Source organism: Sphingomonas arenae (assembly GCF_016924655.1).
GTDB classification, from domain to species: domain Bacteria; phylum Pseudomonadota; class Alphaproteobacteria; order Sphingomonadales; family Sphingomonadaceae; genus Sphingomicrobium; species Sphingomicrobium arenae.
In genome coordinates, this window is record NZ_JAFFJU010000004.1 from 1 (window position 1) to 199791 (window position 199791).

Below are 199791 nucleotides of genomic sequence, written 5' to 3' on the forward strand. Positions count from 1 at the left end.
CCTTGAACACTTCCTCCGCGCTGCCGAGGATGGTGGCGCCGGCCTTCTGGTAGGCGCTGTCCGGACAGTCGATGCCGCTGCCGGCTTTCGTCTCCACGAACAGCTCATGACCCGCGGCGATGAGTTCCTTGACGGAAGCCGGGGTCAGTCCGACACGGTACTCGTGGTTCTTGATTTCCTTGGGCACACCAATGCGCATGGTTCGTTCACTCTCTTCGTGAAGGGATTCGCGCGGGCCTATAAACGCAGGGGTCAGGGACGCGCCAGCCAATTGCGGGAGCGAAACGCTCCTGCTAGGGCGCCGCGCCAATCATGAACGTCAGCGCAACCGGAGTGGCGGAGGACGCCAACCAAAGCCATGGCGGCCATGCACCGCAGGGGTCGTTGGCGAAGCTGGCGGTCGGCGCCGTCGGCATTGTGTTCGGCGATATCGGAACGTCCCCGATCTACGCCTTTCGCGAAACCTTTGCGGGCCATCACCAGCTCGCCCCGGACGCCATGCACATCTACGGTGTCCTCAGCCTGATCTTCTGGTCGATGATGATCATCGTGACGCTGAAATATGTCATGATCATCATGCGTGCCGACAACAAGGGGGAGGGCGGCAGCCTCGCGCTGCTCGCGCTGATCAACCGCTCGACCAGCGACAAGCGGCGGTGGACCGCCGGGATCGTCATGCTCGGCGTGTTCGCCACCGCCCTGTTCTACGGCGATTCCATGATCACGCCCGCGGTTTCGGTGCTGTCCGCCGTGGAGGGTCTGACCACCGTCAACCCGGCGTTCGAACCGTTCGTCCTTCCCCTCGCAGTCGGGATCCTGGTTGGACTGTTCGCGATCCAGTCGCGCGGGACCGCGAAGGTCGGAACGCTCTTCGGCCCGATCATGCTGGTCTACTTCCTCACTTTGGCGAGCCTCGGACTATTCCACATCTTCAAGCATCCGGCGGTGCTGTGGCACATGCTCAATCCGGGCAACGCGCTTGCCTTCTATATCGCCGAACCACTGCCTGCCTTCATCGCCATGGGCTCCGTCGTCCTCGCCGTGACCGGAGCCGAAGCCCTCTATGCGGACATGGGCCACTTCGGCCGCCGCCCGATCCGCGTGTCGTGGCTCTATTTCGTCCTCCCCGCGCTGCTCCTGAACTACCTCGGCCAGGGCGCCATGCTGCTCAGCCAGTCGCCGGCCGAAGCGCTGGAAACGGTGAAGAACCCCTTCTTCTACCTCGCCGACGAAAACTTCCGCCTGCCGCTCGTCCTGCTCGCCACCTGTGCCACCATCATCGCGAGCCAGGCCGTGATCTCCGGCGCCTTCTCGGTCACGCAGCAGGCGATCCAGCTCGGCTTCATCCCGCGCCTGCGTATTCGCCACACCAGCGAGGAGGCGGCCGGCCAGATCTACATCCCGGTGATCAACTGGGCGCTGATGGTGATGGTCATCCTGCTGGTGGTCACCTTCCAGAGCTCGTCCAACCTTGCCGCGGCGTATGGCATCGCGGTCACCGGCGCGATGTTCATCGACACGCTGCTGCTTTCGGTCGTGTTCTTTGCGCTTTGGAGGTGGCCGCGCTGGAAGGCCATTCCGCTGCTTGCCCTCTTCCTTTTCGTGGACGTGCTCTACTTCAGCGCCAACCTCATGAAGGTGCCGGCCGGGGGCTGGTTCCCGCTACTCGTCGGCGCAGTCGCCTTCACGCTGCTCACCACCTGGGCCAAGGGCCGCAAGCTGATGCTTGATCGCATGGCGGAGGCCAGCCTCCCCATGGAGGTGTTCATCAAGTCCGCCGCGACCAGCGCGGCTCGCGTGCCGGGTACCGCCGTCTTCATGACCAGCTCGGCCAAGGGCGTGCCCCACGCGCTGCTGCACAACCTCAAGCACAACAAGGTGCTGCACGAGCGGGTCATGCTCCTGACCGTGCGGATCGAGGACGTGCCCTACGTCGCGGGCGAGGGCCGGATCCATACCGAGGACTACGGCGCAGGCTTCTTCCGCGTCGTTATTCGCTACGGCTTCATGGAGGAAGTCGACGTCCCCGCGGAGCTCGAGAAGCTCCAGGGCTGCGGCCAGAGCTGCAAGATGATGGACACCAGCTTCTTCCTCGCGCGCCAGACCCTGCTCCCGTCATCCCGCCCTGGCATGGCGATTTGGCGCGAGCGGCTGTTCGCCTGGATGCTGCGCAATGCGGAAAGCGCCATGGAGTTCTTCAAGCTGCCGACGAACCGCGTCGTGGAATTGGGCAGCCAGGTCGAAATCTGAGCGGCAACCCTGCGGGTCTTCTCGCACGGGAAACTAGTTTCCCCGGCAGCGGTTGCGCCAATCATGGAACAGATCTCCTCCTGGCTGGCCCCGGTCGCCACCACCATCGCCGCGCTGATGACCGCCTCGAACCTCGGCAGCCGCATGACCGGTTACGGCTTCATCGTCTTCACGGTCGGCTCCATCAGCTGGACCATTCTCGGCGTCGCGACAGATCAGACGAACCTCATCTGGCAGAACATCATCCTTACCGCGCTCAACCTGTTCGGCGTCTGGCGCTGGCTGGGACGGCAGGCGAAGGTGGAGGACGGCGCCGCCAAGGCCGCGGAGGAGAGCGTCGCCCTGCCATCGGAGACCCTGTTCCCCGCGTCCAGCCTGGCCAGCGCCCGCGTGCTTGCCTGTGACGGAACGCCGCTCGGCACCACTGTGGACGCCATGATCGGCTGCGGCAGCGGCCGCCTCAATTACCTGGTGGTCGCCAAGGGCGGAGTCGCGGGGGTAGGGGAGACCTTCCGCAGGCTCGACTGGAGGAACGCTCGCCTGGACGACGGATCGGTCAAGAGCAGCCTCGACGAGCCGGCCTTCACGCGCCTTCCGGAGCTCGAGAAGGACAACTGGCCGGGCCGATGAGCGCCCTGATCATCACCGCGGAGCTCGGGCCGCAGGACTTCGCCTGGCTCGACACGCAACGAAGGGCCTATTTCCCACCAGAGCGCAACCAGCTCTCCGCCCACCTGACGATGTTCCATGCGCTTCCGCCCACTTCGGAAGCCGAGGTCCGGCGGGAGCTCGGCCGGCTGGCTGCAAACCCTGCGCCCCGGGCGCTGGTGGCCGGGCTCATGAACCTCGGCAGGGGCGTCGCCTACCGGATCGCCTCCGACGACCTCACCCGCATTCGCAACGAGCTTGCGGAGTGCTTCCGCGGTCTCCTCACCGCCCAGGATGCGCAGGGCTGGCGTCCGCATGTCACCATCATGAACAAGGCCGAACCCGCCGCCGCCAAGGCTCTGCTACGGAAGCTGGAAAGCACCTTCGCCCCCCGGCCACTCGCCGTCAGGGGCCTGGGTCTTCATCGCTACCTCGGCGGCCCGTGGGAGCCGCTCGGTAGCTGGTCGTTCCGTGGCCGTTAGCTGAGGTCGCCGACCCCTTCGCAGGTCAGCTCGAAGGCGGCCATACCGGCCTCCAGGACCGAGGCGAGCATCGGCATGTCCATCAACTCGTCGATCGCGCCGCCCGCCCGGACCTCGTCCATGGCCTCGCTCGTGGCCTCGTCCCAGTCGGCGGCATCGTAGGTTCCCTGTCCGACCCAGCAGAAGGCGAGCACTTCGGCCAGCTGGTCCTCGCCCAGATCCTCGAAGGCTCCGGTCAGCTCTTCCTCGACTCCGCTGTTGATGTCGTCCTCGAGGACGGAAAGAGTGCCTTCGTCCTCATCATCAACGTTGTCCGCCGCTTCCGACTCGTCATACTCCCCGGGGGTCTGCGCTTCATATTCCCGCGCCCGCAGGATGATGCGGCAGAGCGTGTCGAGGGGTGTCAGCGGATCCATTCTTTCCTCTCCTGATGTGCTCGCCAAACGAGGAGTCAGCGAGCCGGTTCCGCGCGTTGACCACCGGCACGTCCCCGCTTATATGCCCGCCCGCGCCGTCTTGCGGCAGCCTTTTCTCTCTCGCTGTCGGCCCCGCGGCCGCGGCCTTTGGTGAGGCGGAGTAGCTCAGCTGGTTAGAGCAGCGGAATCATAATCCGCGTGTCGGGGGTTCAAGTCCCTCCTCCGCTACCAATCTTTCGTGAGCCAGACTTTCTGCCCGGTCGGTCAGTCGATCGGACGCTTTGGCTCACCGCGTGGGACCGGCTCCGCCACGGACGTTCATCGCGCCACGCCCAGGATCCAGTCGTCCAGAGCCGCGCAACTGGCGGGATTGAGCCCTCTTCCTCTCGCTGCCTCAAGCCGCACGGCAATAACCTCCTGCTGCAGCAGCGGCTCGTAAAACCGCACTCCGCATTCGCCGTCCTTTCGCCAACGGACGCTGGCAAAGGTCTTCACTCGGCCGACGCGCAGGTTCAACTCGTCATCGACCTCCGGCAGCGTGTCGGCACGCAACCGCGCACCTGTGGCGGACATATCCACCAGGGTGGCTTCGTACGTCTTCGACAAGGTGCTGAGAATCGCAATGAGCGGTGCCGCTTCGCGCTTCCCAGCACGTCGTCCGCCGCCCGACGATCTTCCAAACGCAACCATCACAGGGCCCTACACAACAGGCCCCCCCCGCACCGGCTGTTAAGAGCGGATGTGTTGCCTGATTCTTGCGGAGCTCGGTTAATCGGATCGGATCGGATCGGGTCAGGCGAGGGCAGGCGAGATGCTTGCTCGTTGCGGCTTTCTTCTCGCCCATGTCGAACCAAAGGTAGCGCACGCCTCGTGCTGATCATGGACTTCTGCCGACACCAGGTCGACGTTAAGGAACAAGGACTCGGCGGCTAGCCGGCGGCATCGCCTGCAGCATCTGCCGTGCAAAGTCGCTCATGACCTGAAATGCGCGTTCGCGGTTGGTGGAAACCATGGAGATGCGCAGCAAAACCGCGTCGGGGATCTTGCCCTTCAGGTTGTCGGTCGCGACCGCCATGCGCTGCTGCGCCCAGCTGACGGGAAGATGGGTGCCGATCCGGGTCCAGTAAAGGATCTGCTCGTTCCGGGTATCTGCCGTGGCGGTCAAAGTGTTTGCGACCAGCGAGCCATGGCCGAGCGGCACCGTCATCGGCACCACGGCGGACAGTTTGTATCCGCCTGCGGGATAGCAGACCTCCGGACGATGGACCTGGAGCACGCCCGTCTGGCCGGCGCTCTGCGCGATCAGCAGCATGATCGAATCATCCCCGCTCGAATACACGCGGGTCAGCATCTGGCTGTAGAGCAGGCTCGAAAGCTGATCCTCAGGAGGGATGACGAGACCGCTGTTGCTTGCAAATTCCCAGGCGCCGAATCGCTTGGGAACAATGTCTTCGAGCTTCCGCTTGCCTAGGAAATCGATCCGCTCCGACGGCTGGCGCCACGCAGCCACGGCCGCGACCGCGGCGAAGCTGCCGCCAAGGAGGAACTTGCGGCGGTCGAGCGTCGCCCGCTGCGGTAGGGTAACTTCGGTGCTCATGCAGCAGCCTCGAGCGGAACAGGCCGATGGCGCCGGGCCGCGATACGGCCGTACAAGCTATCCAGCGCGAAGATCGTGACCAGCGCGACCGAGAACATCAGGAGCCCCGCAAAATCGTGCAGGAAGCCCTGCGCGGCCGCTTCACCCAGGTAATAGGTAATCAGGATCAGCACGATCACCCGGACGAAGTTCGAGAAGATGGCGACCGGGATCACCGCCAGCGAGACCAGCAGAAAGGCCACGAAGTTGTTGCGATGCCGCAGGTAGACGTAGAACAGACAGATCGCGCCGAGGCTGATGATGGAATTCAAGCCTGCACAGGCCGCCGCGACCAGCAGCTCGAACTGCGCGATATAGATGTTCACGCCGGAACTGGCGATCGGATAGCCAAGTCCATGGAGGAGCGCGACGGCCCACTCGGAAATCGCGATCTTGATCGGCTGCGTTACGGCGGCGACGACCGTGTCGGGCGGGGGCAGCACCAGCGCTAGGTAGACAAGGGGGAACCAGATTGCCCGCATGAAGGCGCCGCCGACCAGCAGGTAGATGCCGAGGAGGAGCGCCCCGTACATCGCCATCGCCTCGATCTCGAGGATCCCGGTGATCCGCGCGATCAGGAACACCGAGAGGAAAAACGCGATCCCGATCGCAGGGAGCCAGGGGCTCGGCATCGCGCGCTCCACCTTGGCGTCCTTGATCTCACGCAGCAGGAGCCAGATGCCGGTCGCCAGCACGATCGGCCCGTGACCGCCCTGTTCGGTGGTCCAGCTGAAGCGCGCCACGCCGATCAGCGTCGGAACGATCAGAATTGCGCAGCCGAGCAGGAAGACGATGTCCGCCGTTGATAAACGGGGGAGTATCTTTCGTGGAGGATCTTTGACTAGAAGCAATGGAGGATCTCGACTGCCTCTCGAGATAGAAGGAGTTGCAGGCTAGTAGCTCCCAGCGGTTCTGGCAATGGTTTAACCGGCTGTTCAGCCAAGGGAAGTGTCCGAAAAGGTGACGTTCTTCATCGCTGCCATTCTGCTGTTTCCGGGGTTCGTGACCCTGTTCTTTGTCGTCGAGGTTCTCGCAGGGCTGCGACGCGGCGGCGGGGCCAGCAGCGGGGGTTCGGTTGGGGAGCGTGCGACGGTGGTTGTTCCCGCACATGACGAAGCAACTGTGCTCGGCAAGACGCTGGATGCGCTGTTGAAAGCTCTGCCGGAGAACGCCGACATCCTGGTCATCGCGGACAATTGCGCGGACGACACGGCGCAGGTCGCGCGGGTTCACGGCGTGCGCGTGGCAGAACGCCATGATCTTGAACGGCGGGGCAAAGGCTTCGCTCTCGATCATGCACGATCCGTTCTCGCAAAGGATCCGCCCGGGGTCATCGTCGTGGTCGATGCGGATTGCACCATCGAACCGGCGGACCTGCGGCATCTCGTGGAGGCCGCAGCCAGGACGGGCAGGCCAAGCCAGGCCATCAATCTTCTTCGGCCGGCTCCGTCAGGTCCTCCGATGGTGCAGATCTCGACCTTTGCTTTCATGCTGAAGAACGTGATCAGACAGCGCGGGCTGCAGCGGCTGGCCGGGCGGGTTCATCTGACCGGCACGGGGATGGCGCTCCCGTGGCCTCACTACGCGAGTGCCGACCTCGCGACCTCCAGCATCGTGGAGGACATTCGTCTCGGCTTCGAGCTCGCGGAGAGAGGCGCCGCGCCGCGGCTTGTCGAAGACGCAGTCATCTGGAGCAATCCCAGCACGGAAGGCGGAACCCTGGTGCAGCGAAAGCGGTGGGAAGGTGGGTTCATCGAGATGGCACGTCGCACGGCTCCCCGCGCCCTCGCTGCGGCTCTTCGGCGAGGGGATGCGCGTGGGTTCGCAGCGGCTCTGGACCTGTGCGTGCCGCCTCTTGCGCTTCTTGGCCTGATCAACGTGGCCCTTCTGTTGGCAACGACGGTCCTGACCGCGCTGGCCGGCAGTTCGTGGTGGCCGATTATTGTCTTCGCGGTACTTCTGGGAGCGATGGGGGCCGTGGTTCTCGTGGCGTGGGCGCGAGAGGGCAGAGCGTTTCTCCCGGCGCGCGTGCTTCTGCGGCTGCCGATCTATCTCTTATGGAAACTGCCGCTCTATCTCGGGCTCGGCAGGCGCGGCACGCCGGCGGAATGGCTACGAACCGGACGGTGAATCCTGAGCGCGTCGCTGCACTCGGCGCTTAATGCGACGCGCCTGGCCCGCTGCTTCCCGTAGAAGCGGAACACGATCGAAGAAGCGCAGTGGCGCGATGTCGGACCGCGACGGACGCTGAACGGCGATCGGCGGCACGGCGAAGGTTGTCGGAACGTCCGGAAAGGACCGGCGGAACCAGACATAGGCGCCGTCGATCGGCGGAGGCGATGAATGGTCCAGCAATGCCGTCAGATAGGGCACCAGCGCCTTCGCAACGTCGGCGGAGAAGCCCATGCAGTGCGCGCCGATGATATCGCTGCCGAGGAGATCGCCGGGGGTTGCGGCCTCGTGACCGCCATAGAAGATGCCACCGACGCTCTCCGGATCCCCCGTCGGGAGCGCAGCCGTGAAGTCGGCGTCATCCTCCAGGATAAGCACGCTTGCACCCTTGCTTGCGGCTTCGCGCAGGACTGCCAGGTGGCTGAGGAACACGCCTTTTTCACCGCGGCGTCGGAACGGTTCCGGACTGTCGGGTGCTACCGCCGCGTGAAAAGAAACCCGGGGATCCCGGGCAAGTCCGATCCGCCGCAGTTCGCGTTCCATCTGCTGTCGACGATCCGTGCGCTGCGGAAGGTTGATGATGCGGATGAACTCGAAGGCCGAAAGAGCGGGCTTCATCGCGGCTCGCCCAGGTTCGTGCGCCGCTGAAAGATCTGCTCAAGTTGGACGGCCGACGCCCGAATATCGAATTCCTCGATGACGTCCTTCTTGCCCTGCTCGGCGAAGCGGGCCCGCAAGGAGGAATCGTCCGAAACCCGCTCTAGGCGATGGAGCAACTCGTCCCAATGCGAAGGAGTGAATAGCAAACCATTCACATCATCGTGAACGAGCTCTGGAATGCCTGCGACCCGGCTGGCCACCACGGGAACGCCCATCGCCATGGCTTCCATCAGGACCACGGGCAGCCCTTCCATGAAGCTGGGCAAGATCAGCACATCGGCGTTCGCGACCTCTTGCAGCGTGGCGTGTTCGGGAAGTCGGCCAAGGAAGGTGACTGCTTCCTCAAGCCCAAGAGCAGCCACTTGCCGTTCGAGTTCTGCCCGATCGGGTCCATCACCCACCAGATCGAGGCGTACGTTCGGCTGTGCCTGCCTCAGCTTGGCAAAAGCCTGGATCAGGCCGGTGTGGCCTTTTTCCGGAGACAAGCGACCGACGCAAATGAAGCGACGCCCATCGGCGGGCGCAATTGAGCGAGCCGGAAGGCGGTCCAGCTCGAGACCGCAACGCACGACCGTCAGCTTCTCCCATTCGCGCGGCGGGATCATGCGCATCGCCTGCGAACGTCCGAACCACGACACGCAAGCCACGAAGCTTGCGGCCTCGATCTTCTCCGGGAGCATCAGACCGGCTGGATAATCCAGCTCGGAGATGCCGTGCATGGTGAAGCTCCAGTTAATGCGGAGGTGACTTGAAGCGAGCAAGCCAACCGTGGCGGCAGAGTTGGCGAAGTGATTGTGAAGGTGAGTGATGCCATCAGCCCGCAAGCGACGCGCAAGGAGGATGCTCTCCCCGAAGTGAGCGATGGCCAGCAGCATCGGCCGCAACCCGGGAGGACGATGGCGCAGGGCTCGGACGAACGTTCGAAAATAGCGCATGGGTTGCGTCACGAGCGTGTCGAAGTGCGCCGCCGCGAACTCGCCAAGGCCCCGGTTCAACACCGTGAAGGTGCTGTCATGCTCCTGTCGGTCCTCCTCGGCGACGAGTTCATCTGCGCCAGGCGCTCGGATGCTGTAGGTCCGGATGTCGACGCCTTGGTCCCGGAGCGCGGCAACCTCCCTCCGGATGAAGGTGTGGGAGGTCGCCGGATACTGGCTGGTCAGGTAGCCGATCCTCATCGCGCAGCCTTGTATTCCAGCGCTCCGCTGCGCTCCCGCTGCAGGATGAAGCGAATGGCACCGATCAATTCGGGCACCTTGGCGATCATCAGCAGGGCCGCGGATTGCCACGACCAGGCAGAAGAGGGGCCACGCCGCACCGCGATCCGGGCGATCTGCAGAGCCCACAGCAACACCGGAGCGAGCAGCAGGAGCGATTGGCTCGTGAGCAGGGCGAGGAGCACGCTAGCCAGCGGTATGCCCGCAACCCACAGGGCCGCGCTTTGCAGCTGCCGGCGATACAGCGGGGTTCCGGCCACGGTGGTGACCTGGTGAACCTGAGCATAGCCGAAGCCGCCGCGCAGGGCCCGCCGCCACCATTGGCCGAACCGGTGGATGGCGGCATCGTGCTCGGTCATGGGCGCATCGAGGCGCCAGACCTTCCAACCGGCACGGCGTAGTCGGCTGCAAAGCTCCGGCTCTTCGCCCGCACGCAGGTCGGCCCGAAAGCCGCCGACCTCCTGGAGTGCGCGAACACGCATCATGGCGTCACCCCCGCACGCTTCCGCTTCGCCCACAGGCGTGTTCCATTCATCGTCACAAAGATGATTATAGGCGGAAGCTAGGGGTGACTGTTCCCGGCGCCGGCCGCACACCGCCGCGACACTAGGGTTGGAGTCGAGGAATGCCAGTGCGGCACCGATCCACTGTGGATCGACAATGCAATCTCCATCCACAAACTGGACGAACTCGCATTCGGGGTGTCGCTCGAGAAGAACGGACACTCCCTCCCGCCGCCCACGTGCGGCGGTGTGGGCCGCGCTGTCATCAAGCTCGATGACGAAGACGCCAAGCGTCCGGGCCACGTCCGGGCTTCCGTCACTCGAACCGGAATCGGCGTAAACCACCTTGTTGGTGTGGGGAAGGATCGCCCGAAGGGCACGCTCCAGCCGAGTGCCCTCGTTCCGGCCGATGACCACGACCCCTAATGTCCCGTTTCGGGCGTTTGTCGACATCGCCATTTCAGCGCGCGCCTAGCAGGCACTCGTCGAGCGGCCAAATCGTGCTAACGCGGCCGCGGAAGGGAAAAGCATATACATGTCCTGGATGGCGATACTTGGACGGATGAAGTGAAGATATTGTTTGCGCTGCCCGGCCTTCATCGCGTTGATCGAGGAGCGGAAATCTCCTTCATCGCCATTGCCTCGGAACTCGCGCGCTTGGGTGAGGAAGTCACGCTCATGGGTTCGGGCGAGCCGCGCGCGGGGCAGCCCTACCAATTTGTTCATGTCGGCGCGATGGAGCGTGAGCGCTTCGAGCGCTACCCCAAGCTGCCCCTGCTGCGCGGCGAAACGGCGTGGGAAGAGCTCACGTTCCTGCCGGGCCTGCTTAAGGCCTACCGTCCGGCGGACTATGACGTCACCCTGACCTGCAGCTATCCTTTCACCAATTGGGCGCTGCGCCGGGTCGGGAAGGGTGGCGCTCGCCCTCCGCACGTCTTCGTCACTCAGAACGGGGACTGGCCGGCCTACGATCAGCGCGCCGAATTCCGCTTCTTCGGCTGCGACGGACTGGTCTGCATCAACCCCAATTACGAAGCCCGTAACCGGGAACGCTACCGCTGTGCACTGATCCCCAACGGCGTGGATCGCGACCGCTTCACGCCCGGGCGGCCGGAGCGCGAGCGCTTCGGTCTTGATCCCGCGAGGCCCGTGGTCCTGATGGTCAGCGCGATGATCGCGAGCAAGAACGTGGACCGGGGTATTGAAGCGGTCAGCCGGGTTCCCGACGCGCAGCTTGTCGTGGCGGGGGACGGCCCGCTTCGTGGAGCGCTGGAGGCGCAGGCGAGCCGCATGCTGCCCGGTCGCTTTCACCAGTTGCGTGTGGCACCTGAGGACATGCCTGCCCTTTATCGTTCGGCGGACGCGTTTCTGCACCTGTCTCGCGACGAGAGCTTCGGCAATGTCTACGTCGAGGCCCTTGCCTGTGGCACGCCGGTCGTCGCCTATGACCTACCGCGCACGCGCTGGATCGTCGGAGACGAAGCGTTCCTCTGCGATGGGGAGGATCCGGACCAGCTTGGCTGCACGATCACCGAAGCGCTGCGATGCGGCGACGAGCGAAGGCAGGCCCTTGTGCGGCGATCGGAGGCGTTTGCCTGGCCCGTAATCGGAAGGGCTTACCGCGACTTTCTCGAACAGGTCGTTTCCGCAAAGCGCAACGCGACGGTTGACGCCCGTCCGGCAATCTGACGATGCTCCCCTTGGCAAGTCGCGGAAGGTAGCCCGTCCTTGAAGTGGATCTTCATCTTATTCCTGCTTGGCTTCACGCCAGCGCTGGCGGCTTATCTGCGCGGCCAGCCCCGGTACTTGCCTCACGCCTGCTTCGCCATGGCCGGCATGCTCTTCTTCCTCGACCCGTATCTCTACGTTGCGCCCGTGTCCTGGCCGGCATGGCCTGGACCCGTCAAAGGCGTAGAGGTTTCCCTGATCGATGGTGTGGCGATCGCCATCATCGCGGCGACGCAGGGACGCGCCCGGACTCCGCTACTGCTGAAGATCGGCATCGCGATCTTCGGAACGGCGCTCGTGGTCTCCATATTCGCCGGCCAGCAGAAGTGGCCCAGCTTCTTCTACGCGTGGCAGGTGCTGCGCGCAGTCCTCGTATATGTGGCTGTTTCGCGCGCGGCCGCCGCGGATGAGCGCGTCCCGATCGCCATCCTGTCCGGCCTCGCGGTCGGGGTGTTCATCAATTGCCTGACCGCCGTTCAGCAGTTCCTCGGAGGTGACATCCAGGCGGGCGGTCGGATGGGTCACCAGAACCTGCTCGGGATGATGACGCACTTCGCTGTCATGCCGGCCTTCGCACTTCTGCTGGGCGGGCGTCGCACGCTGCTTGCTGCCGCCATCGTCGCTGCAGGGGCGGTTATCGCAATTGTCGGCGGGTCACGTGCGACCATCGGCCTGTTCGGCCTAGGACTCGTGGTCACGACCTTGCTGTCGATGCGCAACCACATGACGGGTCGCAAAGGCGTCTTTGCTGGCGTCGCGGTTGCCACACTCGTCCTGGCAGCGCCGGTGATGATGTGGGCGGTCGATCGGCGTTCCGAGGCGTCCAAGGCATCCAGCAACCAGGAGCGTCAGGCCTTCATCAACGCCGCCAAGATGATGATCGCCGACCATCCGTTGGGCGTTGGAGGCAACCAATATGTTCTGGTCGCAAACATCGGCGGCTATTCAGGGCGCGCGGGGGTGGCCTGGAACGCAGGCAATCGAGCAGCGCCCGTTCACAATCTTTATTATCTCACCACGGCCGAGCTGGGCTACCTTGGCCTTGCCGGGCTGCTCACCATCATCGTCGCATTGGTCCAGTACGGTCTCGCGTCCCTCCGACGCGTGTCGGGCGAGCGGGCGGATTTCGCGGTAGGAGCCACGGCTGTCATGATCGTGGTCGCCGCGCACTCCTACTATGAGTACATCACGGTCACCTTCTACGTTCAGTATCTGCTCGGCATGATGGCCGGGATCCTGGTCGGGGTGACCTCTGCGGTAACCGGACGGAAAGCCACTCCGGTCCATGCACCATTAGTTCCGCCGGCAAGCAGGGACGTCACAGCGCCGCCGCCTGTCCCGGTGAACAGTCCGCTATACTAAGGGAAAGATCAGTATGCCGCGCTTGTACGACAGCCGGAAACGCGTGCTTGTCACGGGCGGGGCAGGGTTCCTCGGATCCCACCTGTGCGAACGGCTGATCGCCGCCGGGCACGACGTGCTGTGTGTCGACAATCTCTTCACCGGCAGCCGACGCAACATCGCCCACCTCCTGCAGGAGCCGGGGTTCGAGTTCATGCGCCACGACGTCACCTTCCCGCTGTTCGTGGAAGTGGACGAAATCTACAATCTCGCGTGCCCCGCCTCGCCGGTGCACTACCAGCACGATCCGGTGGCGACGACGAAGACGAGCGTGCACGGCGCGATCAACATGCTGGGCCTCGCCAAGCGCCTCAAGGCGAGGATCCTGCAGGCCTCGACCAGCGAAGTGTACGGCGATCCATCAGTCCATCCTCAGCCCGAGGACTACTGGGGGCACGTGAACCCCATTGGCATCCGGTCCTGTTATGACGAAGGCAAGCGCTGCGCCGAGACCCTGTTCTTCGACTATCACCGCCAGCACAATCTCAAGATCAAGGTTGCGCGCATCTTCAATACCTATGGCCCGCGGATGCATCCCGCAGACGGCCGCGTCGTGTCCAACTTCATCGTTCAGGCCCTCCGGGGGGAGGATATCACCCTCTACGGGGACGGGCAGCAGACCCGCAGCTTCTGCTATGTGGACGACCTGATCGAAGGGTTGATCCGACTGATGGACAGTGAGGATGGCGTGACGGGCCCGATCAACATCGGCAACCCGGCCGAATTCTCCATGCGGGAGCTTGCCGATCTCGTGCTCAGGCACACCGGGAGCAGTTCCACCATCCGCCATGAACCCTTGCCGGCGGATGACCCCCGGCAGCGTCAGCCGGATATCCGACAGGCGCGCGAAATCCTTGGATGGCAGCCGCGGGTGCAGCTCGAGGAGGGGCTGGGCAGGACCATCGCCTACTTTCGGACGCTGCCATGACGTCGGCCAAATCCGCCCAGTCGGCCAGCGGCCGGCAGCGGATACCAGTGCTCGATGGCTGGCGGGCAGTCAGCATCCTCCTGGTGCTGGGTGCCCACCTCCTACCGCTCGGGCCCAAGGCGATGGAACTCAACTTCGCCGCGGGCGCCATGGGAATGGCGCTGTTCTTCACCCTGTCCGGGTTCCTGATCGTCAGCTTCCTTTCGGATGGCGCTCCGCTTGGTGCGTTCATGGCGAAACGTCTCGCCAGGATCGTGCCTCTGTGCTGGCTGGCCATCGCCGTGCTCGCGACCTGGCGAGTGTATGACGCTGACACTCTTGCGCGCAACCTGCTGTTCGTAGCCAACCTTCCGCCGGCGGACCTGCTTCACGGCGGAGAGCATCTCTGGTCGCTGGGCGTCGAGATGCAATTCTACGTGCTGGCCGCCGCCCTTTGCCTTGTCCTCGGACGCAAAGGCCTGCTTGTGATACCGTTGCTGGCGCTGGCGGTCACAACGGCGCGGATTGCCGCGGGCGAAACCATCAGCATCGTCACCTGGCATAGAGTGGATGAGATCCTGGCTGGAGGAACCCTCGCGCTGATCGTGAGCGGCCGTTTAGGGGAGGGGGCGAGGGAATGGTTGATGAAGGTGCCGTTCTGGCCGGCGGTCTTATTCCTGCTGGTCGCCAGCCACCCGGCCTTTGGACCTCTGCAATATCTGAGGCCCTACGCAGCGGCGCTTCTGGTCGGCTCATCGCTAAGGGATGCACCCGTCTGGATCGAAGATTTCCTCACCTCCAGGCCGATGGCCTACATCGCTGAGGTCTCCTACGCGCTCTACGTCATCCACGGGGTGCTATCCGCGACCTGGCTCGGCGAGGGGAATCGCACGGAGAAGTATCTGAAGCGCCCGCTTCTCTTCGCGGCCACGTTCGCCCTGGCGCACCTGTCCACCTTCTACTTTGAGAAGCCGATCAATGGAGCGGTGCGGCGGACTAGGGGCGAGGGGATACCGCGAATCAAGAGTACCGGAGGATCATGACGTCCTTCCGGATCACGATCTCGTCCAGCCGATCGAGGAAGGGCTGACCCAGCAGGGAGACGGATGCGCCCTGAACCACTGCGGCTTTGATGTCGGCCGGGGCAAAGCCCTGCAGGGCGACAGAGTCTGGGGTTACGAAGGTTCCCAGAACCATCCCGGATGGACCTTCCCCGATCGAGCGGAACTGCGTGGAATCAACCGTGATTCCGGCCTCGCGTGCATCCTCTTCGGTCAGGGCGACGGCCCCGGCGCCGGTGTCAATGAGGAAGCGGATGGTGTGCCCGTTGACCGCGACATCCGCATAGAAGTGTCCGTCGGAAGAGCGCTCCAGAATGATTTCTTTGGTCGGAGCGGACGGACGAGCAGCGCCCCCTGACCAGACGAAGGCACCCACGGCGAGAAGAACAACGGCAAGGCCGGCGAGAAGCTTCTGCATAGTCCTGGTGCTAAGCCAGACAAGGTTACCAAGCGCTCAACCAGCACAAACAAAAAGCGGCCCGGCACCCGAAGGGCCGGACCGCCTTTGATCAGTGCGCCAAGCGCGCTGAAGTCAGAAGACTTAAGCGGCCTGCATCAGGTGAACCTGACGGCGGCGGCGCATCGAGAAACCGATGGCGCCAAATCCGAGCAGCATCATTGCCCAGGTGCCCGGCTCCGGAACTGCCGAGACGACACCGAGGTTGTCGACCTCGAGTGAGTTCTGTCCCGACAGAAGGCGCAGGCCCGTGATGAACACGCCGTCGCTGGTCGTGAACGTCAGGCGACCATTGGTGCGCGGCTCCGTCTGGTTACCGTCGGCCGTCCCGATGTTGATCAGGTCACTGCCCGTGTAATTGGCCGTGGTCCCGTCCGACAGGAAGAGAACAAAGGTGTTGTAGGCGTCGGCAGAACCATAATCGAGGCCGAGGGAGGAGAGGCCGCCTTCAAAGGTGAAGTTGGCGTTTCCGCCGCCCAGCACGCTCAGGTACGGATCGCCCTGTCCACCGACCGCCGGGTCAGCGCCGCTGCTGTTGGAGCCCGACTGGATGATGTAGCCGCTGCCCGTCACACCGCCGGTGCTGCCCGGGTCGAACGTTGCGTAGCTGACTTCGCCGGCCGACAGGCCGCCGTTGCCATCGTCAAAGGTGACATTAATTGCAGCGTTTGCCGCCGATCCGACCGTCAGCGCCGCGGCCGCGGCCATGGCGTAGCAGAACTTCTTCATGGAACTTAGCTCCCCGAAATGGCTGCCGGCCGCACCAATACCTTGGGCAACCCAGCAAGGTACTTAACCTTCTGGTAACCATTTCAGTTCCGAGCACAGGAGCGAAAAGGATGCTCCGCTCGTCGCCTATTACGTTCGCCCTGTCGGTAATGTCATTAATTGTGTGCCAAATTGGGGCGCTTGTGCCTCTAGAAGGGGCGTGACCCAACAATATTTCCGGCGCTGGAGTAACGGCAGACAAGAACTTCTTCGCTCTCGCCAGCAGCAAGCGCACAGCCCACCTTGCCCGAAGTTCGCCACGCCAGCTGCGTGTAGTGGCTGACATCTGCCACCTGACCGGTACGGCTGTTGTTCGGGAACACTCCGGGCTGGAAATGCTGCTTCTCCGCGATCCACAAGCCGACCATGTCCTCGGGCAAATAGTATCCCGGAGTGCCACCCCAGAGGTTCTCGCCCTGGATCGGAGCACCCGGTTCGTCCGGCGAATGCTCGAACCTTCCGCTTTCTGCGAGACGCGTCGCCCAGCGTCGAGCATCGATTGCGAGATCCGTGTCCCAGCTGAGCGGCTCTACCCCAATCGCGTCTCGCTCTCGGTTATGGGCGGCGAGGATCCGGTCATCGAAGCTGGTCCGGGGACCGATGCTGCCAAGCAGAAACGGCGCCGCAAGGCACAACGCGATGACGCCAAGTGGCCGGAAAGTTGAGGGTCGATCCATCGAAGCTTCTCCGCTTCGACGGCTTGTGACGGCGCCGGGTAAGAAATTGGTTTACGTGAGCCTCAGCTGCGAGGAGCCGTCGTCCGGACGATGGTCACGACATCTCCAACCTTGGCTTGAGCGAACAGGTGGGCGGCGAAGCTCTTTGGAACGCCGACACAGCCGTGAGTTGCCGCACCCCAGCGCACATCGCTGCCGTGAATGGCCACTCCGTCGCCGGTCAGCCGCAACGTGTAAGGCATCGGCGCATCGTAAAGGCTGGACCGGTGATCCTTCCCTTTCCAGAGAATGGGGAAGCTCCCGAGCGGCGTTTCCTTTTCGTCGGCGCCATAGAGGACCACCGCCGTTCCGATCTCATGGCCGCCGCGAAAGACGGAGAGAATCTGGGTTCGAAGGTCCACCCGGACCTCGATCGGCCCCTTGGGAACACCTCCATCATTCCACAGGTAATCGCCGTACTGCATGCGAGCCGGAACCTTCAGCAGGGATTTCAGACCGACCGGGAATCCCTGCAGGGGTGTGGCTTCGCGTTGCTGCTCCTGCGTCAGGAACAGGCGGCTCGGATCGCTCGTCATTGCCGGCGGCGCCCCCTTCGCTCCGGCGGTCGAGGGATGAAGCTGCGTCTGGGGGGATTGCTCGACCGCAAACCACGCCATGACTGCAAGCAGGATAACGACGATACTGCCTGCTATCGGCAGGACAAAGCGCGTCACGCGCTGGGAAGGGGCGCCTTGAATCCGCGCCGCCGGCTACGACGGAGCATGAGGCCCATCGAACCGAAGCCGACCAGCATCATGGCCCATGTTCCGGGCTCGGGAACTGCCGGGGGTGGTGGAGGGGGAGGCGGAGGAGGGGGAGGAGGCTCTTCGCCGCCGCCACCACCGCCGCCACCACCGCCGCCGCCGCCACCGCCTCCGGGAACGTTGCCGCCCGGAACGCTGCCAGGCGCATTAGGGGGTGGAGCGAGTGCCGCAAGAACGGGCTCGGATGCCGCAACCGCGACCGGAGGAACGACGGTTTCAGGCGCCGGCGGGCTCAGGGCGTCGACGAATTCCTTAGGAGGTTCCGGCTGATGGATCTTCCCGAGCGCACGTTGCCGCGGCGCTTCCGCTAGCTTTTTGTGCTTGGTCTTGGTTAGCTCGCCAGCCGTGCGCTCACCGGGTGAACGACCCTCCATCATGGAGAGCAGGCTCTGAACGGACGAGACGCCCGGCACATCGATGCCGTTCGTCTCCAGTGTGGCGACCGTGGCGGGAACTCCAACCATCAAGGCCAGCGCGGCGGGAATCAGGAGACGAGGGCTCTTGCGCGCGGCGAGGCTTGCACCCCGCCTTCTCCGTCTGGACATCGAACGCCTGCTCATCATGGCCCGAACGGTTAACCGAGAATTAAGTTTCGGTCGAGTCGCCGACCCTTTGGTGTTTCAGTTTGGTACAAAGATGGTGCGCCGCCGCATCACTCCCGAAGTCGACGTTCCGCTTGCTCCAGAAAGCATGACCGCGCATGTCGCGAAGGGTATGTCCGAGGAGGAGGTCTGGTGAGTTCAGCGGTTCAGGGACGGGGAAAACCGATCATCCCGGTCATCCTGTGCGGAGGGTCTGGCACGCGCCTGTGGCCACTTTCCCGCAGTCTGTATCCCAAGCAGCTGGTCTCGCTACAGGAAGAACAGACCCTGTTGCAGTCGACCGTTCGCCGCGTCGCGGGACAGGGATATGCCAAGCCCCTCATCGTCGCCAACGAGGAGCACCGCTTCCTGATCGTCGATCAGCTGGAAGGCTTGGGCGCAGGGCCCGAGGCCGTGATCCTGGAGCCGCAGGGCCGCAACACGGCGCCGGCCATCGCACTGGCGGCGCAGGTGGCTGCGGCAGACGACCCGGATGCGCTGCTGCTGGTCATGCCTTCCGATCACCTCGTTGGTGACGGCGCAGCCTTCCACCGCGCGATCGATACCGGCCGAGCGGCTGCGGAGGCGGGTGCGCTGGTGACCTTCGGCGCGGCGGCTCGATCGCCGGAGACGGGCTACGGCTACATCGAGGCCAGCTCGGACGGCGTCTCCGACGAGGGTGCACGGCCAGTGGCCCGCTTTGTCGAAAAGCCGGACCTCGCCACGGCTGCCGCTTACGTCGCAAGCGGCCACCATTACTGGAATTGCGGAATCTTCCTCTTCACTGCCAGCGCATACCTCGACGAGCTACGCCGCCTCGTGCCGGATGTGGCGCGCTCGACAGCGACGGCGATAGAGCAGGCGGCAGCTGACGGCCTCTTCCTCCGCCCGGAGGCGCAGGCCTTCGCCCGCTCCCCGTCCATCTCGATCGATTATGCGGTCATGGAGAAGACGGACCGCGCGCGGGTCGTCCCGGTCGACATGGGCTGGTCCGATGTCGGATCCTGGAATTCCCTATGGGAGATTTCACCCAAGGACTCGAAGGGGAATGCCCTGGCGGGTGACGTCCTCCCCATCGACACTCGCGACAGCCTGATCCGCAGCGACGGCAGCCTGACCGTGGCGACGGTTGGCGTGAAGGATCTGGTCGTCGTTGCAACCCGAGACGCGGTTCTCATCCTACCCAGGGACCGCGCCCAGGATACGCGTCTGGTCGTGGACGCCTTGAAGGAGCAGGGTCGCGATTCCGTCATGCAGCACACCCAGGTGCACCGCCCATGGGGCACGTACGAGACGATGGACCGGGGCGATCGCTTCCAGACCAAGCGGATCGTCGTCAAGCCTGGCGCGAAGCTGTCCCTCCAGAAGCACCACCACCGCTCCGAACATTGGGTGGTCGTGAGTGGAACCGCCGAAGTCACGGTCGGGGAGAAAACGTTCCTGCTGCAGGAGAACCAGTCGACCTACATCCCGGCCGGCGAGGTCCATCGACTGGCTAACCCCGGCCGGGTGCCGCTCCACCTCATTGAGGTGCAGTGTGGCCCGTACCTTGGCGAGGACGATATCGTCCGCATCGAAGACACTTACGGCCGGAACTAGCGCCGGCGTGGCGGATGGGGTGGGATTCGAACCCACGGTGAGCTTGCACCCACGGCGGTTTTCAAGACCGCTGCCTTAAACCACTCGGCCACCCATCCACGGTTCAGGATTTGCCGCCTATCGCCGAACGGACGGTTTGTGCAAGGCGGGTGAACGGCCGCGCGACTCTTTCGTTGTACGGCCATGGATGGGGAGGGGTTCAGGATCGTGGTACGTCGCTCGTTGATCGGCTTTGCCTGTCTGGGCGCACTGGCGCTCACCCCGGCGAGCGCGCAGCGCGATCCGCTTGCCCCAATGGACGACAGCCAGCCCGTTCCGCCCACGGCAACTCAAAGCCCACGGCAGCCCCGCCTTGTTCCCGTCGTCCAGCCTTCTCCCGCTGCCGTGCAGCCGTCGCCCGTCACCGGCTTTGAGGCTTACAAGGCGAGGCTGGCGGCCCTGGCACGGGCAAGTGGCGTGCGGGAGGCGACCATCCAGGCCGTGCTGCCGAGCCTGACGATCAACGCCCGCGTTGTGCAGCTCGACCGGTCACAGCCTGGCGGCATTCCCGATCCGCGCCGGATCAACGAGCCTCCGCCACCCTTCGCACCCTACCGGCGGCAGCATGTCACGGCCGATCTTATCCAGCGCGGCGCTGCGCGCTTCTCGGCCTTGTGGCCCCATCTTTACCGGATCGAGCAGCGCTACGGCGTCGAGCCGCAGGTGCTGATGGCCATCTACGGGCATGAGACGAGCTACGGTCGGATCACGGGCAACTTCGACCTGATCCAGGCTCTTGCGACCCTGGCGTATGAAGGGCGCCGGCGTTCGTTCTTCGAGGAAGAGTTCGTCGCCGCTCTGCGGCTGCTGGATGTGGGCTACCCGCGCTGGCGCCTGCGCGGCAGCTGGGCAGGCGCGACCGGCTATCCTCAGTTCATGCCGAGCAATGTCCTTCGGCTGAGGGCGGACGGAGACGGCGACAATTACGCGGACCTCTGGTCCAACGAAGCCGATGCACTGGCGTCCATCGCCAATTACCTGCGCGATGCGGGTTGGAAGCCGAATGTGCACTGGGGTATCCCGGTCCAGGTTCCTGCCTCCCTCAACCGTCAGGCAATCGCCGGCGCGCTGAACGCGCCACGCTGCCCCCAGGTGTTCCGGCGGCACAGTCGCTGGCTGACGGTGCGGGAGTGGCGCGCGCTCGGCGTGGTTACGATCGGGCGGTCCCTGCCAGACACCGAGCTCGCGAGCCTGCTCGAGCCGGACGGCCCCAACGCCACAGCCTATCTTCTCACAACCAACTACCGCGCGATCCTCGACTACAATTGCTCCAACTTCTACGCTCTGTCGGTAGGCCTGCTCGCCGACGGCATTGCCCGGCGATAGTGGCACTCGCGCCACTCCCAAGCGCGGGTGCTCGGCGCTAGGAACAGGCATCCTCGCTCAGGAGCCGATCTGACGTCATGATTCTCCGCCGTTGCCTGCTCGCCGCCACTGCCGCTGCCGTCGCCTCGTCGGCCTTTGCCGCGCCTCCGCCGTTCGAGACGCCGGCACGGGTCGCCTTTCTGTTCGACCTTTCTTCCGGGGCGGAACTACTCAACAAGGATGCCGACGTGCCGATGCCGCCGGCCTCGATGGCGAAGATGATGACCACGGAAGTTGCGTTCGAGCTGATCGACCAGGGCAAGCTGCCGCTCAGCAAGATGTGCACGGTCCGGCCGGAAACGTGGAAGCAATGGCATTCGGCCGGTTCCACCATGTTCCTCAGCCCGAACGAGCAGGTCAGCGTCGAGAACCTGCTCCACGGCATCGTTACCCTGTCAGGGAATGACGCGTCTGTCGTTCTTGCCGAATGCATCGCGGGCACGGAGCCTGCGTTCGTCCAGCAAATGAACGCGCTGGCGCAGCGCCTCGGCATGAAGCGCAGCCGCTTCGGCAATTCGACCGGTTGGCCGGACGAAGGGGCGACCGTGGTCACCGCCCGCGATCTTGGAATGCTCGCCAAGGCGACGATCGAGAACCATCCCAAGCTGTACAAGCAGTTCTACGGACAGCCGAGCTTCACCTGGGGCAAGACGCTCGGGTCGGGCCAGGAGATCACCCAGGGCAATCGCAACCCGATCCTCGGCAAGGTCCCGGGCGCCGACGGCCTGAAGACCGGCCACACGGAAGAGGCCGGCTTCGGCTTCACTGGATCGGCCGAACAGAACGGCCGCCGGCTCGTCATGGTGGTTGCCGGGCTCGGCAGCTTCAACCAGCGGATCGAAGAGTCGGTCAAGCTGATGAACTGGGGCTTCAACGCGTGGACGTCCAAGCCGCTGTTCACCGCGGGTGCCCGGGTCGGGGCTGCCCAGGTGCAGCTCGGGTCCGAGGAGGAGGTCGGGCTGATCGCTCCGCGCGCGATCGCCGTGACCTATCCCGCGGGTGCGATCGGTGGCGAGCCCCGGATGAAGATCGCCTACAACGGCCCCCTCAAGGCTCCGATCGCCAAGGGGCAGAAGGTGGCTGAGCTGGTTGTGACTACGCCCGACGGGACCGTGCAGCGCATGCCTCTGGTAGCGGCCGAGGCGGTCGAGGAGGCCGGCTTCTTCGGGCGGATGTGGCTTGGCCTGAAGCAACTGATCGGCCTGGCCTAGCCGCGTTCGGCTCAAGCGCCTACGGACACGGCATGCGGGGGAGGTTCATCAGCCTGGAGGGCGGCGAGGGCGTCGGCAAATCGACGCAGTTGCGCGCCCTGGCCGATGCCCTCCGCTCCCGCGGCTTGGAAGTGGTCGAAACGCGCGAGCCGGGCGGAAGCCCGGGAGCCGAGGCAATTCGCTCCTTGCTGCTTGGTGGCGCCGAGGATCGTTGGGGGCCCCGGGCCGAGGCTCTGCTGTTCGCGGCGGCGCGGGCCGATCATGTCGACAAGACCATCCGCCCCGCCGTTGAACGCGGCGCCTGGGTGCTCTGCGACCGTTTCCTCGACAGCAGCCTCGCCTACCAAGGTGGAGCAGGCGGTCTCGGAATCGCTGCCGTGCTTGAGATCAACCGGTTCGGCATCGCGGATTATCTCCCGGACCGCACCCTGCTGCTGCTCCATCCGCAGGGCAGCGAGCGCGCCCGGAAACGCGATGCTGGGGAGAGCGACCGGATTGGAAGCAGGCCCGCGGCTTACCATCAGGCTGTTGACGCCGCGTTCCGCAGCATCGCGGCAGATGAAGCGGGGCGAGTTCGCCCGATCGATGCGTCCGGCACCCCGGAAGCGGTTACCGAACGACTGATGGCCGCGATCGAGGATCTGCTTTGAGAATCTTCGGCCAGGACCGCGCCGTACAGGCGTTCACCACGGCCCGGGCAAGCGGCGCTTTGCACCATGCCTGGCTGCTTGCCGGACCGAGGGGTGTCGGGAAAGCACTGTTCGCCGACATGGCTTCTCTCCGGCTGCTCGCAGAAGCCGCAGGTCCCCCGGTCGAGGCGCCCGGGATCGAGACACCGGACGATCATCCGATCGCTCGCCTTATTGCCGCGGGAAGCCATCCCGACTTCCGCCGACTGGAGCGCGAGACCAACGACAAGGGTGACCTGAAGCGCAGCATTGCGATCAGGCAAGTGCGTGAGCTTGGAGGCCTGTTCTCCGTCGCGCCATCCATGTCGCCCTGGCGTGCCGTGGTGATCGACAGCATCGACGATCTCGAGGGGCCGGCTGCCAACGCCTTGCTGAAGATGCTGGAGGAGCCGCCGGCGAACTGCATTTTTTTCCTAGTGAGCCATGCGCCGGGACGACTGCTCCCGACGATCCGCTCCCGGTGCCGCAGGCTGGACCTGGGTCCGCTGGACGATGCCGCCATGACGTCAGCTCTGCAGGAGGCGCTGCCGGACGCGACCGAGTCCGACCGGATCCGGCTCGCCTCGCTCGCGGGTGGTTCCGTCGGCAAGGCGCTTGCCTATGCCGAGCTGGACCTGGCTCCGCTCGAGAACGAAGCGATGGCGATCATGCGTTCGGGTGATCGTGACAATGGGCGTCGGTCAAAGCTGGCTTCGTCGCTTTCGCTGAAGACAGCCGGACCCCGCTACGCCGCGTTCCTCGAACTCGTACCCGCGCTGATTGCACGGGAGGCGCGGCGACTGGATGGTGCAGCACGACATCGGGCGCTGGACGCCTACGGTCGCGCCCGAGAGGCTGCGGCTATTGCCCCACGGCTTTCTCTCGATCCGACGGCCACGGCCTTTCAGATCGGGTCGATCCTCGCGTCCGTTGCCGGAGAGGAACAGGGCGGGTAGGGGCGGGCGATATGTCGCAGCCCTTCTACATCACGACCGCCATTAGCTATCCCAACGGCCGTCCTCATATCGGCCATGCTTACGAAGCGATTGCCGCCGACGTGATCGCCCGGTTCCAGCGTTCGCAGGGTCGCGACGTGAGGCTGGTGACCGGCACGGACGAGCATGGGCTCAAGATGGTTCAGACTGCCCGTGCGCAAGGCCGCGACACGCTCGAGTTCGCCGATGAAATGTCGAGCTATTTCAGGGAGATGTGTGCAGTCCTGAACATCAGTTATGATGCTTTCGTCAGGACCACGGAGCCGCGGCATGAGGCCGCGAGCGTCGCCCTCTGGAAAGCGATGGAAGAGCAGGGTGACCTGTATCTCGATCGCTACGAGGGCTGGTACTCGGTCCGGGACGAGGCCTTTTACGACGAAAGCGAACTCACCACTGACGAGAACGGACAGAAACTCTCGCCCCAAGGTACTCCCGTGGAATGGACGACGGAGGAGACGTGGTTCTTTCGCCTGTCGCGTTATGCCGTGCCGCTGCTGCGCCTCTATTCCGAACAGCCCGACTTCATCCGTCCGGAGAGCCGCCGCAACGAGGTGGTCCGCTTCGTGGAGGGCGGGCTCAAGGATCTCAGCGTGTCGCGAACGAGCTTCGACTGGGGCGTGCGAGTGCCGGGCTCCCCCGATCACGTAATGTATGTCTGGGTGGATGCCCTGACCACCTACATGACGGGAGTCGGCTTCCCCGACCGAGAAGGGGATTTCGCACGCTACTGGCCGGCCGACATCCACCTCATCGGAAAAGACATCGTGCGCTTTCACGCGGTCTACTGGCCGGCTTTCCTGATGAGCGCCGGCCTGCCGTTGCCAAAGCAGGTGTTCGGCCATGGCTTCCTGCTCGCGCGCGGGGAGAAGATGTCCAAGTCCGTCGGCAACGTCGTCGACCCGATGCAATTGGCGGAAAAGTTCGGGGTGGACGCGCTGCGCTACTTCCTGATGCGGGAGATCAGCTTCGGACAGGACGGAAGCTATTCCGACGAGGCGATCGTGACGCGCGCGAACGCCGAACTTGCGAACAGCTTCGGCAACCTGGCCCAGCGAACCTTTTCCATGATCTTCAAGAACCTGGACGGCGTTGTTCCTCCCGCAGGTCAAGAATCCGCCGACCAGGAACTTCTCGCCCAGGTGGATCGCGGAAACCACGCCCTGACCGTTGAATTCGACGCGTTGAACTTCTCCGCAGGCCTCGAAGCGTGGATGAACGCGGTCTTTGCATGCAACGCCTATGTTGACACACAAGCTCCCTGGGCCCTCCGCAAAACCAACCCCCACCGCATGTCCGAGGTACTCGGGACGCTGGCGATCGCCGTCGAGCGTCTGGCGCGGGCGGTGGCGCCCGTGGTTCCCGCGGCGTCTGAGAAGCTACTGTCCTACATCGAGGAGGGGAGAGGGGTAGGTCGGATCACCCAGCCTCAACCGATCTTCCCCCGGCTCGAGCTCGAAGCGGCCGAGTCATGCTGATCGATAGTCACTGCCATCTGAACTATCCCGGTCTCGTCGAGGATGAGACGGGAGTGCTGGACCGCGCACGTGCCCGCGGAGTGGGCGGGTTCCTCAACATCTCGACGCGGAAATCCGAGTGGAGCCAGGTGGTCAGAGCGGCCGAGCGCCACCGGGATGTCTGGGCTGCCATCGGCGTGCACCCGCATGAGGCCGATGCGCACCCCGACCTCGGCGCCGCAGCCCTGGTCGAAGCCGCCGCTCACCCCAGGGTCGTTGCGATCGGCGAGTGCGGCCTCGATTACTACTACGACAAATCGGACCGCGCGGCTCAACGTGATCGCTTCCGAGCCCACCTCATCGCCGCGCGGGAGACTGGGTTGCCGGTCGTCATCCACACGCGAGATGCCGAAGAAGATACGATCGCGATCATGACCGAGGCGGTCGAGCAAGGCGGGATCAGCGGCGTGCTGCATTGCTTCACCGGGACCGCCTGGCTGGCGGAGAAGGGGCTGGAGCTTGGCTTCCTGATCTCCCTCTCGGGAATCGTGACATTCAAGAATGCCAAGGACCTTCAGGAGATCGCGAAGACCATCCCTTCGGATCGACTGCTGGTCGAGACGGATGCGCCGTTCCTGGCCCCCGTGCCCAACCGTGGGAAGACGTGCGAGCCGGCGTTCGTGGCCGACACGGCTGCCTTCGTTGCCGAGCTTCGGGGTGAAACTGTGCAAGAGCTCGCCGATCGGACCACGGCGAACTTTCGGCGACTGTTTCCCAAGGCGTTTGCATGAAGTTTCGGATCCTCGGATCTGGCACTTCGTCGGGCGTCCCGCGGATCGGAAATGACTGGGGCAGCGTTGATCCAGCCGAGCCGAAGAACCGCCGGACCCGCTCGGCGGCACTGGCATGGCTGGGCGGCCAGGCGATCCTGATCGATGCCGGTCCTGATATGCGGGCGCAGCTGCTCGACGCAAACGTCGGCACTGTCGATCGGGTCATCATCACGCATGATCATGCCGACCATTGCCACGGTCTCGACGACCTCCGACAAGTGGCTCACAATCGAGGAGACCAGGTACCCGTGCACGGCCGCGGCGATTTGCTCGACCGACTCCAACATCGGTTCACCTATCTATTCAGCGGCAACGCGCTCTATCCTGCGGTCCTCACCAGTCACCCCATCGAGGAGGATTGGATGCTCGAGGGAGCCACGATCCGGTTTGTGGATCAGCCTCACGGCCGCATCACGTCCCTGGGGATGCGGATGGAGGAGGGTGACAGGTCGCTCGGCTATGGGATCGACTTCGTGGAACTCACTCAGCGGATGGCAGCGCTGTACACTGGGGTCGATGTCTGGGTTGCGGATTGCCTCCGCCGACGCCCGCACCCCACCCATGCTCATCTGGATGCGGTGCTCGGGTGGGCCAGAGATCTTCGGGTCGGCCAATTGCTGCTGACGCACCTCGACAACAGCATGGACCACGCCCAGCTAAGGCAGGAACTGCCCGATTGGGCAGCACCCGCGTTCGACGGGCAGGAGATTGAGCTGACGTGAATCCGGACCTGGCTCCCAATGCGCTTTACCTCCTGCTGGTGATCATGCTTGTCGCAAGCTCGCTGGTCGGCATGCGGTTGTCGGCTGGCAAGGCTGCCAAGATGCTCCTGGCGTGGGTCGCCATATTTGGCGTGGGCTTCGCGCTCTTTGCGTTCCGTGGCGAGTTCGGGGCGCTCGGTGCTCGGCTGAAAAGTGAGGTGTCGGGGCCAACGGTCACGATGTCGGGCGGAGAAATCCGGGTCCCGATGAGAGAAGACGGCCATTTCTGGGTCGAAGCTCAGATCAACGGCCAGGATGTTCGATTCCTGGTCGACAGCGGCGCCACGACGACCACGATCTCGCGATCTGTAGCGGACGCAGCCGGGATCCAGACCGGTATGCGCGCCGATATCGTGTCCACGGCAAATGGCACCATTGCCATGCCGCGCGGTCGAGCGTCCGTGGTCGAGCTCGGTCCAATCAGGCGGATGGACATCGCCGTGAACGTCCATCCGTCGGAAGACTTGAATGTCCTCGGCATGAACTTCCTTTCCTCGCTCCGCTCTTGGGGCGTTCAGGGCAACACGCTCGTTTTGCGCGCATGACCAACGACCTGCAGCTCGGCAGCCTGTACATCCTCATGGCCGTGATGCTCGTGGCTGGAACGCTGATCAGTCGCCGGGGCAGGTTCGCGACGACGCTCACGGTCGCAGTCGCCTGGCTGGCGATCTTCGGCGCCGGCTTCGTTGTCTTCACCTTCAGAGATGACCTGAGCTACGTCGCCCAACGGCTTAAGGCGGAGGCGACCGGTGCACCGGTGGAGCAGGCCGGCGCGATAAGAGTGCCGATGGCGATCGACGGCCACTTCTGGGTTGAGGGCCGCATCAACGGCGTACCCGTGAACTTCCTTGTCGATAGCGGAGCAACGATGACGACAATCGGGCGCGACACAGCGCAAATCGTTGGGCTGAATGTTGGCGAGCAGCGCAATCAGCTTGTCCGGACCGGGAATGGCGTCATTCGTGTCGCGATGGGACGTGCCAGCACGCTGAGCGTGGGATCCGTCGAACGTCGCAATGTGCTGATGCACGTCGCAGATCACGAGGACCTGAACGTCCTTGGCATGAACTTCCTGTCGTCGCTGGATCGATGGGGAGTTGAAGGCCGCTGGCTCATTCTCGAACCTTGAGCCTGCGTACTACCTTGAACGGACTTTACATAATGCATATTATCATACTTGCGGGTTAATCGTTGTGAACCCGCTCGAGAGCTCTCCATTACCGTTGCACGACCCAACGTCCGATGCGGCGATTGCGCTCGAGCGGCTTGCTGGAATCATGGCATTGCTTCGAGATCCTGAGCGTGGCTGCGAATGGGATCGGGAGCAGACATTCGCGACCATCGCTCCTTACACCATCGAAGAAGCATACGAGGTCGCGGATGCCATCCAACGCTTCGACATGGCCGACTTACGAGACGAGCTTGGCGACCTGGCACTACAGGTCGTCTTCCATTCTCAGATAGCATCCGAACTAGGTCACTTCACCCTGGCGGAGGTTCTCCAGGCGGTCGGCGACAAGCTCGAGCGGCGGCATCCGCACATCTTTGGTGACGCGGAACAGAGTCCTGGCTGGGAGACGTTGAAGGAGGCCGAACGCGCCGGAAAGACAAGTGACACCAGTGCCTTGGCTGGAGTGGCCCTGGCCCTGCCCGCCCTTGAACGAGCTGCCAAACTCCAGAAGCGCGCAGCTCGGATCGGCTTCGACTGGCCGGACCCAAGTGGCGCAAGGGCGAAGATCCTCGAGGAGCTCGACGAGGTCGACGGGGCAGCGACAGGCGAAGAGCGCGAAGAGGAGATTGGAGACCTTCTGTTCGCGGCCGTGAACTTCGCACGACTTCTCAAGATCGATCCCGAAGAGGCTCTCCGCAAGGCGAATGCGAAGTTCGAACGCCGCTTCCGCGCGATCGAGACTGCTGAGAACTTCAGCTCCATAAGCCTTGATGAAAAGGAGCAGCTCTGGACCGCCGCCAAGTCGCGTTAGAGGCCCTGAAAGCGGGTCCAGTTCTCAGGACTGAGCCGAACCTCGAGGTCGATGCTCTCTCCCTCCATTCGGCTGTGCAAGACCTCGCCCTTGCTGTGGAGCCATGCCAGGCGGCTACCGTCGGTCGCCGGCACACGGACGTGGTGCACGAGCGAACCGCCGCTCAGTTTTCGCGAAATCTCATCACTCAGTAACTCAAGGCCAGTCCCGTCCACCGCGGAAATGGTGATGACGTCGTCACGTCTTGCCGCTTCGTTAAGCATCGCGTCGCGGTCATTTGCTTCCAGCAGGTCGATCTTGTTCCACACTTCCAGGCGAGGCGGCGAGCCCTCTTCCTCCAGTCCGAGGCTGGCAAGAACGCCTTCCACGTCGGCCTTCTGCGCGTCCGTGTCCGGGTGGGCGATGTCGCGGATTTGAAGGATCAGGTCCGCGGACGAGACCTCTTCCAAAGTCGCGCGGAAGGCAGCCACCAACTGTGTCGGAAGGTTAGAGACGAACCCGACGGTGTCGGAGAGAATGGCCTTGTCGAAGCCTGGGATCCGAACCTCACGCATCGTTGGATCAAGCGTTGCGAAGAGCAGATCTTCTGCGAAGACCTCGGCGCGCGTCATTCGGTTGAAGAGCGTCGACTTGCCCGCGTTGGTGTAACCGACGAGCGCGATCACTGGCCAGGGCGCCCGCTGACGGCGGTCGCGATGCAGCCCGCGCGTGCGGCGCACCTGCTCCAGTTCCTTCCGGATCCTTGCCATGCGATCCCGGATCAGCCGGCGGTCCGCCTCGATCTGCGTTTCGCCGGGCCCGCCGAGAAAGCCGAAACCACCGCGCTGCCGCTCGAGGTGAGTCCAGCTCCGCACCAGTCGCCCGGCCTGATAATCGAGGTGGGCAAGCTCGACCTGTAGTCGACCCTCGGCGGTGGCGGCCCGTTCACCGAAGATCTCCAGGATAAGGCCTGTGCGATCGATCACCTTGGCCTTGGCCTGCTCCTCAAGGCCTTTCTGCTGAACCGGGCTCAAGGCGGCATCGACGATCAACAGACCAGCATCATGCTGTTCGGCAAGCGATCCGATCTCCTCGACTTGTCCCTTCCCGAACAGCGTTGCGGGGCGGGGCTGCCGTATCCTGAACGCGCGCCTGCCGACCACGTTGATTCCGATCGCCGCAGCGAGGCCCGCCGCCTCGTCCAGTCTCGCGTCGGTCGACCGAGCATTGCTCTCGCCAGAACGATCGGGAAGCACGAGGAGCGCGCGCTCGCCCCGCGCAATTCCATCCTGGGACGCACGGTTGAAGGTGCTCATTTCGAACCGCCCTCCTCATCCGTCGCATCGCCCAGTGCAAGCGGGCGACCCGGTTGAATGGTCGATACAGCGTGCTTGTAGACGAGCTGCATCTGCCCGCGGCGACCCAGCAGCATGGAGAAGCGGTTGAACGCCAGAACCTCGCCCTGGAGCATGACGCCGTTGACGAGAAACACCGTCATGGCCTCCTGCTGCCGGGTTGCAGCGGCGAGGAATTGATCCTGGAGGGTTGCCCTCCCCTCCCCGACGCGATCGCCGGTGAAGCTCGACAGGTCGAGGTCGACTGGAGTTTCCGCCGGCATGATCGTGGACATGGCGTGCTTGTAGATTAGCTGGCTGACGCCCTCGCGGCGCAGCAGGAGCGAAAAGGCATCGAACCAGGTGATGATGCCTTGCAGCTTCACGCCCTTCACGAGGAAGATAGTCACCGGAGTCTTGGAACGTCGCAGGCTGTTCAGGAAATGATCCTGCAGGCTCAATGGTTTGTCGGGCACTTGTTCACGCCTCTTCTTGTTCTTGTTGCGGCTGCTGCCGCTTACTCTTCCTGACCGGGCTGTCCCTTGTCTCCCAGGCCGAGCGCCTTCAGTTTACGGTGGAGTGCCGAACGCTCCATGCCGATGAAGGATGCGGTACGCGAGATGTTGCCGCTGAACCGCCGGATCTGCACCCGGAGATACTCGCGCTCGAAGCTCTCCCGGGCCTCCCGAAGCGGCGAACCCATGATCGACAGGGTTGCGGGGTTCAATCCGGAGCTTCCGCCCTGGTCGAGCACCTCGGGAGGGAGCAGGTCGACATCAATGCGGCCAAGACGATCCGACGGTGCAAGGATCACTGTTCGCTCGATGATATTGCGCAGCTGACGAACGTTGCCGGGCCATTCGTGCGCTTGCAGTGCCGCCAGTGCCTCTTCCGACAAAGGCGGAGCCGGCATCCGCCGTTCGGCCGCGAAACGGGCAAGGAAATGATTGGCAAGTTCGGGAATGTCCTCCCGTCGCTCACGCAGAGCAGGGATGCGAACCGGCACGACGTTCAGACGATAGTAGAGGTCTTCACGAAAGCGTCCGTTGGCGATCTCTTCCTGCAGGTTGCGCGAGGTTGCCGAGAGCACGCGCACGTCCACCTTGACGGGACGCTGACCTCCAATGCGAGTGAAGCTCTGATCGGTGAGGACGCGCAGGATCTTACCCTGCGTCGTCAAGGGCATGTCCGCGATCTCATCGAGGAACAGGGTGCCCCCGTGGGCCTGCTCGAGGAGGCCCGGGCGCGCAACGCCGTCGACTTCGCTCCCGAACAGCTCCTCTTCGACCCGCTCCGGCTCCATCATCGCGGACGAGACCACGATGAACGGCGCGGCTGCGCGGGTGCTCCAGCTGTGAATGGTACGGGCAGCGATCTCCTTGCCCACTCCGGCGGGGCCGGTGATGAGGACGCGGCTGCCAGTCGGGGCGACGCGCTTCAGCGTCGCTCGGACATTGTTGATGGGGACGGAGTTCCCGTTCAGCTGCTCGTCGTGCCCTGCCCTTTCCCGCAGCGTCGCATTCTCTCGCCGCAGGCGATCCGTTTCAGTGGCACGTCCGACCAGATGGAGGAGACGCCCGGCCTCGAAGGGCTTCTCGATGAAGTCAATGGCGCCTTCCCGGATCGCCGCAACGGCCGTGTCCAGGTTGCCGTGTCCCGAGATCATCAGGACGGGCAATGTTGGATCGCGACGCTTCACCTGTTCGAGCAGCTGCAGCCCGTCGAGACGAGACCCCTGCAGCCAGACATCCAGCAGCACCAGGCTGGGCCGCCGCTCCTCGATGGCGTCCAGCGCTTCCGTGCTGTTCGACGCGCAGCGGACGGCATAGCCCTCGTCTTCGAGCACCCCGGCCACCAACTCACGGATATCGGCCTCATCGTCGACTACCAGAACTTCCAACGCCATCTCAGGCCGACTCCTCATTGTCGGTGTTCAAGTCATCGGCGCGCCGCTGCGGTCCACGTTCTTCCGCAGCCAACGTGCCAGTTTCGTCTTCAGTGCTTGCATCGGCAAGGACTGCCAAGCGGTTGATGTCGAACGCAATTCGCACGTGCGTTCCTCCCCCGGAGCGGTCCAGGAAAGCAATCTCCCCACCATGCTCTTCGACGATCTTCTTGACGATCGCGAGGCCAAGGCCGGTGCCGCGCACGCGGGTCGTCATGTAAGGTTCGGTCAGGCGCTCCCGTTCCTCAGGGAGGCCCACCCCCGTATCGGTCACGTCGATGACCAACTGGTGCTCGCACCGGCGGATCGCCAACGCGACGCGGTCGCCTTCCAGATTGTGATCGCCGCGGGTGCGACGAGCCTCGATCGCCTCTACCGCGTTCTTGACCACGTTGGTGAGGGCCTGGGAGAGTTGCCGTCGGTCGCACACCATCCGGATGTCACCGGCGGGCGGATCGAGGCTGAAGTGGATCCCGGGATGGGCAACTTCGTGGAGGAATAGCGACGTGCGGGCAATGTCGTGCACGTTCTCCTCACGGAAGATCGGCTTGGGCATTCGCGCGAAGTTGGAGAATTCGTCCACCATCCGCCTCAGATCACCGACCTGCCGGACGATTGTCTCCGTGAGGCGCTGGAAGGTGTCGGGATCACTCGCGATCTCTTTCCCGTATCGCCGCTGGAGCCTCTCGGCCGCGAGTTGGATCGGTGTCAGCGGGTTCTTGATCTCGTGGGCGATGCGTCGGGCGATGTCCGACCAGGCGGCTCGGCGCTGGTCGGCGAGCTGGTCGGTTATGTCATCGAAAGTCAGGACGATGCCGTCCGAGTAGCGCACCCGCTTCACCGCGAGCGTCCGCTGGCCATGCTCGGACCGAACCATGACATCGGCCTCGCGGGACTCGTTCGCGAGGAATTCGTCCAGCTCGGGCGAGACCTCCGGGAGTGAACGCCTTTCTACCGCCTGCTCACCATGCTGGAGCAGGGTCTCGGCCGACCGATTGATCAACAGGATCTGCCCCTGGTTGTCGAGTGCGATCACCCCCGCCGTGACGCTGCCCAGCACCGCCTCGATGAACGCCCGGCGGGTATCAAGCTGCGTATTCGCCGACCGGAGAGCTCCAGTCTGCTCCTCCAGGCGCCCGGTCATTCGATTGAACGCGTCAGCCAGGACGCCGATCTCGTCATCCGACCGCTCGATCGGCACGCGAGCCGTGAAGTCGCCCTCCTCGACCCGGCCCGCAGCGTTCACCAGATGACCGACCGGCCGCACCAGCCGGTCGGCGATCTGCAGCGCGAAGAAGATCGCCAGCCCAACAATCACGAGCGCTCCCACCAAGAGCGCCGCGTTGAACCGCAGCTGGTTGATGCGGGATCGCTCCAGCAGCGCCCGGTAATCCGTCATGATATTGTCGGCACCGCGAATCTGGGCGCCGATCTCCGGATCGACCCAGCGGGCCGTGTACAGGTACGTCTGTTGCCCCAGTGGGAGCGGCGTCAGGATCGAGACCCGCCCCGGTGTGCGCGCATCGACAAACTTGACGCCGCCCGCCAGAGCCTTGACCGCAGCTGCGATGCGCTTGGCATCGATCATCCCGTCGTAGCCGTTCACAACCGCTTCCGTCCGGATCACGCCATCGGGTCCAATCGTGATCACCGCGGCCTCGTTCAGGCTGCGGCGGTACACCTGGTAGGCGACACCTTGGGAAATCTGCTCGGGAGGAAGGTCGCGCAGGTAGCCGGCCACGTCGTTCGACATGGCAAAACCCTCTTCTCCGACACGTGACAGTTCATACTGGTAGACGTTGCGCGCGACCTGGACAGCGCTCTCGAACATCCCTCGGGCCTTGCCCGAGAACCAGAACTCCAACCCGCTCTGCAGCAGCAGAGACGCGAAGATGGCCACAAGGACCGTCGGAACAGCCGCGATGACGGAGAACAGGGCAACAAGTCTCGTATGCAGCCGCCCGGTGCCCAGTCCCCCTCTCTCGGCCCGGCGCATCGCGACCCGGCGGCTTAGCAAGACCATCAGGCCGATCGCCGGGATGAGGTTGGCGACCAGCAGGAGCGCAATCAGCAGTGGTGCAAGCGTATTGCCTGGGTCCCCCCGCGCAAGAATGGAGTAGCTCGTCCCGAGCATGACCAGCAGGATGCCGGCTGCGACTAACTCCAGAACCCGGTAGAATCGGCCGTTCGCCCGCTCTGCCGCGAGCCAGCGGCGCAGGCTCGGAGGCTTGTCGTTCAGGTCGGAAGAAGCCGCGCGTGCGTCCATCGGCGCGGGACGTAGCACGCCCGCGTTGCATAAAGAACACAGTAGTTGCGAGCTCAGTTAACTTTTTTCAGGCGGCCGCCGCGCTCAGCCATGGCGCATAGAAATCGCGCAGCATAGCGGTGACCACCCGGGGATCGTCCTGCGTGTTCACCTTGTTCCGGAACTCGGCCGAGCCGGGCAGACCCTTCGTGTACCACCCGATATGCTTGCGCGCGAGATTCACGCCTGTCTGCGTGCCATAGAGTGACTGCATGGCGTCATATTGCTCGAGGATGATGGCGAGTTGCTCGTCCATGCTCGGCTCCGGGCGCGCTCCTCCCGCGAGATCCGCCATGATCTGCCCCAGCAACCACGGGCGGCCATAGGCTCCGCGACCGATCATGAGACCGTCGGCGGCGGACTGGCGAAGGGCTTCGCGCGCATCCTCCAACGAGCAGATGTCCCCATTGACGATCACCGGCAGGCTGACCGCCTCCTTGACTCGCCGTACGAAGCTCCAGTCGGCCGAGCCCTTGTACATCTGGTTGCGCGTGCGACCGTGAACAGTGATCATCTTCGCCCCGAGATCCTCCGCAAGCCGTGCGAGCTCCGGCGCGTTCAGACTGTCATGGCACCAGCCCATCCGCATCTTCACGGTGACCGGGATCTTTACCGCCTTCACCGTGGCCTCGATGATCGAAGCAGCAAGCGGCAGGTCCCGCATCAGGGCGGAGCCCGCGTCCCCGTTCACCACCTTCTTGACGGGGCAACCCATGTTGATGTCGATGATGGCAGCGCCGCGCTGCTCGTTAAGCCTGGCCGCCTCGGCCATCTCCACGGGCGAGCAGCCGGCTAACTGGAGGCTCACGGGCTCTTCCGCAGGGTCCCACAAGGCCTTCTGCAGGCTCTGGCGTGTTTCGCGGATCGCCGCCTGGCTCGCGATCATCTCGCTGACGGTCAGCCCCGCGCCGTAGCGCTTCACGACCTTGCGGAACGGCAGATCTGTGACGCCCGTCATCGGCGCCAAGATGACAGGCGCGTCGATACGGACCGGGCCGACGGTGATGGGCTTGTATGAGGTCATGAGAGGGTCGCGCCTTTACAGGAAGCGGCAACTGCGGGCAAGGCGCGGACCTGATGGCAATCACCGCACTCATCGTCGCCGCCGGAAAGGGAGAGCGCCTGGGCGGAGGTCTGCCCAAGCAGTATCGCCTGCTTGCGGGCAAACCGGCGCTGCGACATGCCGTGGAGGCCTTTACGGAGCACCCCAAGATTGACTCCGTTCGGGTCGTGATCGGATCTGGCCAGGAGCAAATGGCGCTCGACGCCCTGAAGGGTCTCGACGTTGGGGAACTCATCATCGGAGGTGCGGAGCGCACCGACAGTGTCCGCGCGGGCCTACAGGCGATCAGCGAGGGAGTGGTGCTGGTGCACGACGCGGCACGACCCTTTTGTCCGCCGGACGTCGTTGACCGATTGCTGGATGCCTTGGGAGAGGCGGATGGTGCGGTTCCGGTGCTGCCCGTTGCCGACACTCTCGCCAAAGGCGACAACGAATTGCGTGGAACGGTCAGCCGAGCGCAGATGCTCCGGGTCCAGACGCCCCAGGCATTCCATGCCGAAGACCTGCTCTTCGCGTTCGAGGAAGCCGGAGGCGCCGGCGCAACCGACGAGTCCACCGTCATGTTCAACGCAGGGCTGAGAGTCGCAACGGTGGCCGGAGATCAGATGCTCGATAAGCTTACCACTGCAAGCGATTGGGAACGTGCGGAAAACATGCTCGCTGCACGAATGACTTCCCGCACTGGAATGGGCTTCGACGTGCATGCTTTCGAAGGCTCTGGCCCCTTGATCATGGGTGGTATCGAGATCGATCACGACCGCGGTTTGGCTGGCCACAGCGACGCCGATGTGGTGCTACACGCGATTACCGACGCTCTGCTTGGAGCAGCAGCCCTGGGGGACATCGGCCAGCATTTCCCGCCATCGGACCCGCGTTGGAGAGGCGCGTCGTCGGACCTCTTCCTCTCCCATGCCGCGACACTCATCCGCGGGCGTGGCGGCCTGATTGACCACGTCGATTGCACCGTCATCTGCGAGGCGCCCAAGATCGGCCCTCACCGTACGGCTATGCAACGGCGGATTGCAGACATTCTCGGGGTTCCGCACGGAGCAGTCAGTATCAAGGCAACCACTACCGAACGGCTGGGTTTTACCGGCCGAGGGGAAGGAATCGCAGCGCAAGCGGTTGCCACTATCCGATTGGAAGCACGTTGATGGACTCTCTCCTCCCCCCGGAGCTCGTCGAGAAGGCCCGCGAGGTGATCGAGAAGAACCGCGCCGCGGGTCGCAGGATCGCGGTCGCGGAGAGTTGTACGGGCGGTCTGGTCAGTGCTGCCCTGACCGAGGTGGCAGGATCTTCCGAAGTTTTCGAGGCCGGCTACGTGACCTATTCCAACCAGGCCAAGCGCTCCGCGCTGCGGGTAAATGAGGATGTCTTCGACACCTTCGGAGCCGTCAGCGTTGCGACCGCATGGGCGATGGCGAAGGGCGCCCTGGAGGCTTCCGGCGCAGACGTCGCGGTGGCGATCACCGGCATCGCCGGACCGGAAGGCGGCTCACCCGCCAAGCCGGTCGGCACAGTCGTGTTCGCTCGCGCGGAACGGGATGGCGATCCCGACAACGTGGTGGCCGACAGCAAGTTGTTCGACGCTTCTGGCGGACGGGCCGGCGTGCGGCTTCAGGCGGCGGTCTGCGCGCTGGAGTTGCTCACTCCATAAAGGGCTGCCGCCCGCGTCTCGAACGCTCCCGTCATCTTGCGCAACGCGCGATCGAACATCGCTCCTGCCAGAGTCTCGAAGATCCGCGATTTGAAGGCAAAGTCGACCGAAAAGTGAATATCGGTTCCGCCACCGTCTGTGGGTTCGAAGAGCCACTCGTTCTTGAGGTACTTTAGCGGCCCTTCAACATACTCGACCAGGATGCGCCGGGGACGTTCTTTGTAAACCCGGCTGGTGAACCGCTCCTTGAAGGCATTGAACCCGACGATCAGGTCCGCGACCATCTCGGTTTCCGATGACGAGCGAACACGCACTGCCGTCACCCAGGGCAGAAACTCATCATAGCGCTTCACGTCCGCGACCAGCTCGAACAGCTGTTCGGGCGAATACGGCAGATGCTTGGTCTCACTGTGCCGGGGCATCGGCGCCCTAACGCCCTGCCCTCGCCAGCTGCTCCGACCGAGCGGCTTGCATCTTCTTGAAATCGTCCCCGGCGTGGTAGCTCGAACGCGTCAGCGGAGAGGCGGCGACCAGCAGAAAGCCCTTGGCGCGAGCAATGGCGGCATAGGCCTTGAACGCGTCAGGAGTGACGAACTCCTCCACCTTCGCATGCTTGGGCGTGGGCTGGAGATACTGGCCCATCGTCAGGAAATCGATACCGGCGGAGCGCATGTCGTCCATGACTTGATGGACCTCGAGCCGCTGCTCGCCGAGTCCAACCATCACGCCGGATTTGGTGAAAATGTGCGGCGCGTCGCGCTTCACCTTCTCCAGCAGGCGCAGCGAAGCATAGTATCGGGCGCCCGGTCGGATGGTCGGGTAAAGCCGCGGGACCGTCTCGAGATTGTGATTGTAGACGTCCGGACCGGCCTCGATGATGGCCTCCACGGCCGCTTCCGACTTGTTGCGGAAGTCCGGTGTCAGGATTTCGATCGTGGTCGACGGCGTGAGGCGGCGGAGGGCCTGGATAACCTTCACGAACTGCATGGCTCCACCGTCCGGAAGATCGTCCCGGTCCACGGACGTCACTACGATATGCTCCAGTCCTAGCTCGGCGGCCGCAGTTGCGACATGCTCCGGCTCTAGGGGATCGACGGCGCGCGGCATGCCGGTCTTGACGTTGCAGAAGGCGCACGCCCGGGTGCACGTATCGCCCAGGATCATCACCGTGGCGTGCTTCTTGGTCCAGCATTCGCCGATGTTCGGGCACGCGGCTTCCTCGCACACCGTGGCGAGGTTCAGGGACCGCATGAGGCGCCGAGTTTCGGCATAGCCGTGGCTGGTCGGCGCCTTGACCCGGATCCAGTCGGGCTTGCGCTGCTTGGGAAGGGTGGCCGGGGGCGTGAGCATGGCGGCCAGATAGACGTCCCAACGTAGTGCGGCAAGGTGAGGAGCAGGACTCCGCCGCCCCTCACCTCGTCGCTTCAGTCCGCTTTAGCAGCGGGCGTTGTAGTCGTAGACGGGACGTCCGTCGCGATCGACATAGTAACAGTAGCCCCGGGTATCGCGATAGTATTGCCGGCCGTTGATCACTGCGCCGAGCACCGCGCCAGCGATGCCGCCTGCGATCGCGCCTTCTACAGGGGACACGCCACCGACAACTGCGCCGACGCCCGCACCGACCGCAGCGCCGATCGCACCGCCAGTGGCCGCCCTCGTCGCCGTGCTGTTGCCGCCGCTGTAATAGGGATCGCCATACCGGTTCGTCGCGCAGCCGCTTACGGTCAGGCCCGCCATCAGCGCGGCGGCAAGTGCAACATTCTTCATGACGTCAGCTCCTCTCGAATCCTCCTGTCGTTCCGCTACAGTGTCCGAACCCCGGTAGATGTTCCCTGCGAAGCGAACAGCGAGACATTGCCAAGCGAAGCATGCCGCCGTAGCCGGCGGGCGGGAACAAGGGGGGACTTGGCTTGATCATCGAGACACTGACCTCGCCAGTCATCCTGTTCTTCGCGCTGGGAATGCTGGCCGGCTTTGCCCGTTCGGACCTCGCCATTCCCGAGGCATTCGCAAAAGCCATGGCGATCTACCTGATGGCCGCAATCGGGCTGAAGGGAGGCGTGTCCGTGGCAGAGACGGGCATAACCGTCGCTCTCGCCCTCGCCGCGGCAACGGGAGTGGTCCTGTCCTTCCTGATCCCGCTTCCGGCCTTTGGGCTGCTCCGTTCCGTTGGTCGGCTCGACCGAACCACAGCGGCGGCGGTCGCGGCGCACTATGGATCGGTGAGCCTGGTCACCTTCATCACCGCGAACGAAATGCTCAAGGGCATTGGCTTGGCCGTGCCGGGCTACATGGCAGCGGTGCTAGCGCTAATGGAAACGCCTGCCATCATCACGGGGCTATGGCTCGCCCGAAGCAGAGTCGAGGCGCCTGTTCTCGGCGAGGCAGCACGGAGCAGCTTGCTCCATGAGGTGCTCCTCAACGCCTCAGTGGTGTTGCTCGTAGGGGCCTTCGTGATTGGACTAGTCGCTGGCAAGGACGGCTTCGCCCCGATCGCGCCAGTGTTCGAGGGCGGCTATCGCGGAGTGCTTTGCCTGTTTCTGCTCGACATGGGCCTGCTCGCAGCACGCCGGCTCAGCCAGACAAAAGCGCTCAATCGTCGTCTCGTTGCTCTGGCGGTGCTGCTGCCGGTGATGAACGGTGTCGTCGCTGTGCTTCTCGCAAACGCGATCGGGCTTGAACCGCCCGTCGCAGCGACCCTCGGCATCCTCGCGGCGAGTGCATCTTACATCGCGGTCCCGGCCGCCATGCGTCTAGCCCTCCCGGAAGCGGATCCGGGCATCTACCTCTCCATGTCGCTTGGCATCACCTTTCCCTTCAACATCGTGGTAGGCATTCCGCTGTTGGCAAGCCTCGCCGGACTGGTAGGCTGATCCCGTGCAGACCGTCATTCGCAAGCGCATTGAGATCCTCGGGGACGCCGCACTCGTGCCCAGGATCGTGGCCGCCCTGAAGGACGCTGGGGTGCATGGCCATACGGTCCTCCCCGTGCTTTCTGGAAGTGGTAGCACCGGCGATTGGAGCGAAGACCGGCTGACCGGGTCGGAGAAGCGGTGGATCGTGGCCATTGCATCCGAAGCGCATGCTCGCGGGTTTGTGGAGACACTTGCCCCAATGCTCGACAGTCACCGGCTGCTGCTCACGATCGGAGACGTCGAGGTCGTCCGAGGAGATCGTTTCTAGTGCCCGAGTTCCGAGCCCTTCTGAAAGGCTACCATCGCTTCCGCCATGACCGCTATGAAGCCGAGCGCCGTCGCTGGGCGACGCTTGCCACCGGCCAGGCCCCCCCGGTGATGATCATCGCCTGCTGCGACAGCCGGGTGGACCCTGCGACAATCTTCGATACGGAGCCGGGCCAGGCGTTCATCCTTCGCAATGTCGCCAATCTGGTGCCCCCCTATGAACAGGGCGGCGGGCTCCACGGAGTATCCGCCGCGCTGGAATTCGGGGTGACCAAGCTGGAGGTGCGCCACATCGTGGTCATGGGTCACGGCGCCTGTGGCGGCATATCGGCGGCTCTTGGCGGGCACGGGGACCCGGACCGCACCTTCATCGACAAGTGGATCGGCCTCCTCGACCCAGCGGTCGCTAGGGTGCGAAACATGGAGACGGATGATCCGCAGCGCGCCCTTGAGCTGGAGGGCGTCAAGACCAGCCTGGCCAATCTCCGCTCCTTCCCCTTCGTTGCGGAGCGGGAGCAGGCGGGCGAGTTGAAGCTGCACGGCTGTCACTTCGCGATCGCCGAGGGGCGGCTGTGGGAGCTGGACGAGGCGACCGGGCAATTTCATGAAATTGCCGAGGAAACGGTCACAGCATGAACGAAGAGCCGAACATCGCGCTGCTGATCGACGGAGACAACGCCTCACCCGATCACCTCGATGAAGTGCTGCTGGTGCTGGGGGAGCTTGGCACGATCAATGTGCGTCGCGCCTACGGGAACTGGCAGAAGCCCTCGCTCAAGGGTTGGGGCCTGCACAGCACCCGTCACTCGATCATTCCGGTCCAGCAGTTCGACGTCGTCAAGGGCAAGTCCGCTACCGACATGCGGATGGTCATAGACGCCATGGACCTTCTCTACCGCGGTCATGTGGACGGGTTCGGGATCATGTCGAGCGACAGCGACTTCCTGCCCCTTGCGCAGCGGATTCGTGAGGACGGGCTTCCCGTTTACGGCTTCGGCACTGCCAAGACGCCCATCAGCTTTCAGAACAGCTGCACCCGATTCTTCGACGTGGCGGCACTTGCGGAGTCCGGCAACGACGACTCCGCGCGGGTGCAAGATGCGGAGCGCCGGCCGATCGATACGGAACTGGTGGAAGTTCTTGGCTCGGCATGGAAAGCCAGCAAGCGCGACGATGATGGCTACGCCTCGCTCGCCGAGGTCGGCCAGCGCGCGAAGGCGGTCTCCAGCTTCTCGGTACGCAATTACGGCTTCTCGCGACTGACGGACCTCGTCCGATCCATGCCGCAGTTCGACGTCAAGGCTGGCGAAGGCGGCGCACTGCTGGTTCGTCGCTTGCGATAGGGAACCCTCCCCGGGCTCTCCCGTTCGGTTGCGAAACCCACTCGAGGAGAGCGTGTGATGGCTGACGAAAATCGCGAGCAGGAGCTGAAGGAGTTGTTCTGGAAGGAGCTCGCGGCTTCACCGTTTGTGATGATCGGCTTGCAGGGCGTGGAAGATAGCCGGACGCGCCCCTGGACCGCGCAGATCGACTATGCGGATGGCGCAGACAAGACGGACGGCGGAACGGTTTACTTCTTCGGCGCCAAGTCGGAGGCGATCGTGAAAGGCCTGAGCGAGACACCCCGCGCCGTGGCCACCTATGTCTCCAAGGGCCATGACCTGTTCGCTCACATCCACGGCACGCTGACCTTGGTCAACGATCCGGCACTCGTCGATAAGTTGTGGAACCCGTTCGTTGCGAGCTGGTACAAGGAGGGCAAGTCCGATCCCGAGCTCCAACTCCTGCGGTTCGATACGGAACGGGCCGAAATCTGGAAGTCGGAAGCAGGAGCAACTCTCGTGGCGGCGGCGTTGCGGCTCGTCGGGCGGGACCCCGGGAAAGATCACCAGCGCGAGAACCAGGCCGAGGTCGCCCTTTAGACCTGTTGCGCTAGGGCCACGCCACTGCAGAACGTGCACGTTTTAGCGGCAATGTCGGGAACACGACGGAACGTTCTCGCATTGTCGCCGCACAGGTTCCGGGTGATTGAAAGTTGACCAGAGAATCCACCGACGCAAGCGCGCGATCCTCCACGGGCGATGACGGGGAGGATGCTGACGCTGCGGAACTCGCCCTCAAGGCGGAGCGGTGTCGCCGCCTTGCCGCAGGCATTTCCGACCAGCGGGCCGCGGATGTCCTCCGCACCATGGCCGCCAACTACGAGCAGAGTGCTGCCCGGTTGAGCGATCGAGACCAGTTTGCCTGATTCTTGAGGGGCGGCTAGGTCCCCGCCATGGCCCGCCGTTCTTCTCCTGCCGTGCCCCGTTACCGTCGCTCGGCAGCAAAGCGGCCCTTGCCGCGACGGATCATCCTGTTTGTCCTGAAGGCGCTGCTCGCCTTTGTGATCGTTTCGATCCTGTGGGTTCTCGCCTATCGGTTCGTGAACCCGCCCGTGACCGCCACGATGCTCGGCGACGTATTGGCGGGACGCGGTGCGGAACGCGACTGGATGAGCATCGAGGACATCGACCGCGACATGGTGCGAGCCGCCATCGCCGCGGAGGACAGCAAGTTCTGCGCCCACGATGGCTTCGACATCGAAGCGATTGAGGATGCGATGAAGCGTAACGCGTCCGGCGGTCGGATCCGCGGGGGCTCGACGATCAGCCAGCAGACCGCAAAGAACGCCTTTCTGTGGCAGGGAGGCGGTTACTTCCGAAAAGGGCTCGAGGCCTGGTTCACGCTGTTGATCGAGCAGCTCTGGGGCAAGCGCCGGATCATGGAAGTATATCTGAATGTCGCGGAGACCGGCATCGGCACCTATGGCGTGAATGCCGGTGCCCAGCGCTACTATGGCCACGATGCGAGCGCGATGACCCGGCAGGAAGCTGCACGGATCGCGGCGGTTCTCCCGCTTCCCAAGAAGCGCGGTGCAGTCGCGCCGAAAGGCTTCACGCGGCGCTATGGCAACAGCATCACGGCGCGCATCGGAGTGGTCGCTCGCGATGGCCTCGACGCATGCGTCTATCAGGGCGCAACGGCACCCCGCGACAAGGCCCCTCCGCCGAGCCGCTCTCCTCGCGACCTGCCCGGCGAGGAATATGAGAGCGCAAGGCCCCTTCCGCCGCTGGATGACGTGATCAAGAACCTGCCGGCCGCAAGCGACGCTCCGCTCGTCGAGGAGCCCGCGCCGGAGCAGACGCCTGCGGAGCCGCTGTCGAACGATTTGGGCGCTGCGCCCATCGGAGACGAACCCTCCGGAACCGAGCCTCCCGTCAACACCTTCTGATCCCAGCTGCGAAGCTCTCGCAACAGGAACGTCCACGCCTGCCTGGAGGTTAAGGCGCGAAACTTCCTGCAAGGAGAAAGTCCATGGCTTCGCGTACCGAAACCCGTGATCGCAAGAGTGACAGCAGCAACCGGCGCAAGGCTTCCAGTGAGCGCAGCGCGTTCAGTTTCGGCGGCTCAGGCGCTCAGACCGGTCCACTTCTCGGAGCTCTCGCAGCCGGTGCGGCGCTTGGCATTGGCGCCAATTGGGCCCGCAAGTTCCTGATGCAGCAGTCCGCTTCCATCGCGGCTGGCAACGAGTGGGACGAGATCCTCAAACTGGAGCACAAGGCGACCCTGGCCACCTTCGACCTGCTGCTTGCAACCGACGATAGCGAGACCGGCAAGCGTGCAACTCTCGTGAAGAAGCTGGCGTATGCCCTTGAAAAGCATGCGCACCAGGAAGAAAACGTGGTTTACCCGGCACTCCGTCAGGCGAACGAGACAGTGGACGCCGACCATCTTGAGCACGAGCATGGATACGTGAAGACGTTCCTTTACGAGCTCGACAACATGCCCAAGGACTCTCCGGCGTTCCTGGGCCGGGTGCGCGAGTTCCGCGACCTGATCGCCGAGCACGCGAAGATGGAAGAGGAGCAGGTCTTCCCTCGCTTCAAGGAGAGTCTTTCCGAGGAGCAGGACCAGAAGATCACCGCGCTGATGAACAAGGAAGGCATGAAGATGCTCTAAGCGCTGAAGCGCAAGAGCACCCCGGCGGAAGCCCGGGTTTAGAAGCGGGGCGGCGAGAGTCGCCCCGTCTTCGTATCAGCCGACCAATGCGAGCTTCGGAGGCTCCTGAACGCCGAGGCTCACCCTCCCCTCTCCCGTGTGCCGCTCCAGCCGGGCAACCAGTTCTGCATCAAGCGCGAAGTCGCGACCAAGGAGGAGGACGGCTTCACGGCCATCCACAAGAACCGTCGCAAGCCGCACAAGGCCGCTACCACCCTTCGCTCGCTCCAGTTCAGTGGCGATCCCGGCAACGCAGCGGACGTCCTCGCATCGAATGAGCAGTTCCAGCCGACTGCGTTTGGCGAGCTCGTCCAGCGCCTGGAAGCGCTTGACCGTCACGCGCGGCTGCTCTTCGCCCGGACGCCGATCGAGCTCCACCGTCAGCAGCCCGCACTGACTTGCCTTTGCTGCGGCTTCGACGTCGGCGCTGGCTTCATCGTCGAACACCGTGGCATCAAACTGCCCGGCAGCGTCGCTCAGCCGCGCCATGAGGAATCGCCGCCCCTTCTGCGAGGTCCGCCAACGTGCCTCTTCCACCAGCCCCGCCATGGTGACCGTCGTCCGCCCGCCATCCGCTGGCATCGGCACGGAGCCCAGCTCGCCCGAGGTCCGCACCCGATGAGCCGCCAGCAGATGCTTGTGGTGGTCGACCGGATGGGCCGAGAAGTAGAAACCGAATGCCTCCCGCTCCTGTGCCATGCGTTCAGCGAGCGTCCAGCGCGCGTCCCGCGGCAGGCGGATTGGCGGGATCCCGTCATCCGCTCCGCCGAACAGTCCGCCCTGCCCGCTCGTCCGCTGCTCCGCGGCGCTGGCGGCGTGCGCCAGGATGATCTCCGCCCCTGCATGCACCGCCGGCCGGTCGGGGTTGAGGCCGTCGAACGCGCCGGCCGCGGCGAGACTCTCCAGCTGGCGCCGGTTGAGCAGCCGCGGGTCGATCCGTTCGGCAAAATCGTCGAGGCTCTTGAACGGACCCGTCCGCTCCCGCTCCGCGACCAAGCTCGCCATCGCGCCTTCGCCGACGCCCTTCAGGGCGCCGAGCGCATAACGGACCTTGTTGTCCTCGACGCTGAAGTCCGCCCGGCTGCGGTTGACCTCCGGGGGAAGCAACTCCAGCCCCGACCGCCGCAGATCCTCCGCGAACAGGCAGAGCTTGTCTGTCTGGTGGATGTCGTAGCTCATCGACGCCGCAAAGAACTCGGCCGGATGATGCGCCTTCAGCCATGCCGTATGGTAGGCCACCAGAGCGTAGGCCGCCGCGTGACTCTTGTTGAAGCCGTAGCCGGCGAACTTGTCGATCAAGTCGAACAGTTCGTTCGCCCTGGCTTCCGAAATGGAGTGGGCGGAGCAGCCCTGCACGAATCGGGCACGCTGGGCGTCCATCTCCGCCTGGATCTTCTTGCCCATCGCGCGGCGGAGAAGGTCGGCTTCACCCAGGCTGTAGCCGGCCAGCACCTGTGCCGCCTGCATGACCTGCTCCTGGTAGACGAAGATGCCGTAGGTTTCCTTCAACACCTCTTCGAGCAGCGGATGCGGATACTCGATCGGCGCCCGCCCATTCTTGCGGTCGCCGAACAGGGGGATGTTGTCCATCGGCCCCGGCCGATAAAGCGACACCAGCGCGATGATGTCCCCGAAACTGGTCGGCCGCACCGCCGCAAGCGTCCGCCGCATCCCCTCGGATTCCAACTGGAAGACGCCAACCGTATCGCCGCGCTGGAGCAGCTCGTAGACAGCCGGATCGTCCCAGGTCAGGGCGGCATAGTCCACCTCGACCCCGCGCTGCCGCAGCAGGCGCTGCCCTTCCTTGAGTACCGACAGGGTCTTGAGGCCCAGGAAGTCGAACTTGACCAGCCCCGCCGCCTCGACATGCTTCATGTCGAATTGCGTGACCGGCATGTCCGAGCGCGGGTCCCGATGGAGCGGCACCAGCTCCTGCAGCGGCCGATCCCCGATCACCACGCCAGCCGCGTGAGTCGACGCGTGGCGCGGCAAGCCCTCAAGCTTCATCGCCAGGTCGAACAGCCGCTTGACCTGCGGCTCGTGCCGATACTCGGCGGCGAGTTCGCTCACGCCATTCAGCGACCGTTCCAGCGTCCACGGATCGGTCGGATGGTTCGGCACCAGCTTGGCCAGGCGGTCGACATGGCCGTAGCTCATCTGCAGCACGCGCCCAGTGTCCTTGAGCACCGCGCGCGCCTTCAGTCGTCCGAAGGTGATGATCTGCGCCACCCGGTCGCGGCCGTACTTCTGCTGGACGTAGCTGATGACCTTGTCACGATGCGTTTCGCAGAAGTCGATGTCGAAGTCGGGCATCGACACGCGCTCGGGGTTCAGGAAGCGCTCGAACAGCAGGTTCAGCTCGATCGGGTCGAGGTCGGTGATCGTCAGTGCCCAGGCTACGGCGGAGCCCGCACCCGAACCGCGGCCCGGCCCCACCGGGATGTCGTTCGCCTTGGCCCACTTGATGAAGTCGGCAACGATCAGGAAGTAGCCGGAGAAGCCCATGCGCGCGATGACGTCCAACTCGAAGTCGAGCCGATCCCGGTAGCGCGCCTTGTCCTCGTCCGACCGGCCCTCCAGCCGCCAGTTCAACCCGGCATGGGCGTCCCGCCGAAGCTGCTCATCCTCGTCGTCGCTGAGCCGCGGCAGGATCGGCTTGCGCTTCGGTGCCGCGACCGCACAGCGTTGGGCGATAACGGCGGTGTTGGCCAGCGCTTCGGGTAGGTCGGCGAACAGCCGCTCCATCTTGGCCGCCGGTTTGAGCCAGGCATGCTCGCTCGACGAAACCCGGTCGCCGCTCTCGATGTACGCGGAACTGGCGATGCACAGCAGCGCGTCGTGCGCCGCGTGAAAGCTCTCGTCCACATAGGCTGCCGGGTTGGTCGCGACCAATGGCAGGTCCAGCGCATAGGCAAGATCGATCAAGGCGCCTTCCGCAGTCTCCTCGATCGCGTCCTCGCGGCGAGAAAGCTCGACGTAGAGGCACTCCGGGAAGATGGCGGCAAGTCGCTGGAGATACTCGCGAGCTGCCTGCGCCTGCCCATCGGCCAGCAGCCGAGCCGGCGCCCCCTCGCCGCCGCCGGTCAGGGCGATCAGCCCAACGGCATGCTGCTCCAGCAGGGTGTACGTGACGTGCGGAACATCGGAGTCCGGCCGCTCCATGTGCGCGGCGGAGACCAGACGGCAGAGGTTCGCGTAGCCTTCCTCATCCTTTGCGAGCAGCGGCAGCCAGTCGATGCCGCTCCCCGGCAAGTCTGCGGGCCGGGCGATGCCCAGCGTGGCGCCGATGATCGGTTGCACCCCTTCACCGCCGCAATACTCGCTGAAGCTCATAGCGGCGTAGAGGCCGTTGCGGTCCGTCAGTCCGACCGCGGGGAAGCCCAGCGCTTTCGCAGCCTTGGCGATGTCCTTCGGCTCCATGGCCCCTTCGAGCATGGTGAAGCTGGAGAACACACGCAGCGGCACGAACGTCATGCGTCGACTATAAGCGCCCGGCGCCTGAGGGGAAGCTGAAGCACCGGACTTATCCCCAGCTTAGCGAGGCCTCCACCTGTCGTTGATGATGTCGCGGATCTCCCGGATACGGTCGTTGTACGCCCCAGCGATGCAGTTGTCGCTGGTGCAGCGATCCCGGTACGCAAGGAACGTGCCGCGGGTCCGTTGCAGAAGCGCGCGCTGCTCTGGCGAGGCCTGACGCACGGCCCCGAAGAACTCCGCAGACATGCGTCGATCCAGCGCTGCCAGGCGGTCGCTGCGGCAGACCGCTACCTCGCCCCGCGTGCGCGCGTCGGCGCAGTTGAAGCTGGGCCTCGCGGAGACCGTGGGTGCCGGCGCAGGCTCTGGCTGGCGTGGCGCAGGTGCCGCTTGCTCCGGCAGGTCGGCCGAAGGAGCCGGGGCGGGTCGAGGCGCAGCCGGAGCACCCTCGACGTTCGGCGCGACGGCAGGCTCAGCGGTCGCCGGATTTTGGGCTGGGAGCCCAGGCTGGCCACCCACCCGCGCCAGCGTTGCGAGCGGGACCACGATGCTGTCGGCGCCGCTGAGTGTCACGACATCGCCGCTGCGGTCCGCCGTGGGCTGAAGGGCATAATCGGCCTGAGCGCTTAGGGTTCGGCGGCCACCGACTACGCTCACGCCGGGGGGAAGGTCGAGTGCGATATTACCTGAGCAGACAAGGGTGCCAAGCTCCTCATCCTGCTGCTTCACGACTGGCGAGGTCACCCGGACAACCGCATAGGCGGAGAGCTGATCGAATGCACCTGCGTCGCTGCCTCGAACCTGAGCGGCGCGGCGGAAGAGCTCCCGCTTCACCAGGTCATACGTCTGCTGGCTTCCGCAGCGTTGGTCGGCTGTGGCGGTGGTTTCCTGCGCCGCGCCAGCCTGGGTGTCCTCAAGGCGGTCTTCGCCGGGACCGGAACGGGTCATGCGATAGGCGAGCCAACCCACGAGTAACAAGGCGGCAAGGGTCCCAAGGACCACGATCAGCCGCAACCTCGAGCGCTTAGGCTCGGAGGCTACACTCCGCGGCGGTACATCCCGCGAACGACTGTCGAAATCCCGCCTCGGATCATGACGCGGATCGTCGCGGTAATCGTAGCGAGGATCGGGACCGGCCCTGTCGAAAGCTGCGTCTTCGTCCCGTTGATGGTACCATGGGTCGGGATCGCTTCGGCCGAGGCGCTCATCCGGCTCGCCGCGGTCGTAGCGCGGATCTAGACCACGAGGGGTCCGGGGACGTTGAAAACGCGGGTCGAACGGGTCGGAGGGACGATCTGGCATGCAGGGCGGAACGCGCTGCTCCGCAATCGGTGCCCCTACTCGAGATGACCTTCGTGGAGCCGGACAACCCGGTCCATCTTGCGGGCGAGGCGCTCGTTGTGCGTCGCGACAAGCGCAGCACTTCCTTCCCCCCTGACGAGCCCGAGGAACTCCGCCAGCACCACGTCCGCTGTAGCCTCGTCCAAATTTCCTGTCGGCTCATCCGCCAAGACCAGCGGGGGACGATTTGCGAGCGCGCGAGCAACCGCCACCCGCTGCTGTTCGCCCCCGGACAATTTGGCCGGCCGATGATCCAGCCGCGCGCCAAGGCCGAGCGTAGTGAGCAACTGCTCAGCCCGGGACCGCGCCGTCTCCGGCGCGGCATCGCGGATGAGCTGCGGCAGCATGACGTTTTCAACCGCGTTGAAGTCCGCGAGCAGGTGATGGAACTGGTAGACGAAGCCGAGCGCATCGCGCCGCAGTTCCGTCCGCGCATCATTGTCCAGCGTGCTCGCCTCCCGGCCACCGATCCGGATCGAGCCCGAGAAGCCACCTTCCAGAAGCCCGACCGCTTGGAGCAGTGTCGACTTGCCCGAACCTGACGGCCCGAGCAGCGCCACGATCTCTCCTGGCTGCACGGCGAGGTTGATGCCGCGCAAGACGTGAATGGTGACGTCACCCTGGGTGAAGCTCCGCCGCAGGTCACGGGTCTCCAGAACCGGTTCACTCATAGCGCAACACCTGCACGGGGTCCGTGCTCGCGGCCTTCCACGCAGGGTAAAGCGTGGACAGGAAGGACAGCAGCAGCGCCAGGAGGACGATGGCCGTGACCTCGACCGGGTCGGTCTTGCTCGGCAACTCGGACAGGAAGCGCACCGACGGGTCCCAGAGGTTCTGCCCGGTGACCAGCTGGATGAAGTTCACCACATTCTGCCGGAAGAACAGGAAAACCGCGCCAAGGATTGCGCCCAGGATGATCCCCAACGAACCAATGGTGACGCCGACAGTCACGAAGATCTTCATCATCCCCCGCCTGCTCGCCCCCATGGTGCGCAGGATGGCGATGTCCCGGGTCTTGGCCCGCACCAGCATGATGAGAGACGAGAGGATGTTGAACACCGCCACAAGGATAATCAGGGACAGGACGACGAACATCGCCACGCGTTCGACTTCGAGGGCCTCGAACAGGGCGGAGTTCATGGACCGCCAATCAACAACCACACCCTTGCCACGGACGATAGGCTCGAGAGCGGAGAGCTGGGCCTGGATCTTGTCCGGCTCCGCAACCTCCACCTCCACCATGCCGACATCGTCTCCCAGCATCAGGAGGTTCTGGGCGTCCTCGATCGGCATCACCACGAATGCGTTGTCGTAATCGTAAACCCCGACTTCGAAGGTCGCTGCCACGGTGTAGCTCACGATCCGAGGCACGGTGCCGATCGGAGTTGACCGGCCTTCGGGGCTGATCAGGCTGATCTCCCCACCCGGGTAGGTCCCGAGCGCTTCCGCCAGACGGGAGCCGATCGCCACGCGGTTGCTCCCTGGCGTAAGGCTGCCGATGTCACCCGACTTCACGTTGTTCGCGATCGCGGGGTTGTTGCGGATGTCCTGAACCCGCATGCCGCGCACCAGTACGCCTTCGACACGACCGTTGGCACTGGCCATCAGGGGCTGCTCCACCAGCGGTGTCGCCGACGTGACGCCCGGAACTTGCCGCGCCCGCTCAGCGACCTCCTGCCACCCGGCGAGCCGTCCGTCATAGCCCTGCACGATCGCATGGCCGTTCAGGCCGACGATCTTGTCGAACAGCTCCGCCCGGAAGCCGTTCATCACACTCATGACAATGATCAGCGCTGCGACGCCGAGTGCGACCGCACCAAGGCTGATCGCCGCCACAAGGAAGATGAAACCCTCGCCCTTGCCGGGCAGCAGGTATCGCTTGGCGATCGTCCGTTCGTAGCGGTTGAGGATCACGCGGTGAGCCTCGCCATGACGCTCTCGAGGCTCAGCTGCTCACGCACTCCGGTTCGTCGACTCTTGAGTTCAACCACGCCTGTGGCGAGACCGCGCGGGCCGATGATCACCTGCCAGGGCAATCCCATCAGATCCATGCCGGCGAGCTTGGCCCCGCCCCGCTCATCGCGATCGTCGTACAGCGTCTCCACTCCTGCAGCGTTCAGCTGCGCGTAAAGACCCTCTGCCGCCTGAATGCTCGCTTGATCATCGCCCCGCATGGTGACGATCCCGACCTTCCATGGCGCGACCGCTTCCGGCCAGATGATCCCAGCCTCGTCATGGCTCGCTTCGATGATCGCGCCGACCAGCCGCGACACGCCAACGCCATAGCTGCCCATGTGCGGAGTGATCATGTCGCCCCCGCGGCCGGAGACACGCAGCCCCATGGCGTCGCTGTACTTGGTCCCGAAGTAGAAGATGTGCCCCACTTCGATCCCGCGGCCCTGACGCCGGCGGTCGGCGCTGACTTCGGCCCAGCGTGCCTCGTCATGCGTCTCGTCGGTCGCGGCATAGGTGCCGCTGACCTCGTCGAACAAGGCCTGGAGCCCCGTGGCGTCACCGTAGGCCAGCCCCTCGCGTTCCCAGTCCATATCCTCGAAGTGGCTGTCGTAGAAGACTTCGCTTTCCCCGGTGGGCGCGAGCACGATGAACTCATGGCTGAGGTCGCCACCGATCGGACCCGACGCTGCCTTCATCGGCACCGCCTTGATGCCCATCCGCTTGAACGTGCGCAAATAGGCAAGCAGCTGCGTGTAATAGCTGTGCCGCGCGCCGGCTTCGTCGAGATCGAAGCTGTAGGCATCCTTCATCAGGAACTCGCGCCCGCGCATCACCCCGAAGCGAGGCCGAACCTCGTCCCGGAACTTCCACTGAATGTGGTAGAGCGTCCTGGGCAGGTCGCGGTAACTCTTGACGTCATCGCGGAAGAGAGCGGTCAGCATCTCCTCGTTGGTCGGGCCGTAGAGCATCTCACGGTCGTGTCGGTCGCGGATGCGCAGCATCTCCGGGCCGTAAGCGTCGTATCGCCCGCTCTCCCGCCACAGCTCGGCGGGCTGGATCGTAGGCATAAGCATCTCGATGGAGCCGGCGCGATCCTGTTCCTCACGAACGATCTGCTCGATCTTGCGAAGGACACGCCAGCCAAGCGGCAGCCAGGCGTAGATGCCGGCCGCCATCTGACGGATCAGGCCGGCGCGGAGCATCAGCTTGTGGCTGACGATCTGGGCGTCCGAGGGACTCTCCTTGAGAACCGGGAGAAAGGCTTGAGAGAGGCGCATGGGGCAAGCGCTCTAGTCAGAGGGCGCTCCGCTGGCAATGCAGCAGCCCTGTGTCGGGAACAACACAGCCGATGCGCTTTTGCTGCTCGCTTGGGCTTTCCCGCGTGACAAACAGGTGAGTTGAAGCCTAGCACTTGGGTTCCAAGCGAATTCAGGGCTTTGGCCCGGGGTTCGGGAGGCTGTGGGTGCCGGCGCTTTGCGCTGCACTCAGGCAACACTCCATAGGGGGCTGACGAGCAATCGTCACGCGGGCGCCCGGATCGGAAACGGTCCGGGCGTTTGCTTTTCGGGTTGCGCTTGCCCGCGCCAATCTCTAGTGGGTCGTTCCACTGTATTAACACGTTGGAACGACCGATGGCGACCGCCGCCACAATCCTGCAGCCCACCCGTGACGAGCAACAGCTCTGCGAAGACCTGTGTCGCGCCCTCCTCACACCGGAAAGCCCGGAGGAGATGCGTCGCCTGCTCGTGGACCTCTGCACCCCCGCCGAGATCCGCACGCTTGCCGAGCGCTGGCACGTTGCCCGCCTGCTCGACGGCACTGATCTCTCTTACCGTGACATCCACGACAGTACGGGGGTCAGCACCACCACCATCGTCCGCATCGCCCGCTTCCTCCGCCAGGAGCCGCACCAAGGCTACCGCCGGGCCATCGACACGCTGGAGGGCGACAATGCTGGTTGACGCCGACCGCCTGCACATCGCCATCCAGAAGTCAGGCCGCCTGTCCGACGCTAGCCGCGGCCTGCTGAAGGACGCAGGTCTTCGCATCCAGGGCGGCCGGAATGAACTCACGGCCCGGGTGGAGAACTTCCCCGCCGACCTGATGATGGTCCGCGATGACGACATCCCCACCTTCGTCGGCGACGGCGTTTGCGAGTTCGGGATCGTCGGCGGCAACGTGCTGGAGGAGTTCGTCCTCGGCCGCCCCGACGCTGGGCTGGAGGTGGTTGCCCCGCTGGGCTTCGGCCGCTGCTCGTTGAAACTCGCCGCGCCGCTCGATGCAGTCTACGATGGTCCACTATCGCTTGCCGGCACGCGCGTCGCCACTTCCTATCCTCGCATCGTCCAGCGCTTCCTCGACGACCACGGAGTAACTGCCACCATTGTTGAGATGAACGGTGCGGTGGAGCTCGCACCCCGTCTCAGGATCGCCGGCTACATCTGTGATCTGGTGAGCACCGGCGCGACACTGGAGGCCAACGGCCTGCGCCCGGTCGCCGACGTTTTCGACAGCGAAGCCGTGCTCATCCGCACGAGGCAGAACATCGGCGAGGCTCGCGACGAGCTCGCCACCCGCCTCCTCAACCGCATCAGCGGCGTGCTCGCGACCAAGGAGTCGAAGTACATCATGCTGAATGCGCCGGCGGATGCGCTGCGGGAGATCACTGCGATCCTGCCGGGTGCCGAAGCCCCGACGGTCCTACCCCTGCATGGTCGCCCGGGCCACTTTGCCGTCCATGCCGTCTGCCAGGAGTCGGTCTTCTGGGAGACGCTCCAGAAGCTGAAGAGTGCCGGCGCCTCCGCCATCCTGGTGCTCCCCATCGAGAAGATGATGCTGTGAAGACCCTCCGCTGGTCCGCCCTTTCCCTTGAAGAGCGCCGCGCCGCGCTCGCCCGCCCCGAGCAGCGCCGTTCGCGGGAGCTTCAGGCATCGGTACGTGCGATTGTCGATGACGTGCGCGCCGACAGTTGGGACGCCCTCTGCGATATCGCCGAGCGCCTCGATGGCGAAGCTCCGCGCCTCGTTAAGGTCGCGCCGGTCGCCGCCAAAGCCCGCCGCAACTTCGCTCCCGACGTTGTTGCGGCCATGGAGCTCGCCGCCGCCAACATACGCGCCTTTCACGCGGCGAGCTTGCCACGCGAGACGGCTGTTGAAACCATGCCTGGCCTTACCGTCCGCAAGGTCTGGCGTCCCATCGACCGTGTTGGCCTTTACGTCCCTGGTGGCAAGACCCCTCTTTTCTCCACCCTGCTGATGCTGGCGATCCCTGCCCGGGCGGCTGGCGTTGAAGAGGTGGTCGTCGTCACCCCGCCCCGTCCGCAAGGCGGCCTCGACATAGCTATCGGTCTCGCCGCCGAGCTTTGCGGCATCGATGCGATCTGGACCATCGGCGGCGCACAAGCCATCGCCGCCCTGGCGTTCGGATCTGGCGACATCCCCGCGGTTGCGAAGATTTGCGGACCCGGCAACGCCTGGGTGGCCGAAGCCAAGACTTACGTCTCCTCCCTTCCTGGCGGCCCGGCCATCGACATGCCCGCGGGCCCGAGCGAACTGATGGTCGTCGCCGATGACAGCGCCGATCCGGCGACCGTCGCCGCGGACCTGCTGAGCCAGGCCGAGCACGACTCGGCCGCCCAGGTCCTGCTCGCCACCCCCAGCGAGCGCCTCGCCAGCGCCGTCCAGGCGGAGCTCACTGCTCAACTTGCCACCCTGCCCCGCCGCGACTTCGCCCAGGCCGCGCTTGACGGCGGCACCATCCTGCTTGCTGGCGACCTCACCGAAGCCGCTGACATCGCCAACCTCTACGCCCCCGAGCACCTCTGCCTCGCCGTGGAGGACCCGCAAACCCTCCTCCCGCTCATCCGCAACGCCGGCGCGGTCTTCGCCGGTCACGCGGCGGCCGAGTCCTTCGGCGACTATCTTGCCGGCTCCAGCCATGTCCTTCCGACCGACGGCGCCGCGCGGGCCTGGAGCGGCGTCTCCGTGCACACCTTCCTGAGAGCAATGAGCGTCCAGACCGTCACGAGCCAGGCTGGCCGGGCCCTGGCCGCTCCCGCAGCAGCCCTGGCCCGCCTCGAGGGCCTGGAGGCCCACGCCCGCGCCGCCGACATTCGTGCCGTGAGCGTGCCCGCATGAGCCTCGCCCAGCGCCTCGCCCGCCCCGAGCTGCTCGATTTACCGCCCTTCGACCTTGGCGAGCGGCACGGCGGCTATGGCGCGGATACGATCAAGCTCGACGCGAACGAGAATCCCTATCCGCCGCTATCCGGCGGTGACCTCGCCGCCGGCCTCAACCGCTATCCGGAGCCGCAACCCGCCGCGCTGCGTGCCGCCATGGCGTCGCTCTACGGCGTGGCTCCCGAGCAGCTGCTGCTCACCCGCGGCGGCGATGATGCGATCGATCTCCTCTGCCGCACCTTCCTCCGCGGCCGCGAGGATGCGGTCGCGGTGTGCCTGCCGACTTTCTCCGCCTACGCCCATTTCGCCCGGCTGCAGGGCGCCCGCGTGATCGAGGCGCGGCTCGACGACAGGTTCGACTTCACCGCGGACCTGCTGCTCGCGGCCGTGGCCGGCGAACCCGCGCTCAAGCTCGCCTTCATCTGCTCGCCGAACAACCCAACGGGCAACGAGGTCGACCCAACCGAAATCCTCAAGGCCGCCGACGCGATGCCCGACACGATCCTGCTGGTCGACGAGGCTTATCTCGAATTCTCGGCCACCCCGAGCCTGGTCGACGAGGCAGTCCGCCGCCCCAATCTCCTGGTCCTCAAGACCCTGTCAAAGGCGTTCGGCCTCGCCGGTGCCCGTGTCGGCGGACTGGTCGGCCCAGCGGAGACCCTCGACGTGATCTCCCGCGCTTTGCCGCCCTACCCACTGCCGACCCTCTCCATCGAGGCGGCGCTCCAGGCTCTTCAGCCATCCCGGCGCGCGGTTCATCAGAGACGGATCGACCGTATTCTTGCCGAGCGCGCGCGCCTGGCGCCGCTGCTCCAGCAATCGCCATTGGTGAACCGGATCCACGTCGGCGGCGGGAACTTCCTCTTTCTTGAGGTAGAGTCTCCGGAAGTGCTCGCCAAGCGCCTGGTAGAGCTCGGGATCAAAGTTCGGTTCCGGTCCAATGCGGCACCTGGTGGCGTCCGCCTCACCATCGGCACGCCCGAGGAGAATGACGCAGCCCTTGACGCCTTCGAGGTAGGCCAGCAGAGCCGCCCCGCGCGCCGCGCCGAACTGGCCCGCGACACGCGCGAGACCCGCATCGCCGTAGCCGTGGACCTCGACCGTGCCGAGCCACGCCGCATCGCCACGGGCGTGCCCTATTACGACCACATGCTCGACCAGCTCGCGGCTCACGGCAACTTCAGCCTGGTCCTCAGCTGCGACGGCGACACGGAGATCGACGCTCACCACACGGTGGAGGACTGCACGATTGCCCTTGGCCAGGCGCTGAAATCCGCCCTCGCTGACAAGCGCGGGATCGGGCGCTTCGGCTTCGCCCTACCGATGGACGAGACGCAGGCCCAAGTGCTGATCGACCTGTCCGGCCGTCCGTACAGCCGGTTCGAGGGCGCGTTCGCCGCCAGCCACATCGGCGATTACCCGACCGAGATGACGCCCCATGTCTTCCGCAGCTTCGCCGACAGCCTCGGCGCTGCGATCCACGTCAAGGTCGATGGCGAGAACGACCATCACAAGGTCGAGGCCTGCTTCAAGGCGTTCGGCCGAGCTCTGCGCCAGGCGGTCGCCAGGGAGGGGAGCCCCGACGCTCTCCCCAGTACCAAGGGGCTCCTGTGACGCTGGCGGTCGTCGACCTCGGCTACGGCAACCTCGGGTCGATCGCCATCGCGTTCGAGCGCTTCGGCCTGCAGCCCCTGGTCACGGCCGATCCCGAGCGGATTGCCGGGGCAGACAAGGTCCTGCTTCCGGGCGTCGGCGCGGCCGGCTTCGCGATGGAGCGGATCGCCACCCTCGGCCTCGCTCCCGTGCTGCGCGCGCTCACCCAGCCGGCGCTCGGCATCTGCCTCGGCATGCAGCTCCTATTCGAACGCAGCGAGGAAGAGGACACCCCTTGCCTCGGCCTCATCCCCGGTCAGGTCCGCCGCCTCGGACCCGCGCCCGAGCGCCCGGTCCCGCACATGGGCTGGAGCGCGCTTGAGGTGGAAGATGAAAGCATCGGCCTAAACTCTTGCGACTATGTCTATTTCGCTCACAGCTACGCCTGCGACGATGGACCCGCCACCGTCGCCCGCGCCACCTACGGCCGAACCATTCCTGCTGTCGTCCGCCACGCGAACTGGACCGGTGCGCAATTCCATCCGGAACGCTCCGGCAAGGCTGGCGCCGCGTTCCTGAAAGCATGGCTCGACGCATGATTCTGCTCCCCGCCATGGACCTGATGGGCGGCAAGGTCGTGCGCCTTCGCCAGGGCCGCTTCGAGGACGCGACGGTCTACCCCGCCGACCCGGTCGAAGCCCTGCGCCGCTTCGCAGAGGCTGGAGCCGAGTGGGCGCATGTCGTCGACCTGGATGGCGCCCGCGCCGGTGAGCCGGTCCAGCACGACTTGCTGCGCACCCTGGCAGCGGGTTCGTCGCTCAAGCTACAGGTCGCGGGCGGCATCCGCACTGCCGATCACGTCGCGGTACTCCTCGACAGCGGCGTCAATCGGGTGGTGGTTGGCTCGCTGTGCGTGAAGCAGCCCGATCTCGTCCGCTCCTTTCTCGACCGCTTCGGACCCAGTCGTATTACGCTCTCGCTCGACGTGCGCGTGATTGACGGCACCCCGATGGTCGCCACCCACGGCTGGCAGCAGGACAGCGGACGATCCTTGTGGGACGTGGCTGCCGACTTCCCCGCTGCGAGCCACCTGCTGCTCACCGACATCGGCCGCGACGGCATGCTGGAGGGCCCGAACTTCGCCCTGCTCGAACAAGCGTCCGAGCGCCTCCCGCACCTCGCCATCCAGGCTTCCGGCGGCGTTAGTGCGCTGGACGACCTCCGCCGCTTGCGCACGCCCGCCGCCATCGTTGGCCGTGCCCTGTGGGAAGGCCGCATCGATCTCGCGGAGGCCGTTAGTGCCTGCGCGTAGAATCATCCCCTGCCTCGACGTCAAGGATGGGCGGGTGGTAAAGGGCGTCCAGTTCCGTGCCCACCGGGACGTCGGCGACATCGTTGAACACGCCCTGCGCTACTCGGAGGAGGGCGCCGACGAGCTCGTCTTCTACGACATCGGGGCCAGCGCCGAGGGCCGCTGCCTCGACACCGACTGGATCCGCCGGATCGCCCGGGTCATCGACATTCCCTTCGCCGTGGCCGGGGGCCTTCGCACCCGTGACCAAGCCGCTGCCTGCCTCGACGCGGGCGCCGACAAAGTCTCGATCAATTCACCCGCGCTCGAACGGCCCGCCCTTATCGACGAGCTCGCCCGCGACTTCGGCAGCCAATGCGTGGTGCTCGGAGTCGACAGCTTCGAGGCCGGCGGTATCTACTGGGTCAAGCAATATACCGGCTCGCCCGACGCCACCCGTGACACGGGCCGCCAGACCCTTGACTGGGTGCGCGAGGTGACGGGACGCGGCGCCGGCGAGATCGTCCTCAACTGCATGCGCCGCGACGGCGTCCGCACCGGCTACGATCTCCCCCATACGCGCGCGGTGGTGGACGCGGTCACCGTACCGGTTATCGCCAGCGGCGGCGCGGGCGCTCCGGAGCACTTCCGCGATGCCTTCATGATGGGGGGCGCAAGCGGCGCGCTCGCCGCCACCGTCTTCCACGATCGCCTGATCCCCATCCCCGCCCTCAAGGAGTTCCTCGCGACATGCGGGATCGAAGTGCGCCGCTGAGCCTCTCGGACGTGGAGACGCTCGCCTGGGACAAGATGGGCGGGCTCATCCCCGCCGTTGTCCAGGACCGCGGCACGTCCACCGTGTTGATGCTTGGCTACATGGACCGTGCAGCGCTATCGGCCACGCTGGAGAGCGGTCTTGCCACTTTCTTCAGCCGATCGAGACAGCGCCTGTGGCAGAAGGGAGAGACCAGCGGCAATGTGCTGCGCGTCGCTACCATTCACGCCGATTGCGATAGCGACGCCCTGCTGGTGTTGGCGGATTCGGAGGGACCTACGTGCCACCTCGGAACGCCAAGTTGCTTCGACGCCGCGCCGGGCGGCCCCGCCTGGCTTGGCGAACTCGCGCGGATCGTCTCTGACCGCGCCAACGCCACTCCGGACGAGAGTTATACCGCCCGTCTCCTTGCCCACGGTCTCCCCCGCATCGCCCAGAAGGTCGGCGAGGAAGGCGTGGAGGTCGCCCTTGCAGCTGTCACCCGCGACGCCGCGGGAACCGCTGAGGAGATCGCCGACCTCCTTTACCACCTTACCGTGCTGATGGAGGCCCGTGCGACCGGCTGGGAGCAGGTCGTCGCAGTCCTGAAGTTCCGCCATCAGGACCTCCGTAACATCGCTGACACTTGATCGGCGCGCGCCCCGTCCGCACTTGCCCCCGCTCCCAACTTGCCGGAATTCCATGTCGCCCGATCTTGCCATCCTCTACGAGCACCCGCTTTGGTTCGAGCCGCTCTTCACCGCCCTCGACCGGCGCGGCATCAACTACGTCAAGATTCCCCTGGCCGACCACGCCTTCGATCCCGTGGTCGCGGAGCCTCCCGCCCCGGTCATCTTCAGCCGCGTGGCGATGTCGGGATTTCTGCGCGAACCCGAGCACCCGATCTTCTACGCGCAAGCCTTGCTGGATCACTGGTGCCGAGCGGGGGTACGCATCCTGAACGGGCCGGAGGTGCTCGCTATCGACTCCTCCAAGGCGCGGCAGCTGTCTCTCATCGCGTCGCTGGGGCATGCGGTTCCGGCCACGCGGGTAGTGCATCGCGCCCAGGACCTGACGACTGCTGCCGAGGGCATGTCCTACCCGCTGCTTGCGAAAGCGAACATCGGCGGCTCCGGCGCAGGCATCGTCCGCTACGATAGTCGCGAGGAGCTGGAGCGTTCGATTGCTGAGGGAACCGTGCCAGAGTCCATCGATAAGGTTTTGTTGCTGCAGGACTATGTGCCAGCACGCGGCGACACCATCCTGCGCATCGAGACGCTGGCCGGAAACTTCCTCTATGCACTGGAGGTGTCCACCGGCGACACCTTCGACCTATGCCCTGCCGACGCCTGCCAGGTGCAGCCAGGCCGCGCAGCCGTCACGATGAAAGCGGTGCAGCCCTCGGCCGACGTGGTCAGCGCCGCTGAAGGCATCGCCCGAGCGGTCGGACTGGACGTCGGCGGTGTCGAGGTCGTCATCGATGATCGTGACGGCCGCCCGCGCTTCTATGACATCAACGCGCTGTCGAATTTCGTCGCCAAGCCATTGGAGGTGCTGGGCTGGGATCCGCACGAGCGGCTTGTCGACATGCTCCAGTCCATCATCGCCGAGGTGAAGTCATGAGGTTTGGTTACTGGATGCCGGTGTTTGGCGGCTGGTTGCGCAACATCCCGGACGAAAAGATGGAGGCGAGCTGGGACTACGTCCGGCGGCTGACCCAGCGCAGCGAGGAGACCGGCTGGGACCTCAGCCTGATCGCGGAATTGAACCTCAACGACATCAAGGGCGTCGAGGAGCCGGCGCTGGATGCCTGGTCGACAGCGGCCGCGCTGGCGGCGGTGACGTCGAGCATCGAGCTGATGGTCGCGGTTCGGCCAAACTTCCACCAGCCCGCGCTGTTCGCCAAGCAGGCGGCCAACATCGACAACATCTCCGGCGGTCGCCTGGCGCTGAACGTGGTGTCGTCCTGGTGGGCGCAGGAGGCGCAGTCCTATGGGTTGCAGTTCGACCAGCATGACGATCGCTACGGCCGCACGTCGGAGTGGCTGAAGGTCATCGACGGGCTGTGGCGCGAGAAGAGGTTCAGCTTCGAGGGCGAGCGCTACCGCCTGGATGGGGCGATCTGCGAACCCAAGCCCGTGCGCAAGCCGAGGCCGACCATCTACGCCGGAGGCGAGAGCGAAGCGGCGAAAACGATGATCGCCACGCAATGCGACGCCTACGTGATGCACGGCGACCCGGTGGATGCGATCCGGCCCAAGGTCGCGAACATGGCGCAGCGGCGGGAGCGTGCGGCCGGCCCTCCGATGCAGTTCGGAATGGCGGCATTCGCGATCGTGCGCGACAGCGAGGCCGAGGCCAAACGTGAGCTCGAACGCATCACCCAGCTTCCGCCGAAGCCGCCGGCGGGGTTCGACAATTTCGACCAGTGGCTGTCCGGCACGAAGCTGGAGCGCGAACTGAAGTTGCAGGAATATAGCGTCTCCAACCGAGGTCTGCGTCCCAACCTGGTCGGCACTCCTGAGCAGCTCCGGGAGCGCATCGAGGAATATGAGGAAGCCGGGCTCGACCTGCTGCTGTTGCAGATGAGCCCCCAGGCCGAGGAGATGGACCGCTTCGCCGAGCAGGTGATCGCGCCAATGCGCCGCGCGGCCTAGTCGCCCTCACCTTCGGACCGGCGGTGAGCGGCGCAGCCTAGCGTCGCGTGGCATCCCATCGGGAGATCGGGCGTGGAAGGACGGTCCGGCTGCCCATGGTGAGTTCCATGTGTCCGGGCGGGCTCATGGTGCATGGGGCCGAGGCAGCAGACGGTCATGACCATCTGCAGGCACGCCGCGAGTCCAAGCAGCGGAGCGGTCACGAGGGATCGCCTGCGGGAGGCGGCAAGGGCTGATCGTCGTCGATCAGAATGCGCATCCCGGCGCCGTCCATGTCCTCGAACTGGCCGCGCTTCATGGCCCAGAAAAAGGCGGCCAGGCCGGACAGGCCCAGAAACAGAGCCAAGGGGATGAGGAGGGCCAGACCGCTCATCGGGCCGCATTCCTCAGGCGAAGGGCGTTTGCGACCACGATGATCGACGAGCCCGACATGGCGAGTGCCGCAACCAGGGGCGTCACCTTGCCAGCGAGTGCCAGGGGAACGGCGATCGCGTTATAGCCGATCGCGATCACGAAGTTCTGCCGGACGACCCGAAGGGTGCGGCGGGCCGCGACGACGGCCTTCGGGATGGCCATCAAGGCGTCGCCGAGGAACACCGCGTCGGCGGCATTCTGCCCAACGTCACTGGCGGAGGCTGGAGCCATGGACACGTGCCCTGCGGCTAGGGCCGGCCCGTCATTGAGGCCGTCTCCGACCATGAGCACCTTGTGGCCCGAGCCCTGGAGGCGCGCGATGGCGTGCAGCTTGTCCTGCGGGCTCATGCTGGTCTGGGCCGTGAGCCCGAGGCCCTGGATAGCCCGGGCGACCGAAGCCGCATTGTCGCCGCTGGCAGCGGAGGAATCGATCCCGAGGCTGCGCAGGCGAGCTAGCGCCTCCGCAGCGTCCGGGCGCAGCCGGTCTTCGAAGGTCAGGCGTACGGGGGCAGCGGCGTTGATGATGAGAGTGGTGGACAAAGAGCCGTCCGCGTCCCCACGGCCCAGGCGAGCCTCCATCCCGCCATAGAGGGCGCTGACGCCCCGCCCCGGCTCCTCATGCAGGTCGGTGAGGTCTGCGGCACGCACCTGCTCGGCTTCCAAGGCGCGGCGAAGGGCGGCGGACAAGGGGTGGCGGCTGGAGCGTGCCAGCGCCAGTGCGACCTGCTTCTGCTCCGGCGTCATGACGGAGGCGTTGACCAACTCGGGCCGGCCGAGAGTCAGGGTGCCGGTCTTGTCGAACAGGGCGCGGTCCGCCTCGGCAAGGCGCTCCAGCGCCGAGCCGTCCTTCACGAGTACGCCAGCGCGCATCAGTGAGCCCGCGGCGACGATCTGGGCTGCCGGAACCGCCAGCCCCAGGGCACATGGACAGGTAATGATCAGCACGGCAGCCGCGATCAGCAGTGACTGGTGCCATCCCGCCCCCATGGCCAGCCATAGGAGAAAGGAACTGGCGGCCAGCGTGTGGACAGCGGGCGCATAGATCCGGGCAGCACGGTCGGCGATGCGGACGTAGCGCGAACGCCCCTGCCCCGCCTCCTCCATCAGCCGCGCGATCTCCGCAACGCTCGTGTCCTGCCCCGCCGCGGTGACCCGAACGGTCAAAGGCGAGTCGAGGTTGAGGACACCGGCGTGCACCTCGCCCCCCTGCCGGATAGGCTGCGGGCGGGTTTCCCCGGTGAGCAGCGAGGCGTCGAGGCTGCTCTTGCCCTCCTCGACGATCCCGTCCGCAGCGAGCCGCTCGCCCGCCGCCACGAGGATGCGCATTCCGGGCTGGAGGGCTTCGGTCCGCAGCCACTCGCTTCGGCCGTCATCATGGATGACCAGCGCTCCCGCAGCGGTCTGCTGCTGGAGGGCGGTGGCGCCATCCCGCGCGCGGTCGCGCATAACGCTGTCCAGCACCCTCCCGACCAGGAGGAAGAACAGCAGCATGACGGCGCCGTCGAAATAGGCGTGCGGGCCGCTGGTCAGCGCTTCGTAGAGGCTGAGCAAGGTGACCAGCAGGACGCCGATCGAGATCGGAACATCCATGTTCGTGCGGCCGCGTCGGAGCGCGGTCCATGCCGAACGGAAGAACGGCTGGCCCGAGTAGGCGATGGTGGGGATGGCGATCAGCGCGGACAGGAGGTGGAACAGGTCGCGCGTGGCGCCGGTGGCACCGGACCAGACCGACACCGATAGCAGCATCACGTTCATGGACGCGAAGCCCGCAACGGCCGTAGCGCGGATCAGCCTCTTGCTCTCCCCGTCGGGCCGGGCGGTTGCGGCCTGTGTGAGCGGCTGCGCCTCGAAGCCGAGGCTGCGCATGGCTTCGACGAGGGCCGGCACCTGGAGCGAAGGGAGGTGAGCGACGCTCAACTGCTTGGTCGAGACATTGACCCGCGCGGAAACCAGCCCGGGCAAGCTGCCCAGCCCGCCCTCGACCTTCAAGATGCAGCCGGCGCAGCGTACCCCGGGAACAGCCAGGATCGTGCGCTCGACCGGCTCTCCAACGTCGATGCGGCTCTGCGCGGTCACGAGAGGGTCTCGATGAGACGCGCCTCGTCCAAGCCCTTGCGAGCGAGCAGGTGGACGGACCAGCGGCCCTGCGGAAGAGCCTGGTTCGAGCGCAGGTGCCCGTCGGCCGCCCGGGTGAAGGTCAGGGCAAGGTCCGGGGCACGTCCGAGCGGATGACGGGCAAACCCGGTCAACTCCGCATCCTTGACGGAGATGGCGACCTCGACCCGGCGATGCGCATCCAGCGAGGAGTGGATCGACCATCCCAGTGCGTCCTGCTTGCGCGCGGCGGCGAGCCAGCGATTGTACTGCTGGCTGGCGACGTAGCTGTTCTCGACGACCACGCCGCCAAAGGTCCGGGTCGCGAGCGTCGCCATGACCATGTTGACCGTGATCACCACCCCGAAGAAGGCAACCAGGATGGCCGTCATGTGGCGTCCGTTGAATGGCTTCCGGGCGATCATCGTGCGGGTCTCTCGAAACTGGCTTCGGCCTGGTCCACCTCCCGCGTGTCGCCGGACAGGGCCACGGCGGTGAAGAGGAAGGTGTCGTTCTCTTCTCCCTCACCCGGGGCGGCCACGAAAATAGGGAGTTTTGCGAGGGTGTCGGCGGGAACAACCGTCCGGACGGTGGTGCCGGCGGCCGATCGCTCCTGCCCTGAGGTCCACATGGTGCCGCCGGGCAGTCCTTCGAGCCGGACCTCGAACGTGCGTGGACGCAGCTCCATGTTGCGCAGCTTCACCGTGAAGTTGTTCCGCACGTGTCCGTCCGAGAGCTGGACGTAGGCAGGGTTGCGCTGGTGCTGGGCGCTGATGCTCATCCGGGTGCGCTCGCCCAGCGCGAACAGCATGGCGAGGCCGATCCCGCTCCAGAGCGAAAAATAGATCAGGGTCCGGGGGCGCAGGACGGTCTTCCAGACCGGTTTTGGCCGGGCGCCGGCGGCCTCCGCCTTGCAGTCGTCCAGGGTGGCGTAGTCGATCAGCCCGCGAGGCTTGCCGACCTTCGCCATGACGCTGTCGCAGGCATCGATGCATAGCGCGCAGGTGATGCAGCCGATCTGCGGACCGTTGCGGATGTCGATGCCGGTCGGACAGACGGCGACGCACTGGTTGCAGTCGATGCAGTCACCGAGCTTCTCGGGCGTGCCGATGTCGGAGAGTTCCGCGGTGCGGCGGCCGCGCGCCCGCGGCTCCCCGCGCCAGTCCTTGTAGGTGACGATGAGCGTCTTCTCGTCCATCATCGCGGTCTGGATGCGCGGCCAGGGGCACATGTAGATGCAGACCTGCTCCCGCATGAAGCCGCCGAAGACGAAGGTGGTCGCGGTCAGCAGCCCTACGGTGGCGTATGCTACGTAGGCCGCATCGCCGGCGAGGAAGTCCCGGGTCAAGGTGGGCGCATCGGCGAAGTAGAAGATCCAGGCTCCGCCGGTCAGCAGCGATACCAGCAGGAAGATGCCGTACTTGAGGGCGCGGCGCGCGATCTTGCCGAGTGTCCAGGGCGCCTTTGCCAGCCGGGCCTGCGCGTTGCGATCACCGTCGATGAACCGCTCGATATGCTGGAACAGGTCGGTCCAGACGGTCTGCGGGCAGGCATAGCCGCACCACGCGCGGCCGACCGCCGAGGTGACGAGGAACAGCCCGATGCCGGCCATGATCAGCAGCCCGGCCACGTAGTAGAATTCGTGCGGCCAGATCTCGAGCGGGCCGAAGTAGAAGCGCCGGTTGGCAAGATCGACCAGCACGGCCTGGTCCGGGTTGTTCGCGCCCCGGTCCCAGCGCAGCCATGGCGTCACATAGTAGATGGTGAGAGTGACGGCCATCACCAGCCACTTGAAGCGGCGGAAGGGCCCGTCGATCGCCTTGGGAAAGACGGGCTGCCGCCTGGCGTACAAGCTTTTCTTCTTGCCGGTACCGACGAGATCCGACGGGCTGACCATGTTTCCTCACCAATCCCCAGACGACGGGCACAAGCAGCCCGCGGCGGGGCTGCTACTTCGCTGCAGCCCCCGTCATGGCCGTCTGCACCGGTTTCGCCTCGCCGCCACCTAGGGAGTGTACGTAGGCGGTCAGCATCTTGACGGTGACCGGGTCGAGCTTCTCGCCCCAGCGCGGCATGACGCCATTGCGGCTGCCGTAAATCGTCTCGGTGAGCGACTCCTCGTCGCCGCCGTAGAGCCAGATGGCGTCCGTCAGGTTGGGCGCACCGACGGCCCGGTTGCCCTTGGCGTCATTGCCGTGACAGGCGGCGCAGTTGGTCGCGAACAGCGCCTTGCCGCGCAGGGCCGCCGCACTTGCGGGCTGCTGGCGGCTGACGGTGCGGACGAAGGCGACGACGTCGGCAATCTGGTCCGGGGGCAGCAGCCCGTCGCGGCCGAACGCCGGCATCTGCGACATGCGCGTGTCCTCATGCCCCGGCTGGCGAATGCCCTTTTCGATGCTGGTGTGGATCGCCTCGATGTCACCGCCCCAGAGCCAGTCGTCGTCGTTGAGGTTGGGATAACCCTTGCTGCCGGTCGCGCCCGAGCCGTGGCACTGGACGCAGTTCACGCGGAAGGCGGCGCGCCCGCCCTCGACCGCGGCCTGGAAGAGCTGCGGGTTCCCTTGCAGTTCGGAGACCGGGGTGGCGGCAATCGCCGACAGGATCGGCGCCCGCTTCGCCTCCTCGGCGGCGAGCTCCTGTTCCAGCTGGCCCCGGCTGGACCAGTCCCACACGCCTGCCGTGGCGCGGCTGACCAGCGGCCAGGCGGGATACACGATCGTGTAGGCCAGGCCCCAGACGATCGTGGCGTAGAAGGTCCACAGCCACCAGCGCGGCATCGGCGTGTCGAGTTCCTCGATGCCGTCCCACTCGTGACCGACGGTTTCAGTGTTGGTGGCCTCGTCGAGGCGCTTCTTTTCAGCCATGGTCCTGGTCCTTGAAGATCATCGTCGCGGCATCGCGGTTGCGGCCCCGGTTGCGGGGCAGGAAGGCCCAGCCCACCAGCACCAGGTAGGTGATGGCCATGAACAGCAGCCCCCAGCTGTCCGCGAAGTGACGGAAGGTGTCGTAGCTCACCGCACCTGCTCCTGGGCGGCGGCCTTCTTCGTATCCACAAGCGTGCCGAGCATCTGGAGATAGGCGACCAGCGCGTCCATTTCGGTGACCTTCTTCGGGTCGCCGTCGAAATCGCGGGCCTGCGCCTTGGGATAGCGCTTCAGGAGGTCGGCGCTGTCGGCATCGGGATCGGCCTGGGCGAGCAGGTCGGCATTGGCCTGCTTGATGTCGGTGTCCGTGTACGGAACCCCGGTCAGCGAAAGCGCGCGCAGGTCGGCGCCCATGTCCCCTGCCGACAGCTCACGCTCGGCGAGGAACGAGTAGCCCGGCATGATCGACTCCGGCACCACCGCCCGCGGATCCTTGAGGTGCGCGACATGCCACTCGTCGGAGTAGCGCCCGCCCACGCGCGCCAGGTCGGGACCCGTGCGCTTGGATCCCCACTGAAACGGGTGGTCGTACATGCTCTCCGCGGCGAGGCTGTAGTGGCCATAGCGCTCCGCCTCGTCGCGGAAGGGGCGGATCATCTGGCTGTGACAGCTGTAGCAGCCCTCGCGGACGTAGATGTTCCGGCCCGCGAGTTCGAGCGGGGTGTAGGGCCGGACGCCCTCCACCTTCTCGATGGTGGAGTCGATCCAGAAGAGCGGCGCGATCTCCACGATGCCGCCGATGGTGACCACGATGAGCGAGAGCACGCCCAGCAGGGTGACGTTTCGCTCAATGGTGGCGTGGCTGAACACTTTGCTTGCCATGTGTCGGTCCTACTCGGCGGGAACCAGGGTGCCCGTGGGCGCCAGGGCTGGCTTGATTGGCTTGGACGCGGGCGCCGGAAGCGGCCGGTCGCTCATTGGGTTGTGGGGAGTCTCGGTCATCGGCTTCTCGACCCGCACCCGGCCCTTCAGGGTCAGGGCGACGTTCCAGATCATGATCAGGAAGCCGGCGAGATAGAGGAGCCCACCGAAGGCGCGGATCACGTAGAGCGGGATCATCGCCTGGACGACTTCCGCGAAGGAGTAGACGAGGTAGCCGTCCGCCCCATACTCCCGCCACATGAGGCCCTGCATGATGCCGGCCACCCACATGGCAGCGGCGTAGAAGACGATCCCCAGCGTCGCGAGCCAGAAGTGCCAGTTGATCATGCGCAGCGAGTAGAGCCGCTCACGCTGCCACAGGCGCGGCACGAGATAGTAGACGCAAGCGAAGGTGATCATGCCGTTCCAGCCGAGCGCTCCGGCATGGACGTGGCCGATGGTCCAGTCGGTGTAGTGCGACAGGCTGTTGACTGCCTTGATCGACAGCATCGGGCCTTCGAAGGTTGCCATGCCGTAGAAGGCCAGCGCCATGACCATCATGCGGATGATCGGGTCGGTGCGGACCTTGTCCCATGCCCCGTTCAGGGTCATCAGGCCGTTGATCATGCCGCCCCAGCTGGGCATCCACAGCATGACCGAGAACACCATGCCCAGCGTCTGCGCCCAGTCGGGCAGCGCCGTGTAGTGGAGGTGGTGCGGACCCGCCCAGATGTAGAGGAAGATCAGCGACCAGAAGTGGATGATCGACAGCCGGTAGCTGTAGACAGGACGCTCGGCCTGCTTGGGCACGAAGTAGTACATCATCGCGAGGAAGCCGGCCGTCAGGAAGAAGCCGACCGCGTTGTGGCCGTACCACCATTGCGTCAGCGCATCCTGGACACCGGCGAAGAGCGAGTAGCTCTTGGAGCCGACGAAGCTGACCGGAATGGCCAGGTTGTTGACCACGTGCAGCATCGCGATGGTCACGATGAAGCTGAGGTAGAACCAGTTGGCGACGTAGATGTGCGGCTCGCGCCGCTTCACCAGCGTGCCGACGAACACCGCCAGGTAGGCCACCCACACCACCGTCAGCCACAGGTCGACGTACCATTCCGGCTCGGCATATTCCTTGGATTCCGTGATGCCGAGCAGGTAGCCGGTCGCCGCCAGGACGATGAACAGCTGGTATCCCCAGAAGACGAAACGGGCGAGGCTCGGGAAGGCCAGGCGCGCCCGGCAGGTGCGTTGCACGACGTAGAAGCTGGTCGCGATCAGCGCGTTGCCGCCGAACGCGAAGATGACGGCGGACGTATGCAGCGGCCGCAGGCGCCCGAAGCTGGTATATTCGAGGCCGAGGTTGAGCGCGGGAAACGCCAGCTGAAGCGCGATGTAGAGGCCGGCCGCAAAGCCGGCCACGCCCCAGAACAGGGTGGCGAGCACACCCCAGCGGACCGGGTCGTCGTCGTAGCGGGTCTCGTCCGGCTGACGGGAGAAAGGCAGTCCCGCGAGCTGGGCGTCATCGGCCTTGCGCAGGGTGACCACCACGACGGCAAGCGCCGCCGCCGCGACGATCCCCATGTGGACCGAGAAGCCGAAGTCGGCCGACGCTGCGATCATCACCAGGGCAGCCAGCGCCACGAGCAGCCAGCCCCCGCTCCTCATCAATACTTTTTCCATGCGTTCCCAGCCCGCTTGTTTGCAGGAGCGAACTAGCGCCGATGAACGACCGCCTTCCTTACGGAAATCTACCTATGTGAGTAGAAGCTGCGGCCGATGGATCGTGCCAGCCGGCAGTCACCACACGGGCGTCCGAGCGCACGATTTCAACGCGCTGAGGACCCAACGCTTCGTCGAGCGTCTCCCCTACTTCGATCGCGTGAGCTGTGTCAGGAACTCGCAGGTTTGCTTGACCTCGGCATGCAGTCGCACCTGCTCTTCCCGGCTGAGGACAACGGCGCGTTCCCTCCACGCGGTGACGATCTGATCCCGCAGTGCGCGAAGATTGCTCAGGATCGCGTCCGCTTCCGACTGGGCATCGAAGTCCGTGTAACTGAATGGATCTGGTTTGGTGGAGGACATGGGGATGCTCTCGTCTGCAAGCGGGAGCTTTCCACTATCTCTCGGTCAGCACCTGCTTGGACGGGATGTGCTGATTGCTCTCTCTTACCATTTCTCGATCAGACACGCGAATCCTGCGGACCCTTGCCGCTTTGGTCATGACCGTTCTTTGCTTTACCGACCGGGGCTCGTCGTTTCGAGTTTGACATGATGCGCGCCGCTCTTGCCCGATCTCGCTGCGGACCAGCCCCTTGCCGCGATGGACTAGCCGCTCCTTGATGCCGAAGAGCCTGCCGACCTGCTGAACGGTCAGGAGCGGGTGTGCCCGCGCCCACCAGAGTCCAGGGGTCCCTCAGGCCTTCGGCCAGGAGCTGAAGGGCTTGAGAAAATAGAAGATGAACGCGAGCGTTCCTGCGATCAGCAACACCGCCAGGACGTGCTGATCCTCGTTTCCGAAGTAATTGGCGACCGCGCAGCCAACTCCGGCAGCGAGGTAGAGCCAGAGGGAATCCCCTTCCCGGTCGACCTCATCGGACATCGAGCGCTGCATGAACAACACGATGATGCCCGCGAAGATCGCGACAGTGACCCAGTCGTAGACGGTTTCCATGTTTCCTCGCGTGGACCGGCATTGGCATGCCCCTGAAGCGAATGCTATGTCCTGTTTGTTGAAAAATCTCAAATGGGGGTCGCGTGCGTAATCGTTTAATCCTGACCTTGTCGCTGGCTCTCATTGCTTCCGGTTGCGATCGCAAGGCTGAAGGGCAAACCGTTGCCGTCGTGAACGGCGAAGAGATCACCGCGAATGAGCTGAATGCTGAGCTTGCAAACGCCAATCTGCCGCCGGACGCCGACAAGAAGCTGGTGACTGCCCGGGTCCTTCAGACCATGATCGACCGCCGCCTTCTTGCCCAGCAGGCGAAGGAAGAGAACCTCGACAAGTCCCCCGAATTTTTGACACGCCAGCGGCGCCTCACCGAGGACCTGCTCATCGGCATGCTGGCGCAGCGGCAGATGAATACGGCGCAGCTTCCGTCCGCCACGGAAATCAACCAGTTCCAGGCGTCGCGCCCGCAGATGTTCGCGCAGCGGGAACTTTGGAACCTGGAGCAGCTGCAGTATGCGACGCCAGCCGACGCGCGGGTGCAGCAGCGGATCGCCGGCACCAAAACCTTGGACGAGCTTGCGACTGTGCTGAGCCAGGCCGGAGTGAACTTCCAGCGTGGTCGCAACCGGATCGACACGGCGGTGATCCCGTCCGACATGTACCGCCGAATTCGGGCGCTTCCTGAAGGCGAGCCGTTTATCGTTCCCGCCGGCGGGCGGAGCATCGCCAGCGTGGTCGTGGGCAAGGAGCCTGCGCCGCTGGCCGGTGCCGAAGCGCGGCCGATCGCGGTGGCTGCGATGCGTCGGGAGAATGGCGCCAAGTTCATGGAGGACCGCGTCAAGTCACTCCGGCAGGCCGCGAAGATCGAGTACAAGGAAGGTTACGGCCCAGCGCCGCAAGCTCAGCCAGCCAAGTAAGCTTCGAGAGTGGAGTGGAGAGGAGCAGGCTGCCCCTCTCCACCTCCGGCCTTACTTGTCCCCGCCGTCGCGGGTCACGCCGTAACCGGCGGAATAATAATCATCGACGCCATAGCCTTCGCTAAGCAGGCCGCCGCGGTACTTGTTCATGATCACCCCCGCCAGGCGGTTCTCGCCCAGCAAGGCGATCGCATCGCGCACTTCCCGGGTCTTCGTACGCCCTTCTTCCGCGACCACCACATAGGCATCCAGCCGGGCAACGGTGGTCGACGCATCGTCGTTGGCGAAGACCGGTGGCATGTCGAGAATGAAGAAGTTGCGCTCGTCCGAGGCCCGCATTTCCCGGAACAGCGTCTGCGCCCGAACGCCGGCGAGCAGCTCGGCCGAATGGACCAGCCCTGGCACGGTCGGCATGACCACCAATGATTCGCCCTCCAGCCCGAAGGCGGCAGGACGATCTGCCCCTGGCGCCCCTTCGAGATAGTCGCGAAGACTGTTCGCGGGATTGAGCCCGAACGAGTCGGTCAGCGACCCGCGCCGAAGGTCCAGGTCCACCGCATAGGTTTGCAGGCGCGGATCGCGGCTCAGGGAAGCAGCGACGTTCGCCGAGATGAACGACTTGCCGACATTGGGAGTGGCCGAAACGACGCCGATCATCCGCCACTGCCGGTCGCGCCGGTAGTCAAGCAGTTTCGCCCGGATCAGGTTGAAGCTGCGTGATCGAGAGTCGATGCTGTCGAAGCCATAGATGCCGCGCTGCTTGGCCAACGCGGGGCTCCACGGGACCACGGACGCCTCTGAGGGCGTCGGCAGGACCGACGATCCGGCACCTCGAACAGTGTCTCCGGTCACGCCGGCGAGCCCTCGAATGGGCGACTGATGGTTATGCAAAGCGCTTCCTTCGCCTGAACAGGAAGTCGAAGCGGCGCTTCTGCCCCCTCACTTGGTCTTGAATGGTCGGGACCACCCCGAGGACGGGATATCCCATATTCTCGATCTGCGCCGGGCTGCGCAAAGGCCGGGCGAGCAACTCAAGGCCCAGCGCGAGCACGAAGCCAATGCCAAGACCAACGATTGCGCCAGCCGCGATCAGGAGCGGCCGGTTGGGCGACTCCGGAGTATCGGGCAGGCTCGGCGGCTCCACCAGCGAGAGGCGTTCGGACCGCTGTTCCGAAGCCAGGCGAGCGCTGTTCTGCGCGCGAAGGAGATTGTTGGCGACCTGTGCATATTGCGACCGCAGGGTTGAGGCGCGATTCTCCATCTGCATCGCTTCCTCCATGATGACCGGAGCGCGTGACTGGTTGGCGGCCTGAGCCTGCAGTCGCGCCAAAGCCTCGCTCCGCGACCGGGTCAGGGACGCGATCGCCGCATTGTTGGCGTTGATCTGCTCCTGGATCATCGCATTCTCGCTCGACGAGCCACCAGCCTGCGCCAGGCTGCGAACCGTTGCGAGGCGCTCGCGCGCGGCAATGACGTCAGGATGGCTGTCGCTGTAACGGGCCTGCGCCGCTGCGAGCGCTGCCTCCGCCTCTACGAGCATGGGGTTGGCGGAGGCTGGGCGGCGCGCCTGCGCCATCAGCTGCCGGTTCTGCGCTTCAAGCGCGGTGATCTGCGACGTGTAGGACCCGGTGTCCATCATCATCGGCATGCCGCCCCCGGTCAGCGTCGCACCGTTCGCGGCCTTGAGCGCAGTGATCTGGTTCTCGATCTGCGTGATCTCGGCCTGGAGCTTGCCAGCCTGGTCCTGCAGGAACCGAACCGTCAACGATGCCTGGTCTTCGATGTCCGCGGTATCCATCTGCAGGAAGCGCGTGACGAAGCTCTGCAGCACGGCCTGGGCCTTGCCCGGATCGGGATAGTCAAAGGCCATGTTGAAGGCGATGGTGTTGCTGCCCTTGTCGCCGCCCTCGTTCTTCGCGCCTTCCAGGGCACCGACGGTGGTCGCCTCCCGCATCTTGTCGACGATCACCGACATTGGCTGCGACCGACGCTCCTCCGAGTACAGGTCATATTGCTCGATGAGGCCGATCAAGTCGCCCCGGCTCAGCACCCGCTCGCGGATGCGGGCAATCCGGCGATCGATGATCTCCGTCGCCGGCGCGTCCACGATGTCGCTAGGCAGTTCCTGCGACTGAACCAGGAGGGTTGCCTTGGAACGGTAGATCGTTGGCAGCGAGTAAGCGGCGATCACCGCAACTAGGCTCAACGCGAGGAAGCTCAGGATGATGATCAGCTTGCGTTGCCACAGGATGGTAGGGAGGTGGTTCAGGAACCACCCCATCCCCCCGCCTTCGCCTTGTGGCCGGATTTGAGTTTCAATCACCGCAGGTCACCGAACCTATATCGAAGGAAAACCGAAGCTGACACGTCCGTGTCGGGGTCCGGCCCGGACTGGGTCAGCCTTCGGGCGCTGCCGTTGACACCGCCCGTCAGCCGATCGTTGATCCGCCGGTTGTAAGCGGCAGACGTCACGAAATAGTTGCTGGTGACGGAGCGATCGAGAACACGCCGGCCGCCGTAGCGGATCGCGCTTGCCGAAAGCTGGAAAGACGAATTTTCGTCGATGGTCTGCGAGTAGTCGATCCCGGCCGAGGTGGTGGTCAGCAGGTCGGCTGCGATCGTGTTCTGGCTATAGCGCGCCACCCGGCCGCAGAAGCGACTCCGCTCGAGCGAACGGCAGACCGACGCATCCAGCGCGAGCCCGAAGCTGTCGTCAGAGTCGCCGTCGACATCGCGGTTGCGGTAGGTGACTCCGACCGCCGCGTCGGCCGACCAGCTCTCGGCGAGCAGCGCTGAGATGGTCACCTGCGGGCTGATGGAGGTCGTGCTGTCGTTGCCGAGATAGTCCGCACGGACAACGCTCGTCCGCAGCCCCAGGCTGAGTCGCTCGCTCAGCTGACGGCTGTACCCGCCGCTTAGAGCGTACGTCGTGTAGTCGCGATCGCTGTTCGGATAGAACAACCGGTGGGCGCCGGCCGACAAGGTCCAGGTGTCCCGCTCGTTCGGACGGATCGAAACTCCTGCATTGCCGGACAACCGGTACTGGCGCCCCGACAGCGCCAGCAAATCCGGGTCCACGACCGTGGTCGGCGGCGGAAGCACCGGCTCGGGCGCCGTGGTGGGCGGAGGGGCACTCGGATCAACCGGAGTCGCGGGCGGCGGAATGACCGGATCTCCGATGAACCGCGTTCCCAGCTGTCCGCCGAAATCACCACTGAAACTCACGCCCCCGAAGACGCTGACGGTCTCGCTCGCCTGGTACGAACTCGAAGCATTCAGATCGAACAGCTGCTTGTTGCCGTATCGATTTGGATAGTAACTGTTTTCCAGATAAGCGGACAGGCTGGTCGAGCTCCGCTCCGTGCGCCACGAGTGCACGCCATTGACGGACAGCCGCCCGAAGACGCTCGCCGAGTCATCGCTCAGCGACAACCCCGGATTGGTGGAATAACCGATGCTTCCGGTCAGGTCGACGTACGTGCGCTGCGCCGACTGGGCGACAGCCGGCGTCGCGCCAACCAGGACGCCGCCACACAACAGAACCGCGCGAATGAAGAAACGATGTGTCATCACGGTACCACCAATGTGTCGCCGCTCTCGATCGGCGGAAGCTCCGCCGCCGAAAGCCGGCTTGTTTCTCCACGCAGCGTATCGTTTAGCCGGACCCGGATCGTGACGACCTGCTGTCCTGACTTGCGAAGGATGCGCACGTTGCCGAGCTGGGCGAACTCCGTCGGACCCCCCGCAATCGCGAGTGCTTCGAGCGTGTTCACGTAACGGCCCGGCGTGTACGTGCCCGGCGCCCGCACCTTACCGACCACCGAGAACTGGAACCCGGCGGGTGACTTCACCGAAACCGTGACCTGCGGCACCGGCCCTCGATACTGCGGCTGCAGCCCAGTCGAAATAACCCGCTCCAGTTCCGCAGGGAGCCTCCCGGCAGCGACCACCTGCCCGACCAGCGGGAAGGCAAATGTTCCATCCGGAAGCACCCGAACGCTGCGCTGCAGCCGCTCGTCCCCCCAGACAAGGATGTCGAGTTCATCCCCAGGGTTGATCCGGTAGGCTGGTCCGGGGACCGCCTGGCTCGCCTGCTGGGCGATGGACGCCGCAGGAACCGCAACGGCCATGGAGAAGCAGGCCGCCACGGCGAGTAAACGTAAAGTCACTCAAAATCCCTTTCCCGCTCTTGCGAGGCTGTTGTGTCTCAAAACGAGCCTCGTGAGAAGCACCATGGTCAGCTACCGATATAGCCCCTAGGGTAACTGCTCAATGAATCTTCGAACGCAAATGCGCAAAGCTTGTTTCGTTTCGCTACTATCACTCACCTTGTTTTTGTCCGCGTGCAGCTCGCGGGAGGACAAGGCGCAGGCGGCGTTCGACAACTATCAGGCGGCTCTCGCTACCGGGAGCCTGCCCTACATCCGTACCACGCTGCTCCAGCTGGTGGCGGTTGACGATGACAATCCGCAATATTGGGCGGAGCTCGGGCGGGTGCAGCTTCAGCTCGGCGCTCTTCCCGACGCTTATTATGCTTTCACGCGTGCATACGAGCTGGAGCGCAGCAATGCTGACGTGCTTCGGGTGCTGACGCAGCTTGCACTGCGCGGCGGTGACCTGGCCATGGCGGACGAGCATGCCGAGCAGTTGAGCCTGCTGGCGCCCGATGATCCTTCGGTAAAGATCACCAAGGCCTATGTGGCTCTTCGGCGATCCAACTTCGAGGAAGCGGAACGGATCGCCGATGAATTGCTGCAGGCGTCGCCATTCGAGCCCGGCCCCAAGATTCTCAAGGCTCGCGTCCTGCTGCGGACTGACCGCGGCGATGCGGCGATCCGCATGCTGGAGGAACAGGTCCGCCAGCAACCGACCGACCTCGATAGCCTGCGGGCTCTGGTCGGCATCTTGGACCGACGTGACGAGTGGCCCAAGGTGGCGAGCTACGGCAGCCGTTACGTGCAGGAGCAGCCTGGCGATACGGAAATTGCCCTGCTGACCATCACGGCGGCGCTTCGCTCGGGCCAAGCGAACACCGCGCGGCGCGTTTCGTTGCAGACTTTGAAGCCCGAGGCGAACCCCGCGCTTATTCGCCGGGTGCTGGATCGCTGGGTGCGCTACGGTCCTCCCCGGGGGTTCGTCGGTGATGCAGCAGCGCTCGGGCAATCTGCGCCCAATGCCTTGAAGCCGCTGTACGGCTCCTATCTCGATCGCGCGGGTGCGCCGGACCTGGCTGCAAGGGTTGTTGCTGCCCAAGCGACGCTGCCGGTCAACGCCGACAACGCGGACGCGAATGCCGTTCTCGCAACCTCCCTTGCGCGGCAAGGCCGAACCCCGGAGGCACTGAGGCGCTTCGGCCAGGTATTGAGCCTGGATCCGAACCACGCCGAAGCCTTGGAAGGACGGGCACGCCTGCTGCTCCAGCTCGGCCGGCTGCGCCAGGCTCGACTGGACGCACAGCGCCTGGTGACCGTCGCGCCGGGGGAATCGGGTGGGCACATCCTCTTGTCGGAAGTCTACATGGCGCTTGGCGACCGCCAGCAGGCCGGACGTACACTTTGGAACGCTTTCCACCAGATTTCAGCAGATCGAAACATTTACGAGGCATTGAGAGTCTTTGTGTCTCGCTCGGAGGGAGCAGACGCAGCACAACGTATTGATGAGGAGTTCGGTGATCAGCGCGATGCCGAGCTGACCCGGGAGTTTATCTAGGATGAGGGCGCGTGAAGAGGTTCTGGCGGAGAAGCCGCCCGCGGCCACTCCTCCGCCAGAGGAGCGAGGAAAGGCTCGCACCCCCGTGCGCTTCACGTCCAACATCGTGGGCCCGATCCTCTTTGTCCGGGACCTGTTCTGCTTCGCGATCAGCATTCCGATGGCAGCTGCGGCCTACGACCTGCTGTTCGATGCGCTGCTGGTGCCGTCCGTGCACCTGTTCGCCGTCACCACAATGGCCGCATGCTACATCCTCATCCGGTCTTCCAAGCATGCGTACCGCCGCTCGCTGGTGAACTTCCTCGACGATGACGGAGATTCGCTCTTCGATGCCGTGATCAGCAGCCTGGTCGCGTCCGCTCTGGTGTTCCAGTTCGGCATGGTCGATACCTATTCGCGGGGAGCCAGTGTCCTCTACCTGCTGGCTCTCGTCCTGAGCCTCTCGCTGACACGGCCGCTGCTGCGGCTGCTGCTCGCCCGGCTCGCGCGTAAGGGGCTGATCGGGCAGCGCATCGCCTTCTACGGAAGCGATCCCGCCTCGCTCGACAGCACGCTGCGACTGCTCAATTCCCTGCAGCTGCCGCATCTCCGGCTGGTTGGCGTCGCCGATGACCGCCCCGGTCCCGACATGTCCACGGACCTTCCCTTCCTGGGCGGCTTCGACGAGCTCTCCACCATGGCTCGGCGGGGCGAGATCGACCAGGTGCTGATCAGCGTCCCGCACCTGCCGGTTCAGCGCATCCATGATATCGTGGAGCAGCTCAGCGCCGTTTCGGTCGATGTCTCGGTTATTCCCCGTCAGGCGATCGAGCTTGCGCCGGACTATCGCGTCAACCTCCTCGGCATGGTGCCCGTTCTGACGCTCTGGCAGCGTCCGTTCAGGGACATGAATCAGATCGTCAAGCGGAGCGAGGATCTGATTCTCGGTGGCCTGGCGCTCCTCCTCGTCCTCCCTGTTCTCGCGATCGTCGCCTTGCTGGTGCGGCTGACCAGCGCTGGCCCCGTCCTGTTCGTGCAGCCTCGCGTGGGCTTCAACAACGAGGTCATCCACGTCCTCAAGTTCCGCACCATGTACGCCGACCGGACGGATCTGCATGCGGAGCAGACGACGACCAAGAACGACCCCCGCATCACGCCAGTCGGGCGGGTGCTGCGCAAGCTCAGCATCGACGAACTGCCGCAGTTGCTGAACGTGGTGCGTGGCGACATGTCGCTCGTCGGGCCGCGACCTCATGCGACGCACATGAAGGTGGGTGATCGTTTCTACCAGGATGCGGTGCGCGGCTATGCAGCCCGGCACCGGGTCAAGCCGGGCATCACGGGCTTGGCGCAGGTGAAGGGCCTTCGCGGGGAAATCCGCACCGTGGAGCGCGCCAAGCGGCGGGTGGAGCTGGACAAGGAGTATATCGACCGCTGGTCCATCTGGCTCGACCTGTGGATCCTGCTCGCCACCGTTCGCGCTGTGTTCTTCGATTCCGATGCCTACTGATCGCGTCGACTTCATCGATGTCGCCTATGATCCGCTGACCTTCGACCAGGTTGTCGAGCGGCTGGGTCGGGTCACGCGGGACACGCCGTACGGCTATTTGGTGACTCCGAATGTCGACCATGTGGTGCGGCTGGAGAAAAGCTCCGGCAGCCTGCCGCAGCTTCGCGACATCTATGCTGAGGCCGACCTGTGCGTCTGCGACAGTCGTGTGCTCAGTCGCCTCGCGCGACTGCACGGGATCGATCTGCCGGTGGTGCCCGGAAGCGACCTGACCCACCATCTCCTCGATCATGTCGTAGAGGCGGGAGATCGGATCGCCATCGTCGGCGGGGATGCTGACCTGCTCGAAGGTCTGCGGACCCGCTACCCGGCCGTCGAGTTCGTCCAGCATCTGCCTCCCATGGGGCTCGTCCGGAATCCCGCGGCCCGGCAGCAGGCCGCCGCCTTCATCGCCCGCCAGCGTCCGCGGTTCACTTTCATCGCGGTCGGATCACCCCAGCAGGAGCTGATCGCTGCCGAGACCCGCCTGGAACCCGGCGCCACCGGCATGGCCCTGTGTATCGGAGCGGCGCTCGAATTCGTGACCGGGCACCAGGTCCGCGCCCCTCGTGTGGTTCAGGAACTTGGGCTGGAGTGGGCGCATCGGCTGGTCAGCGCGCCGGGCCGGATGTGGCGACGCTACCTGGTCGAAGGTCCTCGCATCTTTGTCCTCGCGGCACGATGGCGGCGCCAGGCTGCGCGATGAACGTCCATTCCAGTCACCGCCCGGTGCGCCACCTCTCCGTGGGGCCACGCAGAAGCCGGCTGTTTCTGGTCGGGTCCGTGCTGACTCTGGCGGCCATTGCCGGCCTGATCGCAGTTCTGTTCTGGCCTGCGTCCGAGCGCTTGGAGGATCGGGCGACGAAGGCGGAGGTCTCGGTCCACTCCGCTGAGCCGGCGCTCAAAATCGACCTGCCGCCTCCCGATCTGCTTCGCCCGTTGTCGCCGGAAGAGGCCAAGCTGGAGAACGAGAAACGGCCGTTCACGTCCGGACCGGTCGCCCCGGCTCGCCCGTTCAAGCTCAGCGCAGATGCGATCAGCCGCCTCCGTGCCGTCGATTGCCTCACCCAGGCCATCTACTACGAGGCTGCCTCCGAGGGCGTCGAAGGAGGTCGGGCCGTCGCGCAGGTGGTCCTGAACCGCGTCCGGCACCCGGCCTACCCGAACACGGTCTGTGGTGTGGTCTACCAGGGCTCCACCCGCTCCACAGGATGCCAGTTCACCTTCACCTGCGACGGCTCCCTGCTGCGTCCGCCGTCCGCATATTTGTGGGCGCGTTCTCACGCACTCGCAGTCGAGGCCCTGGCGGGGCGAGTCTATGCGCCGGTTGGCTATGCCACCCACTATCACGCTGATTACGTCGTCCCCTACTGGGCGGACTCCCTCGAGAAGATGACGCAGATCGGACGTCACATCTTCTACCGGCTGCGCGGCTCGCTCGGATCGGCACGAGCATACAACCAGCGGCATCCCGGGGTGGAGCCGCCCCCTGTCTCGGCGGGAACTTCGGCCGCAGTTCTCGAAGAGGCTCTCAAGGTCACGGAAGACACGGACCAACCGCTTGCACCGGTGGCCGAAGATACATCCGCAAAGCCGATCGTCGATGACCAGCCAATCCCCTCCCTTCAGCCCGAGGCATCCCTTGCGGTGGACAGCGCCCGCGGAACGCTGATCCTGGACGGTGACGCCCCGCCCGCACCGCCCGCGCAGCCCAAGGCCCGCTCCACGAAGGCCGAACAGGATAGCTGCAAGTCCTCGCGCCCCGGGACGTCGGTGGAGGCCGTCCGCGCCAACGAACTCCGGGTGGGACGTCCTTCAAGCTGCTGATTCGCTTTAGGCGGCAGAGGTCTGGGTGTCTGCACCGGGTGGGGACATCGTGCGCAGAAAAGTTCGGCGTCAATCCCGCGGTTAACAAAGGGGCGAAATCGCGGTTACCCTGCAGTTAACGTTGCAAAACAATGGGCTAGTCCTCAGCAGGCCCGTTAACAGCCTCAGCCAGGTGAGCCCGCTAAGTATCGGAAGCGGAAGGGGAATTTACGACTTCTTAGGAAGCCGCCGCCAAATCTCGCCTCAAGCCTAATCGGCGGGGGAAAGAGAACAATGTCTGAGGCAATGATCGGCTACAAGGGCCTGGCGACCGGCCTTCTCGCGCTGATGATCGGTGCGTCCTTCATCCCGACGGACGACGCCCGCTTCGACCGGCTTCGCATCATCAAGAAGCCGCGGACGACCACGCCAACTACCGAGCCGGCTCCCACGCCGACGCCCACCCCCACACCCACCACCACGAACGCGCTCTATACCGAGCTGACGATGATCCCGTCGAACTTCACGGTCTCTTCCGAGGTCACAACCGGGCCCCTCGCCTCCTCTGGCGCACCTGACGTCGTGGGCGCCTTCCGTTTCATCTGTCTTCCGGGTCAGCTGAAGTCTGACGATCCCATCGTCTACCCCGGACAGCCGGGCCGGTCGCACCTGCATCAGTTCTTCGGGAACACCGCTGCCGATGCGAACTCCACCTACAGCTCGCTTCGGACGACCGGGCAGAGCACCTGCATGTCGCCCGTGAACCGGTCCGCTTACTGGATGCCGGCCATGCTGAACGGGCGTGGATCGGTGGTCCGGCCCGACTATGTGACCATCTACTACAAGCGTCGGCCGGCGACCGACCCTGAGTGCCAGCGCATGGCCAAGGCATGCATTCCGCTGCCGAATGGCCTTCGCTACGTGTTCGGGTTCAACATGCTCAATCCGGCGACCGCGCCGACGGGTGCCTTCCACTATCGCTGCGACGGGTCCGGAGCGGGATCGGGTCATTACCGCGACATCGTGGAAGCCGCGCAGAACTGCCCAGCGGGCGCTCGCCTCGGCGCGGTCATCGATGCTCCTCCATGCTGGGACGGCAAGAACCTCGACAGCCCGGATCATCGCAGCCACATGGCTTATACGAGCTATGGCTGGTGGGGATATCCAAAATGCCCGTCCACCCATCCGTACGTCGTCCCGCGTTTCACCATGGGCGCCTGGTACATGACTGACGATACGCTTGATCGCACTGGAACCTGGGAACCCGGCAAGACCGTGACCTGGCACCTTTCAAGCGACGTGATGCCGGGGACCTTGCCCAGCCGGCCGGGGTCCACCTTCCACGCCGACTGGTTTGGCGCGTGGGATCCGACCGTTCAGGCGACCTGGACCGAAAACTGCATCGACAAGCTGCTCAACTGCAGTGCTGGCGATCTCGGCAACGGAACGCGGATACGCCAGAGCTGGCCATTCAGCTGGAATGCCAACCCGCGCCTCGTGCCGATCCCCAGCTGAGGTCGGCAACGATGAACTCAATTCGAAGGGCCCTGCTCGTCTGCTCGGCTGCGCTGGCTCTCGTCGCTTGCGGTAGCCGCCAGCAGAACCTCGAGCCCTCCACCAGTCAGGCGGAAACGGAAGCTCTGGTCGCGGCGATGGAGAACCAGCCGCAGATTGCCGCCGGCGAGCTTCGCAAGGGGCCGGATACAGCGTTGCTTCCGGCTCCGACCGGGCCGGCGCCAGCGGCCCAGTCCGGTCACGGCGGTGATGCTCATCACCAGCATCGCTAGGCACGCGGGCCCTCGATGAAAGCCCTGCTGCGCAACGAGGACGGCAACACTCTAGCGGTCCTTGCCCTCGCTTTCCCTCTGCTGATCGGATCGGCTGGAGTAGCGGTGGACGTGTTTCAGTGGACCACGGCTCGTAACACCTTGCAGAAAGTGGCAGACCAGGCCGCCATTGCAGGAGTGAGCGCGATCGTTCAGGGCTCCAGCCCCGAGGTTGCGGTTTCCGAGCTGATTGCCCGGACACGGGAACTCGACGACGCCACGGCCACACAGGTCGAAACGGCCCCCGACAGCCGCCCGAAAGACCCCTTCGCAGTTGCCGTTCGGCTCAACGCACCCGCACGCATGACCTTCAGCGGACTTTTCCTGAAAAGCGCCTTCAACATTTCGGTCGAAGCGACGGCGAGCGTGGTGGAAAACGGCGAGTATTGCCTCCTCGCGCTTGGGCGTGGCGACACCGGCATCGCGATCCAGCCGGGCGGTCGGCTCGAGGCCGAATGCGGCCTCGCCAGCAACTCCTCGTCTCCCGCCGCGATCCAGGTGACCTCGGGTGGCAAGCTGGATGCCCCGCGGGTCGTGGCTTTTGGCGGCATCACGGGTTGGCAGAACCCCGGGTCGTCGGTCGCGCGAAGTTTCGGCCTTCGTCAGAAGGACCCGTACGAAGACAGCGCTCCGCCGCCTGTGCCAAAGACCGGCTGTCCCAACGTTACCGCCAACCCGAGCAATAATGGCGGCGGCACGCTGAAGTTGAAGCCAGGCTGCTACGGCAACCTCGTGCTCAACGGCACGGTTGCCCTGCAACCGGGCGAGTACATTCTCAATCGGGGCAACTTCATCGTTGGGCCCATGGGGAACGTCAGCTGCAAGGGCTGCACGTTCATCCTTACCAGCCGTGACGCCGGTTCCGACCCTGGTTCCGTCGGCAAAGTTCAGATCGACCCCAAGGCGAATGTGAAGCTACGGGCTCCGGCGGATGGGCCAGACCCCGGTCTGCTGTTCTACCAGGACCCGCGTGCCGGCCGCGAGATGCCCGGCGAGGAAAGCCGCATTGGTGGCGATGGCTTCTCAACGCTCGAGGGCATCATCTACATGCCCTCACAAGCCATCCGAATCGACGGCCGCGGCGGCGCCAACCTGAGCTGCTCCCGCCTACTGGGCCGCGCGCTCATCGTCGAAGGTCGGGTGGTGATCGGCAAGGACTGCCTTGGCGTCGATCAGATGCAGATCGCCGGAACGGAGATCCGGCTGGTCAGCTGACCTCCGTGCCAGTCTCCGCTCGGGGCGAGCGCCGAAGCCGGCGCCAGAAGAACTGCACCTCCTCCATCACGGGATGCTTGATCCGGACGAGCAGCGCAGCCCAGCATAGAACCCCGACCACGACCGACGCCGCCACCAGGGTCAGCGGCGTTCTGGGATCGAACCGGCTCCACAGCATGAGGCCGAGGCTCGGCAGCACCGCAATGGCGGCCAGCGTCAGGCACTCCCCATAGACGCGGTCCAGGCGCCCGCGCGGGATGCCGATCAATCGATCCATGTGTGGTCGGTAGAGGAGATAGGCGACGATGGCCTCCCCGATCCGCGCTGCTGCGGCCGCGGGGAGACTGATGAGGCAGCCGACGCAGAACATCGCCAGCCCGGCGGCCGCCCGGATGCCCTCCAGCTTGGTCTGGAGGCCCGTCTCCTTGCGGAGGATGAAGACCTGCCACTGCATGCCGATGCCAAGAACCGTGAAGTAGGCGAGCATCAGGAAGCTCAGCGGAAGCGCCGCGCCAAGCCACTTCTCGCCATAGAGCAACTGGATGAAGGGATAGGACAGCACGGCCATGCCGAGCATCATCGGCCAGACCACGGCTAGCAGGATGCGCAGCGCGCGGAGATAGGTGGCGTCGAACCGTCCGGTCTCACGAAAGTCCATCGACATGCGCACGAAGATCACGCCCGTGGCAACGCCGTAGACATTCTGCTGCAACTGGTTTGCGAGATTGGATGCGCGTGAATACAGGCCGAGCGCGCTCAGTCCGAGCCAGGACCCCAAGGTCATCTCGCTGATCCGGCTGTTCAGCTGTCCGAAGCCGTTGATCGAGACCATCTGGAGGCCGAACGTCAGGATTGACCGGTAACCCTCCAGCCTCGGCCGATAAACGGTCTCTTGCCAATACAGCAGATTGTAGATCGCGACCGATGCAATGGTCGCGACAAGCCCCGCATAAGCGAAGCTCATGTGCTTGAAGCCGAGCTTTGCGAGCACGATCGTCGCCGCCGCCGTTACGATGGTCTTCATGACGGAGATCGCGGAAATCGTCTTGAACCGCATGTGCCGCCGGCAGAGCGCCTCGGGGATCAGCTCGAACATCTGGATCGCGGGCACCAGGGCATAGACCATCAGGAAGTCGCCCACGTCCGGTGAGTCGAACACATGCTTGGCCAGCAATCCGCTGATCACGAGCAGGATGCACAGGAACGATGTGTAGCTGCTGCTGACCGCCAGAATGGAGCGCAGCCGGTCTTTGGGCATCTCCTCGTCGCGTACGATGAGATTGGACAGACCGAACCCGAACACCAGTGCAAGAAAGGCACTGATCGAGGCAGCCATCGCGAAGATGCCGAACTCGCGCGGGGTGACCAGGCGCGCGATGATCACGGACGAACCGAACGCGACAATGAAGTTCAGCGCCTGCGCACTGTAAGACCAGGCAAGGGATTTACGGACGGACATGGGGTTCGATCAGGCTTTCAGGTTCAGGCCGAGCATAAGGTCAAGCTGTTTGCGGATTCTTGCATCGTCCGGCAGTTTTCGGACGAAATGCGGCTTCTCTGCCGCGATTTGCGGGAGGTGCTCGGGTCCGATCTCGATGGGGTGGGCCCCTCCTCCTTCCCAGAACGCCAACCGAAACGTCCTCGGTGTCCACGTCAGCGTCGGATCGTTGCAGATCACCGATTGGAAATAGCACTCGTCCGGCACCACCCGCGCCCGGAGGTATCGCTGCAGGCTCCGGGCTCGTGCATCCGGGGCAAGCAGTTTCGCCGCGACCGAGCGCCGGGCGGTGAACCACTGACTGCCGACATGGCATCGGAAGGATGGTCCAAACGGCAACCGGGGAGAGCCGAAGGGCAGCGCAAGCGTCTTCCGGCCCAATCTCGGGTAACGCTCCTGCGTGCTGGAGAAGGCAGGTGGGCGCAAGCGGATGACCGGCACCTTCAGCAGGGCCTTAAGATACCGTGTCTCGGCCAATTGGACGTTCCCCGCAGCGCGATGATGCGCAAGATGTGGGTCGCCCGGACCTACTCGCCCCGCCAGTGCCTCGTGGAGATCGAAGGCATCGATCCAGGCATCGGCATCTTGCTCGCGAAGGTCGCTCATCACCTTCTCCGGGCGGGCGCCCGGGTAATCGGCGGCGCTGATCAGGAAGAAGGCGTCAGGGTCGGCTGCCTGGTACAGGCGGTCCAGCGCCCGCAGCGAAGCCTCCACCAGCGACCACTTGCCCCAGCCAGTTCGAACCGAGGGTCGGACGAAAAGCACGTTCGACGAAAACTGGCTGGCATCGAGATCTGACTGGGAAAAGTCATGATGGCAGGCAATCGGCGGGTCACCGTAAAGGTCGGACAGCGCGCGAACTAGCTGAGCCAGCTGGGCTGGTGATCGATGCGACAGCATGACAAACCCGACGTTCATTGACTCCACCTAAGGTCTGGGTTTCCGCTGCGCGCCGTTGGCGTTCGCGGAATAGAGGGTGGAGATGGTGAAGTCACCTGCGGTTTCCGTCGCCTTGGCAACCTTCAACGGCGCCCGGCACATTGCGGAGCAACTGGAATCTATTCGCACCCAGACTCTGCAGCCTTCCGAGCTGGTGGTGTGCGATGATGGGAGCACGGACGAAACACTCCAGAATGTCCGCTCGTTCGGAGAGCGGGTTCCCTTTCCGGTCCATGTACATCGCCAGTCGGAACAACTCGGTTACCGTCGCAACTTCCGATCGGCCGCCGCGCTGTGCTCGGGCGAGCTGATCGCCTTTTGTGACCAGGACGACGTCTGGCACGCGAACAAGCTTCAACGGCTTGCCAGCGCCTTCCACGATCCTACCGTGTTGCTGGCCTACCATGATGCCAACGTTGTCGACGCATCAGGCACCTTCCTGCACCGCAAGCTGGACGGTCGGGCGGAAAAGGCCGAACTCTCTGCAGGCTTCCTTGGGTGGAAGTCTTCCTACGGACTGCTTCAGATGTTCCGCGCCACTCTTCGGCGCTTCGATCCGCTTTGGGACCTCAGCATCGACCACAACGATCGCAGCGAAATCCTCGCTCACGATCAATGGTATTTCTTCCTCGCGGGGGTGCTCGGCCGAATTGAATTCATCGACGAACCTCTGGTCGAATATCGTCAGCACGGGTCGAACCTCTATGGCGCGCCGAAGTCGCGCGGCCTGCTGAGCCGCCTCCACCACCGTTTCGTCCATTTCGGCGGACCCGACGCGGAACTGGCGCTCGCGGCCCGGGCGAGAGCCCGCATCTGCGGGGAGATCGCGAGGCGGGAACCCGGACAGCGAGCATCGCTTGCCCGCCACGAGGCGGCCTACCTCCGGTTGGCGGAACGGCTGCAACGACGTCACAACACCTACGCCTCTCCGAGCCTCCGGGGCCGACTTGCAAGTCTTGCCCGGGGCATCTTGAACGGGGACTACCAGGGCAAACCTAGAGGCTTTGAGCCTGCCTCCGTGGTGAGGGACGCCTGGAGCGGCGTTTTCCGGCACCAGATCCACGATCCCGGAGTGCGTCTCCCGCCCGTCAGAACTCCTCCGGCATGACCTGAACGACGTGGGACGGAGCGCAGCGAATCGCGGCAAGAAAGCACCTGTTTTCGCACGCAAGGCGCACTTGATCGCGACCCTTTCCGGCTAAACTCCTGATCGCCACTGAGGCCACACCGATGATGGTTAACGGTACCTCAACGTTACTGATACAAAGAAGCAACGGTTCCCGCCGCAATGCGCTGAAGCGTTGATCTGAAGCGATCAGTAAACTTGGCGAGTAGGAGCGCCGGGTGCACGCACTCCCCCATCAATCCATTCAAAGACCCGGGGGGGTTTTCATTGTTGTTTTCCAAGAAGCTTGGTTCTGTTTGCGTGTTGCTTGCCGTTCTTGGGGGCTGTCGGACTGAGTCCGAGCCCACCACGGCAACTGTCGTCAAAATTCCTTCCTCGTCCTCCACGATGATGACCACGGCCACGACCTCGTCGACCGGCCTGGTGGTCAGCCCGTCCCCGACGCCAACCGGGACTACCACGACGTCACCGACTTTGGCCGGAATGACTGCGATCAGCAGCAATTTCGACATCAACCGGGAACTCGTAACCGTGGGATCGATCCCGCGGTCCGCTTCACCGGACGTTGTCGGGGCCTTCCGTTTCCTGTGCATGCCGGGGCAGATCAGCTACGATGACCCGATCATCTATCCGGGCAAGCCGGGCGCCGCGCACCTTCATCAGTTCTTCGGCAATACGAAGGCCAACGCCTACTCGACCTACAGCTCCCTGAGGGGCGCTGGGGACTCGACCTGCATGTCGCCGCTCAATCGCTCGGCTTACTGGATGCCGGCGATGCTCGACGGCAAAGGGAAGGTGGTGCGCCCGGACTACGTATCGATCTACTACAAGCGACGCCCAAAGAGCAGCCCGAAGTGCCAGGGTCTCGGCGGAACGGCCCAGGGGCTCGGCATCTGCGTCGACACGCCCAACGGCATCAAGTTCGTTTTCGGGTTCGACCCGACCAACCCGCAAGCTGCTCCAACCGGCGCGGCTTACTTCACCTGCTCCGGCACCGGCGCGGTGGCAGGCAAGTGGAAGACGATCACGGAGGCCGTGGGCAAGTGCCCGGTGGGGGCTCGTCTCGGTGCGGTCATCAATGCTCCCAAGTGCTGGGACGGCAAGAACCTCGACACGCCCAACCACCGCAGCCACATGGCCTACGTCTCCTATGGCAGCTGGGGCTACGAACGCTGTCCGACCACTCACCCCTACGTGGTCCCGACGTTCACCATGGGAGCGTGGTTTACCGTGGATGCCAATCTGAAGACCTGGTACCTGTCTTCGGACCACATGCTGCCGGGTGCGCTCCCGGGACAGACGTTCCACGCGGACTTCTTCATGGCGTGGGATCCTACCGTGAAGAAGATCTGGCACGAGAACTGCATCGACAAGCTGCTCAATTGCTCGGACGGTGAACTCGGCAACGGCAAGGCGATCCACCAGACCTGGCCCAAGAGCTTCAACGCGAGCCCACGACTGGTCGCTGTTCCTCCGCACGCATGATCGGGTCGGCCCGCTCCACTCTGGAAAGGTGAAGCGGGCCGCTCGTCGGGCCTAATTGGCGTCTCGTCCAACCATTCGTCGGTCTGTCGAACAGTTGGTCCATAAGTGACGCCACATATGTAGCGCTCCTCGCAAAGGGGAGTTTGCATGCGTTACTGGGTCTTGGGAAGTTCGGCTGCCGTGCTTGCGGCGCTCCCCGCGGCGGCTTCGACCGCCCAGATTCCTCCCGGCGACAATGCTCCTCATGTCTCGCCGACGCATGCCCGGACCCAAATCTACCCGGCCGACTTCTTCGCGCCCTTTGCCCCCACGACCGCGCTCGACATCGTCCGGCAGGTGCCCGGTTTCGTACTCGACCTCGGAAACACCGATATCCGTGGCTTTGCGGGCGCCGCGGGGAACGTCGTCATCAACGGCGCCCGGCCCAGTTCCAAGTCCGACTCCATCGAAACTCAGCTGAGCCGGATTCCGGCAGGCCGCGTGGTGCGGGTGGAGGTGGCGTCCGGTGACCTCTACGGCACCGACTATGCCGGTAAGGCGCAGGTGGCGAACGTGATCCTCTCGGCCGATGCTGGGATGGACGGGAACGTCACGGGCAAGATCCGCCGGCTCTATACTGGCCGGATCGTCCCTGATCTTAGCGCCTCCGCCATGATCAAGCGCGGCAACTCCAGCTTCAACCTGTCCGCCGGAACCGGTCGAACGGATTACATCGAGGAAGGCACTGACACGGCGGTCTTCCTTCCGTCAGGCGACTTCAAGGAATTCCGCCGCAAGGTCAACGACATCCGGCCTCACGATCCCTACGTATCCGTAAACTGGGCCCTCGAACCTGCCGCCAATGAATCCGTGCGCCTGAACGCCCGCTTCGCTCCCAGCAAGTTCGACCTCATCCAGTCCAACCACGTGACCACGTTCGAAGGCGAGGAACGAGATGACCGGCTCACCCAGGACTATGACACGCGCGTGATCGAGTTCGGCGGGGATGTCACCCGTCCCCTCGCCGGCGGAGCGCTCAAGTTCGTCGGGCTTCTCAACCGCCGCAAGCGCGACGCGATCGAGACCTACTTCTTCCGCAGCGATGGCGGCGAAGACCTGCTGGGCGGCTTCCGTCAGTCGGACTTCAGCAAACGCGGCGAAACCATCGGACGCCTTAGCTGGTCTCGCCCCAAGGTTCTCGGCTTCAGCTTCGAAGCTGGCGGAGAGCTTGCCTACAACACCCTCGACAGCGATGTACGCCTGTTCGAATTCGACGAAGACGGATCGGAGGTCCGTATCGACCTCCCCATCGACCAGGCGACGGTGAAGGAGCTTCGGGGCGAGCTGTTCGTCAACGCCGGTCGTCAGATCAGCAAGACGTTCCGGGTCGATCTCGGTCTCAACTATGAAGTTTCTCGCCTGAAGGTGCGCGGCGACGCGACCGCGGATCGCTCTCTCCGTTTCTTGAAGCCCAGCCTGACCCTGGACTGGAAGCCCAGCGGTGGGTGGCACGGCCAGGTCTCCATCCGCCGCACGGTCGCGCAGCTGGACTTCTACGACTTCATCAGCCTGGCCGAGCTTTCGTCGGACCGGGTCAACGGCGGCAATGCCAACCTCCAGCCACAGCGTGCATGGGAAGTCCGCGGCGTCGTCGAGCATCCCCTCCTAGGCGACGGCCAGGTTCGCCTGGAAGGTGGCTTCGACCGCATCAGCCTCCTTCAGGATCGCATCCTCACCGAAGACGGGTTCGACGCCCCCGGAAACATCGGCACCGGCAAACGTCGCTTTGTGAGCTTCACCGCGGATGCGCCACTAAGTCGATTTGGGATCAAGGGCGGCAGACTGAAGTTCAATGGCACCTTGCAGCGCACCCGGGTTGAAGACCCGATTACCGGTCGACCGCGCAAGTTCAGCGGCTTCTTTCCCAATTATGACTGGGAAGTGGAGTACCGGCAGGACATCGGCAAATTCGCCTACGGCCTAGAGGTCGGTCGTGAAGGCCGCATCACCTTCTTCCGCACGGACGAACTGGACAGCAACTTCAACAACAAGGTGTTTGGGACGGCCTTCGTCGAATATCGACCGGACGCCCGAACTACCGTCACCTTCGACATCGACAATCTGTTCTCGAGCCATGGTCAGCGGGAGCGCATCTTCTACACCCCCAACCGAACCACTCCCGACCCTGACGAGCGGGAGTTCCGCGACCGCAACTACCATCGCGTCTTCGGCCTGACGGTTAGGCGCTCCTTTGGCGGCGCGAATGGCGGCGGGGGTGGCGCAAAGAGCTGACCGGCGCTAAATGGCCGGCATGCTGAAGACGCCGGATCACGCCAAGGGCCATGAGCCTTCCCTTCTGCCGTTCGATTGGCAGGACCCGTTTGGATTGGACGAGCAGCTCACCGACGATGAGCGCATGGTCCGTGACACGGCCGAGGGCTATGCGCAGGAAAGCCTGCAGCCCCGGGTCACCGAAGCCTATCTTCAGGAAAGCTTCGACCGCGAAATCCTGCGGGAGATGGGCCAGCTCGGCCTGCTCGGGGCCACCATCCCGAACGAATATGGCGGCGCGGGGCTCGGCTATGTCAGCTACGGCCTGATCGCCCGCGCGGTCGAGCGGGTGGACAGTGGCTACCGCTCCGCCATGTCGGTGCAGAGCTCGCTCGTGATGCATCCGATCTTTGCCTACGGCTCGGAAGAACAGCGCCGCAAGTATCTGCCGGGCCTCGCGAAAGGTGACCTGGTCGGCTGCTTCGGCCTGACGGAGCCCGACGCTGGCTCCGACCCGGGCGGCATGCGGACGCGGGCCGACAGGATCGACGGCGGCTACCGCCTGTCCGGCGCGAAGATGTGGATCACCAACTCGCCGATCGCGGACGTGTTCGTGGTCTGGGCGAAGTCGGAAGCGCACGGCGGCAAGATTCGCGGCTTCATCCTGGAAAAGGGCATGCCGGGCCTCACCGCTCCCGCCATCAAGCAGAAGCTCTCCTTGCGCGCCTCCATCACCGGCGAAATCGTGATGGACGGGGTAGAGGTCGGTGAGGACGCCCTCCTCCCCAATGTCGAAGGGCTAAAGGGCCCATTCGGCTGCCTCAACCGCGCGCGCTACGGCATCGGCTGGGGCGCCATGGGCGCGGCCGAGGCCTGCTACGCTGCCGCCCGCCAGTACACGCTGGAGCGCAAGCAGTTCGACCGTCCGCTCGCCGCGACCCAGTTGGTGCAGCTCAAGCTCGCCAACATGATCACGGAGATCACGCTGGGCCTGCAGGCCGCCCTGCGCGTCGGCCGTCGCCTCGAAGCGGGGGAGCTGATCCCGGAGACGATCAGCCTGATCAAGCGCAACAACGTCGGCAAGGCACTGGAGATCGCCCGCGTCGCCCGTGACATGCACGGAGGCAATGGCATCAGCGCCGAATATCAGGTCATCCGGCACGCGCTGAACCTCGAGACGGTGAACACCTACGAGGGCACCCACGACGTCCACGCCCTGATCCTGGGCCGGGCGATCACGGGCATCAGCGCCTTCTAAGACGTCGAAACAAGGCGGTAGCGCGCTTTCTTCGCCTCCCCTATGCTCCTCTTCGGGGTAGCATAAGGGGGAAGTGCCATGGGGCTTGCGGGTTGGATCATCCTGGGCGTCGTCGCCTTGGTGCTGCTCTACATTGTCGGCATCTACAATCGGCTGGTCAGGCTCCGGGCGCTGGTGAAGGAGGGCTTCAGCGGGATCACGGTCCAGCTGCGTCGCCGCGCCGACCTCATCCCCAACCTGGTCGAGACGGTTCAGGGCTACGCCACCCACGAACGCGACACGCTGGAGGCGGTCATCGCCCATCGCACGGACCCGGTGAAGGCCGGCTCGGTCCAGGCGACCGCGCAGGCAGACGCGGCTTTCAGCGGGATGCTCGGGCGACTCATGGCCGTTGCCGAGGCCTATCCCGACCTCAAGGCCAATACCAATTTCCTCGACTTGCAGGACGAGCTGTCCAGCATCGAGGGCGAGCTTCAGGGCGCCCGGCGCTACTACAACGCCACGGTGCGCGACCTGAACACCAGTATCCAGACCTTCCCCAATGTTTTCGTCGCCCGGCCGCTCGGGTTCGCCGAGGAGCCCTTTTACCAGGACGAGGATCCCGCCATCCAGTCCGCACCCAAGGTCAGCTTCGGCAAATCCGCGGCTTGAAGCCGATGCGCCGCCTGATCGCGCTCGCCGTGTTGCTGCTGGCGCTCTGGCCGGCCGCAGCCAGCGCGGACGAACGCATCCTCCGCTTCTCCAGCGATGTCGCCATCCAGCCCGACGCCTCCCTCCTGGTCACGGAAACCATCGAAATCCGGGCCGAGCACAACCAGATCAACCGCGGCATCTTCCGCGACTTCCCGACCCGCTACCGCGACCGGACGGGACGGCAGGTTCGCGTCGGCTTCGAACTGCTCGGCACGGAACGCAACGGCCTCTCGGAGCCTTCGCGTGTCGAGCGCGTCGGCAACGGCGTCCGCATCCGGATCGGGGATGCCGACACGCTGATCCCCGTGGGCGAGCACCGCTACGTCATCCGCTACCGAACCGACCGCCAGATCGGGCGCTTCGACAAATACGATGAGCTCTACTGGAACGCGACCGGCAACGGCTGGGCCTTCCCGATCGACCTCGCCGAGGCAACCATCCGCGTCCCCAGCCAGGTCCGCTTCGGCCAGCGGGCCGCCTACACCGGGCTTCAAGGCTCAACCGATCGTTTCGCCCGGGTCGTCGACGAAAAGCCTGGCCTTATCCACTTCCAGACCACAGCGCCGCTCGCCCCATACGAGGGCCTCACCGTTGCCGCGGCCTTCCCGAAGGGCGTGGTCGCAGAGCCCTCCCAAGGCGAGAAGCTGCGCGACTGGTTCGCCGACACCGGCGCACCGCTTGTTGGTCTGCTGAGCCTGCTCGGCGTCCTCGGCTACTACTACGTGGCTTGGAAACGGGCTGGCCGTGGACCCCTCGCCGGGACGGTGGTCCCCCTCTTCTCTCCGCCCGACGACCTCAGCCCCGCCGCCGTACGCTACGTCACTCGCATGGGCAGCGACAACCGGACCGTCGCCTCTGCCCTGGTCGACCTCGGCGTACGCGGCAAGCTCCGCATGGAGGAGGTGGACGGCGGCTGGTTCGGCAGCGACAAGACGCGCCTCCGCCGCGAGGCGGGAGCGACTTTTACAGACCTCCCCGCCCCAGAAGCTGCGCTCGCCGCCGAACTGTTCGAGGACGGCGACGAAATCCTGATGAGCCAGAAGGAGTACAAGACCTTCCAGGCGGCCTCCTCCGCCCTGCAGGCGCGCCTCAAGAAAGCTTATGAAGACCGCCTGTTCGTCCGCAACTGGCGCTGGTCGCTCGGCGGTCTCGCCGCTTTCCTGACGGCGATCGGCGTCACGGCCGGCGTGGTCGCGTGGAGCGACGGCGACCGCCGCGGCGAGCTGATGCTGGTGGTCGGGGTCGGCGCCTTCATCGTCGCCTGGCTGCTCTACAAGGCCCACCTCATGAGCGAAGGCGGGAGCCGCTGGGGACTCGCACTTCTGGCCGGCGTGTCAGCAATCGCCGGCATCGCATGCACTGCCATCCTCATCCCGCTGGCGCTTGCCACCGGCAACATCGTGCCACTGGCCCTCCCCTTCATCGCGCTGCCGGTGGTGATCTCCGCCTTCTGGTGGATGGCCGCGCCCACGGTCGAGGGGCGCAAGGTCATGGACCGGATTGCCGGCTTCAAGCAGTATCTCTCCATTGCTGAGCGGGAGCGGTTGGAGCGCATGCATCCGCCGCAGGACACGCCCGAACTGTTCGAGCGCTATCTGCCTTATGCGGTGGCCCTCGGCGTCGAAAATCGCTGGGCCAAGCGCTTCCAGGGCGTGCTCGCTGCCGCCGCCGCAACTCCCGGACAACAGCACGGCTTCACCTGGTACTCCGGCAGCCGCAGCCCATGGAACGACGCGAGCGGCTTCTCCCGCAGCATCGGCGCGGCGCTCACCAGCACGATCAGTTCAAGTTCTACATCCCCCGGCTCCAAGAGCGGGTCCGGCGGCGGCGGCTTCTCGGGCGGCGGTGGTGGCGGGGGAGGCGGCGGAGGCTGGTAATCAGCCCCAGGCCGGCCGACGAAGGACGATCGTCGGCTCGTCCTTGTAGCGGGTTTCAGAATGGCGTTCGAACCCAAGCCGCTCCGCCAGCTTCAGCGAAGGATCGTTTTCCGGCGCGATGATTGCCCAGATCGGCGTCGGCGCAAGATGCGCTTCGGCCCAGTCGAGCACGACCCGGCACGCTTCCGACGCAAAGCCCTGCCCATGCGCCTCTGTCGCGAAGATCCAACCCATCTCGGGCTGCTCACCGAACTCCGGCTCCAGGTCGCGCCAGGCGGTGAAGATTCCGGCGTTGCCAATCAGCTTGCCGTCACTGCGGCGCTCCACGGCCCACGTGCCGAAGCCGTTCCAGACCCATCCACCGACGGCGGCGGTCAGGCGGCGGAACACGTCTTCCGCGCTCATGGGCGTGCCGCCGAAATGGCGAGTGACCTCTGGCTCCGCGCAGATGGCGAGCCATGGGCGGAAGTCCTCCTTCCGCCATTCGCGAAGCACGAGCCGCTCGGACTCCAGTCGTGGAGCCGAGCGGATGCTCACTTACTTCTTGCCGAGAGTCAGGCCGCCGAAGCGCTTGTTGAAGCGCGCCACCTGGCCACCCGTGTCGAGCATGCGGTTGTTGCCGCCGGTCCAGGCCGGGTGCACCGACGGATCGATGTCCAGCTGCAGCGTGTCGCCTTCCTTGCCGTAGGTCGACCGCGTCTGGAACGTCGTGCCGTCCGTCAGCTGGACGGTGATGAAGTGATAGTCCGGGTGGGTCCCGCTCTTCATGGTGCAATTCCTCGGATCTGGCTGGTTCCGACCAGCCTCATGGATGTCGCGCGCCCCTAGCGAAGGAGGATTGACTTGACAAGCTTTGACCCCCGGCGCGACAGGGCGGCCAGGGCTGAGGTCAAGGAAGCCGGTGGGACGCCGGCGCTGTGCCCGCAACTGTATGCCGCCCTCTTGGGCGGACAAGTCAGATACTTGCCTCAACCTGTCGTCCGTCTTTTCGCCCGGGGTCAGCCGGAAGGACGTGGAATGGCCGGGCATCTGCGCGGACAGATCCTCCGAGACGACGTTTCGTCCGGAGGTAAGCGTCACCATGCCCGATCTGCCCATTGTACAAGCCGAAACTGCCATCGTCGTCACCGCCTCGCGCGCCGAGCAGGAGCAATCGCGCACTCCGGCCAGCGTGACCCTCATGGGCGAAGAACCGGCCACGCGGCTCGGCGAACCGCTTCTCGTCAACCTGCTTCGCCTGACGCCGTCCGCCTCCATCGCCAGCACCGGCCCGGCGGGTTCGCAAAGCCAGATTCGCCTGCGCGGTGCCGAGGCCAACCACACCCTGCTTTTCATCGACGGAATCCGCGCCAACGATCCCGCGGCGGGGAACGAGCCGCGCTTCGAGCTTCTCAATGCCGACATGGCGTCCCGGGTCGAGGTCATCCGCGGCCCGCAGTCGGCCCTGTGGGGCTCGGAGGCGATCGGCGGCGTGGTCGCCGTCGGCGGCCAACCCGATGAGGGCTTCCGCGCGCTCGGCGAGGCAGGATCGTTCGGCTTCGGCCGGATCGGAGGCAGCGCCTCGACCCGCAGTGACACGGTCGACCTTGCGCTGGCGGGTGGATACCAGGCCGCGGAGGGCATCAACGCCTTCGATGGCGGGCCCGGTGACCGCGACGGCTACCGCAATGCCGCCCTTCGCGGCCGGGTCGCGTGGCGCCCTGCAGCAGGGCTGGAGTTCGGCGCGTCGGCGTTCGGCATCCGTGGACGCTCGGAGTTCGACGGCTTCGATCCCGTGACCTTTCTGCGCGCCGACACCCTGGACGAAACACGCAATCGGCTCGCCGCGGGCAGGGTCTCGTCCCGTTACGAGGGCAGCGGATGGACCATTACTGCCGGCGGCTCGCATCTTCGCTCGTCCAACCGTAACCTGCTCGACAGCGCGCCGGTCAACCGCACGCGCGCAACGCGGACTTCTGGGCAGTTCCAGCTGGAGCGCCAGCTTGAGACAGGCCGCGTCCGGCACACGCTGATCGCAGCGATCGATGCCGACCGCGAGACCTTCCGGGCGCGCGACGTTGCCTATGGAGGCTTCACGGACCAGGACCGCGACCGGGCACACCAGGCGTTCACGGCCGAGTGGCGCGCCGAAACGGGTCCCCTGGTCGCCGACCTCGCCATCCGCCGGGACGTGTTCAACCGCTTCCAGGACACCACAACCCTCCGCGCTTCCGCGCTTGCCGAGATCGGGAGCGGCTTCTCGCTTGCGGCGTCCTATGGCGAAGGCATCGCCCAGCCGACCTTCTTCGATCTTTATGGCTTCTTTCCCGGTTCTTTCGTGGGAAATCCGTCGCTTGCGCCGGAACGTTCCCGCGGTGTCGAAGCCAGTCTCCGCCTTCGGCGCTCTGGCCTTGCTGTCGCCGCCACCGTTTACCGCCAGCGGCTCAAGGACGAGATCATCGACGTGTTCGATCCGGTCACCTTCCTCAGCACCACGGCCAATGCGGACGGCCGGAGCAAGCGCTCGGGCCTTGAACTGGAAGCCGGCTACACGGTCTCTCCCGCCCTTCGCCTGTCCGCCCAGTACGCTTACCTCGACGCGGAGGAGCGGACGGATCCGCTCGGCCGTGCCGTGAAGGAAGTCCGACGGCCGAAACACAGCGGGGCAATCGCTCTCGACGGAACGCGCGGACGCCTCACTTACGGAGCATCGCTGGCCTACACCGGAACGCGCACCGACCGGGACTTCGACCAATTCCCGGCTGCGGTCGTGCGCCTCGACCCTTATTGGCTCGCCGGAGCCCGCGTGGCGTGGCGGGTGACCAAGGCCTTCGAGCTGTTCGGCCGCGTCGCCAACGCCTTCGATGCCGATTATCAGGACGTGGTCGGGTACCGAACTGAGGGGAGAAGCGCCTATGCCGGCCTCCGGCTTGGCCTTGGCGGCTAGCGCGACCCTTCGCGCCGCCTCACTCAACCTGTGCACGGACGAGTATCTTCTCCTGCTCGCCCGTCCGCAGGAAATCGTCAGCGTCAGCCACCTCAGCCGCGATCCGCTCGAATCCACCCTCTGGCGACAAGCGCGCCGTCATCCTGCGAACAGCGGCAGTCTGGAAGGTGTCGTTGCCCACCGGCCGACGCTCGTGCTCACCATGGGCGGTGCCGGTCGAGCGTCCGGGCTGATCGCGCAGCGGCTCGGAATTCGTGTTCTGGACCTGCCCTACCCCGCCACCCTCGCCGACGTCGAACGGCAGACGCTCCAGGTCGCAGCGGCGCTGGGCGACCCACGTCGAGCCCTGACGTTTCGGCGCGCCCTTGCGGAGCTCCGTTCCACCCGGCCGACGCTACTCCGGGATGCAGCCTTCCTGAGCGCCGGGGGGCTCAGCTTCTCGCCCGACTCCCTGGGTGCCCGATGGATGACCCTGGCCGGAGCTCGGCAGAGGGCGTTGCCACGCGCTCGTCTGAGCCTCGAGGAACTGGCCACCCGGCCCCCGTCGCTGCTGATCCGAAGCACCTATCGCGCCGGTCAGATGAGCCGCGGGCAGGCCTGGATGACGCACCCTGCCGTCCGGCGCCTCGGCCCACGCACGATCAGCACCGACGGACGCCCCTGGACCTGCGCCGGGCTGCCGATGATCGCGGAAGTGCGGCGGCTGCGGGAGCGGATGCGATGATCCGGTGGACATTGCTCCTCGGGGCCCTCGTGCTTCTGGCAGTCACGGCCCTGCTACTCCCGTTCGGAGCGCTGGACGATCTTCTCCATACCGACCCTCACCTCGCCAGGATGGTGCTCATTGAACTCCGCCTCCCCCGCGTCCTGCTGGCGGTAGGATACGGCGCCACGCTTGGGCTGACCGGAGCGGCCCTGCAGGCCCTGTTTGCCAATCCACTCGCCTCCCCGGACCTCACGGGCGGGAGCAGCGGAGCCGCGCTGGGCGCCGTCGCCGGAGGCTACTGGCTCGGGCTGAGCCACCCGCTCGCCCTCGCCGCCGCCGGAGCCGGCGGAGCGCTGCTTGCCCTCGCCCTCCTGCTCGCACTGGCCGGCCGGCGCTCCGACACGGCCGCCCTGCTGCTCGCCGGCCTGGCCATCAGCCTCGCCGCGGGTGCCGCCACCAGCCTGCTCCTTGCCCTCGCTCCCTCCCCCTTCGCCTTTTACGACAGCTTTACCTGGCTGATGGGCAGCCTCGTCGACCGCAGCGTGCCCCAGGCCGCCGCCGCCCTCATTCCGGCAACAATCGCAGGCGCCCTGCTGCTCCGTCATGTCCGAAGCCTCGACCTGCTAGCACTCGGAGAGGACGTCGCCGCGGCCGCCGGCTACCGCCCGTCCGCCATGCGCCTGAAGATCGTGTCCTTGAGTGCCGTGGCCGTGGGTGCGTGCGTCGCGGTTTGCGGAGCCGTCGGCTTCATCGGCCTCATCGCCCCGGTCATCGCACGACGCTTCACCGGCGGACACCCGGGCCGCGCGCTGCTCCCGGCCGCCCTGCTCGGCGCCCTCCTGATGACGGGAGCGGACCTGCTCACGCGGCTTGCTCCTCCGGGACGCGACATCCCACTAGGTGTGATCACCGCCATCGCCGGAACGCCGCTCTTCCTCTGGGTGGTGACTCGGATGCGCTGGAGGCTGACGCCATGACGCCGCTTCTCCGCGCTGCGGGCGTCGGCATGGACGGGCGGCTGGAACCGTCCGATCTCGACGCCCGAGCGGGAACCCTGACCGCGATTATCGGCCCGAATGGCGGCGGAAAGACCAGCCTGTTGCGCGCCATCGCCCGGATCGATCATCCGCTCGGCAAAGTCTGGATCGACGGAACGGACCTCGACCGAGCCACGATCCCGCACCGCCGCACCTTGTTCTCTTTCCTGCCCGCCGCTCGCGATGTCCCCTGGCCCATCGCGGCGCGCGACGTGATCGCCCTCGGCCTGACGAGGGCCGAGCCCGATCGCGTCGAGGCTCTGCTCGATCTGTTGGAACTTGGGAGTCTCGCGGGTCGACCCATCGATCGCCTTTCGACCGGGGAGCGCGCCCGGGTGCTCCTCGCGCGCGCACTGGCGCCCCGCCCTAAGGTCCTCCTGCTGGACGAGCCGCTCTCGAACCTGGATCCCTATTGGACCCTGCGAATCCTCGAGATCCTCACGCAGATCGCGCACGACGGCTCGGCCGTGCTGGTCTCGCTCCATGACCTGAACCTGCTCGACCGCTTCGACAGGGCGATCGTGATTGCGGACGGGAGGATCGTCGCGGACGGCACGCCGGAGCAGCTGCAATCCGGCGACCGGCTTTCGGCGGTGTTCGGGGTGGAGAAGACGTCCGCCGGCTGGCGGATTGCTGGACCTTAGGCCGCTGGCGAATCCGCGATCATCGCCGTGAAATTCGCTTCCGCTGCGACCTTGCCATCGACCACGGCCCGGCCCGCGAACTTGCACACGCTGCTGCGTTTCTGGACGAACTCGACCTCGAGCTTCAGCAGGCAGCCCGGCTCCACCGGCTGGCGGAACTTCGCATTTTCGATGGCCATAAAATAAACGAGCTTGCCCGAGTTCGCGAGCCCGAGGCTCTCGACCGCAAGAACGCCAGCGGCCTGCGCCAGCGCTTCGACGATCAGCACGCCCGGCATGATCGGGCGCCCCGGAAAGTGCCCGTTGAAGAAGTCTTCGTTGATGCTCACCGCCTTGATGGCGGTGATCCGCACGTCAGGCTCGATGCTCTCGACCCGGTCGACCAGCAGCATCGGATAACGGTGCGGCAGCGCCGCCATGACCCGACGGATGTCCAGCGGACCCACGGATCGGCTCTCGGCGGCGCTGCTGTCCGTCATTAGCGGCCCTGCGGAGCCTGCTGCTGCTGCTGCTGCTGCGGCAGCGGAGCCACCGTGATGCTCGGCAGCGAGGTGTTCAGCGCCGCGATGACGTCGTTGGTCACGTCGAGCGCCGGAGCGCTGGCGAGGCGCGCGTCGGTGTCGAGCACCAGGTTTGCACCGCGCGCCGTCATCACCTGGTTCACCGCGGGGGCGAGCCGGGCGTTGATCTGCTGGACGATGTTCGCCTGGATGGACTGCAGGTTCTGCTGACCGCGACCAATCTCCTGCGCGGCCTGCTGCCGGCGCTGCTCGAATGCCGTCACCCGCTGCTGCAGGGCAGCGTCCGGCTGCTTGTTGCCGAGCGCACGAACGGCTGCCTCGAGCGACTGCGCTTCGGGGCGAAGTTGGGTGTCGAGCGTCTGCTGCCGGGTCTGCAGCGCCTGCGCCTGCGACTGGAGGTTGCTCCACGCCGTACGGCACGCGTTGCACTCGCGCGCGGCGCGGTTGCTGTCGACCACCGCGATCACGGCGGCGGGCACGCGCTGGGCCTGGGCGAGACCCGGAAGCACGACGGTGGTGGCCGCAACGGCGGCAAGAAGAAGTGTCTTGGTCATCAGAATGCAGTTCCTACGTTGAAGGAGAACAGCTTGGTGTCGTCACCGTCCTGCTTGAGGATGGCGCGAGCAAGGTCGATCCGGAGCGGACCGAAGGGCGACGTCCAGTTCACGCCGATGCCGACGGACAAGCGCGGGCGTGGCGAGTTGCCGACGAAGAACTCCTTGATGCCCGAGCCCGCGTTGTACGTGAAGCCGGCAGAACAGGCCTCACCCGGCTCGAGCACTTCGGTTTCCGCCGGCGTCGTCGGCGTTCCTGCCCGCGTACAGGTTCCGGGCACATCCAGCAGGTTGGGCTGCTTCAGGCCCCAGACCGAACCCACGTCCACGAACGCCGACGGACGCAGGCCGAGGTTGCGGGCGCCTGCACCCAGCGGGATCTCCAACTCGATCCGCCCCATGTAATAAGCGCGACCGCCCAAGGAGTCCGACTGGAGCTCACCGCGCTCCTCGTCCAGCTCGGTCGGGTTGAGGTAAGCGCGGCGGACGACCCGTGGGCCGATGCCGCGGATGTCGAAGCCCCGCAGCTGCGCACCGAAGAAACGGTCGGAGATGCGGATCGCATCGCGGCCTGGACCCTTGGACGCCTGCAGCGGGTGGATGTAGCCACCCTCAGCATGGGCCGACAGGATGAATCCGCGTCCAACACCCCAGTATTTGGTCGCGTCGACACGGTTGCGCAGGTAGCGCACATCCCCGCCAAGACCCGCGAAATCCTGGCTGAAGATGACGCGCTGGCCACGGGTTGCGCGAATGCCGTTGGTGTCGTCGTAAATGGCCGAGAAACCGATCGACGATGTAATCCGGCGGCCGATCTCATCGCAGAGATACTGGCCGGCGAGGCGCGGGTCGCACTCTGCTTCCTGCGGACCGGTCGGACCATCGGGGTCCGTGTAGAACGTCCCCTTGTCGAGCGTGATCTTGTCGAGGTTCAGCGAGTAGCGGGTTCCGAAGTTCACGAACTCGTTGATCGGAAAGCCCAGCCGCAACCCGCCACCCGTGGTCACCTGGCTGTAGGTCGTGTTCCGCTCGCGGTTCACATAGTTGAAGCTGTTGTAGTCGCGGCGGTAGATCTCGCCGCCAAGCAGGATCGAACGATCGAACAGGTACGGCTCGGTGAAGCCGAGCTGGATCGACTTGGAATACCGCGAATAGTTGATCCCGGCATTGAGCTCCTGGCCCATGCCGCGGAAGTTCCGCTGTGCGACCGAGAGGGCGACAATGAACTTCTCCAGGCTCGAATAGCCTGCTGACAGCTGGAGTTCGCCCGTGGACTTCTCCTCCACGTCGACGCCAAGCACCACGCGATCCGGAGCGGACCCCTGGGTCTGCTTGATCTCCAGCTTCTCCTGGAAGTAGCCGAGGCTCTGGATACGATCCTGGCTGCGCTTGACCTTGATGGCGTTGAAGGCGTCGCCCTCGTTCACCCGGAACTCGCGCCGGATGACCTTGTCCCGGGTCACCGTATTGCCCTGGATGTCGATGCGCTCGACATAGACGCGCGGCGTTTCGCCCACGCGGATCGTGATCCCCATGGTCTTCGCTTCGGCGTCGCGCTCGTAGGCGGGGTTGATGTCCGCGAACGCATAGCCGAGCTGACCCGCGGCCTCGTTCAGCCGGGTCACCGCATCTTCGACAGCCTTGGCGTTGAACCACTCGCCCTGCTTAAGGCCCGCGAGCCGGGTCACGACCTCGGGCTTGAGGTCCCTGAGCTCGCTCTCGGCCGCGATCTCACCGAACCGGTAGCGCGGTCCTTCCTCGACCACGTAGGTGATCACGAAGTCGCGCCGGTCGGGGGTCAGTTCCGCAAGGGCCGAGACGACCCGGAAATCGGCATAGCCCTGCGTCAGGTAGAAGGCGCGCAGCTTCTGCTGGTCCGCCGCCAGCCGGTCGGGATCGTAGGTGTCGTTCGACTTGAGGAAGCCGAGCACGCCGCCCGCCTCACGGGTGAACATCTCCTTGCGGAGGCGATCGTCGCCGAACTGCTCGTTGCCGATGATGTTGATCGCCCGAACCCGCGACTTGTCGCCTTCGGTGATCTCGAACACCAGGTCGACGCGGTTCTGGTCGAGCTGCACGATCTTCGGCTCGACCCGCGCCGCGAACCGGCCCTGCCGCTTGTAGAGCTCGATGATCCTGTCGACGTCGGCACGCGCCTTGGACCGGGTGAAGATCTGCCGCGGCGCAAGCCGGATCTCGGGAACGATCTTGTCGTCCTTGATCCGCTTGTTGCCCTCCAGCACGATCCGGTTGATCACCGGGTTCTCGCGGATCTGGATGACCAGGTTACCGGTTTCCGCGCCGGTGATCTGCACGTCCGCGAACAGCTCCGTCGCGTACAGGTCCTTCAGCGCCTGGTCGAGCGTTTCGGCCGTGTAGGCCTCGCCTGGCCGCAGATTGGCGTAGGCGATCACCGTTTCCGCTTCCAGGCGCTCGGCGCCTCGGACGGCCAGCGAACGGATCGTCCCTCCGGTCACCGCCGGCGCGACCGGTGCGGGTGCCGGAGCCGGAGCGGCAGGAGCAGGCGCCAGCGCGTCCTGGGCAAGCGCCGGAGACGCCCATCCGCTCAGGATGGTGCCCACCAGGAAAGTCGCAGCAAGTCGCTTGTTGTTGGTCATCTGCTTCGCAATCACGCGCGTTCCCGCCCTGAAATTGATTATGGCCGTCCCCCACGGCCCGGATGAAGTGGCGCCCTGCCCCAGACAGCCCCTCCAATCAAGCGCCCTAGCCGATCAATCGGCTCAAGCGTTCCCACAAACCGAACGAACCGAGGTCGTTCACCGTGGTGAACACAATGAGTGTCAGCAGCGCCGCAAAGCCGCCGCGGAACATCCATTCCTGCGCCCGCTCCCCCAATGGCCGGCGGCGCACCGCTTCGACCGTGTAGAGGACCAGGTGCCCACCATCGAGCATGGGGACTGGCAGCAGGTTGATGAACCCCAGATTGATGGAGAACAGCGCCACGATCTGGATGAACTGCTCGATCCCGAGCGTCGCCTGCTGGCCGGCGATCTGGGCCATCTTCAGGGGACCGCCAATTTCCTCAACGGGCCGACGCCCCGTGACGATCTGCCAGAGGCCCGTCATGGTCGAGCGGGTGATCTCGATCGTGAGCCTGGTCGCCTCCGGGATGAGCTGGAGCGGCGGCACCGGCTGAAAGTGCCGGCCGGGCAGCGGCATGATCCCGAGTTGCCCCACCCGGTACACCTGCCCGAAGCGGTCCTTGTCGACGCGCTCGGTCAGGGTGACGTCGATCCGCCGGGTCGCACCACGCCGCTCGACCTCCATCGGCACCGTCTCGTTCGGCCTTAGCGAGGTGATCCGCTGCAGGTCCGTGAACGTCTCGACCTCGCGTCCGGCCAGCGAAAGGATGCGGTCGCCGGGACGAAGCCCGCCGCGATCTGCGGCTGTCCCTTCGATCACCTTGCCCACGACCGGCGGAGTGCTCGGCGCGCCGTACGCCATGAGGAAACCGGCGAAGATGGCAATGGCCAGCAGGAAGTTGGCCATCGGTCCGGCGAGCACGATCAGGAACCGCTGCCAGACGGGCTTGGCGTGAAAAGCGCGCGCCCGGAGCGCTGGGTCGAGCTGGTCCAGGTTGCGCCCCATGCTCGCCGGATCCATGTCGCCCGTGAAGCGCACATACCCACCGAGCGGGAGCCAGCCGACCTTCCAGCGCGTGCCGCGCTTGTCGGTCCAGCCCGCCACTTCGCGGCCAAAACCGATGGAAAAGGTCTCCGCCCCGACGCCGCACCAGCGCCCCACCAGATAATGGCCAAGCTCGTGAAAGAAGACGAGCGGTCCGAGCGCCGCCAGGAAGGCGATCAGGATGAGCCAGACGGGCGGCTGCTCGAGCATCAGGCGCGCTCCAGGATCGCCTGTTGCGCCACGTCGCGCGCTCTGGCGTCGAGCTGGAGGACGTCCTCGATGGTCATGGGGGCAGGTTCGGCCATGTCGTCGAGCGCACGGCCTACCAGCGCGGCGATGTCCGGGAAGTGAATGCGGCCCTTGAGGAAGGCGGCCACCGCGACCTCGTTGGCGGCGTTGAGGACGACCGGCGCGGCCCCGCCCTCCTCCAGGGCGCGACGCGCAAGCCGAAGCGCCGGGAACCGCTGCTCGTCCGGCGCCTCGAACGTCAGCGTGGCGACCTGCAGCAGGTCCAGGCGCTCGACGTTCGTCGACATCCGCTCGGGCCATGCCAAAGTATGCGCGATCGGCACGCGCATGTCCGATGGACCCAGCTGCGCCAGCACGGACCCGTCCTCATATTCCACCAGCGAATGGACGACGGATTGCGGATGCACCATGATGTCGATCCGCTCGGATGGCAGGCCGAACAGGTGATGGGCCTCGATCAGCTCCAGCCCCTTGTTCATCATGGTCGCACTGTCGACGGAGATTTTCGCGCCCATCGACCAGTTCGGATGAGCGACGGCCTGCTCGGGACTCACTTGCGCCATCTCCGCGGTGGAGAAGCTGCGGAACGGCCCCCCACTCGCGGTCAGGACCAGTCTTGCGACTTGCTGGCAATCCTGACCCGCAAGACACTGGAAGATCGCGTTATGTTCGGAGTCCACCGGAAGCAGCGTCGCTCCTGACCGACGGGACGCCTGGATCATCAGGTCCCCCGCGGTCACCAGCGCTTCCTTGTTCGCCAGCGCAACGGTCTTGCCTGCCTGAACCGCGGCCATCACCGGTTCCAGTCCCGCGCAGCCCACGATCGCGGCCATGACGAGGTCAGCGTCGCCTGCCGCCGCTTCAGCAAGGCCCTCGGATCCCGCTGCGCCTCGGACGTCACTCCCCGCCAGCGCGGCGGTCAGTTCAGGCAAAAGGCTCTCATCCGCGATCACGGCCAGGTCTGCCCCAAACCGCCTCGCGTCCGCTGCAAGCTGCTCGACGTTGCTCGCGGCTGTCAGTGCGGTGATCTGGAAGCGGTCCGGCGCCGCGGCGATAAGGTCCAGCGTCGACCGTCCCACCGAGCCCGTCGCACCCAAAATGGCGACCTTCTTCACCGCAGCCCCGCCATCACCGCAGCGCCGGTCAGCACCGCGACGGGCACGAGGCCGTCCAGACGGTCGAGCACTCCCCCGTGCCCCGGGATCAGCACGCCCGCGTCCTTCACTCCGGCCTGACGCTTCATCCAGCTTTCGAACAGGTCTCCCGCCGCAGCGGTCAGGGCGAACAGCGGCGCCAGCAGCAGCCAGTACCAGTGAAGCTCGCGATAGGTCGCCCACATCCCCGACAGCAGGGTCGCGGCGATGACGCCACCGATCAGGCCGGAGATAGTCTTGTTGGGGCTGATCCGCGGCGCCAGCTTCGGTCCTCCGAAGGCACGCCCGACGAAGAAGGCGCCGATGTCCGCCGCCCAGGTCACAATGAACGCCCACAAAACAAGGCTGAACCCATCGTCATAGCCGCCGGGCATGTTCGCCCGCTCACGGACCCACAGCAGTGCAAGCGCAGGGAGCAGCGCATAGAAGAACCCTGCCACGTGCCAGCCGAGGCCCCAGCCTCGCACCAGCTTGGACCATTCATAATACATCACGGTCGCGATTGCCGCCACGAAGACGGCAAACACCGTGCCCCCGAACCATTCCGCGGTGAGCGCCACCAGGATCATGATGACCCCGGCGACGGTCCGCAGTCCCACTTCGCTCATCGCCCGCCGAACCTCCGCTGCCGCCGGGCATATTCGGAAAGGGCCGCGTTGAACGCCTGCTCGTCGAAGTCGGGCCAGAGCACGTCGGTGAACACCAGCTCGGCATAGGCCGCCTGCCACAGCAGAAAGTTGGACAGCCGGACCTCGCCCGACGTGCGGATCAGCAGGTCGAGGGGCGGCAGGCCGTGCGTCTGCAGCAGGCCCTCGATCGCCTTCTCGTCGATCTGCTCCGGCGCGATCTCCCCCGCCACGGCGCGCCGGGCAAGCTCCCGCGCCGCCGCCGCGATCTCGCCCTGAGAACCATAGTTCAGCGCCACGACCAGCGTCAGCCGGCTGTTCGCCTGGGTCTGCTCGACCGAATGGACCAGCCGGTCGTAGAGGTCGTTGCCGAATGCCCCCGGTTCCCCAATCAGCTGCAGGCGCACGCCTTCCTTCTGCAGCGTGTCGAGTTCCCGCTCGACATAATAGCGCATCAATCCCTTGAGATCGGAGACTTCCTCCTCCGACCGCCGCCAGTTCTCCGAGGAGAAGGCGTAGACGGTCAGCACCTCGACGCCGGCATCGGCGGCGGCCTGCATCGCGCGCCGCACGGCCTCCGCGCCCGCCCGGTGGCCGGCGACGCGGGGCAGGTGGCGGCGCTGCGCCCAGCGCCCGTTGCCATCCATGATGATGGCGACGTGGCGCGGGACGGCCGCTGCCAACGGCTCGACCACGTCCGTGGTGAGCGGGGCAACCGCGCGCGGCTTCACTTGCCGAGGATTTCCTTCTCCTTGGCCGCAGCCGCCGCATCGATCTCCTTGATCGTGTCGTCCGTCAGCTTCTGGACCTCGGTGTCGAGCCGTTTGTGCTCGTCCTCCGAGATCTCCTTTTTCTTCTCGTCGGTCTTGAGCGCGTCCATGCCGTCGCGGCGCACGTTGCGGACCGCGATCCGCGCCTTCTCCGCATATTGGCTGGCGAGCTTGGCCAGTTCCTTGCGCCGCTCCTCCGTTAGGTCCGGAATCGGCAAGCGGATGTTCTGCCCGTCGGAGATCGGGTTGATGCCGAGGCCCGCATTGCGGATCGCCTTCTCAACCGCGTTCATGTTGGACCGGTCCCACACCTGGACGCTCAGCAGGCGCGGCTCCGGGGCGGAGATGGTCGCCACCTGGTTCAGCGGCATGTTGGCGCCATAGACCTCCACCTGGATGGGATCGAGCAGCGCAGTCGACGCGCGACCGGTGCGGAGACCGGCCAGGTCATGCTTTAGGGCCTCGACGGCGCCATGCATGCGGCGCTGGATATCGGCCTTGTTATAGGCGGGCATCAGTTCACTCCCTCGTTCTGAACGATCGTCGCCGTGCCCTCACCCGCCAGCACCTGGGCAAGGTTGCCGGGCTGGCGGATGTTGAAGACGACGATCGGGATGTTGTTGTCGCGGCACAGCGCGACCGCGGCCGCGTCCATGACCTTGAGGTTATCGGCCAGCACCCGCGAATAGCTCAGGCTCTCGTAGCGCTTGGCGTTTGCAACCACCTTGGGGTCGGCATCGTAGACACCATCCACGCTCGTGCCCTTGAGCAGCGCATCGCAGCCCATCTCGGCCGCGCGCAGGGCCGCTGCCGTGTCCGTCGTGAAGTAGGGGTTACCCGTTCCCGCGGCGAAGATGACGATCCGTCCCTTCTCCATGTGCCGGAGGGCGCGGCGGCGAATATAGGGCTCGCTGACCGAAGCCATGGGAATGGCCGACTGCACCCGCGTGTCGATGCCCGCCTTCTCCAGCGCATTCTGCACCGCCAGCGCGTTCATCACGGTCGCGAGCATCCCCATATAGTCGCCCGTCGCCCGGTCGAAGCCACGTGCTGCGGCCGCCATGCCGCGGAAGATATTGCCGCCGCCGATGACGAGGCAGAGCTCGTGGCCTTGCGCCTTGGCCGCCGCGATCTCCGACGCCAGGCCGGCCACGGTCTCCGGGTCGATGCCGAACTGCCCCGGACCCATCAACGCCTCGCCCGACAGTTTCAGGAGGATGCGGTTGTAGCGAGGGCGGGTCATGGCTCTCCGATAAGGCAGATGAACAAAGGGGCGAGCGCGCTTCTATGGCGCACCCGCCCCGTTGCCAACTGCGGAGTTGGTGCAGGACAGCGCTCGTCCTGAGCGGAGGCTCCCTGGAGCCGCAGGCGAAGGGCGTTGATGCGGGTTAACGCCCCTCGACTTCGCTCCGCTACGCTCAGGACGAGCGAATTGAGCGCGGCAGGATCAGGCGACCGGCTCGGCCTTGTTCTGGCCGGCAGCCGCCGCGACCTCGGCCGCAAAGTCGCTCTGCTGCTTCTCGATGCCCTCGCCCAGCTGGAATCGGACGAATGCCTTGAGCGTGATCGGCGAACCGGCGTCCTTGCCGGCGGAAGCCACGACCTCGGCGACCGGGGTCTTGTTGTCCATCACGAACAGCTGGCTGACGAGCGCGTTTTCCTTGCGGAACTTGGCGATCGAGCCTTCCACCATCTTCTCGACGATGTTGGCCGGCTTGCCGCTCTCGTTCGCCTTCTCCTGGGCGATGCCGCGCTCGCGCTCGATCAGCGCCGGATCGAGATCCTCGGCGTTGAGCGCCAGCGGATTGGCAGCTGCGATGTGCATGGCGATCTGCTTGCCCAGAGCCTGCAGCGTTTCCGCAGGAGCCGCGCTCTCCAGCGCGACCAGCACGCCGATCTTGCCGAGGCCGGTCGCCGCCGCATTGTGGACGTAGGACACGACCGCGCCCTGCGAAACCTCAAGCACCGCAGCCCGGCGCAGCGACTGGTTCTCACCGATGGTCGCAATGTTGTTGGTCAGCTTCTCGGCGACCGTGCCGCCGCCCGGATAGGCCGCGTCGTTCAGCGCCTCGATATCGCTTCCGGTCTCCAGCACGATCTGCGCGACGTTGCGGACGAACTCCTGGAAGGTCTCGTTCTTGGCGACGAAGTCGGTTTCCGAGTTCACCTCGACAACGGCACCCTTGGTGCCCTGGACGGCGACGCCGACCAGGCCCTCGGCTGCCTGACGGCCGGCCTTCTTGGCGGCGGCGGCGAGGCCCTTGGCGCGCAGCCAGTCAATCGATGCTTCCATGTCGCCGTTGTTCTCGGCGAGCGCCTTCTTGCAGTCCATCATGCCGGCGCCCGTGCGCTCGCGCAGTTCCTTGACGGCAGCGGCCGTGATCTCAGCCATGTTCGTGCTCCTCTTGATCTTTGAGCGCTCGTCCCGAGCGGAAGACCCGGACGTGGTCCGGGGCTGAAGTCGAGGGGCGTGCCACAGCTACGGCGCCCCTCGATTGCGCTCGGGACGAGCGAAATACGTATTTGTCTAAGCGACAGCCGCTTCCATCGGCGGCTCGGCCATGGAGCCGATGTCCTCGCCGCGGGCCGAAGCACCGCCCGACCGGCCGGCGGTGGCCGCACCGGCAACCGCTTCGCAGTAGAGGCGGATCGCACGGCTGGCGTCATCGTTGCCCGGAACCGGGAAGGCGATGCCGTTCGGGTTCGAGTTGGAATCGAGGATCGCAACGACCGGAATACCCAGCACGTTGGCTTCCTTGATCGCCAGCTCTTCCTTGTTGGTGTCGACGACGAACATCACGTCCGGCAGGCCGCCCATGTCGCGAATGCCGCCGAGGCTCTTCTCCAGCTTGTCGCGCTCGCGGGTCAGCTGCAGGACTTCCTTCTTGGTCAGGCCGGCGGTGTCACCCGACAGCTGCTCCTCGAGGCTCTTCAGCCGCTTGATCGAGTTCGAGATCGTCTTCCAGTTGGTGAGCATGCCGCCCAGCCAGCGGTGGTTGACGAAATGCTGGCCCGAAGCCTGCGCTGCCTCGGCGACCGCGTCCTGCGCCTGGCGCTTGGTGCCGACGAACAGCACCTTGCCGCCGCGGGCGACGCTCTGCTGAACGAAGTCCAGAGCGCGAGCGAACAGCGGAACGCTCTGCGACAGGTCGATGATGTGGACGCCGTTCCGCTCGCCGAAGATGTACGGCTTCATGCGCGGGTTCCAACGGTGGGTCTGGTGGCCGAAGTGGGCACCGGCCTCAAGCAATTGCTGCAGCGTGACGACAGTTGCCGCCATAGGGATAACTCCTTCCGGTTAGTCCTCTGGGAAGCGGGAACATCGTGGGGCCAAGGCTCCCCGATGCACCGGGCTATGTTGCTTCCCATGCGGGTTGAGGCGGCGCCCCTAGCGGAGGTTGCCAACGGGCGCAACCATCAAAGCGGCTTGACAGGAGGGAACAGAACGGGAACATTGGCGGAGAAGCACGGTTTCTCGCTCCGAAATGGAACCCAAGCGAATCGGACCGTGTTGAAGAACAAAAGAGGATGCCGACGATGCTGACCGCTCTTGTGACCCTGCCCTTCCTCCTCGCCCTGGCACTGTCCGCAGGCGTGCTCGCCCAGCTGCTTAGGGAGGATGGCGACAAGATGCTGGCCGCGCTCAAGGGCGAATCGCTGATGGCCAGGCCGGTGCTGACAACCCGCCCGGTGACCGTCCGGCTGAGCCCCCGCCCGCAGCGGGTTGCGGTCAGGCCGTCTGCGCCGCAGTGGCGCGCCGCCGCTTGACCCGCGCGTAGGAGGCAAGGCCCAGCGGGATCGTCGCCAGGTACATGGCGCTGATCGCCAGCAGGGTGAGCCACGGCTCCACGACCAGGGCCGCGCCCAGCAGGGCGACGAACGCCAGGGCGAAAATCCGGGCTGCGGGACGGATGCGGATGCTCCCCCAGGTGTAGGTCGGAATGGACGAAATCATCAGCAACGCGATGAACAGGGTCCAGGGCATGACCACGGTCCAGTTGCGGAACAGGTCTGCCCCGCTCACCAGCCACAGGTAGATGGGAACGAACGCCAGCCCTGCGCCTGCGGGAGCCGGCACTCCCGTGTTGAAGCCCGCCGACTTGTGCGGCTGCTCGGCCGCATCGATCCGCGCGTTGAACCGCGCCAGCCGCAACGCGCAGCAGACCGCCAGTGCCAGCGCGGCGATCCAGCCGAACCGGGGGGCGCTGCTCAGCGACCAGAGGAACAGCACCAGAGCCGGCGCCGTGCCGAACGCAATATTGTCCGCCAGGCTGTCCAGCTCCGCTCCGAATTTGCTCTGCGCCCGCAACAGGCGCGCGATTCGGCCGTCCATGCCGTCGAGCACCCCGGCCAGCACGATCGCGCCGAGCGCCTTGTCCCACTCGCCCCCGATCGCGAAGCGCACTCCGGTCAGCCCGAAGCAGAGCACCAGCGCCGTGACCGCATTCGGCACCATGGCGCGGAACGGAATGCCGCGCCGCGCCACGTCGCCGCTGGTCATTGGGCTGTCCCGGTCAGCGTCTTGTCCGCCCCGATCTCCGCCAGGATCGTCTCGCCCGCGATGGTCCGCTGGCCGAGCAATACAAGCGAACTCGTGCCGGCCGGCAGGAACACGTCCACCCGGCTGCCGAACCGGATGAGGCCGATCCGCTCGCCGGCGGCCACCTGGTCGCCTTCCTTCACGAACGCGAGGATGCGCCGCGCCACCAGGCCCGCGATCTGGGTAAAGCCGATCTTCAGCCCGTCCGGCCCCTCGACCAGCATGTACTGACGCTCATTGTCCTCGCTGGCCTTGTCGAGGTCCGCGTTTACGAACTTGCCCGGCACATAGGCGACGCGCTTGACCCGCCCAGCGATCGGCGAGCGGTTGATGTGCACGTCGAACACACTCATGAAGATGGACACGCGCGTGAACTCGCCCTCACCCAGCTCCTGCCGCAGCTGCGGCGGCGCCGGCACCCGCGTGATCATCGTGACGAGGCCGTCCGCCGGGGCCACGACCAGCTTGGGATCGACCGGCGTGGTCCGCACCGGATCGCGGAAGAAGGCGGCGACCCAAACCGTCAGGCCGATCAGCAGCCATCCCAGGAACGGGCTGATGCCCCAATAAACCAGCAGCGCCACCGCCGCCGCGATCACCACATATTTGCGCCCCTCCGGGTGAACCGAAGGAAATCGCCACTTCACCGCAGTCAGCTGACTGTCGGGCTTTTCGATCTGAGCCATGCGGCTCCCCTACCCTCCACAGTCTGAGCCAGCAACTGCCCCCGTCCACCGGCGTTGCCATCCCGAGCCTCCCGCCGTAAGGCGCCGCCCGAAATCCAGCACATCGGAAGAGGCAATGGCCAAGATCAAGGTGAAGACCCCGGTCGTCGAGCTCGACGGCGACGAGATGACCCGCATCATCTGGCAGTGGATCCGCGAACGGCTGATCCAGCCCTACCTCGACATCGACCTCAAATATTACGACCTGTCGATCGAGAACCGCGATGCGACCGAGGACAAGGTCACGGTCGAAGCCGCCAACGCGATTAAGCAATATGGCGTGGGCGTGAAGTGCGCCACCATCACCCCGGATGAGGCCCGCGTCGAGGAATTCGGCCTCAAGAAGATGTGGAAGTCGCCCAACGGCACCATCCGCAACATCCTGGGCGGCGTCGTCTTCCGCGAGCCGATCGTCATCGCCAACGTCCCGCGCATCATCCCAGGCTGGACCGACCCCATCGTGGTCGGCCGCCACGCCTTCGGTGACCAGTACAAGGCGACCGACTTCCGCGTGCCGGGCCCGGGCAAGCTGACCATCAAGTTCACGGGCGACGACGGTGAGGTCATCGAGCACGAGGTGTTCGAGTTCGAGAGCGCCGGCGTCGCCATGGGCATGTACAACGTGGACGAAAGCATCCGCGACTTTGCCCGGGCGTGCCTCAACTACGGCCTGCAGCGCCGCTGGCCGGTCTACCTGTCGACCAAGAACACGATCCTCAAGGCCTATGACGGCCGCTTCAAGGACATCTTCGAGGAGATCTACCAGGCCGAGTTCAAGGCCGACTTCGACAAGGCCGGCATCGAATACCAGCACCGCCTGATCGACGACATGGTAGCCTCCGCGCTCAAGTGGTCGGGCAAGTTCGTCTGGGCCTGCAAGAACTATGACGGCGACGTCCAGTCGGACCAGGTCGCGCAGGGCTTCGGCTCGCTTGGCCTCATGACGTCCGTGCTGATGACGCCCGACGGGAAGACCATCGAGGCGGAAGCGGCGCACGGCACGGTTACTCGCCACTACCGCATGCACCAGCAGGGCAAGGCGACCTCGACCAACCCGATCGCGTCGATCTTCGCCTGGACCGGCGGCCTCAAGTTCCGCGGCCGCATGGACGAGACGCCCGACGTGGTCCGTTTCGCCGAGACCCTGGAGCGCGTCTGCGTCGAGACGGTCGAAGCGGGTCAGATGACCAAGGACCTCGCCATTCTCGTCGGCCCGGACCAGCCCTGGATGACGACGGAGCAGTTCTTCGAAGCCATTCGGGCCAACCTCGAAAAGGCGATGGCCGAAGAGAGCGTCGCCGCCTGACCTGCTACGCCGCGAGCGGGGACGTCACCTGCTCGCGGCGAATGCCCATCGCGATTGCCCGCCCCGGGACGCGTCGAAGCGCGGGGAACCGCTGCAGCAACAGCAACGGCAGCGGCACTCCCTGATAAGCCCCGCGCCGCTGCAGCACCGGCGCGAGCACGCGATCCTGTGCGATCTTCTGGACCGCCTGGATCAGCTGCGTCGAACGCTGCCGCCGGCGCTGCACCTTGCCGAGCAGATGGTCAACCGAACGGCCGCGCGCCAGCGGCTCTGCCAGCACATTGGCGGCCGCGACTGCGTCTTGGATCGCCAGGTTGATCCCGATCCCGCCCATCGGCGACATGGCATGGGCCGCATCGCCGATTGCCAGCAGCCCCGGCCGGTGCCAGCGGGTCAACCGGTCCAGCGAGACTTCCAGCAAGTGGAGGTCGTCGAGCGAGCGCAGGTCGCCCGCAATAGTCCCCAGCCGCGGCTCCGTCTGCTCGATGGCCGCAACCATCGCCGGCAGCCCCGCCCTCTTCAGCGCCGCCGCCTGTCCTTTCGGAAAAACGAAGGCGCACTGCCAGTATTCGCCCCGATCCACCCGCACGAGGATGCGCCCCGCCTCCACGGCGATCCTCAGCGTCCCTTCCTCCTGCGTGCGCTTCGGCAGCTCGAACCAGAAGACGTCGATCGGCGAGCCCAAGTCCTTGACCGGCAGCAGCTCGTCGACCCGCACGATGCTGCGCCGTCCGTCTGCTGCCAGCACCAACCGGGTGCGAATCCGCTCGCCACTGTCCAGCCGCGCGCCGGCGATCCGCTCGCCCGCCTCTTCCAGGCTCCGCACGGACGAGCCCATGGTCAGCCGAAAGCCCGGATAACGGCTCGCCTCCTCTCGCAGGAAATCGAGAAAATCCCACTGCGGCATCATCGCGATGAACGGCGTGGCGCTCCGCACATGGCTCAGGTCCCCGACGGACATCTCGCGCCCGCCGATCCGCAGCTCCGCCCGGCTCAGCCGCTGGTGCGGCCGTTCCAGGAAGCGCTCCCGCAGCCCGAGCTCGCCCAGCACGTCCATGGTCGATGGGTGCACCGTGTCACCGCGGAAGTCGTGGAGGAAGTCGCCATGCTTCTCGACTACCCGCACGCTGCACCCGGCACGCGCGAACAGCAGGCCCGCCATCAGGCCCGCGGGTCCCGCGCCCACGATCAGCAGGTCGACCTCAGTTGCGATCAGATCTTCTCCAGCGCGTCCGGCTTGTGCGCCGCCTGCTTGCCCTCGTCCGTTTCCACCAGATACTCTGGATTGTCCTTGGACGCGGCCACGTGATGGCCCTTGATCTCGCATGCGCTGGTCAGCTTCTTGACCACCTTGCCGTGCGACGTCCCGCCCGAGCTGTGCCACTTCACGCGGTCGCCGGCCTTGAAGCTTTTCTCCGCCACTTCTGCTCTCCTGCCACGATGAAAGCCAAACGCCGCTTCTGCTCGCTTGGCTCCGGCCCTTCCGCCTGCTTAATGAGTTCATGGCGGCAGAACTGGGCGGACCTGGACTTCACGACGCGCTGGTGATCCTCGGCGCCGCCGGCGTCGTGATCCCGGCCTTCTCCCGCCTGCGCATCTCACCGGTGATCGGGTTCATCCTGGTGGGGGCGGCCATCGGCCCCGCCGGCCTCGGCTCGCTCACGCCAGCCTACCCCTGGCTCGACACGGTCACGATCGCCGACCGGGAGCGGATCGAGCCGTTCGCGCAGTTCGGCATCCTGCTCCTGCTGTTCGCCATCGGGCTGGAGCTGAGCTTCCGAAGGCTGATCGCTATGCGACGGACCGTCTTCGGCCTGGGTGGAGCGCAGATGCTGGCGACCGCGCTGCTGGTCGGCGGCGCCCTGCTCCTGCTGGGACGCTCGCCACCGAGCGCCGCTGCGCTGGGGCTCGCTCTCGCCATGTCCTCCACGGCGCTGGTGATGCCGATCACCGGGACCACCAGCCCGGTCGGCCGCGCCGCGGTCGCCATGCTCCTGTTCCAGGACCTCATGCTGGTCCCGATCCTCTTCGTGCTCGACGCCAAGGGCGCATCGGGCGAACTGGCGACCGTCGCGCTTGGCGGCGTCCTCGTCGTCGCCGCGCTGCTCTTGCTCGGCCGCCTCATCCTACCGCCGCTGTTCGCGCAGGCCGCCCGGACCAAGAGCCCCGAACTGTTCCTGGCCGTCAGCCTGCTGACGGTCATGCTGGCCAGCCTTGCCACCGGCGCGGTCGGTCTCGGCGCCGTCATGGGCGCGCTCATCGCCGGTCTGCTCATCGCCGAGACCGACTACCACGCCGAGGTCGAAGTCATGACGGCACCGCTCCGTGGCCTGGCGCTCGGCATATTCCTGATCACCATCGGCATGCGGCTCGATCTCGCGACCTTCGCCTCTCAGTGGGGCTCGATCCTGCTCGCCACCGCTGCGGTGCTCTCCATCAAGAGCGTCATCGTCATGGCTCTCCTGCACCTGCGCGGCGCCGGCCGAGCCACCGCGGTGGAGACCGGCTTCCTCATGGCCAGCCCATCCGAGTTGACGCTGATCGTCCTCGGCTCCGCCGCCGCCGCCGCCGTGATCAGCCCCGAACAGGCGAACTTCTGGACGGTGGTGACGGCCCTCGGCCTGACGCTGACGCCCCTGCTCGCCTTCGTCGGCCGCAAGCTGTCACGGCGGATCGATCCCGAGGCGCTGGCCAGCACCGCAGGCGACACGCAAGGGCTGACCCTGATCCTCGGCTTCGGCCGGGTCGGTCGCCTGGTCGCCGACATGCTCGAGACTCACGGTCGCCCCTACCTCGGAGTGGAGGGGGACGTGGACAGCGTCACGCATGCCCGGCGAGACGGCTACAAGGTCGTGTTCGGTGACGTCAGCCGGGGTGATGCCGTGGAGCGTTTCGGGCTGACCAAAGCCGCAGCGGTCGTGCTCACCATGAACGATCCGGTCCTCACGATCCGCCTCACCCGCCAGATCCGCAAGGCCTGTCCACAGCTCACCATCGTAGCGCGCGCCCGCGACAACGCCCACGCCGCCCAGCTCTACAAGGCCGGCGCGACCGATGCTGTGCCGGAGACCCTCGAAGGCTCGCTGCAGATGTCGGAAGCCGTGCTGGTCGACATCGGCGTGGCCATGGGCCCAGTCATCGCCTCCATCCACGAGAAGCGCTCGGAACTGCGCGCCGCGATCCGCGAAGAAGGCGACCTGGAGCACGAGCCCGCCCTCGGCCGCCGCCGGGCGCGCGATCGTCTCGCTTAGGCGGTGACCTTCGCCAGAGTGTCCCTGACCGCCGCCAGGGCCTCCCCGGCCTTCTCGCCGTCCGGCCCGCCGCCCTGCGCCATGTCCGGACGCCCGCCGCCGCCCTGACCCCCAAGCGCCGCAACCGCCGCCTTGACCAGGTCCACCGCGCTCAACTGGTCAGTGAGGTCGGCGGTCACTCCAACGGCAACGCTGGCCCGGCCCTCGTTGACCGCGATCAGCGCTCCCACGCCGCTGCCGAGCCGCTGCTTCAGCGCGTCCACTTCCCCGCGCAGCGACTTGGGGTCGAGCCCTTCGACCACCTGCCCCAGGAAGTTCACGCCCGCGACGACTTCCGGCCCCGCGACTTGGGCCTGCGCGCCGCCGCCCATCGCCAGCGCCTTGCGGGCCTCTGCCAGCTCGCGCTCCAGTCGGCGCGCATTCTCCACCAGCGCAGCGACGCGGGCCGGCGCCTCGTCCGGGGCAGCCTTGAGGCTGGCCGCAATCTCGCGCAGCCGCTGGTCCCGCGCGAGCAGCCATTGCCGCGCTCCCTCACCCGTCAGCGCCTCGATCCGCCGCACCCCGGAACTGACGGCGCTTTCCGACACGATCTTGAACAGCGCGATGTCGCCCAGCGCGCTGACATGCGTGCCGCCGCACAGCTCCACCGAATAATCGCGCTCGCCCGCCAATCCCATGGAGAGCACGCGCACTTCGTCGCCATACTTCTCGCCGAACAGCGCCATGGCGCCCTGGCCGATCGCCTCGTCGGGGGTCATCAGGCGGGTGGTGACCGGCTGGTTGTGCCGGATGTGCCAGTTCACCTCCGCCTCGATCGCCGCAATGTCGTCGGCACTGATCGCGGACGGGTGCGAAAAGTCGAACCGCAGTCGGTCGGGCGCCACCAGACTGCCCTTCTGCGTGACGTGCCCGCCCAGCCGGTGGCGCAGCGCGGCATGCAGCAGGTGCGTCGCCGAATGGTTCGCCCGCGTCGCCCTCCGCCGCTCCTCGTCCACGCTCTGGTGCAGGGTCTCGCCGACGCTGACCTCGCCCCTGGCAACCCGCGTGTGCAATACGTGCAGCCGGCCAAGCGGCTTCGACGTGTCCGCAACCTCGCCTTCGAAGCCCTTGAGACTGGTCAGTTTTCCCGCGTCGCCAACCTGTCCGCCGCTCTCCGCGTAGAAGGGCGTCTGGTTGAGCAGCAGCTGCACCGTCTCGCCCTGACGCGCGCTCTCCACCCGCTGACCATCACGCACGATGGCCAGCACCACGCCCTCGCCTTCATGCCCCGAATAGCCGGTGAACTCGGTCGATCCGAACTCCTCCGCCAGGTCGAACCACAGCTCGTCCGACGCTTTTTCGCCCGACCCCTTCCAGGCCGCCCGCGCCTTGGCCTTCTGCTCGGCCATCGCCTTGTCGAAGCCGTCCCGGTCCACCGCCAGCCCCTGCGCCCGCAGCGCATCCTCGGTGAGGTCGTAGGGAAAACCGTAGGTGTCGTAGAGCTTGAAGGCCGTCTCGCCCGGCAGCGTCCCGCCCTCGGGCAAGGACGCCGTCGCTTCGTCCAGCAGCTTGAGCCCGTTCGACAGAGTCTGCCGGAAGCGCGTTTCCTCCTGCTGGAGCGTCGCCTCGATCAGCGGCTGCGCCCGGACCAGCTCGGGGTAGGCCGCCCCCATCTCCGCCACCAACGCCGGCACCAGCCGATGCATCAACGGCTCGCTCGCGCCCAGCAGGTGCGCGTGGCGCATCGCCCTGCGCATGATCCGGCGCAGCACGTAGCCCCGACCCTCGTTCGCCGGCAGCACCCCGTCGGCGACCAGGAAGCCCGAGGTGCGCAGGTGATCGGCAATCACCCGGTGGGACGCCGTCTTGTCGCCCTCGGCCCTAGTCTTGCTGAACTCTTCGGACGCATGGATCAGCGCCTTGAACGTGTCCGTGTCGTAATTGTCGTGCACGCCCTGCAGCACCGCCGCGATGCGCTCCAGTCCCATGCCGGTGTCGATGCTCTTGCTCGGCAGCTCGGATACGATCTCCCCGCCCGCCTGCTCATATTGCATGAAGACGAGGTTCCAGATCTCGACAAAGCGGTCGCCGTCCTCGTCCGGGCTGCCTGGAGGGCCGCCGGGGATGTGGTCGCCGTGATCGAAGAAGATCTCCGAGCAGGGCCCGCACGGGCCATCATCGCCCATGGCCCAGAAATTGTCCTTGGTCGGGATACGGATGATCCGGCTGTCCGGCAGCCCCGCGATCCGCTTCCACAGGTCGAAGGCCTCGTCATCGGTGTGATAGACCGTGACCGTCAGCCGGTCCGCGGCAAGCCCCCACTCCTTCGTGACCAGGTTCCACGCCAGTTCGATCGCGCGATCCTTGAAGTAGTCGCCAAACGAGAAATTCCCGAGCATCTCGAAGAAGGTATGGTGCCGCGCCGTGTAGCCGACATTGTCGAGGTCGTTGTGCTTTCCGCCCGCCCGCACGCACTTCTGGCTGCTGGTCGCGGTCGAATAGGGCCGCGTCTCGAGGCCGGTGAACACGTTCTTGAACGGCACCATGCCCGCGTTCACGAACATCAGCGTGGGATCGTTCTGCGGCACCAGCGGCGCGGACGGCTGGCGCGAATGGCCGTTGCGCTCGAAATAGTCGAGAAAGGAGCGGCGGATATCGTTGGTCGAGGTCATGGCCCGCCTCTATCATGCCGATGCTGCGCTGCGAAAGGCGGCAAGTGTGGGCCTGCCATCCCGTTCATGGTAAAAGGACCGAGTCTCTGATCCCTGCACCAAAGGAGGAGGCGACGATGCAGAATCCTCTATTCGAACCGGGCGGCTGGGCCGACCGCCATTCTAGCCGGATGCTCAGCGTCCTGCGGATCGTGACAGCACTCCTGTTCCTCTCCCATGGCATGTCGAAAATCCTCGGCATCCCCATGAGTTCGGCAAGTTTTCCGCAGCCATGGACCCTGCTGTGGATCGCCGGCATGCTGGAGCTGATCGGCGGCGCTTTGCTGCTAATCGGCCTGCTCAGCCGGCCCGTCGCCTTCCTGCTCGCGGGCGAGATGGCGGTCGCTTACTGGATGGTCCACGCGCCGGACGGTTTCTGGCCCGTCCTCAACGGGGGCGAGGCGGCCATCCTGTTCTGCTTCATCTTCCTCTACGTCTTCTTCCGCGGACCGGGCCCGTGGAGCGTGGATTGCTGGCTCCAGCAGAGGCAGGCCGCCGAGGGGCCGGACAGCTACTACGAGGGCACCCGGCACAGTCACGCGGGAGGACGGGAACCCGCGGAGTAGGGGTTACAGACGCTTGCCGTAGATGACCTTGCCCTCACCAGGTCGGTAGAAGTCATCGATCGCGGCAAGCCTCTGATATCGTAGCCGCTCATAGAATCGTCGCGTTCCGTCGAACGCAGGATCGGCTGAGGTTTCCACCAACAGCAGGTGACCCCCAAGGTCTTGCGCTACCCGCCTCTCCACCGCGGTCAGAAGTTGAGCGCCGACGCCCTGGCCCTGGCGGTCGGGGTGAACCGCAACGAGCAACTGGTTCCAGGTCCCCGCTGTCATCCGCTCAGGCTCGACGAACACCACACCGATGGCGTCCCCGTCCTCGAAGGTTAACCAGAAGCTCTGGTCCGAACCGTCGAGGTATGGCCGCATCATGCCGGCGAGCATCTCGCCCGGGAACAGCCCGGTTGCGTCGACCACACGGCTCAGCGCCGGAAGGTCATCCTCCCTGGCTGCCCGTACGCCCACTACCGCGCCAGCTTCTTGTAGCTCGTCCGGTGCGGGCGGTCCGCTTCAGGTCCGAGCCGCCGCCGCTTGTCCTCCTCATAGGCCTCGAAGTTCCCTTCGAACCATTCGACGTGGCTGTCGCCCTCGAACGCCAGGATGTGCGTCGCCAGCCGGTCGAGGAAGAAGCGGTCGTGGCTGATGACCACGGCACAGCCCGCGAAATTCTCGATCGCCTCTTCCAGCGCGCCGAGCGTCTCGACGTCGAGATCGTTGGTCGGCTCGTCCAGCAGCAGCACGTTGCCGCCCGCCTTCAGCATCTTGGCCATGTGCACGCGGTTGCGTTCACCGCCCGACAGCTTGCCGACATTCTTCTGCTGGTCAGGACCCTTGAAGTTAAACGCGCCGACATAGGCGCGGGTCGAGGCGTCCTGCCCATTGACCTTCATGTAATCGAGGCCGTCCGAGATCTCCTCCCAGACGTTCTTCTTGGGATCGAGATGATCCCGGCTCTGGTCGACATAGCCCAGGCGCACGGTCTCGCCGATCTCGATGGTGCCGCTGTCCGGCTGTTCCTTGCCCGTGAGCAGCCGGAACAGCGTGGACTTGCCCGCTCCGTTCGGACCGATCACCCCGACGATGCCGCCCGGCGGCAGCGTGAAGCTCAAATCCTCGAACAGCAGCTTGTCGCCATAGGCCTTGGAGATGCCATTCACCTCGATGACCTTGCCGCCGAGGCGCTCGGGCACCTGGATCACGATCTGCGCCTTACCGATGCGCCGGTCGTCCTGTGCGTCCTGCAGCTGCTCGAACTTGCGGATACGCGCCTTGGACTTGCTCTGGCGAGCGGCCGGAGTCTGCCGGATCCACTCCAGCTCGCGCTGCAGCGCCTTCTGCTTGCCGCTCTCCTCGCGCGATTCCTGCTCCAGGCGTTTCGCCTTCTTTTCCAGATAAGTGGAGTAGTTTCCTTCGTAAGGATAGTAGCTTCCGCGATCGAGCTCGAGGATCCATTCCACCACATTGTCGAGGAAGTAGCGGTCGTGGGTGATCATCAGCACCGCGCCCACATATTCCTTGAGGTGGTTCTCCAGCCACTGCACGCTCTCGGCATCCAGGTGGTTGGTCGGCTCGTCCAGCAGCAGGATGCTTGGCTTTTGGATCAGCAGCCGGGTCAGCGCGACGCGCCGCTTCTCGCCGCCCGACAGGTCCTTGACGCTCCAGTCGCTCGGCGGGCAGCGCAGCGCCTCCATCGCGATCTCGAGCTGGTTGTCGAGCGTCCAGCCGTCGACCGCGTCGATCTTCTCCTGAAGCTCGCCCATTTCCGCCATCAGCGCGTCGAAGTCGGTGTCGTCCTTAGGGTCGCCCATCTCCGCGCTGATCGCGTTGAACCGGTCGACCATGTCGGCCACTCCGCGCGCGCCGTCCTTGACGTTCTCCAGCACCGTCTTGGTGGGGTCCAGCTCCGGCTCCTGCGGCAGATAGCCTACCGTGATGTTCTCGCCCGGCCAGGCCTCTCCCGTGAACTCCGTGTCGAGCCCTGCCATGATCTTGATCAGCGTCGACTTGCCGGCACCGTTCGGCCCGACGATGCCGATCTTCGCACCCTGGTAGAATTGCAGGCTGATGTTGTTGAGCGTCGGCTTGGGAGCGCCGGGAAAGGTCTTCGTGAGGTTCTTCATCACGAAGGCATATTGAGCGGCCATGGGGTCGCAGGTCCTTGTCTGTACGAGTTACGGGGATTGCGCGCGGACTTAGGGGATGGCGCGGCAGATTTCCAGCCGCACCGCCTGAACGGTTCCCGCTCCGGAGCTCAGTCGCGCCCGACCATCTCGTGAGCGCCCGCGAAGCGATAATGCTTGAACTGATCCCGCAGGGTCTTCTTGCTGAGCTTGCCGGTCGCCGTGTGCGGCAGTTCGTCCACGAACTCGATGGCGTCGGGCTGCCACCATTTGGCGATGTGCTCGGACAGGTGGGCGCGGATCGCCGCTTCATCTACCTCGCTGCCTTGGGCGCGCACGACCAGCAGCAGCGGCCGCTCGTCCCATTTCGGATGTGGGATCCCGATGGCCGCCGCCTCCGCCACGCCGGGACAGCCGACCGCGCAATTTTCAAGGTCGATCGAGCTGATCCACTCCCCGCCGGACTTGATGACGTCCTTCGCCCGGTCGGTGATCTGCATCGTGCCGTCGGGATGCAGGACCGCGACGTCCCCTGTGTCGAACCAGTTGTCCACGTCTGCGGCGTCCCGCTCCTCCTTGAAGTAGCGCTTCACCACCCACGGCCCGCGGATCTGAAGCCGGCCGCTCTGCTTGCCGTCGCGCGGAAGTTCATGGCCCTCGTCGTCGACGATCCGCAGGTCGACCCCGAACGGAACCCGTCCTTGCCGTGCCACAAACTCCATCTGTTCGGCATCGGTCATGCTGTCCCAGTTCGCCGGCGGAGCGCCAAGCGTCCCGATGGGCGAAGTCTCCGTCATGCCCCAGGCGTGGCCGACGTTGACCCCGCGGTCCCGGAACCACTTGATCATGGCGCGCGGCGCCGCGGATCCTCCGATGGTGACGCTCCGCAGGCTTGCGAGGGACTCGCCCGTCTTCTCAATATGTTCGATCATGCCGAGCCAGACCGTGGGAACGCCCGCGCTATGGGTGACACCCTCGGTCCGGAACAGGTCGCACATCTGCGCCGGTCTATAGTCCGCCGACAGCACGAGCTTGCACCCGACCATCGGCGCCGCCCACGGAACGCCCCAGGCATTGGCGTGGAACATCGGCACGATCGGCAGCACGACTGAGCGTGCGGAAAGATCGAAGACGTCCGGCGCCACCTCGGCCATCGCGTGCAGCATGGTCGAGCGATGCTCGTAGAGGACTCCCTTGGGATGACCGGTGGTCCCCGACGTGTAGCAGAGCCCGCACGGGTCCCGCTCATCCCCGTCGATCCAGGCGTAATCGTCATCCTCGGCGCTCAGCCACTGGCTCCAGTCATCGCCGTCGAAACAGATGTAATGCTCAATGGTTTTCCACTGGTCTTTCAGCGCGTTCACCAGTGGAGTGAAGGCCTTATCGTAGAACAGCACCCGGTCTTCCGCGTGATTCGCGATGTAGGAAAGCTGGTCCGGGAAGAGCCGCGGGTTGATGGTGTGGAGGACTCCGCCCATGCCGCACACGCCGTACCAGGCGGTCAGGTGGCGGTCGTGGTTCATCGCCAGCGTGGCGACACGGTCGCCCTTGCGAATCCCCAGGCGCTCCAGCCCCTTGGCCATCCGCCGCGCCGCGCCTGCCACCTCGGCCCAGTTTGTCCGGGTGATGCTCCCGTCCGCCCAGTTCGACACGATCTCGCGCCCGCCATGCTCGCGCTCGGCATGGTCCACCAGCCGCATGACCCGAAGCGGCCAATCCTGCATCGCGCCCAGCTTCATCCCCACCTCCACCCGTGTAAGTTCGAAGGTGACTCGTTCAGCTCACATGCGCAAGGCTGGCCGTGAAGCCGTACGGCTCGCTTAGAAGGGCATCTGGAACCCGGGCGGCATCGGCAGGGCGGCACTCATCTTCTGCATCTCGGCGTTCGCAGCCTGGTCCGCCTTGGCGCGAGCGTCGTTCAATGCCGCCGCGATGAGGTCCTCCAGCATCGTCTTCTCCGACGGCTGCAGCAGGCTCTCGTCCAGGTCGACGTTGATGATGCGACCCTTGGCACTGGCCCGGATCTTCACCAGGCCGCCACCCGACTGCCCCTCGACCTCGATCTTCTCGAGGCTTTCCTGCGCCTTCTGCAGTTCGGCCTGCGCATTCTGCGCCATCTGCATGATCTCATCAAAGCTGGGCATGGTTCGCACCTTTCGTGGAAACGGATTCGAGCGTTGCGCCCGGGAAAGCGGAAAGCACGGCAGCCACGTTCGGGTCCGCCAGCACGGCGGCGCGTGCCCGCTCCTCGGCCATCTGCTCCTGCTGCAGCAGCGAGGGCTCGGCCTCGCCATCGCTCAGCGTGACCTTCCAGCCGCGGCCGGTGACCTGTTTCAGCACGTCGCCAAGTTCACGCGGGAAGTTGGTGCCCAGCGGCCGCAGTGGCTTGAGCTCCAGCTCTCCGCTCGCAAACCGCACCAGGCCCACCTGATCGTGCAGCTGCTGGGACAGGAGGGCCTTGCCTTTCGCCTCCAGCAGCTTGACGAGGTCCGCGAAGCTCTCTGGACCCTCAGCGTGCGCGGGTGACGCGGCACTCGCCGGCGCGGACCTTGCCGGAGCACCCGCCACGGCCACAGCGCCCTCACCGCCCTGCAACCGGGCGATTAGCGCCGCCGGGTCCGGCAGCTCGGCTGCATGCACCACCCGCAGCAGCGCCATGGCGGCCGCCTCCTGCGGATCGGGCGCGACCTGGACGTCCGTCAGTCCCTTCAGCAGCAGCTGCCACAAGCGGTGCAGAGTCGCCCAGCCGAGCTTGCCTGCCAGGTCCGCCGCCGCCTCGCGCTCCTCGGCCGAAGCCAGCACGTCGCCGCCCGCTCCCGCCTTCGCGCGAGTGACCGCATGCACGCTCTCCATCAGCCCACGCAGCAGCGCCGACGGATCGATCCCCAGCGCATGAGCCGAATCCAGCTGCTCCAGCACCGCCGCCGCATCGCCACTCAGCAAAGTCACAAGCAGCTGGCGCGTGCGTCCGCGATCCGCCAGTCCGAGCATCGCCCGGACCTGCTCCGCCGTCACCTTGCCCTGCCCGTGCGCGATCGCCTGGTCGAGGATCGAGAGCCCATCGCGAGCCGAGCCTTCCGCCGCCCGCGCGACGACCGCCAGCGCCTCCGGCTCGACTTCGATTCCCTCCGCCTGCGCCACCCGCGCGAAATGCTCGGCAAGCTTCTCCGCCGGGATCCGCCGCAGGTCGAAGCGCTGGCACCGCGACAGGACGGTCACCGGGACCTTGTTCACCTCGGTGGTGGCGAACAGGAACTTCACATGCTCAGGCGGTTCCTCAAGTGTCTTCAGCAACGCATTGAATGCGCTCTTCGACAGCATGTGGACTTCGTCAATGATATAGATCTTGAAGCGCGCCGAAACCGCCGAATAGCGCACCGCCTCGATGATCTCGCGGACGTCGTCCACGCCCGTGTGGCTGGCCGCGTCCATCTCGATCACGTCGATATGGCGCCCTTCCGCGATCGCCCGGCACGGCTCGCACACCCCGCACGGATCGATGGTTGGCCCACCTTTCCCATCCGGACCGATGCAATTGAGCGCCTTCGCCACCAGCCGCGCGGTGGAAGTCTTCCCCACGCCGCGCACCCCCGTCATCAGGAACGCATGCGCGATCCGGTTCTGGGCGATGGCATTTCCCAGCGTCTGCACCATCGCATCCTGCCCGATCAGTTCGGCAAAGCTCTGCGGCCGGTACTTGCGCGCCAGCACCCGATAGGGCGACGCAGCCGCACTCTTCTCCAGCGGCTGCGCGGGCAGGTCCAGGCCGAGGCCGGGTTCTTCCTGAAGCGATTCGTCGTCGGTCATCGGGTCCGGTTGTAGGCGGGTTTCCTCCCGCCCGTCATCACTTGCCTGATGGACAGCCCTTCGCCATATGCGCCGCGGGAGTCGGGCGGACGAGGCTGTCGCCAACCTGGTCAGGTCCGGAAGGAAGCAGCCACAACGATTTCGTCTCGGGTCGTTCCGGCTCCCACCCACAAGCTGCCGAGTGCAGCGCAGCAGCACGAAGAGCCAGCGAGTGTCGGCCGGCCTGCGGCAAAGCCGAAAGGACCGACGTCACGGGATTCACTCCCGTGACGGCCCTTCCACTAGCAAGCCGCTCCCCCCTTGCGCCCACGCTGAGCCTGTCGAAGCGTTGAACGACCGAAGAGCACCTTTCGACAATAACCCTTCGACAAGCTCAGGGTGAGCGCAACCGAGCCTCAACCCCAATCCACCACAGCCCCCGGCATCCGCACCGTCAGCTCCTCCAGCTCCTCCGACAGCACGATCTGGCACGCCAACCGGCTCGTCCGTGTCACGTGCGCCGCCAGGTCAAGCAGGTCGTCCTCCTCCTCGGATGCCGGCGGCAGGCTGGCGAAATCCTCCGCGGCCACGATGACGTGACAGGTCGAGCAGCTCATCTGCCCCTCGCACGTCCCCTCGAGCGGCTGGCCGGCGGCCTGCGCGACGTGCAGCAGCACCGACCCTGGAGCCGCCTCCACCTCCCGGTCAAGCGCCCCATCGGCCTTGAGGAACCGCACCAGCGTCATGCCGCAAGTCCTTGCTGCGCCTCGGCCGCCGCGTTGATCCGCCGGCACGCGGCCACCAGCTCCTCCTCCGACGTATAGCGCCCGAACCCCAGCCGCACGGACGCGCGCGCCTGGCCGTCACTCAAGCCCAGCGCCCGAAGCACATGGCTCGGTCGCCCCGAGCCGCTCGCGCAGGCGCTCCCCAGGCTGAACGCAATATCCCGCAGATCCGAGATCAGCCGCGCGGCGTCCAGTCCCTCGCGGCGGATGTTGAGATTGCCCCGGTACCGCGCCTCGGTGCTGCCGTTGACGCTCCACGCCGGCCCGAGCGCCTCCCGCGCCGCGGTCCACAGCCGCTCCACGTGCGCCGCATCCTCTGTCCGTCGCTCCAGCGCCAGCTTTGCCGCCGTCCCGAAACCCGCCACCAGCATCGGCGACAGGGTTCCCGACCGCAGCCCCTGCTCCTGGCCACCGCCATGGATCAGCGGCTCGAGCCGAATCCCGTCCCGAATCCACAAGGCCCCGATCATCTTCGGCCCATGGATCTTGTGCGCGCACGCCGTTACCAGGTCGGGCCCGTCCGGAACGTCCATCCGCCCGAAGCCCTGCACCGCGTCGCACAGCATCAGCGCTCCGGCCGCATGGGCGATGGCGGCAACCTCGGCGACGGGCTGGATCACGCCGATCTCGTTGTTGACCAGCATGACCGCGACCACCAGCGTCCGCTCGTCCACCGCCGCACGGACCGCGTCCAGGTCCACGATTCCGTCTGCGCGCACCGGCAGCCGGACCACCTCCAGCCCTCGCCCCTCCAGCCATTCGCAGCTATCGAGCACCGCTGCATGCTCCGTCGCGACCGTGACGATCCGCCGCCGCTCGCCCGTCGCCTGCTCGGCCAGGCCCTTGAGCGCCCAGTTGATCGCCTCCGTTGCCCCCGACGTGAACAGCACCTGCCCACCCGCCGGCATGGCCATCGCCACCAGATCCCGAGCCACGGCGATCGCCGCCGCCGCTTCCCGCCCCCAGCGATTGGGGCTGTGCGGATTGGCGAACTTGTCGAGCCACGGCTCCATCGCGGGGCGAACCTCCGGCGCCAGCGGCGTCGTCGCTTGGTAATCGAGGTAGATCATGCTGCCCGCGCCGCTGCCCGGTCCGCGATCCGGCGGAACTCGGCGGCGAACGCCCGGACCTCCTCCGCCGCCGTCTGCGGCCCGAAGCTGATCCGGATGGTCGACGCGGCCACTTCCTGCGGGACCCCCATGGCCGCGAGCACATGGCTCGGCTTCATGCTCCCGCTGGAACAGGCGCTCCCCGCCGACACCGCGAACCCTGCCAGGTCCAGCTGCACCAGCAGGCTCGCGCTCGTGAGCCCGGGCACCGCATAGGCGCCGATTGCCGGACTCCGCTCCGCCCCGGCAGCAACGGCCGACAGCCCAAGCTCACTTTCGAGTTGCCCCCGCAGATCGGCCAGACGTGGCATGGCGGCCCGGAACGCCCCCGCCTTCAAGGCCGCGGCGAACCCGGCCGCCGCCGGCAAATTCTGGGTGCCCCGGCGATAGCCCCGCTCCTGCCCGCCCTCGGCTTTGAGGCTGCCGAGACTCTTCACCAGCAGCGCCCCAATCCCCGGTGGCCCACCCAGCTTGTGCGCCGACACGGCGATGAAGTCCGCTTCGGGAAGGTCCAGCTTGCCCGCCGACTGCGATGCATCGACCAGCAGCAGCGACCCAGCCGCCCGGACCTGTTCGCCAAGAGCCGCGACCGGCTGAACGACCCCCGTTTCGTTGTTCACATGCTGGATCGCGACCAGCGCTGGCCCGTCTGCGAGCGCCGCATTGAGCGCGCCCGCATCGATCATCCCGTCACCACCGACCGGCAGCACGCGAGCTCCCTCGCCCATGGCGGCAAACACCGCGTCATGCTCGGTCGCCCCCAAGAGCCGTCCAGGCACGCCCGTCCGCCCGGCGATCGCCAGCGCCTCGCTCGCGCCCGAAGTGAGGATGACGTCATGCCGCCACCCGAGCGCCTCCGCGATTGACGACCTCGCCTCCTCCAGCGCCGCGCGCGCCGCGCGTCCCTCGGCATGCGGGGACGACGGGTTCGCCCACCGGTCCATCGCTTCGGCGACGGCAGCGCGCGCTTCCGGCAGCATCGGCGTGGTCGCCGCATGATCGAGATAAATGCGCTTCTTCAACGATCGCCTACGCGCCGATTGCCTGTTTTCCGCTGCGGCCTATATAGGCGCGCAACACCGCCGCACAGTGTCCACAGCGTTGAGAGCCTCATGCCCGAAGTGATTTTCCCCGGTCCCGAAGGCCGTCTCGAAGGCCGTTTCCACCCGGGACTGCGGCCGCGGGCACCTGTCGCGCTGATCCTGCACAGCCATCCGCAGGCCGGCGGCACGATGAACAACAAGATCGTGCAGCTGCTCTACCAGACCTTCGTGAAGCGCGGTTTCGCCACCCTGCGGTTCAACTTCCGCGGCGTGGGCAAGAGCCAGGGCGTGTTCGACAACGGCATCGGCGAACTGTCCGACGCTGCCAGCGCGCTGGACTGGGTGCAGCAGATCCACCCCGAAGCGGAGCAGACCTGGGTCGCCGGTGTTAGCTTCGGCGCCTGGATCGGCATGCAGCTGCTGATGCGCCGGCCGGAGATCAAGGGCTTCATCTCCATCGCGCCGCCCGCCAACATGTACGACTTCAGCTTCCTCGCCCCTTGCCCGTCCTCGGGTATCATCATCCAGGGCGAAGCGGACGAGGTGGTGACCCCGCCCGCCGTCCAGAAGCTCGTCGACAAGCTTCGGACCCAGAAGCACATCACCATCCACCACGACACGATACCGGGCGCGAATCACTTCTTCGCAAACGAGCTCGACCTCCTGATGAAGAGCGTCGACGGTTACCTCGACATGCGCCTGTCGCAGCCGGTGCCGCCCCCGACCATCGCCGGCAAGCGCTAGCCGGCCAGGCTGCCGGGTCCGGGCACGGCCCAGATCAGCACGTTGACCAGGATCACGAACCCGGCGGCGATCATCAGAACGCCCTGCTTCCGGTGCTCCCGGCCCCAGGCGAACCGGGCCCCGGCGATCATCAGCACCAGCGCCGAGATGGTCGCGATGGACAGTGTCGCTGCCGCCAATCCGCTCATCCGATTTCTCCCGCCCGCATATACCGCCCCTTAACCACCATCCGGCAATAACCGGCCGATGATCGGAGAGGACCAGCAGCGCAAGCTCGAAGAAGCATTCGAACGCATCGAGGAAACGATCCTGCCCTGCATCGCCATGATGCTCGAGACCCTGCTGGACGCATCCGCCAATCTCGCCAGCGTCGATCCCAAGGCCCTCGCCGCCGAACTACAGACCCTCGCCGCCGAGCTCGAGGAGCTGACCCGCACCGTGGAACGCTCCTCCCCAGTGCAGCTCGGGCCGGGCGCCTACCGAACGGGCACGATCTAGACTCCAGGCGCTCACCTTTGAGCCTGGCGATCGAAGCCTGCCGACTTAACTGCGCTCACCCTGAGCCTGTCGATCGAAGCCTTCCGACTTAACTGCGCTCACCCTGAGCCTGTCGATCGAAGCCTTCCGACTTAACTGCGCTCACCCTGAGCCTGTCGAAGGGTGTTCCCCCCCGAGCGCGCTTCGACAAGCTCCCTTCCACCAAGCTCAGGACATACAGCCCCAGCGCCAGCGAGGGCACGACGGCCTACGCCACCAGCTCCGCATGCAGAGCCGGGTCGATGTTGCCCCCTGACAGCACGGCGACCGTTCCCGGCAACGCCTCGACTCGCCCGCTGAGCAGCGCCGCCAGCGCCACCGCTCCGCCCGGCTCCACCACCAGCTGAAGCTCGCGCCACGCGAACCGCACCGCCTCACGCGTCTCCGCTTCGCTGACCGTCACCGCCGCCGCCTCCCGCGCCGAGAGCACGCCGAAGGTGATGGGCGACACCCGCGGGGTCTGGAGGGCATCGCACAGGGTCGGCGGTGCGTTCGGCTCCACGGGCACGATCTGTCCCCCCGCCAGCGACCGGGCCATGTCGTCCCAACCCACCGGCTCCACGCAGACGATCGCCGCCTCCGCACAGGCCAGCGCGATGCCCGATGCCAACCCGCCACCCCCGGTCGGCACCAGGATTTGGCTCGGCGAGCCCGGCATCTGCTCAAGGATCTCCAGCCCGACCGTTCCCTGCCCCGCGACGATATCCGGATCGTCGAAGCTCGGCACTAGGGTGGCTCCCCGGGTCTTCGCGATCTCGGTGGCGATCGCCACCCGATCCTCGGTCTCCCGGTCGTAGAAGACGATCTCCGCCCCTTCCGCCCGAGTCCCCTCCACCTTCAGCGCCGGCGCGTCCGACGGCATGACGATGCACGCCGGAATGCCGAGTCGCCGGGCCGCGATCGCGACGCCCTGCGCGTGGTTACCGGAAGAAAACGCCACCACTCCCCGTGCCCGCTGTTCCTCATCGAGCTGCAGCAGCCGGTTGCTCGCCCCCCGCAGCTTGAACGCGCCGCCGGTCTGAAGATTCTCGCATTTCAGCCAGACTCGCGCCCGGCGGATTTCCGCCTCTCGCAGCGGGGTCTCGATCACCTGCCCCACAATCCGCTCGGCAGCGGCGAGAACGTCGTCCCGGATCGGCAGTAAAGTCATGGCTTTTCCTCTTGATTCCAGGAGCTTGGCTGCGCTGTGCCCGATCTGCGCCGAACCGTTCCGAGCCGGTCAAAACCGGACCGGAAAAAATGTTGCGTTAAGGGGACCCCGTCCATATATCGCGCCTCCGCTGCCCCATGGGACTTCCAACCGCAAGGCAGCTTCGTCGAAACTACCCAGTTGGAGGTCCCTTGAGTTGCATCAGCATCATCGCGCGCTGGGGCTAGCTGCGTCCCCGTTCGGCACCGCCGTTTCCGGTGCTGCCGAGATTGCGAAGCTCAAGCCGGTGCAGCCGGTCACGCTTCTCCGTCCGCATGCCGCCCGCCGGGCTGCCCGCTTCTTCGTGGAGAAGTTTCCGGGCCGGTCGCTCTATGCCGTGAAGGCGAATCCCTCGCCCGACCTGCTGCGCGTCCTGTGGGACGGCGGCGTCACGCATTACGACGTAGCGTCCATCGGCGAAGTGCGCCTGGTCAACGAAACCCTGCCGCACGCGACTCTCTGCTTCATGCACCCGGTGAAGGCCGAGGAGGCGATCGCCGAGGCGTATTTCGAGCATGGCGTGCGCACCTTCAGCCTCGATACGCTCGACGAGCTGGAGAAGATCGTCGAGGCCACCGCCACCGACGGCGTCGCCGCGACCGACCTCAACCTGCTTGTTCGCCTGCGCGTCAGCTCCGAGCACTCGAAGCTCAGCCTCGCGTCCAAGTTCGGCGTTTCGCCTGACGAGCTGAAGCCGCTGCTGCTCGCCGCCCGCCAGGCCGCGGACGCGCTCGGCATCTGCTTCCATGTCGGCAGCCAGGCGATGACCCCGGCCGCCTATGCCGAAGCCATGGCCCGCGTCCGCGACGCCATCGTCGAAGCTGCGGTCACTGTGGACATCGTCGATGTTGGCGGCGGCTTTCCCTCCTCCTACCCGGGGATGGAGCCGCCGGAGCTCGAGACCTACTTCGCGGTCATCCACGAATCGTTCGAGAAGCTGCCGATCAGCTACTCGGCCGAGCTGTGGTGCGAGCCGGGCCGGGCCCTGTGCGCCGAATATGCCTCGGTCCTCGTCCGGGTCGAGCGCCGTCGCGGCGAGGAGCTGTACATCAACGACGGCGCCTATGGTGCGCTGTTCGACGCGGCCCACATCGCCTGGCGCTACCCAGTCGCCCTGGTCCGCGAGCCGGAGAGCAACGTCCGCCCGATGGGCTTCAGCTTCTATGGCCCGACCTGCGACGACCTCGACCACATGGTCGGCCCGTTCGAACTGCCAGCCGACGTTCAGGCGGGCGACTATATCGAGATCGGGATGCTCGGCGCCTACGGCTGTGCCATGCGGACGGGCTTCAACGGCTTCGGCACCGAAGCCCGCGTGATCGTGGAGGACGAGCCGATGGCCAGCCTCTACGGCGCCGTGGCCGAGCGCCGCTCGAATGTCGTGAAGCTGTAAACAAGGTTCGCTTTCGCTTATGGCGGAAGCTGCGAGGGTGAGGCTGTCCCCTCCCATTTGAACGACATGCCAGTTGCTGCCCCCTTCCGGTTCCCCCGGGAGGGGTCGCATTGGAGTATGACATGAACACCGAGACGAAGATCAACGACACCCGCAAGGCGGAGCTGCTCTCGACCACGGTCGAGCACATCGACATCACCAAGTTCGATGCGCGCCCGATCGTCGAGGCGATGGGCAAGATGAGCTTCACGAGCCGCGACCTCGCCCGGGCGACCGACATCTACAACCAGATGCTGTCGGATCCCGATTGCTCGGTCATCCTGGTGATCGCCGGCTCCACCTCGGCCGGCGGCTGCATGGACCTCTATGCCGAGCTCGTCCGCTCCAACATGGTGGATGCGATCGTCGCCACGGGCGCCACCATCGTCGACATGGATTTCTTCGAAGCTCTTGGCCACAAGCACTACCAAGCGCTTGAAATCCCTGACGATGATACGCTGCGTTCGCTCTACATCGATCGCATCTACGACACCTACATCGACGAAGAGCAGCTGCAGGACACGGACTTCACGATCGGCAAGATCGCCGACAGCCTGGAGCCGCGCCCCTACAGCAGCCGCGAGTTCATCAAGGAGATGGGCAAGTGGCTGCTCGAGAACGGCAAGAAGGACAACAGCCTCGTCAAGCTCGCCTACGAGCATGACGTGCCGATCTTCTGCCCGGCGTTCACCGACAGCTCGGCCGGCTTCGGCCTCGTCAAGCACCAGGTCGATGCCATGAAGGCTGGCCGGCGGTACATGACGATGGACTCGATCGCCGACTTCCGTGAGCTGACCGACATCAAGATCAAGGCCGGCACCACCGGTCTCCTGATGATCGGCGGCGGCGTTCCGAAGAACTTCACGCAGGACACCGTCGTCTGCGCGGAGATCCTCGGCCACGAGGACGTCGAGGTGCACAAGTACGCCGTGCAGATCACGGTGGCCGACGTGCGCGACGGCGCCTGCTCCTCCTCCACGCTCCAGGAAGCGGCGAGCTGGGGCAAGGTGTCCACCGCGCTCGAGCAGATGGTCTTCGCCGAGGCGACCTCGGTCCTGCCGCTGCTGGCCTCCGACGCCTACCACCGGGGCCACTGGCGCAATCGCGCCAAGCGGGCCTTCGCGAAGCTGTTCGACTAAGGCATTCCCGTCATTCCCGCGCAGGCGGGAATCCATCTCCCAACCTTCGGGCGAGTTCGCTGGTCCGGGAGATGAACCCCGGCCTTCGCGGGGGTGACGGTTGCAAGTTCAGCTGAACTATCCCACCCTCCCCTGAGGCAAACCTCGGGGGAGGGTTTTTCATGTCCGCGCATCCGCTCGCCACGCCGATGGCCGTCCTGCTCGCCTGGACGATGGTCATGTTCTTCTGGATGTACGCGACCCGCATCCCTGCGATGCTGCGCTCCGACATCGACCTCAAGACCTTGCGGGGTACCACCGGGCGCTCATTGGACGACGCCCTGCCCCCGCAGGTGCAGTGGAAGGCCCACAACTACAACCACCTCCTGGAACAGCCGACGCTCTTCTATGGCGTCACTCTGCTACTCATCCTGCTCGGTCACGAGAGCCGCTGGGCGCTCATCCTCGCCTGGACCTATGTCGCCCTTCGAATCGTGCACAGCCTCGTCCAGGCCACCGTCAACATCGTTCGCGTCCGCTTCGCCATCTTCTTCATCGGCAGCCTGGCCCTGCTCGGCCTCATCATCCTCGCGCTTCGCGCCACCTTCTAGAAGGACATGCTCATGCCCCCCAGCCCGCTTCTCGGCCCCGTCGTCGCGCTCGTCGCCTGGTCGCTCGTCATGATGGTCTGGATGGCCCTCACCCGTCTTCCGGCGATGAAGAAGGCCGGCATCGGCCTCAACCGCCGTGGCGGCAGGGGAGCGAACCTCGAGGGCGTAATCCCGGACGAGGTCAACTGGAAGGCTCACAACTACCAGCATCTGATGGAGCAGCCGACGATCTTCTACGCGATCGTCCTTTCGCTCATCCTGATGGGCTTCGACCATCCCATCAACGTCTGGCTGGCGTGGGCCTATGTGGCTCTCCGGGTGGCACACAGCCTCGTGCAGGCAACGATCAACGTCGTAGCCGTGCGCTTTACCCTGTTCGCGCTGTCGAGCCTCTGCCTGGTTAGCCTGACGGTCCACGCCGGCCTGCGGCTCTGGCACTAGCGGAGGAAGGCGGCCGCCAGTTCGATGTGGGTGGACCAGCGGAACTGGCCCACGGGCCGCACCCACTCCAACCGGTAGCCGCCATCCACCAGCGTCCGAGCGTCCCGTGCGAAAGTGGCGGGATTGCAGCTCACGTAAGCGATCCGCGGCACCGCCGACGTGGCCAGTTGCGCGACCTGCTCCGCCGCTCCGGCGCGTGGCGGGTCGAGCACCGCCGCTTCGAAGCCCGTCAGGTCCGACACCGACAGCGGCCGACGATAGAGATCTCGGTGCTGCACCTCCAGCAGCCGCCCTGCCTTCCGTCCTGCTCCCGACAGCGCCAGCACCGCATCCCGCCCTGCTTCCGCCGCCAGCACCGCTCCGGGTAGCGCCAGGGCAAAGGTGCCCAGCCCCGCGAACAGATCCGCGGTGCGGCTCGCGCCGGCCACGACCTCCAAGACCGCGCCGACCAGTGCGGCCTCGCCATCCACCGTCGCCTGCAGGAACGCGCCTGGGGGAAGCGCGACCGGAACGCCGGACAGGGTGACGGTCGCGGGCACCGGCTCGAACCGGGCCTCCAGCCCAAAGCCTTCGTCCAGGCTTAACCGCGCAAGCCGATGCCGCTCGGCAAAGTCAGTCAGCGCCTCCGCAGCCTGCAACCCCTCCGCGCGAACGCCGCTCAGAGCTACGTCGACGCCCTGATCGCACAGGGTCAGGCGAACCTCCGCAACGCCGCGCGGGAGCAAGGTGGGGAGCAGCGCACGCAGCGGCGCCACGAGCGCGAACAGCTCGGGTCTGAGCACATGGCATTCGCGCATGTCGACTACCTGATTGGAGCGCTCGGCATTGAACCCCAGCGCGATACCCTTGCCAACCCGCAGCGCCCGCAGCGACGCGCGGCGTCGGCTGTTCGGTGGAGACAGGTGCGGCTCGCGGACCTCCGTCTCCAGCCCGTGCTGAGCCAGCGCGCCCGTCACCCGCTCACTGAGGTAGATCCGGTAAGCCTCGTCATCGACATGCTGCAGCTGGCACCCGCCGCACTCGGGAAAGTGGCGGCATGGCGGCACCTGGTGGTGCGGCCCGGGCTGAACCGTTCCGTCCTCCGCCAGCAGGTCACCGGGCGCAGCCAGCGCCGCGTGCCGCCCGCTTGCGGTCACGCCGTCGCCGCGCGCCGCGATCCGGACGATCGGCTCGCTCACAGTGCGTCGACGAGGTCGTCGGCGATCATCCCTGGACCGGCCCGCTCGGCCGCCCGCCCGTGCAGCCACACTGCGCCGCAGGCCGCTTCGAACGCCGGCATCCCGCGCGCGCGCAGGGCCGCGATCATGCCGGCCAGTACGTCGCCCGTTCCCGCACTCGCCAGCCACGCCGGCGCAGGCGGCGCCAAGCCGAGCCGCCCGTCCGGTGCCGCCACGAGCGTATCCGGTCCCTTGTAGACCACCACCGCGCCCGATTGACGCGCCGCCTCCAGCGCTTGCTCGGCCTTGCTCCCGGGCAGAGTTCCGAACAGCTTCACGAACTCCCCGGCATGCGGCGTGATGATCGCATCCTGACCCTTCAGCCGCTCGGGCTCGCCCAGCTGACCCAGCGCATCCGCATCCAGCACCTTCGGCGCGTAGGAGGTCAAGGCCAGCGTCAGCACCTGCGGGATGTCGCCCATGCCGGGCCCGACCAGCAGGCAGCCGATCCTCGGATCGTTGATGACCGCCGTGTCGGTCTGCACCACCGCCGCGGGCAATCCGTCGATCGCCCGCGACGTGCTCACCCGGACATAGCCGGCTCCGGCCCGCGCCGCCGCCTTCGCCGCCAAGGCGATGGCACCCGGCATCTTCCCCGCGAGGGCATGCACCAGGCCACGGCTGTACTTGTGACCGGCCGGGTCTAGCGGCGGTAATTCCGGCTCGCCGATCTCGTGCCAGGCGTTGACGACCCCGACGCCGATGTCCGCCAGCACCACTCGTCCCATGTACGCCATCGCCGGCATCAGCCGGTGCGCCGGCTTAAGGGCGCCGAACGTGACAGTCAGGTCCGCCTGTGGGACTGGAGACAGGCAGGCGCCACTGTCCGCCTCCACCCCGCTCGGCAAGTCGCAGGCAACGGTCAGCTCCGCCGCCCCCGTCAGCTCAAGAAACCTCGCCAGGACAGCCTCTTCCAGTCCCCGCTTCAGACCTGTTCCGAACAGGCAATCCAGCACCATCGGCGCAGGCTTGGCGTGGCTCCACTCCTCCACCGGCCCGTCCCACTGCCCCCGCGCCCACCGGGCCGCATCGGTCGCAGGCTCGGCCAGCGCCGCGACCCGGACCGGCACGCCAAGCCGCGCGAGGTGCCGGGCGGCGACATAGCCGTCTCCGCCATTGTTGCCCGGACCGCAGAGCACCAGCGTCTCGACGGGACCGGCAAACCGGAACGCCGCTTCCGCCAGGCTCGCTCCCGCCCGCTCCATCAGCGTCTCGACTGTGGTCCCGCGGGCTATCGCCTGCTCCTCGGCAGTGCGCATCTGCGCCGCGGTGATAATGGGTCGGGTCACGCGTCGCCCTCTAGCGCAGGGTCGTGGCGAGGTGCCACCACCCATCCGGGCAGCCCGCGGCCGCCGAGTCCCGGCTCGCCTCGTCCGCGAACAGCGCGAAGCAGGTGGCTCCCGACCCCGACATCCGCACGAACTCCACTCCCGGCTGCTCACCCAGCCAGTCGATCACGTCCCCGATCGCCGGCACGATCCCCCGCGCCGCCGGCTCGAGGTCGTTCCGCCCGCTCTGCCAGTCCGTCAGCTCGCCCCGGTCTACCCCGTCCCAGGCCGCGAAGACTTGCCCCGTGGACAGCGGCACGTTCGGGTTGACCAGCAGCACTGGCGTGCCCGGGATCCGGGGATCGCTCACCAGCTCCAACCGGTCCCCGACACCTTCCCCCCGGCAGGTCATGCTCAGCAGGCAGGCCGGCACATCCGCCCCGAGCTTCGGCGCGATCGCCGACGCATGGCTCGGATCGATCGACCACATCGATGTCAGCAACCGCAGCGTCGCCGCCGCGTCGGCCGAGCCGCCGCCGATGCCCGACGCGACCGGCAGTCGCTTGTCGAGCGTCAGAGTCGCACCCGACTGCACGCCCGATGCATCTTTCAGCCCATTCGCGGCCCTGAGCACGAGATTCTCGTCGTTCCCGGGCAGATTCGCAGCGAAAATACCGGTGTTTTTGGCACTCAACGTGTCACTCGGCTCCCCCTCCAGCCGGTCCCCGTCCACGCAGAATGCGAACACCGTCTCCAGCGCATGACGCCCGTCGGGCAGCCGCCCCCGGACATGCAGCGCAAGGTTCAGCTTGGCCGGCGCAACCTCCCGCCAGCGCCTTCCCTCCACCGCCATCAAGGCGCCGCGTTGGCCGGGGTAAGCCCTGCCTCGAGCTTGCTCTCGATGCGTTCCTTCACCTCGTCCTCGGCCGTGATCAGCGCCGCATTCCACGCATGCCGCGCCTCGAACTTGCGGCCCACGGTGTAGAGCGCATCGCCGAGATGCTCCTGGATTTCCGCCTGGCTCGGATCCTTCGCTGCCGCCTGCTGCAGGGTCGCGATCGCCTGCTCCACCCGCCCGCGCTTGAACTGCGCCCAGCCCAAGGAATCGGTGATCGAAGCATTGTCCGGCGCCAGCGCGCTGGCCTTTGCGATCAGCTGTTCCGCCCGGTCGAGGTTCTCGCCGCGCTCCAGTTTGGCATAGCCCAGATAGTTGAGAACAAGGGGATTTTCAGGAGCTTGCGCCAGCGCAGCCTCGAGCGCGACCTTGGCTTCCGCCCACCGCTCCGCCTGCTCGAGCTCGCCGCCACGAAGCAGGTTCAGGACCCACCTCTCCGGTCCCGGTCCGCCTGCCTCCACCATCGCCAGCGCCCGTCCCAGCGCATCGGCAGCATCCACGTGACGACCCATCTCGGCCAGCACATCCGCCACGCGGGCCTGGTCATCGGCCTGCGCATCCGGAGCGGCAGCGAACGCCAGCGCCCGGGCCAGAGCCTCCTGATCGCGGTCGACGCGCAAAAGCGTCCGGATTTCCGTATCTTGCGCTTCGGGGGAGAAGAGATTGTCGTCACCAACTCCGCGAAGCACCACCAGCGCCTCGTCCGGTCGCTCGTTCGAACCGAGGAAACTCCCCAGCAGGACGGGAGCTTGCGGCGCATCCGGGGAGGCATGACGTGCCACCTGGATCATCACGAGAGGCAGCGACCGCACATCCGCCCGCGCAAGATCCAGCGACAGCGCGAGCAGCAGCTCGGCAAAGCCATCAGCGGCATTGTCGATCCCGGCACCCGGTCGGCGACCCGACTGCAGAAGCTGCCGCGCCCGGAAGAGCGAGACCTCGCGGCCCTCCAGCATGGCCAGTGCGCGCTCCCGATCCCGGTTGCGCATGAACCCGTCCGCGAGCGCGATGCGGACCCGTGCCTCGCGGCGACCGGCAGCCGCAATGGCGCGCCGGGCAATGGGCTCCGCCTCGACTGGCTTGCCCAGCTTCAGGAGCATGAGCGCCCGGTGCTCCGACAGGTAGGGCGCAACGGCGCTGCCCGCAGGCACTTCGCTCAGCGTGCCAATCGCGCTTGCGTCACCCTTCTCCGCGCGCCTCCATGCCTCCACCAGAGGGGCCAAGAAGCCGAGATCAACGCCGCCGCCCGTCTGGCCACGAAGGATGGCGCTCGCCTTTCCTTCCTTGCCCCGGCGAAGCTCTTCCCCGGCGAGCAGCAGCTTCGCGTCCACCTCGAGCTCGGAGATGGGTCGCTTAGCTGCCAGCCGCAAAGCCAGTTTGGTGTCACCCGAGGCAATCGCCGCGGAGATCGCTCGACCTGCGATCACCGTGCTCCCGGGCTCCTGCTCGGCCAGAGCGGCATAAAGCAGCGCCGATCGCCGCAGGTCACCGTCGAGCGCCGCGGCCCGGGCTCCGACGAATGTTGCCGGCCCGGTCAGCTCGAACGCTGGAGTACGCTTCGCCCCTGCCGGCGAAGCGGCAAGCAGGCTGAGCGCAAGGACGAAGCTACATGTTCGGGTAGTTGGGGCCACCGCCACCCTCCGGGGTTACCCAGTTGATGTTCTGGCACGGATCCTTGATGTCGCACGTCTTGCAATGAACACAGTTCTGCGCGTTGATCTGCAACCGTGGGGAGCCGCCCTCCAGCACATATTCGTAGACTCCGGCCGGGCAGTAGCGCTGCTCCGGACCGTCATATTCCGGCAGGTTGACGCGCGTCGGGATCGCCGGGTCCTTCAGCTGGAGGTGAATGGGCTGGTCCTCCTCATGGTTGGTGTTCGAGAGGAACACGGAGGACAGCTTGTCGAAGCTGATGACGCCGTCCGGCTTGGGATAGTCGATCGCGGGCGCGATGTCCCTCCGCCACAAGGTGGTATGATCGGGCACGTGCTTCATGGTGAACGGCAGGCCGATGCCCAGCTGGCGCATCCACATGTCCGTACCGGCAAACAGAGTGCCAATGGTGTTGCCCAGCTTCGATACGGCCGGCTCGACGTTGCGGACCTTAATCAGCTCATCGGCGATCCAGCTCTTGCGCAGAGTGGGCTCATAGCTCTCCAGAACGTCGTTGCGGCGGTCGGCGGTAACGGCTTCGAACGCAGCCTCGGCCGCCAGCATGCCGGATTTCATCGCCGTATGGGTGCCCTTGATCCTTGGGACGTTCACGAAGCCGGCCGAGCAGCCGATCAGAGCGCCGCCCGGGAAGGCGAGCTGCGGAATGGATTGCCACCCGCCCTCGTTGATCGCCCGCGCGCCGTACGACACTCTGCGACCCCCCTCGAGCAGGGAGCGGATTTCGGGATGCTGCTTCCAGCGCTGCATCTCGTCGAACGGCGATAGATGCGGGTTCTTGTAGGACAGCGCGACCACGAAGCCGATCGACACCTGGTTGTTCGCCTGGTGGTAGATCCACCCGCCGCCCCATGCGTCGTCGAGCGGCCACCCCTGGGTATGCACGACCTTGCCGGGCTCGTGCTTGGCGGGATCGATGTCCCACAACTCCTTGATGCCGATCCCATAAACCTGCGGCTGGCAGTTCGCCTCCAGGTCGAAGCGCTTCTTCAGCTGCTTGGTCAGACTTCCGCGAGCGCCCTCCGCGAAGAAGGTGTAGCGGGCGTGCAATTCCATGCCGGGCTGATAGTCGCCGCGGTGCGAACCGTCGCGGGCGATGCCCATGTCGCCAGTCGCCACACCCTTCACCGATCCGTCATCGTGGTAGAGGACTTCGGCGGCGGGAAATCCCGGGAAGATCTCGACCCCAAGCTCTTCGGCCTTCCCTGCCAGCCAGCGGCACAGGTTGCCGAGGCTGCCCGTAAACATGCCCTTGTTGTCCAGGAACGAGGGCATCATCAGGTGTGGGAAGTTGAAGGCCTTCTTCTTCGTCAGGACCCAGTGGTGATTGGAGGTCACGGGTACGCGGTTCAGCAGGCAGCTGTCATCCGTCCGCCAGTCGGGCAGGAGTTCGTCCAGCGACTTGGGATCAATCACCGCCCCGGACAGGATGTGAGCGCCGACCTCGGAACCCTTTTCGAGAATGCAGACGGACAGCTCCCGGCCCGCTTCGCTTGCGAGCTGTTTTAGCCGGATCGCGGCGCTCAGGCCCGCCGGGCCCGCCCCCACGATCACGACGTCATATTCCATCGACTCCCGTTCGCTCATCGTCCGTCCTGATTTTCCGCTCGTTTCAGCCACCTGCCCATGAGATGCGGCTGGCGTCAACAGCCGCAAGGGCTATGATGCTCCTGTGGGCGGGGATTTGAACGGCTTGACCAAGGCAGAGGCTGCCAGCCTGCTCGGGTGGTGGCTGGATGCGGGCGTGGACGTGCCCGCGGCCGACCAACCGCGCCAGTGGTTTGGCCGCGCCGCGCTCATCCCCGCAACGTCGGAGCCGGGTCCCGCCGACGAGGACCAGCGAGCGCCGCAAGCCAGCACCCATTCCGCGGCCAGTCTCGAAAGCCTTGAGGCGTTCCAGGATCACCTCCGTCAGGCGAGTGACCTTCCTCTCTTCAGCGCGACGTCCGCTCGAGCGCTGCCACACGGCCCAGCGGACGCCGAGATCATGCTCGTGTCGGACCTTCCGGCCCGCGAATGCGCAAGCGAGGGCCGTCCGATTGGCGGTGAGGCATGGGCACTCACCGTCCGGATGCTGGCGGCGACCGGTATCAAGCCCGAGCAGGCTTACGTCGCCTCGCTCGCCTGCTTTTTCGCCCCCGCAAGCCAGCTTGGTCCCCGCGAGCTCGAGCGCTGCGCCGAAGACATGCGGCACCACATCTCGCTGGTGAAGCCCAAGCGCCTGCTGCTGCTCGGGGAAAGTCCGGCGAGGGCCCTGATTGGTCAGCCGCTCTTGCACGCACGCGGACGGGTCCACCGGATTGCAGGGCTCCCGGCGGTCGCGACCCTCCACCCCCGCCAGTTGCTCCAGCGGCCGAGCGACAAGGCCTACGCCTGGCGAGATCTCCTGTTGTTGATGGATGAAGAGGTTTCATGAGTTTCGTCGTTGGAGTGGCAACGGGTCTTCTCATCCTTGCGCAGGAGGCTGACCCCCTCGCGCCGATCGCCGAGCCAACCGAGCAGCAGTTGGCCGAGCCGTCGCCAACCACCCCCGTCACGCCGGTCGGAGCTCCGCCGGCCGGCACGGTCACGCCTGCGCCGGCGCCGGCGATCGTGCCCAAGGATTGGGCGGGCGTGTTCCTGGCGATCCGCTCCGGCCAGTGGGCGGCCGCTCAGGCGGGCATTGCGATCCTTCCCCAGTCGCCGCTTTCCAGCGTAGCAAAGGCGGAACTCTATACCGCGAAGGGTTCGCCGAAGGTTGCGCTCGATCCTCTGCTCGACCTGCTGCTCGAGGCACCGGATCTGCCCAAGGCCGACCAGATCCAGCGGATGGCGGAAGCTCGCGGAGCGGAGGAAACGCCGCGCCTGGTGCGCCGCTACCCGCTGGTCCAGATCGGCGCCTCCCCGCGTCGCGGCCGTGCACGCCCGGTCACGGGCGAGCCCGAGGCGGACAAGCTGCGCGCCGAACTTGAGGCCTCCGTGAAGGCAGACGATGCTGCCGGGGCCGAGCTCCTTCTCAACGAACGCTATCCCCTACTCTCGCCAGAGGCCCGGGCGGAGGCTTCACAGCGGGTCGCCTGGATTTACTACGTGCGCGGCCTGGACGCGGACGCGCGCCGCGTGGCTGATAACGGCCGAATGGGCGCCACTGGAGAATGGGCGGTCCACTCGGCGTGGGTGAGCGCACTCGCCTCCTGGCGGCAGAACGACTGCGAGAGCGCATCCCGCCTGTTCCGCCAGGTCGGACAGGGCTCCGCCGAACCGAGCCTTTCGGCCGCGGGATATTACTGGGCCGCCCGGTCCGAGATGGTCTGTCGTCGCCCGGCAGCCGTGACGCCCCTGATGCGAGCAGCCGCACGAAGCCCGGAAACCTTCTACGGACTTGTGGCGCGCCGGACCTTGGGGATGGACACCCGTCTGCCGCCTCTTGCCGCTGGGGCGCGCACGGTCGACAACCTGCCAAACGTCCGGCGAGCGATCGAGCTGAACGCGATTGGTGAGCGGGACCTTGCCGGACAGTTCCTGCGCTACCAGGCCAGGATCGGCGAACCGGCAGACCAGCTTGGCCTCGTGCTCACGGCGCAACGCTTGGGTCTGGCGGCCACCCAGCATTTCCTTGCGCACTTCGGCCGCGCCGGGGCCTTGGTGCCGCCTGCCGCCCGCTACCCGAACCCAGGCTGGAGCCCGCCCGGCGGATGGCGGATCGATCCGGCGCTTGGCATGGCGCACGCCTTGCAGGAGTCGAGCTTCCGCACCGAAGCGGTCAGCCAGGCTGGGGCTGTGGGGTTGATGCAGGTCCTTCCGACCACTGCGTCCCTGATCGCGCGCAATCGGGGCGGCGGGGTTGGCAACCTGCTCGATCCGCCGACCAACATGGAGTTCGGGCAAAGCTGGATCGAATGGATGCGCGGCCATTCGGCCACTCAGGGGCAGTTGCCGAAGGTGATCGCCAGCTACAACGCCGGGCCGCTTCCCGTCGGACGGTGGCAGGTGAACGACAAAGGTGACCCGCTACTCTGGATCGAGAGCATTCCCTATTGGGAGACGCGCTTCTACGTTCCCCAAGTGCTGCGGAACATGTGGGTCTACCAAGGCTTCGCCAACGCACCGACACCCACCCTCACGGCCATGGCGCAGCACCGCTGGCCGACGTTTCCCGCAAAGCGATAACGGTAATCCGTTCTTGTTATGTTCTGGTGCAGCCGGTACCATGGCTGCATGCCTGTCGAGTCGAGCCCGGGACGCGGGGCCACCCGCAATGCTACGCCCACGCGCTTCAACCTGAGGGAGCGAATGGCCGAGGGCGACTGGCTCGACCAGGTCGACGCACTGGACGGTGTCGGGACGCGCCGGACCACCGTTACCGTGGAGCACCCCCGAAGCATCCTGACGCGCAATCGCTCCCCGGACATCGGGTTTGATCGATCGGTGAATCCGTATCGCGGGTGTGAACACGGCTGCATCTATTGCTTTGCCAGGCCAACGCACGCCTACCATGACCTGTCGCCTGGGATTGATTTCGAGAGCCGGTTGTTCGCGAAGCCGGATGCGGCCAAGCTGCTGCACTCGGCCCTGTCCGCTCCGGGATACGATTGCGCGCCGATTGCGCTTGGAACGAACACGGATCCGTACCAGCCGATCGAGGAGCGGTGGAAGATCACCCGCTCCATCCTTGAGGTTCTCGTCGAGACCAAACATCCCTTCACGATCACGACGAAATCCAACCGTGTCCTGAGGGACTTGGATCTGATTGCCCAGGCCGCGCACGAGGGATTGGCGGCTGTAGCAGTATCGGTCACGTCACTGGAGCCCAGCATCAGCCGGACTCTTGAGCCCCGGGCGCCGGCGGGGCGCAAGCGGTTGGAAGCGATCCGAACCTTGAACGAGGCAGGCGTGCCGACACTGATCGCCATTGCTCCGGTGATCCCGCAGATCACGGATCATGAGCTCGAAACCATCGTGGAAGCCGGAGTTGCAGCTGGTGCACGAGCAGGCTTCTATCTCCCGGTCCGCCTTCCCCACGAGGTCGCACCGCTCTTCCGTGCCTGGCTCGACGAGCACTACCCGGAACGCGCGGCCAAGGTCATGGCAACGATCCGGTCGATGCGAGGAGGACGAGACAATGATCCCGACTTCTTCAGCCGGATGCGCGGCTCGGGACCTTGGGCGGACCTGCTGAGAACGCGATTCGAGAGAGCCGCCAAGCGATATGGCCTCGGGCAGACGAAGACCGTCTTGCGTCGTGACCTCTTTCAATCTCCCAGGGGCGCGCAGATGCGTCTGCTCTAGCTTGCGTCAGGTTGCCGAAGCTTGAGGAACAGAGGGCCATCCGCAGCTTCGACCATGGTGGCGCCGTGGAATGGCCGGGTGCCCCATTGGGTGATCTCCTTCCCGCGCAGCGTCGGCAGTTGGTAAGCCGGAAAGGTGAACGCCCGGAGGCGACGGAGTACCTGCTCCCTCGTTTCGCTCAGGTCGATTTCCTTCAGCGCCCAGTCGAGACTCCCGCGCGCGAAGCTCGTGCCTTCGCCTTGGGCGAGTGCCTGAAAGTCTCCGCCAATCAGGCGCGGAATCCACTCCAGGACAAGTTCGACCCCCAGCCGCTGGCATTCCATGTAAGCGCCGAACGCGGTCATGCTGCCGAGCGGAAAGGCGCGTTGATCGATGATCGGACCTGTATCCACTCCCGCGTCGATGCAGTGGAGCGTCACGCCATGCTCCTCCTCACCGTGGAGGATCGGCCAGACCGCGGTATTGCAGCCCCGGTATTTCGGCAGCAGGGAAAAATGGAGGTTGAACAGCTTGTCCGTGGCGAACGCGTCGGGCCGGATGATCCTGGAATATTCCAGGGAAAGGAAGCAGAGCTCTGGCTTGGCCGCCGCTTCCCCCTCGTTGACGATGGGGATGCCGCTTTGCAGGGCCGCCCGTCTCAGCGACGGCTGCCACCCGTCCACTCCTTGATCCTCTGGGTTGGGTAGGCAGACGACGTCATGATCGGCGGACAACCTGGCGAGCGCCTCGACGGCGATCATGTTCTTCCCCGCGACGCAAAGCTGACAGCCCATGCGCCTCCATTGCGGTCCTCGAAAGATGTGACAAGCCGCTCTCGACTCTGCGGCGAGCGCCCGGCTAGGCGTCGAACATGACCAGACTCATTGCCGCGGCGCTGGCTGCCACTTTCTGTACTTCCGCGGCCGCTCAATCTGCCGGTCCGGGCTCGGTCGATCTCACTCAGGCTACGAAGTTGCGGGAGGCCGCTCTCGCCGACACCCTCGCCTGGCAGATCACGGAAGACCTGACGACCGAAGTCGGCCCCCGGCTGGCCGGAACGGAGGCGGAAGCGCGCGCGAGACAATGGGCCGTCAGGCGACTGACCGCCTTGGGTTTCGCCAACGTAAGGGTGGATGAGTTCACCATTCCCACCTGGGTGCGGGGCGAAGAGCGGGCGGCGGTGCTTGCGCCCTTTCCACAGCCAATGACCATCGCGGCCCTGGGTAACAGCGGCTCCACTCCTCCAGGCGGGATCGAGGCAGAAGTGGTCGGCTTCCCGTCCATCGAGGCGTTGCAGGCGGCTCCACCCGAGGTGGTGCAGGGCAAGATCGTCTACCTGACGCATGCCATGCCGCGCACGCAGGACGGCTCCGGCTACGGCGTCTTCGGCGCTCCACGGCGTCAGGGCCCAACGATCGCCAGTCAGAAAGGCGCCGTGGGACTGGTCATCCGACCGATCGGGACCGACTGGCATCGCAACCCCCACACGGGCGTCATGCGCTTCACGGACGGAGCGCAGCCGATCCCCGCGGGCGCACTGTCGAACCCTGATGCCGACCAGCTCGAGCGGATCCTGAAACGTGCGAAGGAGCCGGTGCGGATGCGGCTGGTGCTGGAAAGCCGCAACCTCGGGCCACAGCCGTCCGGGAATGTCCTCGCCGACGTCCCCGGCCGTGATCCGAAGGCTCCTCCGGTCGTCGTCGCCTGTCACCTTGATAGCTGGGATCAGGGCACCGGGGCGATCGACGATGCCGCCGGATGCGGGATTGTGGCGGCCGCTGCAAAGCGGATCATGGACTCGGGCCGACCGCTTCGAACCATCCGTGTTGTCTGGTTCGGGTCGGAAGAGGTCGGCCTTTTCGGCGGCCTCGACTATCAGAAGCGCTATTCCAAGCAGCCGCATCACGCGCTGGTGGAGAGCGATTTCGGGGCGGACCGCGTCTGGAAGGTGGACAGCAAGCTCGGCGCAGAGCGGAAATCGGAAGCACAGGCACTGCAGACAATTCTTCAGCCACTCGGCATCGTGCCCGGCACCCTGGACCAGGCGGAGGGCTCGGATATTGGCCCGATCCTTGCGGATGGTCACCCGGGCGTCAGCCTTCTGCAGGACGGAACCCGCTACTTCGACCTCCACCACACACCCGACGATACGCTGGACAAGATCGACAAGGCGCAGCTTCAGCAGAATGTCGCGGCCTGGACCGCCATGCTGGCGGTGCTTTCCGGAGGGACGGAGCCGGTGCGTTGAAAGCGGCGCTGGTGAGGCGGGCGGCCTGGCTCATGCTCGCGGTGACGCTGCTGTCGGCCTGCGACCGCAGCACTGAAGAAGCCATCGAGCCGCCGCCGGAGGTGTCCGATGCCTCTGCCAACCAGCTCATGAGTCTGGCGGAAAGTGCGGCTGCGGACGCCCAGACGCGAGCGGAGCGGAACGATACGTCTGCTCGTTCCGGACCCGCTAACGAACAGCAAGGAGATCGCCGATGATTCGCTCGACATGGTTGCTGACTATTCCGACCCTTCTCGGCCTTGCGGCCTGCAACGTCAGCACGGATCAGCAGAACGACCAGACGGTGTTGTCGGTCAATCATGACGCCATCGAGAACGGTGTCGAGGCCGCCGGGAACACCGCGGAGCGCGCTGCCGACAAGACGGGCGATGCTCTCGAAAAAGCCGTTCCGGTGATCGAAAGCACCGCAAGGAACGCCGGAGCTGCCGCGGAGCGCGCAGTCGATCAGGCCGGCAACACCATCGAACGGGTTGATGTCGACGTGAACGTACGCGAAGCCAACCAGCAGCAAGGACGCTAGCGGCAGCCGCAAGCTCCTGCTAGGCGCTCCACCGTCGGGGAGTAGCGCAGCCTGGTAGCGCATCTGCTTTGGGAGCAGAGGGTCGCAGGTTCGAATCCTGTCTCCCCGACCATCATCGCTGGATGAGGAAGCATCCGGGGGATGCTTGCACAGCGATGATCGCGGAGGCGAAGCCGAAGCGTTCGGCCCGTCGCCCGGTGGGGCCTGTAGCTCAACGGTAGAGCCAGCCGCTCATAACGGCCAGGTTGGGGGTTCGAATCCCTCCGGGCCCACCAGCGCGTGCTATTCGCCGGCGACCGGCAAGAGCAGCACAAGCCGGTTGGGAGCGACGTCCAGGCTTCCGCCGACCAGATTAGCCAACCCGCGCACCAGGCGAAGCGTGAAGCCAAGATTGAAGATCTCTCCAGTCGCATCGGGGGACGGGTGCAGCAGCTCGTCTTCGGCAAGCCCCTGAACCGAGTGCGGGCGGTCGATCGCAATCGCCACTTGGCTTCCGATACGATCAACCACCAGCTCGATACGCTCGCCAGCGCTTGCCGAGTCGAGAACGCTGGACAAGAACCGCGGGATCAGGCGCTCGTGGAGTTCAAACGGGATGGCGAGGTCAGGCAGGGTCCCCCGGACGGCGATCGTCAAGGTGACGTCGCGCGTGACCGCCTGCTCGAGCAGAGCAAGTCGGAGAGTCCGCAGGGTGTCGTCAAGGGAACCCTCAGCGCCTGCTCCGCTCCGCGGCGACCGGATGCGGGCTGCCAGGTCCAGGTCCTGGACGGCATCCAGCAGCAGACGCGCCTGCCGCACGATATCCGTCGCGCGGTCGCGGTACGCGCGATGGGCGGGCCCCAGGTACTGACCTCCGATGATCTCCCCAAAGCCAATGATCGCATTCAAGGGCGTACGAAGTTCGTGCATCAACTCACGCAGGGAGTCGCTATCCGGGGAAATCGGCGCCGTAGCGGCCTCCACGTTCGATCGACCTTCGCGCCGCGCAATGCCGCGATAGCCCGCAAAGCGGCCGGCACCGGGCAGAAACATGGGTGTCCCACTCCACCTCCACTCACCCGCAAGCGGTCCTTCTTCCGCCAGGCGAACGGGCTCCTCCTCGAAGGGCAGGCGCGCTCTGAATTGCTGGTCTAGTCGATCCGCAAGGCTCAGGCCGATGGTGGCCGCCCGCGGCGCGCCGTCGACCCAGTCGATTTCACCCGTCGGTCCGCATTCCCAATGGAACACACCTGACGGGAGCGGATCACGTTGGGGCTCTCGCTGAGGGGCCGAGAGCGTGGGAAAAGGTTCCTGCACCTCGCCGGGCAGCTCGGTCGTGACCGCCACGGGCAGCGGTGTTGCGGGTGCGGGCTGAAGTGCAACGTCCGATGTCGCTGGAGCGGCTCGCTCCGGCCGCAGGGCGGCAAGCATCGCGGTGACGCTCGGAGAGGAAACGGCGCGAACTGCAGCCCAGCCGGCCTCGTCCAACTCGGCCGCCGTTACCAGTGGCGCGGCGATCTCCAGGCTGTCCGACGCGAATAGGGCCACAAGCTCAGCAGGCACATCGGGGCCCGCAATGGATCTCGCAGCCGCAGCCCGGATGTCCTCTGGAACTTCTCGCATCAGCCCTGCGATGCGCTGCAACGCGTGTTCACGCAGCTCGGGCCTGCTGCGGCCCGCGCCCCGCGCGACCAGCTCCACAAGCTGCCGCCACTGCACGGCACGCTCGTGCAGCCCGACCGCCGCAAGGGCGAGAACTGTGGACAGGCGGTCATCAAATCGCAAGCGTGAAGCTCCCGGACACCATGGAAGGCGATGTCATGCTTGCGTCGTATGGGGGGCGTCTCACTCATTGAAGGCAGCAGCCGTTAAGCATCCCGTTCTGGGACAAACGAAAACGGGGCGCCGGCAAAAGCCGACGCCCCGGATTCTTTGCCTGAAGATGTGATCAGCGGCGCGACGAGAGCCAGTCGAGCCACAACTTCGCGAGACCCGCTCGGGGCCCGGTCACCGCATTGAATGCGGCCGTTGCGCTCGCGGTATCGCCAGCACGAGCTAGGGCGATGCCCAGGCGAAGGTTCGCAGCACCCGCGTCCACGCCGCTCTTGCCGAGCGCAGCCCGGTACAGCGCAGCTGCCTTCTGGTAGTCGCCATAGCTCATCAAGGCATCGCCAGTTCCAAGCGCACTGCGAGCCGCCGGGGACGCAAGCGCCGACTTCTCGGCGGCGACAAGCCCTGCCTTGTCCGCAGCGATCTTCGCGCTGGCGGCTGCATAGAGGTCCCGGAAGGCGGGCTTGTTGCGGTCGATGGCGTTCGCGGCGAAGCCTTCCTCGAGAACGGCCTTCGCTTCGCCCGGAAGGCCACGTAGCAGCACCGCATCGGCGTAACGGTAATAATCCGTCTCGCCCTTCAACGCACCCGCAGCCCGCTGCAGACGATAGATGTCGACCTTGTCAGGACCGGTCAGGCCTGACGTCGGCTCGAACGTCATGATGGCGGTGCGCCAACTGGTCGGTGACGGATAAGCCTTGGCCCAGTCCCGAGCGAGCTGGGGCGCGCTCGGCAGCTTGTTGTTGAAAGCGAGTGCCGTGGCCCGGTTGTACCAGCTCTCCGGCACCGGCTGGCCAGACGCGGCGCGAAGCTGGATGGCCTTCTGCAGAAGCGGAACGGCCTCGGCCTCCCGGTTCTGGCCCTTGCGAGTTTCCGCAAGCAGGACGTAGGCATCCAGGTTGTTGGGGTCGGCCGCAAGTGCCTGCTCGAACCCCGCCGCTGCCTGGTCATACTGCTTCAACTCGTAGCGGAGCTGGGCCGCACTGAAGCGGAGCTTGCTGGCCTCGGGCTCCTGGATCCGGCCGGTTGCGAGCAGACCATCAACCGCCGCCGCGGTCGCGGCCTTGTCGTTCTGCGCCTGAGCGGCCCTCAGCTGAAGCGAGACGATCGCGAAGCGGTCGTCTGCGGTCTTGGCCTTCGCATTCGCCTCCGCCAGGAGCGCCGGGAGATTCGAAAAATCGCCGCCCTTTACCGCGGTGTCCAAGGCACGGATGGCCGGCCCGGCCTCATTTGACACCTTCAACGGCTTGGGCGCTTCCTGCTGCGCCGCGGAAGGAACCGCGAAGCCAGCTACGCAAAGTGAGAGGGCGAGGCCCAGAGCCTTGCTCTTGAAGGTCATGCGTATCTCCTGTCCGGCCGAGTTCACCCGGCATCTCGTGTAACTTACGGGAGCGGCCCATAACCCCGTTCCGCCCCTGCTTCCAGCGCCCCTGCCGCCCGACTGCTGAACAGCCTTTGAACCGTTCTTTCTGAGTGGCTTACGCGCTCCGCTTTACGCCGGCCAAGCCAGCCGCTAGCGCCCTCCTCCGTGATCATCCTGCTCTCACCCGCCAAGACGCTGGACCTGGACAGTCCTTCCGATGAACAGCTCACCAGACCCACGTTCGCGGCCGAGGCAGGCCGGATCGCCCGGGCTGCTGCCAAGCTGACGCCGGAGCAACTGTCGGAGCTGATGCATATCTCGCCCAAGCTGGCAGACATCAACGCGGCTCGCTTCAAAGCATTTCGGAAAGCCGGTGAGCGGCCTGCGATCCGCATGTTTGCCGGCGATGTCTACCGCGGTTTCGATGTTGCCTCTGCGGGTGACGACGTGATCGCCTTCGCACAGGACCATGTCCGCATCCTCTCCGGACTTTACGGCATCCTGCGGCCACTCGATGCAATCCGTCCTTATCGTCTCGAGATGGGCACTCGCTGGGCTCCGGAGGGTGAGAAATTGACCGAGCACTGGAAGGACAAGGTTGCGAAGGCGCTTTTGCGCGACCTGAAGAACGAAGGATCGGCGACAATCCTCAACCTCGCGAGCAACGAGTATCTCGCAGCTGTTGGCCCCTTCCTTCCGAAGAAGCGGGTGCGCGTGATTGCTCCCGACTTTCGCGTCCGGACCGCCAAGGGCCTTCAGTTCCAGAGCTTCACGGCCAAAGTTGGGCGCGGGACCATGGCGCGCTGGGTGTGCGAAGAACGGGTCGAGGACCCGCTCGGGCTGCAGGCCTTCGATGCAGACGGCTGGCGCTTCGAGGCGGAAGGCAGCACCCCCGACAAGCCGCTCTACGTCCGCGGGTAACCACGAATCCTCTCGCGCACGCACGCGCGAGGTGCTAGCCGGTTCCAAGCGGGTCCCCGCGCGTAACGATCACGAGAAATAGGAAAAGCCTTGGCTACCCAACCGCCGGCGGAAACGCCCAGCGACGCGATTGCTCCCATCTCCATCGTCGAGGAGATGAAGACGTCCTACCTCGATTACGCGATGTCGGTGATCGTCAGCCGTGCGTTGCCAGACGTGCGCGACGGCTTGAAGCCGGTGCACCGCCGTATCCTCCACGCCTGCCAGGAAGCGGGCTATGTCGCCGGGCGGCCGTATCGCAAGTCGAGCCGCATTGTCGGTGACGTCATGGGTAAGTATCACCCGCACGGCGACAGCGCGATCTACGATGCTCTCGCCCGCATGACGCAGGATTGGTCGATGCGCGTGCCGCTAATCGACGGCCAGGGCAACTTCGGGTCCATGGACCCGGATCCGCCGGCAGCCATGCGCTACACGGAAGCACGATTGGCAAAGGTCGCCAATTTCCTGCTGGGCGACATCGACAAGGACACGGTCGACTTTCAGCCCAACTATGACGCCAGCGAGCGGGAGCCACAGGTCCTCCCCGCTCGCTTCCCCAACCTGCTGGTCAACGGCGCGGGCGGTATCGCTGTCGGCATGGCGACCAACATCCCGCCCCACAATTTGGGCGAGGTCATCGCTGCCTGTCGCGCTTATATCGACGATCCGGCGATCACCTCCGAAGGCCTGATGGAGCATGTGAAGGGCCCCGACTTCCCGACCGGGGCCATCATTCTCGGCCAGGCGGGCCTCCGCAGCGCGTACACGACCGGTCGCGGCTCCATCGTCCTGCGCTCCCGCTACAAGGTGGAAGAAGGCCGGAATGATCGTCGCTCGATCATCCTCACCGAAATTCCCTACCAGCAGGGCAAGAACGCGCTCGTCGAAAAGATCGCGGAAGCTGCGAAGGACAAGCGGATCGAGGGTGTCAGTGACATTCGCGATGAGTCGAACCGTGAGGGCGTTCGGGTCGTCATCGAGCTGAAGCGTGACGCCACTCCGGAAGTCGTGCTGAACCAGCTTTGGCGGCACACGCCGGCGCAAGGCTCCTTCCCCGCCAACATGCTGGCGATCCGCGGCGGCCGTCCCGAAACGCTCACCCTGCGCGACATCATCGAGAGCTTCGTCAAGTTCCGGGAAGAGGTGATCACTCGGCGTTCGAAGTTCGAACTGCTGAAGGCCCGCGAGCGCGCCCATATCCTGCTTGGCCTGGTTGTGGCGGTGACCAATCTGGACGAGGTGGTTCGCCTCATACGAGGTTCCTCCAGCCCCGCCCAGGCTCGCGAACGCTTGCTGGAGCGCGAGTGGGCCGGTGACCAAATCCGCCCGTACATTCAGCTGGTCGAAGCGGTGGAGCCTCAGGCGATCGGCACGACCTACAGGCTCTCGGAAGAACAGGTCCGCGCGATCCTGGAACTGCGCCTTCATCGCTTGACGGCGCTCGGGCGGGACGAGATCGGAGCGGAGCTCGAGAAGCTTGCGAAGACGATCGCCGAACTGCTTGAAATCTTGGGCAATCGTGCGCGTCTCTACGAGGTTCTTCGCGAGGAGCTGGACGAGGTCGATCGCGAATATTCCACTCCTCGCAAGACCGAACTCGCGGCCGCGGCCGACGGCATCGACGACGAGGACTTGATCGAGCGCGAGGAGATGGTCGTCACCGTCACGATGACGGGGTACATCAAGCGCACCCCCCTGTCCGTGTTCCGTGAACAGAAGCGCGGCGGCAAGGGCCGGTCCGGCATGAGCACGAAGGACGAGGATGCGGTCACGAACCTGTTCGTGACCTCCACCCACAATCCGGTGCTGTTCTTCTCGAACCTGGGCCGTGTGTATCGCATGAAGGTCTGGCGCCTCCCCGAAGGCGGACCTACGGCGAAGGGCCGACCCATGGTGAACCTCCTTCCTCTCTCCGCGGGCGAGGTCATCACGACGGTCCTGCCGCTGCCGGAGGATGAGGAGAGCTGGGGCGACCTGCACCTGATGTTCGCGACCGCGCATGGAACGGTGCGGCGCAACAGCATGGATGCGTTCCGGAACATCCCCACTGCAGGCAAGATCGCGATGCGCTTCGGCGTGTCGGAAGGCGACGAGGGCGAGGAAGACGTCACCGATCGTCTCATCGGGGTCGAGCTGCTGACCGAACAGGACGACGTCCTGCTCGCAACGCGGAACGGTAAGGCGATCCGCTTCATGTCAACCGACGTGCGCGAATTCCAGAGCCGCACCTCCACAGGCGTTCGGGGTGTCCGGCTGTTGGAGGGGGATGAAGTCATCTCCATGTCCATCCTCCACCGCGTCGGCACCACCCAGGAAGAGCGTGAGGCTTACTTGCGGTGCCCGCCTTGGCGGGATCGCGAGGGGGCCGAATGCACCCTGTCGCCGGAGCGGCTGGCGGAAATGGCCGAGGGTGAGCAGTTCATCCTGACGGTCACCGAAAATGGTTATGGCAAGCGCACTAGCGCATATGAGTACCGCCGGACCAACCGCGGTGGCCAGGGCATTACCAATATCGACACCTCGGCTCGGAACGGTCGCGTGGTGGCGAGCTTCCCCGTGAAGCCGGGCGAGCAGATCATGCTTGCAACCGACCAGGGCAAGATGATCCGCACCACCGTCGGCTCCATCCGCATCGCCGGCCGCAACACGCAGGGCGTTACCATCTTCCGCGTGGCCGATAATGAGCACGTTGTGTCGGTCGCAAAGATCGATGAGAGCGACGAGGTCGAGGTTGAAACGCTGACTGACGAGATCGCTCCGGAAGAAGGAGCGACGGTGGGCGAAGATCTTGCCTCGGGCAGCGACGCGGCCGAGTAAGGTTCACGACCTCGCGGGCAGGTTCTCGTGCCTTGTGAACGCAACGGCGCTCCGGCGGGAACGGCGACGCGAGCCTCGCGTTCGCTGGGTAGACCGTGAGGAGGATACATGCCCATTCCCAACAATGCGCTGGTACTGGTGATCGACGGACGGAAGATGCTGTTCTTCCGCAATCACGGGGATCAGAACCAGATCGACTTGCGCACCGAAGCGCATGACGAGCGCGAAGACGCCGATTTCGACCGCGAGTTGAAGACGGACGCACAGGGCGCCGCCTCCACCAGCGCGGGGTTCGGTCGGGACTCGATGGAAGAGACCGACTTCAAGCAGCAGGACGAAGACAATTGGGTCAAGGAAGCGGCGGAAAACCTGCGCAAGCGCGCGCTCCGCAACGACTTCGACCACCTCTGCATCGTTGCGCCGCCCAAAGCGCTGGGAGTGCTTCGAAAATCACTCCACAAAGAGGTGGAGAAGCGGGTGGTCTGCACCATCAACAAGGAAATGAGCGGGCGACCCATTCCTGACATCGAAGCCCTGATCACGTCCGAAACAAAGGCCAACGAGCCGGCTGACGTCTAGATCAGGCCGCCACCTGCAACCGTGAGACCGCCACTTCGCAGCGGTTCCGGCCCGCCTTCTTCGCCGCGTAGAGGGCGGCGTCCGCCTCTTCCAGCCACGCGTCCATGTCGACGCCGGGACGGAGTTGGGCGACCCCGAAGCTCGCGGTGATCCGACCCGTTTTGCCAAGGTCGAGCGTCGCCACGCTGCGGCGGAGACGTTCGGCGCAATGCAGGGCCATGTCGGCTGTTGCATCGCTCACAAGGACCGCGAACTCCTCACCGCCCATTCGACCCAACAGGTCGCGCGGACGGAGCTCTGGCTGGCAAGCCTCGACCACGGCCTTGAGAACCCGGTCGCCTGCGGGATGCCCAAAGCGATCATTGACCTGCTTGAAGTGGTCGACATCCAGGCTGATCAGCGAGAGCGGACGGGAGTCGCGGCCGAAATGGCGGATCGCACCGCGCGCCGCGTCGAGGAATGCGCGTCGGCTCAGCGCTCCGGTCAGGCCGTCCTCGCATGCCAGGGTGCGCAGTTCCAGCTGCTCCACCACGAGTTCTGCAAAACCGGTGAGGCGCTGCAGATCGCGGGCGCTGAACGATCGTGGCTGCCCGTCGATGACACATAGGGACCCCACATTATAGCCGTCCGGGGTCGTCAATGGGGCTCCGGCATAGCTGCGAATGCGCGGATTTCCTCTCACGAGCGGGCTGGCAGCGAACCGGGGATCCGTTTCCGCATCCTCCACCACGAAGCACCCCGGCGAGCGAATCGTGTGATCGCAGAAGGCGAACTCGCAGGCGGTGCCCTCCGCCTTAAGGCCGGAGATCGACTTGAACCATTGGCGGGTCTCATCGATCAACGAGATGGCGCAAACAGGCACGCCCAACACGTCGCGAACCAAGCTTGTGACGACATCGAAGTGCTTCTCGCGTGCCGTGTCCAGCACCCCATAACGGCGCAGCGCTAGCAGGCGACCCGCTTCGTCCCCGAGTTTGTGCCTGTGCGCGTCGTTCAGTTGCGGGTTCATGGCTAAGCTATGCCTCACCCTGGTGACGCGCAGCTTACACATCAGTCCATACCGGACCCATCAGGCGAAAAGGTGCGTAATCTCGGCTTCGGGCGCGATGCTTTCCAGTAGAAGAGAACGGTGACAGCCAGCAGGCTCGCGCTCATAGCAGAGCAGCGCGCTGGGCTTTTCGAGCGCCAGGTCGACCATCTGCGCACCTTCGGCAATCGCCTCCGGCAATTCGAGCTGAGACGCGTAGATCCGACGAAGGTCGGCCGTGCGACCCTTGCGCGCCGCTTCGCGCCCCGCCGCTGGCGTGCCTAGGGCCCGAAGATGAACATAGTCGATGCCGGCCTCGGCAAGCGCCGCTTTCAAGGCCGACTTGGAGAAGCCCGGGCGGCGTGACAGCGGCAGTGCGCGAACGTCGATTACGCGCTCGACGCCGGCACTGCTGAGTGCGTGCAGGAACTCGGCCACGGTGACCGACTCATAGCCGATGGTGAAGATGCGCAGCGGCGCTTTCAGGTGGCGGGTCCCAAAAGCGAGAAGCTGGGAATGGTGACGTCGAATGCCTCCCCGTCCTCATCCACCATGCGATAGCTCCCTTTCATCGAGCCGGTTGGCGTGGAGAGCGGACAGCCGGACACATAGTCGAAGCTAGCGCCCGGTGCGATCAGCGGCATTTCGCCGACAACCCCTTCCCCGCGCACCTCGTGCACGGCTCCGCGCCCGTCCGTGATCAGCCAGTGCCGCGACAGCAGCTGCACGCTCCTGCCGGAGCCGTTCTCCACCCGGATGTGGTAGGACCAGAACCAACGTCCGCTGGCCGGCGCCGATTGCTCGGCAAGATAGCTGACTGCGACGCGCACCGTGATGTCGCGGGTGACGGCCTCTTGCGGGAAGAGCACGGCCATGGTGTCGAAACCGGACGAGGGCGCCATCCGGGGACGCTAGGCCAGTCCCCCTGCCCTGCGCAAGCGTTCGACCAGACGCCCTCGCGCATCCAGCAGCGGTTGCGACCGGTCCGTCAGGATATCGCGTGACAGAAAGTGCCCGGTGAGCGTCAGACCGTCGGCGATGTCGGCCCATCCGGCCTGGCCGCCCTGCAGCAGGAACTGGGGTAGTCGGAGTAAGCGACCTTCATACGGCTGCGCCTCGGCAGCGCTCACCGCCCGGCCGGAGCGCGGGCTGACAGCCACCAGTTCGTCGGAGCGGCCAGTCACCGCGCATTCGGCGAGGTCCAGCCCGAAGCCGAGTTCTGCCAACAGCAGCAGTTCGTAGCGGACCAGCGCCGTTCCCCAGCCCGACGCAGCTGGCGCGGCCTCGATCGCGGTGAGCAGTCCATCGAGTGCACTGTGCAGCTGCGGATAGGGCTGCTGCTCCGGCAGGGCGGTGGCGGTCAGCGCGCAGGCCCACTCGATCGCGGCCGCGGGCAGCGGCTCCTGCAACAGCGGCCCGCGGCTGTGGGTTAGCTCCACCATCGCCTGGGGCAGCTGGGTGTCGGTGCGGGCGGCAAGCTGCGCCTCCACCTCATTCCCGGCCATGAGCACCGGACGCATACGCCGCCCGCGCGCGCCGCGAACATAAGCGGCTTGCAAGCCATGCGCCGGAGTCATCAGCCGAACCACCGCCCCATGCTCTCCGTGGCTGCGGAGCGCGAGAACGATCGCTGGCGTCGTGATCCTCATCCGTTGGGGTGGAAGTAGTCGTAGAGCTGACGCGCCGTGGCCTTGCTGATGCCGGGCGCGCGCTCAAGATCCTCCAGCGCGGCGCCCTTGACCGCCTTTGCCGTGCCGAAGTGCATCAGCAAAGCACGCTTCCGGGTAGGCCCGATGCCGGGCACCTCGTCCAACGTGGAGGTGGTCAGGCTCTTCGCCCGCTTGGCACGGTGCGTGCCGATTGCGAAGCGGTGCGCCTCGTCCCTCAGTCGCTGGAGGTAGAAGAGCAGCGGGTGGTTGGGCGGAAAGGTCACCTCGCGGCCGTTGGGCAGGTGGAACACCTCCCGACCTGCATTGCGATCCGGACCTTTGGCGACGCCGACCACGGGCACGTCATGGACCCCAGCATCCTCCATGATCTCCAGTACCGCATTGAGCTGGCCGCGCCCGCCGTCGATCAGCAGCAGATCGGGCCACTCGCCGCTCTGCCGGTCGGGATCGTCCTTCTCCAATCGAGCGAAACGGCGCTCCAGCACTTCCTTCATCATGCCGAAGTCGTCGCCCGGCGTGACCCCCGACTTGATGTTGAACTTGCGATAGCTGTTCTTGCGAAAGCCCTCTGGACCAGCGACGATCATGGCGCCTGTCGCGTTCGTGCCCATGATGTGGCTGTTGTCGTAGACCTCGATCCGCTTGGGCAGGTCCGGCAGCTCGAACGTGTCAGCCAGGTCCCGCAGCAGCTTGCCCTGAGTGGTGCTCTCCGCAAGGCGTCGGTCCAGAGCTTCCTCGGCGTTGCGGGTAGCCTGCTCCATCAACTTGCGCCGGTCGCCGCGCTGCGGTCGCTCGATGGCGACCTTGCGCTCGGCACGCTCAGAGAGCGCCTCGGCGATTAACTCCGGCTCGGGCAGGTCGCGATCCACGAGCACCCGCTTGGGCGGTGGCATGTCTTCATAGAACTGGACGAGAAAGCTTGCGAGAACATCGGCTTCCGGCACATCGCTGGTATGCGCCGGAAAGAATGCGCGGTGCCCCCAGTTCTGCCCGCCGCGAATGAAGAAGGCCTGGATGCAGACCTGCCCGGCCTTGCATGCCAACGCGAAGATGTCCGCATCGCCGAGCCCCTCGGCATGCACCGTCTGGCTGCCCTGGATGTAAGTGAGCGCCCGCAATCGATCCCGATAAACAGCGGCCAGCTCGTAATCCTGCTTCTCGGCGGCCTCGGCCATGGACTTGCTGAGCCGCGACTGCACGCTCGTCGAGCGACCGGCAAGAAAGTTCTTCGCATCCTCGACCAGCTCGGCATAGGCCGCGGCATCGATCCGCTCGACGCAGGGCGCCGAGCAGCGGCGGATCTGGTAGAGCAGGCAGGGCCGTGATCGGTTCTGGAAGAAGCTGTCGGAACAGCTTCTTAGCAGAAACAGCTTCTGCAGCGCATTAAGCGTGCGCGTGACCGATCCGGCGCTGGCGAACGGGCCGTAATAGCTGCCCTTGACCCGGCGGGCGCCCCGATGCTTCTGCACGCGCGGAAAGGCGTGGTCCTCGCGCAGCAGGATGAAGGGGAAGCTTTTGTCGTCCCGCAGCAGCACGTTGTAGGGCGGCCGGAAGCGCTTGATCAGCTGTGCCTCCAACAGCAGCGCCTCCGCCTCCGTCCGCGTGGTGACGATGGTCATCGACCGCGTCTGCGCCACCATCCGCTGCAGTCGCTTCGATAGTCGCGCGACTTGCGTGTAGTTCGTAACGCGCTGCTTCAGCGCACGTGCCTTGCCCACGTAGAGCACGTCGCCTTTCGCGTCCTGCATCCGGTACACGCCCGGCCGCGCGGGCAAGGTCTTCAGGACGTTACGGATCGCGGCGACGCCCGCCTCGAGGTCGGGGGCCTCTCCCCCACCTTTGACGGTGAACGTCGCCTTGTCCTCGTTGAAGCGCTCTGCCGCCCGCGGATGCTCCGGGCGGTCGGCGGGGGTGCGGTTCATGTGTTGTACTTAGGGGACAGCATGCCCCACGCAAGCCGCCTCAGGCGGCGGCGCGTGCCTGTTCCGCATCGCCAAGCATCCAATCGACTGCGGCACGGGCGTGAATGGCCGTGGTATCATAAACCGGAAGCACGTTGGCACGGACGTCGACGGCCAAGACCAACTCGGTGCAGCCAAGCACGATCGCCTGGATGCGCTTCTTCGCGAGCTCCGTGATCAAGGTCTTGAGCTTTCGCTGGCTGTCACGGACCACGCGCCCAGCGGCCAGTTCCTCGTAGATGATCCGGTCGACCTCCTGCATCCACGGCTGCTCGATGGAGGCGAGCTGAATGCTCCGACGCTCGTAGCGCTCGCGAGCGAAGGGCTCTGACATTGTGAAGCGGGTTCCCAGGAGCGCAACGCTGCGCACGCCGTCCTTCGCGAGCCGCTCCGCTGCGGCGTCAGCGATGTGCAGAACCGGGATTCCAACGGCCGACGCGACGGCATCGTAATGCTTGTGCATGGTGTTGGAGCCAAGCAGGAGGCCGTCCGCGCCCGCGGCCTTCAAGCGCTCGGCAGTGGCGACGATGATCTTCTCCCCGCCCTCCCAATCACCGACGCGATGGAAGCGCGCATAGTCGTCTTCACAGTCGAGGCTTTCGAGCACGAGCCGAGCGCTGTGCAGGCCGCCGAGGCGCGATGCGACACCCCGGTTGATGTGATCGTAGTAGAGCGCCGTGGAGGACCAGCTGGCCCCGCCGATGATCCCGAGCTTACGCAATGTCTTGCCTTCCCCTAACCCGATACATCCCCCGACCGGGCGAGTCCGGCTGGGGGCTTTAACCCAGAAGCAACTGTCGATTCAGGCCATTAGCAATGGCGGTCGGCCACCTCTTCAACCATCTTTGCGATGTCGGCAAGGGACAGGTTGCGGCGTGCGACGGAAAGTTTTGCAGCCGCGACGATGTCTCTCCGGCCGTATGATCCTGGCAACGCGCTGGGGGCCATCAGGCCAGTGCCTTCACGATCTCTTCGACCATCTTCTTGGCATCCGCGAGGAGCATCATGGTGTTATCGCGATAGAACAGCTCGTTATCGACACCCGCATAGCCGGCTCCTCCCATGGAGCGCTTCACGAACAGCACGGTGCGGGCCTTCTCCACGTCCAGGATGGGCATTCCGAAGATTGGCGAGCTCTTGTCGGTCTTCGCAGCCGGATTGGTGACGTCGTTGGCGCCGATGACGAAAGCCACGTCGGTCTGCGCGAACTCGCTGTTGATGTCCTCCAGCTCGAAGACTTCGTCATACGGGACGTTCGCTTCTGCCAGCAGCACGTTCATGTGCCCGGGCATCCGACCCGCAACCGGGTGGATCGCATATTTGACCCTGACCCCCTCCTTCTTGAGCAGGTCGCCCATCTCCCGCAGCACATGCTGGGCCTGCGCAACCGCCATGCCGTAGCCGGGCACAATGATGACCTGCTCGGCCTGCTTCATCAGGAAGGCGGCGTCCTCCGCGGAACCTCGCCGATAGGGTCGGTTGATGACCGCTGCGCCACCGCTGGCCGCTGCATCGCCGCCGAAACCCCCTGCAATGACGGAGATGAAGCTTCGGTTCATGGCGCGGCACATGATGTAGCTGAGGATGGCGCCCGAACTGCCGACCAGCGCGCCCGTGATGATCATCGCGCTGTTGCCAAGCGTGAAGCCCATCGCGGCGGCCGCCCAGCCGGAATAGCTGTTCAGCATCGAGACGACGACCGGCATGTCGGCGCCCCCGATCGGAATGATCAGCAGGAAGCCGATCACGAAGCTCAAGGCCGTCACCGTCCAGAAAACCCACGGGCTCTGGTCGAGGGTGAAATAAGCAACCAAGCCCAGGATGCCGGCCAGTGTCGCTATGTTCAGGACATGCCGGCCCGGCAGCAGGATTGGTGCCCCGCTCATGTTGCCGTTCAGCTTCAGGAAGGCGATAACCGACCCAGAGAACGTGATCGCGCCAATCGCGACGCCGAGCGCCATCTCTACCCGGCTCACGGTGTGAATGCCTTCGTCGCCCAGGATGCCGAACGCATCCGGGTTCAGGAATGCCGCGGCTCCCACCAGCACGGCAGCGAGTCCAACCAATGAGTGGAATGCGGCCACCAGCTGCGGCATCGCGGTCATTTGAATCCGCCTTGCCGTGGTGAGACCGATCACCGCGCCGATCGCAATCGCGACGGAGATCTCCAGCAGACTGGCGATGTCGTGCACTGCGAGGGTAATGACCACCGCAATTGCCATGCCGACCATGCCGAGCCGGTTGCCGCGCCGACTGGTCTCGGGACTGGAAAGTCTGCGGAGCGCCAGGATGAAGCACACACCCGCGATCAGGTAGGCGAGCACCACCCAAGCCGGCTGGCTGTGCGTGGCCGCTTCCACCCCGGGGTTCGGCCCAGCCAGCATGGTGGCGTCAGGGCCCGCAATAGACATGATGAGGTCGGGGTGCTGTGCCATGGTCACGAGCGACGCTCTTTCTTGCGGTACATGGCGAGCATTCGCTGGGTCACGGCGAACCCGCCGAAGATGTTGATGCTCGCCAGGACCACCGCGAGAAGCCCCAGCCACTTCGCTCCCGGACTCCCGGCTGCCGCCGCGGCGATCAGGGCGCCGACGATGATCACCGAGGAAATCGCGTTTGTGACTGCCATCAGGGGTGTGTGGAGGGCCGGCGTCACCGACCAAACGACATAGTAGCCGACAAAGCAGGCCAGCACGAAGATCGACAGGATCGAAAGAAAGTCCATCAGCTCCTTGCCTCCGCGGTGTGCGAATGTTCCCAATGTTCACGATCGTGGCGCAGAATCGCCGCGGCACTCATGGCCCGCCTCGGCAGGCCAAAACCGAATGGCTGATCGTTTCTCGAACTCACGGCGGGCAGCATGGCACAGGAACCATGCAGTAGGACAGAGGCGTTCAGACCCCGCTCCGATCAGTCGTTCAATGAAACGAGGTTTCCGATTTTATAACCTTTTTCCTCCTATGAGTTGCATTGAGATGCGCTCTGATCCGACCAAAGCCGGCACCCCGCGACCAGAACGGCCGCTGAAGCTGCTTTTGCTGGCAGCTGTTCTGTCGCTGATCTTCGGGGCCATCGGAGCTCAGGAGGGCTTCGAGAATGCACTCCGCACCGTGCGCAACGGTCTCCATCCCCAGAAGGCGAGCGGCGACATCGTCCTGATCTCGATCGATGAGCAAAGCCTGCGCGAGGTGGGGGAATGGCCTTGGCCCCGATCGACGCAGGCCAAGCTGATCGACAAGGCGGCTGAACTGGGCGCGCGTCAGATCGTCGCGGACACGATCTACGACAATCCCAGTAACCCGAAGGAGGATGCGGCCCTCGCAGCTTCGCTGAAGCGATTCGGCAGAGTCATCCTGCCCGCGCGGAAGCGGCTGGGGCCGGACGGCAGCAGCAAAAATCTGGAGGCGCTGCCCCATCCGCTCTTCCGGCAACACGCAGTGCTGGGAACGGCCTCGTCCTGGTACAACTACCAGCACGCCATCCTCCGGCTGCCCTACAGCCTCTCTTTCAGCGACCGGGAAATTCCTTCCTTCGCGGTCCTAATGGCCGAGAAGCCCGCGCGCAGCGGCGTGTTCCGGGTGGACTATTCCATCGACCCCACGTCGGTTCCCCGGATACCCGCAAGCGAGGTCCTGAAGAACCGCATCCCAGCTGACTTCATGCGCGGCAAGGTGGTGGTGATCGGGCAGACGGCCGAGCAGCTCGGGGATCAGTTCTGGATCCCGGGTAGGGGTCGCATGGGCGGAGCCTACGTCGCCATCCTAGGTGCGGAGACGCTGAAAAAGGGGTACCCGGTCGATCTGGGCTGGTTGGCGCCGCTCATGACAACCCTGCTGATCATCGGGTTCGCCTGTCTGCGATCCGGCCGGAGCAGAGACATCCTGATCATCGGTACCGGGCTGACCCTTCTGGCTGCGCCGATACTGCTTGAGCGCGAGCTGATCTTCGTTGACGTCGTTCCGTCCATCTTCGCACTACTGGTGGTCGGGGGCCGGATCGGCTGGCGCCGCTGGCGGGAGCGCGGGCTTACGAACACGCTGACAGGACTCCCCAATCTTGAGGCTCTCAGGGCACAGCGGAACAGCAGCGAACGAGCCCTGATTGCTGCACGCGTGCACAATTACGCGGAGATCGCCTCGACTCTCAACGAAGCCGAGGAGCAGGACCTTGTTCGCTCCATTGCCGACCGTCTGAGCGTGGCTCAAGCCAGCCAGACTGTGTTCCAGGGAGATGAGGGCATTTTCTCCTGGCTCATCGATGGCGAGGTCAATCTGGCTCATCACCTGGAGGCATTGCACGCCCTGTTCCGCGCTCCGGTCAGCGCCGGCGGCCGGAGCATCGATGTGGCAATCAGCTTTGGCGCCGAGATGGGCAGCGAGCGAGCCCTCACAAATCGTCTGGGTAGCGCACTCGTCGCGGCCGACGAAGCATGGGCTGAAGGCCTCCGCTGGAAGCTGCACGATCCGGCGCGTGAAGAAGAGGTCAGCTGGCGGCTCTCGCTCCTGAGCCAGCTGGACGCGGCTATCGACAATGGCGAGGTGTGGCTTGCGTATCAGCCGCAACTGGACCTTCGCACGAATCAGATCGTAGGTGCAGAGGCGCTGGCCCGATGGACCCATCCGGAGAAGGGCCCCATCAGTCCCTCCGAGTTCGTGGCGGCGGCGGAGGCTCATGGCCGGATCACGAAGCTCACAGACTTCGTCTTGGATCGCGCGATCTCGTCCGCAGCGGCGATCAACCGCCGTGGCACGCAGTTCGGGATTGCAGTCAACTTGTCAGCCCGCCTGCTGACGGACTGGAGTCTAGTCGATCGGGTTGAGCGGATGCTCAAGATCCACGGACTCGCGCCCGGCCTGCTTACCCTGGAACTCACTGAGACTGCCGCCATCACGGAGGCGGACAACGCCATCGCACTTCTCGACCGCCTCAAGGTGCTTGGTGTGCGTCTCGCCATCGACGATTACGGAACCGGGCTGTCGACGCTGGACTATCTCAAGAAGGTTCCGGCCGACGAGATCAAGATCGATCAGAGCTTCGTGCGCTCCATGCGGGTGAACCGGTCCGATCTGATCATGGTTCAATCCACGATCGCACTTGCGCATTCCCTGGGGCGCAAGGTGATCGCGGAAGGCGTGGAGGACCGCCAAGTCTTTGAAGAGCTCCAGAAACTCGACTGCGACCTCGTGCAGGGCTTCGTGGTGGGTCGGCCGATGGGGATTCGCGAACTCGTCGCCCGCCTTGCAGTTCGGCAGGAGAAGCGCGTCGCCTGAAGTCTAATCGTTTGCTAACCATAACGATTAGGGTTAACGTCCCCTTCAGCAGCACCGATTCGCTGTTGTAACAGGGAGACGTAGCGTGGGTGGAGGACTCTGGAGTTGGCTTCTGGGCGGCGGTTGGGCCAGCACCTCGGGCCGCGGCTAAAATAGCCCGCGGAAGCTAGTTACGAACTGGCTTCCTGCTGTAAAACAGCGACTTAACGATGCGCGCTGACCTTCGGTTGGCGCGCATTTCGTTTGTCACTAAGGCTTCCAACATGAAGCAAGCCATGCATGTCCTTTCGATCACGGCACGAGGGTCGGGCCTGCTGGACATCTCGCATCAGGTCGAATCATGGTTAGCGGAACAGGCGATCGGTGACGGTCTCCTGACGCTCTTCTGCCGGCACACGTCGGCCTCCCTACTCATTCAGGAGAATGCTGCGCCAGCGGCTCGGCGGGATCTCGAACGCTACTTTGCGCACATTGCTCCGGAGAGTGCGGGCTACGAGCATGATGACGAAGGTCCCGACGACATGCCCGCGCACCTTCGGGCCGCGCTGACGAACACACAGTTGTCTGTTCCGATCTCGGGCGGCCACCTGATGCTCGGCAATTGGCAGGGCATCTACCTCTTCGAACACCGGCGGCAGCCCTCACCGCGGCAGATCGTTCTTCATTTGATCGGCGAGTGAGATGAGCCTGGAGAGTGTCCGGACATTCCTGGCGGCGTGTGCGCCCGACCTCCGGATCATCGAGGCTCACGCAAGTACAGCGACGGTCGCGGACGCCGCGATAGCACTAAACGTGGAACCGGGCCGCATTGCCAAGACGCTGAGCATCAGGGTGAAGGAAACGATCCTGCTGCTCGTCACTCGCGGCGACGCGCGGCTGGACAATGGGAAGTGCAAGATGGCTTTGGGAGGACGCCCCCGCATGCTGGGCGCGGAGGAGACGCTGGAGGCGACGGGGCATCCGGTTGGAGGAGTTTGCCCGTTCGGCCTCACGTTGCCCCTTCCCATCTACTGCGATGTCAGCCTTCGCGCCTTTGACCAGGTCTATCCCGCGGCAGGTTCACGCAACGCCTCCGTCGAAATCACTCCGACGCGGCTGGCGGAACTCGTCGGTGCCCACTGGGTGGATGTCTGTACCGTTCCCGGCTGATCAGCGCCGCAGGACTCCCTTGGCGAGGATGCGCTGGATTTCCGTCAGGTTGCTGCCCCGGCCGATCTTGATCTCGAGCGGTTCATGGGTCCCGGCGAGCCACAGGTGCATGTCTGCATCCAGGTCGAAGGTGCCCGCCGTCTCAAGGCTGAAGCGAGTGATGGATCGGAATGGGATCGACTGGATCGCTACCTTCTTGCCGGTCAGGCCCTGCACGTTGACCAGGCACAGCCGCTCGCTTGTCAGAAACGCGATGTCCCGCACCGTACGGAATGCCGCCATGACCTGCTCCCCGTCGAGCAGCAGCGCGCGGTAGCGCTTCTCAATCTCGGAGGTACCGATTTCCGTGGCGGCGAACAGGCCCATCGCTCAGCCTTTGAGGCGCTCGGAGACGATGGAACCACCGCAGGTCAGGCGAACCGCTTGAACGATTTCGTCGTCGTCCGGGAAGACGGGGCGGCCCTTATCCGCGTCCCAGAAGGCAGCAAGGAAGTTGTAGAGGTTGCGGCTGAACAATGCGGAGGCGTCCGCCGCAAGGCCGCGTGCCAGATTGGACGCGCCGAGGATCGTCACCCCGTGCCGCTGGACCTGCTCTCCAGCGATCGTTCCTTCCACGTTGCCGCCGGCGTCCGCGGCCAGATCGACCACCACGCTCCCCGCCCGCATGCTGGCAAGCTGTGCGTCGGAGATCAGGCGTGGAGCTGGACGCCCTGGGATCAGGGCCGTGGTGATGACGATATCCTGCTTGGCGATGTGCGCGGACACGAGCTCCGCCTGAGCCCGCTGGTATTCCTCGGAGGTTTCCGAGGCGTAGCCGCCCTGCCCCTCGCCTTCGATACCCGCGACGTTCTCAACGAAAATGGGCTTGGCGCCCAGTGAGAGGATCTGCTCACGGGTTGCGGAGCGGACGTCGGTGGCGCTGACCTGTGCTCCCAACCGTCGGGCCGTCGCAATGGCCTGCAGTCCGGCCACTCCAACCCCCATCACGAACACCCGCGCCGCGCTGACGGTACCCGCCGCGGTCATCATCATTGGGAATGCACGGCCATACACCGCGGCCGCGTCGATGACCGCCTTGTACCCGGCAAGGTTGGACTGGCTCGACAGGATATCCATGGACTGCGCCCGCGTGATCCGGGGCATCCATTCCATGGCGAGCGCCTCGTAGCCGGCCTGAGCATAATCGGCGACGGCATCGCCGCGGCGGACAGGATCGAGGGCTCCGATCAGCAGTGCCCCAGACTTCAGCCCGTGCAGATTCGAGGCTTGCGGTCCGGAGATGCACAGGATCGCGTCTGCACCCGCCAGCACCGTTTCGCGGGACCCGACCTTGGCACCAACGGAAAGATACTCTTCGTCCGCAACCCCAGCCTGCAGACCCGCGCCCGACTCCACGACAACCGTGGCCCCAAGCGTGCTGAATTTCTTCACGGTTTCCGGAATGGCAGCTACCCGGGTCTCGCCGGGCGCCGTCTCCTTCAGGATACCGATCTGCAACGGTAAGCTTTAATTGCTGATGATGATCAGCACGAGCAAGCCGACGATCAGCGCTGCAACCGCGCCCCACTTCAGCAACGCGATCATGCGCTCGTAATCGCGGGCGTGGGACTTGAAGTCCACTGGTCCGCCGTCGTTGTTGTTGACCTGATTGCCGGCCATGAGGCTCCCCTGAGGCGTTGTCGTTTGATGCCTCATAACAAGCAAGTGCAGCCTACCCAAGTCCCGCTTTAAGACAGAATTTACCCGCCGCGCGCTACAAGGCGCCATGCGCGCCGATACGGTCAAGTTCCTGCTGCTCATCGACGCCGATCCGGGCGAGCGGCGGATCGTGTCCTCGACGGCCTCAAGAGCGGGATGGAGCACCATCGGTGCGCCCAGCCTGACCGATGCGGTCGAACTGCTGGCCGGCCCCAACGGCCACGAGATCAAGGCGGTGCTGATCGGCGCGTGGGACAGCAGCAAGGGCCCGGCGATCGTGCGGAGCCTTCGGTCCAATCGCCCCGGGCTCCCGATCATCGTTCTGGCTGACGGCGGCTCGGTCGGCCATGCGGTCGAGGCGATGCGCGCCGGGGCCACGGACTTCCTAGCCAAGCCGGTGGCTTCGGAGCGGCTGGTGGAAGCGCTGGCGGTGAATGGCGATCGGCGCCGAGCGTCCGGTGAGCTTGCTCCTCTCAGTGAGAAGCTGGCGCCCAACCTGGCATTGGAGGAATTGATCGGCGCCGCTCCGGAGTTCCGCGCGGCGCTGGCCGTGGCCGCCAAGGCTGCCCGCAGCCGGCTGCCGATGCTCATCGTTGGCGAGGCAGGCACCGGCAAGGAAACCATGGCACGGGCCATCCATGCGGCTTCGCCACGAGCCCGGGGACCGCTGCTGCAGGTCGACTGCAAGGCCGTGGCAGCGAACATCATCGACAGCGAGCTTTTTGGTCATGTGGCGGGCGCATTTGCCGGCGCATTTGCCGAGCGGGTCGGCAAGATGGTCGAAGCCGATGGCGGCACGCTGCTCCTCGACGAGGTCAACTTCCTTCCCAAGCCGACTCAGGAGGCCCTCGATCGGGTTCTCGCTACCGGTGAGGTCCGGCCGGTCGGGTGCAACGGCAGCAACTCGGTCGACGTGCGCGTCATCGCGACGTCATCGCAGCCGCTTCCATCCGATTTTCATTCGGGTCTAAGCGAGCGTCTTGCCGCGACCACCGTCACTCTCCCTTCCTTGCGCGAGCGCAGCAGCGATATTCCCGCCCTTGCGCGCCATCTTCTCGCCCGCATCGCAGGGCAGCCAGGTATCCGTCCCCTCTCGATCGGCAACGATGCGTTGTCCGTGCTGATGCGGTACGGCTGGCCAGGAAACGTGCGCCAGCTTTCGAACGTGCTGTTCCGCGCGGCCCTGCAATGTCAGGGTTCGGCGCTCACGGCGGAAGACTTCCCGCACATTGCGATTCAGTCCCGCTTCAGCCAGCGGGCGGAGGATTTCGCGCCGGAGATCAGCAAAGCGTCAAGCGACGCTGCGCTCGCCGGCTCTCCTTCCATCACGCTGTTCGACTCCGAAGGCCACCTCCGCCCGCTCGATCAGATCGAAGGAGATGTGATTCGGCTGGCCATCGGTCATTATCGCGGGAAGATGACGGAGGTCGCCCGCCGCCTGGGTATTGGCCGGTCGACCTTGTACCGGAAGCTAGCGGAACTCGGCATCGACAACGGTCACTGAGCGAAGCAATGGTTCAAGGATGGACCGCATTCTTGTCCTGCTTGTTCTGTCCCTAGTTTCTTGCAGCGACCCGCAGACGGCGGACAGCGGTGTCAGGAGCCCGCCTTCACCGTGTCGAAGCGAGCTTTTCGAGGGCAGCCGCCTTACGCTCTGCGCGAGAAAGGACGCGATCCTAGAAATCCACTCCGCTCCCGCCAGTGGCGCACCTTACCGGTCATTTGCGGCGCTCGAACAAGCACTTGGCAGCCGCTCTTCGAACGTCCTCTTCGCCATGAATGCGGGAATGTTCGATGATGAGGGCCGGCCGATTGGCCTGGTGATCGAACAAGGACGCGAGTTGAAGGCGATCAACCGACGGCGGGGGCGGGGGAACTTCCACCTGCTGCCAAACGGGGTCTTTCTGGTTGGCAAGAACGGGATTGCCGCTGTCGTGGAAACCGGCAAGCTTCGCGATGTCCGGGATGTCGCCTTCGCTAGCCAGTCCGGACCCATGCTGCTCATGAACGGCAAGCTCCATCCTAGCTTCGTTCCGGACGGAGAGAGCCGGCACTATCGCAATGGTGTTGGTATCGCGGCGGACGGCACCCCCGCTTTCGTCATCAGCGAAGAGCCAGTGTCATTCGGCAAGATCGCCCGTTATTTCCGCGACCGGCTTGGCGCACGGGAGGCGCTCTACTTCGACGGCGCAGTGAGTTCACTTTGGGACCCACGGAACGGCCGGCGCGACAACCATGCAGAGCTTGGCCCAATGGTGGTCGCCTTTCGCAGGCGCTAAAGCGGATCCATGCATTTCTCCGGCACCTCCACCCTTATCACCGGCGCCGCCTCAGGCATTGGGCTTGCGACCGCCCGCCACTTGGCTGAACATGGCGCGGGGCGGCTCATCCTGGTTGATCGGGGCGCTCGGGCGCTGGACGCTATTGATCTGCCTTGTGAGACGCTTCGGGTAGATGGCGACGTTGGCGATCCCGGGTTGTGGGCGAAGCTGCCACTGCGCGAGCTCGATCACGCAGTCGTGAACGCTGGAGTTGCGGGAGTCGGACCAGTCTCCGAAATGCCCTTCGAGGGATGGCGGCGGGTCCTTTCGACCAATCTCGACGGCGCGTTCCTCAGCCTGCAGGCGAGTCTCCGGGCGATGCGGCACGGCGGCTCCGTCGTGTGTGTCGCGTCAGCAGCCGGCTTCAAGGCCGAGAAAGGCATCGGGGCCTATGCCGCGTCGAAAGCCGGACTGATCCAACTTGCCCGCGTGGCGGCAAAGGAGGTCGCGGAGCGGAAGATTCGGGTCAACGCCATAGCGCCAGGAGGTGTGGAAACCTCGATCTGGGAAAGCGAAGAGTTCCAGCACCGCAGCTCCGAGATCGGCCGGGAAGCCGCCTTCGCCGAGATCGCGAGCATGGGAACTCCCCTCGGCCGATTCGCTAAACCGGAAGAGATCGCTGCGCAGATTGCCTTTTTGCTCTCGAACGAAACGGCCGGGACCATGACCGGGTCCGTCCTCCTCAGCGACGGCGGTTATCTGCTCTAGGACAGGCGAGGCGTGAGCGCCTGATCCCGCAGTCCTCGCCAGACCTTCAGAGCTTGCACGGTCTCGTAAATATCGTGCACGCGAACGATCTGGGCGCCCTGCTCCGCGGCCTTGAAGGTAAAGGCGATGCTGCCGCCCAGGCGCCGGTCCGCTGATGCTTCGTTGTGAAGCGCACCGATCGTGCGCTTGCGGCTGGCGCCCAATACAACGGGGCAGCCCAGCCCGTGCAAGGAAGCGAGTCCGTTCATCAGCTCCAAATTGTGAGCCACCGACTTGCCAAAGCCAATGCCGGGGTCGACCAGGATGTTCTCGCGCGGGATGCCGGCCTCGATGGCCGCAGCGATCCGGCTTTCCAGCCATAACCACACCTCGACCACGGCCCCACGCGGGTAGGTCGGGTTGTCCTGCATGGTCTCGGGTTTGCCCTGGTGATGCATCAGGACGACTGGAACACCTCTCGCCGCGACCACTTCAGCGGCGCGGTGGTCCCAGGTCAGTGCCGAAACGTCGTTCACGAGCCGGGCCCCGGCGGCGATTGCCTGCTCCATGACGACGGCCTTGCGCGTGTCGATGGACACGGCCGATCCGCCTGCTGCCAGTTGCCGGACCAGCGGCACCACACGCTCGATCTCATCACCTTCCCAGACCGGACGTGCTCCGGGTCGCGTGCTCTCTCCCCCCACGTCGATGATGGCGGCGCCTCCCTCTGCTGCGCCGAAGCCTGCCCGCACGGCCTCTTCTGGGGAGCCGTACTGCCCTCCATCCGAGAAGCTGTCGGGAGTTGCGTTGAGGATGGCCATCACCTGCGGCTGGTCGAGACGGATCGTTCGCTCGCCGAGTTGCAGGGCCGGCCGCGGACGGGTGAGAGCATCCCATTGCGCCGCCATGTCGTTATCCAGACGGTCGGCGAGAGCCTCGACCGCCACGAGCTCGGTGGCACTCGGCCCATCCCCATCGACGGACATGATTTCGACTTGGGCGAACCAGTTCAGCCCCCCGGCAAGCCGCGCAACCTTGCCATCATGCCCGAACGGAGCGTCCACAAAGCCGGTCGGGCGCAAGATCCTCCGCACCGTCATGCGAGGTCGGCGAGATGCCTCTGCCGGAGAGTGTCGAGCGGCTGCAGGGCTCCGTCGACCTCCACGTGCCAGAAGGTCCATCCGTTGCAGGACGGCGCACCCTGAAGCGTCGCGCCGATCTTGTGGATCGAACCCGTCTTGCCCTCGCAGCTGAGCGATCCGTCGGCTCCCACCTTGGCGGTCCAGCGACGCTTGGAATCCGTGACCAAGGTCCCGGGCTCGATCATTCCGCTCTCGACAAGCAGCCCAAATGCGACCCTTGGTTGGCTGCGCTTGTCGGGCACGGTCGTCATCGCGCTTTCGTCGAGCGGCAGCGTGGAATCGATCCGCTCCCGGGCCACCTTCACATAAGCGCGTTCCCGCTCAATCCCGATCCACTTGCGGCCGAGGCGGCGCGCGACCGCGCCCGTCGTGCCGGTGCCGAAGAAGGGGTCCAGGACCACGTCACCCGGTTTCGTGCAGGCCAGCAGGATCCGGTAGAGGAGCGACTCCGGCTTCTGGGTCGGATGCGCCTTGTTGCCGTCGTCCCCCTTCAGGCGCTCGGACCCGCTGCAGATCGGCAGCACCCAGTCGGAGCGCATCTGCAGGTCGTCGTTCAGCGCCTTCATCGCGCGGTAGTTGAAGGTGTAGCGCGCCTTCTCGTCCTTGGCGCACCAGATCAGCGTTTCGTGAGCGTTGGTGAAACGCGTGCCGCGGAAGTTCGGCATCGGGTTCGACTTGCGCCAGACGATGTCATTGAGGATCCAGAAGTCTGCATCCTGCAGCAGCGACCCGACGCGATAGATGTTGTGGTACGACCCGATCACCCAGATTGTGCCGTCGTCCTTCAGGATCCGCCGAGCCTCGGCCAGCCATTCGCGAGTGAAATCGTCGTAGACCGCAAGGCTGTCGAACTTGTCCCAGGCGTCGTCCACCGCATCGACCCGGCCGCCCTCCGGGCGAAACAGGTCGCCGCCGAGCTGGAGGTTGTAGGGCGGATCGGCGAAGATCATGTCGACGGAGCGGTCCGGCAGCTTCGCCATCTCCGCAATGCAATCGCCCATGAGGATCTGGTCCAGGGGCAACTCCCGCTTCGGCAGGCGTTTCCCGGTCGGCCGCGCGCGGCCGGTCTCCTCCCTGATCGGTACGATGAGGTTCATCTGTTCCTTGCCCCCGTTTGGAGCATCACGGTGAGTCCGACGGGACTCGCGGTCAACAGAAGAAGGGTTAACACGGCTTGGAGGGTCGGCGGAACGGAAGGAGTCCGGCTCGTCCCAGGCACAAGATATTGAGTCCGTTCCGCAGACGAGGACTCAAGACGTGGTGGTGTGACTCAAAGGACTCGCATCGTGGAGTTCGTGTTCATTCCGCCGCGAACAGGGTCGGCTGGGTCGCGGCGGCAATGACTTCGCGGACCAGGCCGAAGCTCCGGCGGTGAAGCGGGGTCGGTCCAAGCTCCCTCAGCGCCCTCCGGTGATCGGGCGTCGGATAGCCGCGGTTCGACTCCCACCCGTACCCGGGATGAGTCTCCGCATATTGCGCCATCATCCGGTCCCGCGTGACCTTGGCGACAATCGAAGCTGCAGCAATCGACCGGCACTTGGCGTCCCCCGCGACGATCGCAACCGAGGGCCGCTCCCACTTGGGACAGCGGTTCCCATCGACCAGCACCATGGCGGGCTCGAAGCCCAAGGCCTCCACCGCGCGGATCATCGCCAGCATGCGCGCCCAGTAGATGTTGAGTTGGTCGATCTCCTCAACCGTACAGATACCGACGCCGCAGCGCGCCTGCTTCATCAACCGGGAGTAGATCGCTTCACGCGTGTCGAGGTCCAGCTTCTTGCTGTCGTCGATCCCACGCGGGAACCGTTCACGGTCCAGAACGACTGCCGCTGCGACCACGGGGCCGGCCAAGGGCGCGCAGCCGGCTTCGTCGACGCCGGCTAGTGGCATCGGATGGTCACGCTCGAGCTTGAAGCAGGGCTTCCCCATGGCCTGCCAAGCTAAAGCGGCTTTGCCTTACTCGCCAGTGGGTTGCGGCGCTTTTTCTTCGCGCAGGCGCCACGGTGGGAAGCGGCGGGCCTCTCCGGCCTTGTAGAGGAAGACGATGTTACCGGCCGGGTCGCGCAGTCGGGCCTCGCGCCACATCCACGGCTGGTTGCGTGGTCCGTGCTCAAACGCAATGCCCACCCTGGCGAGCAACTCGACGCGTTCGTCCAAGTCGTCGCACTCGAAGTAGACTGCGGTCGATGGCGCGATCTCCTCCTCGGAGTCGACATGCACCGAGAAGGTCGCTCCACCCCAGGTCTCGAAGCGGGCGTAGCCATTGTCGGGACTGTCGACGATCTGCTTCAGGCCCAGCGCACGGTAGAACCGCACGGACTTCCCGTAATCCTTGGCGGTTACCGTCGCCTGGTTGAGCCTTGGCCCGTTGCCGACGTCCAGCCGGACCTGCGCATGCCCCAGCGGGCCGGCGCCCTGCCCCAGACCCGGTGCCTCCAGCAAGGCCATCCGGACGAACTCCCGGCCGCGAGCCACGGAGGTTGCAAGCTCCTTTTCTTCCGCAAGGCCGACGGCGATCGCGCTGGCCAAGGTGCAGCCGGTGCCATGAGTGCTGGTGGTCGCAATCCGCTGCCCTTGCCAGCTGGTCATATTGTCTTCTTCGATCAGCGCGTCCGCGAGCGCCTCCCCCTCCTCATGTCCGCCCTTGATGAGCACGGCGCAGCGATGCTTCCCAACAAGGTGCAGGGCTGCTTCCACGGGATCGTCCTTGCCGGTCAGGCGGTGCAGTTCCGGCAAGTTGGGAGTGGTGATGGTCGCCAGGTCCATCAGGCGGCCGAACGCGGCGATCGTGGCATCATCGGCGAGCACCGAGCCGCTCGTCGCGATCATTACGGGATCGAACACGATGGGCACGTCCAGCGCTTCGAGGCGATCCGCGACAAGATTGGCGGTGAAAGCGCTGCCGATCATGCCAATCTTGATCGCATCCACACCGAGGTCCTCCACCACGGCATCGATCTGCGCGAGCACCGTTTCGCCCGGTATCGGGTGAACGGCGGTAACGCCTAGCGTGTTCTGTGCCGTGATCGCGGTGACAGCCGTCATCGCATGCCCGCCGAGCATCGTGACGGTCCGGATGTCAGCCTGGATGCCTGCTCCCCCGCCACTGTCCGAGCCGGCGATGATCAGGATGCGCGGGATGGTCATGCGGTCCTTGTCGGCAGGGCAGGTAAAGAAATCGCCTAGGCTGCCGCCTGGACCGCTTCGCAGATGCGATCCACCACGGCCTGGACCTGCGCTTCATCGTCCCCTTCCGCCATGACGCGGATCAGCGGCTCGGTCCCGGACTTGCGAATCACGAGCCGCCCCCTGCCGTTCAGCTCGGACTCCGCCTCCGCAATGCAGCGCTTTACGCTTTCGACTTCGAGCGGTGCACCACCCGAGAAGCGGACGTTCTTGAGCAATTGCGGGACCGGCTCGAACTGGCTGAGCAACTCGCTTGCGAGTCGCCCTTCGTCCACCAGGGCTGCGAGGATCTGGAGGCCCGCCACGAGGCCATCCCCGGTGGTCGCATGATCGGTCAGGATGATGTGACCCGACTGCTCGCCGCCGACGTTACAGCCCTTCTCCCGCATCGCCTCGAGCACGTACCGGTCGCCGACCTTCGTCCGCTCGAGCCGCAAGCCCGCCTCGTCCAGCTTTCGTTCCAGACCGAGATTGGACATCACAGTCGCGACCACGGCACCGCCGCGCAGTTCACCCTTGCGATGCTGATGCATGGCGATCAGCGCCATCAGCTGGTCGCCGTCGATGACCTTCCCGGTCTCGTCCACTACGATCAGCCGGTCCGCGTCGCCATCCAGCGCTAGGCCGATATCCGCCCCGCTGGCTACCACCGTCTCCTGCAGGGTGGAGGGGTGGGTCGAGCCGCAGCCATCGTTGATGTTAAGGCCGTTCGGGGTCACGCCAAGCGGGATGACCTCCGCGCCCAGTTCCCACAACGCTTCCGGAGCGACGTGGTAGGCCGCGCCGTTCGCGCAATCGATGACAATCTTCAGCCCGTCGAGCCTGAGCCGTTCGGGAAAGGTCGATTTGGCGAAGTGAATGTACCGGCCGCGAGCATCGTCGATCCGCTTGGCGCGTCCGATCTTGTCCGGCGCGACGAGTTCCGGGTTCTTCTCCAGCCGAGCCTCGATCGCCATCTCATCGCGGTCCGACAGCTTGTACCCGTCGGGTCCGAACAGCTTGATGCCGTTGTCGGCGAAGGGATTGTGGCTGGCCGAGATCATCACGCCTAGGTCCGCACGCATCGAACGGGTCAGCATGGCGACCGCGGGCGTGGGCATCGGGCCGAGCAGGACCACGTCCATCCCGACGCTGCAGAAGCCGGCAACCAGCGCCGATTCCATCATGTAGCCGGACAGGCGCGTGTCCTTCCCGATCACGACCCGGTGGCGGTGATCCCCGCGAAGGAAATGCGCGCCCGCCGACTGGCCGACCTTGAGTGCTGTCTCGGCGGTCATCGGGGGCGTGTTGGTGAGCCCGCGGATCCCGTCCGTTCCGAAGAATTTCCGTGCCATACGACGCCTCTAGCGCGTGGCGGTCAGGCGAGCCAGCGCCACAATCCGACCGGCATTGGGTGGGCCCATGTGGCGGCCAGGAACAGGATCGTGCCGCCGATGAAGGTGAATGCGCCCGGGATGGCGAGCCCGCGCCCGAAGGGCACGAAGCTTGTTCGCTCTTCCCAGCGCGCCCACTCGTCGCCGAGCTGCCGTTGCTTTTTCCGGTCCTGCCCCGCGGTCCCTCCAAGGGCGAGGACCAGGATGGCGGCCGCGATCGCTACCGCGGAAGGCTCCGGATGCACGCCGATGTGCGCGATGGCCCATAGCGCAAAGCCCCACATCATCGGATGCCGTGTAATCCGAAAGACGCCCGCCGGCTCCCCGATGGTGACCGGACGCCCGCCAGCATTCACCATGGCCGGGTTCTTCCGGAAGGAGCCGACGAACAGGATACTGCCGCTCCACACCAGCAGCGCTGCCGCCCACCATGCCCAGTCCGGAACCGTCCACAGCGGAGTCTCGGGCCCCGCATTTCGCCGCGCGAGCACCATGGGCACGAAGGTCGCGAGGGCCACGGCAGAGTATGCGGCGCTGAACCCGCGCTCGCCGATCCGGCGAGCGAGTGGAGCCCGAAGCGGGTGCGACAGCAGCAAGTGGGTGGCGACGAAAGCGGCTGCGAAGAGCGCTACCGTCGCCGCCCCGCTCACCGGCGGTAAGCCTCCGGCAGCTCCCGTCGCTGCAGATCGCGGTAGCGGTCGCGGAGCTTGGTCTGCCGGTTCTCCAGCGGCTGGCGAACGCCATCGATCAGCACGACTTCCGGAATGCTGCCATTGTCGAGCGGATCACCGGACCAGATGACGACATCGCCGCGCCGGCCAGGCTGCAGGCTGCCGACCTCGGCCCCAAGGCCGACTGCGTCCGCAGGAGCGGAGGTCACCATCCGCAGCGCCTCGCCCCAAGACAAGCCCGCAGCGCCGGGGATCTTCGAAAGTCCGACCAGATTGCCGGCATACCAGCGCACCCGGAACGCCATGCGTGGATCGTCATCGTCCACGGTCCCGATCGCGACCTTCACCCCAGACTGCCGCATGCGCCCGATATTCGACTGAGTCGCTGCGAGCGACTCGAAACTGCCGGGCAGGTTCGTCAGGGCCGACGCGATCACGGGGATGCCCGACGCGGCCAGACGATCGGCAATCATCCAGCCCTCGTCCGCACCCACGATCACCAGTTTCAGGTTCGGGAACTCCCGTCTCAACCCAATGACCTGCAACAGGTCGGTGGAGCGGTTGGCGTGGACCATCAGGATCTGCTGGCCGCGAAGCACAGGCACGAGTGCTGCGGCGTCGAACCGTGTGAGCAGCACGTCGTCGCTGCGCTGGGCATCGGACGTCAGCAGCTTGGGATCGGTCGGGTTCTCCGGCACGCCGGGCCGCTGCCTTGCCCCGCCACCCCGGATCGGGCTGGCGAAGCGGCTAAGTTCCGACGCTTCCCTCAAGGCATTGCGGAGCAGGACGTGAGCCGACGCGCGGGAGCCGCCTGCCTCGCTCGCGCCCTCTTCCCCCAGCTCCACATATTGGAACAAGCGGGCTCGCGTGACCGGTTCGAGATCGGCGCCGGTGTCGATGAGCGCGCCTTGCCCGGCGAAGATGCTGCGGCCAACTGCCGGTGCGACAATGGCGCGGGTAACGCCGTCGGCCCGATTGATCGCCACCGGCTGCGCGTTTGGGTTCAGGGCCGGCGCGATGTCCAGCGCAGCGCTGAAGGGACCATTGGCGGAGATGTCGTTGGAGCCCTCCACCGCATCGACGTCCGCTAGCCCCAACCGAGAAAAACCGGCTACCATGCCGGGCGTGACCCATCTGCCGGTCGCGTCGATCACCGTCGCTTCGGCCGGAACCGAGACCTGCGCACCGGCTGCAACCACTCGACCCTCGCGGATCAGGACCGTGCCGCCGCGGATCGGCTCCGACCCGTCACCGATCGCGACATTGCCGCCGGTGATTGCGATCGTCTGCGCGGTTGCGGGTGCCGCCAGCAGGAGACTGCAGCCGACAAGCAGCGCTGCGGTTGCGACGCGCCTCACTTCACGTCCCCTTCGCCGACTTGGCCAAGTTCGAAGTCGCTCACCGGCCGCTTGTTGGGGCTGGCCGCATTGTACATCTCGGCACCGTCAATCCACACGCGCTCCGGCCGGCTATAATTACTGAACGGATTGCCGTTCCAGAGGACGACGTCGGCCATCTTGCCCGGCCTCAGGCTGCCCGTCTTGTCGAAGATGCCGAGAGCCTTGGCCGGGTTGGCCGAGAGCCAGGTCCAGGCGGTTGCTTCCGAGATCTCGACGCCCGTCCGGCGCCCGGCCGTCAGCGCCTTGGCGGCTTCCTGGTTCAGGCGCTGAATCCCGTTCGGATCGTCCGAATGGACGATGGCGCAGGCGCCAGCATTGTGAACGAAGGGAATGTTCTCGCGGATGGCGTCGTAGGACTCCATCTTGAATCCATACCAATCGGCCCACATCGCCGAGCAGATCCCTTCGCGGGCGAGCAGGTCGGCGATCTTGTAGCTTTCCACCGCGTGGTGGAACGTGCCGATCTTGTACCCCATCTCCTTCGAGAGATCGATCATGATCGCCATCTCGTCGGCCCGGTAGCAGTGGTTGTGCACCAGGATGTCGCCGGCCAGCACTCCGCTGAGCGTTTCCATTGCCAAGTCACGGGACGGCATGTCGCCGCCCTTCTTCTGGTAGGCGTCCCACTTGCGCTTGTAGGCCTGTGCCTGAAGCCAGGTCTGCCGGGTTACCGCGATGTTGCCCATGCGAGTCGACGGCATGGTGTTGCGGCTGCCATAAACCCGCTTGGGGTTCTCGCCGCATGCCATCTTCAGCCCGTAAGGCGCGCCCGGGAACTTCATGCCTTGCACCGTCCGGGCGGGCACGTTCTTGAGTGTAACCGATCGGCCGCCGAAAAGGTTTGCGGAGCCTGGCAGGATCTGCAGCGCAGTCACGCCGCCGTTCGTCAACGCCCGGCTGAAGCCGGGGTCCTGCGGCCAGACACTATGCTCGGCCCAGACTTCCGGCCGCGCCGGGCCGGTCGCCTCATTACCATCCTGGTGCGCCTGCACGGCTGGCGAGGGATAATCGCCAAGGTGGCTGTGCACGTCGATAATGCCGGGAGTCACGTACTTGCCCGCTCCGTCGATCACGATCGCGCCGGCCGGAGCCTGCACATCGGTGCCGACCGCTTGAACCTTCCCGTCGGCAAGAAGGACCGAGCCGCCGTTGATCTGCCCACCCTCCCCATCGAAGATCGTGACGTTCCTGATCAGCGTCGGCGCGCCGGCATAGGGCTGGTAGGTCGACGGATACGGATCGGCATTGATCCGCACCGCGGGAGCAGCAGGCTTCCCTGTCGTCGCACAGGCCGCCAGGGTTGCGGCGGCGGCCGAAGCCACCGCCACCAGCTTCAGGTTGCGCATCAGGCGCCCTTCGGACTGCGACCGGGAACCGTCTCCGCTTGCGGGAACAGGCCCGTCGCCTGGTTCTCAGCCAGTTCATCACGCCCGGCGAGGTCATCGTCCTTCAGCGTGTCGAGGTGCATCAGGCGCTTCACGAAGGGAGACACCGCCAGCACGGCCACGCCGATACCGACCGTCCACCAGCCGATGGTCTGGTAGACCGCCAGCGTGCCCTCCTTGGTCATCTCCCCATCGTGACCACCCGTGGCCTCGCCGATCTTGCCAGCCACGAAATTGCCGACCGCGGTCATGTAGAACCAGGCGCCCATGATGAGGGAGGCCATGAACTTTGGCGCGAGCCGGTTCATGGCGCTGAGGCCAACCGGGCTGAGGCAAAGCTCACCCGTCGTCTGCAGCAGGTAGATGAGGAACACGAACAGAACCGGCGTCAGCAGCTCCGGACCCGCGCCGAACGCAGTCGCGCCCCAGACGAAGACCAGGAACGAGGCACCGACCTGCAGCAACGCGATGCCGAACTTGGCGGGCGCGGACGGCTCCATCCCGCGCCGGCCGAGGAACACCCACAGCCACGCGAACAGTGGCGCCAGCAGGATGATGTAAATGGGGTTGATCGACTGGAACAGCGACGCCGGTACGCCCGCACGGTCGACGTAGCGATCGGTGTAGAGGTTCAGCGAACCGCCGGCCTGCTCGAACAGGCCCCAGAACACAGGGTTGAGCGAGATCAGGAACAGGATGGCGAAGATGCGGTCACGGGCGTGCGGCTCGAGCCGGAATGCCTCGAACAGCACATAGCCGAGCAAACCGATGCCGGAGATGATCAGCAGCGTTTGGATGACGTCCTGATACTGGACCAGGCCCCAGATTACGGCGATGGATGCGACGCCGACGCCGTAGAGCGTGAACTCCTTCTGGCGCGAAAGCGGACGCGGCGCCTCGCCCGCTCCGTTCAGCGTTCCCTTGCCCAGCACGAAGACGACCAGGCCGAGCAGCATGCCCACGCCCGCTGCGCCGAAGCCATAAGCCCAGCCGTAGGTTTCGCCGAGATAGCCGGCGATGATGGTGCCGATTGCAGCACCGACGTTAATACCCATGTAGAAGATGGTGTAGGCACCGTCGCGGCGCACGTCCTGCAGCGGGTAGAGCTGGCCCACCATCACGGAGATGTTGGCCTTGAGGAAGCCTGACCCGACAATGATGAACGCCAGCGCGGCCCAGAAGATGTTGATGGTCGGGTCGGACTGTCCGCCCGTGCCCTCGAACGCCATCAGGAAGTGCCCGGCCGTCAGCAGAACCGCGCCGAACAGCACGGCCTTGCGCTGGCCCAGGTAGCGGTCCGCTAGATAGCCGCCGAGCAGCGGGGTGATGTATACCAGCGAGGTGTAGGCACCGTAGATCAGGTTCGACTTGCCGTCGTCGAACAGCCAGTGCTTCGTGAGATAGAAGATCAGCAGAGCGCGCATGCCGTAGTAGGAGAAGCGCTCCCACATCTCGGCGAAGAACAGCATGTAGAGGCCCTTGGGGTGCCCCAGGAACTCCGGACTGCGGCCTGCGGCGACGACGCCGCCGCCGGCGAGAAGCAGCACCAGGAAGGCTGCTGCCAGGATCGGAATGATTGTCTCTGCGCCCACGCGCAAACTCCTCCACTGTACGACTGCGCGCTTGTTGCTCCGCGCCTGCCAATTGGGCGCGCACCGTAACGAGCAAATCGCCCTTGTGAAGTCGATTGTTACCAGCCGCTGCCACTGATAGGCGAGCGCGGGCATGCTGAAGGACCTGTCCTCCCCCCTCGCGCTGCTTGGCACACGTCGCTCGGGCAAGGCTCGTGACATGATCGGGCCGGGTCCGACGGACGAGCAACTCGAGCGAATCCTGCAGATCGCGGCGCGTACTCCGGACCATGGCAAGCTGCATCCGTGGCGGTTCGTGGTGGTCGCCGACGACCAGCGTCAGGATCTCGCCCGCCTCTTGAGTGCGGCCTTGTCCGAGAACGACCCAGCGGCAACCCATGCCCACCACCAGAAAGCGGCGGAGTTCGCGCACCAAGGCGAGGCCCTCGTCGTGCTTGTCTTTGCGCCGGTCGACAATGGCAAGATCCCCTTATGGGAGCAGGAGCTTTCGTGCGGCGCCGTCGGCATGAACATGCTCCACGCCGCCCACGCGATGGGCTTCGTGGGCTCCTGGCTGACGGGCTGGGCCGCTTATGATCCGACCGTCAGGAAGGCGTTCTGCCTGCCCGCCGAGCGGATTGCCGGCTTCTTCTTCTTCGGCTCCCCAGGGCAGCCGCTGGTCGAGCGGCCACGGCCCGAAGTTCCCAGTGTGGTTCGACATTGGCAGCCGCCGCTGGATTGACCATCTCGCCGCAATGCTGTAGTAACACACCATGACGCTCAGAGCCGCTCCCGACAAACCTGTTTATGTCCGCTTGAGGGAGACGATTGCCGACGCCATTCTGACCGGGCGGTACACGGACGGGGATCCGCTCCCCTCCGTCCGTGCGTTCGCGTCGGAGCAGGGTGCGAACCCGCTCACCGTCGCCAAGGCCTATCAGGGATTTCAGGACGAAGGGCTGATTGTCGTCAAGCGTGGCGTCGGAATGTTCGTCGCGTCCGGAGCACGCGCCCGCCTCCGCGAGTCCGAACGGGAGGCCTTCATCCAGCAGGAATGGCCGGCCATCCGGGCCCGCATGGACCGGCTCGGAATCAAGCCCGCGGATCTGCTCCAGCGCGAGCAGGCCTGATCAGGCCAGCGCCTCCGCCGGCACCGCGTAGAGCAGCCTCGCACCAGCCTCCGCTCCAGCGGCAAGTCCAAGCGCCTCGGGCACCATGACCGAATGAAAGAATTCGGTGGCGGTGCGCTTTACCTGGTGAAAGGGCTCCGTGCCGGTCGCAGCATTGGCCTGGCGCTCCATCAGCCAGCCGGCGGTCAGCACCGAACACATGGTGAGGAACGGGTAGCTTCCGGCGAGCCGGTCGTCATGGTCAGCGTTGCGTAAAGTCGCTGCGGCAATCTCCACCGCATCCGCCAGCGCCTCGATCGGGGGTGCTTCGGCCTCGGCCCTGATGTCGGCGATCAGGCTGTCGAATGCGAGACCGCCGTCGAGCCCGAGCTTGCGGCCCACCAGGTCCGCGGCCTGAATGCCGTTCGTACCCTCGTAGATCGGCGCAATGCGCGCGTCGCGCAGGTGCTGTGCCGCGCCCGTCTCTTCGACATAGCCCATGCCTCCGTGGACTTGAATCCCGAGGCTGGCGACTTCGCACCCGACATCCGTGCACCAGGCCTTGACCATTGGCGTCAGGATATCGCCCCGCGTTGCGGCCGCGGGGTCACCGGCATGACCCCGGTCGACCTGCCCGAACGCATAATAAGCCAGCGCCCGCGCACCCATCGTCAGGGCGCGCATCCGGAGCAGCATCCGGCGAACATCCGGGTGCTCGTGGATCGCAACCGCTTCGCGGCTCGACGCCCCTGCTCGCGCCGATTGAACGCGGCCAAGGGCATAATCCACGGCGCGCTGAGTGGCGCGTTCCGCAATACCGACGCCCTGCAGACCGACGTTGAGCCGTGCATTGTTCATCATCGTGAACATCGCCCGCATCCCTGCGTGCTCGGCACCGATCAACCAGCCGGTCGCCCCACCCTCATCGCCGAAGGACATGACGCAGGTTGGCGAGGCGTGAATGCCGAGCTTATGCTCGATGGAGACGCAGCGAAGGTCATTGCGGCGCCCGTCCGCCAGGATCTTCGGCACTAGGAACAGCGAGATTCCGCGCGTTCCCTCCGGTGCTCCCGGCGTGCGCGCGAGAACGAGGTGGATGATATTCTCCGCCAGGTCATGCTCGCCGTAGGTGATGTAGATCTTGGTCCCGGTAATCCGCCACGACCCGTCGCCATTCGGCTCGGCCCGGGTCTTGAGTGCCCCCACGTCCGATCCCGCCTGCGGCTCGGTCAGGTTCATGGTCGCGGGCCATTCTCCGCTGACGATCCTGGTCAGATAGTCCTGCTTCTGGTCGGGTGAGCCGTGGGCCTCCAGCGCCTCGATCGCCCCCATGCTGAGCATGGGGCATAGCGCGAAGCCTAGGTTCGCCGCGTTGAGGTCTTCCATCACCGCCGCGCCCAGCGCCAGCGGCAGGCCCTGGCCGCCCGCGTCCGCGGGAGCCGAGATGGTCGACCAGCCGCCCTCCACGAACGCGCGGTACGCCTCGCGAAAGCCGGGCGGCATGGTGACGACCCCGTCCGACCAGCGGGCCTTGTGGGTATCGCCGACCCGGTCCAGTGGCGCGAACTCCCCTTCCGCGAAGGTCGCCGCGCCCTCAAGCACCGCGTCCACCATGTCGGTGTCGTTTGTGAGCTCGTGAATGCCGACCACGTGGTCGAGCACAAAGCGCTGCTCCTGAACGGGGCATCGGAAGGTCATGAGCAATCCCTTGTGACTAAGCCGGCAATGCCATAGCGGCGGCGGCATGCCCGTTCCAGCCACCCGCGTACGGCCATTCGACGATGCCGGCATTGCCGAGGCCGCCGCGCTGATCCTGGCCGGCCAGCCGGTCGCGGTTCCGACCGAGACGGTTTACGGACTGGCGGCGGATGCAACCAACGGAGAAGCGGTGGCGCGCATCTACGCGGCGAAAGGCCGGCCGAGCTTCAATCCCCTGATCGTGCATGTGCCGGACCTTGCAGCCGCAGAGCGGATCGGTATCTTCGACACTGGGGCACGAGCTCTTGCGGCGGAGCACTGGCCGGGACCATTGACGCTGGTCGTTCCACTGCGGGAGCCGTCCGGCGTCGCCTCACTCGTCACGGCTGGACTTCCGACCATCGCGCTGCGGGTCCCCGCGCATCCCGCCATGCAGGCACTTCTGCAAGCGACGGGACGTCCACTCGCCGCTCCGAGCGCCAACGTGAGCGGCCGGATCAGCCCGACGCGAGCCGAGCATGTGCTCGCGTCCCTTGATGGCCGCATTCCGCTGATCCTCGATGCCGGTGCGACCGACCGCGGCATCGAGTCCACCATAATCGGGGCAAGCGGCGGTCAGTTGCGGCTTCTCCGCCCGGGCCCGATCGAGGTACCAGATGCGTTACAGGTGGAGGGCGGCATTGAGGCGCCGGGCATGATGACCAGCCACTACGCGCCATCCAAGCCGCTCCGCCTGAACGTCACGACTGCCGAGAACAACGAGTGGTTGATCGGCTTCGGCCCGGTCGAGGGCACGTCGACGCTCAGCGTCACGGGCGACCTGGTGGAGGCGGCGGCCAAGCTCTTTGCCGCGCTCCACGAGGCGGACGCGTCCTCTGCGCCCCGCATCGCGGTTGCGCCTGTTCCGAGGGTCGGCCTGGGCGCCGCGATCAACGACCGACTGCAACGCGCAGCGGCGTGATCTCGGAGGGAAGAGGGAGGAGGCGTTCGCCCCCTCCCGCTCCGCTTACAATCCCGAGGGCCCAGTTGCTTCCGAGCTGACCGCCGCCGTGCTCGGGGCCGCAGCAGGCTCTGCCGTCTGTTCTGCCGCGGGCTCAACCGTGGTCGCTACGACCGGCTCTGCCACAGAAGCCGTCACCGCGGCCTCTTCCGGAACGAGCGTGACCACCAGCGGATTCGGGGTCAGGTTGTTCATCGATCCATTAGATCCATCGACGATCCCGCCGATGAGACCGCCGACCAGCAGGTTGCCCGCGCCGGCAACTGCGCCACCACCAGCCAGCTTGCTGTCGACGGTGAGGGTCTGGGTCTTGTAGCCCTGCTTCTTTACCGTGGCCGTGAAGCCGGGCCGGCGCTTTAGCTTGAGCTTGCAGGGCGTGACACACTGCTGCCCCGTTGAGAGCGTGACCTCCGCCTCGGATGGTGTGGATTGCACGGCGAACTTCTGGCTAGTGCCGCGAGTGACCGTGGCACATGCGGACAGCAGAACGGTGGCAGCCGCGAGGCCGCCCAATTGGACGAAACGGTTCATGGTATTCCCCCCTTCAAGTACTCGCGACCTGAAGGCAGGTCGCAATCACGGGGGCTTGCACGCCGTTAAGTTCCAAGCAACTGCGAAGAAATCGCAGCTTGGTAAACCCGCGTTAGTGAGGCTTTCCTGCCACTAAGCGATTGCCCCGAGACTTTTCAGCCGGTTCTGGAAAGACTTGCGGAGTTTCTGCAGCTTAGGTGGAATGACCGCCATGCAATACGGATTGCGCTGACCTTCGTTCGCCCAATAGTCCTGGTGATAGTCTTCGGCGGGATACCAATCGCTGACCGGCTCGATGGTCGTGACCACTCGGCCGTTCTGCTGTTCATTGACCTCGGCGATCTTGTCGCGCGTGATGTGCTCCTGCTCTTCGTTCTGTGGGAAGATGGCGGAGCGATACTGCGTGCCGATGTCGTTGCCCTGACGGTTGAGCTGCGTCGGATCATGCGTCGCGAAGAAGATGTCGAGCAGTTCGGCGTAGCTGATTGCAGCAGGATCGAAGGTGATGCGGATGGCTTCGGCATGGCCCGTGTCGCCGCCGCAGACCTGCTTGTAAGTCGGATTGACGGTTTGGCCGCCGGTATAGCCACTCTCGACCGACTTTACCCCGACCACATCCAGGAAGACCGCTTCCGTGCACCAGAAACAACCACCCGCCAGCACTGCAACCTGATCGGCCATCGATCCCGCTCCTTTTCAACTTGGACGGCGAGATAGGATTGGTCGGCCCGCTTTGCGAGGGCCAGAGCGATCAGTCCTGCTTGTAGGCAGCCTTCAGGCTGGCGAGTTCCAGGCGCTTGCCGATCCATTCGGCCAGCTCCTCGAACGCAAGTGGCTTGTCGAAGACGATGCCCGCGCGCCGCTCGGAGTACCAGCGCACCTCGCCCTTCACGGGCCGGAGGCTCTCGACGACGACCACCACGTCCTTGCCGACGCAATATTCGTCGATCGGCTCCACCTTCATGCCGCCCAGCGAGATGTCGTGGACATCGACCGTGTAATAGAGCTTGCCGACCCGAACGGACGCCTTGCACTGCACATCGAGCCGCGGCGGGCGGGGGCGGAAACCATGGCGCGGCTTGCGGCCGGCCAGGAGCTCGCCCAGGTCAATATTCTGATCGAACTTCACTCCGACCGTGCCCTCGCGCGTCCAGACCACGCTGGACGGGATCTTCTGGTTCGAGAAATCGATCTCGACCTTGTCTCCGACCCGGCAATGCTGCCCGCATTCGGCCATGAGCCCGCCGGCCGACACATTGCGGACGCGGATCAGCTGCTCGCCGAGTTCCGAGCGCAGCTTGGCCACGCGGAGACTCGACAGCACGCGCTGGTCCCCTCGCCGCTCCGTCGGCCGCGGAACAGCCGTAGTCAGTGAGAAAGTTGTGGAATCGAAAGCCGTTAAATCATCTTCCGAAGAACGGATCGGCTTTCGACGGATGAGCGTTCCGAACATGCATGGCCCTCACGCAGCACCTCGAAGAATAAGCCTCTTGCGCTCCGGTTGGTTAAGAAGCCGTGAGCGACACGTCATTTGGCTTTGACGCGAGGAGAAAACAGCCGCAGGGGTATGCCGGAAGGAGGAGGCGATGCCGCAGCCCAGGCTGCTGCTGATCGACGATGAACCCGCGCTCGCCGACTTCGTCGCGAATGCGGCCCGGGAGTGCGGCTATCTTCCGCGCGTCGCCCGTGACGAGCAGCAGTTCCAGCAGATCTACCTCGAGGCGGTTCCGGACATGGTCGCCCTCGACCTCGGCATGCCCGGCATGGATGGGGTTGAGCTTCTGCGCTTCCTAGCCGGCCAGCAATATCGCGGACCCGTCCTGATCGTCTCCGGCTTCGACCGGCGCGTGCTGGAGTCCGCCTTTCGCCTGGGCGAGGCGCTCGGGCTCACCATGACCGGTCCCCTGGAGAAACCCGCCCGGCTGGAGGAGCTGGAGGCGATCCTGATCCGACTCAAGCCGTCGCTGGCGACATGAACGCCGCGCTCGGCGAGATCGGCCTCCTGGACGGGTTTGAGCGGGCGCTCATCAACAATCGGCTGCACATGGTCTACCAGCCGAAGGTCTCGCTCGACGATGGCGCGCTGATGCGGGTCGAAGCGCTCGTGCGATGGGACGACCCGCAGCATGGCTCCATCGCTCCTTCCCGCTTCGTGCCGCTTGCCGAGCGCCATGGGCTCATAGACTCGCTAACCCAGTGGGGCCTGCGCACCACCTTGCGCCAATGGCTCAGCTGGCGGACGGCGGGGCTCGACACCTGCCTCGCCTTCAACATCTCGGCCTTGTCGCTTCAGCACCTGGACTTCCCCGACCTGGTCGAGCGCATGTGCCGAGGTCTCGACGTCCCGACGGATCGGCTGGTGCTGGAACTGACAGAGGGTGCGACCCAGCCGCTCGTCAAGCTGATGGACACGCTCACCCGCTTCCGCATCAAGGGCATCGGCCTTGCCATTGATGACTTTGGGACGGGCTACTCCAGCCTGATGCAGCTTCGGCAGCTGCCCTTCACCGAGGTAAAGATCGACCGGTTCTTCATCGCGGATGCCACGCACAACCGCGACAGCCGGGTCATCGTGAAGGCCATCATCGACCTGGCGCACGGCCTTGGCCTAACCGCCACTGCGGAGGGCGTCGAGACTATCGAGCAATTGGCGCTGATGCGGGAACTGGGTGCCGATGTCGGCCAGGGCTATCTGTTCGCCCAGCCGCTGGAGCCCTCCGACCTGATCCCCTGGGCTGCGCGACACACGCGACGTTGGAAGATGCTGGTCAACCCACCTGCGGAATCAACCATGCGCAGACGGCTCGAGGGGGCGGCTCTAGCTTAGCGACGAGCCAGCAGGCGCATCGCGCGATCCATGGCCGCAATCCCCTGATCGATGGTTTCGGGCCGCTTGGCGAAGCAGAGCCGGACGAGGTGCCGAGCAGGCTCCTCCTCGAAGAAGGCGGAGATGGGGATGACCGCGACCCCGGCATGCTCGACAGCCACCGCGGCGAACTCCTCGTCATTCACATCGAGGCCGGATGCGCTGAGATCGACGCACAGGAAGTAGGTCGAAGCGCTTGGAAGAACGGCGTAACCGGACCGCTTGAGACCAGCCGTCAGCCGGTCGCGAGCCTCGGTGAAGCTTCGTCGCATCGGGTGAAGCCACGCATCTCCCTCCCTCATCCCGAAGGCGACGGCCGCCTGCAAGTTCGTGGCGGTCGCGAAGGTCAGGAACTGGTGAGCCCGGGCCACTACATCGATGACGGCGCTATCGGCGACCAACCACCCCACCTTCCAGCCGGTCAGCGAAAAGATCTTCCCCGCCGAGCCGCACTTGAGCGTGCGTTCACCCATCCCCGGCAAGCTCGCGAAGGGTGTGAATGAGCGATCATCCAGCAGGACGTGCTCCCACACCTCGTCGCTCAGGACGAGGAGATCGTATGCGCGGGCAACCGCTGCCACCGACTCCAGCTCTTCGGGGGTGAACAGCCGGCCGGTCGGATTGTGCGGATTATTGAGCACGATCGCCCGCGTCCGTGTCGACACGGCGGTCTCCAGTGCCGCTTGCTCGATCCGCCACTCCGGGGGCCGCAGCGGGACCTCCCGAACGACACCACCTGCACGGCGGACTAACGGGGCATAGGCGTCATAGGCCGGAGCGAAGATGACGACTTCGTCGCCCGGCTGCACCAGCGCGAAGATGGATGCGGCGATCGCCTCCGTCGCGCCGCTCGTGATGAGGATATTGTCCGGGCCAAGTTCCATCCCGTGGTGGCGGCCGTAATGGTCCGCCACGGCCTTCCGCAACTCCGGTACTCCGCGAGACGGCGCATATTGGTTCGACCCCTCGCGCAAGGCTTGACCGCCTGCCTCGAGGATCGGCTCCGGCCAGCCGAAATCCGGGAATCCCTGCCCGAGATTGACAGCGCCATGCCGGGCAGCCGCGAGGGACATGCGCTCGAAGACGCTGACCGGCATCTGCTCATAGAATGGGTTCACCGCAGCACGCCTTGCTCGCGCAACTGCTGCACGTCGTCTTGCGCGTAACCGAGCTCCGCTAGGATCATCGCTCCATCCACCCCTTCCCTGCAGGGAGGACGCGGAGCATCCGTCGGGGTTCCGGAGTAGCGGGGTGCGGGACCAGGCTGGACCACGCCGTCTAGGTCGAGAAACGTTTCACGTGCGCGGTTGTGCGGATGCTCCGGAGCCTCGGCGAGGCTAAGGACCGGAGCGACGCATGCGTTCCGGCCGGCGAAGATCGCCACCCACTCATCGCGGGAGCGGGTCGCGACGGCCTCCGCCACCTCCTCACGCGTCGGTGCCCCGCGCAGCCCGAGCCCATCGAGCAGCGCCGCGCGGAACTGCGGCTCGATCGCGCCAACCGCAAGCTCCCGCCCGTCAGCGCAGGTGTAGCAACCGTAAATGGGTTCGCCGCCGTCGAGCAGGTTTGCGCCGCGCTGGTCCCGCCACAGTCCCGCTGCCCGAAGTCCGTAGATCAGCGCTCCCGTCAAAGCCGCGCCGTCCGTCATCGCCGCATCGATGACCTGCCCGCTTCCGCCCCGCTGCACTGCCAACAATGCCGCGACCATCCCGAAGGCCAGCATCAGCCCGCCCCCGCCGTAATCTCCCACAAGGTTGAGCGGCGGCACCGCCGGACGGTCCGGCTCCCCGATGCAGGACAGCAGGCCCGTCAGCGCCAGATAGTTGATGTCGTGCCCTGCCTCCGCGGCCAGCGGACCATCCTGGCCCCAGCCCGTAATGCGCCCATAGACCAGCTTGGGATTGGCTTGCAGCAAGGTGTCCGGTCCTAGGCCAAGCTTCTCCATGACGCCAGGTCGATAGCCCTCCACCAAACCGTCGAACCGCTCGGCAAGCCGCCGCACGATCTCGCGCCCCGCTTCGGTCTTGAGGTCAACCGCTATGCTCTCCCGGCTGCGCGTCAGCGGATCGTTGGGCACGCTGAGGTTCCCCGGCCGCTCCACCCGGATGACGCGGGCGCCATGATCGGCCAGCATCATCGCCGCGAATGGCCCCGGCCCCAGCCCGGCCATTTCGACGATCGTCAGCCCTGTAAGCGGTCCCGCCATTCGCCCACCTTTCGGCCACGACCTGTACCGACTAGGCTGGCCCCGACAAGGAGGAACCATGCTGGACACGTCCACTCGCACCATTTTCGACGAGAGCCATTCCGCATTCCGCAATACGGTCCGGAAGGTTGTTGCCGGCCTCGACGTCGATCGGCACGAACGGGAGGGAATCGTCGAGCGTGAGGCATGGCTCCAGGCCGGCGCGGCCGGTCTGCTCTGCCCCGGCGTCCCCGAAGCGTACGGCGGACCCGGCCTCGACTTCACCTTCAACGCGATCGTCGGCGAGGAGATCAGCTACGCCGGCGCCGCAGCCGGGTTCAGCCTGCAGAGCGACATCGTCGCCGACTACCTCGTGGCTTACGGCTCCGAAGAACAGAAGCGCCGCTGGCTGCCCGGCATGGTGTCCGGCGAGGTCATCAGCGCCATCGCCATGACGGAGCCTGCGGCTGGATCCGACCTGCAAGGCATGAAGACGCTCGCTCGCCGCGATGGGAACGGCTGGCGGCTGAACGGTTCCAAGACCTACATCACCAATGGCCAGAGCGCAGACCTCGTGATCGTCTGCGCGCGCACCACCGAAGAAGGCGGGGCGCGCGGCATCAGCCTGTTCCTGGTCGAGACCGGCGACGAGGGATTCAGCCGTGGGAGGAACCTCGACAAGATCGGGCTTCACGGCAACGACACATCCGAGCTGTTCTTCAGCGACGTCTATCTGCCCGCCGACCGGCTGCTCGGGCAGGAGAACGCCGGCTTTATCATGCTGATGACCCAGCTTCCGCAGGAGCGGCTCAGCATTGCTGTTGCGGGTCAGGCGGCGGCTCAGCGCGCGTTCGACCTCGCTGTGGAGTTCACCAAGGATCGCAAGGCGTTTGGCCGGACCGTGTTCGACTTCCAGAACACGCGCTTCACCCTTGCCGACATGAAGGCGCGCCTGCAGGTCGGCTGGGCTCACCTCGACTGGGCGATCCAGCGGCACGTCCAGGGCAAGCTGACCCCCGCCGAAGCGAGTGCCGCCAAGCTCTGGCATACCGAAGAACAGTTCGCCTTCTGCGACATGTCCCTGCAACTGCACGGCGGCGCCGGCTACATGAACGAATATCCGATCGCCCGGCTGTGGCGCGACAGCCGGGTCACCCGCATCTATGGTGGGACCAGCGAGATCATGAAGGAGCTGATCGCTCGCTCCATCTGAGGTGAGTTCGTTACCAGCTGGAAACAATTTGCGCCCACCCTTGTTGATCAACGGTCGGCCGTGGGCAGCGCCCTGGCCGGAAGGAGGACGGTTTGAGCAGGCCCTGGATCGAACGCTACGCCCATGCCGTGCCATGGGACACGCGCTTCGAGCCGTTCCCGGTGGGCGAGCTTCTTGTTCGCGCCGCTTCCGCTCACGGCGACCGCACTGCGCTGAACTTCCTTGGGCGGCGATATAGCTACGCCGCCCTTCTCAAGCAGGCCCAGACCGCCGCGCGCGGCTTCCAGTTGCTTGGTCTTGGCAAGGGCAGCCGGATCGGTCTCTTCCTGCCGAATACGCCGCACTATCCGATCGCCTACTACGGCGCGCTTCTCACGGGCGCGACGGTGGTGAACTTCTCGCCCCTCTACTCGGCGCCCGAAGTGATCGCGCAGGCCCAGGATAGCGGCACGGACGTGCTGGTCTGCCTCGACCTTCAAAGGTTGTGGGAGCCCGCCCGCCAATCTCTCGCGGCAGGAGCGGTGCAGCGGCTGATCGTCGGAAACCTTGCCGAGGCCCTGCCAGCCGCCAAGAGTTTCGCCTTCCGCCTCTTCAAGAGCAAGGAGCGAGTGCAGGTTCCAATCCACCCGCGGATCACCCGCTGGTCCGAACTGCTCGACAATGACGCGCGCCCTGCTCCTGCGGCGGTCGATCCGGCAAGAGACATCGCCCTCATCCAGTATACCGGTGGCACGACCGGCGTTCCCAAGGGTGCCGCGCTCACCCACGCCAACCTGTCGCTCAACGCGCAGCAGCTGGGCTCGGTCGACCCGGACCAGAAACGCACCGCCAGCGTGCTCGGCGCCCTGCCCTTCTTCCACATCTTCGCGAACACCTGCCTGCTCAATCACACGCTGATGCGCGGTGGGACAATTATAATGCTGCCGAAGTTCGAGGCAGCCGAGGCGCTCGCCGCTATCCGCAAGCACCGACTAACCGATCTCGCGGGAGTTCCAGCCATGTACCAGGCGATGCTCGACCATCCGGAGGTCGCCAAGACCAGCTTTGCCTCGGTCCAGCAGGCTTTCTCTGGGGGCGCGGCCATGTCGGTCGCCCTCAAGCAGCGGTTCGAACAAGCCACCGGCGCCCGCGTACTCGAAGGCTATGGCCTCACCGAAAGCTCCGGCGTAGTCGCCGTAAACCCTTACCGAGGCGCGTCCAAGGCCGGTTCCGTCGGCCAGGTCCTTCCCGGCACAACGATCACACTCGTGGACATCGAGGATCCGTTCCGCGACGTACCACCGGGCGGTCGTGGCGAGATCGTGGTGAGCGGCCCACAGGTCATGCAGGGTTATTGGCGCAAGGACGAGCAAGCCGTCGAACCCCTCCCCGACGGCCGCTTCCGCACCGGAGACATCGGCCAGCTCGACGAGGACGGCTACCTGTTCATTGTCGATCGCTGCAAGGACATGATCAACGTCGGCGGCTTCAAGGTCTTCCCAAGCCAGCTCGAGGCGGTGCTGATGAAGCATCCCGCTGTTAAGGAAGTGCTGGTCATCGCCGTCCCCGACGACCGGGTCGGCGAGCGACCGAAGCCGTTCGTCGTGCTGCACGACCACGCCGAAGCGACATCGAAGGAACTCCAAAGCTACCTCAACGCGACCGTCGGCAAGCACGAGCATGTTCACGAACTCGAAATCCGCCCTGAACTCCCCAAGACAGTGATCGGCAAGCCCGACCGAAAGGCACTCGCCGCGGAGGAGAAGGCGAAGCGGGAGCTCGCCGCTCCTCCGCCGTCCTCCCAACTGGAAGCGGCAGGCTAGCTCCGCACAGCGTTGATCTGGCGCAAGGCGGCCGACGCACTACATGGCAATGGCATGCCCATGAATACCGATATCCTGATCGTCGGCGGCGGCCCCGCTGGCCTCAGCTTTGCGCGCGCGCTCGCGCCAAGCGGATTGCGCATCACCCTGCTGGAACGGCAGGGCACGGACACCCTCTCCGAACCCGCCTATGACGGACGCGAGATCGCCCTGACCCATCGCTCCATCCGCAGCCTGCGGGAGCTGGGCGCCTGGCAGCGCATTGGCGACGAGCACAAGTCCCCGCTCCGCTCCGCACGGGTGCTCAACGGCGGCTCGCCCCTGGCGCTGACCTTTGACACCGGAGATCGGCCCGAAGGCGAGCTGGGCGTCCTCGTCCCCAACCAGCAGATCCGCCGCGCCCTGTATGCCAGCATCGAGGGGCAGGACGACCTGACCATCCTCAGCGGTGTCTCGGTAGCGACCGCCAGAACCGGCAACGCCGGCGCGGAGGTCACCCTCACTGACGGCACCGTCCTCAAGTCCCGCCTGCTGGTCGCCGCCGACTCCCGCTTCTCCTCCCTACGGGAACAGCTCGGCATTGGTGTGGAGATCAACCGGCTGGGCCGGGCGATGCTCGTGTGCCGGGTCGATCACGAGCGCGAGCACGACCATGTCGCGACGGAGTCGTTCGACGTGCCGCACACCATCGCCATGCTCCCGCTGAACGGACGGACTTCGTCCGCGGTGATTACCCTCCCCCAGGACGAAGCCGAGCGCCTGGCGGAAGCGAGCGACGAGGCGCTCAGCGAATCGATCACGGCCATGTACCGTCGGCGGCTCGGCACCATGCGGGTGGCCGGCAGCCGTCATGTCTATCCGCTCGCAACCACCTTCTCCCGCCGGTTCGTGGTTCCGGGGGGAGCGCTGATCGGAGACGCGGCGGTCGGCATGCACCCCGTCACCGCCCATGGCTTCAACCTTGGCTTGCAGAGCGCCGTCACTCTCGCTTCCGAGATTCGCGGAGCCCTCCGGCGTGGCGAGGACTGGGCAGGTGATGCGCCCCTGCAATCCTACGAGAAGACTCACCGGCTCGCGAGCCGACCGATCTACACCGCCACCAACATGATCGTCCGCCTATACAGCGACCATCGGCCCCCGGCGCAACTGGCTCGTCATGCGGCGATCCGGCTCGGTCGTCGGCTGCCGTTCCTGAACGGGGCCGTACGGTCGATGCTCCTGCAGGCCTAGGGTTGCGGCGCTCGCCCCCACTCGGATAGCGTCGGCCATGAACGCGAGAAGGACACGGGATTGGAGATACGAACGGCTGTCTGGAACGTCGCCGCGGCCTGTTGCCTCTCAGCAGCTGGTACGAGTGCCTGCGCGATGACCACCCCCGCGCCCGGTACGGTGCCGTGTGCCGTCGACGGAGCCGCACTCCTGCCGGCTGACACCGGCGGAGAGCAGGCCCTTTGTGCCGAAATCCGGCGCGCGACCGCGGAAGTGCTCCCCGCCGGAGCGCGGATCGCGGTGCAGGTCGTGTCCGACCACCGGATGCATGCGACTGCCATCCTCGCCGATGGCCGCGCCCTGCGCCGCGTAAGTGTCGCTGTGTCCGACAGAACACTCTCGACGCGGTCTTTTCGAATGATCGCGGAAGCTCTCGCTCAACAGCTCCGTTCGACGAAGTCTTAACTTCTCAAACATCTCCGTTCGTCTAGGAATTCCCCGATAGAACCGCGACTTGCGTGATTCGACGGGCATTCTGGTGACTGCCATCGTCCGAGGATCGCGGTTGCGTAACGCGTACCCTGGGGGCTCAGTATGGTTGATATTCCGGCAGACTCGTCCACGTCCACATATCTTTCCGTGGGCTTCTCGCAGTTCGGCTCGCTGGAAACTGATGGCGACAAGGATTGGTACCGCCTGTTCCTGAGCGCCGGCCAGGAAGTGCGGATCGATCTCACGGGCATTGGCACCAACCCGGTCGAGGATACCTATCTCCGAATCCTCGATAGCCAGGGCAACGTTCTTTACGAGAATGACGACGTCAACACCTCGGCCGGCAACCTGAACTCCTCGATCGCCTTCCGAGCACCGTCCTACGGCACCTACTTCGTCGAGGTCGGCTCCTATTACAGCACGGGTGACAAAGGCGACTACAAGGTCGAAGTCAGCTCCTACCAGTTCCCGCCGGAGTACAGCTTCGACCAGATCGCCGACCAACTGATCCGCGGCTTCTGGGATGGGAACACGCAGCGTTTCGACGTCTCCGCAGGCGGGGCACTGACCGTCAACCTGACGGCGCTGACATCTCCCGCCCAGACCCTCGCTCGGGCTGCGCTCCAGCAATGGAGCGAGATCACCGGCATACAGTTCACGGAAGTGACGCTCGGCGGCCAGATCACGTTCGACGATACCGAAGAAGGAGCCTTTTCAGAGTCCACCACCATCGGAGGCTTCATCACGACCTCCCACGTGAACGTCTCGGAAGCGTGGCTGGCCGACTATGGCACCGGTCTCAACAGCTATTCCTTCCAGACCTACATCCACGAGATCGGCCACGCGCTCGGCCTCGGGCACGCCGGCAATTACAACGGCGATGCCGCCTATCCTTACGATGCGCTGTTCAGGAACGATAGCTGGGCTGCCAGCGTCATGTCCTACTTCAGCCAGGAAGATAACACCACGATCGCGGATCAGGGATTTACCTTCAACTACACGCTGACCCCGATGATCGCCGACGTCCTTGCGATGTCCCTGCTTTACGGCACGTCCACGACGACCCGGACCGGCGACAATGTGTATATCGCGCCATCGGGCGGGGCCATGTGCATCTTCGATAGCGCAGGCAACGACACCATCGATGCCAGCGCGTCGGCGACGGGCGCCGTGATCGACCTCAATCCGGGCACTTATTCCAACCTGAACGGCGAAGTCGGCAACGTCAGCATCGCGCTGGGCGTGGCGATCGAGAACGCCATTGGGGGCAGCGGCAACGACACGATCTATGGAAATGGCCTTGGTAACCACCTGTTGGGCGGGGCTGGCAGCGACAACCTCCATGGCGCGGCCGGCGATGACGTCATCAGCGGAGGCCTCGGCAACAACGTTCTCGATGGCGGCGTGGGGAACGACACGGTCGATTATTCTGACCTCACCTTCGGCGTGAATGCCAACCTCTCGACCGGGCTGGCGACGTTCATCGGGACCACGGGCAACGACACCCTATCCTCCTTCGACAACCTCACCGGATCGCAGCAGTCGGACACGCTGACAGGCTCGTTCGGCATGAACGTCCTGGTCGGCAATGGCGGGAATGATGTCCTCGCGGGCCTGGAAAGCTCCGATGTCCTCAACGGCGGCCTAGGTGTTGACCAGCTTGACGGCGGTGCTGACGGCGACATCTACCTCATCGGCTCGACCACGGAGCATGCCGCGTCCGAGTTTGGGGACACTGGCTCGAGCGGCACGGACGAGGTGCGCTTTGCCGCGACGGGTACGGCGCAGACGCTGACGCTGTTTGCGGCGGACATCGGCATCGAGCGGGTGGTGATCGGCACCGGCACTGGCGCTTCGGCGGTGACCACGGGATCGCTCGGCCACGGGATCGACGCGCGCGAACTGACCAATGCCGTGACGCTGGTCGGCAACAATGGCGCCAATATCCTTCGCGCGACCTATTACGCCGACACGCTCCAGGGCGGCCACGGCGACGACCTCCTCTACGGTTACGAGGGCAACGACACGCTGGACGGCGGGCGCGGCGTGGACCGGCTGTATGGCGGCGCGGGCAACGACACTTATGTCGTGACCGACGCCACCGACTATGCCTACGAGCTTGCCGGCGAGGGCACCGACACGGTGCAGGCGGCGGTGTCGGTCAACCTGCGCGCCAACATCGAGAGCCTGGTGCTGACCGGACCTTATTCCATCACCGGCCGCGGCAATGATCTGGATAACACCATCACCGGCAACTCCGGCTCCAACCGGATGTGGGGCATGGGCGGGAACGACACGCTGATCGGCAATGCCGGCAACGACTTCCTCGACGGCAGCGAGGGCAGTGACACGCTGATCGGCGGCATCGGCAACGACGTCTACTATGTCGACACGCTCAGCGACACGATCGTGGAGGCGGCAAACGAGGGCTATGACACCGTCCGCACCACGCTCGACTGGACGCTGGGTGCGGGGCTCGACCGGATCGAGCTTCTGGGCAGCGGCGACCTCGATGGCACCGGCAATGGGCTTGCCAACATCCTGTCGGGCAATGCCGGCGCCAACGTGCTGTCCGGCCTGGACGGCAACGACCGGATCTTCGGCAAGGAGGGCAA

197 protein-coding genes, 4 tRNA genes, 1 other RNA gene, 3 pseudogenes and 1 riboswitch are annotated in these 199791 nt (G+C 65.5%); of the genes and pseudogenes, 98 read left to right on the plus strand and 107 right to left on the minus strand.

What is annotated here, in order from left to right:
- Positions 1–199 (minus strand): annotated as a pseudogene (locus JT720_RS12655) (alanine dehydrogenase); the annotation flags it as partial.
- Between the two features lie 113 nt (positions 200–312).
- Here JT720_RS12655 and JT720_RS12660 point away from each other — a divergent pair.
- The 3 genes from JT720_RS12660 to JT720_RS12670 all read left to right on the plus strand — a co-directional run bounded on the left by JT720_RS12660 (position 313) and on the right by JT720_RS12670 (position 3380).
- Positions 313–2250, plus strand: a complete 1938-nt coding sequence (locus JT720_RS12660; RefSeq protein ID WP_205481673.1) for a potassium transporter Kup — start codon at positions 313–315, stop codon at positions 2248–2250.
- Positions 2251–2313: 63 nt separating this feature from the next.
- Positions 2314–2880: a PRC-barrel domain-containing protein gene (locus JT720_RS12665; protein WP_205481674.1), complete on the plus strand. Its 567-nt coding sequence runs from the start codon at positions 2314–2316 to the stop codon at positions 2878–2880.
- A complete protein-coding gene (locus tag JT720_RS12670) occupies positions 2877–3380 on the plus strand; it encodes a 2'-5' RNA ligase family protein (RefSeq protein WP_205481675.1) in 504 nt (167 codons plus the stop codon). The genes JT720_RS12665 and JT720_RS12670 overlap by 4 nt, the downstream gene beginning before the upstream one ends.
- On the opposite strand, the gene JT720_RS12675 is transcribed toward JT720_RS12670, so the two are convergent.
- Positions 3377–3796 carry a DUF3775 domain-containing protein gene (locus JT720_RS12675; protein ID WP_205481676.1) on the minus strand — a complete coding sequence of 140 codons (420 nt, stop codon included), beginning with the start codon at positions 3794–3796 and terminating at the stop codon, positions 3377–3379. The genes JT720_RS12670 and JT720_RS12675 overlap by 4 nt on opposite strands.
- A gap of 154 nt (positions 3797–3950) precedes the next feature.
- On the opposite strand from JT720_RS12675, the gene JT720_RS12680 reads away from it, so the two are divergent.
- Positions 3951–4027 (plus strand) — tRNA-Met (locus JT720_RS12680).
- A gap of 87 nt (positions 4028–4114) precedes the next feature.
- Here the strand turns inward: JT720_RS12680 and JT720_RS12685 are convergent.
- From JT720_RS12685 to xrtV, 3 genes are all read right to left on the minus strand, one after another.
- Positions 4115–4486 carry a PilZ domain-containing protein gene (locus JT720_RS12685; protein ID WP_205481677.1) on the minus strand — a complete coding sequence of 124 codons (372 nt, stop codon included), beginning with the start codon at positions 4484–4486 and terminating at the stop codon, positions 4115–4117.
- Between the two features lie 217 nt (positions 4487–4703).
- Positions 4704–5393 (minus strand): exosortase-associated protein EpsI, V-type, encoded by a 690-nt coding sequence (gene epsI, locus JT720_RS12690; protein ID WP_205481678.1) that lies wholly within the window; start codon positions 5391–5393, stop codon positions 4704–4706.
- On the minus strand, positions 5390–6283 hold the full coding sequence (gene xrtV, locus JT720_RS12695; RefSeq protein WP_205481679.1) for an exosortase V: 894 nt from the start codon (positions 6281–6283) through the stop codon (positions 5390–5392). The genes epsI and xrtV overlap by 4 nt, the downstream gene beginning before the upstream one ends.
- A gap of 97 nt (positions 6284–6380) precedes the next feature.
- Between xrtV and JT720_RS12700 the strand changes: the two genes are divergently transcribed.
- Entirely contained in the window at positions 6381–7562 is a 1182-nt protein-coding gene (locus JT720_RS12700; protein ID WP_205481680.1) for a glycosyltransferase, read from the plus strand.
- Here the strand turns inward: JT720_RS12700 and JT720_RS12705 are convergent.
- From JT720_RS12705 to JT720_RS12715, 3 genes are read right to left on the minus strand one after another with little or no spacing between them, the layout of a single operon-like run.
- Entirely contained in the window at positions 7545–8222 is a 678-nt protein-coding gene (locus JT720_RS12705; RefSeq protein WP_205481681.1) for a glycosyltransferase family 25 protein, read from the minus strand. The genes JT720_RS12700 and JT720_RS12705 overlap by 18 nt on opposite strands.
- The gene (locus JT720_RS12710; protein ID WP_205481682.1) at positions 8219–9439 is read right to left on the minus strand and encodes a glycosyltransferase; all 1221 of its coding nucleotides are present in this window, start codon (positions 9437–9439) and stop codon (positions 8219–8221) included. Before JT720_RS12710 ends, JT720_RS12705 begins: the two co-directional genes overlap by 4 nt.
- The gene (locus JT720_RS12715; protein WP_237219994.1) at positions 9436–10440 is read right to left on the minus strand and encodes a glycosyltransferase family 2 protein; all 1005 of its coding nucleotides are present in this window, start codon (positions 10438–10440) and stop codon (positions 9436–9438) included. The genes JT720_RS12710 and JT720_RS12715 overlap by 4 nt, the downstream gene beginning before the upstream one ends.
- A 108-nt stretch (positions 10441–10548) precedes the next feature.
- On the opposite strand from JT720_RS12715, the gene JT720_RS12720 reads away from it, so the two are divergent.
- The 4 genes from JT720_RS12720 to JT720_RS12735 are packed head-to-tail and all read left to right on the plus strand — an operon-like array spanning position 10549 to position 15060.
- Positions 10549–11670, plus strand: a complete 1122-nt coding sequence (locus JT720_RS12720; RefSeq protein ID WP_205481683.1) for a glycosyltransferase — start codon at positions 10549–10551, stop codon at positions 11668–11670.
- A gap of 39 nt (positions 11671–11709) precedes the next feature.
- Positions 11710–13071, plus strand: a complete 1362-nt coding sequence (locus tag JT720_RS12725; protein ID WP_205481684.1) for an O-antigen ligase family protein — start codon at positions 11710–11712, stop codon at positions 13069–13071.
- Between the two features lie 13 nt (positions 13072–13084).
- Complete coding sequence (locus JT720_RS12730) at positions 13085–14038, plus strand: UDP-glucuronic acid decarboxylase family protein (RefSeq protein WP_205481685.1); 954 nt, start codon at positions 13085–13087, stop codon at positions 14036–14038.
- Positions 14035–15060 carry an acyltransferase family protein gene (locus tag JT720_RS12735; RefSeq protein ID WP_205481686.1) on the plus strand — a complete coding sequence of 342 codons (1026 nt, stop codon included), beginning with the start codon at positions 14035–14037 and terminating at the stop codon, positions 15058–15060. The genes JT720_RS12730 and JT720_RS12735 overlap by 4 nt, the downstream gene beginning before the upstream one ends.
- Here the strand turns inward: JT720_RS12735 and JT720_RS12740 are convergent.
- The 6 genes and pseudogenes from JT720_RS12740 to JT720_RS13965 form a co-directional block, all read right to left on the minus strand.
- Positions 15038–15496: a retropepsin-like aspartic protease family protein gene (locus tag JT720_RS12740; protein ID WP_205481687.1), complete on the minus strand. Its 459-nt coding sequence runs from the start codon at positions 15494–15496 to the stop codon at positions 15038–15040. The two genes, JT720_RS12735 and JT720_RS12740, sit on opposite strands and share 23 nt — an antisense overlap.
- Before the next feature lie 123 nt (positions 15497–15619).
- Positions 15620–16264: a PEPxxWA-CTERM sorting domain-containing protein gene (locus tag JT720_RS12745; RefSeq protein WP_237219995.1), complete on the minus strand. Its 645-nt coding sequence runs from the start codon at positions 16262–16264 to the stop codon at positions 15620–15622.
- A gap of 188 nt (positions 16265–16452) precedes the next feature.
- Entirely contained in the window at positions 16453–16980 is a 528-nt protein-coding gene (locus tag JT720_RS12750) for a CAP domain-containing protein (protein ID WP_205481688.1), read from the minus strand.
- Between the two features lie 62 nt (positions 16981–17042).
- The gene (locus JT720_RS12755) at positions 17043–17636 is read right to left on the minus strand and encodes a L,D-transpeptidase family protein (protein WP_205481689.1); all 594 of its coding nucleotides are present in this window, start codon (positions 17634–17636) and stop codon (positions 17043–17045) included.
- A gap of 53 nt (positions 17637–17689) precedes the next feature.
- A pseudogene (locus JT720_RS13960) lies at positions 17690–17803 on the minus strand (PEPxxWA-CTERM sorting domain-containing protein); the annotation flags it as partial.
- Positions 17773–17931 (minus strand): hypothetical protein, encoded by a 159-nt coding sequence (locus JT720_RS13965; RefSeq protein WP_237220029.1) that lies wholly within the window; start codon positions 17929–17931, stop codon positions 17773–17775. The gene JT720_RS13965 and the pseudogene JT720_RS13960, both read right to left, overlap by 31 nt.
- Before the next feature lie 269 nt (positions 17932–18200).
- Here JT720_RS13965 and JT720_RS12765 point away from each other — a divergent pair, with 269 nt between their 5' ends.
- A complete protein-coding gene (locus JT720_RS12765; RefSeq protein ID WP_205481869.1) occupies positions 18201–18521 on the plus strand; it encodes a hypothetical protein in 321 nt (106 codons plus the stop codon).
- A complete protein-coding gene (locus tag JT720_RS12770; protein WP_336512012.1) occupies positions 18518–19963 on the plus strand; it encodes a mannose-1-phosphate guanylyltransferase/mannose-6-phosphate isomerase in 1446 nt (481 codons plus the stop codon). Before JT720_RS12765 ends, JT720_RS12770 begins: the two co-directional genes overlap by 4 nt.
- Before the next feature lie 8 nt (positions 19964–19971).
- On the opposite strand, the gene JT720_RS12775 is transcribed toward JT720_RS12770, so the two are convergent.
- Positions 19972–20061 (minus strand) — tRNA-Ser (locus JT720_RS12775).
- 109 nt (positions 20062–20170) lie between these two features.
- Here JT720_RS12775 and JT720_RS12780 point away from each other — a divergent pair.
- The 10 genes from JT720_RS12780 to mazG all read left to right on the plus strand — a co-directional run bounded on the left by JT720_RS12780 (position 20171) and on the right by mazG (position 29271).
- Positions 20171–21328, plus strand: a complete 1158-nt coding sequence (locus JT720_RS12780; protein WP_336512013.1) for a lytic murein transglycosylase — start codon at positions 20171–20173, stop codon at positions 21326–21328.
- A gap of 77 nt (positions 21329–21405) precedes the next feature.
- Positions 21406–22578, plus strand: a complete 1173-nt coding sequence (locus JT720_RS12785; protein WP_205481690.1) for a D-alanyl-D-alanine carboxypeptidase family protein — start codon at positions 21406–21408, stop codon at positions 22576–22578.
- 32 nt (positions 22579–22610) lie between these two features.
- A complete protein-coding gene (gene tmk / locus JT720_RS12790; protein WP_205481691.1) occupies positions 22611–23228 on the plus strand; it encodes a dTMP kinase in 618 nt (205 codons plus the stop codon).
- Positions 23225–24202 carry a DNA polymerase III subunit delta' gene (locus tag JT720_RS12795; protein WP_205481692.1) on the plus strand — a complete coding sequence of 326 codons (978 nt, stop codon included), beginning with the start codon at positions 23225–23227 and terminating at the stop codon, positions 24200–24202. The genes tmk and JT720_RS12795 overlap by 4 nt, the downstream gene beginning before the upstream one ends.
- 11 nt (positions 24203–24213) lie before the next feature.
- Complete coding sequence (gene metG / locus JT720_RS12800; RefSeq protein WP_205481693.1) at positions 24214–25716, plus strand: methionine--tRNA ligase; 1503 nt, start codon at positions 24214–24216, stop codon at positions 25714–25716.
- Positions 25710–26486, plus strand: coding sequence for a TatD family hydrolase (locus JT720_RS12805; RefSeq protein WP_205481694.1), 777 nt, complete (start codon positions 25710–25712; stop codon positions 26484–26486). Before metG ends, JT720_RS12805 begins: the two co-directional genes overlap by 7 nt.
- The gene (locus tag JT720_RS12810; RefSeq protein WP_205481695.1) at positions 26483–27250 is read left to right on the plus strand and encodes an MBL fold metallo-hydrolase; all 768 of its coding nucleotides are present in this window, start codon (positions 26483–26485) and stop codon (positions 27248–27250) included. Before JT720_RS12805 ends, JT720_RS12810 begins: the two co-directional genes overlap by 4 nt.
- The gene (locus tag JT720_RS14185; RefSeq protein WP_205481696.1) at positions 27247–27834 is read left to right on the plus strand and encodes a TIGR02281 family clan AA aspartic protease; all 588 of its coding nucleotides are present in this window, start codon (positions 27247–27249) and stop codon (positions 27832–27834) included. The genes JT720_RS12810 and JT720_RS14185 overlap by 4 nt, the downstream gene beginning before the upstream one ends.
- Positions 27831–28418, plus strand: coding sequence for a retropepsin-like aspartic protease family protein (locus JT720_RS12820; protein ID WP_205481697.1), 588 nt, complete (start codon positions 27831–27833; stop codon positions 28416–28418). The genes JT720_RS14185 and JT720_RS12820 overlap by 4 nt, the downstream gene beginning before the upstream one ends.
- Positions 28419–28539: 121 nt before the next feature.
- Positions 28540–29271 carry a nucleoside triphosphate pyrophosphohydrolase gene (gene mazG / locus JT720_RS12825; RefSeq protein WP_205481858.1) on the plus strand — a complete coding sequence of 244 codons (732 nt, stop codon included), beginning with the start codon at positions 28540–28542 and terminating at the stop codon, positions 29269–29271.
- On the opposite strand, the gene hflX is transcribed toward mazG, so the two are convergent.
- From hflX to dusB, 5 genes are all read right to left on the minus strand, one after another.
- Entirely contained in the window at positions 29268–30566 is a 1299-nt protein-coding gene (hflX, locus tag JT720_RS12830) for a GTPase HflX (protein ID WP_205481698.1), read from the minus strand. The two genes, mazG and hflX, sit on opposite strands and share 4 nt — an antisense overlap.
- A complete protein-coding gene (gene hfq / locus JT720_RS12835; RefSeq protein WP_205481699.1) occupies positions 30563–31060 on the minus strand; it encodes an RNA chaperone Hfq in 498 nt (165 codons plus the stop codon). Before hfq ends, hflX begins: the two co-directional genes overlap by 4 nt.
- 41 nt (positions 31061–31101) lie before the next feature.
- The gene (gene ntrX, locus JT720_RS12840) at positions 31102–32490 is read right to left on the minus strand and encodes a nitrogen assimilation response regulator NtrX (protein WP_205481700.1); all 1389 of its coding nucleotides are present in this window, start codon (positions 32488–32490) and stop codon (positions 31102–31104) included.
- Position 32491: 1 nt separating this feature from the next.
- A complete protein-coding gene (locus tag JT720_RS12845) occupies positions 32492–34795 on the minus strand; it encodes a sensor histidine kinase NtrY-like (RefSeq protein WP_205481701.1) in 2304 nt (767 codons plus the stop codon).
- Between the two features lie 67 nt (positions 34796–34862).
- Complete coding sequence (dusB, locus tag JT720_RS12850) at positions 34863–35858, minus strand: tRNA dihydrouridine synthase DusB (RefSeq protein WP_205481702.1); 996 nt, start codon at positions 35856–35858, stop codon at positions 34863–34865.
- Between the two features lie 53 nt (positions 35859–35911).
- On the opposite strand from dusB, the gene JT720_RS12855 reads away from it, so the two are divergent.
- Both JT720_RS12855 and JT720_RS12860 read left to right on the plus strand, forming a co-directional pair.
- A complete protein-coding gene (locus tag JT720_RS12855) occupies positions 35912–37051 on the plus strand; it encodes a bifunctional 2-C-methyl-D-erythritol 4-phosphate cytidylyltransferase/2-C-methyl-D-erythritol 2,4-cyclodiphosphate synthase (protein WP_205481703.1) in 1140 nt (379 codons plus the stop codon).
- Positions 37051–37554 carry a CinA family protein gene (locus JT720_RS12860; protein WP_205481704.1) on the plus strand — a complete coding sequence of 168 codons (504 nt, stop codon included), beginning with the start codon at positions 37051–37053 and terminating at the stop codon, positions 37552–37554. Before JT720_RS12855 ends, JT720_RS12860 begins: the two co-directional genes overlap by 1 nt.
- On the opposite strand, the gene JT720_RS12865 is transcribed toward JT720_RS12860, so the two are convergent.
- The 3 genes from JT720_RS12865 to JT720_RS12875 all read right to left on the minus strand — a co-directional run bounded on the left by JT720_RS12865 (position 37515) and on the right by JT720_RS12875 (position 39321).
- Complete coding sequence (locus JT720_RS12865) at positions 37515–37976, minus strand: type II toxin-antitoxin system RatA family toxin (RefSeq protein ID WP_205481705.1); 462 nt, start codon at positions 37974–37976, stop codon at positions 37515–37517. The two genes, JT720_RS12860 and JT720_RS12865, sit on opposite strands and share 40 nt — an antisense overlap.
- Positions 37977–37983: 7 nt before the next feature.
- The gene (gene lipA / locus JT720_RS12870; RefSeq protein ID WP_205481706.1) at positions 37984–38904 is read right to left on the minus strand and encodes a lipoyl synthase; all 921 of its coding nucleotides are present in this window, start codon (positions 38902–38904) and stop codon (positions 37984–37986) included.
- Positions 38905–38988: 84 nt separating this feature from the next.
- Complete coding sequence (locus tag JT720_RS12875) at positions 38989–39321, minus strand: hypothetical protein (protein ID WP_205481707.1); 333 nt, start codon at positions 39319–39321, stop codon at positions 38989–38991.
- Between the two features lie 143 nt (positions 39322–39464).
- Here JT720_RS12875 and JT720_RS12880 point away from each other — a divergent pair, with 143 nt between their 5' ends.
- From JT720_RS12880 to JT720_RS12915, 8 genes and pseudogenes are all read left to right on the plus strand, one after another.
- Positions 39465–40427 (plus strand): sodium-dependent bicarbonate transport family permease, encoded by a 963-nt coding sequence (locus tag JT720_RS12880; RefSeq protein ID WP_205481708.1) that lies wholly within the window; start codon positions 39465–39467, stop codon positions 40425–40427.
- A gap of 4 nt (positions 40428–40431) precedes the next feature.
- Entirely contained in the window at positions 40432–40737 is a 306-nt protein-coding gene (locus tag JT720_RS12885) for a P-II family nitrogen regulator (protein ID WP_205481709.1), read from the plus strand.
- The gene (locus JT720_RS12890) at positions 40737–41372 is read left to right on the plus strand and encodes a carbonic anhydrase (RefSeq protein ID WP_205481710.1); all 636 of its coding nucleotides are present in this window, start codon (positions 40737–40739) and stop codon (positions 41370–41372) included. The genes JT720_RS12885 and JT720_RS12890 overlap by 1 nt, the downstream gene beginning before the upstream one ends.
- The gene (locus JT720_RS12895; RefSeq protein WP_205481711.1) at positions 41369–42079 is read left to right on the plus strand and encodes an NYN domain-containing protein; all 711 of its coding nucleotides are present in this window, start codon (positions 41369–41371) and stop codon (positions 42077–42079) included. Before JT720_RS12890 ends, JT720_RS12895 begins: the two co-directional genes overlap by 4 nt.
- Before the next feature lie 57 nt (positions 42080–42136).
- Entirely contained in the window at positions 42137–42658 is a 522-nt protein-coding gene (locus JT720_RS12900; RefSeq protein ID WP_205481712.1) for a pyridoxamine 5'-phosphate oxidase family protein, read from the plus strand.
- A gap of 113 nt (positions 42659–42771) precedes the next feature.
- Positions 42772–42984: a hypothetical protein gene (locus tag JT720_RS12905; RefSeq protein ID WP_205481713.1), complete on the plus strand. Its 213-nt coding sequence runs from the start codon at positions 42772–42774 to the stop codon at positions 42982–42984.
- Between the two features lie 27 nt (positions 42985–43011).
- Positions 43012–43743: pseudogene (mtgA, locus tag JT720_RS12910) on the plus strand (monofunctional biosynthetic peptidoglycan transglycosylase); the annotation flags it as partial.
- A 347-nt stretch (positions 43744–44090) separates the two neighbouring features.
- Complete coding sequence (locus tag JT720_RS12915) at positions 44091–44735, plus strand: hemerythrin domain-containing protein (protein ID WP_205481715.1); 645 nt, start codon at positions 44091–44093, stop codon at positions 44733–44735.
- 75 nt (positions 44736–44810) lie between these two features.
- Here JT720_RS12915 and dnaE read toward each other — a convergent pair whose 3' ends face one another.
- Together dnaE and JT720_RS12925 are read right to left on the minus strand one after the other, a co-directional pair.
- The gene (dnaE, locus tag JT720_RS12920) at positions 44811–48248 is read right to left on the minus strand and encodes a DNA polymerase III subunit alpha (protein ID WP_205481716.1); all 3438 of its coding nucleotides are present in this window, start codon (positions 48246–48248) and stop codon (positions 44811–44813) included.
- A gap of 60 nt (positions 48249–48308) precedes the next feature.
- Entirely contained in the window at positions 48309–49250 is a 942-nt protein-coding gene (locus JT720_RS12925; RefSeq protein WP_205481717.1) for a lysozyme inhibitor LprI family protein, read from the minus strand.
- A 90-nt stretch (positions 49251–49340) separates the two neighbouring features.
- Here JT720_RS12925 and JT720_RS12930 point away from each other — a divergent pair, with 90 nt between their 5' ends.
- Positions 49341–49487 (plus strand): hypothetical protein, encoded by a 147-nt coding sequence (locus tag JT720_RS12930; protein WP_205481718.1) that lies wholly within the window; start codon positions 49341–49343, stop codon positions 49485–49487.
- Positions 49488–49585: 98 nt separating this feature from the next.
- On the opposite strand, the gene JT720_RS12935 is transcribed toward JT720_RS12930, so the two are convergent.
- Genes JT720_RS12935 through proS form a run of 3 tightly spaced genes read right to left on the minus strand, consistent with a single transcriptional unit; the run spans position 49586 to position 52822 of the window.
- Positions 49586–50260, minus strand: a complete 675-nt coding sequence (locus JT720_RS12935; RefSeq protein ID WP_205481719.1) for an ABC transporter ATP-binding protein — start codon at positions 50258–50260, stop codon at positions 49586–49588.
- Positions 50253–51503, minus strand: coding sequence for a lipoprotein-releasing ABC transporter permease subunit (locus JT720_RS12940; protein ID WP_205481720.1), 1251 nt, complete (start codon positions 51501–51503; stop codon positions 50253–50255). Before JT720_RS12940 ends, JT720_RS12935 begins: the two co-directional genes overlap by 8 nt.
- A complete protein-coding gene (gene proS / locus JT720_RS12945) occupies positions 51500–52822 on the minus strand; it encodes a proline--tRNA ligase (protein ID WP_205481721.1) in 1323 nt (440 codons plus the stop codon). The genes JT720_RS12940 and proS overlap by 4 nt, the downstream gene beginning before the upstream one ends.
- 354 nt (positions 52823–53176) lie before the next feature.
- On the opposite strand from proS, the gene JT720_RS12950 reads away from it, so the two are divergent.
- Genes JT720_RS12950 through JT720_RS12995 form a run of 10 tightly spaced genes read left to right on the plus strand, consistent with a single transcriptional unit; the run spans position 53177 to position 62017 of the window.
- The gene (locus JT720_RS12950) at positions 53177–53506 is read left to right on the plus strand and encodes a YerC/YecD family TrpR-related protein (protein WP_205481722.1); all 330 of its coding nucleotides are present in this window, start codon (positions 53177–53179) and stop codon (positions 53504–53506) included.
- Positions 53496–54386, plus strand: coding sequence for an ATP phosphoribosyltransferase (gene hisG, locus JT720_RS12955; protein WP_205481723.1), 891 nt, complete (start codon positions 53496–53498; stop codon positions 54384–54386). The genes JT720_RS12950 and hisG overlap by 11 nt, the downstream gene beginning before the upstream one ends.
- Positions 54383–55681, plus strand: coding sequence for a histidinol dehydrogenase (gene hisD, locus JT720_RS12960; RefSeq protein ID WP_205481724.1), 1299 nt, complete (start codon positions 54383–54385; stop codon positions 55679–55681). The genes hisG and hisD overlap by 4 nt, the downstream gene beginning before the upstream one ends.
- Entirely contained in the window at positions 55678–57336 is a 1659-nt protein-coding gene (gene hisC, locus JT720_RS12965; protein ID WP_205481725.1) for a histidinol-phosphate transaminase, read from the plus strand. Before hisD ends, hisC begins: the two co-directional genes overlap by 4 nt.
- Positions 57333–57914: an imidazole glycerol phosphate synthase subunit HisH gene (gene hisH, locus JT720_RS12970; protein ID WP_205481726.1), complete on the plus strand. Its 582-nt coding sequence runs from the start codon at positions 57333–57335 to the stop codon at positions 57912–57914. The genes hisC and hisH overlap by 4 nt, the downstream gene beginning before the upstream one ends.
- The gene (locus tag JT720_RS12975) at positions 57911–58627 is read left to right on the plus strand and encodes a 1-(5-phosphoribosyl)-5-[(5-phosphoribosylamino)methylideneamino]imidazole-4-carboxamide isomerase (RefSeq protein ID WP_205481727.1); all 717 of its coding nucleotides are present in this window, start codon (positions 57911–57913) and stop codon (positions 58625–58627) included. Before hisH ends, JT720_RS12975 begins: the two co-directional genes overlap by 4 nt.
- Positions 58614–59381 carry an imidazole glycerol phosphate synthase subunit HisF gene (gene hisF / locus JT720_RS12980; protein ID WP_205481728.1) on the plus strand — a complete coding sequence of 256 codons (768 nt, stop codon included), beginning with the start codon at positions 58614–58616 and terminating at the stop codon, positions 59379–59381. The genes JT720_RS12975 and hisF overlap by 14 nt, the downstream gene beginning before the upstream one ends.
- Entirely contained in the window at positions 59357–60010 is a 654-nt protein-coding gene (gene hisIE / locus JT720_RS12985) for a bifunctional phosphoribosyl-AMP cyclohydrolase/phosphoribosyl-ATP diphosphatase HisIE (RefSeq protein WP_205481729.1), read from the plus strand. The genes hisF and hisIE overlap by 25 nt, the downstream gene beginning before the upstream one ends.
- A 52-nt stretch (positions 60011–60062) precedes the next feature.
- Positions 60063–60983: an ATP-grasp domain-containing protein gene (locus JT720_RS12990; protein WP_205481730.1), complete on the plus strand. Its 921-nt coding sequence runs from the start codon at positions 60063–60065 to the stop codon at positions 60981–60983.
- On the plus strand, positions 60980–62017 hold the full coding sequence (locus JT720_RS12995; protein ID WP_205481731.1) for an LLM class flavin-dependent oxidoreductase: 1038 nt from the start codon (positions 60980–60982) through the stop codon (positions 62015–62017). The genes JT720_RS12990 and JT720_RS12995 overlap by 4 nt, the downstream gene beginning before the upstream one ends.
- Before the next feature lie 199 nt (positions 62018–62216).
- On the opposite strand, the gene ccoS is transcribed toward JT720_RS12995, so the two are convergent.
- From ccoS to JT720_RS13045, 10 genes are all read right to left on the minus strand, one after another.
- On the minus strand, positions 62217–62390 hold the full coding sequence (ccoS, locus tag JT720_RS13000; RefSeq protein ID WP_205481732.1) for a cbb3-type cytochrome oxidase assembly protein CcoS: 174 nt from the start codon (positions 62388–62390) through the stop codon (positions 62217–62219).
- Positions 62387–64507 carry a copper-translocating P-type ATPase gene (locus JT720_RS13005; RefSeq protein ID WP_205481733.1) on the minus strand — a complete coding sequence of 707 codons (2121 nt, stop codon included), beginning with the start codon at positions 64505–64507 and terminating at the stop codon, positions 62387–62389. Before JT720_RS13005 ends, ccoS begins: the two co-directional genes overlap by 4 nt.
- Positions 64504–64917, minus strand: coding sequence for a FixH family protein (locus tag JT720_RS13010; protein ID WP_237219998.1), 414 nt, complete (start codon positions 64915–64917; stop codon positions 64504–64506). The genes JT720_RS13005 and JT720_RS13010 overlap by 4 nt, the downstream gene beginning before the upstream one ends.
- A 29-nt stretch (positions 64918–64946) precedes the next feature.
- Positions 64947–66422: a cytochrome c oxidase accessory protein CcoG gene (ccoG, locus tag JT720_RS13015; RefSeq protein ID WP_205481735.1), complete on the minus strand. Its 1476-nt coding sequence runs from the start codon at positions 66420–66422 to the stop codon at positions 64947–64949.
- Between the two features lie 52 nt (positions 66423–66474).
- Complete coding sequence (gene ccoP / locus JT720_RS13020; protein WP_205481736.1) at positions 66475–67389, minus strand: cytochrome-c oxidase, cbb3-type subunit III; 915 nt, start codon at positions 67387–67389, stop codon at positions 66475–66477.
- Positions 67382–67540, minus strand: coding sequence for a CcoQ/FixQ family Cbb3-type cytochrome c oxidase assembly chaperone (locus JT720_RS13025; protein WP_205481737.1), 159 nt, complete (start codon positions 67538–67540; stop codon positions 67382–67384). The genes ccoP and JT720_RS13025 overlap by 8 nt, the downstream gene beginning before the upstream one ends.
- Positions 67537–68271, minus strand: a complete 735-nt coding sequence (gene ccoO / locus JT720_RS13030; RefSeq protein WP_205481738.1) for a cytochrome-c oxidase, cbb3-type subunit II — start codon at positions 68269–68271, stop codon at positions 67537–67539. The genes JT720_RS13025 and ccoO overlap by 4 nt, the downstream gene beginning before the upstream one ends.
- A gap of 9 nt (positions 68272–68280) precedes the next feature.
- A complete protein-coding gene (gene ccoN, locus JT720_RS13035; RefSeq protein ID WP_205481739.1) occupies positions 68281–69987 on the minus strand; it encodes a cytochrome-c oxidase, cbb3-type subunit I in 1707 nt (568 codons plus the stop codon).
- A 186-nt stretch (positions 69988–70173) separates the two neighbouring features.
- Positions 70174–70389, minus strand: coding sequence for a hypothetical protein (locus tag JT720_RS13040; RefSeq protein ID WP_205481740.1), 216 nt, complete (start codon positions 70387–70389; stop codon positions 70174–70176).
- Positions 70390–70720: 331 nt separating this feature from the next.
- Positions 70721–70978: an XrtV sorting system accessory protein gene (locus JT720_RS13045; RefSeq protein WP_205481741.1), complete on the minus strand. Its 258-nt coding sequence runs from the start codon at positions 70976–70978 to the stop codon at positions 70721–70723.
- An 83-nt stretch (positions 70979–71061) separates the two neighbouring features.
- Between JT720_RS13045 and JT720_RS13050 the strand changes: the two genes are divergently transcribed.
- Entirely contained in the window at positions 71062–71892 is an 831-nt protein-coding gene (locus JT720_RS13050) for a SurA N-terminal domain-containing protein (protein ID WP_205481742.1), read from the plus strand.
- 51 nt (positions 71893–71943) lie between these two features.
- On the opposite strand, the gene JT720_RS13055 is transcribed toward JT720_RS13050, so the two are convergent.
- From JT720_RS13055 to JT720_RS13070, 4 genes are all read right to left on the minus strand, one after another.
- A complete protein-coding gene (locus JT720_RS13055; protein WP_205481743.1) occupies positions 71944–72660 on the minus strand; it encodes a CpsD/CapB family tyrosine-protein kinase in 717 nt (238 codons plus the stop codon).
- A gap of 115 nt (positions 72661–72775) precedes the next feature.
- Positions 72776–74173 (minus strand): GumC family protein, encoded by a 1398-nt coding sequence (locus JT720_RS13060; protein ID WP_205481744.1) that lies wholly within the window; start codon positions 74171–74173, stop codon positions 72776–72778.
- Between the two features lie 38 nt (positions 74174–74211).
- Positions 74212–75462, minus strand: a complete 1251-nt coding sequence (locus JT720_RS13065) for a PorV/PorQ family protein (protein WP_205481745.1) — start codon at positions 75460–75462, stop codon at positions 74212–74214.
- The gene (locus tag JT720_RS13070; RefSeq protein WP_336512014.1) at positions 75462–76061 is read right to left on the minus strand and encodes a polysaccharide biosynthesis/export family protein; all 600 of its coding nucleotides are present in this window, start codon (positions 76059–76061) and stop codon (positions 75462–75464) included. Before JT720_RS13070 ends, JT720_RS13065 begins: the two co-directional genes overlap by 1 nt.
- Before the next feature lie 160 nt (positions 76062–76221).
- On the opposite strand from JT720_RS13070, the gene JT720_RS13075 reads away from it, so the two are divergent.
- The 7 genes from JT720_RS13075 to JT720_RS13105 all read left to right on the plus strand — a co-directional run bounded on the left by JT720_RS13075 (position 76222) and on the right by JT720_RS13105 (position 83976).
- A complete protein-coding gene (locus JT720_RS13075) occupies positions 76222–77601 on the plus strand; it encodes a tetratricopeptide repeat protein (protein ID WP_205481746.1) in 1380 nt (459 codons plus the stop codon).
- A 1-nt stretch (position 77602) separates the two neighbouring features.
- Entirely contained in the window at positions 77603–79090 is a 1488-nt protein-coding gene (locus tag JT720_RS13080; RefSeq protein ID WP_205481747.1) for an exopolysaccharide biosynthesis polyprenyl glycosylphosphotransferase, read from the plus strand.
- A complete protein-coding gene (locus JT720_RS13085; RefSeq protein ID WP_205481748.1) occupies positions 79080–79835 on the plus strand; it encodes a WecB/TagA/CpsF family glycosyltransferase in 756 nt (251 codons plus the stop codon). The genes JT720_RS13080 and JT720_RS13085 overlap by 11 nt, the downstream gene beginning before the upstream one ends.
- A complete protein-coding gene (locus JT720_RS13090) occupies positions 79832–80956 on the plus strand; it encodes a cell wall hydrolase (protein WP_205481749.1) in 1125 nt (374 codons plus the stop codon). Before JT720_RS13085 ends, JT720_RS13090 begins: the two co-directional genes overlap by 4 nt.
- Positions 80957–81229: 273 nt before the next feature.
- Entirely contained in the window at positions 81230–82450 is a 1221-nt protein-coding gene (locus JT720_RS13095) for a DUF1996 domain-containing protein (RefSeq protein ID WP_205481750.1), read from the plus strand.
- A gap of 11 nt (positions 82451–82461) precedes the next feature.
- Positions 82462–82722 carry a hypothetical protein gene (locus JT720_RS13100; protein ID WP_205481751.1) on the plus strand — a complete coding sequence of 87 codons (261 nt, stop codon included), beginning with the start codon at positions 82462–82464 and terminating at the stop codon, positions 82720–82722.
- A gap of 15 nt (positions 82723–82737) precedes the next feature.
- Positions 82738–83976: a pilus assembly protein TadG-related protein gene (locus JT720_RS13105; protein WP_205481752.1), complete on the plus strand. Its 1239-nt coding sequence runs from the start codon at positions 82738–82740 to the stop codon at positions 83974–83976.
- On the opposite strand, the gene JT720_RS13110 is transcribed toward JT720_RS13105, so the two are convergent.
- Positions 83969–85435, minus strand: coding sequence for an oligosaccharide flippase family protein (locus JT720_RS13110; protein WP_205481753.1), 1467 nt, complete (start codon positions 85433–85435; stop codon positions 83969–83971). The genes JT720_RS13105 and JT720_RS13110 overlap by 8 nt on opposite strands.
- Positions 85436–85444: 9 nt before the next feature.
- On the minus strand, positions 85445–86392 hold the full coding sequence (locus tag JT720_RS13115) for a beta-1,6-N-acetylglucosaminyltransferase (protein WP_205481754.1): 948 nt from the start codon (positions 86390–86392) through the stop codon (positions 85445–85447).
- A gap of 64 nt (positions 86393–86456) precedes the next feature.
- On the opposite strand from JT720_RS13115, the gene JT720_RS13120 reads away from it, so the two are divergent.
- From JT720_RS13120 to JT720_RS13145, 6 genes are all read left to right on the plus strand, one after another.
- Positions 86457–87521: a glycosyltransferase family 2 protein gene (locus JT720_RS13120; protein WP_205481755.1), complete on the plus strand. Its 1065-nt coding sequence runs from the start codon at positions 86457–86459 to the stop codon at positions 87519–87521.
- A 405-nt stretch (positions 87522–87926) separates the two neighbouring features.
- Complete coding sequence (locus JT720_RS13125) at positions 87927–89024, plus strand: DUF1996 domain-containing protein (protein ID WP_205481756.1); 1098 nt, start codon at positions 87927–87929, stop codon at positions 89022–89024.
- A 147-nt stretch (positions 89025–89171) separates the two neighbouring features.
- A complete protein-coding gene (locus JT720_RS13130; RefSeq protein ID WP_205481757.1) occupies positions 89172–91295 on the plus strand; it encodes a TonB-dependent receptor plug domain-containing protein in 2124 nt (707 codons plus the stop codon).
- 19 nt (positions 91296–91314) lie between these two features.
- Entirely contained in the window at positions 91315–92532 is a 1218-nt protein-coding gene (locus tag JT720_RS13135) for an acyl-CoA dehydrogenase (RefSeq protein WP_205481758.1), read from the plus strand.
- Positions 92533–92610: 78 nt separating this feature from the next.
- Positions 92611–93183 carry a LemA family protein gene (locus tag JT720_RS13140; protein WP_205481759.1) on the plus strand — a complete coding sequence of 191 codons (573 nt, stop codon included), beginning with the start codon at positions 92611–92613 and terminating at the stop codon, positions 93181–93183.
- A gap of 5 nt (positions 93184–93188) precedes the next feature.
- Positions 93189–95102, plus strand: coding sequence for a DUF2207 domain-containing protein (locus tag JT720_RS13145; RefSeq protein ID WP_205481760.1), 1914 nt, complete (start codon positions 93189–93191; stop codon positions 95100–95102).
- Here JT720_RS13145 and JT720_RS13150 read toward each other — a convergent pair whose 3' ends face one another.
- Both JT720_RS13150 and rpmE read right to left on the minus strand, forming a co-directional pair.
- Positions 95103–95639 (minus strand): GNAT family N-acetyltransferase, encoded by a 537-nt coding sequence (locus tag JT720_RS13150; RefSeq protein WP_205481761.1) that lies wholly within the window; start codon positions 95637–95639, stop codon positions 95103–95105. It lies immediately after the preceding gene.
- Positions 95640–95870 (minus strand): 50S ribosomal protein L31, encoded by a 231-nt coding sequence (gene rpmE / locus JT720_RS13155; RefSeq protein WP_205481762.1) that lies wholly within the window; start codon positions 95868–95870, stop codon positions 95640–95642.
- 69 nt (positions 95871–95939) lie between these two features.
- A riboswitch (cobalamin riboswitch) is annotated at positions 95940–96087 on the plus strand.
- 96 nt (positions 96088–96183) lie between these two features.
- On the opposite strand from rpmE, the gene JT720_RS13160 reads away from it, so the two are divergent.
- Genes JT720_RS13160 through JT720_RS13175 form a run of 4 tightly spaced genes read left to right on the plus strand, consistent with a single transcriptional unit; the run spans position 96184 to position 100415 of the window.
- Positions 96184–98028, plus strand: a complete 1845-nt coding sequence (locus JT720_RS13160; RefSeq protein WP_205481763.1) for a TonB-dependent receptor plug domain-containing protein — start codon at positions 96184–96186, stop codon at positions 98026–98028.
- Positions 97997–98752: an ABC transporter substrate-binding protein gene (locus tag JT720_RS13165; RefSeq protein ID WP_205481764.1), complete on the plus strand. Its 756-nt coding sequence runs from the start codon at positions 97997–97999 to the stop codon at positions 98750–98752. The genes JT720_RS13160 and JT720_RS13165 overlap by 32 nt, the downstream gene beginning before the upstream one ends.
- Positions 98749–99711, plus strand: a complete 963-nt coding sequence (locus JT720_RS13170) for an iron chelate uptake ABC transporter family permease subunit (protein ID WP_205481765.1) — start codon at positions 98749–98751, stop codon at positions 99709–99711. The genes JT720_RS13165 and JT720_RS13170 overlap by 4 nt, the downstream gene beginning before the upstream one ends.
- Entirely contained in the window at positions 99708–100415 is a 708-nt protein-coding gene (locus JT720_RS13175) for an ABC transporter ATP-binding protein (protein WP_205481766.1), read from the plus strand. The genes JT720_RS13170 and JT720_RS13175 overlap by 4 nt, the downstream gene beginning before the upstream one ends.
- On the opposite strand, the gene fabZ is transcribed toward JT720_RS13175, so the two are convergent.
- From fabZ to rpsB, 11 genes are all read right to left on the minus strand, one after another.
- Complete coding sequence (fabZ, locus tag JT720_RS13180) at positions 100412–100894, minus strand: 3-hydroxyacyl-ACP dehydratase FabZ (RefSeq protein ID WP_205481767.1); 483 nt, start codon at positions 100892–100894, stop codon at positions 100412–100414. The two genes, JT720_RS13175 and fabZ, sit on opposite strands and share 4 nt — an antisense overlap.
- Positions 100894–101490, minus strand: a complete 597-nt coding sequence (locus JT720_RS13185) for an OmpH/Skp family outer membrane protein (protein WP_205481768.1) — start codon at positions 101488–101490, stop codon at positions 100894–100896. Before JT720_RS13185 ends, fabZ begins: the two co-directional genes overlap by 1 nt.
- Positions 101490–104108: an outer membrane protein assembly factor BamA gene (bamA, locus tag JT720_RS13190; protein ID WP_205481769.1), complete on the minus strand. Its 2619-nt coding sequence runs from the start codon at positions 104106–104108 to the stop codon at positions 101490–101492. The genes JT720_RS13185 and bamA overlap by 1 nt, the downstream gene beginning before the upstream one ends.
- Positions 104109–104214: 106 nt before the next feature.
- The gene (rseP, locus tag JT720_RS13195) at positions 104215–105348 is read right to left on the minus strand and encodes an RIP metalloprotease RseP (RefSeq protein WP_205481770.1); all 1134 of its coding nucleotides are present in this window, start codon (positions 105346–105348) and stop codon (positions 104215–104217) included.
- Positions 105348–106502, minus strand: a complete 1155-nt coding sequence (locus tag JT720_RS13200; protein WP_205481771.1) for a 1-deoxy-D-xylulose-5-phosphate reductoisomerase — start codon at positions 106500–106502, stop codon at positions 105348–105350. Before JT720_RS13200 ends, rseP begins: the two co-directional genes overlap by 1 nt.
- A complete protein-coding gene (locus tag JT720_RS13205; RefSeq protein ID WP_205481772.1) occupies positions 106499–107149 on the minus strand; it encodes a phosphatidate cytidylyltransferase in 651 nt (216 codons plus the stop codon). The genes JT720_RS13200 and JT720_RS13205 overlap by 4 nt, the downstream gene beginning before the upstream one ends.
- Positions 107146–107814: a polyprenyl diphosphate synthase gene (gene uppS, locus JT720_RS13210; protein WP_205481860.1), complete on the minus strand. Its 669-nt coding sequence runs from the start codon at positions 107812–107814 to the stop codon at positions 107146–107148. Before uppS ends, JT720_RS13205 begins: the two co-directional genes overlap by 4 nt.
- Positions 107815–107894: 80 nt before the next feature.
- Positions 107895–108452 carry a ribosome recycling factor gene (gene frr, locus JT720_RS13215; protein WP_205481773.1) on the minus strand — a complete coding sequence of 186 codons (558 nt, stop codon included), beginning with the start codon at positions 108450–108452 and terminating at the stop codon, positions 107895–107897.
- A complete protein-coding gene (pyrH, locus tag JT720_RS13220; protein ID WP_205481774.1) occupies positions 108452–109180 on the minus strand; it encodes a UMP kinase in 729 nt (242 codons plus the stop codon). Before pyrH ends, frr begins: the two co-directional genes overlap by 1 nt.
- 204 nt (positions 109181–109384) lie before the next feature.
- Positions 109385–110329 (minus strand): translation elongation factor Ts, encoded by a 945-nt coding sequence (gene tsf / locus JT720_RS13225; protein WP_205481775.1) that lies wholly within the window; start codon positions 110327–110329, stop codon positions 109385–109387.
- Between the two features lie 135 nt (positions 110330–110464).
- Positions 110465–111217, minus strand: a complete 753-nt coding sequence (gene rpsB, locus JT720_RS13230) for a 30S ribosomal protein S2 (protein ID WP_205481776.1) — start codon at positions 111215–111217, stop codon at positions 110465–110467.
- 257 nt (positions 111218–111474) lie between these two features.
- Between rpsB and JT720_RS13235 the strand changes: the two genes are divergently transcribed.
- Positions 111475–111705 carry a hypothetical protein gene (locus JT720_RS13235; RefSeq protein WP_205481777.1) on the plus strand — a complete coding sequence of 77 codons (231 nt, stop codon included), beginning with the start codon at positions 111475–111477 and terminating at the stop codon, positions 111703–111705.
- Here JT720_RS13235 and JT720_RS13240 read toward each other — a convergent pair.
- Entirely contained in the window at positions 111668–112438 is a 771-nt protein-coding gene (locus JT720_RS13240) for a CDP-alcohol phosphatidyltransferase family protein (protein ID WP_205481778.1), read from the minus strand. The genes JT720_RS13235 and JT720_RS13240 overlap by 38 nt on opposite strands.
- Positions 112435–113163 carry a phosphatidylserine decarboxylase gene (locus tag JT720_RS13245; RefSeq protein WP_205481779.1) on the minus strand — a complete coding sequence of 243 codons (729 nt, stop codon included), beginning with the start codon at positions 113161–113163 and terminating at the stop codon, positions 112435–112437. Before JT720_RS13245 ends, JT720_RS13240 begins: the two co-directional genes overlap by 4 nt.
- Positions 113164–113278: 115 nt before the next feature.
- On the opposite strand from JT720_RS13245, the gene JT720_RS13250 reads away from it, so the two are divergent.
- Positions 113279–114508 (plus strand): NADP-dependent isocitrate dehydrogenase, encoded by a 1230-nt coding sequence (locus JT720_RS13250; RefSeq protein WP_205481780.1) that lies wholly within the window; start codon positions 113279–113281, stop codon positions 114506–114508.
- Between the two features lie 4 nt (positions 114509–114512).
- On the opposite strand, the gene JT720_RS13255 is transcribed toward JT720_RS13250, so the two are convergent.
- The gene (locus JT720_RS13255; protein ID WP_272873225.1) at positions 114513–115724 is read right to left on the minus strand and encodes an FAD-dependent oxidoreductase; all 1212 of its coding nucleotides are present in this window, start codon (positions 115722–115724) and stop codon (positions 114513–114515) included.
- The gene (locus JT720_RS13260) at positions 115721–115930 is read right to left on the minus strand and encodes an HVA1 family protein (protein WP_205481781.1); all 210 of its coding nucleotides are present in this window, start codon (positions 115928–115930) and stop codon (positions 115721–115723) included. The genes JT720_RS13255 and JT720_RS13260 overlap by 4 nt, the downstream gene beginning before the upstream one ends.
- Before the next feature lie 80 nt (positions 115931–116010).
- Here JT720_RS13260 and JT720_RS13265 point away from each other — a divergent pair, with 80 nt between their 5' ends.
- The gene (locus JT720_RS13265) at positions 116011–117759 is read left to right on the plus strand and encodes a cation:proton antiporter domain-containing protein (RefSeq protein ID WP_205481782.1); all 1749 of its coding nucleotides are present in this window, start codon (positions 116011–116013) and stop codon (positions 117757–117759) included.
- On the opposite strand, the gene alaS is transcribed toward JT720_RS13265, so the two are convergent.
- Positions 117756–120410: an alanine--tRNA ligase gene (gene alaS / locus JT720_RS13270; protein ID WP_205481783.1), complete on the minus strand. Its 2655-nt coding sequence runs from the start codon at positions 120408–120410 to the stop codon at positions 117756–117758. The genes JT720_RS13265 and alaS overlap by 4 nt on opposite strands.
- Before the next feature lie 116 nt (positions 120411–120526).
- Here alaS and JT720_RS13275 point away from each other — a divergent pair, with 116 nt between their 5' ends.
- Positions 120527–121015, plus strand: coding sequence for a DoxX family protein (locus tag JT720_RS13275; protein WP_237219999.1), 489 nt, complete (start codon positions 120527–120529; stop codon positions 121013–121015).
- 3 nt (positions 121016–121018) lie between these two features.
- Here JT720_RS13275 and JT720_RS13280 read toward each other — a convergent pair whose 3' ends face one another.
- The 5 genes from JT720_RS13280 to JT720_RS13300 form a co-directional block, all read right to left on the minus strand.
- Positions 121019–121474, minus strand: a complete 456-nt coding sequence (locus tag JT720_RS13280) for a GNAT family N-acetyltransferase (protein ID WP_205481784.1) — start codon at positions 121472–121474, stop codon at positions 121019–121021.
- The gene (gene ettA / locus JT720_RS13285; RefSeq protein ID WP_205481785.1) at positions 121474–123153 is read right to left on the minus strand and encodes an energy-dependent translational throttle protein EttA; all 1680 of its coding nucleotides are present in this window, start codon (positions 123151–123153) and stop codon (positions 121474–121476) included. Before ettA ends, JT720_RS13280 begins: the two co-directional genes overlap by 1 nt.
- A gap of 107 nt (positions 123154–123260) precedes the next feature.
- Positions 123261–124868, minus strand: a complete 1608-nt coding sequence (locus JT720_RS13290; protein WP_237220000.1) for a long-chain fatty acid--CoA ligase — start codon at positions 124866–124868, stop codon at positions 123261–123263.
- Between the two features lie 81 nt (positions 124869–124949).
- Positions 124950–125273, minus strand: coding sequence for a YbaB/EbfC family nucleoid-associated protein (locus tag JT720_RS13295; protein ID WP_205481786.1), 324 nt, complete (start codon positions 125271–125273; stop codon positions 124950–124952).
- A complete protein-coding gene (locus JT720_RS13300) occupies positions 125260–126936 on the minus strand; it encodes a DNA polymerase III subunit gamma/tau (RefSeq protein WP_205481787.1) in 1677 nt (558 codons plus the stop codon). Before JT720_RS13300 ends, JT720_RS13295 begins: the two co-directional genes overlap by 14 nt.
- 73 nt (positions 126937–127009) lie before the next feature.
- Here JT720_RS13300 and ffs point away from each other — a divergent pair.
- Positions 127010–127107, plus strand: an RNA gene (gene ffs / locus JT720_RS13305) — signal recognition particle sRNA small type.
- Between the two features lie 224 nt (positions 127108–127331).
- Here ffs and JT720_RS13310 read toward each other — a convergent pair.
- Genes JT720_RS13310 through JT720_RS13320 form a run of 3 tightly spaced genes read right to left on the minus strand, consistent with a single transcriptional unit; the run spans position 127332 to position 129831 of the window.
- Positions 127332–127661: a 2Fe-2S iron-sulfur cluster-binding protein gene (locus JT720_RS13310; protein ID WP_205481788.1), complete on the minus strand. Its 330-nt coding sequence runs from the start codon at positions 127659–127661 to the stop codon at positions 127332–127334.
- Positions 127658–128770 (minus strand): cysteine desulfurase family protein, encoded by a 1113-nt coding sequence (locus JT720_RS13315; RefSeq protein ID WP_205481789.1) that lies wholly within the window; start codon positions 128768–128770, stop codon positions 127658–127660. Before JT720_RS13315 ends, JT720_RS13310 begins: the two co-directional genes overlap by 4 nt.
- Complete coding sequence (locus JT720_RS13320) at positions 128767–129831, minus strand: cysteine desulfurase family protein (protein ID WP_205481790.1); 1065 nt, start codon at positions 129829–129831, stop codon at positions 128767–128769. Before JT720_RS13320 ends, JT720_RS13315 begins: the two co-directional genes overlap by 4 nt.
- 90 nt (positions 129832–129921) lie before the next feature.
- Between JT720_RS13320 and JT720_RS13325 the strand changes: the two genes are divergently transcribed.
- Entirely contained in the window at positions 129922–130596 is a 675-nt protein-coding gene (locus JT720_RS13325) for an alpha/beta hydrolase (RefSeq protein WP_205481791.1), read from the plus strand.
- On the opposite strand, the gene JT720_RS13330 is transcribed toward JT720_RS13325, so the two are convergent.
- Complete coding sequence (locus JT720_RS13330) at positions 130593–130784, minus strand: hypothetical protein (RefSeq protein WP_205481792.1); 192 nt, start codon at positions 130782–130784, stop codon at positions 130593–130595. The genes JT720_RS13325 and JT720_RS13330 overlap by 4 nt on opposite strands.
- Before the next feature lie 58 nt (positions 130785–130842).
- Here JT720_RS13330 and JT720_RS13335 point away from each other — a divergent pair, with 58 nt between their 5' ends.
- On the plus strand, positions 130843–131094 hold the full coding sequence (locus tag JT720_RS13335) for a hypothetical protein (protein ID WP_205481793.1): 252 nt from the start codon (positions 130843–130845) through the stop codon (positions 131092–131094).
- A gap of 247 nt (positions 131095–131341) precedes the next feature.
- Here JT720_RS13335 and JT720_RS13340 read toward each other — a convergent pair whose 3' ends face one another.
- Positions 131342–132283 carry a threonine ammonia-lyase gene (locus tag JT720_RS13340; RefSeq protein ID WP_205481794.1) on the minus strand — a complete coding sequence of 314 codons (942 nt, stop codon included), beginning with the start codon at positions 132281–132283 and terminating at the stop codon, positions 131342–131344.
- A gap of 196 nt (positions 132284–132479) precedes the next feature.
- Here JT720_RS13340 and JT720_RS13345 point away from each other — a divergent pair, with 196 nt between their 5' ends.
- The 4 genes from JT720_RS13345 (at position 132480) to JT720_RS13360 (ending at position 135924) form a co-directional block, all read left to right on the plus strand.
- The gene (locus tag JT720_RS13345) at positions 132480–133715 is read left to right on the plus strand and encodes a type III PLP-dependent enzyme (RefSeq protein WP_205481795.1); all 1236 of its coding nucleotides are present in this window, start codon (positions 132480–132482) and stop codon (positions 133713–133715) included.
- A 122-nt stretch (positions 133716–133837) separates the two neighbouring features.
- Positions 133838–134893 (plus strand): 1,9-bis(guanidino)-5-aza-nonane synthase, encoded by a 1056-nt coding sequence (locus JT720_RS13350; protein ID WP_205481796.1) that lies wholly within the window; start codon positions 133838–133840, stop codon positions 134891–134893.
- A 161-nt stretch (positions 134894–135054) separates the two neighbouring features.
- On the plus strand, positions 135055–135483 hold the full coding sequence (locus JT720_RS13355; protein WP_205481797.1) for an MAPEG family protein: 429 nt from the start codon (positions 135055–135057) through the stop codon (positions 135481–135483).
- A 12-nt stretch (positions 135484–135495) separates the two neighbouring features.
- Positions 135496–135924, plus strand: a complete 429-nt coding sequence (locus JT720_RS13360; protein ID WP_205481798.1) for an MAPEG family protein — start codon at positions 135496–135498, stop codon at positions 135922–135924.
- On the opposite strand, the gene JT720_RS13365 is transcribed toward JT720_RS13360, so the two are convergent.
- The 5 genes from JT720_RS13365 to JT720_RS13385 are packed head-to-tail and all read right to left on the minus strand — an operon-like array spanning position 135921 to position 142562.
- The gene (locus tag JT720_RS13365; RefSeq protein ID WP_205481799.1) at positions 135921–137102 is read right to left on the minus strand and encodes a class I SAM-dependent RNA methyltransferase; all 1182 of its coding nucleotides are present in this window, start codon (positions 137100–137102) and stop codon (positions 135921–135923) included. The two genes, JT720_RS13360 and JT720_RS13365, sit on opposite strands and share 4 nt — an antisense overlap.
- Positions 137099–138430 carry an NAD(P)H-hydrate dehydratase gene (locus tag JT720_RS13370; RefSeq protein WP_336512015.1) on the minus strand — a complete coding sequence of 444 codons (1332 nt, stop codon included), beginning with the start codon at positions 138428–138430 and terminating at the stop codon, positions 137099–137101. Before JT720_RS13370 ends, JT720_RS13365 begins: the two co-directional genes overlap by 4 nt.
- Before the next feature lie 10 nt (positions 138431–138440).
- Positions 138441–139262 (minus strand): 4-(cytidine 5'-diphospho)-2-C-methyl-D-erythritol kinase, encoded by an 822-nt coding sequence (locus JT720_RS13375; RefSeq protein ID WP_205481801.1) that lies wholly within the window; start codon positions 139260–139262, stop codon positions 138441–138443.
- A complete protein-coding gene (locus JT720_RS14190; protein ID WP_205481802.1) occupies positions 139262–140935 on the minus strand; it encodes a tetratricopeptide repeat protein in 1674 nt (557 codons plus the stop codon). The genes JT720_RS13375 and JT720_RS14190 overlap by 1 nt, the downstream gene beginning before the upstream one ends.
- Positions 140910–142562: an electron transfer flavoprotein-ubiquinone oxidoreductase gene (locus tag JT720_RS13385; protein WP_205481803.1), complete on the minus strand. Its 1653-nt coding sequence runs from the start codon at positions 142560–142562 to the stop codon at positions 140910–140912. Before JT720_RS13385 ends, JT720_RS14190 begins: the two co-directional genes overlap by 26 nt.
- Positions 142563–142668: 106 nt before the next feature.
- Here JT720_RS13385 and JT720_RS13390 point away from each other — a divergent pair, with 106 nt between their 5' ends.
- Genes JT720_RS13390 through JT720_RS13400 form a run of 3 tightly spaced genes read left to right on the plus strand, consistent with a single transcriptional unit; the run spans position 142669 to position 146243 of the window.
- Positions 142669–143391, plus strand: a complete 723-nt coding sequence (locus JT720_RS13390; protein WP_205481804.1) for a uracil-DNA glycosylase family protein — start codon at positions 142669–142671, stop codon at positions 143389–143391.
- Positions 143388–145124, plus strand: coding sequence for a lytic transglycosylase domain-containing protein (locus JT720_RS13395; RefSeq protein WP_205481805.1), 1737 nt, complete (start codon positions 143388–143390; stop codon positions 145122–145124). Before JT720_RS13390 ends, JT720_RS13395 begins: the two co-directional genes overlap by 4 nt.
- A gap of 48 nt (positions 145125–145172) precedes the next feature.
- Positions 145173–146243: a PA0069 family radical SAM protein gene (locus JT720_RS13400; protein WP_205481806.1), complete on the plus strand. Its 1071-nt coding sequence runs from the start codon at positions 145173–145175 to the stop codon at positions 146241–146243.
- On the opposite strand, the gene JT720_RS13405 is transcribed toward JT720_RS13400, so the two are convergent.
- A complete protein-coding gene (locus JT720_RS13405) occupies positions 146240–147016 on the minus strand; it encodes a formyl transferase (protein WP_205481807.1) in 777 nt (258 codons plus the stop codon). The two genes, JT720_RS13400 and JT720_RS13405, sit on opposite strands and share 4 nt — an antisense overlap.
- A 77-nt stretch (positions 147017–147093) precedes the next feature.
- Here JT720_RS13405 and JT720_RS13410 point away from each other — a divergent pair, with 77 nt between their 5' ends.
- The 5 genes from JT720_RS13410 (at position 147094) to JT720_RS13430 (ending at position 149304) form a co-directional block, all read left to right on the plus strand.
- Positions 147094–148470, plus strand: a complete 1377-nt coding sequence (locus JT720_RS13410) for a M28 family peptidase (RefSeq protein WP_205481808.1) — start codon at positions 147094–147096, stop codon at positions 148468–148470.
- A gap of 32 nt (positions 148471–148502) precedes the next feature.
- Positions 148503–148706: a hypothetical protein gene (locus JT720_RS13415; protein WP_205481809.1), complete on the plus strand. Its 204-nt coding sequence runs from the start codon at positions 148503–148505 to the stop codon at positions 148704–148706.
- Positions 148703–149029 carry a hypothetical protein gene (locus JT720_RS13420; RefSeq protein ID WP_205481810.1) on the plus strand — a complete coding sequence of 109 codons (327 nt, stop codon included), beginning with the start codon at positions 148703–148705 and terminating at the stop codon, positions 149027–149029. The genes JT720_RS13415 and JT720_RS13420 overlap by 4 nt, the downstream gene beginning before the upstream one ends.
- A gap of 35 nt (positions 149030–149064) precedes the next feature.
- Positions 149065–149141 (plus strand) — tRNA-Pro (locus JT720_RS13425).
- A gap of 88 nt (positions 149142–149229) precedes the next feature.
- Positions 149230–149304, plus strand: a tRNA-Ile gene (locus JT720_RS13430).
- 7 nt (positions 149305–149311) lie between these two features.
- Here JT720_RS13430 and JT720_RS13435 read toward each other — a convergent pair.
- Together JT720_RS13435 and JT720_RS13440 are read right to left on the minus strand one after the other, a co-directional pair.
- Positions 149312–150793, minus strand: a complete 1482-nt coding sequence (locus JT720_RS13435; protein WP_205481811.1) for a histidine kinase dimerization/phospho-acceptor domain-containing protein — start codon at positions 150791–150793, stop codon at positions 149312–149314.
- Between the two features lie 163 nt (positions 150794–150956).
- Positions 150957–152177, minus strand: a complete 1221-nt coding sequence (locus JT720_RS13440) for a tetratricopeptide repeat protein (RefSeq protein WP_205481812.1) — start codon at positions 152175–152177, stop codon at positions 150957–150959.
- Positions 152178–152366: 189 nt separating this feature from the next.
- Here JT720_RS13440 and JT720_RS13445 point away from each other — a divergent pair, with 189 nt between their 5' ends.
- The 3 genes from JT720_RS13445 (at position 152367) to JT720_RS13455 (ending at position 156560) form a co-directional block, all read left to right on the plus strand.
- On the plus strand, positions 152367–153122 hold the full coding sequence (locus tag JT720_RS13445) for a peroxide stress protein YaaA (protein WP_205481813.1): 756 nt from the start codon (positions 152367–152369) through the stop codon (positions 153120–153122).
- Positions 153123–153212: 90 nt separating this feature from the next.
- Positions 153213–155981, plus strand: a complete 2769-nt coding sequence (gyrA, locus tag JT720_RS13450; RefSeq protein WP_205481814.1) for a DNA gyrase subunit A — start codon at positions 153213–153215, stop codon at positions 155979–155981.
- Between the two features lie 108 nt (positions 155982–156089).
- Positions 156090–156560, plus strand: coding sequence for a host attachment family protein (locus tag JT720_RS13455; RefSeq protein WP_205481815.1), 471 nt, complete (start codon positions 156090–156092; stop codon positions 156558–156560).
- A gap of 1 nt (position 156561) precedes the next feature.
- Here the strand turns inward: JT720_RS13455 and JT720_RS13460 are convergent, their stop codons facing one another.
- From JT720_RS13460 to JT720_RS13500, 9 genes are all read right to left on the minus strand, one after another.
- Positions 156562–157569, minus strand: a complete 1008-nt coding sequence (locus tag JT720_RS13460; protein WP_205481816.1) for a sensor domain-containing diguanylate cyclase — start codon at positions 157567–157569, stop codon at positions 156562–156564.
- Positions 157570–157629: 60 nt separating this feature from the next.
- Entirely contained in the window at positions 157630–158061 is a 432-nt protein-coding gene (locus JT720_RS13465; protein WP_205481863.1) for a DUF488 domain-containing protein, read from the minus strand.
- Between the two features lie 8 nt (positions 158062–158069).
- On the minus strand, positions 158070–158462 hold the full coding sequence (gene apaG, locus JT720_RS13470) for a Co2+/Mg2+ efflux protein ApaG (protein WP_205481864.1): 393 nt from the start codon (positions 158460–158462) through the stop codon (positions 158070–158072).
- A 36-nt stretch (positions 158463–158498) separates the two neighbouring features.
- Entirely contained in the window at positions 158499–159236 is a 738-nt protein-coding gene (gene recO, locus JT720_RS13475; RefSeq protein WP_205481817.1) for a DNA repair protein RecO, read from the minus strand.
- Complete coding sequence (gene uvrC / locus JT720_RS13480) at positions 159233–161179, minus strand: excinuclease ABC subunit UvrC (protein ID WP_205481818.1); 1947 nt, start codon at positions 161177–161179, stop codon at positions 159233–159235. The genes recO and uvrC overlap by 4 nt, the downstream gene beginning before the upstream one ends.
- 40 nt (positions 161180–161219) lie before the next feature.
- On the minus strand, positions 161220–161939 hold the full coding sequence (locus tag JT720_RS13485; RefSeq protein ID WP_205481819.1) for an aspartate/glutamate racemase family protein: 720 nt from the start codon (positions 161937–161939) through the stop codon (positions 161220–161222).
- Between the two features lie 89 nt (positions 161940–162028).
- Positions 162029–162166 (minus strand): hypothetical protein, encoded by a 138-nt coding sequence (locus JT720_RS13490; RefSeq protein WP_205481820.1) that lies wholly within the window; start codon positions 162164–162166, stop codon positions 162029–162031.
- Positions 162166–163602: an NAD(P)(+) transhydrogenase (Re/Si-specific) subunit beta gene (locus JT720_RS13495; protein ID WP_205481865.1), complete on the minus strand. Its 1437-nt coding sequence runs from the start codon at positions 163600–163602 to the stop codon at positions 162166–162168. Before JT720_RS13495 ends, JT720_RS13490 begins: the two co-directional genes overlap by 1 nt.
- A gap of 53 nt (positions 163603–163655) precedes the next feature.
- Positions 163656–163943: a proton-translocating transhydrogenase family protein gene (locus JT720_RS13500; protein WP_205481821.1), complete on the minus strand. Its 288-nt coding sequence runs from the start codon at positions 163941–163943 to the stop codon at positions 163656–163658.
- Positions 163944–164193: 250 nt separating this feature from the next.
- Between JT720_RS13500 and JT720_RS13505 the strand changes: the two genes are divergently transcribed.
- The 3 genes from JT720_RS13505 (at position 164194) to JT720_RS13515 (ending at position 167637) form a co-directional block, all read left to right on the plus strand.
- Positions 164194–166488 carry a putative bifunctional diguanylate cyclase/phosphodiesterase gene (locus JT720_RS13505; protein WP_205481822.1) on the plus strand — a complete coding sequence of 765 codons (2295 nt, stop codon included), beginning with the start codon at positions 164194–164196 and terminating at the stop codon, positions 166486–166488.
- Between the two features lie 263 nt (positions 166489–166751).
- Entirely contained in the window at positions 166752–167168 is a 417-nt protein-coding gene (locus JT720_RS13510; RefSeq protein WP_205481823.1) for a secondary thiamine-phosphate synthase enzyme YjbQ, read from the plus strand.
- A 1-nt stretch (position 167169) separates the two neighbouring features.
- Positions 167170–167637 carry a YbaK/EbsC family protein gene (locus tag JT720_RS13515; RefSeq protein WP_205481824.1) on the plus strand — a complete coding sequence of 156 codons (468 nt, stop codon included), beginning with the start codon at positions 167170–167172 and terminating at the stop codon, positions 167635–167637.
- Here the strand turns inward: JT720_RS13515 and JT720_RS13520 are convergent, their stop codons facing one another.
- Genes JT720_RS13520 through JT720_RS13530 form a run of 3 tightly spaced genes read right to left on the minus strand, consistent with a single transcriptional unit; the run spans position 167638 to position 169296 of the window.
- Positions 167638–168003, minus strand: a complete 366-nt coding sequence (locus JT720_RS13520) for a PH domain-containing protein (RefSeq protein ID WP_205481825.1) — start codon at positions 168001–168003, stop codon at positions 167638–167640. It lies immediately after the preceding gene.
- Positions 168004–168006: 3 nt separating this feature from the next.
- Complete coding sequence (locus JT720_RS13525; RefSeq protein WP_205481826.1) at positions 168007–169134, minus strand: NAD(P) transhydrogenase subunit alpha; 1128 nt, start codon at positions 169132–169134, stop codon at positions 168007–168009.
- A 9-nt stretch (positions 169135–169143) separates the two neighbouring features.
- Positions 169144–169296, minus strand: a complete 153-nt coding sequence (locus JT720_RS13530; RefSeq protein WP_205481827.1) for a hypothetical protein — start codon at positions 169294–169296, stop codon at positions 169144–169146.
- 106 nt (positions 169297–169402) lie between these two features.
- On the opposite strand from JT720_RS13530, the gene JT720_RS13535 reads away from it, so the two are divergent.
- From JT720_RS13535 to JT720_RS13545, 3 genes are read left to right on the plus strand one after another with little or no spacing between them, the layout of a single operon-like run.
- A complete protein-coding gene (locus tag JT720_RS13535; protein WP_205481828.1) occupies positions 169403–170839 on the plus strand; it encodes a sigma-54-dependent transcriptional regulator in 1437 nt (478 codons plus the stop codon).
- A gap of 19 nt (positions 170840–170858) precedes the next feature.
- A complete protein-coding gene (locus tag JT720_RS13540; RefSeq protein ID WP_272873220.1) occupies positions 170859–171614 on the plus strand; it encodes a phosphodiester glycosidase family protein in 756 nt (251 codons plus the stop codon).
- 9 nt (positions 171615–171623) lie between these two features.
- Positions 171624–172364, plus strand: a complete 741-nt coding sequence (locus JT720_RS13545) for an SDR family NAD(P)-dependent oxidoreductase (RefSeq protein WP_205481830.1) — start codon at positions 171624–171626, stop codon at positions 172362–172364.
- On the opposite strand, the gene folP is transcribed toward JT720_RS13545, so the two are convergent.
- From folP to JT720_RS13590, 9 genes are all read right to left on the minus strand, one after another.
- Positions 172361–173443 carry a dihydropteroate synthase gene (gene folP, locus JT720_RS13550; RefSeq protein ID WP_205481831.1) on the minus strand — a complete coding sequence of 361 codons (1083 nt, stop codon included), beginning with the start codon at positions 173441–173443 and terminating at the stop codon, positions 172361–172363. The genes JT720_RS13545 and folP overlap by 4 nt on opposite strands.
- Positions 173440–174582, minus strand: a complete 1143-nt coding sequence (locus tag JT720_RS13555) for a site-specific DNA-methyltransferase (protein WP_205481832.1) — start codon at positions 174580–174582, stop codon at positions 173440–173442. The genes folP and JT720_RS13555 overlap by 4 nt, the downstream gene beginning before the upstream one ends.
- A 202-nt stretch (positions 174583–174784) precedes the next feature.
- Entirely contained in the window at positions 174785–175414 is a 630-nt protein-coding gene (locus tag JT720_RS13560; protein WP_205481833.1) for a ribonuclease HII, read from the minus strand.
- 27 nt (positions 175415–175441) lie between these two features.
- On the minus strand, positions 175442–176632 hold the full coding sequence (gene thiD / locus JT720_RS13565; protein ID WP_205481834.1) for a bifunctional hydroxymethylpyrimidine kinase/phosphomethylpyrimidine kinase: 1191 nt from the start codon (positions 176630–176632) through the stop codon (positions 175442–175444).
- A 35-nt stretch (positions 176633–176667) separates the two neighbouring features.
- A complete protein-coding gene (gene glmM, locus JT720_RS13570; RefSeq protein WP_205481835.1) occupies positions 176668–178005 on the minus strand; it encodes a phosphoglucosamine mutase in 1338 nt (445 codons plus the stop codon).
- Between the two features lie 23 nt (positions 178006–178028).
- Positions 178029–178694, minus strand: a complete 666-nt coding sequence (locus JT720_RS13575) for an NnrU family protein (protein WP_205481836.1) — start codon at positions 178692–178694, stop codon at positions 178029–178031.
- Positions 178691–180073: an amidohydrolase family protein gene (locus JT720_RS13580; RefSeq protein ID WP_336512016.1), complete on the minus strand. Its 1383-nt coding sequence runs from the start codon at positions 180071–180073 to the stop codon at positions 178691–178693. The genes JT720_RS13575 and JT720_RS13580 overlap by 4 nt, the downstream gene beginning before the upstream one ends.
- The gene (locus JT720_RS13585) at positions 180070–181461 is read right to left on the minus strand and encodes an amidohydrolase (RefSeq protein WP_205481837.1); all 1392 of its coding nucleotides are present in this window, start codon (positions 181459–181461) and stop codon (positions 180070–180072) included. Before JT720_RS13585 ends, JT720_RS13580 begins: the two co-directional genes overlap by 4 nt.
- A complete protein-coding gene (locus JT720_RS13590) occupies positions 181461–183092 on the minus strand; it encodes a peptide MFS transporter (RefSeq protein WP_419555409.1) in 1632 nt (543 codons plus the stop codon). Before JT720_RS13590 ends, JT720_RS13585 begins: the two co-directional genes overlap by 1 nt.
- Positions 183093–183225: 133 nt before the next feature.
- On the opposite strand from JT720_RS13590, the gene JT720_RS13595 reads away from it, so the two are divergent.
- Both JT720_RS13595 and JT720_RS13600 read left to right on the plus strand, forming a co-directional pair.
- Positions 183226–183813: a nitroreductase family protein gene (locus JT720_RS13595; RefSeq protein ID WP_205481839.1), complete on the plus strand. Its 588-nt coding sequence runs from the start codon at positions 183226–183228 to the stop codon at positions 183811–183813.
- Between the two features lie 31 nt (positions 183814–183844).
- Positions 183845–184201 carry a GntR family transcriptional regulator gene (locus JT720_RS13600; RefSeq protein ID WP_205481840.1) on the plus strand — a complete coding sequence of 119 codons (357 nt, stop codon included), beginning with the start codon at positions 183845–183847 and terminating at the stop codon, positions 184199–184201.
- Here JT720_RS13600 and JT720_RS13605 read toward each other — a convergent pair whose 3' ends face one another.
- The gene (locus JT720_RS13605; RefSeq protein ID WP_205481841.1) at positions 184202–185878 is read right to left on the minus strand and encodes an acyl-CoA dehydrogenase family protein; all 1677 of its coding nucleotides are present in this window, start codon (positions 185876–185878) and stop codon (positions 184202–184204) included. It abuts the gene before it with no gap.
- Between the two features lie 46 nt (positions 185879–185924).
- Between JT720_RS13605 and JT720_RS13610 the strand changes: the two genes are divergently transcribed.
- Complete coding sequence (locus tag JT720_RS13610; protein WP_205481842.1) at positions 185925–186839, plus strand: L-threonylcarbamoyladenylate synthase; 915 nt, start codon at positions 185925–185927, stop codon at positions 186837–186839.
- A 45-nt stretch (positions 186840–186884) separates the two neighbouring features.
- Here JT720_RS13610 and JT720_RS13615 read toward each other — a convergent pair whose 3' ends face one another.
- The 3 genes from JT720_RS13615 to JT720_RS13625 form a co-directional block, all read right to left on the minus strand.
- Positions 186885–187409 (minus strand): hypothetical protein, encoded by a 525-nt coding sequence (locus JT720_RS13615; RefSeq protein WP_205481843.1) that lies wholly within the window; start codon positions 187407–187409, stop codon positions 186885–186887.
- 132 nt (positions 187410–187541) lie between these two features.
- Positions 187542–188090 (minus strand): peptide-methionine (S)-S-oxide reductase MsrA, encoded by a 549-nt coding sequence (gene msrA / locus JT720_RS13620; RefSeq protein WP_205481844.1) that lies wholly within the window; start codon positions 188088–188090, stop codon positions 187542–187544.
- Positions 188091–188160: 70 nt separating this feature from the next.
- Complete coding sequence (locus JT720_RS13625) at positions 188161–188862, minus strand: PilZ domain-containing protein (protein WP_272873221.1); 702 nt, start codon at positions 188860–188862, stop codon at positions 188161–188163.
- 133 nt (positions 188863–188995) lie between these two features.
- Between JT720_RS13625 and JT720_RS13630 the strand changes: the two genes are divergently transcribed.
- Both JT720_RS13630 and JT720_RS13635 read left to right on the plus strand, forming a co-directional pair.
- The gene (locus JT720_RS13630) at positions 188996–189385 is read left to right on the plus strand and encodes a response regulator (RefSeq protein WP_205481846.1); all 390 of its coding nucleotides are present in this window, start codon (positions 188996–188998) and stop codon (positions 189383–189385) included.
- Entirely contained in the window at positions 189382–190236 is an 855-nt protein-coding gene (locus JT720_RS13635; RefSeq protein ID WP_205481847.1) for an EAL domain-containing protein, read from the plus strand. The genes JT720_RS13630 and JT720_RS13635 overlap by 4 nt, the downstream gene beginning before the upstream one ends.
- On the opposite strand, the gene JT720_RS13640 is transcribed toward JT720_RS13635, so the two are convergent.
- Together JT720_RS13640 and JT720_RS13645 are read right to left on the minus strand one after the other, a co-directional pair.
- A complete protein-coding gene (locus tag JT720_RS13640) occupies positions 190233–191393 on the minus strand; it encodes an aminotransferase (protein WP_205481848.1) in 1161 nt (386 codons plus the stop codon). The genes JT720_RS13635 and JT720_RS13640 overlap by 4 nt on opposite strands.
- Positions 191390–192481, minus strand: a complete 1092-nt coding sequence (locus tag JT720_RS13645; protein ID WP_205481849.1) for a CaiB/BaiF CoA transferase family protein — start codon at positions 192479–192481, stop codon at positions 191390–191392. Before JT720_RS13645 ends, JT720_RS13640 begins: the two co-directional genes overlap by 4 nt.
- 58 nt (positions 192482–192539) lie before the next feature.
- On the opposite strand from JT720_RS13645, the gene JT720_RS13650 reads away from it, so the two are divergent.
- The 5 genes from JT720_RS13650 to JT720_RS13670 all read left to right on the plus strand — a co-directional run.
- Positions 192540–193673, plus strand: coding sequence for an acyl-CoA dehydrogenase family protein (locus tag JT720_RS13650; protein ID WP_205481850.1), 1134 nt, complete (start codon positions 192540–192542; stop codon positions 193671–193673).
- Positions 193674–193765: 92 nt separating this feature from the next.
- Positions 193766–195475, plus strand: coding sequence for an AMP-binding protein (locus JT720_RS13655; RefSeq protein WP_237220001.1), 1710 nt, complete (start codon positions 193766–193768; stop codon positions 195473–195475).
- Positions 195476–195529: 54 nt separating this feature from the next.
- The gene (gene ubiM / locus JT720_RS13660) at positions 195530–196705 is read left to right on the plus strand and encodes a 5-demethoxyubiquinol-8 5-hydroxylase UbiM (protein WP_237220002.1); all 1176 of its coding nucleotides are present in this window, start codon (positions 195530–195532) and stop codon (positions 196703–196705) included.
- A 135-nt stretch (positions 196706–196840) separates the two neighbouring features.
- Positions 196841–197149: a hypothetical protein gene (locus tag JT720_RS13665; RefSeq protein ID WP_205481851.1), complete on the plus strand. Its 309-nt coding sequence runs from the start codon at positions 196841–196843 to the stop codon at positions 197147–197149.
- A gap of 129 nt (positions 197150–197278) precedes the next feature.
- The coding region (locus JT720_RS13670; protein WP_205481852.1) for a M10 family metallopeptidase C-terminal domain-containing protein at positions 197279–199791 on the plus strand (2513 nt) is incomplete at its 3' end.

Coding starts and splice junctions, on each gene's coding strand:
- JT720_RS12660 (WP_205481673.1), top strand. CDS start 313: ATGAACGTCAGCGCAACCGGAGTGGCGGAGGACGCCAACCAAAGCCAT.
- JT720_RS12665 (WP_205481674.1), top strand. CDS start 2,314: ATGGAACAGATCTCCTCCTGGCTGGCCCCGGTCGCCACCACCATCGCC.
- JT720_RS12670 (WP_205481675.1), top strand. CDS start 2,877: ATGAGCGCCCTGATCATCACCGCGGAGCTCGGGCCGCAGGACTTCGCC.
- JT720_RS12675 (WP_205481676.1), bottom strand. CDS start 3,796: ATGGATCCGCTGACACCCCTCGACACGCTCTGCCGCATCATCCTGCGG.
- JT720_RS12685 (WP_205481677.1), bottom strand. CDS start 4,486: ATGGTTGCGTTTGGAAGATCGTCGGGCGGCGGACGACGTGCTGGGAAG.
- epsI (WP_205481678.1), bottom strand. CDS start 5,393: ATGAGCACCGAAGTTACCCTACCGCAGCGGGCGACGCTCGACCGCCGC.
- JT720_RS12705 (WP_205481681.1), bottom strand. CDS start 8,222: ATGAAGCCCGCTCTTTCGGCCTTCGAGTTCATCCGCATCATCAACCTT.
- JT720_RS12710 (WP_205481682.1), bottom strand. CDS start 9,439: ATGAGGATCGGCTACCTGACCAGCCAGTATCCGGCGACCTCCCACACC.
- JT720_RS12715 (WP_237219994.1), bottom strand. CDS start 10,440: ATGGCGATGTCGACAAACGCCCGAAACGGGACATTAGGGGTCGTGGTC.
- JT720_RS12730 (WP_205481685.1), top strand. CDS start 13,085: ATGCCGCGCTTGTACGACAGCCGGAAACGCGTGCTTGTCACGGGCGGG.
- JT720_RS12735 (WP_205481686.1), top strand. CDS start 14,035: ATGACGTCGGCCAAATCCGCCCAGTCGGCCAGCGGCCGGCAGCGGATA.
- JT720_RS12740 (WP_205481687.1), bottom strand. CDS start 15,496: ATGCAGAAGCTTCTCGCCGGCCTTGCCGTTGTTCTTCTCGCCGTGGGT.
- JT720_RS12745 (WP_237219995.1), bottom strand. CDS start 16,264: ATGAAGAAGTTCTGCTACGCCATGGCCGCGGCCGCGGCGCTGACGGTC.
- JT720_RS12750 (WP_205481688.1), bottom strand. CDS start 16,980: ATGGATCGACCCTCAACTTTCCGGCCACTTGGCGTCATCGCGTTGTGC.
- JT720_RS12755 (WP_205481689.1), bottom strand. CDS start 17,636: ATGGCGTGGTTTGCGGTCGAGCAATCCCCCCAGACGCAGCTTCATCCC.
- JT720_RS13965 (WP_237220029.1), bottom strand. CDS start 17,931: ATGCGCCTGGCAGCGTTCCGGGCGGCAACGTTCCCGGAGGCGGTGGCG.
- JT720_RS12765 (WP_205481869.1), top strand. CDS start 18,201: ATGCCGTTCGTCTCCAGTGTGGCGACCGTGGCGGGAACTCCAACCATC.
- JT720_RS12785 (WP_205481690.1), top strand. CDS start 21,406: ATGATTCTCCGCCGTTGCCTGCTCGCCGCCACTGCCGCTGCCGTCGCC.
- tmk (WP_205481691.1), top strand. CDS start 22,611: ATGCGGGGGAGGTTCATCAGCCTGGAGGGCGGCGAGGGCGTCGGCAAA.
- metG (WP_205481693.1), top strand. CDS start 24,214: ATGTCGCAGCCCTTCTACATCACGACCGCCATTAGCTATCCCAACGGC.
- JT720_RS12805 (WP_205481694.1), top strand. CDS start 25,710: ATGCTGATCGATAGTCACTGCCATCTGAACTATCCCGGTCTCGTCGAG.
- JT720_RS12810 (WP_205481695.1), top strand. CDS start 26,483: ATGAAGTTTCGGATCCTCGGATCTGGCACTTCGTCGGGCGTCCCGCGG.
- JT720_RS12820 (WP_205481697.1), top strand. CDS start 27,831: ATGACCAACGACCTGCAGCTCGGCAGCCTGTACATCCTCATGGCCGTG.
- hflX (WP_205481698.1), bottom strand. CDS start 30,566: ATGAGCACCTTCAACCGTGCGTCCCAGGATGGAATTGCGCGGGGCGAG.
- ntrX (WP_205481700.1), bottom strand. CDS start 32,490: ATGGCGTTGGAAGTTCTGGTAGTCGACGATGAGGCCGATATCCGTGAG.
- JT720_RS12845 (WP_205481701.1), bottom strand. CDS start 34,795: ATGGACGCACGCGCGGCTTCTTCCGACCTGAACGACAAGCCTCCGAGC.
- dusB (WP_205481702.1), bottom strand. CDS start 35,858: ATGACCTCATACAAGCCCATCACCGTCGGCCCGGTCCGTATCGACGCG.
- JT720_RS12855 (WP_205481703.1), top strand. CDS start 35,912: ATGGCAATCACCGCACTCATCGTCGCCGCCGGAAAGGGAGAGCGCCTG.
- JT720_RS12860 (WP_205481704.1), top strand. CDS start 37,051: ATGGACTCTCTCCTCCCCCCGGAGCTCGTCGAGAAGGCCCGCGAGGTG.
- JT720_RS12865 (WP_205481705.1), bottom strand. CDS start 37,976: ATGCCCCGGCACAGTGAGACCAAGCATCTGCCGTATTCGCCCGAACAG.
- lipA (WP_205481706.1), bottom strand. CDS start 38,904: ATGCTCACGCCCCCGGCCACCCTTCCCAAGCAGCGCAAGCCCGACTGG.
- JT720_RS12875 (WP_205481707.1), bottom strand. CDS start 39,321: ATGAAGAATGTTGCACTTGCCGCCGCGCTGATGGCGGGCCTGACCGTA.
- JT720_RS12895 (WP_205481711.1), top strand. CDS start 41,369: ATGAACGAAGAGCCGAACATCGCGCTGCTGATCGACGGAGACAACGCC.
- JT720_RS12900 (WP_205481712.1), top strand. CDS start 42,137: ATGGCTGACGAAAATCGCGAGCAGGAGCTGAAGGAGTTGTTCTGGAAG.
- JT720_RS12915 (WP_205481715.1), top strand. CDS start 44,091: ATGGCTTCGCGTACCGAAACCCGTGATCGCAAGAGTGACAGCAGCAAC.
- dnaE (WP_205481716.1), bottom strand. CDS start 48,248: ATGACGTTCGTGCCGCTGCGTGTGTTCTCCAGCTTCACCATGCTCGAA.
- JT720_RS12930 (WP_205481718.1), top strand. CDS start 49,341: ATGACGCGGATCGTCGCGGTAATCGTAGCGAGGATCGGGACCGGCCCT.
- JT720_RS12935 (WP_205481719.1), bottom strand. CDS start 50,260: ATGAGTGAACCGGTTCTGGAGACCCGTGACCTGCGGCGGAGCTTCACC.
- proS (WP_205481721.1), bottom strand. CDS start 52,822: ATGCGCCTCTCTCAAGCCTTTCTCCCGGTTCTCAAGGAGAGTCCCTCG.
- JT720_RS12950 (WP_205481722.1), top strand. CDS start 53,177: ATGGCGACCGCCGCCACAATCCTGCAGCCCACCCGTGACGAGCAACAG.
- hisG (WP_205481723.1), top strand. CDS start 53,496: ATGCTGGTTGACGCCGACCGCCTGCACATCGCCATCCAGAAGTCAGGC.
- hisC (WP_205481725.1), top strand. CDS start 55,678: ATGAGCCTCGCCCAGCGCCTCGCCCGCCCCGAGCTGCTCGATTTACCG.
- JT720_RS12975 (WP_205481727.1), top strand. CDS start 57,911: ATGATTCTGCTCCCCGCCATGGACCTGATGGGCGGCAAGGTCGTGCGC.
- hisIE (WP_205481729.1), top strand. CDS start 59,357: ATGCGGGATCGAAGTGCGCCGCTGAGCCTCTCGGACGTGGAGACGCTC.
- JT720_RS12990 (WP_205481730.1), top strand. CDS start 60,063: ATGTCGCCCGATCTTGCCATCCTCTACGAGCACCCGCTTTGGTTCGAG.
- JT720_RS12995 (WP_205481731.1), top strand. CDS start 60,980: ATGAGGTTTGGTTACTGGATGCCGGTGTTTGGCGGCTGGTTGCGCAAC.
- ccoS (WP_205481732.1), bottom strand. CDS start 62,390: ATGAGCGGTCTGGCCCTCCTCATCCCCTTGGCTCTGTTTCTGGGCCTG.
- JT720_RS13010 (WP_237219998.1), bottom strand. CDS start 64,917: ATGACGGCCATCCTGGTTGCCTTCTTCGGGGTGGTGATCACGGTCAAC.
- ccoG (WP_205481735.1), bottom strand. CDS start 66,422: ATGGTCAGCCCGTCGGATCTCGTCGGTACCGGCAAGAAGAAAAGCTTG.
- ccoP (WP_205481736.1), bottom strand. CDS start 67,389: ATGGCTGAAAAGAAGCGCCTCGACGAGGCCACCAACACTGAAACCGTC.
- ccoO (WP_205481738.1), bottom strand. CDS start 68,271: ATGGCAAGCAAAGTGTTCAGCCACGCCACCATTGAGCGAAACGTCACC.
- ccoN (WP_205481739.1), bottom strand. CDS start 69,987: ATGGAAAAAGTATTGATGAGGAGCGGGGGCTGGCTGCTCGTGGCGCTG.
- JT720_RS13040 (WP_205481740.1), bottom strand. CDS start 70,389: ATGTCCTCCACCAAACCAGATCCATTCAGTTACACGGACTTCGATGCC.
- JT720_RS13045 (WP_205481741.1), bottom strand. CDS start 70,978: ATGGAAACCGTCTACGACTGGGTCACTGTCGCGATCTTCGCGGGCATC.
- JT720_RS13060 (WP_205481744.1), bottom strand. CDS start 74,173: ATGGGGTGGTTCCTGAACCACCTCCCTACCATCCTGTGGCAACGCAAG.
- JT720_RS13065 (WP_205481745.1), bottom strand. CDS start 75,462: ATGACACATCGTTTCTTCATTCGCGCGGTTCTGTTGTGTGGCGGCGTC.
- JT720_RS13080 (WP_205481747.1), top strand. CDS start 77,603: ATGAGGGCGCGTGAAGAGGTTCTGGCGGAGAAGCCGCCCGCGGCCACT.
- JT720_RS13085 (WP_205481748.1), top strand. CDS start 79,080: ATGCCTACTGATCGCGTCGACTTCATCGATGTCGCCTATGATCCGCTG.
- JT720_RS13090 (WP_205481749.1), top strand. CDS start 79,832: ATGAACGTCCATTCCAGTCACCGCCCGGTGCGCCACCTCTCCGTGGGG.
- JT720_RS13095 (WP_205481750.1), top strand. CDS start 81,230: ATGTCTGAGGCAATGATCGGCTACAAGGGCCTGGCGACCGGCCTTCTC.
- JT720_RS13100 (WP_205481751.1), top strand. CDS start 82,462: ATGAACTCAATTCGAAGGGCCCTGCTCGTCTGCTCGGCTGCGCTGGCT.
- JT720_RS13105 (WP_205481752.1), top strand. CDS start 82,738: ATGAAAGCCCTGCTGCGCAACGAGGACGGCAACACTCTAGCGGTCCTT.
- JT720_RS13110 (WP_205481753.1), bottom strand. CDS start 85,435: ATGTCCGTCCGTAAATCCCTTGCCTGGTCTTACAGTGCGCAGGCGCTG.
- JT720_RS13115 (WP_205481754.1), bottom strand. CDS start 86,392: ATGAACGTCGGGTTTGTCATGCTGTCGCATCGATCACCAGCCCAGCTG.
- JT720_RS13120 (WP_205481755.1), top strand. CDS start 86,457: ATGGTGAAGTCACCTGCGGTTTCCGTCGCCTTGGCAACCTTCAACGGC.
- JT720_RS13125 (WP_205481756.1), top strand. CDS start 87,927: ATGATGACCACGGCCACGACCTCGTCGACCGGCCTGGTGGTCAGCCCG.
- JT720_RS13130 (WP_205481757.1), top strand. CDS start 89,172: ATGCGTTACTGGGTCTTGGGAAGTTCGGCTGCCGTGCTTGCGGCGCTC.
- JT720_RS13135 (WP_205481758.1), top strand. CDS start 91,315: ATGCTGAAGACGCCGGATCACGCCAAGGGCCATGAGCCTTCCCTTCTG.
- JT720_RS13140 (WP_205481759.1), top strand. CDS start 92,611: ATGGGGCTTGCGGGTTGGATCATCCTGGGCGTCGTCGCCTTGGTGCTG.
- JT720_RS13145 (WP_205481760.1), top strand. CDS start 93,189: ATGCGCCGCCTGATCGCGCTCGCCGTGTTGCTGCTGGCGCTCTGGCCG.
- rpmE (WP_205481762.1), bottom strand. CDS start 95,870: ATGAAGAGCGGGACCCACCCGGACTATCACTTCATCACCGTCCAGCTG.
- JT720_RS13160 (WP_205481763.1), top strand. CDS start 96,184: ATGCCCGATCTGCCCATTGTACAAGCCGAAACTGCCATCGTCGTCACC.
- JT720_RS13165 (WP_205481764.1), top strand. CDS start 97,997: ATGCCGGCCTCCGGCTTGGCCTTGGCGGCTAGCGCGACCCTTCGCGCC.
- JT720_RS13170 (WP_205481765.1), top strand. CDS start 98,749: ATGATCCGGTGGACATTGCTCCTCGGGGCCCTCGTGCTTCTGGCAGTC.
- JT720_RS13175 (WP_205481766.1), top strand. CDS start 99,708: ATGACGCCGCTTCTCCGCGCTGCGGGCGTCGGCATGGACGGGCGGCTG.
- fabZ (WP_205481767.1), bottom strand. CDS start 100,894: ATGACGGACAGCAGCGCCGCCGAGAGCCGATCCGTGGGTCCGCTGGAC.
- JT720_RS13185 (WP_205481768.1), bottom strand. CDS start 101,490: ATGACCAAGACACTTCTTCTTGCCGCCGTTGCGGCCACCACCGTCGTG.
- bamA (WP_205481769.1), bottom strand. CDS start 104,108: ATGACCAACAACAAGCGACTTGCTGCGACTTTCCTGGTGGGCACCATC.
- rseP (WP_205481770.1), bottom strand. CDS start 105,348: ATGCTCGAGCAGCCGCCCGTCTGGCTCATCCTGATCGCCTTCCTGGCG.
- JT720_RS13205 (WP_205481772.1), bottom strand. CDS start 107,149: ATGAGCGAAGTGGGACTGCGGACCGTCGCCGGGGTCATCATGATCCTG.
- uppS (WP_205481860.1), bottom strand. CDS start 107,814: ATGGATGGCAACGGGCGCTGGGCGCAGCGCCGCCACCTGCCCCGCGTC.
- frr (WP_205481773.1), bottom strand. CDS start 108,452: ATGCCCGCCTATAACAAGGCCGATATCCAGCGCCGCATGCATGGCGCC.
- pyrH (WP_205481774.1), bottom strand. CDS start 109,180: ATGACCCGCCCTCGCTACAACCGCATCCTCCTGAAACTGTCGGGCGAG.
- tsf (WP_205481775.1), bottom strand. CDS start 110,329: ATGGCTGAGATCACGGCCGCTGCCGTCAAGGAACTGCGCGAGCGCACG.
- rpsB (WP_205481776.1), bottom strand. CDS start 111,217: ATGGCGGCAACTGTCGTCACGCTGCAGCAATTGCTTGAGGCCGGTGCC.
- JT720_RS13235 (WP_205481777.1), top strand. CDS start 111,475: ATGCTGACCGCTCTTGTGACCCTGCCCTTCCTCCTCGCCCTGGCACTG.
- JT720_RS13240 (WP_205481778.1), bottom strand. CDS start 112,438: ATGACCAGCGGCGACGTGGCGCGGCGCGGCATTCCGTTCCGCGCCATG.
- JT720_RS13245 (WP_205481779.1), bottom strand. CDS start 113,163: ATGGCTCAGATCGAAAAGCCCGACAGTCAGCTGACTGCGGTGAAGTGG.
- JT720_RS13250 (WP_205481780.1), top strand. CDS start 113,279: ATGGCCAAGATCAAGGTGAAGACCCCGGTCGTCGAGCTCGACGGCGAC.
- JT720_RS13265 (WP_205481782.1), top strand. CDS start 116,011: ATGGCGGCAGAACTGGGCGGACCTGGACTTCACGACGCGCTGGTGATC.
- alaS (WP_205481783.1), bottom strand. CDS start 120,410: ATGACCTCGACCAACGATATCCGCCGCTCCTTTCTCGACTATTTCGAG.
- JT720_RS13275 (WP_237219999.1), top strand. CDS start 120,527: ATGCAGAATCCTCTATTCGAACCGGGCGGCTGGGCCGACCGCCATTCT.
- ettA (WP_205481785.1), bottom strand. CDS start 123,153: ATGGCCGCTCAATATGCCTTCGTGATGAAGAACCTCACGAAGACCTTT.
- JT720_RS13290 (WP_237220000.1), bottom strand. CDS start 124,868: ATGAAGCTGGGCGCGATGCAGGATTGGCCGCTTCGGGTCATGCGGCTG.
- JT720_RS13295 (WP_205481786.1), bottom strand. CDS start 125,273: ATGCCCAGCTTTGATGAGATCATGCAGATGGCGCAGAATGCGCAGGCC.
- JT720_RS13300 (WP_205481787.1), bottom strand. CDS start 126,936: ATGACCGACGACGAATCGCTTCAGGAAGAACCCGGCCTCGGCCTGGAC.
- JT720_RS13310 (WP_205481788.1), bottom strand. CDS start 127,661: ATGACGCTGGTGCGGTTCCTCAAGGCCGATGGGGCGCTTGACCGGGAG.
- JT720_RS13315 (WP_205481789.1), bottom strand. CDS start 128,770: ATGATCTACCTCGATTACCAAGCGACGACGCCGCTGGCGCCGGAGGTT.
- JT720_RS13325 (WP_205481791.1), top strand. CDS start 129,922: ATGCCCGAAGTGATTTTCCCCGGTCCCGAAGGCCGTCTCGAAGGCCGT.
- JT720_RS13330 (WP_205481792.1), bottom strand. CDS start 130,784: ATGAGCGGATTGGCGGCAGCGACACTGTCCATCGCGACCATCTCGGCG.
- JT720_RS13335 (WP_205481793.1), top strand. CDS start 130,843: ATGATCGGAGAGGACCAGCAGCGCAAGCTCGAAGAAGCATTCGAACGC.
- JT720_RS13340 (WP_205481794.1), bottom strand. CDS start 132,283: ATGACTTTACTGCCGATCCGGGACGACGTTCTCGCCGCTGCCGAGCGG.
- JT720_RS13350 (WP_205481796.1), top strand. CDS start 133,838: ATGAACACCGAGACGAAGATCAACGACACCCGCAAGGCGGAGCTGCTC.
- JT720_RS13355 (WP_205481797.1), top strand. CDS start 135,055: ATGTCCGCGCATCCGCTCGCCACGCCGATGGCCGTCCTGCTCGCCTGG.
- JT720_RS13360 (WP_205481798.1), top strand. CDS start 135,496: ATGCCCCCCAGCCCGCTTCTCGGCCCCGTCGTCGCGCTCGTCGCCTGG.
- JT720_RS13375 (WP_205481801.1), bottom strand. CDS start 139,262: ATGGCGGTGGAGGGAAGGCGCTGGCGGGAGGTTGCGCCGGCCAAGCTG.
- JT720_RS13385 (WP_205481803.1), bottom strand. CDS start 142,562: ATGAGCGAACGGGAGTCGATGGAATATGACGTCGTGATCGTGGGGGCG.
- JT720_RS13395 (WP_205481805.1), top strand. CDS start 143,388: ATGAGTTTCGTCGTTGGAGTGGCAACGGGTCTTCTCATCCTTGCGCAG.
- JT720_RS13400 (WP_205481806.1), top strand. CDS start 145,173: ATGCCTGTCGAGTCGAGCCCGGGACGCGGGGCCACCCGCAATGCTACG.
- JT720_RS13405 (WP_205481807.1), bottom strand. CDS start 147,016: ATGGGCTGTCAGCTTTGCGTCGCGGGGAAGAACATGATCGCCGTCGAG.
- JT720_RS13410 (WP_205481808.1), top strand. CDS start 147,094: ATGACCAGACTCATTGCCGCGGCGCTGGCTGCCACTTTCTGTACTTCC.
- JT720_RS13415 (WP_205481809.1), top strand. CDS start 148,503: ATGCTCGCGGTGACGCTGCTGTCGGCCTGCGACCGCAGCACTGAAGAA.
- JT720_RS13420 (WP_205481810.1), top strand. CDS start 148,703: ATGATTCGCTCGACATGGTTGCTGACTATTCCGACCCTTCTCGGCCTT.
- JT720_RS13440 (WP_205481812.1), bottom strand. CDS start 152,177: ATGACCTTCAAGAGCAAGGCTCTGGGCCTCGCCCTCTCACTTTGCGTA.
- JT720_RS13455 (WP_205481815.1), top strand. CDS start 156,090: ATGCCCATTCCCAACAATGCGCTGGTACTGGTGATCGACGGACGGAAG.
- JT720_RS13460 (WP_205481816.1), bottom strand. CDS start 157,569: ATGAACCCGCAACTGAACGACGCGCACAGGCACAAACTCGGGGACGAA.
- apaG (WP_205481864.1), bottom strand. CDS start 158,462: ATGGCCGTGCTCTTCCCGCAAGAGGCCGTCACCCGCGACATCACGGTG.
- recO (WP_205481817.1), bottom strand. CDS start 159,236: ATGAGGATCACGACGCCAGCGATCGTTCTCGCGCTCCGCAGCCACGGA.
- uvrC (WP_205481818.1), bottom strand. CDS start 161,179: ATGAACCGCACCCCCGCCGACCGCCCGGAGCATCCGCGGGCGGCAGAG.
- JT720_RS13490 (WP_205481820.1), bottom strand. CDS start 162,166: ATGGCCCCCAGCGCGTTGCCAGGATCATACGGCCGGAGAGACATCGTC.
- JT720_RS13495 (WP_205481865.1), bottom strand. CDS start 163,602: ATGCTGGCTGGGCCGAACCCCGGGGTGGAAGCGGCCACGCACAGCCAG.
- JT720_RS13500 (WP_205481821.1), bottom strand. CDS start 163,943: ATGGACTTTCTTTCGATCCTGTCGATCTTCGTGCTGGCCTGCTTTGTC.
- JT720_RS13505 (WP_205481822.1), top strand. CDS start 164,194: ATGCGCTCTGATCCGACCAAAGCCGGCACCCCGCGACCAGAACGGCCG.
- JT720_RS13510 (WP_205481823.1), top strand. CDS start 166,752: ATGAAGCAAGCCATGCATGTCCTTTCGATCACGGCACGAGGGTCGGGC.
- JT720_RS13515 (WP_205481824.1), top strand. CDS start 167,170: ATGAGCCTGGAGAGTGTCCGGACATTCCTGGCGGCGTGTGCGCCCGAC.
- JT720_RS13520 (WP_205481825.1), bottom strand. CDS start 168,003: ATGGGCCTGTTCGCCGCCACGGAAATCGGTACCTCCGAGATTGAGAAG.
- JT720_RS13530 (WP_205481827.1), bottom strand. CDS start 169,296: ATGGCCGGCAATCAGGTCAACAACAACGACGGCGGACCAGTGGACTTC.
- JT720_RS13535 (WP_205481828.1), top strand. CDS start 169,403: ATGCGCGCCGATACGGTCAAGTTCCTGCTGCTCATCGACGCCGATCCG.
- JT720_RS13540 (WP_272873220.1), top strand. CDS start 170,859: ATGGACCGCATTCTTGTCCTGCTTGTTCTGTCCCTAGTTTCTTGCAGC.
- JT720_RS13545 (WP_205481830.1), top strand. CDS start 171,624: ATGCATTTCTCCGGCACCTCCACCCTTATCACCGGCGCCGCCTCAGGC.
- folP (WP_205481831.1), bottom strand. CDS start 173,443: ATGACGGTGCGGAGGATCTTGCGCCCGACCGGCTTTGTGGACGCTCCG.
- JT720_RS13555 (WP_205481832.1), bottom strand. CDS start 174,582: ATGAACCTCATCGTACCGATCAGGGAGGAGACCGGCCGCGCGCGGCCG.
- JT720_RS13560 (WP_205481833.1), bottom strand. CDS start 175,414: ATGGGGAAGCCCTGCTTCAAGCTCGAGCGTGACCATCCGATGCCACTA.
- thiD (WP_205481834.1), bottom strand. CDS start 176,632: ATGACCATCCCGCGCATCCTGATCATCGCCGGCTCGGACAGTGGCGGG.
- glmM (WP_205481835.1), bottom strand. CDS start 178,005: ATGGCACGGAAATTCTTCGGAACGGACGGGATCCGCGGGCTCACCAAC.
- JT720_RS13585 (WP_205481837.1), bottom strand. CDS start 181,461: ATGCGCAACCTGAAGCTGGTGGCGGTGGCTTCGGCCGCCGCCGCAACC.
- JT720_RS13595 (WP_205481839.1), top strand. CDS start 183,226: ATGCTGAAGGACCTGTCCTCCCCCCTCGCGCTGCTTGGCACACGTCGC.
- JT720_RS13600 (WP_205481840.1), top strand. CDS start 183,845: ATGACGCTCAGAGCCGCTCCCGACAAACCTGTTTATGTCCGCTTGAGG.
- JT720_RS13605 (WP_205481841.1), bottom strand. CDS start 185,878: ATGACCTTCCGATGCCCCGTTCAGGAGCAGCGCTTTGTGCTCGACCAC.
- JT720_RS13610 (WP_205481842.1), top strand. CDS start 185,925: ATGCCCGTTCCAGCCACCCGCGTACGGCCATTCGACGATGCCGGCATT.
- JT720_RS13615 (WP_205481843.1), bottom strand. CDS start 187,409: ATGAACCGTTTCGTCCAATTGGGCGGCCTCGCGGCTGCCACCGTTCTG.
- msrA (WP_205481844.1), bottom strand. CDS start 188,090: ATGGCCGATCAGGTTGCAGTGCTGGCGGGTGGTTGTTTCTGGTGCACG.
- JT720_RS13625 (WP_272873221.1), bottom strand. CDS start 188,862: ATGTTCGGAACGCTCATCCGTCGAAAGCCGATCCGTTCTTCGGAAGAT.
- JT720_RS13630 (WP_205481846.1), top strand. CDS start 188,996: ATGCCGCAGCCCAGGCTGCTGCTGATCGACGATGAACCCGCGCTCGCC.
- JT720_RS13635 (WP_205481847.1), top strand. CDS start 189,382: ATGAACGCCGCGCTCGGCGAGATCGGCCTCCTGGACGGGTTTGAGCGG.
- JT720_RS13645 (WP_205481849.1), bottom strand. CDS start 192,481: ATGGCGGGACCGCTTACAGGGCTGACGATCGTCGAAATGGCCGGGCTG.
- JT720_RS13650 (WP_205481850.1), top strand. CDS start 192,540: ATGCTGGACACGTCCACTCGCACCATTTTCGACGAGAGCCATTCCGCA.
- ubiM (WP_237220002.1), top strand. CDS start 195,530: ATGCCCATGAATACCGATATCCTGATCGTCGGCGGCGGCCCCGCTGGC.
- JT720_RS13665 (WP_205481851.1), top strand. CDS start 196,841: ATGACCACCCCCGCGCCCGGTACGGTGCCGTGTGCCGTCGACGGAGCC.